At 61.7% G+C, this 230,686-nt stretch carries 215 protein-coding genes, 6 tRNA genes, 3 rRNA genes and 2 riboswitches (2 of these 226 running past the window's edge); of the genes, 153 read left to right on the forward strand and 71 right to left on the reverse strand.

Annotation, left to right across the window (positions count from 1 at the left end):
* From fliM to fliF, 8 genes are all read right to left on the reverse strand, one after another.
* A protein-coding gene (gene fliM / locus FA94_RS20445; RefSeq protein WP_035554514.1) for a flagellar motor switch protein FliM crosses the window boundary here: on the reverse strand, positions 1-317 show its 5' portion. It extends 682 nt beyond the left edge of the window; 317 of the gene's 999 nt are visible here — the first part of the coding sequence; the start codon lies at positions 315-317; the stop codon falls past the left edge of the window.
* 65 nt (positions 318-382) lie between these two features.
* Positions 383-886: a flagellar basal body-associated protein FliL gene (gene fliL / locus FA94_RS20450; protein ID WP_035554516.1), complete on the reverse strand. Its 504-nt coding sequence runs from the start codon at positions 884-886 to the stop codon at positions 383-385.
* Between the two features lie 794 nt (positions 887-1,680).
* The gene (locus tag FA94_RS20455; RefSeq protein ID WP_035554520.1) at positions 1,681-3,267 is read right to left on the reverse strand and encodes a flagellar hook-length control protein FliK; all 1,587 of its coding nucleotides are present in this window, start codon (positions 3,265-3,267) and stop codon (positions 1,681-1,683) included.
* A gap of 67 nt (positions 3,268-3,334) precedes the next feature.
* A complete protein-coding gene (gene fliJ, locus FA94_RS20460) occupies positions 3,335-3,784 on the reverse strand; it encodes a flagellar export protein FliJ (RefSeq protein ID WP_035554522.1) in 450 nt (149 codons plus the stop codon).
* A gap of 2 nt (positions 3,785-3,786) precedes the next feature.
* Positions 3,787-5,436 carry a flagellar protein export ATPase FliI gene (gene fliI / locus FA94_RS20465; RefSeq protein WP_035554524.1) on the reverse strand — a complete coding sequence of 550 codons (1,650 nt, stop codon included), beginning with the start codon at positions 5,434-5,436 and terminating at the stop codon, positions 3,787-3,789.
* On the reverse strand, positions 5,430-6,113 hold the full coding sequence (gene fliH / locus FA94_RS20470; protein WP_197070227.1) for a flagellar assembly protein FliH: 684 nt from the start codon (positions 6,111-6,113) through the stop codon (positions 5,430-5,432). The genes fliI and fliH overlap by 7 nt, the downstream gene beginning before the upstream one ends.
* Complete coding sequence (gene fliG / locus FA94_RS20475; RefSeq protein WP_035554529.1) at positions 6,100-7,095, reverse strand: flagellar motor switch protein FliG; 996 nt, start codon at positions 7,093-7,095, stop codon at positions 6,100-6,102. The genes fliH and fliG overlap by 14 nt, the downstream gene beginning before the upstream one ends.
* Entirely contained in the window at positions 7,085-8,884 is a 1,800-nt protein-coding gene (gene fliF / locus FA94_RS20480) for a flagellar basal-body MS-ring/collar protein FliF (protein ID WP_035554531.1), read from the reverse strand. Before fliF ends, fliG begins: the two co-directional genes overlap by 11 nt.
* Positions 8,885-9,119: 235 nt before the next feature.
* Between fliF and fliE the strand changes: the two genes are divergently transcribed.
* The 5 genes from fliE (at position 9,120) to FA94_RS20505 (ending at position 12,299) form a co-directional block, all read left to right on the forward strand.
* Entirely contained in the window at positions 9,120-9,455 is a 336-nt protein-coding gene (gene fliE / locus FA94_RS20485; protein ID WP_035554533.1) for a flagellar hook-basal body complex protein FliE, read from the forward strand.
* A gap of 216 nt (positions 9,456-9,671) precedes the next feature.
* Positions 9,672-10,106, forward strand: coding sequence for a flagellar export chaperone FliS (fliS, locus tag FA94_RS20490; RefSeq protein ID WP_035554535.1), 435 nt, complete (start codon positions 9,672-9,674; stop codon positions 10,104-10,106).
* A complete protein-coding gene (locus FA94_RS20495) occupies positions 10,103-10,429 on the forward strand; it encodes a flagellar protein FliT (RefSeq protein WP_035554537.1) in 327 nt (108 codons plus the stop codon). The genes fliS and FA94_RS20495 overlap by 4 nt, the downstream gene beginning before the upstream one ends.
* Positions 10,430-10,548: 119 nt before the next feature.
* Positions 10,549-11,937 carry a flagellar hook-length control protein FliK gene (fliK, locus tag FA94_RS20500; RefSeq protein WP_035554538.1) on the forward strand — a complete coding sequence of 463 codons (1,389 nt, stop codon included), beginning with the start codon at positions 10,549-10,551 and terminating at the stop codon, positions 11,935-11,937.
* Complete coding sequence (locus FA94_RS20505) at positions 11,937-12,299, forward strand: EscU/YscU/HrcU family type III secretion system export apparatus switch protein (protein ID WP_035554541.1); 363 nt, start codon at positions 11,937-11,939, stop codon at positions 12,297-12,299. Before fliK ends, FA94_RS20505 begins: the two co-directional genes overlap by 1 nt.
* A 9-nt stretch (positions 12,300-12,308) precedes the next feature.
* On the opposite strand, the gene FA94_RS20510 is transcribed toward FA94_RS20505, so the two are convergent.
* Both FA94_RS20510 and FA94_RS20515 read right to left on the reverse strand, forming a co-directional pair.
* Positions 12,309-13,727: a coniferyl aldehyde dehydrogenase gene (locus FA94_RS20510; RefSeq protein ID WP_035554543.1), complete on the reverse strand. Its 1,419-nt coding sequence runs from the start codon at positions 13,725-13,727 to the stop codon at positions 12,309-12,311.
* A gap of 109 nt (positions 13,728-13,836) precedes the next feature.
* Positions 13,837-15,522, reverse strand: a complete 1,686-nt coding sequence (locus tag FA94_RS20515; protein WP_035554545.1) for an isovaleryl-CoA dehydrogenase — start codon at positions 15,520-15,522, stop codon at positions 13,837-13,839.
* A gap of 328 nt (positions 15,523-15,850) precedes the next feature.
* Here FA94_RS20515 and FA94_RS20520 point away from each other — a divergent pair, with 328 nt between their 5' ends.
* Positions 15,851-17,542 carry a GMC family oxidoreductase gene (locus tag FA94_RS20520; protein WP_051980648.1) on the forward strand — a complete coding sequence of 564 codons (1,692 nt, stop codon included), beginning with the start codon at positions 15,851-15,853 and terminating at the stop codon, positions 17,540-17,542.
* A 32-nt stretch (positions 17,543-17,574) separates the two neighbouring features.
* Here FA94_RS20520 and FA94_RS20525 read toward each other — a convergent pair whose 3' ends face one another.
* Both FA94_RS20525 and FA94_RS39205 read right to left on the reverse strand, forming a co-directional pair.
* Complete coding sequence (locus FA94_RS20525; protein ID WP_035554547.1) at positions 17,575-18,531, reverse strand: LysR family transcriptional regulator; 957 nt, start codon at positions 18,529-18,531, stop codon at positions 17,575-17,577.
* Between the two features lie 89 nt (positions 18,532-18,620).
* Positions 18,621-18,761 carry a hypothetical protein gene (locus FA94_RS39205; protein WP_176058872.1) on the reverse strand — a complete coding sequence of 47 codons (141 nt, stop codon included), beginning with the start codon at positions 18,759-18,761 and terminating at the stop codon, positions 18,621-18,623.
* Here FA94_RS39205 and FA94_RS20530 point away from each other — a divergent pair.
* The 12 genes from FA94_RS20530 to FA94_RS20585 all read left to right on the forward strand — a co-directional run bounded on the left by FA94_RS20530 (position 18,739) and on the right by FA94_RS20585 (position 30,585).
* Positions 18,739-19,512 (forward strand): glycosyltransferase family 2 protein, encoded by a 774-nt coding sequence (locus tag FA94_RS20530; RefSeq protein ID WP_035554550.1) that lies wholly within the window; start codon positions 18,739-18,741, stop codon positions 19,510-19,512. The genes FA94_RS39205 and FA94_RS20530 overlap by 23 nt on opposite strands.
* Before the next feature lie 144 nt (positions 19,513-19,656).
* A riboswitch (S-adenosyl-L-homocysteine riboswitch) is annotated at positions 19,657-19,790 on the forward strand.
* Positions 19,791-19,823: 33 nt separating this feature from the next.
* The gene (ahcY, locus tag FA94_RS20535) at positions 19,824-21,245 is read left to right on the forward strand and encodes an adenosylhomocysteinase (protein ID WP_035554555.1); all 1,422 of its coding nucleotides are present in this window, start codon (positions 19,824-19,826) and stop codon (positions 21,243-21,245) included.
* A gap of 141 nt (positions 21,246-21,386) precedes the next feature.
* Positions 21,387-21,740, forward strand: a complete 354-nt coding sequence (locus tag FA94_RS20540) for a phage holin family protein (RefSeq protein ID WP_035554557.1) — start codon at positions 21,387-21,389, stop codon at positions 21,738-21,740.
* Positions 21,741-21,751: 11 nt separating this feature from the next.
* Positions 21,752-22,582, forward strand: a complete 831-nt coding sequence (metF, locus tag FA94_RS20545) for a methylenetetrahydrofolate reductase [NAD(P)H] (protein ID WP_035554559.1) — start codon at positions 21,752-21,754, stop codon at positions 22,580-22,582.
* Positions 22,583-22,912: 330 nt separating this feature from the next.
* On the forward strand, positions 22,913-24,541 hold the full coding sequence (locus FA94_RS20550) for an ABC transporter substrate-binding protein (RefSeq protein WP_035554561.1): 1,629 nt from the start codon (positions 22,913-22,915) through the stop codon (positions 24,539-24,541).
* 139 nt (positions 24,542-24,680) lie between these two features.
* Entirely contained in the window at positions 24,681-25,691 is a 1,011-nt protein-coding gene (locus FA94_RS20555; RefSeq protein ID WP_035554563.1) for an ABC transporter permease subunit, read from the forward strand.
* 6 nt (positions 25,692-25,697) lie between these two features.
* On the forward strand, positions 25,698-26,615 hold the full coding sequence (locus FA94_RS20560) for an ABC transporter permease subunit (RefSeq protein WP_035554565.1): 918 nt from the start codon (positions 25,698-25,700) through the stop codon (positions 26,613-26,615).
* Position 26,616: 1 nt separating this feature from the next.
* On the forward strand, positions 26,617-27,621 hold the full coding sequence (locus FA94_RS20565; RefSeq protein WP_035554567.1) for an ABC transporter ATP-binding protein: 1,005 nt from the start codon (positions 26,617-26,619) through the stop codon (positions 27,619-27,621).
* Positions 27,618-28,637: a peptide ABC transporter ATP-binding protein gene (locus FA94_RS20570; protein ID WP_035554569.1), complete on the forward strand. Its 1,020-nt coding sequence runs from the start codon at positions 27,618-27,620 to the stop codon at positions 28,635-28,637. The genes FA94_RS20565 and FA94_RS20570 overlap by 4 nt, the downstream gene beginning before the upstream one ends.
* Positions 28,630-29,805, forward strand: a complete 1,176-nt coding sequence (locus tag FA94_RS20575) for a TraB/GumN family protein (RefSeq protein ID WP_035554571.1) — start codon at positions 28,630-28,632, stop codon at positions 29,803-29,805. Before FA94_RS20570 ends, FA94_RS20575 begins: the two co-directional genes overlap by 8 nt.
* Before the next feature lie 36 nt (positions 29,806-29,841).
* Positions 29,842-30,285: a BrnT family toxin gene (locus FA94_RS20580; RefSeq protein ID WP_231584992.1), complete on the forward strand. Its 444-nt coding sequence runs from the start codon at positions 29,842-29,844 to the stop codon at positions 30,283-30,285.
* 39 nt (positions 30,286-30,324) lie between these two features.
* Complete coding sequence (locus FA94_RS20585) at positions 30,325-30,585, forward strand: BrnA antitoxin family protein (protein ID WP_231584993.1); 261 nt, start codon at positions 30,325-30,327, stop codon at positions 30,583-30,585.
* A 63-nt stretch (positions 30,586-30,648) separates the two neighbouring features.
* Here the strand turns inward: FA94_RS20585 and FA94_RS20590 are convergent, their stop codons facing one another.
* The 6 genes from FA94_RS20590 to pxpB all read right to left on the reverse strand — a co-directional run bounded on the left by FA94_RS20590 (position 30,649) and on the right by pxpB (position 37,206).
* Entirely contained in the window at positions 30,649-32,451 is a 1,803-nt protein-coding gene (locus tag FA94_RS20590) for a tetratricopeptide repeat-containing glycosyltransferase family protein (protein ID WP_035554573.1), read from the reverse strand.
* A gap of 175 nt (positions 32,452-32,626) precedes the next feature.
* A complete protein-coding gene (locus tag FA94_RS20595) occupies positions 32,627-33,583 on the reverse strand; it encodes a DUF979 domain-containing protein (RefSeq protein WP_035554576.1) in 957 nt (318 codons plus the stop codon).
* On the reverse strand, positions 33,580-34,329 hold the full coding sequence (locus FA94_RS20600; RefSeq protein ID WP_035554578.1) for a DUF969 domain-containing protein: 750 nt from the start codon (positions 34,327-34,329) through the stop codon (positions 33,580-33,582). The genes FA94_RS20595 and FA94_RS20600 overlap by 4 nt, the downstream gene beginning before the upstream one ends.
* 328 nt (positions 34,330-34,657) lie before the next feature.
* Positions 34,658-35,410, reverse strand: coding sequence for a 5-oxoprolinase subunit PxpA (pxpA, locus tag FA94_RS20605; RefSeq protein WP_035554580.1), 753 nt, complete (start codon positions 35,408-35,410; stop codon positions 34,658-34,660).
* A gap of 93 nt (positions 35,411-35,503) precedes the next feature.
* Positions 35,504-36,556: a 5-oxoprolinase subunit C family protein gene (locus FA94_RS20610; RefSeq protein ID WP_035554583.1), complete on the reverse strand. Its 1,053-nt coding sequence runs from the start codon at positions 36,554-36,556 to the stop codon at positions 35,504-35,506.
* Entirely contained in the window at positions 36,553-37,206 is a 654-nt protein-coding gene (pxpB, locus tag FA94_RS20615; protein WP_035554585.1) for a 5-oxoprolinase subunit PxpB, read from the reverse strand. Before pxpB ends, FA94_RS20610 begins: the two co-directional genes overlap by 4 nt.
* A 210-nt stretch (positions 37,207-37,416) precedes the next feature.
* Here pxpB and FA94_RS20620 point away from each other — a divergent pair, with 210 nt between their 5' ends.
* Complete coding sequence (locus FA94_RS20620; RefSeq protein ID WP_035554587.1) at positions 37,417-37,929, forward strand: winged helix DNA-binding protein; 513 nt, start codon at positions 37,417-37,419, stop codon at positions 37,927-37,929.
* A 118-nt stretch (positions 37,930-38,047) separates the two neighbouring features.
* Here FA94_RS20620 and FA94_RS20625 read toward each other — a convergent pair whose 3' ends face one another.
* Positions 38,048-38,590, reverse strand: coding sequence for a 5-formyltetrahydrofolate cyclo-ligase (locus FA94_RS20625; protein ID WP_035562592.1), 543 nt, complete (start codon positions 38,588-38,590; stop codon positions 38,048-38,050).
* 77 nt (positions 38,591-38,667) lie between these two features.
* Between FA94_RS20625 and FA94_RS20630 the strand changes: the two genes are divergently transcribed.
* From FA94_RS20630 to FA94_RS20645, 4 genes are all read left to right on the forward strand, one after another.
* Entirely contained in the window at positions 38,668-40,635 is a 1,968-nt protein-coding gene (locus tag FA94_RS20630; protein ID WP_035554594.1) for a lytic transglycosylase domain-containing protein, read from the forward strand.
* Positions 40,636-40,727: 92 nt separating this feature from the next.
* Positions 40,728-41,681, forward strand: a complete 954-nt coding sequence (locus FA94_RS20635; RefSeq protein ID WP_035554596.1) for a complex I NDUFA9 subunit family protein — start codon at positions 40,728-40,730, stop codon at positions 41,679-41,681.
* A 28-nt stretch (positions 41,682-41,709) separates the two neighbouring features.
* Positions 41,710-42,363, forward strand: coding sequence for a glutathione S-transferase family protein (locus tag FA94_RS20640; RefSeq protein ID WP_035554598.1), 654 nt, complete (start codon positions 41,710-41,712; stop codon positions 42,361-42,363).
* Positions 42,360-43,592, forward strand: a complete 1,233-nt coding sequence (locus FA94_RS20645) for a multifunctional CCA addition/repair protein (RefSeq protein WP_035562595.1) — start codon at positions 42,360-42,362, stop codon at positions 43,590-43,592. The genes FA94_RS20640 and FA94_RS20645 overlap by 4 nt, the downstream gene beginning before the upstream one ends.
* A gap of 10 nt (positions 43,593-43,602) precedes the next feature.
* Here FA94_RS20645 and FA94_RS20650 read toward each other — a convergent pair whose 3' ends face one another.
* On the reverse strand, positions 43,603-43,797 hold the full coding sequence (locus FA94_RS20650) for a DUF2905 domain-containing protein (protein ID WP_035554600.1): 195 nt from the start codon (positions 43,795-43,797) through the stop codon (positions 43,603-43,605).
* A 31-nt stretch (positions 43,798-43,828) separates the two neighbouring features.
* Positions 43,829-45,025 (reverse strand): class I SAM-dependent methyltransferase, encoded by a 1,197-nt coding sequence (locus FA94_RS20655; protein WP_035554602.1) that lies wholly within the window; start codon positions 45,023-45,025, stop codon positions 43,829-43,831.
* A gap of 13 nt (positions 45,026-45,038) precedes the next feature.
* On the opposite strand from FA94_RS20655, the gene FA94_RS20660 reads away from it, so the two are divergent.
* From FA94_RS20660 to FA94_RS40000, 6 genes are all read left to right on the forward strand, one after another.
* Positions 45,039-45,857: an SDR family oxidoreductase gene (locus FA94_RS20660; protein WP_035554604.1), complete on the forward strand. Its 819-nt coding sequence runs from the start codon at positions 45,039-45,041 to the stop codon at positions 45,855-45,857.
* Positions 45,858-45,902: 45 nt separating this feature from the next.
* On the forward strand, positions 45,903-46,298 hold the full coding sequence (locus FA94_RS20665; protein ID WP_035554606.1) for a dihydroneopterin aldolase: 396 nt from the start codon (positions 45,903-45,905) through the stop codon (positions 46,296-46,298).
* Positions 46,299-46,301: 3 nt separating this feature from the next.
* Complete coding sequence (ttcA, locus tag FA94_RS20670) at positions 46,302-47,276, forward strand: tRNA 2-thiocytidine(32) synthetase TtcA (RefSeq protein WP_035554608.1); 975 nt, start codon at positions 46,302-46,304, stop codon at positions 47,274-47,276.
* Between the two features lie 114 nt (positions 47,277-47,390).
* Complete coding sequence (gene glmU / locus FA94_RS20675; RefSeq protein WP_035554610.1) at positions 47,391-48,752, forward strand: bifunctional UDP-N-acetylglucosamine diphosphorylase/glucosamine-1-phosphate N-acetyltransferase GlmU; 1,362 nt, start codon at positions 47,391-47,393, stop codon at positions 48,750-48,752.
* A 60-nt stretch (positions 48,753-48,812) separates the two neighbouring features.
* Positions 48,813-50,630, forward strand: coding sequence for a glutamine--fructose-6-phosphate transaminase (isomerizing) (gene glmS / locus FA94_RS20680; RefSeq protein ID WP_035554612.1), 1,818 nt, complete (start codon positions 48,813-48,815; stop codon positions 50,628-50,630).
* Between the two features lie 841 nt (positions 50,631-51,471).
* Positions 51,472-51,864: a ubiquitination-like system serine protease family protein gene (locus tag FA94_RS40000; RefSeq protein WP_502690842.1), complete on the forward strand. Its 393-nt coding sequence runs from the start codon at positions 51,472-51,474 to the stop codon at positions 51,862-51,864.
* Here the strand turns inward: FA94_RS40000 and FA94_RS20685 are convergent.
* From FA94_RS20685 to FA94_RS39210, 3 genes are read right to left on the reverse strand one after another with little or no spacing between them, the layout of a single operon-like run.
* The gene (locus tag FA94_RS20685) at positions 51,851-53,212 is read right to left on the reverse strand and encodes a ThiF family adenylyltransferase (protein ID WP_035554618.1); all 1,362 of its coding nucleotides are present in this window, start codon (positions 53,210-53,212) and stop codon (positions 51,851-51,853) included. The genes FA94_RS40000 and FA94_RS20685 overlap by 14 nt on opposite strands.
* Positions 53,209-53,604, reverse strand: a complete 396-nt coding sequence (locus FA94_RS20690) for an E2/UBC family protein (protein ID WP_035554620.1) — start codon at positions 53,602-53,604, stop codon at positions 53,209-53,211. The genes FA94_RS20685 and FA94_RS20690 overlap by 4 nt, the downstream gene beginning before the upstream one ends.
* Before the next feature lie 3 nt (positions 53,605-53,607).
* On the reverse strand, positions 53,608-54,024 hold the full coding sequence (locus FA94_RS39210) for a hypothetical protein (protein WP_197070228.1): 417 nt from the start codon (positions 54,022-54,024) through the stop codon (positions 53,608-53,610).
* Positions 54,025-54,150: 126 nt separating this feature from the next.
* On the opposite strand from FA94_RS39210, the gene FA94_RS20700 reads away from it, so the two are divergent.
* The 9 genes from FA94_RS20700 to FA94_RS20735 all read left to right on the forward strand — a co-directional run bounded on the left by FA94_RS20700 (position 54,151) and on the right by FA94_RS20735 (position 66,032).
* Positions 54,151-54,363, forward strand: coding sequence for a transcriptional regulator (locus FA94_RS20700; protein ID WP_035554622.1), 213 nt, complete (start codon positions 54,151-54,153; stop codon positions 54,361-54,363).
* Positions 54,360-54,968 (forward strand): hypothetical protein, encoded by a 609-nt coding sequence (locus FA94_RS20705; protein WP_035554623.1) that lies wholly within the window; start codon positions 54,360-54,362, stop codon positions 54,966-54,968. Before FA94_RS20700 ends, FA94_RS20705 begins: the two co-directional genes overlap by 4 nt.
* Before the next feature lie 3 nt (positions 54,969-54,971).
* On the forward strand, positions 54,972-55,469 hold the full coding sequence (locus FA94_RS20710; protein ID WP_035554624.1) for a helix-turn-helix domain-containing protein: 498 nt from the start codon (positions 54,972-54,974) through the stop codon (positions 55,467-55,469).
* A gap of 2 nt (positions 55,470-55,471) precedes the next feature.
* Positions 55,472-56,395: an ImmA/IrrE family metallo-endopeptidase gene (locus tag FA94_RS20715; RefSeq protein WP_051980649.1), complete on the forward strand. Its 924-nt coding sequence runs from the start codon at positions 55,472-55,474 to the stop codon at positions 56,393-56,395.
* Between the two features lie 638 nt (positions 56,396-57,033).
* Positions 57,034-58,587: a ComEC/Rec2 family competence protein gene (locus FA94_RS38740; RefSeq protein WP_156126682.1), complete on the forward strand. Its 1,554-nt coding sequence runs from the start codon at positions 57,034-57,036 to the stop codon at positions 58,585-58,587.
* A gap of 339 nt (positions 58,588-58,926) precedes the next feature.
* Positions 58,927-59,616: a YozE family protein gene (locus tag FA94_RS20720; RefSeq protein ID WP_081936017.1), complete on the forward strand. Its 690-nt coding sequence runs from the start codon at positions 58,927-58,929 to the stop codon at positions 59,614-59,616.
* Between the two features lie 408 nt (positions 59,617-60,024).
* Entirely contained in the window at positions 60,025-60,825 is an 801-nt protein-coding gene (locus FA94_RS20725) for a hypothetical protein (protein WP_035554625.1), read from the forward strand.
* On the forward strand, positions 60,822-61,328 hold the full coding sequence (locus tag FA94_RS20730) for a hypothetical protein (RefSeq protein WP_035554626.1): 507 nt from the start codon (positions 60,822-60,824) through the stop codon (positions 61,326-61,328). Before FA94_RS20725 ends, FA94_RS20730 begins: the two co-directional genes overlap by 4 nt.
* Before the next feature lie 78 nt (positions 61,329-61,406).
* The gene (locus FA94_RS20735) at positions 61,407-66,032 is read left to right on the forward strand and encodes a hypothetical protein (RefSeq protein WP_156126683.1); all 4,626 of its coding nucleotides are present in this window, start codon (positions 61,407-61,409) and stop codon (positions 66,030-66,032) included.
* Between the two features lie 241 nt (positions 66,033-66,273).
* Here FA94_RS20735 and FA94_RS20740 read toward each other — a convergent pair whose 3' ends face one another.
* Positions 66,274-66,546: a hypothetical protein gene (locus FA94_RS20740; RefSeq protein ID WP_035554628.1), complete on the reverse strand. Its 273-nt coding sequence runs from the start codon at positions 66,544-66,546 to the stop codon at positions 66,274-66,276.
* A gap of 326 nt (positions 66,547-66,872) precedes the next feature.
* Between FA94_RS20740 and FA94_RS38115 the strand changes: the two genes are divergently transcribed.
* Positions 66,873-67,184, forward strand: coding sequence for a hypothetical protein (locus FA94_RS38115; protein WP_081936019.1), 312 nt, complete (start codon positions 66,873-66,875; stop codon positions 67,182-67,184).
* 53 nt (positions 67,185-67,237) lie between these two features.
* The gene (locus tag FA94_RS39515) at positions 67,238-67,474 is read left to right on the forward strand and encodes a hypothetical protein (protein WP_035554630.1); all 237 of its coding nucleotides are present in this window, start codon (positions 67,238-67,240) and stop codon (positions 67,472-67,474) included.
* Between the two features lie 70 nt (positions 67,475-67,544).
* On the opposite strand, the gene FA94_RS39780 is transcribed toward FA94_RS39515, so the two are convergent.
* From FA94_RS39780 to FA94_RS20765, 3 genes are all read right to left on the reverse strand, one after another.
* Entirely contained in the window at positions 67,545-68,465 is a 921-nt protein-coding gene (locus tag FA94_RS39780) for an H-NS family nucleoid-associated regulatory protein (protein WP_035554631.1), read from the reverse strand.
* 232 nt (positions 68,466-68,697) lie between these two features.
* Positions 68,698-69,594: a PIN domain-containing protein gene (locus tag FA94_RS20760; RefSeq protein ID WP_035554632.1), complete on the reverse strand. Its 897-nt coding sequence runs from the start codon at positions 69,592-69,594 to the stop codon at positions 68,698-68,700.
* 174 nt (positions 69,595-69,768) lie between these two features.
* The gene (locus FA94_RS20765; protein ID WP_156126684.1) at positions 69,769-70,626 is read right to left on the reverse strand and encodes a hypothetical protein; all 858 of its coding nucleotides are present in this window, start codon (positions 70,624-70,626) and stop codon (positions 69,769-69,771) included.
* Positions 70,627-70,798: 172 nt separating this feature from the next.
* Between FA94_RS20765 and FA94_RS20770 the strand changes: the two genes are divergently transcribed.
* From FA94_RS20770 to FA94_RS20780, 3 genes are read left to right on the forward strand one after another with little or no spacing between them, the layout of a single operon-like run.
* A complete protein-coding gene (locus FA94_RS20770) occupies positions 70,799-73,747 on the forward strand; it encodes a type VI secretion system Vgr family protein (protein ID WP_035554635.1) in 2,949 nt (982 codons plus the stop codon).
* Positions 73,744-75,258 (forward strand): hypothetical protein, encoded by a 1,515-nt coding sequence (locus tag FA94_RS20775; RefSeq protein WP_035554636.1) that lies wholly within the window; start codon positions 73,744-73,746, stop codon positions 75,256-75,258. The genes FA94_RS20770 and FA94_RS20775 overlap by 4 nt, the downstream gene beginning before the upstream one ends.
* Positions 75,259-75,270: 12 nt before the next feature.
* Positions 75,271-76,278 carry a PoNe immunity protein domain-containing protein gene (locus tag FA94_RS20780; protein ID WP_035554637.1) on the forward strand — a complete coding sequence of 336 codons (1,008 nt, stop codon included), beginning with the start codon at positions 75,271-75,273 and terminating at the stop codon, positions 76,276-76,278.
* 124 nt (positions 76,279-76,402) lie between these two features.
* Here FA94_RS20780 and istB read toward each other — a convergent pair whose 3' ends face one another.
* The 4 genes from istB to FA94_RS20800 all read right to left on the reverse strand — a co-directional run bounded on the left by istB (position 76,403) and on the right by FA94_RS20800 (position 80,444).
* Positions 76,403-77,179: an IS21-like element helper ATPase IstB gene (istB, locus tag FA94_RS20785; RefSeq protein ID WP_035546074.1), complete on the reverse strand. Its 777-nt coding sequence runs from the start codon at positions 77,177-77,179 to the stop codon at positions 76,403-76,405.
* On the reverse strand, positions 77,169-78,686 hold the full coding sequence (istA, locus tag FA94_RS20790) for an IS21 family transposase (protein ID WP_156126484.1): 1,518 nt from the start codon (positions 78,684-78,686) through the stop codon (positions 77,169-77,171). Before istA ends, istB begins: the two co-directional genes overlap by 11 nt.
* Before the next feature lie 694 nt (positions 78,687-79,380).
* Positions 79,381-79,641 carry a DUF6723 family protein gene (locus FA94_RS20795; protein WP_035562604.1) on the reverse strand — a complete coding sequence of 87 codons (261 nt, stop codon included), beginning with the start codon at positions 79,639-79,641 and terminating at the stop codon, positions 79,381-79,383.
* Between the two features lie 155 nt (positions 79,642-79,796).
* Positions 79,797-80,444 (reverse strand): glutathione S-transferase family protein, encoded by a 648-nt coding sequence (locus tag FA94_RS20800; protein ID WP_035554639.1) that lies wholly within the window; start codon positions 80,442-80,444, stop codon positions 79,797-79,799.
* A 129-nt stretch (positions 80,445-80,573) separates the two neighbouring features.
* Between FA94_RS20800 and FA94_RS20805 the strand changes: the two genes are divergently transcribed.
* The 5 genes from FA94_RS20805 (at position 80,574) to FA94_RS20825 (ending at position 85,902) form a co-directional block, all read left to right on the forward strand.
* A complete protein-coding gene (locus tag FA94_RS20805) occupies positions 80,574-81,539 on the forward strand; it encodes a helix-turn-helix transcriptional regulator (protein WP_035554640.1) in 966 nt (321 codons plus the stop codon).
* A gap of 148 nt (positions 81,540-81,687) precedes the next feature.
* On the forward strand, positions 81,688-82,917 hold the full coding sequence (locus tag FA94_RS20810; RefSeq protein ID WP_035554641.1) for an alkaline phosphatase family protein: 1,230 nt from the start codon (positions 81,688-81,690) through the stop codon (positions 82,915-82,917).
* 23 nt (positions 82,918-82,940) lie between these two features.
* Positions 82,941-84,242, forward strand: coding sequence for a cytochrome-c peroxidase (locus FA94_RS20815; protein ID WP_035554642.1), 1,302 nt, complete (start codon positions 82,941-82,943; stop codon positions 84,240-84,242).
* Positions 84,243-84,356: 114 nt separating this feature from the next.
* Entirely contained in the window at positions 84,357-84,977 is a 621-nt protein-coding gene (locus FA94_RS20820) for a lytic transglycosylase domain-containing protein (protein ID WP_035554643.1), read from the forward strand.
* A 226-nt stretch (positions 84,978-85,203) separates the two neighbouring features.
* Complete coding sequence (locus tag FA94_RS20825; RefSeq protein WP_035554645.1) at positions 85,204-85,902, forward strand: DUF2242 domain-containing protein; 699 nt, start codon at positions 85,204-85,206, stop codon at positions 85,900-85,902.
* A gap of 556 nt (positions 85,903-86,458) precedes the next feature.
* Here FA94_RS20825 and FA94_RS38745 read toward each other — a convergent pair.
* Positions 86,459-86,731, reverse strand: a complete 273-nt coding sequence (locus FA94_RS38745; protein ID WP_156126685.1) for a hypothetical protein — start codon at positions 86,729-86,731, stop codon at positions 86,459-86,461.
* 23 nt (positions 86,732-86,754) lie between these two features.
* Here FA94_RS38745 and FA94_RS20835 point away from each other — a divergent pair, with 23 nt between their 5' ends.
* On the forward strand, positions 86,755-87,012 hold the full coding sequence (locus tag FA94_RS20835) for a hypothetical protein (RefSeq protein WP_035554649.1): 258 nt from the start codon (positions 86,755-86,757) through the stop codon (positions 87,010-87,012).
* Positions 87,013-87,100: 88 nt separating this feature from the next.
* On the opposite strand, the gene FA94_RS20840 is transcribed toward FA94_RS20835, so the two are convergent.
* The 3 genes from FA94_RS20840 to FA94_RS20850 all read right to left on the reverse strand — a co-directional run bounded on the left by FA94_RS20840 (position 87,101) and on the right by FA94_RS20850 (position 90,222).
* Positions 87,101-88,033 carry a DMT family transporter gene (locus FA94_RS20840; RefSeq protein ID WP_035562608.1) on the reverse strand — a complete coding sequence of 311 codons (933 nt, stop codon included), beginning with the start codon at positions 88,031-88,033 and terminating at the stop codon, positions 87,101-87,103.
* Positions 88,034-88,128: 95 nt separating this feature from the next.
* Positions 88,129-89,466, reverse strand: coding sequence for an ATP-binding protein (locus FA94_RS20845; RefSeq protein WP_035554651.1), 1,338 nt, complete (start codon positions 89,464-89,466; stop codon positions 88,129-88,131).
* Entirely contained in the window at positions 89,467-90,222 is a 756-nt protein-coding gene (locus FA94_RS20850) for a response regulator (RefSeq protein WP_051981276.1), read from the reverse strand.
* A 169-nt stretch (positions 90,223-90,391) separates the two neighbouring features.
* On the opposite strand from FA94_RS20850, the gene FA94_RS20855 reads away from it, so the two are divergent.
* The 4 genes from FA94_RS20855 to FA94_RS20870 all read left to right on the forward strand — a co-directional run bounded on the left by FA94_RS20855 (position 90,392) and on the right by FA94_RS20870 (position 93,744).
* Positions 90,392-91,138 carry a MipA/OmpV family protein gene (locus FA94_RS20855; protein WP_035562611.1) on the forward strand — a complete coding sequence of 249 codons (747 nt, stop codon included), beginning with the start codon at positions 90,392-90,394 and terminating at the stop codon, positions 91,136-91,138.
* Positions 91,139-91,205: 67 nt separating this feature from the next.
* The gene (locus FA94_RS20860; protein ID WP_035554656.1) at positions 91,206-92,384 is read left to right on the forward strand and encodes an SDR family oxidoreductase; all 1,179 of its coding nucleotides are present in this window, start codon (positions 91,206-91,208) and stop codon (positions 92,382-92,384) included.
* A 170-nt stretch (positions 92,385-92,554) separates the two neighbouring features.
* Positions 92,555-93,307: an IclR family transcriptional regulator domain-containing protein gene (locus FA94_RS20865; protein WP_035554658.1), complete on the forward strand. Its 753-nt coding sequence runs from the start codon at positions 92,555-92,557 to the stop codon at positions 93,305-93,307.
* A 224-nt stretch (positions 93,308-93,531) separates the two neighbouring features.
* A complete protein-coding gene (locus FA94_RS20870) occupies positions 93,532-93,744 on the forward strand; it encodes a hypothetical protein (RefSeq protein WP_035554660.1) in 213 nt (70 codons plus the stop codon).
* Positions 93,745-93,912: 168 nt separating this feature from the next.
* On the opposite strand, the gene FA94_RS20875 is transcribed toward FA94_RS20870, so the two are convergent.
* Both FA94_RS20875 and FA94_RS20880 read right to left on the reverse strand, forming a co-directional pair.
* Positions 93,913-94,191: a hypothetical protein gene (locus FA94_RS20875; protein ID WP_035554662.1), complete on the reverse strand. Its 279-nt coding sequence runs from the start codon at positions 94,189-94,191 to the stop codon at positions 93,913-93,915.
* A 124-nt stretch (positions 94,192-94,315) separates the two neighbouring features.
* Positions 94,316-95,071, reverse strand: a complete 756-nt coding sequence (locus tag FA94_RS20880; RefSeq protein WP_035554664.1) for a Mut7-C RNAse domain-containing protein — start codon at positions 95,069-95,071, stop codon at positions 94,316-94,318.
* Between the two features lie 94 nt (positions 95,072-95,165).
* Between FA94_RS20880 and FA94_RS20885 the strand changes: the two genes are divergently transcribed.
* Both FA94_RS20885 and FA94_RS20890 read left to right on the forward strand, forming a co-directional pair.
* Positions 95,166-96,035, forward strand: a complete 870-nt coding sequence (locus FA94_RS20885) for an NAD(P)-dependent oxidoreductase (protein WP_035554666.1) — start codon at positions 95,166-95,168, stop codon at positions 96,033-96,035.
* A gap of 182 nt (positions 96,036-96,217) precedes the next feature.
* Positions 96,218-96,853: a LysE family translocator gene (locus tag FA94_RS20890; RefSeq protein ID WP_035554668.1), complete on the forward strand. Its 636-nt coding sequence runs from the start codon at positions 96,218-96,220 to the stop codon at positions 96,851-96,853.
* Between the two features lie 296 nt (positions 96,854-97,149).
* Here the strand turns inward: FA94_RS20890 and FA94_RS20895 are convergent, their stop codons facing one another.
* The 6 genes from FA94_RS20895 to FA94_RS20920 all read right to left on the reverse strand — a co-directional run bounded on the left by FA94_RS20895 (position 97,150) and on the right by FA94_RS20920 (position 104,058).
* On the reverse strand, positions 97,150-97,974 hold the full coding sequence (locus FA94_RS20895) for an OmpW/AlkL family protein (protein ID WP_035554670.1): 825 nt from the start codon (positions 97,972-97,974) through the stop codon (positions 97,150-97,152).
* A gap of 172 nt (positions 97,975-98,146) precedes the next feature.
* Positions 98,147-99,391, reverse strand: coding sequence for a DUF2957 domain-containing protein (locus FA94_RS20900; RefSeq protein WP_035554672.1), 1,245 nt, complete (start codon positions 99,389-99,391; stop codon positions 98,147-98,149).
* A 99-nt stretch (positions 99,392-99,490) separates the two neighbouring features.
* The gene (locus FA94_RS20905; RefSeq protein WP_035554674.1) at positions 99,491-100,843 is read right to left on the reverse strand and encodes a DUF2957 domain-containing protein; all 1,353 of its coding nucleotides are present in this window, start codon (positions 100,841-100,843) and stop codon (positions 99,491-99,493) included.
* Positions 100,844-101,340: 497 nt separating this feature from the next.
* A complete protein-coding gene (argC, locus tag FA94_RS20910; RefSeq protein ID WP_035554676.1) occupies positions 101,341-102,288 on the reverse strand; it encodes an N-acetyl-gamma-glutamyl-phosphate reductase in 948 nt (315 codons plus the stop codon).
* A 277-nt stretch (positions 102,289-102,565) separates the two neighbouring features.
* Positions 102,566-103,141 (reverse strand): flavodoxin family protein, encoded by a 576-nt coding sequence (locus FA94_RS20915; protein ID WP_035554678.1) that lies wholly within the window; start codon positions 103,139-103,141, stop codon positions 102,566-102,568.
* 314 nt (positions 103,142-103,455) lie between these two features.
* Positions 103,456-104,058 (reverse strand): YbhB/YbcL family Raf kinase inhibitor-like protein, encoded by a 603-nt coding sequence (locus tag FA94_RS20920; RefSeq protein ID WP_035554680.1) that lies wholly within the window; start codon positions 104,056-104,058, stop codon positions 103,456-103,458.
* A 263-nt stretch (positions 104,059-104,321) separates the two neighbouring features.
* On the opposite strand from FA94_RS20920, the gene FA94_RS20925 reads away from it, so the two are divergent.
* The gene (locus tag FA94_RS20925; protein ID WP_035554682.1) at positions 104,322-105,011 is read left to right on the forward strand and encodes a response regulator; all 690 of its coding nucleotides are present in this window, start codon (positions 104,322-104,324) and stop codon (positions 105,009-105,011) included.
* Between the two features lie 162 nt (positions 105,012-105,173).
* On the opposite strand, the gene FA94_RS20930 is transcribed toward FA94_RS20925, so the two are convergent.
* Positions 105,174-105,860, reverse strand: a complete 687-nt coding sequence (locus FA94_RS20930; protein WP_035554684.1) for an orotate phosphoribosyltransferase — start codon at positions 105,858-105,860, stop codon at positions 105,174-105,176.
* A 422-nt stretch (positions 105,861-106,282) separates the two neighbouring features.
* Here FA94_RS20930 and FA94_RS20935 point away from each other — a divergent pair, with 422 nt between their 5' ends.
* Both FA94_RS20935 and FA94_RS20940 read left to right on the forward strand, forming a co-directional pair.
* Complete coding sequence (locus FA94_RS20935) at positions 106,283-107,524, forward strand: MFS transporter (RefSeq protein WP_035554687.1); 1,242 nt, start codon at positions 106,283-106,285, stop codon at positions 107,522-107,524.
* A 302-nt stretch (positions 107,525-107,826) separates the two neighbouring features.
* Positions 107,827-110,109 (forward strand): NADP-dependent malic enzyme, encoded by a 2,283-nt coding sequence (locus FA94_RS20940; protein ID WP_035554689.1) that lies wholly within the window; start codon positions 107,827-107,829, stop codon positions 110,107-110,109.
* 107 nt (positions 110,110-110,216) lie between these two features.
* Here FA94_RS20940 and FA94_RS20945 read toward each other — a convergent pair whose 3' ends face one another.
* Positions 110,217-113,816 (reverse strand): indolepyruvate ferredoxin oxidoreductase family protein, encoded by a 3,600-nt coding sequence (locus tag FA94_RS20945; protein ID WP_035554691.1) that lies wholly within the window; start codon positions 113,814-113,816, stop codon positions 110,217-110,219.
* 357 nt (positions 113,817-114,173) lie between these two features.
* Here FA94_RS20945 and FA94_RS20950 point away from each other — a divergent pair, with 357 nt between their 5' ends.
* Positions 114,174-114,374: a hypothetical protein gene (locus FA94_RS20950; RefSeq protein WP_035554693.1), complete on the forward strand. Its 201-nt coding sequence runs from the start codon at positions 114,174-114,176 to the stop codon at positions 114,372-114,374.
* 175 nt (positions 114,375-114,549) lie between these two features.
* Here the strand turns inward: FA94_RS20950 and hppD are convergent, their stop codons facing one another.
* Positions 114,550-115,647 (reverse strand): 4-hydroxyphenylpyruvate dioxygenase, encoded by a 1,098-nt coding sequence (gene hppD, locus FA94_RS20955; RefSeq protein ID WP_035554695.1) that lies wholly within the window; start codon positions 115,645-115,647, stop codon positions 114,550-114,552.
* A 179-nt stretch (positions 115,648-115,826) separates the two neighbouring features.
* Here hppD and FA94_RS20960 point away from each other — a divergent pair, with 179 nt between their 5' ends.
* Positions 115,827-116,324 carry an Lrp/AsnC family transcriptional regulator gene (locus tag FA94_RS20960; protein ID WP_035554699.1) on the forward strand — a complete coding sequence of 166 codons (498 nt, stop codon included), beginning with the start codon at positions 115,827-115,829 and terminating at the stop codon, positions 116,322-116,324.
* Positions 116,325-116,433: 109 nt separating this feature from the next.
* Here FA94_RS20960 and FA94_RS20965 read toward each other — a convergent pair whose 3' ends face one another.
* From FA94_RS20965 to paaA, 8 genes are all read right to left on the reverse strand, one after another.
* Positions 116,434-117,102: a GNAT family N-acetyltransferase gene (locus FA94_RS20965; RefSeq protein WP_035554701.1), complete on the reverse strand. Its 669-nt coding sequence runs from the start codon at positions 117,100-117,102 to the stop codon at positions 116,434-116,436.
* Between the two features lie 242 nt (positions 117,103-117,344).
* Positions 117,345-117,953, reverse strand: a complete 609-nt coding sequence (locus FA94_RS20970; protein ID WP_035554703.1) for a TetR/AcrR family transcriptional regulator — start codon at positions 117,951-117,953, stop codon at positions 117,345-117,347.
* A 14-nt stretch (positions 117,954-117,967) separates the two neighbouring features.
* Positions 117,968-118,780 carry a DUF1835 domain-containing protein gene (locus FA94_RS20975; RefSeq protein ID WP_035554705.1) on the reverse strand — a complete coding sequence of 271 codons (813 nt, stop codon included), beginning with the start codon at positions 118,778-118,780 and terminating at the stop codon, positions 117,968-117,970.
* 144 nt (positions 118,781-118,924) lie between these two features.
* Complete coding sequence (gene paaE, locus FA94_RS20980; RefSeq protein WP_035554707.1) at positions 118,925-120,013, reverse strand: 1,2-phenylacetyl-CoA epoxidase subunit PaaE; 1,089 nt, start codon at positions 120,011-120,013, stop codon at positions 118,925-118,927.
* 1 nt (position 120,014) lies between these two features.
* Positions 120,015-120,557, reverse strand: coding sequence for a 1,2-phenylacetyl-CoA epoxidase subunit PaaD (paaD, locus tag FA94_RS20985; RefSeq protein WP_035554708.1), 543 nt, complete (start codon positions 120,555-120,557; stop codon positions 120,015-120,017).
* Between the two features lie 70 nt (positions 120,558-120,627).
* Positions 120,628-121,431 (reverse strand): 1,2-phenylacetyl-CoA epoxidase subunit PaaC, encoded by an 804-nt coding sequence (gene paaC / locus FA94_RS20990; RefSeq protein WP_035554710.1) that lies wholly within the window; start codon positions 121,429-121,431, stop codon positions 120,628-120,630.
* Positions 121,432-121,439: 8 nt separating this feature from the next.
* A complete protein-coding gene (gene paaB, locus FA94_RS20995; RefSeq protein WP_035554712.1) occupies positions 121,440-121,724 on the reverse strand; it encodes a 1,2-phenylacetyl-CoA epoxidase subunit PaaB in 285 nt (94 codons plus the stop codon).
* Positions 121,725-121,763: 39 nt separating this feature from the next.
* Positions 121,764-122,762: a 1,2-phenylacetyl-CoA epoxidase subunit PaaA gene (paaA, locus tag FA94_RS21000; RefSeq protein WP_035554714.1), complete on the reverse strand. Its 999-nt coding sequence runs from the start codon at positions 122,760-122,762 to the stop codon at positions 121,764-121,766.
* 215 nt (positions 122,763-122,977) lie between these two features.
* Between paaA and FA94_RS21005 the strand changes: the two genes are divergently transcribed.
* From FA94_RS21005 to FA94_RS39215, 60 genes are all read left to right on the forward strand, one after another.
* Complete coding sequence (locus FA94_RS21005) at positions 122,978-124,591, forward strand: NAD(P)/FAD-dependent oxidoreductase (protein WP_035554716.1); 1,614 nt, start codon at positions 122,978-122,980, stop codon at positions 124,589-124,591.
* A 318-nt stretch (positions 124,592-124,909) separates the two neighbouring features.
* Positions 124,910-126,181: an SGNH/GDSL hydrolase family protein gene (locus tag FA94_RS21010; protein ID WP_035554718.1), complete on the forward strand. Its 1,272-nt coding sequence runs from the start codon at positions 124,910-124,912 to the stop codon at positions 126,179-126,181.
* Between the two features lie 478 nt (positions 126,182-126,659).
* A 16S ribosomal RNA gene (locus tag FA94_RS21015) occupies positions 126,660-128,190 on the forward strand.
* 65 nt (positions 128,191-128,255) lie between these two features.
* Positions 128,256-128,332 (forward strand) — tRNA-Ile (locus FA94_RS21020).
* A 58-nt stretch (positions 128,333-128,390) separates the two neighbouring features.
* Positions 128,391-128,466 (forward strand) — tRNA-Ala (locus FA94_RS21025).
* 323 nt (positions 128,467-128,789) lie between these two features.
* Positions 128,790-131,670, forward strand: a 23S ribosomal RNA gene (locus tag FA94_RS21030).
* 199 nt (positions 131,671-131,869) lie between these two features.
* Positions 131,870-131,983, forward strand: a 5S ribosomal RNA gene (gene rrf / locus FA94_RS21035).
* The 16S, 23S and 5S rRNA genes sit together here with 5 tRNA genes alongside, the layout of an rRNA operon.
* Positions 131,984-132,137: 154 nt before the next feature.
* Positions 132,138-132,223, forward strand: a tRNA-Tyr gene (locus FA94_RS21040).
* Positions 132,224-132,263: 40 nt separating this feature from the next.
* A tRNA-Gly gene (locus tag FA94_RS21045) sits at positions 132,264-132,337 on the forward strand.
* Positions 132,338-132,353: 16 nt separating this feature from the next.
* Positions 132,354-132,428 (forward strand) — tRNA-Thr (locus FA94_RS21050).
* 62 nt (positions 132,429-132,490) lie between these two features.
* On the forward strand, positions 132,491-133,681 hold the full coding sequence (gene tuf / locus FA94_RS21055; protein WP_035554720.1) for an elongation factor Tu: 1,191 nt from the start codon (positions 132,491-132,493) through the stop codon (positions 133,679-133,681).
* 64 nt (positions 133,682-133,745) lie between these two features.
* Positions 133,746-133,821, forward strand: a tRNA-Trp gene (locus FA94_RS21060).
* Between the two features lie 36 nt (positions 133,822-133,857).
* On the forward strand, positions 133,858-134,238 hold the full coding sequence (gene secE, locus FA94_RS21065) for a preprotein translocase subunit SecE (protein ID WP_035554723.1): 381 nt from the start codon (positions 133,858-133,860) through the stop codon (positions 134,236-134,238).
* A 1-nt stretch (position 134,239) separates the two neighbouring features.
* Positions 134,240-134,797, forward strand: coding sequence for a transcription termination/antitermination protein NusG (gene nusG / locus FA94_RS21070; RefSeq protein WP_007180147.1), 558 nt, complete (start codon positions 134,240-134,242; stop codon positions 134,795-134,797).
* Between the two features lie 165 nt (positions 134,798-134,962).
* A complete protein-coding gene (gene rplK / locus FA94_RS21075; RefSeq protein WP_035554725.1) occupies positions 134,963-135,394 on the forward strand; it encodes a 50S ribosomal protein L11 in 432 nt (143 codons plus the stop codon).
* Complete coding sequence (gene rplA / locus FA94_RS21080; RefSeq protein WP_035554727.1) at positions 135,395-136,093, forward strand: 50S ribosomal protein L1; 699 nt, start codon at positions 135,395-135,397, stop codon at positions 136,091-136,093. It abuts the gene before it with no gap.
* A 301-nt stretch (positions 136,094-136,394) separates the two neighbouring features.
* Positions 136,395-136,898 (forward strand): 50S ribosomal protein L10, encoded by a 504-nt coding sequence (rplJ, locus tag FA94_RS21085; protein ID WP_035554729.1) that lies wholly within the window; start codon positions 136,395-136,397, stop codon positions 136,896-136,898.
* Between the two features lie 63 nt (positions 136,899-136,961).
* The gene (rplL, locus tag FA94_RS21090) at positions 136,962-137,333 is read left to right on the forward strand and encodes a 50S ribosomal protein L7/L12 (RefSeq protein ID WP_035554731.1); all 372 of its coding nucleotides are present in this window, start codon (positions 136,962-136,964) and stop codon (positions 137,331-137,333) included.
* Positions 137,334-137,703: 370 nt separating this feature from the next.
* Entirely contained in the window at positions 137,704-141,810 is a 4,107-nt protein-coding gene (gene rpoB, locus FA94_RS21095) for a DNA-directed RNA polymerase subunit beta (protein ID WP_035554732.1), read from the forward strand.
* A gap of 21 nt (positions 141,811-141,831) precedes the next feature.
* Positions 141,832-146,070, forward strand: coding sequence for a DNA-directed RNA polymerase subunit beta' (gene rpoC, locus FA94_RS21100; RefSeq protein WP_035554735.1), 4,239 nt, complete (start codon positions 141,832-141,834; stop codon positions 146,068-146,070).
* A gap of 379 nt (positions 146,071-146,449) precedes the next feature.
* Complete coding sequence (locus tag FA94_RS21105) at positions 146,450-147,748, forward strand: MASE1 domain-containing protein (RefSeq protein ID WP_051980650.1); 1,299 nt, start codon at positions 146,450-146,452, stop codon at positions 147,746-147,748.
* Positions 147,749-147,751: 3 nt separating this feature from the next.
* A complete protein-coding gene (locus FA94_RS21110; RefSeq protein WP_035554736.1) occupies positions 147,752-149,275 on the forward strand; it encodes an acyl-CoA-binding protein in 1,524 nt (507 codons plus the stop codon).
* Between the two features lie 4 nt (positions 149,276-149,279).
* Entirely contained in the window at positions 149,280-151,592 is a 2,313-nt protein-coding gene (locus tag FA94_RS21115; RefSeq protein ID WP_035554739.1) for a patatin-like phospholipase family protein, read from the forward strand.
* 214 nt (positions 151,593-151,806) lie between these two features.
* A complete protein-coding gene (gene recQ, locus FA94_RS21120) occupies positions 151,807-153,654 on the forward strand; it encodes a DNA helicase RecQ (protein ID WP_035554741.1) in 1,848 nt (615 codons plus the stop codon).
* A 221-nt stretch (positions 153,655-153,875) separates the two neighbouring features.
* Entirely contained in the window at positions 153,876-154,256 is a 381-nt protein-coding gene (rpsL, locus tag FA94_RS21125; protein WP_006998493.1) for a 30S ribosomal protein S12, read from the forward strand.
* 177 nt (positions 154,257-154,433) lie between these two features.
* The gene (gene rpsG / locus FA94_RS21130) at positions 154,434-154,904 is read left to right on the forward strand and encodes a 30S ribosomal protein S7 (RefSeq protein ID WP_006053291.1); all 471 of its coding nucleotides are present in this window, start codon (positions 154,434-154,436) and stop codon (positions 154,902-154,904) included.
* A 133-nt stretch (positions 154,905-155,037) separates the two neighbouring features.
* Complete coding sequence (fusA, locus tag FA94_RS21135; protein ID WP_035554744.1) at positions 155,038-157,140, forward strand: elongation factor G; 2,103 nt, start codon at positions 155,038-155,040, stop codon at positions 157,138-157,140.
* Positions 157,141-157,188: 48 nt separating this feature from the next.
* On the forward strand, positions 157,189-158,379 hold the full coding sequence (tuf, locus tag FA94_RS21140) for an elongation factor Tu (protein ID WP_035554720.1): 1,191 nt from the start codon (positions 157,189-157,191) through the stop codon (positions 158,377-158,379).
* Between the two features lie 126 nt (positions 158,380-158,505).
* A complete protein-coding gene (gene rpsJ / locus FA94_RS21145) occupies positions 158,506-158,817 on the forward strand; it encodes a 30S ribosomal protein S10 (RefSeq protein ID WP_006998489.1) in 312 nt (103 codons plus the stop codon).
* 201 nt (positions 158,818-159,018) lie between these two features.
* The gene (gene rplC / locus FA94_RS21150; RefSeq protein WP_035562616.1) at positions 159,019-159,678 is read left to right on the forward strand and encodes a 50S ribosomal protein L3; all 660 of its coding nucleotides are present in this window, start codon (positions 159,019-159,021) and stop codon (positions 159,676-159,678) included.
* Entirely contained in the window at positions 159,678-160,298 is a 621-nt protein-coding gene (gene rplD, locus FA94_RS21155) for a 50S ribosomal protein L4 (RefSeq protein WP_007180136.1), read from the forward strand. Before rplC ends, rplD begins: the two co-directional genes overlap by 1 nt.
* Positions 160,295-160,609 carry a 50S ribosomal protein L23 gene (gene rplW, locus FA94_RS21160; protein WP_007180135.1) on the forward strand — a complete coding sequence of 105 codons (315 nt, stop codon included), beginning with the start codon at positions 160,295-160,297 and terminating at the stop codon, positions 160,607-160,609. The genes rplD and rplW overlap by 4 nt, the downstream gene beginning before the upstream one ends.
* 2 nt (positions 160,610-160,611) lie before the next feature.
* On the forward strand, positions 160,612-161,439 hold the full coding sequence (rplB, locus tag FA94_RS21165; protein WP_035554746.1) for a 50S ribosomal protein L2: 828 nt from the start codon (positions 160,612-160,614) through the stop codon (positions 161,437-161,439).
* A 10-nt stretch (positions 161,440-161,449) separates the two neighbouring features.
* Positions 161,450-161,725, forward strand: a complete 276-nt coding sequence (rpsS, locus tag FA94_RS21170; RefSeq protein WP_035554748.1) for a 30S ribosomal protein S19 — start codon at positions 161,450-161,452, stop codon at positions 161,723-161,725.
* Positions 161,726-161,732: 7 nt separating this feature from the next.
* Entirely contained in the window at positions 161,733-162,065 is a 333-nt protein-coding gene (gene rplV / locus FA94_RS21175) for a 50S ribosomal protein L22 (protein WP_197070230.1), read from the forward strand.
* 11 nt (positions 162,066-162,076) lie between these two features.
* Positions 162,077-162,874, forward strand: coding sequence for a 30S ribosomal protein S3 (gene rpsC / locus FA94_RS21180; RefSeq protein WP_035554750.1), 798 nt, complete (start codon positions 162,077-162,079; stop codon positions 162,872-162,874).
* A 2-nt stretch (positions 162,875-162,876) separates the two neighbouring features.
* Positions 162,877-163,293, forward strand: a complete 417-nt coding sequence (rplP, locus tag FA94_RS21185) for a 50S ribosomal protein L16 (protein WP_013340739.1) — start codon at positions 162,877-162,879, stop codon at positions 163,291-163,293.
* Between the two features lie 10 nt (positions 163,294-163,303).
* A complete protein-coding gene (gene rpmC / locus FA94_RS21190; RefSeq protein ID WP_007180130.1) occupies positions 163,304-163,498 on the forward strand; it encodes a 50S ribosomal protein L29 in 195 nt (64 codons plus the stop codon).
* Positions 163,495-163,767, forward strand: coding sequence for a 30S ribosomal protein S17 (rpsQ, locus tag FA94_RS21195; RefSeq protein WP_007180129.1), 273 nt, complete (start codon positions 163,495-163,497; stop codon positions 163,765-163,767). Before rpmC ends, rpsQ begins: the two co-directional genes overlap by 4 nt.
* Positions 163,768-164,057: 290 nt before the next feature.
* Positions 164,058-164,426, forward strand: a complete 369-nt coding sequence (gene rplN / locus FA94_RS21200) for a 50S ribosomal protein L14 (protein ID WP_006052212.1) — start codon at positions 164,058-164,060, stop codon at positions 164,424-164,426.
* Between the two features lie 9 nt (positions 164,427-164,435).
* A complete protein-coding gene (rplX, locus tag FA94_RS21205; protein ID WP_035554751.1) occupies positions 164,436-164,744 on the forward strand; it encodes a 50S ribosomal protein L24 in 309 nt (102 codons plus the stop codon).
* A 17-nt stretch (positions 164,745-164,761) separates the two neighbouring features.
* A complete protein-coding gene (gene rplE, locus FA94_RS21210; protein WP_006052214.1) occupies positions 164,762-165,301 on the forward strand; it encodes a 50S ribosomal protein L5 in 540 nt (179 codons plus the stop codon).
* Between the two features lie 7 nt (positions 165,302-165,308).
* A complete protein-coding gene (rpsN, locus tag FA94_RS21215) occupies positions 165,309-165,614 on the forward strand; it encodes a 30S ribosomal protein S14 (RefSeq protein WP_006052215.1) in 306 nt (101 codons plus the stop codon).
* Between the two features lie 14 nt (positions 165,615-165,628).
* Positions 165,629-166,024 (forward strand): 30S ribosomal protein S8, encoded by a 396-nt coding sequence (gene rpsH / locus FA94_RS21220; protein ID WP_006052216.1) that lies wholly within the window; start codon positions 165,629-165,631, stop codon positions 166,022-166,024.
* Between the two features lie 18 nt (positions 166,025-166,042).
* Entirely contained in the window at positions 166,043-166,573 is a 531-nt protein-coding gene (gene rplF / locus FA94_RS21225) for a 50S ribosomal protein L6 (protein ID WP_035554753.1), read from the forward strand.
* Positions 166,574-166,585: 12 nt separating this feature from the next.
* Entirely contained in the window at positions 166,586-166,951 is a 366-nt protein-coding gene (gene rplR, locus FA94_RS21230) for a 50S ribosomal protein L18 (RefSeq protein ID WP_006052218.1), read from the forward strand.
* Between the two features lie 14 nt (positions 166,952-166,965).
* Positions 166,966-167,484, forward strand: coding sequence for a 30S ribosomal protein S5 (gene rpsE, locus FA94_RS21235; RefSeq protein WP_006052219.1), 519 nt, complete (start codon positions 166,966-166,968; stop codon positions 167,482-167,484).
* Between the two features lie 10 nt (positions 167,485-167,494).
* Complete coding sequence (rpmD, locus tag FA94_RS21240) at positions 167,495-167,677, forward strand: 50S ribosomal protein L30 (RefSeq protein WP_007180126.1); 183 nt, start codon at positions 167,495-167,497, stop codon at positions 167,675-167,677.
* 29 nt (positions 167,678-167,706) lie between these two features.
* On the forward strand, positions 167,707-168,141 hold the full coding sequence (gene rplO, locus FA94_RS21245; protein WP_035554754.1) for a 50S ribosomal protein L15: 435 nt from the start codon (positions 167,707-167,709) through the stop codon (positions 168,139-168,141).
* A 48-nt stretch (positions 168,142-168,189) separates the two neighbouring features.
* On the forward strand, positions 168,190-169,536 hold the full coding sequence (gene secY, locus FA94_RS21250; protein ID WP_035554756.1) for a preprotein translocase subunit SecY: 1,347 nt from the start codon (positions 168,190-168,192) through the stop codon (positions 169,534-169,536).
* Between the two features lie 8 nt (positions 169,537-169,544).
* Positions 169,545-169,763 (forward strand): translation initiation factor IF-1, encoded by a 219-nt coding sequence (gene infA / locus FA94_RS21255; protein WP_004521905.1) that lies wholly within the window; start codon positions 169,545-169,547, stop codon positions 169,761-169,763.
* Positions 169,764-169,783: 20 nt separating this feature from the next.
* Positions 169,784-169,900, forward strand: a complete 117-nt coding sequence (gene rpmJ / locus FA94_RS21260) for a 50S ribosomal protein L36 (RefSeq protein ID WP_004199844.1) — start codon at positions 169,784-169,786, stop codon at positions 169,898-169,900.
* A gap of 42 nt (positions 169,901-169,942) precedes the next feature.
* Positions 169,943-170,308: a 30S ribosomal protein S13 gene (gene rpsM, locus FA94_RS21265; RefSeq protein WP_012434566.1), complete on the forward strand. Its 366-nt coding sequence runs from the start codon at positions 169,943-169,945 to the stop codon at positions 170,306-170,308.
* A gap of 28 nt (positions 170,309-170,336) precedes the next feature.
* Positions 170,337-170,741, forward strand: a complete 405-nt coding sequence (gene rpsK / locus FA94_RS21270) for a 30S ribosomal protein S11 (RefSeq protein WP_006052224.1) — start codon at positions 170,337-170,339, stop codon at positions 170,739-170,741.
* A gap of 147 nt (positions 170,742-170,888) precedes the next feature.
* Positions 170,889-171,512 carry a 30S ribosomal protein S4 gene (gene rpsD / locus FA94_RS21275; RefSeq protein ID WP_035554759.1) on the forward strand — a complete coding sequence of 208 codons (624 nt, stop codon included), beginning with the start codon at positions 170,889-170,891 and terminating at the stop codon, positions 171,510-171,512.
* Between the two features lie 124 nt (positions 171,513-171,636).
* Positions 171,637-172,614, forward strand: a complete 978-nt coding sequence (locus tag FA94_RS21280) for a DNA-directed RNA polymerase subunit alpha (RefSeq protein WP_006052226.1) — start codon at positions 171,637-171,639, stop codon at positions 172,612-172,614.
* Between the two features lie 169 nt (positions 172,615-172,783).
* Positions 172,784-173,176 (forward strand): 50S ribosomal protein L17, encoded by a 393-nt coding sequence (gene rplQ / locus FA94_RS21285; protein WP_035554761.1) that lies wholly within the window; start codon positions 172,784-172,786, stop codon positions 173,174-173,176.
* Between the two features lie 190 nt (positions 173,177-173,366).
* A complete protein-coding gene (cutA, locus tag FA94_RS21290; RefSeq protein WP_035554763.1) occupies positions 173,367-173,699 on the forward strand; it encodes a divalent-cation tolerance protein CutA in 333 nt (110 codons plus the stop codon).
* Positions 173,692-175,563, forward strand: a complete 1,872-nt coding sequence (dsbD, locus tag FA94_RS21295) for a protein-disulfide reductase DsbD (protein ID WP_035554765.1) — start codon at positions 173,692-173,694, stop codon at positions 175,561-175,563. The genes cutA and dsbD overlap by 8 nt, the downstream gene beginning before the upstream one ends.
* Before the next feature lie 223 nt (positions 175,564-175,786).
* Positions 175,787-177,079 (forward strand): PDZ domain-containing protein, encoded by a 1,293-nt coding sequence (locus FA94_RS39215; RefSeq protein WP_035554766.1) that lies wholly within the window; start codon positions 175,787-175,789, stop codon positions 177,077-177,079.
* Between the two features lie 209 nt (positions 177,080-177,288).
* Here the strand turns inward: FA94_RS39215 and hemB are convergent, their stop codons facing one another.
* Together hemB and yihA are read right to left on the reverse strand one after the other, a co-directional pair.
* Positions 177,289-178,287, reverse strand: coding sequence for a porphobilinogen synthase (gene hemB, locus FA94_RS21305; protein ID WP_035554768.1), 999 nt, complete (start codon positions 178,285-178,287; stop codon positions 177,289-177,291).
* A 248-nt stretch (positions 178,288-178,535) separates the two neighbouring features.
* Positions 178,536-179,189 carry a ribosome biogenesis GTP-binding protein YihA/YsxC gene (gene yihA / locus FA94_RS21310; RefSeq protein ID WP_035554769.1) on the reverse strand — a complete coding sequence of 218 codons (654 nt, stop codon included), beginning with the start codon at positions 179,187-179,189 and terminating at the stop codon, positions 178,536-178,538.
* A gap of 279 nt (positions 179,190-179,468) precedes the next feature.
* Between yihA and FA94_RS21315 the strand changes: the two genes are divergently transcribed.
* The 5 genes from FA94_RS21315 to msrQ all read left to right on the forward strand — a co-directional run bounded on the left by FA94_RS21315 (position 179,469) and on the right by msrQ (position 185,549).
* The gene (locus FA94_RS21315) at positions 179,469-180,122 is read left to right on the forward strand and encodes a c-type cytochrome (protein WP_035554772.1); all 654 of its coding nucleotides are present in this window, start codon (positions 179,469-179,471) and stop codon (positions 180,120-180,122) included.
* A gap of 116 nt (positions 180,123-180,238) precedes the next feature.
* On the forward strand, positions 180,239-182,452 hold the full coding sequence (locus FA94_RS21320) for a cytochrome c biogenesis protein ResB (protein ID WP_035554774.1): 2,214 nt from the start codon (positions 180,239-180,241) through the stop codon (positions 182,450-182,452).
* Between the two features lie 4 nt (positions 182,453-182,456).
* On the forward strand, positions 182,457-183,674 hold the full coding sequence (ccsB, locus tag FA94_RS21325; RefSeq protein ID WP_035554777.1) for a c-type cytochrome biogenesis protein CcsB: 1,218 nt from the start codon (positions 182,457-182,459) through the stop codon (positions 183,672-183,674).
* Between the two features lie 168 nt (positions 183,675-183,842).
* Entirely contained in the window at positions 183,843-184,838 is a 996-nt protein-coding gene (msrP, locus tag FA94_RS21330) for a protein-methionine-sulfoxide reductase catalytic subunit MsrP (protein WP_035554779.1), read from the forward strand.
* 18 nt (positions 184,839-184,856) lie between these two features.
* Entirely contained in the window at positions 184,857-185,549 is a 693-nt protein-coding gene (gene msrQ / locus FA94_RS21335) for a protein-methionine-sulfoxide reductase heme-binding subunit MsrQ (RefSeq protein ID WP_035554781.1), read from the forward strand.
* A 112-nt stretch (positions 185,550-185,661) separates the two neighbouring features.
* Here msrQ and lysA read toward each other — a convergent pair whose 3' ends face one another.
* Together lysA and lptM are read right to left on the reverse strand one after the other, a co-directional pair.
* Complete coding sequence (gene lysA / locus FA94_RS21340) at positions 185,662-186,924, reverse strand: diaminopimelate decarboxylase (protein ID WP_035554783.1); 1,263 nt, start codon at positions 186,922-186,924, stop codon at positions 185,662-185,664.
* Between the two features lie 9 nt (positions 186,925-186,933).
* Positions 186,934-187,281, reverse strand: coding sequence for an LPS translocon maturation chaperone LptM (gene lptM / locus FA94_RS38120; RefSeq protein ID WP_081936024.1), 348 nt, complete (start codon positions 187,279-187,281; stop codon positions 186,934-186,936).
* A gap of 35 nt (positions 187,282-187,316) precedes the next feature.
* On the opposite strand from lptM, the gene cyaY reads away from it, so the two are divergent.
* Positions 187,317-187,634 carry an iron donor protein CyaY gene (gene cyaY, locus FA94_RS21350; RefSeq protein ID WP_035554787.1) on the forward strand — a complete coding sequence of 106 codons (318 nt, stop codon included), beginning with the start codon at positions 187,317-187,319 and terminating at the stop codon, positions 187,632-187,634.
* A gap of 104 nt (positions 187,635-187,738) precedes the next feature.
* Here cyaY and FA94_RS21355 read toward each other — a convergent pair whose 3' ends face one another.
* The gene (locus FA94_RS21355) at positions 187,739-190,135 is read right to left on the reverse strand and encodes a penicillin-binding protein 1A (protein WP_035554789.1); all 2,397 of its coding nucleotides are present in this window, start codon (positions 190,133-190,135) and stop codon (positions 187,739-187,741) included.
* Positions 190,136-190,387: 252 nt separating this feature from the next.
* Here FA94_RS21355 and pilM point away from each other — a divergent pair, with 252 nt between their 5' ends.
* The 7 genes from pilM (at position 190,388) to FA94_RS21390 (ending at position 197,979) form a co-directional block, all read left to right on the forward strand.
* On the forward strand, positions 190,388-191,380 hold the full coding sequence (gene pilM, locus FA94_RS21360) for a type IV pilus biogenesis protein PilM (RefSeq protein ID WP_035554791.1): 993 nt from the start codon (positions 190,388-190,390) through the stop codon (positions 191,378-191,380).
* Positions 191,377-192,156 carry a hypothetical protein gene (locus tag FA94_RS21365; RefSeq protein ID WP_051980652.1) on the forward strand — a complete coding sequence of 260 codons (780 nt, stop codon included), beginning with the start codon at positions 191,377-191,379 and terminating at the stop codon, positions 192,154-192,156. Before pilM ends, FA94_RS21365 begins: the two co-directional genes overlap by 4 nt.
* Positions 192,153-193,073: a hypothetical protein gene (locus FA94_RS21370; protein ID WP_035554793.1), complete on the forward strand. Its 921-nt coding sequence runs from the start codon at positions 192,153-192,155 to the stop codon at positions 193,071-193,073. Before FA94_RS21365 ends, FA94_RS21370 begins: the two co-directional genes overlap by 4 nt.
* Before the next feature lie 338 nt (positions 193,074-193,411).
* Entirely contained in the window at positions 193,412-194,953 is a 1,542-nt protein-coding gene (locus FA94_RS21375) for a type IV pilus secretin PilQ (protein WP_231585126.1), read from the forward strand.
* Between the two features lie 106 nt (positions 194,954-195,059).
* Positions 195,060-195,611: a shikimate kinase gene (locus tag FA94_RS21380; RefSeq protein WP_035554795.1), complete on the forward strand. Its 552-nt coding sequence runs from the start codon at positions 195,060-195,062 to the stop codon at positions 195,609-195,611.
* Between the two features lie 8 nt (positions 195,612-195,619).
* Complete coding sequence (gene aroB, locus FA94_RS21385) at positions 195,620-196,696, forward strand: 3-dehydroquinate synthase (RefSeq protein ID WP_459251940.1); 1,077 nt, start codon at positions 195,620-195,622, stop codon at positions 196,694-196,696.
* A 71-nt stretch (positions 196,697-196,767) separates the two neighbouring features.
* Positions 196,768-197,979, forward strand: coding sequence for a deoxyguanosinetriphosphate triphosphohydrolase (locus FA94_RS21390; protein ID WP_035554799.1), 1,212 nt, complete (start codon positions 196,768-196,770; stop codon positions 197,977-197,979).
* Positions 197,980-198,049: 70 nt separating this feature from the next.
* On the opposite strand, the gene FA94_RS21395 is transcribed toward FA94_RS21390, so the two are convergent.
* Both FA94_RS21395 and FA94_RS21400 read right to left on the reverse strand, forming a co-directional pair.
* Entirely contained in the window at positions 198,050-198,430 is a 381-nt protein-coding gene (locus FA94_RS21395) for an ElaB/YgaM/YqjD family protein (RefSeq protein ID WP_035554801.1), read from the reverse strand.
* A gap of 380 nt (positions 198,431-198,810) precedes the next feature.
* Positions 198,811-199,536, reverse strand: coding sequence for an OmpW/AlkL family protein (locus tag FA94_RS21400; RefSeq protein ID WP_035554803.1), 726 nt, complete (start codon positions 199,534-199,536; stop codon positions 198,811-198,813).
* Between the two features lie 187 nt (positions 199,537-199,723).
* Here FA94_RS21400 and FA94_RS21405 point away from each other — a divergent pair, with 187 nt between their 5' ends.
* The 3 genes from FA94_RS21405 (at position 199,724) to FA94_RS21415 (ending at position 207,059) form a co-directional block, all read left to right on the forward strand.
* A complete protein-coding gene (locus tag FA94_RS21405) occupies positions 199,724-200,431 on the forward strand; it encodes a transposase (RefSeq protein WP_035554805.1) in 708 nt (235 codons plus the stop codon).
* A gap of 304 nt (positions 200,432-200,735) precedes the next feature.
* On the forward strand, positions 200,736-205,439 hold the full coding sequence (locus FA94_RS21410) for a glutamate synthase-related protein (protein WP_035554807.1): 4,704 nt from the start codon (positions 200,736-200,738) through the stop codon (positions 205,437-205,439).
* 150 nt (positions 205,440-205,589) lie between these two features.
* Positions 205,590-207,059 carry a glutamate synthase subunit beta gene (locus FA94_RS21415; protein ID WP_035554809.1) on the forward strand — a complete coding sequence of 490 codons (1,470 nt, stop codon included), beginning with the start codon at positions 205,590-205,592 and terminating at the stop codon, positions 207,057-207,059.
* 161 nt (positions 207,060-207,220) lie between these two features.
* Here the strand turns inward: FA94_RS21415 and FA94_RS21420 are convergent, their stop codons facing one another.
* On the reverse strand, positions 207,221-208,486 hold the full coding sequence (locus FA94_RS21420; protein WP_035554811.1) for a D-amino acid dehydrogenase: 1,266 nt from the start codon (positions 208,484-208,486) through the stop codon (positions 207,221-207,223).
* A 17-nt stretch (positions 208,487-208,503) separates the two neighbouring features.
* Positions 208,504-209,763: an MFS transporter gene (locus FA94_RS21425; RefSeq protein WP_035554813.1), complete on the reverse strand. Its 1,260-nt coding sequence runs from the start codon at positions 209,761-209,763 to the stop codon at positions 208,504-208,506.
* A gap of 333 nt (positions 209,764-210,096) precedes the next feature.
* Between FA94_RS21425 and FA94_RS21430 the strand changes: the two genes are divergently transcribed.
* Positions 210,097-211,062: a tyrosine-protein phosphatase gene (locus tag FA94_RS21430; protein WP_035554815.1), complete on the forward strand. Its 966-nt coding sequence runs from the start codon at positions 210,097-210,099 to the stop codon at positions 211,060-211,062.
* 201 nt (positions 211,063-211,263) lie between these two features.
* Here the strand turns inward: FA94_RS21430 and FA94_RS21435 are convergent, their stop codons facing one another.
* Both FA94_RS21435 and FA94_RS21440 read right to left on the reverse strand, forming a co-directional pair.
* The gene (locus tag FA94_RS21435) at positions 211,264-212,535 is read right to left on the reverse strand and encodes an ATP-binding protein (protein ID WP_035554817.1); all 1,272 of its coding nucleotides are present in this window, start codon (positions 212,533-212,535) and stop codon (positions 211,264-211,266) included.
* Positions 212,532-213,272 carry a response regulator gene (locus FA94_RS21440; RefSeq protein ID WP_035554819.1) on the reverse strand — a complete coding sequence of 247 codons (741 nt, stop codon included), beginning with the start codon at positions 213,270-213,272 and terminating at the stop codon, positions 212,532-212,534. Before FA94_RS21440 ends, FA94_RS21435 begins: the two co-directional genes overlap by 4 nt.
* 410 nt (positions 213,273-213,682) lie before the next feature.
* On the opposite strand from FA94_RS21440, the gene FA94_RS38125 reads away from it, so the two are divergent.
* From FA94_RS38125 to FA94_RS21455, 4 genes are all read left to right on the forward strand, one after another.
* A complete protein-coding gene (locus FA94_RS38125; RefSeq protein WP_081936026.1) occupies positions 213,683-213,865 on the forward strand; it encodes a hypothetical protein in 183 nt (60 codons plus the stop codon).
* Positions 213,866-213,910: 45 nt separating this feature from the next.
* The gene (locus FA94_RS21445) at positions 213,911-214,078 is read left to right on the forward strand and encodes a DUF6726 family protein (RefSeq protein WP_308701515.1); all 168 of its coding nucleotides are present in this window, start codon (positions 213,911-213,913) and stop codon (positions 214,076-214,078) included.
* Positions 214,079-214,081: 3 nt separating this feature from the next.
* Positions 214,082-214,813, forward strand: a complete 732-nt coding sequence (locus FA94_RS21450) for a hypothetical protein (RefSeq protein WP_035554821.1) — start codon at positions 214,082-214,084, stop codon at positions 214,811-214,813.
* Between the two features lie 142 nt (positions 214,814-214,955).
* Positions 214,956-215,627, forward strand: a complete 672-nt coding sequence (locus tag FA94_RS21455; RefSeq protein WP_035554824.1) for a flagellar basal body L-ring protein FlgH — start codon at positions 214,956-214,958, stop codon at positions 215,625-215,627.
* A 55-nt stretch (positions 215,628-215,682) separates the two neighbouring features.
* On the opposite strand, the gene FA94_RS21460 is transcribed toward FA94_RS21455, so the two are convergent.
* The 5 genes from FA94_RS21460 to FA94_RS21480 all read right to left on the reverse strand — a co-directional run bounded on the left by FA94_RS21460 (position 215,683) and on the right by FA94_RS21480 (position 220,451).
* Positions 215,683-216,423 (reverse strand): response regulator, encoded by a 741-nt coding sequence (locus tag FA94_RS21460; protein WP_035554826.1) that lies wholly within the window; start codon positions 216,421-216,423, stop codon positions 215,683-215,685.
* Between the two features lie 93 nt (positions 216,424-216,516).
* Positions 216,517-217,167 carry a hypothetical protein gene (locus FA94_RS21465; protein ID WP_035554828.1) on the reverse strand — a complete coding sequence of 217 codons (651 nt, stop codon included), beginning with the start codon at positions 217,165-217,167 and terminating at the stop codon, positions 216,517-216,519.
* A gap of 118 nt (positions 217,168-217,285) precedes the next feature.
* The gene (locus FA94_RS21470; protein WP_035554830.1) at positions 217,286-217,750 is read right to left on the reverse strand and encodes a hypothetical protein; all 465 of its coding nucleotides are present in this window, start codon (positions 217,748-217,750) and stop codon (positions 217,286-217,288) included.
* A gap of 170 nt (positions 217,751-217,920) precedes the next feature.
* Positions 217,921-218,703 carry an SDR family NAD(P)-dependent oxidoreductase gene (locus FA94_RS21475; protein WP_035554832.1) on the reverse strand — a complete coding sequence of 261 codons (783 nt, stop codon included), beginning with the start codon at positions 218,701-218,703 and terminating at the stop codon, positions 217,921-217,923.
* The gene (locus FA94_RS21480; RefSeq protein WP_035554834.1) at positions 218,700-220,451 is read right to left on the reverse strand and encodes an ABC transporter ATP-binding protein/permease; all 1,752 of its coding nucleotides are present in this window, start codon (positions 220,449-220,451) and stop codon (positions 218,700-218,702) included. The genes FA94_RS21475 and FA94_RS21480 overlap by 4 nt, the downstream gene beginning before the upstream one ends.
* 328 nt (positions 220,452-220,779) lie before the next feature.
* Positions 220,780-220,904, forward strand: a riboswitch (TPP riboswitch).
* A 228-nt stretch (positions 220,905-221,132) separates the two neighbouring features.
* Here FA94_RS21480 and FA94_RS21485 point away from each other — a divergent pair.
* From FA94_RS21485 to FA94_RS21540, 12 genes are all read left to right on the forward strand, one after another.
* Complete coding sequence (locus FA94_RS21485) at positions 221,133-222,263, forward strand: FAD-dependent oxidoreductase (protein ID WP_035554836.1); 1,131 nt, start codon at positions 221,133-221,135, stop codon at positions 222,261-222,263.
* Positions 222,264-222,362: 99 nt separating this feature from the next.
* A complete protein-coding gene (gene thiS, locus FA94_RS21490; protein ID WP_035554838.1) occupies positions 222,363-222,560 on the forward strand; it encodes a sulfur carrier protein ThiS in 198 nt (65 codons plus the stop codon).
* Between the two features lie 75 nt (positions 222,561-222,635).
* Complete coding sequence (locus tag FA94_RS21495; RefSeq protein WP_081936355.1) at positions 222,636-223,451, forward strand: thiazole synthase; 816 nt, start codon at positions 222,636-222,638, stop codon at positions 223,449-223,451.
* On the forward strand, positions 223,448-224,551 hold the full coding sequence (gene thiE, locus FA94_RS38130) for a thiamine phosphate synthase (protein ID WP_081936028.1): 1,104 nt from the start codon (positions 223,448-223,450) through the stop codon (positions 224,549-224,551). Before FA94_RS21495 ends, thiE begins: the two co-directional genes overlap by 4 nt.
* A 94-nt stretch (positions 224,552-224,645) precedes the next feature.
* Entirely contained in the window at positions 224,646-225,467 is an 822-nt protein-coding gene (locus FA94_RS21505; RefSeq protein WP_035554842.1) for an ABC transporter ATP-binding protein, read from the forward strand.
* Complete coding sequence (mlaE, locus tag FA94_RS21510) at positions 225,464-226,231, forward strand: lipid asymmetry maintenance ABC transporter permease subunit MlaE (protein ID WP_035554845.1); 768 nt, start codon at positions 225,464-225,466, stop codon at positions 226,229-226,231. The genes FA94_RS21505 and mlaE overlap by 4 nt, the downstream gene beginning before the upstream one ends.
* A 92-nt stretch (positions 226,232-226,323) precedes the next feature.
* Complete coding sequence (mlaD, locus tag FA94_RS21515) at positions 226,324-226,875, forward strand: outer membrane lipid asymmetry maintenance protein MlaD (RefSeq protein ID WP_035562635.1); 552 nt, start codon at positions 226,324-226,326, stop codon at positions 226,873-226,875.
* A 12-nt stretch (positions 226,876-226,887) separates the two neighbouring features.
* Positions 226,888-227,874, forward strand: a complete 987-nt coding sequence (locus FA94_RS21520; protein ID WP_035554847.1) for an MlaA family lipoprotein — start codon at positions 226,888-226,890, stop codon at positions 227,872-227,874.
* A 114-nt stretch (positions 227,875-227,988) separates the two neighbouring features.
* Complete coding sequence (locus FA94_RS21525) at positions 227,989-228,621, forward strand: MlaC/ttg2D family ABC transporter substrate-binding protein (RefSeq protein ID WP_035554849.1); 633 nt, start codon at positions 227,989-227,991, stop codon at positions 228,619-228,621.
* Positions 228,618-228,911 (forward strand): STAS domain-containing protein, encoded by a 294-nt coding sequence (locus tag FA94_RS21530; protein WP_035554852.1) that lies wholly within the window; start codon positions 228,618-228,620, stop codon positions 228,909-228,911. The genes FA94_RS21525 and FA94_RS21530 overlap by 4 nt, the downstream gene beginning before the upstream one ends.
* A 170-nt stretch (positions 228,912-229,081) precedes the next feature.
* Entirely contained in the window at positions 229,082-230,014 is a 933-nt protein-coding gene (locus tag FA94_RS21535) for an ABC transporter ATP-binding protein (protein WP_035554855.1), read from the forward strand.
* Positions 230,011-230,686 carry the 5' portion of an ABC transporter permease gene (locus tag FA94_RS21540; protein WP_035554858.1) on the forward strand. Its footprint extends 80 nt past the window's final position, so only the first 676 of its 756 coding nucleotides appear in the window; it begins with the start codon at positions 230,011-230,013; its stop codon lies beyond the right edge, outside the window. The genes FA94_RS21535 and FA94_RS21540 overlap by 4 nt, the downstream gene beginning before the upstream one ends.

Raw genomic sequence — 230,686 nt, forward strand, 5'->3', positions numbered from 1 at the left:
TGGACCAGGTTCAGGTTGGTCGGGATCGGCAGGTTGCGGGTGAATTCGCTGTACTTCTGCACTTTCACCGGACCGACGGAGATTTCCGCCGAGCGCCGCATGAAGTTGAAGATACCGACGCGCAACAGACGCGCGAAGCGGTCGTTGATGATTTCGAGGCCGGGCATCCGGCCGCGGACGATGCGTTCCTGCGTCGCGATGTTGTACGGGCGTACGCCCACACGTTCGCTGGTATCGGCTTCTGAATCTGTTTCGCCGGTTACGCCCTTGAGGAGGGCATCGACCTCCTCCTGGGACATGAACTCTTCGTGGCCCATTCCTTATTCCTCGTGCGTACCGTGGCGGTTGATGGTGGCAGCGCTATGCAACGTCGCGGGGGGCGTCACTGCACGACGAATTCGGTGAACAGCACGTCGTCGACGCGGATCGGCGCTGCGCCCTTATCGGTCGGCTGTTCGATCAGCGTCTTGAGTTCGGTGGCGAGTGCGCGCTTGCCGTCGAGCGGTGCCAGATCGTCCGGGTGTTTATTCGACAGTGCCAGCAGGATGTGGCTGCGCACTTCCGGCATATGGTCGGTGAGTTCCTGCTGCGTGCGGGCGTCGCCGAGCTTGAGCGTCAGGCCGATGCGCAGGAAGTGTTGCTGGCCGTCGTCCGATTGCAGGTTGACGGTCATTGATTCGAGCGGGAAGAACAGCGGCACGGCGGGCGGCGTCGGCGCGGCGGCTTCAGTCGATGCGGCGACGGGCGCGCGTTTCGACATGAAGAACCACACACCCGCGCCGGCGGCGCCAGCGGCGATGATCGCGATGACGGCGATCAGGATGATGCGCTTCAAGGGGCCCGGGGAAGCGGGCACGGCTTGCTGGTTTGCGGTTGTGGTTGCCATGAGGTTTGCTTTGCTTGCCTTTAGTGCTGGTGATGGTGATGGTGATTGTTGTTGATTTGGGCGGTGCGCGATGGGTCGAAAAGAAGGGTTATTGAGGGCTATCTCTTGTTTTTAGAGTTGGCCTTGGCGGGGGGCTTTTGGGGTTTGCGCCTGGGTTGTTGGCCTTTCCTTGCTTTCACGGTGGTCTATTAGCGTTCCCCCTGTGCGGGGGAGCACCTACTTTTCTTTGCCTGCCGCAAAGAAAAGTAGGCAAAAGAAAGCGGCTCACACCGCTAACTCTTAAGCGGGTCCCCCGCACAGCCACGCTATTGGCCCATCTGGAATCCGTGCCCCCGCACATTCAACGTCCGTGACAAAGCAGTCATTCTTCCGGCAGCGCTACGCGCGCCCCCGGGCACTTTCCAAACCCCGGGCGGTATTCACCGCTGGTTTTTGGGTCACCTCGCCGAGGCGAAGCCGATGGCCCCCATGGAGAAGCCGATGGCCCCCACGGAGAAACCAAAACTACCGGCCGAACCGATCCGGTGAGCGCGAAGCGTGAGGCGGGATGAATGAATGCTGTGTCACGGACGCGGAGTGCGCGGGGGCACGGATTCCAGATGAGCCACTACTGTGACTGCGCGGGGGACCCGCTTAAGAATTAGCGGTGTGAGCCGCTTTCTTTTGCCTACTTTTCTTTGCGGCAGGCAAAGAAAAGTAGGTGCCCCCCCGCACAGGGGGAACGCCAATAGACCACCGTGAAATCAAGGAAAGGCCAACAACCCAGCAGGCCAGCAGGCCCAAAAAGCAGCCGCCTAGGCAAAAGTATCAACAAGCCCAACAGTCCGTTTAACGGGAACAGAAACGACGCTAGAAGCAGAATCATCCCCACTACCGGAGGCAAAAGACGCCGAAGAGCGCCCACCCCCCCCACCGCCGGACGGCCCAGACTGTTGCCCGCTCTGCCGAGCAAACCCATCACTCACGCTAGCGCTGCCAAGCCCAATCCCATTCTGCTCCATCGCCTCCCGCAACTTCGGCAACGCGGCCTCAACCGCCTCCCGCACCGACTGATGCTGCGAAACAAACAACGCATGCGCATGGTTATCGGCAACCTGCAAAACCACCTGTAACGGACCCAGATCCTTCGGATTCAACGTCAACTCAGCACTCTGCGTGTGCGCATTCGACAGAAACACCACCTTCTGACTCAACGCGTCTTCCCAATCCGTCGTGCCCACCTGCGGCGCCAACGCATTCGCCACCTGCGCCGCCCCCGCATTCGCCGTGCTCTGCACCGCCGTCGTCACGCTCGCCGCACCCGCCGCCTGCGTCGCAGCCAGCGCCGCCGTCGCCGCGTCAGCCGCATTCTTGAACGAGGCCACATCGTCAGTCTGAGCGCCGGCGCCCGCTGCAGTCGCGCCCAACGTGTCCGCCGCCGCCTTGGCCGCCGCGGAAGGGTCCGCGGTCGTCGCCGCCGTCAGGGCGGTTTTCGACGCGCTCGCCCCCTTGCTGTCGCCAAACAATCCCGCCGCCGACGTCTTGCCGTCCGACGTGCCGTTCAGGCCGCCATTCGCGCCGGCCGTGCCCATCGTCGCGGCACCCGCCGCCGCGCCGCTGGCCAGCGCCTGTTGCGGCACCACGCCCTGGCCGCTCGCCAGTGCGGCCAATGCCGCCTGCAAGGCGTCGTCGGTCGCCTTCGAATCCGTTGCGCTCGTTTTCTTGCCGGGCGTACCACTCGTCGTGCCGTCAGTGACCGTGCCCGCCAGGGTGTCCGGCAGAGCGGCCGCGGCCGTCGTCGGATCCGGAAGCGTCGGCGTGGTCGCGGCGTTCGCGTTGGCCTGCGCTTGAGCCTGGGCTTGAGCCGCTGCGGCGGCGGCCGCCGTGCCGGCATTAGCCTGGTTCGCCGCGTTGCCGGACTTGGCCGGCGTGCCTGTCGTATTGCCAGTCGACGCCTGCTGCGCATTGCCCGACGACGAAGCCGACGAGGTCGTCCCCGTCGAGTTGCTGCCGCTGCTGTTCGCGTCGCTCGCGCTCTTCGTGGACGGATCGGCCGGCGGCGGAGCGTCATGCACGCTCGACGTCGACTCGGACGAAGCCGACGAAGACGCGGGCGGAGAAGCCGGCGTCGGTGCAACCTGTTGCTGTCTTGCGGCCAGCGCGGCCTGTTGTTGCGCAGCCTGCTGCTGAGCGGCCTGTTGCTGCTGGGCGGCTTGCTGGGCAGCCTGTTGCGCCGCGGCCTGCTGTTTGGCGCTCTGCGCAGCCGCGCTGCTCTGCTGGTCGATGCTCTGTTGCAGCGTTTGCGAGAACGGCTGGACGTTCGCCGCAGCGGCGATCGCCGCGTTCGTGGACGAGCTGCTGGCGGTGCCGAGCAGTGAGCCGATCTGTGAAAGTGGCGACATAGGGAATCCTGTCAATCCGTCAAACGGGGTGTTCAGTCAGTCGAGGTGGTTGTCGTACCGGGGCGCGTCATGCGCCTTCGGCACGCATCCTCAGAATTCGGGCGGCATGTTCGTCGGCGTCGCGCTGGTCGCGCCGCGCCATGGTCTTCGCTTCAGCCGCTTCGCCGCGTGCCTGCAGCACTTCGTACGAGCCGAGCTTCTGCTTCTGGCGTTGCCAGTCGGGCTTGGCGGCCTCGACCCGCGCATTGGCCGTCACCAGCAGGTTGCGCTGCTGGTCGATGGCGGCGTCGAGCGTGTCGATGAAAGCCTGGAAATTACGCATGTTGCCGGCCGGCATGCCAGTTTGGGCCGTCGCCGTGAAGCGCGCGTGATATTCGTCGCGGTACTGCACGAGGGCGTCGAGCTGTGCCTCTACGTCGTTGCGCTCGCGTTGCGCGCGGCCCAGACGTTGCGCTGCGGCGTCGACATCGTCCTGAGCCAGGCCGATAAGGGTCTTGATCGGAAAGTGTTTCGCCATCGTCAGCCTCCTTGGGCAAACAGCGCGTCCAGCATCTCGAGACTCGGTTCAAAGTTCGCGCACTCGCGATAACCTTGCTGCAAAAATGCTTCCATCCGCGGATACAGCGCAATCGCCCGGTCGAGCAGCGCGTCGCGCCCACTCGAGTAGGCGCCGACGTTAATCAGATCGCGGTTGCGCTGATAGCGCGACAGCATCTGCTTGAACATACGCGTCTTTTCCAGATGGTTATCGTCGATCAGCGCGGTCATTGCCCGGCTAATCGACGCTTCAATGTCAATCGCCGGATAGTGTCCAGCCTCGGCCAGCGAGCGCGACAGCACGATGTGGCCGTCCAGAATCGCCCGCGCGGAGTCGGCGATCGGATCCTGCTGGTCGTCGCCTTCGGTCAGCACGGTATAGAACGCGGTGATCGACCCGCCGCCCGCCGGACCGTTGCCGGTTCGTTCGACGAGCGCCGGCAGCTTGGCGAACACCGAAGGCGGATAGCCCTTGGTGGCGGGCGGTTCGCCCACGGCCAGCGCGATCTCGCGCTGCGCCATCGCGTAGCGGGTCAGCGAGTCCATCAGCAGCAAAACGTGTTTGCCCTGATCGCGGAAATACTCGGCGAGCGACGTCGAATACGAGGCAGCCTGCATCCGCAGCAACGGCGAGACGTCGGCCGGGGCGGCGATCACCACCGAGCGCGCCAGACCTTCCTCGCCGAGAATCTGTTCGATGAATTCCTTCACTTCGCGGCCGCGTTCGCCGATCAGGCCGATCACGATCACTTCGGCGCTGGTGTAGCGCGCCATCGTGCCGAGCAGCACCGATTTACCGACGCCCGAGCCGGCGAACAAACCCATGCGTTGGCCACGGCCTACGGTCAGCAGCGCGTTGATCGCGCGCACGCCGACGTCGAGCACCTTGTGAATCGGCTCGCGGTGCAGCGGGTTGATCACGGGCGCGGACAGCGGCGCGTCGGCGTGCGCGCCGAGCGGGCCGAGCCCGTCGAGCGGACGGCCGGACGCGTCCAGCACGCGGCCGAGCAATTCCCAGCCGACCGGCAGGCGTTTCGCGCCCGCCATCGGATCGGCGATCGGCGCGCTTTCGAGCGGATAGACGCGCGCGCCGGGGAGCAGGCCGATCACTTCGGTGGTCGGCATCAGAAACAGTTTGTCGCCGGCAAAGCCGACCACTTCGGCTTCGGCCATCGGCCGCGAACTGCCGAGCGGCAGTTCGATCATCACTTCGGCGCCCACCGACAGGCGCAAGCCCACGGCTTCCAGCACCAGCCCCGCGGCGCGCGTCAACTTTCCGCAGGCGCGCATCGGCTTGGCAATCGCGCTGCGCGCGCGCAGCGCGTCGAGCCGGCCGCGCCAGGCTTGCATGTGCGGATTGCTGTCGAGCGCGGGATCGTATGGGGCGTGGACTTGAGCGGCAGCGGCCGTGCCGGCAAGTTTCGCGGCCGCCGATTCGCGGCTGGCCGCCGCGCCGGTCGCCGGATGCGCCAGGCTTGGATCGCGCTGCGCCGAAGCGGCCTGGGCCGCATCCGCCGCGCCCTTTGCCGGCTCATCCGTCAGCGCCTCGGCGCCGAACGACGCGAGCGCGAGTTCGCGCTCGAGCGGCGTCAGGTCGCTGGCGCGGATATCTTCGAGCGTCGGCTTCACCACGTACTCACCTTGCCGAGCGCAGCGGCGACGCGCTCCCAGCGCGTGTCGATACCGGCATCCACTTCGCCGGTCGCGGCTTGCGCGCGGCAGCCGCCGCGTTCCACCGCCGGATCGGTCCGCACGGTCCAGCCGCGCGTTTGCAGTTCTTCCATCAGATAGGCTTCGACGACGGGCAGATCGGCGGGACTCACGATCAAGGCCGGCGCGCCGATCAGCGTGGGTTCCGCGGCCAGCACTTCACGCGCGGCGGCGATCAGTGCGGTCGGATCGTGCTGCACGTGCTGGCGCACCACCTGTTGCGCAATGTCTAGCGCCAGCGCGACCAGCGTTTCGGAAATCGCGCCCTGAGCACCTTCTAGCGCCACCTTGAAGGTCTCGGCCAGCGCCGCGAGCCGCGCCGCTTCTTCGCGTGCTTCGCTCTGGCCTTGCTCGAAACCTTGAGCATGACCCTGGTCGTAACCCGCCTGATAACCGAGCGCCTGACCGGCCACATGGCCCGAAGCGATGCCCTGTGCATGCGCGGAATCGCGCAGGCGTTCGAGTTCGGCTTCGAACGCGCCGTCGTCGACCTCGGGTTCGGGCGGCGCCAGCGGCACCGGATCGAACGAAGCCATCTCCCAGCGCTGGTAGGCCGAGAGCCGTTCCTTCGCCGAGGAGTTCTGATCAGACATATGCATCTTCCGCCTTGCCGCCTAGAACGATCTGGCCGCTTTCCGCCAGGTTGCGCACGATCTGCAGGATGCGGCGTTGCTGCGTCTCGACTTCGGAGACGCGGACCGGGCCGCGCGCATCGAGGTCTTCGGCGAGCAGTTCGGCAGCACGCTGCGACATGTTCGACAGGAACTTCTGGCGCAGCGCGGGCGGCGCGCCCTTCAGCGAGATGATCAACGCTTCGGACTCGACTTCCTTCAGCAGCAACTGAATCGCGCGGTCTTCCAGATCGAGCAGGTTCTCGAACACAAACATCTGATCAATGATCTTCTGCGCAAGTTCCGCGTCGTACTGGCGCACGTTCTCGATGACGCCTTCTTCATGGTTGCTCGACATGAAGTTGAGAATTTCGGCCGCCGTGCGGATCCCGCCCATCGGGCTGCGCTTGAGGTTGTCGCTGCCGGACAGCAGGCCGGTCAGCACGTCGTCGAGTTCGCGCAGCGCGGCCGGCTGGATGCCGTCGAGCGTCGCGATCCGCAACAGCACGTCGTTGCGCAGCCGTTCCGTGAAGCAGGCGACGATTTCCGACGCCTGATCGCGGTCCAGGTGAACGAGGATCGTCGCGATGATCTGCGGGTGCTCGTTCTTGATCAGTTCCGCGACGGCCGCCGAGTCCATCCACTTCAGGCCTTCGATACCGCTGGTATCGCTGCCTTGCAGAATCCGGTCGATGATCGCGCCGGCCTTGTCGTCGCCGAGCGCCTTGGTCAGCACCGAACGGATGTACTCGTTCGAATCCAGCGACATGCCGGTGTGCTGTTCCGCCTCGCGCACGAACTCCTGCAGGACTTCGTCGACCTGCTCACGGGTCACGCTCTTCAGTGCCGCCATCGCTACGCCGATCTTCTGGACTTCACGCGGCCCGAGGAACTTGAATACCTGCGCGGCTTCTTCCTCGCCGATCGACATCAGCAGGAGCGCGCTCTTCATTACGCCTTCAGCGCTCATCAGTCACCCAATTTTTCACGACGGTTGCAACGATCTTCGGATCCTGACGCGCGATGCTGCGGGCGAATTCCAGGTTCCGCTCATATTTGTGCTTGGCGTTTTCGAGCGCCATCATCTCGGCGTCGCCTTCCAGTTCGGCGACGGTGCTCACCCCCGCGCGCTCGGCGGCCGGGATGCCGTCCAGCAGGATCGGCTCGTCCGGCGAGTTCAGCGCGGCGACAGCGACCGGTTCCGGCGGCGGGAACGCGCGGCGCACGGCCGGCTTCACCATCACGAAGTACAGGAACAGGGCGACTGCGCCGATGCCGAGGTAGGTCGCGATCTGCTTGGCGAGCGCAATCATGTCCGGCGTGCGCCACCACGGCAGGTCGGCATTCGGATCGACTTCGGTGCTGAACGAACTGTTGACCACGTTGACCGAGTCGCCGCGCGACGCGTCGAAGCCCATGGCGTCCTTCACCAGTTGATTGACCTGCGCGAGCTTGTCGGCGGTGACCGGCTGCATCGTCACGTGGCCCTTGGCATCGACCACGCGCAGATAGTTGACCACCACCGCCACCGACAGACGCTTGATGCCGCCCATCGGCTGTTCGAGGTGACGCACCGTCTTGTCGAGTTCGTAGTTGGTGGTCGAGTCCTTGCGGTCGCTGACCGGCGTGGTGGTCACGCCGCTTGCGCCGTTCGGCGCGTTGATCGGCGCCGAGGCCGGCTGCGGCGGCTGGTTCGACAGCGCGCCCGGCACGCCCGACGCACCGCCTTGCGACATTTCGGTCGCGCTGCTCGATTGCTGGCTGCGAATCGCCGCCTGCTGCGGGTTGCCGTTCGGGCCGTAGTTTTCCGAGGTTTGTTCGGTACGGGAGAAGTCGATATCCGCGCTGACCTGCGAATGCGCGTTGCCGGCGCCGAACAGCGGCGACAGGATCGAGTCGATGCGCTGCTGGGTGTTGCGTTCGATCTGCTGGCGGTACTTGAGCTGCGAAGCGTCCAGACCGCTGCCGCCGGACGGCTGCGTCAGCAGGTTGCCGTCCTGGTCGAGGATGGTGACGCCCTTGACCGGCATATCCGGCACCGCCGACGACACCATGTGGGTGATCGCCAGCACCTGGCCTTCGTCGAGCGCGCGGCCCGGATACAGATTGACGAGCACGGAAGCCGACGGCGCTTCCTTGTCGCGCACGAACACGGAAGGCTTCGGAATCGCCAGATGCACGCGGGCCGACTTTACCGACGAGATCGATTCGATCGTGCGTTCGAGTTCGCCTTCCAGCGCGCGTTGATAGTTGATCTGCTCGGCGAACTGGCTGATGCCGAACTTCTGGTTGTCCATCAGTTCGAAGCCGACCGAGCCGCTCTTGGGCAGGCCCTGCGACGCGAGCCGCAGACGCATTTCATGCACTTGCTCGGACGGCACGAGAATCGCGCCACCGGCGTCGGAGAACTTGTAGGGAATGTTCGCGGCCTGCAGCGCGGTGATGATCGCCCCGCCGTCGCGGTCGGACAGGTTGCTGTAGAGCACCTTGTAGTCCGGCGCCCGCGACCACAGGAACAGGCCCGCGATCACGGCGATCAGCAGCGCGACCGCGAAAATCAGCGGTGCGCGCGGGTTGCCGCGCATTTGCGCGAGGCCCGACAGGCGCTGACCAAAATTGCCGCCGAGGTTGCCCCCCAGGCCGCCGAGGTCCGCGGCGCCGCCTGACTGGCCGGCGCCGGGGGCGCCGGCGCCGGGCTGCGCACCGGCGAGGCCCATGCGGGCGTCGGGGTTGATCAAAGAGTTGGCTGACGAATCCATGCGTCGGGTATCTCCGGGATGCCTTTGCGTTCTGCCGCTTCACCGCACCGAGGTCGGCGGGCGTACGGACAGAGACTTTCACCATTGAAATTATCCGCAGCGCGGCTCAACCCGATTGCTTGAATAGAGCGGGGTTTCCCCCCTAGTTTCGGGGCTTTCCCGTATGCGCCGCTGCTATGCTTTCATCCCAGATCGGTACGGTTCTGGCATGCCGGTCGTCATTCCTGGAGAGAACATGACTATGCCCGTGAACGCGCTTTCGTCGGCGCTGCAACAGATGCAGTCGATGGCGGCGCAAGCGGCCGGCAGCAATAACACCGTCGCCGACCAATCCGGCGCGGCCTCGGCCGGCGGCTTCGCGTCCGCGCTGAAAGCTTCGCTGGACAAGATCAGCGGCGATCAGATGAAGGCCGCCGGCGAATCGCAGGCGTTCGAAATCGGCGCGTCGAACGTCTCGCTGAACGACGTGATGGTCGACGGACAGAAAGCCAATATCGGCTTCCAGTTCGGCCTGCAGGTGCGCAACAAGCTGGTGTCCGCCTACAACGACATCATGCAGATGCAGGTATGAAGGCGTTCGGGCGGCAAGGCTTACCCGCCCGCCCGAACCACCGTTTGCCGTGTGGCCCTGGCGGGCCGCGCCATCTGGCGCCTTAATCCTCCTTACACCGGCCTAAAGCTTTCCCGCTGCGTATCCGATAACCAGATACAGGCAGAAATCCGGGTGCGATAACGTGCCCGGACGGGATGTCATGACCAACCGCTGTGCAAGAGAGGAGGAGCGCCGATGTTTTCCCCAGGACACTCTGGAGCCAATGCGTACGCACGCGTGGGCGTCGAGACAGGGGTGATGGGCGCGAGTCCGCATCGTCTGATCGTGATGTTGTATCAGGGCGCCCGGCAGGCGATCGCGCAAGCGCGCATGCATTTGCAGCAGGGCAATGTGCCGGCTCGTGGAGAGGCGATCGGCAAGGCGATTCAGATCGTCGAAAGCGGGCTGCAGCAATCGCTTAACGTTGACGCGGGCGGCGAGATTGCAGAGCGGTTGGACGCGCTATATGGCTACATGTCGCGCCGGCTGCTCGAAGCCAACGTAAAACAGAGCGAGGCGATGCTGGTCGAGGTCGACGGCCTGCTGGCGACACTCGAAGAGGCATGGATCGGGATCGCCCCGGAAATCGCGCGGATGGCGGTCCAGCCGGCCGCGGAAAGCATGAGATGACATCGAACGCAGAATACTTCGCCCGCTACGAGGCGATCGCAGCGATCTCCTGCCGCATGCTGACGGCTGCCCGGCGCGCGTTGTGGAACGATCTGGTCCACTTGCAGGAAGAATACCGGCATCTGGTGGACGCGTTGAAGGACGCCGAGACCGGTGTCAGGCTCGATGAATCGGAGCGATTGCGTAAATACGCGCTGATCCGGCAAATTCTCGCCGACGACGCCGCGATCCGCGATCTGGCAAATCCGCGCATGGCCAATCTGTCGGCGTTATTCGCCGGCCGGCCGACGCGCGTGCTCAAGGAACTGTACGGGGCGCGCTGAGTTCGCACGCCTGCGTGCCGACTTGCCGTCCGTGTGCCGCGCCTGTGCTGGATTCCCCACGGCTTCGCCTGACTGACTGTATTTGAGCGCGTTGCCGCCACTGTGATCAAGGAATCGGCATGAACGGAATCGACACGGCCGTCGCTTCGCTGCTAGCGAACCGGATCGACAGTCTGCTCAATATCGCCCCCGGCAGCGCGACCGCGTCGCAAACCGGTGCGGCAAGCGTCGATGACGCGCCGACCACCGCTGCTCCCGTCGCGACACCCGCACCGCAGCCTTCCGCGCAAACCGCGCTGTCCGCCGTGGCGTTGACCTTGAGCGCGATCGTGCGCTCCGGCGGCGAAGCCACCCCCGCCGTGCTTGGCCAGATGCCGATCTGGCCCGCCGCGCCGGCGCTCGACGTCGAAATCGGCGCTTTGCCGCTGTTCGACACGCCGGCCGCTTCCGGTACGGCCAATCCCAGTCCGAATACCGCTGGAACCGCGGCCACCGCCAATGTGGCGGCGGCGCAGGTGCCCGTGGCGGCGCTCGCGGCCGCGCTCGAACAGACGGTCGGCGACAGCGGTCTTTTCTACGAAGCCCATCTCGCGCAATGGCTGGCGGGCCAGCGTTCGCCCGCGAGCCTGGCCGACGAGGCGCAAAACAAGCTCGTGGCCGCCGCGCAATTGCCGCTCGATTGGGCGAGCGATGGCAGCGAGGCGAGCGCGTCGACGGCGTCGACGCGCCAGGGCATGGGCGCCGCGCCGAGCAACGGCCAGCCGAACGGCGCGCAGGACGCCAACGCCGCCCGTGCGCAGCAGCCCATTCCGAATGCGCAAACCGCGCGCTTCGTGGCCGGCGAGGTGCTGGCCAGCTCGCTGTCGGATCTGAACGGGCAGTCGACGCATGCCAATCTGCATAGCGGCACGTCGCAGACGGCCGACGGCAGCGCGTCGCAGAATTCGCAATCGATGGCGGCGGCGGTGCATCCCGCGACCGTGCCGTTGGTGCGCCAGCAGCTGGATATGCTCGCGACCGGGCAATTCCGCTGGACCGGCGAAGCGTGGCCGGGCGCCAAGCTCGACTGGACCATCGAACAGGACGGCGACGAATGGGACCGCAGCGGCGGCGGCGCGGCGAGCGAGGACGACCAGCCGTGGCGCACCCGTCTGACGCTGTCTTTGCCCACGCTCGGCACCGTCGACGCGGAATTGACGTTGACCGGCACGCGCCTTGTCGCGCGCTTGCAGGCGAGCCCGGTCGGCGCGGCGCGGCTGGCGATGCAGGGTGAGAATTTCCGTCAGCGGCTGGCGGCAGCGGGGATCGAATTGAACGGCTTGACGATTCGCGAGATTGGCGGCGGCGCGCCTTCCACCGGCGCAAACGCGCCAGGCGCCGCGGCGGCCGCGCAGGCGGCGGCGTCGGCGTATGCGCGCTCGGCGTCGGCTTCGGCGGCAGCGGATAAAGCGGCGGGGCGCCGTGCGCCGAACGGCGCCGCGCTCGACGATTTCGACTGGGAGATGTAATGAGTCGCAGACACCGCCGCAGCGCGGCCGCGCTCGTCTACGACGCCAAGGGCGGCGATCCCGCGCCGCGCGTGATCGCAAAAGGCTACGGCATGCTGGCCGAGATGATCGTGCAGCGCGCGAAGGAGGCCGGTCTGTACGTTCACGAAGCGCCGGAAATGGTCTCGCTGCTAATGCAGGTGGACCTGGATTCGCGGATTCCGCCGCAGCTTTATCAGGCGGTGGCGGAAATGCTCGCGTGGCTGCACCGGTTGGAAAGCGGCGCGGAGAGTGAACCCGCGCCAGGCGCCGAGGGTGACGACGCGAGCGACGTCACCGACGTAGTCGCAACTGAAGTGGAAGGCGGGGCGGCGGGGCGCTGAGCGCCCGCGTCAAAACCGCATCATCAGCTTCAGCAACGCATTCACCCGTTTGCCGTACGGCGGCGATATCCATCCACGCGCGTTCAGACGCGCCTGCGTCAGTACCGGCTTCATCTTCGAGAACGTCACGAAGCCTTCGTAGCCGTGATACGCGCCCATCCCGCTCGCGCCGACGCCGCCGAACGGCAGGCTTTCGCACGCCAGATGCATCAGCGTCTCGTTGATCGCCATGCCGCCGGCAATCGTTTCATGCGTCACGCGTTCGATGGTGGCGGCGTCGTCCGCATACAGATACAGCGCGAGCGGACGCGGGCGGGCGTTGATCCACGCGATCGCGTCGTCGAGCGTGTCGTAGGGGACGATCGGCAGCAGCGGCCCGAAAATTTCCTCCTGCATCAGCGCGCATTCGTCGGGCGCGTTCGTCACGGCGATCAGCGGATAACGGCGGCTCGCCGGATCGGGCGAACTGTCGGTGAGCGTGTGCAGTTGCGCGCCGGCGGCCTGGGCTTCGTCCGCGAGACGCTCCAGACGCTCGAAGTGGCGCGCCGAAATGATCGACGTGTAATCCGGATTGCTGGCAAAACCGGGGTACATCTTCGACATCCGCGCGCGCGCCCGTTCGACGAATGCCTGCTCCTTGCCGCGCGGCACCAGCACGTAGTCCGGCGCGATACAGGTTTGGCCCGCATTGAGCGTCTTGCCGGCGATCAGGTTGTCCACCGCGTTATCGAAACGCGCATGTGCGCCGATCAGCGCCGGCGATTTACCGCCGAGTTCCAGCGTCACCGGCGTCAGATGCTCGGCGGCGGCGCGCATCACTTCGTGCCCGACCTTGGTCGAGCCCGTGAACAGCAAATGGTCGAACGGCTGCCCGCTGAACGCGGCGGCGAGCGTGGCGTCGCCGTTCACCACCGCGACGTGATCGCGCGCAAAGGTCTGGCCGATCAACTGCTCGAACAGCGCCGACGTGCGCGGCGTCAATTCCGACATCTTGATGATCGCTCGGTTGCCGGCAGTCAGCGCGCTGATCAGCGGCCCGACGGCGAGCAGCACCGGATAATTCCACGGCACGATGATGCCGACCACGCCGAGCGGTTGCGGCACCACCTTCGCGCGGGCCGGTAGCAGCCATTTGTTGGTGCTGCGGCGTTGCGCCTTCATCCAGCGCTTGCCGTGTCGCAGCGCGGCGTCGATCTCTTCTTTCACCAGCAGGAATTCGGCGAGCAGCACTTCCTGTTTGGCGCGATTGCCGAAGTCGGCGTTCATGGTCTCGGCGAGCGCGTCGCGGTTGTCGAGCATGACTTTGCGCAACGCTTTGAGGTGCGCGGCGCGCGTCTCCCACGACGGATACGGCGCGCGCAAATAAGCGTGACGTTGATCGCGCAGCAGCGCTTCGAGCGCGGCGACCTCGGGCAGATCGTTCTTCATGTGTGTCTACTCCCTGATGATGTCGGTGCGCGTTTGCATCGCGCTTTATTGGTTTATTGATGCTGTTGGTGCGGCGTGCCTGAAGGTTTGCTGGGTTGGTTGCCGGATCTCAGGCGGGAAAAGCCCGCTCGATAATCGCCGCGTGGTCGAAGCTCGCCGGTAACGTGCCGTACACGCGGCCGCTTTCGCCGCAGCCGTCGCCGAGTCGCGTGGCGATGAACGCGTCGGCGACTTCGGCCGGCGCGTGCTGGAGCAGCAATACCGCCTGCGCGATCAGCACGATCTGCTGGGCGATCCGTCGCGCCGATGCTTCGCGCTGGTCGGCCGGTCCATTGATCACGGCGGCGAGTTTGCCGAGCGCGGCGCGCAAAGCGGGTTGCGCGTGCGCGTCCGCCTGCCACGCGGCGAACAGCGCTTGTGCCGCGTCGGGCTCGCGCTCCATGGCGCGCAGCACGTCGAGGCACATCACGTTGCCGGAGCCTTCCCAGATCGAGTTCACGGGCGCTTCGCGATAGAAGCGCGCCATTGGGCCGGTTTCGACGTAGCCGTTGCCGCCCCAGACTTCCATCGCCTCGCCGGTGAATTCCAGCGCGCGCTTGCACACCCAGTATTTCGACGCCGGCGTGACGATGCGCCGCCACGCCCGCTCCGCCGACGAGGTGGACGACGCATCCGCCGTCGACTCGAACGCACGCGCGAGCCGCATGAACAGCACCGTGGCCGCCTCCGACTCCAGCGCCAGATCGGCCAGCACGTTGCGCATCAACGGCTGGTCGGCCAACTGACGGCCGAACGCGCTGCGGTGCCGCGCATGATGAATCGCCTGCACTAGCGCCGCGCGCATCAACGCCGCGCTGCCGATCACGCAATCGAGCCGCGTGTAATTTGCCATTTCGATGATGGTCGGCACGCCGCGCCCTTCGTCGCCGATCAGAATGCCGAACGCGTCGAGAAATTCCACCTCGCTGCTCGCGTTCGAACGGTTGCCGAGCTTGTCTTTCAGACGCTGGATCTGCACGTTGTTCTTGCGGCCGTCCGGCGCGAAGCGCGGTACGTAGAAGCACGACAGGCCTTCGTGTTCGTCGGTGCGGGCGAGCACGAGATGCGCGTCGCATTGCGGCGCGGAGAAAAACCACTTGTGGCCGACCAGCCGGTACGCAGCGCCCCGGCCGCTGCCGCCCGTGGCATAGGCGCGCGTCTGATTGCTGCGCACGTCCGAGCCGCCTTGCTTCTCGGTCATGCCCATGCCGATCATCGCGGAACCTTTGTGCGAGAGCGGCACGTCGCGCGGATCATGGTCGCGCGAGTAGAGCTTGTCGCGCAGTTTGTCGAACAGCGCCGGTTCGCGCTGCAGCACCGGAATGCTCGCGAACGTCATGGTCAGCGGACACAGCGAGCCGGACTCGATTTGCGCATGCAGAAAATAGCCGGCGCAGCGCGCGACCATCGCGCCGCGCTGCGGATCGGAAAACGGTAGCGCGTGCAGACCTTCGCGGCGCAGCAGCGACAGCAGCGTATGCCATGACGGATGAAACTCGAGCGCGTCGATACGCTCGCCGCGCGGATTGTGCGTGAACAGTTCCGGCGTGTGGCGGTTGGCGAGTTCGGCGAGGGCGAGTGTGTCGGGCGTGGTGAGCGCGGCGCCGTGCCGCAGCAACGCATCGCGATGCCACGGCGCGCCGTCGCGGTCGAGGGCGGCGGACAACGCGGCGTCGCTGGCGAACAGGTTGTAGTCCGCCAGCGGCGGAGCCTGATTCGTCACCTCGTGAGTCTGGCCGAAGCTATGCCGTTCCATCTGCTGTCTCCGTTCACGCGGGTTCGCCGGTGCTGACTGGCGGGGTGCTGTTTGAGCGCTGCGTGTCGTGCCGCACGCTATGAGGATGGCGCTCAACGTGCCGTGTTTGAATGCGCTGTGTCGTGCTGTCGCGGCCGTCCGGCGGGCGGCCGCGCGTCTTTCATCATAGGGGCGCGATGGGCCTTCCGTTTAGAGTAATCGCTCTGGCGCGAAGCTGCCGCCGCCTCCCAACGCTCCCTACAATGCCGTTGAAACACACGTAGACAAGTGTGCACGAGACAGGGTCCGCGAGCAACGCGGTCCCAAAGCGGGTCGACAGGAGGAGCGGATGCAATACGACTACATCATCGTCGGTGCGGGCTCGGGCGGTTGCACGCTGGCAAGCCGTCTTGCGGATAGCTGCCCCGACGCGACGATCGCCCTGATCGAAGCTGGACCGCATACGGACCGTAATCTGTTCGTCAACATGCCGGTGGGTGTCGCGGCCGTCGTGCCGAACAAGCTCAAGACCAACTACGGCTACCTGACCACGCCGCAACCCGGCCTCGACGGGCGACAGGGTTATCAGCCGCGTGGCCGCGGCTTTGGTGGATCGAGCGCGATCAACGCGATGATCTACACGCGTGGCCATCCACTCGATTACGACGAATGGGCGCAACTGGGCTGCGACGGCTGGTCGTGGGCGGAAGTGCTGCCGTATTTCCGCCGCGCCGAGGGCAACGAGCGCGGCGCGGATGCCTGGCACGGCGAAGACGGCCCGCTCACCGTGTCCGATCTGCGTTATCAGAATCCGTTTTCGAAGCGCTTCGTGCAGGCCGCGCTCGAAGCCGGCTACAAGCCGAATCGCGATTTCAACGGCGCAGATCAGGAAGGAGTCGGTTTCTACCAGGTCACGCAACGCGACGGACGCCGTTGCAGCGTGGCGCGCGCGTATATCTACGATCGCGAGCGGCCCAATCTGCATCTGATCGCGGAGGCGACGGTGATGCGCGTGAACTTCGACGGCAAGCGCGCGAGCGGCGTCGAGATCGTGCGCGGTGGTCGCCGCGAAACGCTCGACGCGCGTGCCGAAGTCGTGCTGGCGGGCGGCGCGTTCAATTCGCCGCAACTGCTGATGTGCTCGGGCATCGGACCGGCCGCGCATTTGCAGTCGCTAGGAATTCCCGTGCTGCACGATGCGCCCGAGGTTGGGCAGAACCTGATCGACCACATCGATTTCACGATCAACAAGCGGGTGTCGTCGATCGAACCGACGGGGTTTTCGCTGCGCGGCATCGCGCGCATGCTGCCGCAGTTCGTCACGTTCATGCGCCACGGCACCGGCATGCTGTCGAGCAACGTGGCCGAGGCGGGCGGTTTTCTGAAAAGCAGACCGACGCTGGAGCGCCCCGATTTGCAACTGCATTTCTGCGCGGCGCTGGTCGACGATCACAACCGGCATATGCATTGGGGTCACGGCTACTCGCTGCATGTGTGCGTGCTGCGGCCGCACAGTCGCGGCACCGTGACGCTGGCGAGCGCGGATGCGCGCACGGCGCCGGTGATCGATCCGCGCTTTTTCTGCGATTCGCGCGATCTCGATCTGCTAATGGAAGGCGCGCAGATGGCGAGGCGCATTCTCGATGCGCCTTCGCTCGCGCTGCATGGCGGCACTGAGCTGTACACGCATCCGGGGCAGACGGCCGAGGCGCTTCGGCAAACCATCGCCGAACATGCCGACACGATCTATCACCCGGTGGCGACCTGCCGGATGGGTGGGGACGCGCGGTCGGTGGTCGATCCGCAATTGCGGGTGCGGGGGGTGACGGGGCTGCGGATCGTCGATGCGTCGGTGATGCCGACGCTGATCGGCGGGAACACCAATGCGCCGACGGTGATGATCGGTGAGCGCGCGGCCGAGCTGATCGCGGCTAGCCGACGCGAGGCGCAGGCGGGGCAGGCGGGGCAGGCGGGACAAGCAGGACAAACGGCGACGACGCGGGCGAACGGGATGGCGGCTTCGGCTGCTTCGGCGGCCTGAATCGGCAAATGGAGCGCGGAGGCCGTTGGGCGTTACTTGCCCGTCGGCACCGGCACCGTAATACCGCTCACGCCGATGCCGGGTCCCAGCATGAAGTCATCGGCGGCCTGACCCGGCAACGCTTCGCGCGCAACCTCCAGCCACGCGCGCGCCGCATGCGACAGATATCCGTTGCGGCGCCAGCCGATCGCCATTTCCCATGGAATTTCGGGCTCCGCCACGGGCCGGCAGGTGAACTGCGCGGGATCGAGCCGCCTGCAATACGGCGCCGGCAACAGCGCAATGCCGACGCCGGCTTGCACCAGCGCCGCCATGAAATCCCAATGCCCGCTTCGCCCGACGATAGTCGGCGCAAAACCGGCCGTGCGGCACGCGTTCAGCACCACGTCGTTGAGCGCGAGACTCTCGCCGTAGAACACGAACGGTTCGTTGGCCAACTGCGCGAGCGGCACTTCGTGCAGTTCGTCCCAGCGCGAGCCGGTGCGCGCCACAAGCCACAGCAGCTGGCGCGTGATCGGCAACACGTCGATGTTTTCCGGATCGACCGGTTGCAGCACGCCGCCTAACTCCAGCTCACCGTTGATCAGCGCTGCTTCGATCGCACGTGAACCCTGTTCGAACAGCTTCAACTCGATTTTCGGATAGCGCTGGCGGAACGCGGCGATAGCGGGCGTGAACAGCGAGCCGCCCATCGGCGGAATGCCGATGGTGAGTTCGCCCCGGCCGAGCGTGTCGAGATCGTTCAGTTCGGCCTGCAATTGTGCGTGCGCCGCCAGCACGTCCTGACCGCGCTGGTAGACGATCCGGCCGGCGTCGGTCAGCACCATCTGACGCCCGTCGCGCAGCAATAACGGCGAACCGATCTCGTCTTCCAGCGACTTCACCATCTTGCTGATGGTGGGCTGCGTGACGAACATCTGCTCGGCGGCGACGGTGAAGCTCTGCCGACGAACCACTTCGACGAAATACCGCAACGCACGTAGTTCCACGATCTCAAGCTCCAGAATTCCAAATTGGAATGATCTTGGGGATTGTAAGTCATGCCATTTATGCGGCGGCGCAAGTTGTATGAGCGTCGTCAAAAGCCGGCGCGGCTCGCCGAATTGGGGCGCGGACATTTCAGGATGGGCGTGGCGCCAAGCGGGATACCATCGGCGGCTCTTTTTTCGGCGGCCGGCTGGGCTGCGTTTCGATCCATGACACCGATTTCGATCATCATGCCGTGCTACAACGCCGCGCCGACGCTGGTCCGCGCGCTGCAAAGCTGCCTGAGCCAGCCCGAGGCGGCGCAGATTGTTGTTGTCGACGACGGGTCGTCGGATGCGTCGGCCGATATGGTGACTTATTGCGCGTCGTTCGACCCGCGCGTGAGCCTGCTGTCCATGCCTTGCAACGGCGGCGCCGCGCGGGCGCGCAACTGGGGCGCGCTGCATGCGTCGCACAACCTGCTCGCCTTTCTCGATGCCGACGACGAGTATCTGCCCGGCGCGCTCACTGCCGCCGCCGATTTCCTTGCGCAAAACCTGGCGGACATGGCCGTGCGCCTCGACGTCGAGTACACCGGCTTTCCCGCCCAACTCACCGCGCATCCCGACTTCGCCGTGCATTCGGCGACGCTCAGCAACACGGTGCCGAGCAGCCTGATCATCCGGCGCGCGGCGTTCGCGGCGCTCGGCGGGTTTCCGATGGATCCGGTGTTTCGCCGCATCGGCGGAGAAGACGGCGCGTTTTCGTGGGCGTTACGCGACATGTTCGGCAACCGGCGTCTCGACGACACGCCACGCGTGCGCATGCATTACCACCCGGGCATTCACGCCGAACGCTACTTCCGCATCGCGCTGGGCTTGCAGCAGCCGGACCCCGCCGATGTCGCCGACGCATTCCACTTTTCAAAGCGCTTTGTTGATAGCGCGCGGGTGGGCGTCGATCAATTACGCGCGGCTTTCGTCGCGAATGTGACGGCGACATAAGCCACACCGGCCAACGCCCCACAAGCCGCACGCTGAAGGCCAAACACCCCTCCGCCGCACGCCGTTTTCCGCTCGCCAAAACCGGCCCGCGCGAAAAACCGAAGCTCGCCACCAAGCCATCTCGATTTGCTACAATCGCCGTTCGCCTTCGAGGAGCGTTGCGACGGGTACCGCGAATCAACATTCGCCGGCCGCCCGCCAGGCTCGAAGGCTTCAATCGGAGGGGTGAATGCGCCATGCGCTTTCACCACCACCGCATCGAACCGCGCTCACGTCAAATTTCTAGTCAATTTCTTAGAAAGGAGGGCGTGATGAACGCCGCAGTAATCGATTCCCAAGCTTCCCAGGACTTCATTGTTGCCGACATGTCGCTTGCCGACTGGGGCCGCAAGGAACTGACCATCGCCGAGACGGAAATGCCCGGCCTCGTGCAAACGCGCGAAGAGTACAAGGCGCAGCAACCGCTGAAGGGCGCGCGTGTGGCAGGTTCGCTGCACATGACGATCCAGACCGGCGTGCTGATCGAGACGCTCACCGCGCTCGGCGCCGACGTGCGTTGGGCCTCGTGCAACATCTTCTCGACGCAAGACCACGCTGCCGCCGCGATCGCCAAGGCCGGCGTGCCGGTGTTCGCGTTCAAGGGCGAATCGCTCGACGAATACTGGGAGTTCTCGCACCGCATTTTCGAATGGCCGAACGGCGAATTCGCCAACATGATCCTCGACGACGGCGGCGACGCCACGTTGCTGCTGATCCTCGGTTCGAAGGCGGAGAAAGACCGTTCGGTGATCTCGAAGCCGACCAACGAAGAAGAAGTCGCGCTGTACAAGTCGATCGCGTCTCACCTGGATGCGGATCCGACGTGGTACTCCACGCGCCTCGCGCACATCAAGGGCGTGACGGAAGAAACCACCACCGGCGTGCACCGTCTGTATCAGATGGAAAAGGAAGGCCGCCTGCCGTTCCCGGCCTTCAACGTCAACGATTCGGTCACCAAGTCGAAGTTCGACAACCTGTATGGTTGCCGTGAGTCGCTGGTCGACGGTATCAAGCGCGCAACCGACGTGATGATCGCGGGCAAGATCGCGGTCGTGGCGGGTTACGGCGACGTGGGCAAGGGCTGCGCGCAATCGCTGCGCGGTCTGGGCGCCACCGTGTGGGTGACCGAAATCGATCCGATCTGCGCACTGCAGGCGGCGATGGAAGGCTACCGCGTCGTGACGATGGAATACGCGGCGGACAAGGCCGACATCTTCGTGACGGCAACCGGCAACTTCCACGTGATCGGCCACGATCACATGGCGGCCATGCGTCACAACGCGATCGTCTGCAACATCGGTCACTTTGATTCGGAAATCGACATTGCGTCGACCCGTCAGTACCAGTGGGACAACATCAAGCCGCAAGTCGACCACATCATTTTCCCGGACGGCAAGCGCGTGATCCTGCTGGCTGAAGGGCGCCTCGTGAACCTGGGTTGCGCGACGGGCCACCCGTCGTTCGTGATGTCGAACTCGTTCACGAACCAGACGCTCGCGCAGATCGAACTGTTCACGCAGGGCGAGAAGTACGAGAACAAGGTCTACGTGTTGCCGAAGCATCTGGACGAGAAGGTCGCACGCCTGCATCTGGCACGCATCGGCGCAAACCTGACCGTGCTGTCGGACGAGCAGGCTGGCTACATCGGTGTCGACAAGAACGGCCCGTTCAAGCCGAACCACTACCGCTATTAAGCACGTGGGCGGTTTGACGGCATGACAGTTTGACGACAGGGCGGCGCATCATGCGCCGCTTTGTTCGCCATCGCCGCCTTTTCTGCGCTTTTTTCCGCGCGTTTCTGCGTTACCGCACATCCTGCTTGAAAGGAGCTCTACATGACCGTGCTGCTGACCTGGCTGATCAACGCGCTCGCGCTCCTGATCATCACCTACCTCGTTCCGTCGATCCATATCCGCAGTTTCGGCACCGCCCTGATCGTCGCGGTGGTGCTCGGCTTGATCAATACCGTCCTGCGGCCGGTGCTGATCCTGTTGACGCTGCCCGTCACGATCGTCACGCTCGGGCTTTTCATTCTGGTGGTCAATGCGCTGTGCTTCTGGCTGTGCGCGTCGCTGCTGAAGGGCTTCGAAGTGTCGGGTTTCTGGTCGGCGTTCATCGGCTCGATTCTGTACAGCATCGTTTCGTGGATCCTGTCCGCGATTATTTTCGGCAACCGCAGTCTCGGTTGACCTACTGAATCATGAACCCCATCGAACTTTCATTCGAATTCTTCCCGCCGAAAACCGCGGAAGGCGTCGACAAGCTGCGCGCCACGCGTGCGCAGCTCGCGCCGCTCAAGCCCAAGTTCGTGTCCGTCACGTTCGGGGCGGGCGGCTCGACGCAGCAGGGCACGCTCGACACCGTCGTCGATATCGCGAAGGAAGGCATCGAAGCGGCGCCGCACGTGTCGTGCATCGGTTCCTCCAAAGACAGCCTGCGCGCGATTCTCAACGAGTATCGCGCGCATGGCATTCGCCATATCGTCGCGCTGCGCGGCGATTTGCCGTCCGGCATGGGTGAGGTCGGCGAGTTGCGTTATGCGTCGGAACTGGTGAGCTTTATCCGCGCCGAATTCGGCGACTGGTTCTGGATCGAGGTGGCCGGCTATCCGGAGTACCACCCGCAGTCGCGCTCGCCGCGTCACGATATGGACAATTTTGTGCGCAAGGTGAAGGCCGGCGCCAACTCGGTGATCACGCAGTACTTCTTCAATGCGGACGCCTATTTCCGTTTCGTCGACGACGCGCAGAAGCTCGGCGTGGACGTGCCGATCGTGCCAGGCATCATGCCGATCACGAACTACTCGCAACTGATGCGTTTCTCCGAGATGTGCGGCGCGGAAGTGCCGCGTTGGGTTGCGCGCCGGCTGGAAAGCTTCGGCGACGACCGCGAGTCGATTCGCGCGTTCGGGCTCGACGTGGTGACGGACCTCTGCGAGCGCCTGCTCGACGCCAAAGTGCCGGGTTTGCATTTCTACACGCTGAATGGCGCCGCGGCGACCAAGGCGATCTGCGAACGCCTGAACGCCTGAACGCTTAAGATCCGGTTTGCCTGGATCTGGGCAAAAAACCGCGCGGCCGATGCAAGCCGCGCGGTTTTTTTTGCGCCGCACCAACCGCGCGCCGTCGCGCCCGGCAAGCTGCGGGTCTCAAGAGCCGCCTGAAATAGCCACGGCCGCTATGCTTTTTCTGATCCCACCCTCTGCAGCGCGTCGGCCGGCCAGCGCCGATGGGCGGAGCGCCTTATGCCCTAAAGGTTTCCGATCGTCAACACGGGTAATTTCCTCCGCTTGTTGCCCCGAGCCAAGCTCAAGTAAGATCGCGCTACGCTGGCGATAGCCGGCCCCGATCCTGGAGGAAACATGAAGCAAAACAATCTGTTGCGCGCCGTGCGTGTTACGACGCTCGTCGCCGCCGCAGCGGCATCGATGGTGGGCGCCAGTGTCGCGCGCGCCGAGATTCCGAATAAAACCCTGGTTTACTGCTCAGAAGGCAGTCCTGCGGGTTTTGATCCGGCCCAATACACCACGGGCACCGACTTCACGGCTAACACGTTCACCGTCTACAACCGCCTCGTCGAATTCGAGCGCGGCGGCACCAAGGTCGAGCCGGGCCTCGCCGAAAAGTGGGAAGTCTCCGCGGACGGCAAGACGTACACATTCCATCTGCGTCACGGCGTGAAGTTCCAGACCACGTCGTTCTTCAAGCCGACCCGCGAATTCAACGCGGACGATGTCCTGTTCACGTTCCAGCGCATGCTCGACCCGAACTCGGCGTTCCATAAGGCGTACCCGGTCCAGTTCCCGTACTTCACGGACATGGGCCTCGACAAGCTGATCACCGGCGTCGAAAAGGTCGACCCGTACACGGTCAAGTTCACGCTGAAGGAAGTCAACGCACCGTTCATCCAGAATCTGGCGATGGAATACGCGTCGATCCTGTCGAGCGAATACGGCGACCAGTTGATGAAGGCCGGCAAGGCCGCCGACATCAACCAGTACCCGGTGGGCACGGGTCCGTTCATTTTCCGCAGCTACACGAAAGACGCGACGATCCGCTTCGACGGCAATCCGGATTACTGGAAGCCGAACGCGGTGAAGATCTCGAAGCTGATCTTCTCGATCACGCCGGACGCCGGCGTGCGCGTGCAGAAGATCAAGCGCGACGAATGCCAGGTGATGAGCTATCCGCGTCCGGCCGACATCGCGCCGCTGAAGGCTGAAGCCAACATCGACATGCCGTCGCAACCGGGCTTCAACCTCGGCTACCTCGCGTACAACGTCACGCACAAGCCGGTCGACAAGCTCGAAGTGCGTCAGGCGCTCGATATGGCGATCAACAAGAAGGCGATCATCGACTCGGTGTATCAAGGCGCGGGCCAGGCCGCAACGAACCCGATGCCGCCGACCCAATGGTCGTACGACAAGAACCTGAAGAGCGCGTCCTACGATACGGACAAGGCCAAGGCGCTGCTCGCGAAGGCCGGCTTCCCGAACGGCTTCGACATCACGCTGTGGGCAATGCCGGTGCAACGCGCCTACAACCCGAACGCCCGTCTGATGGCGGAAATGATCCAGGCCGACTGGGCCAAGATCGGCGTGAAGGCGAAGATCGTCACGTATGAATGGGGCGAGTACATCAAGCGCGCGCACGCGGGTGAAGACGACACGATGCTGATCGGCTGGACCGGCGACAACGGCGATCCGGACAACTGGCTCGGCACGCTGCTCGGCTGCGAAGCGGTGAACGGCAACAACTTCTCGAAGTGGTGCTACAAGCCGTTCGACGATCTGGTCCAGAAGGGTCGCGTCACGTCCGATCAAGGCGCGCGCACCTCGGCGTACATGCAGGCGCAGCAGATCTTCGCGCAGCAACTGCCGTTCTCGCCGATCGCTCACTCCACTGTTTACCAACCGGTCAGCAAGAAGGTGGTCGACATGCGCATTGAACCGCTCGGCTACGCGCGCTTCGACGGCGTCAGCGTCAAGTAATTCGCCAGGCGAATCGTAATAGTTACGCAGTACGCTTTTCGCACGGTTAGAAAACTGGTCGAAATGGTCCGGCGACCGGGGTCACAAGCCCTCGTCGCCGGTTGCGTTTTTTCTTCATCAAGACCATAGGGACAAAACCATGTTCCGCTTTGTTTTGCGCCGCATCGGCATGGTGATTCCGACTTTCATCGGCATCACGATCCTTGCGTTCGCGCTAATTCACCTGATTCCGGGCGACCCCATCGAAGTGATGATGGGCGAGCGCGGCGTCGATCCCGCCATGCACGCCGCGGCGCTGCACCGACTCGGGCTCGACGAATCCCTGCCGATGCAGTACATCCACTACGTCGGCCGTGCGCTGCATGGGGACCTCGGCACGTCGATCATCACCAACACCAGCGTAATGGGTGAATTCCTCGCGCGCTTTCCCGCCACGATCGAACTGTCGATCTGCGCCATGCTGTTCGCGCTGATCGTGGGCTTGCCCGCCGGCGTGTTCGCGGCGTTGCGACGCGGTACGGTGGTCGATCACGGCGTGATGGGCACGGCTTTGACCGGCTACTCGATGCCGATCTTCTGGTGGGGTTTGATCCTCATCATGGTGTTCTCCGTGAAGCTCGGCTGGACGCCGGTGTCGGGCCGCATCGCGGTCGAATACGACATTCCGCACGTCACGGGTTTCATGCTGATCGACGCGATGATGTCGACCGACGAAGGCGCGTTCAAATCCGCGCTGAGCCATCTGATCCTGCCGGCGATCGTGCTCGGCACGATTCCGCTGGCAGTCGTCGCGCGAATGACGCGTTCGTCGATGCTCGAAGTGCTGCGCGAGGATTACATCCGCACCGCGCGCGCGAAGGGCTTGTCGCCGGGCCGCGTGATCATCGTGCATGCGTTGCGCAATGCGCTGATTCCGGTCGTCACGGTGATCGGTTTGCAGGTCGGCACGCTGCTCGCGGGCGCGGTGCTGACCGAGACGCTGTTTTCGTGGCCGGGTATCGGCAAGTGGCTGATCGACGCGATCAGCCGGCGCGATTATCCGGTGGTGCAGGGCGGTATCCTGATGATCGCCACGCTGGTGATCGTTGTGAACCTGTTCGTCGACCTGTTGTACGGCGTGCTCAATCCACGCATCCGCCATACGAGGTAAATCACTATGGCCGACATTCAAAATACAGTCCCCCAGGCAGTGACGCCGTCCAGTGGCCGCGCTATCGCGGCCCGTGAATTCTGGGCGAATTTCTCGCGCAACCGAGGTGCGGTCGGCGCGGGCATCATCGTGCTGGCATTGATCTTCATCGCGATCTTCGCGCCGTTGATCGCGCCGCACAGCCCGATCGAGCAATACCGCGACAACGTGAAGATTCCGCCCGCCTGGCTCGACGGCGGCAACTGGAAGTTCATTCTCGGCACCGACGAAGCGGGCCGCGACATCCTCTCGCGTCTCATGTACGGCGCGCGGCTGTCGTTCTGGATCGGCTTCGTTTCGGTGGTGCTCGCGCTGATTCCGGGCATCGTGCTCGGCTTGATCGCGGCGTTCTTCGAAAAGTGGGCCGATACGCCGATCATGCGCATCATGGACGTGCTGCTCGCGTTGCCGTCGCTGCTGCTCGCGGTCGCGGTGGTGGCGATCATCGGTCCCGGTCTCGTCAACACGATGCTGGCGATCGCGATCGTCGCGTTGCCGGGTTATGTGCGTTTGACGCGCGCGTCCGCGCAGGGCGAGTTGCAGAAGGAATACGTGACGGCGTCGCGCGTGGCGGGCGCGGGCACCTTGCGGCTGATGTTCTCGCAAGTGCTGCCGAACTGCACCGCGCCGCTGATCGTGCAGGCCACGCTGGGTTTCTCGTCGGCGATTCTCGACGCGGCCGCGCTCGGCTTTCTCGGCCTCGGCGTGCAACCGCCGTCGGCGGAGTGGGGCGCGATGCTGGCTTCGGCACGCGATTACATCGACAACGCCTGGTGGATCGTCACGTTGCCCGGTCTGTCCATCGTGATCTCGGTGCTGGCGATCAACCTGCTCGGCGACGGGCTGCGCGATGCGCTCGACCCCAAACTGAAACGGATGGCGTGATATGACGAATCTATTGACCATCCGCAACCTGGCGGTGAATTTCAACGGGCTGCCTGCGGTCGACCGCATCAGCCTCGACGTGGCGCCGGGCGAAGTCGTCGGCGTAGTCGGCGAATCCGGTTCGGGCAAGAGCGTCACGATGATGGCGCTGATGGGCCTGATCGACGCACCCGGCAAAGTCACCGCCGACGAAGTCACCTTCAACGGCCGCGATCTGCTGAAAGCCTCGGCGAAGGAACGCCGCAAGATCATCGGCAAAGACATCGCGATGGTGTTTCAGGACGCGCTCACCAGTCTGAATCCGAGCTACACGGTCGGCTATCAGATCAAGGAAGTGCTGAAGCTGCACGAAGGCCTGCGCGGCAGCGCGCTGGACAAGCGCGCATTGGAACTGCTGGATCAGGTCGGCATTCCCGACCCGAAAGGCCGCATCGGCTCGTTCCCGCATCAGATGTCGGGCGGTATGAACCAGCGCGTGATGATTGCGATGGCGATTGCCTGCAACCCGAAGCTGCTGATCGCCGACGAACCGACCACCGCGCTCGACGTCACGATCCAGGCGCAGATCATGGAACTGCTGATCAAGCTGCAGAAGGAACGCGGCATGGCGCTGGTGCTGATCTCGCACGATCTGGCGGTGGTGTCCGAGGTCGCGCAACGCGTCGCGGTCATGTACGCTGGCGAAGTGATCGAAACCAACCAGGTGCCCGATATCTTCGCCGCGCCGCATCATCCGTACACGGAAGCGCTGCTGGCGGCGATTCCCGAGCACAACGTCGGCGCGGTGCGGCTGGCCGCGTTGCCGGGCATGGTGCCGGGGCGTGACGATCGGCCCAAAGGGTGTCTGTTCGCGCCGCGCTGCAAGTACGTGGCCGACGACTGCACCAAGGCGCGCCCGGCGCTGGCGCCGCTGCAAGGCCATGCCGAGGTGGCGCGCGTGCGCTGCATCAAACCCCTGAACCTGAGCGGCGACGCCAACGTTCACACCCATGGAGGCGCACGATGAACGCAGTACCCGAAACGCGGCGCCAGTCGAACCATGCGGGCGATCACGTGCTGGTTGCCGACCAGCTCGCGCGTTACTACTCCGTCAAGCGCGGCATGTTTTCCTCGGGCACCGTGAAGGCGCTCAACGGCGTGTCGTTCGCGCTCGAACGCGGCAAGACGCTGGCGGTGGTCGGCGAATCCGGTTGCGGCAAATCGACGCTGGCGCGCCAGCTCACCATGATCGAAGCGCCCAGCGCGGGCCGCTTGATGATCGACGGTGAAGACGTGGCGGGCGCGGATCACGCGAAGATCGCGGCGTTGCGGCGGCGCGTGCAGATGGTGTTCCAGAATCCGTTTGCATCGCTCAATCCGCGCAAGACCGTCGAGCAGACGCTCGGCGAACCGCTCGCGATCAACACGCAACTGAGCGCGACCGAACGCGCCGAACGGATCGCGCAGATGATGCGCACCGTCGGCCTGCGTCCGGAACACGCGAAGCGCTATCCGCATATGTTCTCCGGTGGTCAGCGCCAGCGTGTGGCGATTGCCCGCGCGATGATTCTCGACCCGCAGATCGTGGTTGCCGACGAACCCGTGTCGGCGCTCGACGTGTCGATCCAGGCGCAGATTCTGAATCTGTTCATGGATCTGCAGGAACAGTTCAAGACCAGCTACGTGTTCATCTCGCACAACCTCTCGGTGGTCGAGCATATCGCTGACGACGTGATGGTGATGTACTTCGGCGGCGTCGCGGAACTCGGCGACAAGAAGCGGATTTTCTCGAACCCACGGCATCCGTACACGCGCGCGCTGATGTCGGCCACGCCGTCCATCTTCGAAGCGGATCGCACCATCAAGATCAAGCTGCAAGGTGAGATGCCGTCGCCGCTGAATCCGCCGTCGGGTTGCACGTTTCACCTGCGCTGCCCGTATGTGATCGACCGCTGCCGCAGCGAAGAACCGAAGCTGCGCGAAGTGGATGGCCGCCAGGTGTCGTGTCACCGCGCCGAGGAGGTGGGGGACGTGGATGCCTGATGGGGTGGCGGCGCGTCGTTTTACGCGCCGCTCGCGTGATGGCGGCCGCCGTGCCGCTTCCGCGCGGCGCTGGAAGACGCGTGCGCTGACCGGCGTCGCGCTGGCCTGTTCGGTATTCGGCATCGGCCTGGTTTTGCCGCCGGGCATGACGTCGGATTTGATGCCGATCGGGCTCGCGCAGGCGGCCGGGGCGGCCGCCAATGCGCCTGGGCAAGCCGGGCGTCCCGCAGCACCACTGCCCAGCATGCCGGCGCCGCCGCGCGCCAGCTTGCCGGGTTTCAATCCGCCGCCCGCTTCGCCGGGCACCACGGCAAGCGGCCCGGTGCGTCAACAGCCGGCGCGCATGCCGTTCTACGTCGCGACACGCGGCACCACGACCATTTATGTTCTGGGCACGCTGCATGTCGGCGACCCCGCCGACTATCCCGCCAAACAGCCGTTCCGCGCGCCGATCCTCGGCGCTCTGGCGGCGTCGCCGACTTTGGCGCTCGAACTCTCACCCGACGAACTGCTCGTCTCGCAGGACGACGTGTCGAAGTACGGCGTGTGCCGGCGCGACTGTCTGCCGGGTCTGTTGCCTGATCCGTTGTGGCGCAAGCTGGCCTTTCGTCTGCGGGGCAATCCCGCTGCGCTGGACGCGATCAAGAAGATGCGGCCGTGGCTCGCGTCGCTGGTGGTCGAAACCTACGATTCATTGAGCGCCGGCCTGCAAACCGAGTACGGCACGGAAGCGCAATTGCAGAACGTGTATATCCGCACGCGCGGCAAGATCGTCGGACTCGAAACCTTGCCGCAACAGATGCGCGCATTCACCGGGCTCTCGCTCGCGCAGCAGCGCGAGATGCTGGCGCAGGACCTCGTGCAGACGCCCGCGGAAAACGTCGAAGACGTGCGGACGTTGCACCGCCTGTGGCGCGTCGGCGACGCCGATGCGATCGCCGCCTGGCAGGCGGCCAAATCCGAAAAACTCGCGCGTGACCAGCGCGTCTCCGATTCGATCGACAACCGTATCGTCTACGAACGCAACCGGCGTTTCGTGTCGCGCATGTTGCTGATCGCCGCACCGAACAAACCGGTGTTCGTGGCGATCGGCGCATTGCATCTGGGTGGCCGCAAAGGCGTGTTGCAATTGTTGCGGCAGCACGGTTTCATCGTGGACGCGTACTGACATTCGCTCCGCGTGCTGAGCGCGAGGCACGCTTGATTGACACCGCATCCTAAGCCGGGTTGGCCGTTCGGCCAGAACAGGAACAAGGTTCCACACCGCCAGTCCGACGCTGACGTGTGCCGCAAAATGCTCGCGGCGCACGCTGACGTAGCCTGCCTTCGCATGCTATGCTGTATGTACAAACGTCAATACAGGTGGCGCGTGCTTTTTGAATGGGACGAAATTAAGAATCAGATCAACATCCGCAAACACGGCATCGACTTCGGCGATGCGATCGACGTGTTCAATCATCCTGTACTGACGGCGCTGGACCAGCGCGAAGACTACGGCGAGGAGCGCTGGATTGCGTTGGGCTGTATTTCGGTGGTCCTGGGTGTGGTGGTGTATGTCGAGCGAGACGAAAATGTGCTGCGGATCATTTCAGCGCGCAAGGCAACCCGCCACGAAGTCACGCAATACAAGCAGCGTATCTGGCACTGACTGAAACCGGCGCCATCGCGGCAAACAAGCAGAGGTGAAATGATGAAAAAGAAATCGGCAACAGACTGGAAGCGGCTTGCATCGTCCAAAGACGAGCAGATCGATACGAGCGAAATGCCCGAACTGGCCGGCGACTTCTTCGAGCGCGCCGAACTGCATGTTCCGCCGAAGCAGGCGGTGACCATGCGCCTCGACGCGGACGTGCTGAGCTGGTTCAAGGAGCAGGGGCAGGGTTATCAGACGCGCATCAACAAGTTGTTGCGCGCTTACATGATGGCGCAGCAGCGTCGGCGGCCTTAACCTCGCGTCGCGCGCGGCTGGGCGGCGTGTTGAGAGACGCTGTGAGCGGGCGTCGCGTGGGTTTTAATGGCGGCCGTTGCGTAGCGCTTCAGACACCTGCTCGACCACCGGCGCCCAATCGCCCAGCGTCGTCTGCCGGAACAGCGTCATGCCGGGATACCACGGCGAATCGCTGCGCGTCTCCAGCCAGCGCCAATCGGAGTTGGCGGGCAGCAGCAACCACACCGGCTTGCCCAGCGCACCGGCCAGATGCGCAACGCCCGTGTCCACCGCGATCACCAGGTCGAGATTCATGATCAGTGCGGCGGTGTCTTCGAAGCTCACCAATTCCGCGGTGAAATCGTGAGCGCGGAAAGCGGTCGGCGCGTCGGCCAACTGCGCGTGCGCGGGACCTTTCTGCAGCGCGTACCAGGCCACGTTGTCCAGCTCGCCGAGCCGGTGCAGTTCGGTCAGCGTGATCGAACGGTAGCGGTCGTTGCCGAAGGTCGGGCTGCCGGCCCAGACCAGTCCGACTTTGCGCAGCGTCTGACCGGCGGCACCCATGCGCTTGCGCCACGCGTCGATCTTTTCCGGCTTCGCAAATAAATACGGAACCTCTGCGGGTAGGGTGGATAACTCCGTGCCGATGCATGATGGCACGCTCATCATCGGCACCCAGAAATCGTAGTGAGAATCGGGCTGGCCGCTGAATGCGCGGCGCACGCCCCGTGTGCGCTCCGCCAGCGGCAGCAAAGGCTCGCGCACGCGGAGGTCGACCGTTGCGCCGAGCCGTTCGAGCACGCGCGCAAAGCGCAGGAACTGGAAGTGATCGCCGAAACCCTGTTCGCCGACCACCAGCAGATGGCGTCCGGCAAGCGGCTCGCCGCGCCATTCGGCCACGCCGGGAATCGCGAGCGCGTCGTAGTCGCTTTGCCGCCAGCGCCGCGCAAAGACAACCCAGCCCTGCTTATAGTCGCCACGCTTGAGCAATAGCCACGCGAGGTTTTGATGCGCGTCCGCGTAATCCGGATCGAGCGCCAACGCGCGGCGATAGAAAACTTCCTCCTCGTCCAGTCGGCCCTGCGCGCCGAGCGAACCGCCGAGGCACACCAGGTGAACCGGATTCGGCTTGAGCGCAACCGCGTGCCGGTAGTGCGCTTCGGCGCCCGCATAGTCGCCGCGCTTACCGATCAGGCTGCCCAGGTTGATATGCGCTTCCACGTAGTCCACTCGCAGCGCCAATGCTTGCTCGAAGCTGGCGATGGCCGCTTCGTGATGTCCAAGCGCGTTATGCGCGTTCCCCGCGTTGAAGTGCGCCTGGGCCGATTGCGGATCGAGCGCCAGCGCGTGGCGATAGCACGCGAGCGCTTCGTCGAAACGTTCGAGCCTGGCCAGCGCCGTGCCGAGATTCAGATGAACGTCGACCATCGCGGGGTTCGACGCCAGCGCCTGCCGGTAGTGTTCGAGCGCTTCGCCGAACGCGCCTTGTGCTTGCAACGTGACGCCGCGGTTGTTGTGCGCGTCGGCGAAATCCGGTTGGCGTTGTAGCGCCTGGTCGTAGCAAATCAGCGCCTCGTCGGCATGGCCGAGTGCGGCGGCCACGAGACCGCGGTTGCTCCAGCAGGCAGCGTCGTCGCGGTCGAGCCTGAGCGCGTCGCTCATCAACCGTGCGGCGGTTTCATGATCGCCGCGCTGATAGTGCAGCACGCCGAAGTAGTGCAGGACGCGCGGATTGGCGGGATCGAGTGCCAGCGCCTGGCGGTACAGCGATTCGGCGGCGCGGGGCTGGCCCGTTCGATGTGCGGCGAGTGCGGCGTCGATCAACGCGGCGAGATGGGACGGCGGCGAGTCGCTACGCGCGTCGTCGACGTGGGAAGGTTGTTCCATGAAAACCTGCTCGGGAGTGCCGCCGGCGCGCATTGCACGCGTCGGCGAGCCGTGGAAGGGAGGCAATCCGCCATCCTAGGTTCCACCTCGTTGAGGCGCGATCGGACGCATCCCAATTGGGATGCGTATCCGTCGCACACTGCACCGATATCTACCGCATTGAAACGCAGGCGCCCTACAGGAACATCAGAAAATTCAGCAGGAAGATGTTCACGATCAACATCGTCAGCGCGGTCGGAATCTGTACCTTGATCACCGCGTTCTTATCCGGCAGTTCCAGCAGCGCGGCCGGCACCATGTTGAAGTTCGCGGCCATCGGCGTCATCAGCGTGCCGCAGTAGCCGCTGAACATGCCGATCGCGACCATCACCGCCGGGTTGCCGTGGAACACGCCCACCAGAATCGGCACGCCGACGCCGCCGGTCATCACCGGGAAGGCGGCGAAGCCGTTGCCCATCACCATCGTGAACAGCGCCATGCCGATGCAGTACACGGCCACCGCGATAAAGCGGTAGTCGAGGCTGATGTAAGCGATGGTCACGTGCGCGACGGCTTTGCCGACACCCGCGTCCGAGAACACGAGGCCGAGCATACCGAGCATCTGCGGCAGCACCGCGGCCCATGACAACGCATCGACGAGGCGCCGCGCTTCTTTCATCGACTGGCCGACGGTGTCGCGCGTCAGCACGCAGGCAATCGCGAGCGCGATCACGCAGCCAATGCCGAAGCCAATCAACGTGACGTTGGCCTTTTCGATCAGCGGCATTCCGCCGAAGATCAAATGGCTCGCCGACAGCGTGACGATCACGGTCACGACCGGAATGGTCAGTGCGGGAATGAACAGCTTGTTGCCGAGACGCGCGGCGCTAGCCTTGCGTGCTTCGAGCGACAGTGTTTTCGCCTTGCCCGCGGTGACGCCGCCGAAGCCGGCGATCAACGCCATCACGATCACGGCCACGCCCACCACGGCGGGCGGCAGCTTGTCGCCGATCAGAAAAATCAACGCATAGAGAATCCAGAAACCGCCGGCGGTGAAGCGGCGCGGGTGTTCCTTATCCGTGACGATCATGCCGCCGATCACCAGCAGCACCACGCCCAACAGCCAGAACAGATAGTTGATCGTGAGCGTCATGCTTTGTCTCCTGCGGCGGATTGCGTCGGCGCGACCGTGGCGCTGGCGGCCGCGGCATTGCCGCGCAATTCACGTTCGAGTTTGCGGTCGAGCAGATAAAGGCGGAAGCCGTGAACGAGAAACGCGCAGATCGCGGTGGGAATGCCCCAGACCGCAACGTGAATCGGCTCGACGACAATGCCGGCCTCTTTCAGGAAGGTGGTCATCAGCACGATCGCACCGAACGCGACGAAGATGTCCTCGCCGAAGAACAGGCCCACGTTGTCGGTGGCGGCGGAGAACGCGCGCAACCGGAAACGCACCGCGTCGCTGATCTTGCCGAAGCGGGTTTCCGTCGCGCCTTCGGCCATCGGCGCGATCAGCGGACGCACCATCTGAGGATGACCGCCGAGGCCGGTCAAGCCGACCGCCGCCGTCAATTCGCGGATCAGCAGATAGACGATCAGGAGGCGTCCCGCCGTAGCGGCTTTGATGCCGCCGATCCACGCTTGCGCGCGCTCACGCAGACCGTGCCGTTCGAGCAGGCCGATCACCGCGAGCGGCAAAAAGATAATCAGCGGGATATTGCGGGTTTTAATGAAGCCGGTGCCGATTTCGGCTAGGATTTTTTCAGGCGGGAAGTGCGCGGCCAGACCGGTGACGATCGTGGCGACGGCCACGATCAGCATCGGATTGAACCGTAATAAAAAGCCGACGATGATGACGGCCACGCCGATGAGCGGCCATAGACTGACGGTTGTCTGCATCTGGATCTCCAAACAGGGTTTCAACCTTGCCGCTTGTGACGGCTAACGTGTGCCGGCGCGTCGTGATTCACGCGCCGTTTTGTTGCCGCGGCTCTTCATGGCCGCGTTGCTTCGAACGACAACATCTGCGCTACACCTGCCTATACCGCTTCGGTACTACCTTTGCTGATACTGATTGACTGCGGGTAATGCGATGCGTCGTGCGCCTGGCAAACGCCCCGCCTGGAGCGGGGCGTTTGGGGCATGACAACGGTCTTTGCACAACGGTTGAAGCGCGCTGTCCGGTCGGTTCGCCGGTTGGGCTCAGATCAACGTAAATCGGCGCGGCTCAGACGCGCGTCGCGCCGGCCGCGTGGACTTCGATGCCGGCGTCTTCCAGTGCGCCGCGAATCCGTCGCGCGAAGGCGAGCGCATGCGGGCCGTCTCCGTGCAGGCAGATGGTCTGCGCGTTGAGCGGGACCCATTGACCGTCCACGGCTTGCACGCGTTGCTCGCGCACCATCGCGAGCGTGCGTTCCAGCACCTGGTTTTCGTCGTCGAGCAGCGCGCCGGGCTCCTTGCGCGGCACGAGCGAACCGTCGGCGCGATAGCCGCGGTCGGCGAACACTTCTTCGACGGCGATCAGCCCTGCGTTGCGCGCGGCGGTGACGAGTCCGCTGTTGGCGAGCGCGAACACCGCCACCGACGGATCGAAATCGTGCACGGCGGAGACGATCGCGTCGGCGATCTTCGGATCGCGCGCGGCCTGGTTGTACAGCGCGCCGTGCGGCTTGACGTGCGCGATGCGCCCGCCTTCGGCCTGGGCGATCGCGGACAATGCGCCCAACTGGTACAGCACGCCCGCGTAGATGTCGTTGGCCGGCAGGTCCATCTCTTTGCGGCCGAAGTTTTCCGGATCGTTAAAGCTCGGATGCGCGCCGATCGACACGCCTTTTTCCACCGCCCAGCGCACGCAGTCGCGCATCGCATTGGCGCCGCCCGCATGCCAGCCGCACGCGATGTTCGCCGAACTGACGAGGTCGAGCAGCGCTTCGTCGGACCCGCAGCCTTCGCCGAGGTCGGCGTTCAAATCGATTTCCATGGTGTTCCTCTACGCTCAAGACAACGCCGGGCCACCCCGGGTTTGTCGCGACGAGGGCAGTCCCTCGCAGCGCCAGACTCGGAGCGCCCGTTTTTACAGCGCCGCGACGGCCGTCTGCCGCGCGCAGCGTTCTTCATGCATCGCGATCGCGGCGTCGATCTGCCGCAAATACGTGCGTTCTTCCAGTAAGGCATGACGCGCCTCGTAAGGCGTCGTCGGAATGAAGCGGACGGCGGCGTTCAGACGCACCTGAGCCAGTTTCCACAGATCGGCCTGGATCACCGCGCCGATCTTCGGATAACCGCCGGTGGTTTGCGCGTCGCTCATCAGCACGATCGGCTGGCCGTTTGGCGGCACCTGAATCGTGCCGGGCAGCACCGCGTGCGACAGCAGATCGGTTTTCTGCGTGCGTTTGAGTTCGCTGCCGGCAAGGCGATAACCCATGCGATTGCTGTTCGGCGTGACGAGCCATTCATCGGACCAGAACGATTCGTGCGCGGCTTCGGTGAAGTTGTCGTACTCGGGCCCGCGCAGCACACGGATCGGTACCGCCCACGGCACGCCAGACGGATGCCGGCCGCGCCGCAGCGGCTCCTGAACCAGCACGAACTTGCACCAGGAGGGCGCTTTCACGCCGAATGCCGGCGCCTCGGGCGTGAAGCCGAGATGGCCGCGCTGCGGCGGCGCGCCGACCGGCAGGCGGTCGCCGTCGCGCAGCGCGCGGCCGCCGAGTCCGCCGAAGTGGCCGGCCAGATCGGTGCTGCGCGAGCCGAGCATCGGCAGCACGTCGATACCGCCCGCTATGCACACATAACCGCGCATGCCGCGCCTGGCCGTGTTCAGCACCAGTTCCTGACCGGCCTGGACCGGCAGGCTCCACCAGGAATAGACCGGCTTGCCGTCGAGCGTCGCGCCGAATTCGGTGCCGGTGATCGCCACTCGCGTAGCGCGCAAAAACCGCAGCACGGTCGGGCCAAAGGTGATTTCCAGACCGGCCGCATCGGGCCGGTTGCCGACCAGCCGGTTGCCGACTTCGAGCGACAGTCGGTCGAGCGCCCCGCCCATCGCGACACCGAGATGCCGGTAGCCATGACGCCCGAGGTCCTGAATCGTGGTCAGCAGACCCGCGCGAATCACATCGATCATGTGTGTATCCCCGCGATGGTGAAGCGCACCCGGTCGCCCGGTTGCAGCAGCGTGGGCGGGCGGCGCGCCGGGTCGAACAGCGGCAGCTCGGTGCGGCCGATCAACTGCCAGCCGCCGGGTGACGTGGCCGGATAAATGCCGGTCTGTTCACCGCCGATCCCAACCGAGCCCGCCGGCACTTCGAGGCGCGGCGACGCGCGGCGCGGCGTATGCAGCGCGGCGTCGAGCCCGCCCATGTAAGCGAAGCCCGGCTGAAAGCCCAGAAAGAACACCACGTACTCGGCATTCGAATGACGTTCGACCACCTCGCGCACGCTCAAACCCGTGTGATTGGCCACGGCTTGCAGATCGGGACCGAACTCGCCGCCGTACTGCACCGGAATATCGACGTCACGCCCAGCCTCCGGCGCTTCGGCCGCGGCGTCCCAGGCCGCCTGCAACTGGCCGGCGAGCGCCTCAGGGTCGGCTTCGAGCGGATCGAACACGAGCGTCAGATTGTTCATGCCCGGCACGACTTCCAGCACATGCGGCCAGTCGCCCGCGGCTGCGGCGGCGGCCCACACGCGCCGCTGGCAGTCCAGCGTGGCGGGCGGCGGCGCTTCGCAGACTAGCGCGGCATCGCCGAGCGGGAAGATTCTTGGTTGGCTCATGGCTTAACGGCCCAGGACGAGTCGGAGGAGTCGAACATCTGGCGGACCTGCTGCCCCTATTAACGGCATCGGGTTCGCGATGGTTGAAGCGTACATTATCAATAAAATATCAACAATTTCTCAATAAGCGTTTTTGCCAGGCTCGCCGGGACCGATGGCTCGTCGTACACTCCCGACACCTTCCCATCCTGTTTGCCGAGAATCGTCATCATGTCGCGCCATCCCACCAAGATCGTTTCGTCGGAGCACCTCGTGTCCGACAGCAGCGCGGAACTGTCCGAACTTGAATACGCGTTGATCATGGCGGGCAACGCATTCAACCGGTGGATGGTGCGCTGCATGTCGGCGGCCGGAGAAAAGGACATGACCGCCATCGAAGTTTCGCTGCTGCACCATGTCAGTCATCGCGAGCGGCGCAAGAAGCTGGCGGACATCTGCTTCGTGCTGAACATTGAAGACACGCACGTCGCCACCTACGCGTTGAAAAAGCTCGTAGCTAGAGGGTATGTAAAAAGCGAAAAGACCGGCAAGGAAGTGTTCTTCTCGGCGACCGATGCAGGCCGCGAGTTGTGCATGCGGTATCGCGAGGTACGCGAGAGCTGTCTGATTTCGACGCTGAAGGAGAGCGGCCTGACCAACGAGCAGATCGGCGAGGCCGCGCAACTGATGCGCAACGCGTCTGGTTTGTACGACACGGCGGCGCGGGCGGCGGCTTCGTTGTAGTTGCGCGTTGAGCGTCTGGGTGGTTGAACGGGGCAGCGTCTGACTGCCTTACTCACGCACTGAGTGAACGCGAGCCCCGAGATCGAAGCCCGCCTTTCTCGCCGCGCCGGCCGAACGCTCAATTCACCGGATGCGGATAAAGCCCTGCCTCGGTCACGATCAGGTCGAGCGGCATGTCGTGGGCTTCGCGTTGCAATGCGTTGGTCCGGCATGCTTCATAAGCGACGCCGACCGTGAGCGGTTGCGTCGCCCCCGGCCACGCCGCTAGCGTGCGGTCGTAATAGCCACCGCCATAACCCAGCCGGTAGCCTGCCGCGTCGAAACCGACGCACGGCACGAACAGCAGATCAGGAATCACCACCTGCCCGGAAGTCGGTTCGGCGATCTTGTGATGACCGAGCTTCATCGGCGTATCGGGCGTCCATGCATGAAATTCGAGCGGCACGCCGCGCTCCCTGACCACCGGCAAACTGGCCTCGCGTTGCGCGCCAGCCGCGAGCCACAGCGCGATCGCGCCGCGCGCGTCGAACTCGCCGGTGAGTGGCCAGTAGAACCCCACGCGGTTCACGTCATGGCGCTTCAACACGTCGAGCATGCGACGTCCGAGCGCGGCATTGTGAGCCGGCTCGGAAGCCGCTTGTAGCCTGGCTTCCAATAGCATTCGACGCAGCGCCTTTTTCGATTCGGCGACGGGGTTGCATGCTATGCTTGAGTTCAATTCGCGCTCCAGAAACAACGATGTCAAAACGCCTTTACCGAGTATATCGCGCGGCCGGTCTGGCGCTCGCCGCTGCGGCGCTCGTCGCGTGCAGCACGGCCTCAGCCGTCAAGCCCATTCCCATTTCGCAGCTCTCGAACGACGACCAGATTTTCGTCCAGCTTCGCGAGGCCGCCCGCAATAACGACGCGGCGCGTGCAGCCCAGCTGGCGAGCATGATTCCGAACTATCCCGCGCCTTCTTATCTGGCGTACTTCCAGCTCAAGCCGCAGTTGTTCGACTCGAGCGGGCATGCCCGCGTCGACGCGCCGGACGCGCCCGTGCTGGCCTTCCTGCAGCAGTACGACGGCCAGGCGATCGCCGACCGTCTGCGTAACGACTACCTGACGGTGCTCGGCGCGCGTCACGACTGGCGCAACTTCGACCAGCAATACGCGCGCTTCGTCCTGAACGACGACACGCAGGTGAAGTGCTATGCGCTCGAATCGCGTGCGTCGCGCGGTGAAAATGTCGCCGACGCGGCACGTGCGCTGCTGGTCGATCCGAAGTGGTACGGCGACGGCTGCGTCGATCTGATCACCTCGCTGGGCGTAAGCCGCCAGTTCAGCACCGACGACATCTGGCAGCAGATCCGTCTCGCGTACGAACAGAACTACACCGCCACCGGCAGCAAGCTCGTCGACGCGCTCAGCAACCAGCCGCCCGATCCGGTGCTGTTCGGCCAGGCCACCAGCACACCGCCGTTGCTGCTGGCACGCGGCGTCGGTCCGGATGCGCAGTCGCATCAACTGGCGTTGCTGGCGATCACGCGCATGGCGCGCAACGATCCGGCCATGGCCGCGGCCACGTTCGCATCGGTGGCGCCGTCGCTCAGTTCACCCGAACGCGCGATAGGCTGGGGCACGATTGCTTATCAGGCTGCCGCCAAGCAGATGCCGAGCGCGGTGGACTGGTATCGCCTGTCGGTGAATGCGCCGCTGTCGAATCCCGCGTATGAATGGCGCACCCGCACGGCACTGCTGGCGGGTGACTGGACGATGGTGCGCTGGTCGATCGAGCAGATGCCCGCCGCGCTGCGCAATCAGCCTTCGTGGATCTACTGGCATGCACGCGCGTTGAAGCAGGCAGGCGACACGGCCACCGCTAACCAGGAATTCGAATCGATCTCGCAGGGCTTCAATTTCTACGGCCAACTGGCCATGGAAGAACTCGGCCAGAAGATCACCGTGCCGCCGAAAACCTCGGTGACGGACGCCGAAGTCCAGCAGGCCGGCAACACGCCGGGCTTCGATCTGGCGCAGCGTTTCTACGCGCTGAATCTGCGACTCGAAGGCAATCGCGAATGGAACTGGCCGCTGCGCAACATGAGCGACCGGCAACTGATCGCCGCCTCCGAATACGCGCGCCGTATCCAGTTGTATGACCGCACGGTCAACACGGCGGACCGCACGAAGAGCGAGCACGACTTCTCGTTGCGTTATCTGTCGCCGTTCCGCGATATCGTCGAGCGCGATTCGCAGTCGAACGGGCTCGACGTGGAATGGGCCTATGGGCTGATTCGCCAGGAATCGCGCTTCATCATGAACGCACGCTCCGAAGTCGGCGCGAGCGGCTTGATGCAGTTGATGCCGGGCACCGCGCAACTGGTCGCCAAGAAGATCGGCCTCGGTCCGATTTCGCGCGAGCAGATGAACGACATCAACACCAATATCCTGCTGGGCACGAACTACCTGTCCATGATCTACAATCAGTTCGACGGGTCCGCCGTGCTCGCTACCGCCGGCTACAACGCCGGTCCGGGCCGGCCGCGCAACTGGCGGCAATCGTTGCAGCGTCCGGTGGAAGGCGCGATCTTCGCCGAGGCGATTCCGTTCCAGGAAACCCGCGACTACGTCAAGAATGTGTTGTCCAACACGGTCTACTACGCGGCATTGTTCGAAGGCCGTCCGCAATCGCTGAAGGCGCGTCTGGGTTATATCGCACCGTAAGCGCCGTGCCGCTGCCGCTCGGGTCCGCGTTCGACCCGAGCGGCAGCGCGCCACGCCAGCCCTTGCCGCGGCTTCCACCAAGGGAGTCGAAAATGCGACATCAAGCCGTTGCGATCATCGGCGGTTCCGGTTTTATCGGCAGTCATCTCGTCAATGCGCTCGTTGAAATGGGCAAAGACGTGCGCATCGCCACCCGGCGGCGCTATAACGCCCGCCATCTCACGCTATTACCCATCGACGTGATCGAAGCCGACGTGTTCGATCCGGTTCAGCTCGCGCGTTTCGTCGAGGGCGCCGATTGCGTGATCAATCTCGTGGCCACACTGAACGGCAAACGCGGCAGACCGTATGGTCCGGAGTTCGCGCGCATGCATGTCGAACTGCCGACCAAAATCGTCGCGGCTTGCGAGGGCAAGGGTGTGCATCGCCTGATTCATATCAGCGCGCTGGGCGCCGATTCGAACGGTCCGAGTATGTACACGCGCTCGAAGGGCGACGGCGAGAAGGCCGTGCACGCGGCGAATCTGGCGTGGACGATTTTCCGTCCGTCCGTGGTGTTCGGGCCGGAGGACCAGTTCCTCAACAAGTTCGCGTTTCTGCAGAAGATGTTTCCGGTGATTCCGCTCGCCATGCCCGATGCGAAATTCCAGCCGGTGTATGTCGACGACGTCGCGAAAGCCATCATCAACGTGCTCGATATGGACGCCGCCAGCGGCCACACATACGAACTCGGCGGCCCGACCGTGTACACGCTCGAAGACCTCGTCGCCTATTGCGGCGACGTGATCGGCAAGCACGCGCGCATCATTCGTCTGCCGGAAGCATTCGCGCGTTTGCAGGCGCTGACGTTCGAAATGGCGCCAGGCGAACCGGTGATCTCGCGCGACAATCTGGATTCGATGAAAGTCGACAACGTATTGAGCGGGCCGCTGGCGCCTGAACTCGGTATCGAGCCGACCAGTATCGAAACCATCGCACCGGTCTATCTGACCGGCGCGTCGACGCGCTCGCGCTTCGATACGTTCCGCGCCAGCGCCGGACGCTGAATTTACTTTTTCTCCCGTTATAGAAAGCATGAAGCTGCTCATTGGTGACAAGAATTATTCGTCGTGGTCGATGCGTCCATGGCTGCTGCTGAAGCATTTCGGCATTCCCTTCGACGAGGTGCTGATTCATTTGCGCGAACCCGGCACGACGGCCGCGATCCTGGCGCATGCGCCGCGCGGACCGGGCAAAGTGCCGTGTCTGATCGGCGACGACGAACAGATCACGTGGGATTCGCTGGCGATCGCCGAGACGCTGGCCGAGCGCTTCCCGCAACACGCGCTGTGGCCGCGCGACGCGGCGGTGCGCAACCACGCGCGTAGCGTGAGCGCCGAAATGCATTCGGGCTTCGGCGAGTTGCGCTCGAACATGTGGATGAACATTCGCGCGTCGTTCCCAGGCAAGAACGCGACGCCGGGTGCGTTGGCCGACATCGCGCGAATCGACGCGTTGTGGCGCGACTGTCTCGACACGTACGGCGGCCCCTTCCTGTTCGGCGAGTTCAGCATTGCCGACGCGATGTTCGCGCCGGTGGTGATGCGCTTCAACACCTGGCAACCGGCGTTGTCGGAAGCGGCTTTGGCCTATGCCCGCCGCGTGACCGCGCTGCCGGCCGTGCAAGCCTGGATCGACGACTCGCTGCGCGAAACACACGCTCTTCCCGATCAAGACGTATGCCCATGAAACTCTACGTGGTAGGCGGGGCGGTTCGTGACGAGCTACTAGGCGTGCCGGTGCAGGACCGCGATTACGTCGTGGTCGGCGCGACGCCCGAGCAGATGGTTGCGCAGGGTTACCGTCCGGTGGGTAAGGATTTTCCGGTGTTTCTGCATCCGCAGACGCATGAGGAGTACGCGCTCGCGCGTACCGAGCGCAAGACGGCGGCGGGCTATCACGGCTTCCAGTTTTTCTATGCGCCGGACGTGACGCTGGAGGAAGACCTGGCGCGCCGCGATCTGACCATCAACGCCATGGCGCGCGAGGTGCGACCGGACGGCGAGCTGACCGGTCCGGTGATCGACCCGTTCAATGGGCAGGGGGATTTGCAGGCGCGGCTCTTCCGTCATGTGAGCGATGCGTTTCTCGAAGACCCCGTGCGGATCTTGCGAATCGCGCGGTTTGCCGCGAGGTTCGTGGATTTCACGGTCGAGCCGGATACGCTGGCGTTGATGCGCAAGATGGTGGCCGATGGCGAAGTGGACGCGCTGGTCGCCGAACGCGTCTGGCAGGAAGTGTCGCGCGGCTTGATGGAGAAGAAGCCTTCGCGCATGTTCGAGGTGCTGCGCGCGTGCGGCGCGCTGGCGCGGATTCTGCCGGAAGTCGACGCGCTGTACGGTGTGCCGCAACGCGCCGACTATCACCCGGAAGTGGACACCGGCGTGCACGTGATGATGGTGGTCGACCACGCCGCGCACCAAGGCTACGCGCTACCGGTTCGCTTTGCCGCGTTGACGCACGACCTCGGCAAAGCAACCACGCCGCAAGACGTGTTGCCCCGGCATATCGGTCATGAAGAGCGCAGCGTGAATCTGCTGAAGCCGTTATGCGAGCGCCTGCGCGTGCCGAACGAGTGCCGCGACCTTGCGCTGCTGGTGGCGCGGGAGCACGGCAACATTCATCGCGTGATGGAAATGGGCGCGGCCGCGCTGGTGAGGCTGCTCGAGCGCAGCGACGCGATTCGCAAGCCGGCGCGCTTCGCGGAAGCCTTGCAGGCTTGCGAGGCGGATGCGCGTGGACGGCTGGGTTTCGAGGCGCGGGATTATCCGCAGGCCGAGCGGCTGAGAGTGGCGCTCGTCGCGGCGCGTGGTGTCGATGCCGGTGCGGTGGCGAAGCGGTTGGCCGATGCGCCCGCGGGAATCAAGGACGCGGTGCACAAGGAGCGGATTCGGGCGGTGGAAGCGGCGATGGGCTGATCAGGCGTAACTACAACAGCCTGGCCAGCAACGACAACACCATCGACAGCACCAGCGTCGACATAAACGGAAACGGGTACTCGCGGCCGAACAGCCGCAAGGTCACGTCGCCGGGCATGCGTCCAATGCCGATTTTCCTCAGCCACGGCCAGCAGGCCGACAGCACGGCCACCGCTACAAACGTCGTCAACAGCCAGCGGATCATTGCGCGTTCCCGAGCCGGATCAGGCAAAAAATCACAGCGTATGCGAGCGGTCGCCGCTCGAAAACGCCTGCAACGTGTCGTCCAGACCGCGCGAAAACGCGATCACCTTGAACAGCTCACCCATCTCGGCCTCGGACAACAACTTTTGCACCGCGTTTGCCGCGGGCAAGAACCGTTTCGTGTCCGACGGATCGATTTCCGACAGCGCCTCGGTGATTCCGGCGTTCAACAAAAACCGCGCTTGCGACGTGAAGCCGAGCAGATCCGCGCCCGTCTCGCAGCCCGCTTCGGCGATGCCGGTGAATTCCACGTGCGCGGTAATGTCCTGCAAGCCCGGATACAGAAACGGGTCGCCGTGCGCGCGATGCCGGTAATGGCACATCAGCGTGCCCTGCGCGCGTTGCGCGTGGTAATACTCGTGACGCGGGAACCCGTAGTCGATAAAGAACGCCGCGCCGCGCGTGAGCATCGTGCAGATGGTCCGCGTGAAGGCGCGTGCCGCTTCGTGCGTTTCGGTCACGTAGGCGTCGTTGGCGGTGTCGGTGTCGATTTCGGACAGCATAGTGAGGTCGTCGGCGGCTGAAACCGCGCGATCCTCGAATGCAAACACGCCGTCGCGCGAAACGACACCGCGCTCATGCCATGCGCCGGCATTGAAGGCGAACAGCCGTACCGGCATCGCGTCCAGCACTTCATTGCCGATCACCACGCCTTCGAAGCGCACCGGCAACGCGTCCAGCCAGCGCACCTTGGCGGCAAGCGAAGGTGCCGCCGCTTCGATCGTTTCGCGTTGGCGCTCGCGCAATTCGCCCGATAAATCCACGATCGCGTAACTGTCGAATTCCGCGCCCAGCGCTTCGAGGGCGACGAGCAAGCCCGCCGCCAGTTTGCCCGTGCCGGCGCCGAATTCCATCACGTCGCGCGTGCCGCTCGCCTGCAGCGCTTCCGCGAGCGGACGCGCGAGCGTCGTGGCGAACAGCGGCGACAATTCGGGCGCGGTGACGAAGTCGCTGCCGTCGTCGCTGCGTAGCCCGAATTTGCGGGCGCCGCCGCTGTAATAACCGAGCCCTGGCGCGTATAACGCGCGCTCCATGTAGCGCTCGAACGGCAGCCAGCCGCCGGCGTTGTCGAGTTCCGCGCGCAGTTGCGCGACCAGCGCTTCCGACTGCGCCAGCGCGCTTGGGCCGGGAGCAGGTAAACTATCGGGTTGGTGAGCTTTCGGATTCATCCCCGCATTGTAAATGACCGCCTCTCTGGATACCGCCGCTGCCCGCGCGCCTGACGCGCCGCGAATCGTGCTGATTACCGGCGCCGCCCGCCGCATCGGGCGGGCGCTCGCGCTCGGCTTTGCCGCGCGGGGCTGGGACGTCGCGGTCCATTACGGCGAATCGCGCGAGGCAGCCGACCAGGTGGTCGCCGAAATCGTCGCGCTGGGACGCCGGGCGGTCGCGCTCCAGGCCGAATTGGGCGACGAGGCGCAGGTCGAACGGCTTTTGCCCGCCTGTATCGCGGCGCTGGGGCGGCCGGCGTGCATCGTCAACAACGCGTCGCGTTTCGAAGAAGATACGGCGCTCAATGTTGGCTACGAGTTGTTGCTCAAGCTGACCGCGATGAACGTCGGCGCGCCGTTGGTGCTGGCGCGTATGCTCCATGAGGCCACGCCGGAGGCCGCGCGCAGCGACGAAAGTCAGCGTGGTGTCGTGATCAATGTGTTGGATCAGAAGCTGTACAACATGAATCCGGATTACCTGTCGTACACGCTGTCGAAGGCGGCGTTGCAGACAGCCACGGTCGCGCTGGCGCAGGCTTTGGCGCCGAAAGTGCGGGTGGTCGGGCTCGCGCCCGGCCTGACGATGCAGTCGGGCGATCAAACGCCGGACGGTTTCGCCGCCGCCCACCGTACTACGCCTTTGGGTCGCGCGTCGCGGCCCGAGGATATTGTCGCCGCCGCGCTGTATCTCGCCGATGCAGCGGGCGTCACCGGAACGACGCTGGTGGTCGACGGCGGGCAGCACCTGGTGCCCCTGCCGCGCGACGTTATGTTTTTGACGGGCGCCTGAAACGCCCTTTGCGTGCTCCGCACGCTTTTTTCGACTGGAACGAACATGTTTGCCGCTCTTTCGCATCCCCGGCTCGCCGATTGCCGCCGGCTCTTTCTGCGCAATTACGAAGTGCACATCAACATTGGCGTGCACGACTTCGAAAAGCGCGGCGAACAGCGCGTCGTGATCAACGTCGAACTGTTCGTGCCGCTCGCGCTGTCCACGCCGGTGGCGGACAAGCTGAATGAAGTCGTCGACTATGACTTCATGCGCTCGACCATCGCGCGTCGCGTCGAACAAGGCCATATCCACTTGCAGGAAACGCTCTGCGACGACCTCGTCAAGACCATGCTCGAGCATCCGCTGGTGCGGGCCGCGCGCGTGTCGACCGAAAAACCGGACGTCTATCCCGACTGTGACGCGGTGGGCGTCGAAGTCTTCCGCGTCAAGGAGGATTGAGTCATGGCCACGCCCGACACCCTGAACCCGACGGTAGCCGCTGCGCCGACGAAGATGCCGCTCACACGCCGCGAGCAGAAAGAAGCGTACGAGAACAACAAGCTGTTCAAGCGGCTCGCGCGCCAGGTCGGCGAAGCGATCGTCGACTTCAACATGATCGAGGAAGGCGACAAGGTGATGGTGTGCCTGTCGGGCGGCAAAGACAGCTACGCAATGCTCGAGTTGCTGATGCGGCTGCGCGAACGCGCGCCGATCAACTTCGACATCGTTGCGGTGAATCTCGACCAGAAGCAGCCGGGTTTTCCGGAGCACGTGCTGCCCGAGTACCTGAAGCAACTCGACATTCCGTTTCACATCGAGAACCAGGACACCTACAGCATCGTCAAGCGGCTGGTGCCGGAGGGCAAGACCACCTGCTCGCTGTGCTCGCGGTTGCGTCGCGGCATTCTGTACCGCGTCGCGGGCGAGCTCGGCGCGACTAAAATCGCGCTCGGCCACCATCGCGACGACATTCTGCAAACGCTGCTGCTGAATATGTTCTACGGCGGCAAGCTGAAGGGCATGCCGCCCAAGCTGCAATCCGACGACGGCAAGAACATCGTGATCCGGCCGCTCGCCTACGTGAAGGAAACCGATCTCGAGAAATACGCGGAGTTGCGCGAATTCCCGATCATTCCGTGCACCCTGTGCGGCAGCCAGCCGAACCTGAAGCGCGCGGAAATGAAGGCGCTGGTCCGCGATTGGGAGAAGCGTTTCCCGGGGCGCATCGAGAATATGTTCAATGCATTGTCGAACGTCGTGCCGTCGCATTTGATGGATCGCAAGCTGTTCCCGTTCGCAGGCTTGCGCGCCACCGGCGAGGTCGATCCGCAAGGCGACATTGCGTTCGACGAAGAGCCGTGCTCGACCGATTCGAACGACGGCGCGATGCTGGGTGCATCGAAGTCGATTTCGATCGTTCAATTCGACGATCTTTAACGAAAACGCCCGAACTACGGGCATTTCAGCCGGTTATAGCGTGTTTCACAACGGCGTCGGCGGTGGGCTGCATGATAGAATCGGCGCCTCCAAACTCGTCTATTCGCCGACGCCATGAACATCGTTATTTTGGCGGCAGGCACCGGCAAGCGCATGCGGTCCGCGCTTCCCAAGGTGCTGCATCCGCTGGCCGGCCGGCCACTCCTTGCTCATGTCATCGACACCGCTCGCGCGCTGAATCCCGCGCGTCTCGTGGTGGTGATCGGTTATGGCGCCGAAGCCGTGCGCCAGGCGGTGGCGGCGCCAGACGTTCAGTTCGCCGTGCAGGAACAACAGCTCGGCACGGGCCACGCGGTGCAGCAGGCATTGCCGCTGCTCGACCCGAGCGCGCCCACGCTGGTGCTTTACGGCGACGTGCCGCTCACGCGCGCTAGCACGTTGCGCGCGCTGACCGACCGTGCGGGCGAGGGCGGCTACGGCGTGCTGACCGTCACGCTTGCTGACCCGAGCGGCTACGGCCGCATCGTGCGTGACGCGCACGGCAAGGTATCGCGCATCGTCGAGCAGAAAGACGCATCGCCCGAGCAACTCAAGATCGCCGAAATCAACACGGGCATTATCGTGGCGCCGACCGCGCGGCTCGCCGGCTGGTTGGCGGCCTTGAAAAACGACAATTCACAAGGCGAGTTCTATCTGACCGACGCGGTCGAAATGGCGATTGAGGCAGGCCTCGAAGTCGTGACCACGCAGCCGGACGAAGAGTGGGAAACGCTCGGCGTGAACAGCAAGCAGCAGCTTGCCGAACTCGAACGAATCTATCAGGGCGAACTGGCGGAGGCGTTGCTGGTGGCGGGCGTGACGCTGGCCGACCCGGCGCGTCTGGACGTGCGCGGCACGCTCGAATGCGGCCGCGACGTTTCGATCGACGTGAACTGCGTGTTCGAAGGCCGCGTCACGCTGGCCGACAACGTCACCATTGGGCCGAACTGCGTGATCCGCAATGCGACGATCGGCGCCGGTACGCGTGTCGATGCCTTCACGCATATCGAAGGCGCCGAAGTTGGCGCGAACGTCGTGCTCGGACCGTATGCGCGGCTGCGCCCCGGCGCGTCGCTGGCTGATGAATCGCATGTCGGCAACTTTGTCGAAGTGAAGAACGCGGTGCTCGGCCGCGGCTCCAAAGCGAATCACCTCACGTATATCGGCGACGCGGACATCGGCGCGCGCGTGAATATCGGCGCGGGCACCATCACCTGCAATTACGACGGCGCGAACAAATTCCGCACTATTATCGAAGACGACGTGTTCGTCGGTTCGGACACGCAACTGGTTGCGCCGGTGCGCGTCGGGCGCGGCGTGACGATCGCGGCGGGCACTACGGTGTGGAAAGACGTCGAAGCCGAGAGTCTGGTGTTGAACGACAAGACACAAACTAGCAAGACGGGCTACGTCCGCCCGACCAAGAAGAAGAGCTGATGAACATGACGCGCGCTCCGAGCGCGCTCCTTGCAATCCAGCACTGAAAAGGAATAAGCCATGTGTGGCATTGTTGGCGCGGTTGCGCAACGTAATATCGTTCCCGTCCTGATCGAAGGACTGCGTCGCCTCGAGTATCGCGGCTACGACTCGTGCGGCGTGGCCGTGCTCGGCGCCGACGGTCCGCGTCGCGCTCGCAGTGTGGCGCGCGTCGCCGATCTCGACGAGCAGGTTCGCGAGAGCCATCTGGAAGGCATCACCGGTATCGCGCATACGCGCTGGGCCACGCACGGCGCGCCGGTCACGGACAACGCGCACCCGATCTTCTCGAAAGACGCGCTCGCGTTGGTACACAACGGCATCATCGAAAACTACGAGTCGCTGCGGGAGATGCTGCGCGGCAAGGGTTACACGTTCGTCTCGCAGACCGACACCGAGGTTATCGCTCACCTGGTTCACAGCCTGTATCACGGCGATCTGTTCGCCGCGGTGCGCGAAGCGGTTGCGCAGTTGCACGGCGCGTATGCGATCGCGGTCCTGCACAAGGACCAGCCGCATACGGTGGTCGGCGCGCGTCAGGGTTCGCCGCTGGTGGTCGGGCTCGGCAACGGTGAGAACTTCCTCGCGTCGGATGCGCTTGCGCTCGCGGGCAGCACCGAACGCTTCATCTTCCTCGAAGAAGGCGACGTGTGCGAACTGTCGCTCGAAGGCGTGCGTATCGCTGATCGCGACGGCAACGAGGCGCAGCGCGACGTGCGTCAGGTGGCGGCATACGGCGGCGCGGTCGAACTTGGGCCCTACCGTCACTTCATGCAGAAGGAAATTTTCGAGCAGCCGCGCGCGATCTCCGACACGATCCCGCAAGCGGATTCGTTCGACGCGTCGCTGTTCGGCGAAGGCGCGGACAAGGTGTTCGCGGACATCGACAGCCTGCTGATTCTCGCTTGTGGCACGAGCTACTACTCGGGGCTGACGGCAAAGTACTGGCTCGAATCGATCGCGAAGATTCCGACGCAGGTGGAAATTGCCAGCGAGTATCGCTACCGGGAGTCGGTACCGAATCCGAAGGCGCTGGTCGTGGTGATTTCGCAGTCCGGTGAGACGGCGGACACGCTCGCGGCGCTGAAGCACGCGCAGTCGCTGGGTCATAAGCACACGCTGGCCATCTGCAACGTCGGCACGAGCGCGATGGTGCGTCAAACCGAGTTGTCGTTCCTCACGCACGCTGGCCGCGAGATCGGTGTCGCGTCGACCAAGGCATTCACGACGCAACTGGTCGCGTTGTTCGTGCTCGCCGCGACGCTGGCAAAGTTGCGCGGGCGCGTGAGCGAAGCGCAGGAAGCCGAATACCTGAAGCAGTTGCGTCACCTGCCGGCCGCGCTGAATAGCGTGCTGGCGCTGGAGCCGCAGATCATCGCGTGGTCGGAAGAGTTTTCGCGGAAGGAACATGCGTTGTTCCTCGGGCGTGGTCTGCATTACCCGATCGCACTCGAGGGCGCGCTGAAGCTCAAGGAAATTTCGTACATTCACGCTGAGGCGTATCCGGCCGGCGAGTTGAAGCATGGGCCGTTGGCGCTCGTGACCGAGGCGATGCCAGTGGTGACGGTGGCGCCAAATGACGCGCTGCTGGAAAAGCTGAAGTCGAATATTCAGGAAGTGCGCGCGCGCGGCGGTCAGCTGTATGTGTTCGCCGATGCGGATACGAAGATCGTCAACGACGAAGGCCTGCATGTGATCCGGATGCCGGAACACTACGGTTTGTTGTCGCCGATCCTGCATGTGGTGCCGTTGCAGTTGCTGGCGTATCACACGGCGTGTGCGCGGGGCACCGATGTGGACAAGCCGCGGAATCTGGCGAAGTCGGTGACGGTGGAGTGAGGGTGGGGCGGGCGTCCGTGTAGATGCTGAGGTGCATTAATTTCGGTTACGAAGCCTCGATTTAGTTTTGGTTACGTGGCTCTTCCCGGCCGCTGAGCCTTACTTGGCAAGCGGTAACCAGAATTAATGTCCAAGGGGCGCTGGAGCATTTTCCAGCACCCCTTTTTTGCGCCCGGCACCGCGATTTCGCCTTCGGCTGTTCTTGAGAAAAAGAAACGTTTCTCGTCTGGGGGTTACAACCGTTTCGCGAAGGGGTAGGCCTCCTCGCTAATCACCGTGGCATAAGGCGGAAACGCTTCTAGCTGATGTGCTCAGCACACCAACTTTTCAGGCTAATTTCGCCCCCCTCCTACCATCAGATTTTTGGTGCGAGACTGCACCGCGTGCAGACGGGCATCCCTGCTGCCACCATCCGCTGCCGCCAGTTCCGCCATCGGTTTTTTGGCGTGCATCGCGTCTGTTTGCAGCCGACCATCGGCGCCGAATTCGGTCGGCACTGGTTTTCTCGACCGGCGTCGCGTCACAGATGGCCACACTATGTTGTCGTATACGTTCGTCATGCGGCACTTCGCAAGGCGCACGCCTTCACAATGACTCCGCTGGTAAGCCAGTACTGCGCGATAGGGTGGGCTCGGCCGGGATAGCGAATCCGGGAAGATTCCGCCGGCTAGCCGAGGTACTTCGGTTCCTTGATGTATCCGGTGAGGCGCCATCCACCGTCGACTTTCCTGTTTGATGTGCGGCCCATGTCGCTCATGCGAGGAACTTTGTGGAAGAATCGAGACTCTTCCCTCGACGAAGTTGTAGCGGTCGCAAGTTTTTACTTTTAGGGCTCTCCGGTATGGTTGCTTTCGACTTAATTCGTCAGAAAATATCTTCAGCAATCAAGCGCCTGCTTGGATGGCGAAACACTCCGTCCAATGCGAAGCCTTCGGCTAGGCCCCCCCCCCAGTGGACTTATCGGTTGTGTCCAACGGTTTCGTCGTCTCGAAGCGCAACCTCGGTTGCCAACGTCGTTGCGCTTGTCGGAACGGCGGACAATCTCAAGTGGGCGCGTCTCCTATGCCCGTGCGGGTGCGGAGAGGTGCTCGCCCTGAATCTCATGGACGGACACTCCCCCCGCTGGACGGTTGCGACGTCGTCGGAAGGCGCAGTTTCGATTCACCCGTCAATCGACGCAACCGAGTGTGGAGCCCACTTCTGGATTCGCGACGGCCGCATCACCTGGGCATGAGCCTCCACACCATTCCCAGGTACGGCGCTTCGTCGCCGCGCCCCCACTCCGCCACGTCCTCGCAGAAACAGCCTTCTTCGGGGTTTCTTCGGTTGGCTGCGATGCGACCTTTATCTATAAATAGCAGAACTTCAGTAGACTGGCGGCTAGCTCCCATGAATCCGGTAAGTCGGTGAAGTAGTTCTGTGACTGCGTGACTTGCAACCATTGTTGTAAATGCAATGACGGCTGGGGCCGGTGTCGCCAGTTCGGGAGCATATCCTTGCTGTACTTGCCGGTCCCTGTCGGAATCGGATAATCCCTCTACACGCAGTCCTTCCGCCGAAATGCGGCCACGGCAGAGCAGACACGGTTCTCCCGCTAGAACGGTGGTTGCGCGCCCGTACACTCCCTGAATAATTCCACCGTGTGAGTCAATTACGACGCCCATATCGATTAGAGGGATGTGGTACGCGGTTGCAAGCTTCGAAAGAATAGCTCGTGGCAGTTCCCTGTCCGTGCATCCGAAAACCACGTCGCAGTCACGCAAACGCTTTGCAACGGTCTGTTCCTCGATGGAATCAGGGATTGCTTCGACCCCAGTGTCGAGCCCAATGGCGTCGAGTCGGTTCTTAGCGATGACCGCCTTGTTTTTGCCCACGTCCTTCAAGGTCGCGCCATATACTCGATTCAAGTTGGTTTTTGATAGCGTGTCATGGTCAAACAGCACTAGCGTGCCGACGCCCAGCCGCGCGAGCTGTTCCGCGCATGCCGAACCAGTGCCGCCTAATCCCACAATTCCGACTACCAACCCACTGAGCGCGAGCTGAATTTCCGGTCCGAAGGCTCGAACCTGCCGGTCGAAAAGCGCGAAGTCGTTGATGCCGCCCCTCGTGTACAGGCGAAAGCGCTGTCCAACGACAACAATCTGCTCAACATCGTGCCGGCATTCGGCATAAATGCGGCCCACCAGTGCATCCTGAGTCATCACTAGTGTCCCATGCAGCTTGCCGGGTACACGTGACTGGAAAAACGGAATGAATTTCTCTTCTTCCGCGTCGTCCTGTTTCGAAAATTCGGCGAAGCCGCCGGGGTGCGAGTGAACAAAGACTACCGATAACCCTTCGTGCCGCGCCAGCTTCGCTACCCGGGTCAGTGCGGCCGACCGGATACTCAACCGGTCGTGCTTTCGCTCCAGAAAATCGCCGGGCGGTATCGCGACGACAGAGTGGGCGACCAGTTTCAGCGTCTCCCCTGTGCTGGCCTCACCACACAATACGAACGCTGCGCCCTCGATGCCGGGCTGGTCGAACAAGATGCTGCGCAATTCCTGTTCGTGTTGCTCAAGCAAAACGATTCGGGTCCTCATGCGCCCCTCCCCACACCTTGCATTTCTCGCGTCAAGATGCCCATGAAGGAGCGTAGTCCGTCGATGCCGGGCCTCCATGCACCAGGAGGTAAGTGCCGCGAGAAGCGCTGCCACGTTTTGCCGACATGGCTCTCACTCACCTCGGATTGAGGCGCGAATTGCCCGGTGGCCGCGATGCGCACAGGTGGGTCGCAATACCACATATCCAGCGGTGTAAGCGGATATTGTGGCGGGACGCGAATCATTAACTGCGTCTTGGCCGGAGTGAAGCCGCCACCGCTGACATCAAAGTCGTTGATAAGAACGCAGAAGGTTCCAGCGCTGTCCGGCACTAAAACCCAGTTGTATCCCCGCTCGTTCAAAAACCGCTCGTCCTTCGCTGGCAGTTGCATACGTCACTCCGTTCCCGGGTTGATTGTGCTGGGGGCGGTGTAGTAGCAGTTCCCACGTTCAACCGGGTACGTCTTGGTCGGTTCAATCAACAAGTCTTCCGGATGGTGAGGAATCTCTTGCCAGAGGTCGCGGTCAGGGGCGACAGGCGGACGCGGCAAGTCGCGGAGTTCAGCGCCGGTCATTTCGTGCTTGGGAGCAACGTATTCGACCTCATCGATAGTGACGACGATGGGCTTTTCATGCTCATGGCCGTGCTCATGACCGTGCTCATGGCCGTGCTCATGGCCGTGCTCATGGCCGTGCTCATGGCCGTGCTCATGGCCGTGCTCATGACCGTGCTCATGACCGTGCTCATGACCGTGCTCATGACCGTGCTCATGACCGATTGCTCCGTCTTTCTCAGGTGCCGTAGCTGACATTTCCATACTCCTTACGTAGTTGATAGCCGTATAGTAGCTAAAAAGTAGCTATCCAACAAGGGATTTTTCTTGCAGTCCGTCGCGCCACCGCCGATAATCAGGGTGTAAACCAAGGAGTTAGTGAAGATGTCCTCGAAGCGAACGATGACGCTGAACCTCACGGACGCAGAGATGACGGTCCTTGAACAGCTTTGCGAGCAAAAAGACATGAGCAAGACGGCGGTCCTGCGGCAAGCTCTGCGCCTCTACCAGTTGCTGGATAACAGGATGCAGCAGGGAGAGAAGCTGTTCTTGGAAGACCCGTTAGCCAAAGAAAAAAAAGAGGTGGTAGTTCTGTGAGCGAGAGTCATGGAATTTATCTATACGACCGGCATACCGGCACCTATGTTGAAGCGTCGCTCATAGAGGGCGCCGGAGTCGACACGGGAATACGTGCTGATGCGGCGTGGGCGCAAATGCTTACAGCATCGGTCGTCAATGGCCCTGAGGTCCCGGTGAGGCCTGAACACGCGCATTGGGAGTGGGCCAAGAAAATTGAGTGCGTCCAAGGGTTGCTCCCTTACACGACGTTTAGCGTCGAGTGCGCCGGCGAGGTTCAAGGACTTATGATTGTGCGCACTTCGGGCGACGTCGCGCTCTTGCCGCAAAAGCGCGCGTTGCCGCTTGTATATATCGCGTATCTCGCGACGGCCCCTTGGAACTGGGCGCCTTATTTGCCGACCCCCCGGTTTAGGGGCGTGGGCCAAGCCATGTTGCTGGGAGCAATAAATCTAAGCCTCGAACTTGATTTCAAAGGTCGTGTTGGTCTTCATTCATTGCCGCAATCTGAATCTTGGTATGTTGAGCAGGGCATGACGAAACTCGGTGACTTCGCAAAGAAAGGCAATCTCGCGTATTACGAGATGTCCGAGGAAAGCGCACGTCAATTCGTTGGACAGGAGTGACTCATGAAATTCAAGATGAGCAGGGAGTGGTTGGCGAAGCGGCTTGGTCCTTCAGACGATGCTGACGTCGAGGTCGGTGCCGGCTACATGAGCTTGGAGGAGCTAAGGGGGGACGCTCAGTCGCGATTGATAAGTAACTCGCTATTGAAAGTCCCAACTCAGGTTGGGAGGGTAATACGCGTCGCGAGAGAGAACCAAGGATGGTCCATTCAGGACCTCGCGCACGAATCGCATGTCGGATTAAATGATATCGTTAGCTTGGAAACGGACATCAACTACTCTCCATCTCCAAGAACGGTATATTTCCTCGCTGAGGCTCTACACTTGGCTGAGGATAAGCTGCAAGGACTGGTTGGTCACCGGATTCCCGTTTCACATTCACTAGCCTCCAACGACCCACAATTGCGGTTCGCTGCTAACTCTCGAACAGCCGGAAGCCTGGATGCAGACGAGTATGAATTGGTGAGATTGCTCGTTGAAAGCATAACCAAAAATGAATAGCCATGACTATCCGCAACATCTTCTTGGAAGAAGCCAGTGCAGCAGATATCGACGCGAAGGTTGGTCGGTTACTCGCTAATTTGGGGCTGCGTCCGGAGCGAGTTAGCCTGGCGGAGGTTCGAGACCTACTCAAGCTCGACCTTAAGTACTATTCCAAGAGCAATCCAACGATGTTCGACCATGTGCTCCACAATTTGAAAGTAGGAGCGAAGCAGGTCTTAAAAGACCCATCGTTGCTCGCGCGAGCGATTGCGAAATTCGACCTTAAGGCCCTATACGTACCCGAGCGCCGTCAGATATATATTGACGACGACCTGCATGAAATCAAGAAACGTTGGAGCGAAGCTCACGAGGTAGTGCACAGCATCATTCCATGGCACGCCGGGTACGCTTTAGGGGACACGAAGTCCACCCTTTCTCCCGCCTGTCACGAAATCATAGAGGCCGAGGCCAATTTTGGTGCTGGCCGACTGCTGTTTCCTCGTGACGTGTTTCGTACCGCGTGCGCGTCCAGCTTGCCCTCGATGGTAGGGCTCAAGGACATCGCGAAGCATTTTGGAAACTCCATCACGAGCACGCTGTGGCGTTATGTTGAGGAGTGTCCGAACCCCGCGTTCGGACTCATTTCGCAGCATCCCCACACTCGCGGCGCCGCTCACGATGTCGTCGAATACTTTATCCGTTCAAACTTGTTCCACCGCCGTTTTCCGGATATTAACGAGGAGCAATTGCTCGAGCATGTTCGAGCGCACTGCTCGCACCGGACACGCGGGCCATTGGGGGCAGGCGAGGCAATTATCAGCGACGCACATGGGGGCCGACATCGGTTTCTGTTCGACGTTTTCTCGAATGGTCATGCAGTGCTGACGTTAGGTATCTATCAGACGGAAGTTCCTCTCGCCATGCCGGCGTATCCGATTGGCTAGTTCTATGCGAGCTTCGCGTGGCTGCTAATCCAATTGTGGACGTTGCCTCGCAGATGCTGCGCGCATCAGCTGTCGGTACAGCAACGCAAATGCGAAAATTCGTTCAGTTCGGCCATGGGCTGGCATGCACTTGGTATGGCTCGTTGACGAACGTTTTCGTCAATGCCACGCGAGGTGACGTTCGGAAACAAGCGGAAGTCCTTATCCACATCCTCTTGGTGTCACGCGCCGAGGCTCAAGCGGTCATGCCGAAATTCGGACAACGTTTACGACGAAACGAGCCGATATGACGAAAATCAGAAAGATTGAAATCAGGCACTTCCGCGGTATCAGTTCTCTCGACTGGTTCCCAGCCCCCGGTATCAATTGCCTGATAGGCCCGGGCGGCACGGGGAAACCCGCGTAGTCCTTAGTCGGCATCGTTCAGCCCTCGGTTGTGGCGCCCGCCGGGAAAGCTACGAAGACGGCCTCGGCCGCCAAGCCACCAGCGTCAAAAGCGCGGGGCAGCGGCCAGTCGACTACTGCGCCTCTGCAGCGTTATCAACAAAGCCCGGAACAGTTGCGGTCGCGCAGCATGGTTCGAAAGCAAGCGACCCAAATTCGATTGATTGCCAGCAGATAGGCCAGACGAGAAAACGATGAACAGGCATTTTCAGAAGTATGAAGAGATGAAATCCGATTTTCCGCCCTCTGCTTACGCGATGGTGGACCACGTTGAAGCATCTCCCGACGGCGATGTCCTTATTGCTCTCGACGCTGTTGGCGCAGACTGGTTCGAAAGCAGTTCGTTCTGGCAACAGGGCGGCACGGCCGACCGACGGCATCAAAGTTTTTTGAAGCAAGAACTCACACCATTGCGCAATGGACGGAACCCGTTTGAAGACGCGCCCTTATATAGAGTCGAGGTCGCGCTGTCCCCGAACGCAGGTTCAGCCTACAACTATCCCTTCGGATATCAGCATGCCGCTGACTACGAATCCGGGGGAGACCCCAATGGCTGGTATCAGGGATTCGAGAAGGCTTGGTTTCGGTTGAGTTTTTCAGCGACGCCGGTGCCCGGCGCAATGTCAGCAAAGGTGTACTCCAATCTCTTCGCGCCGCCGACGACAGTCTACGTCCAAGGCACCATGCCGTCGACGAAAGCAGGTAAGTTACTTGGCAGTACTTTCTCTTTTGCACATCTTCCCCGGGCGGACGAAAACGTGCTTGCTTCTAGGCTAAAGAACGGTCGCGCCGATTTGCTTGCTGCTTATGACGTCGGGCAGGGAAACTGCAATGGCTTCCTGGCGGCCGCCGCACCCTCGCCATATCCAACGCTTTACTATGACCTTGGTGCAGGTGTATATCGCAACAGTTCTACAACGCCCGCCAATCTGATTTTCTGCTTCAGCAGTGTGGAGACGATTGTTCTCTCGCACTGGGACGCAGACCACTGGGCAGGGGCTTATGCGATGAGGGCACTGACGCCGGGAACCGTGCCTGGAAGCGGAATGTATCCGGCCTTATCGAAGACCTGGTTTGCGCCTGAACAAAGAGTCGGTCCGTTACACGTGGCGTTCGCTTATGACGTCGTAGCCAATGGCGGAGCTGTCTTCCTCTACACCCCCAATTCGTGGGGCTCACCTTTAAGTGTGAGAATCTCCACGCACAAGGAGTTGCAGGTCTCCCTTGGCTCCGGGGGGGGCCGAAACAATACTGGCATCGTTCTGATGGTAGAGAACTCGTCGACATCTCCCAGTCGACGATGGCTTCTTACCGGGGACTGCGACTATCGATACATCGACGCAACTCAAACTGACAAGCCGCTTGTCGGATTGATTGCGCCACATCACGGCGCAACCTTAGGCAGGAACAGCGCTGCACCACTGCCCGACAGCAACGGGTACGCTCGATTGGTCTACAGCTTCGGGTCGGACAACAAACACGGAACGAAGACGCAGCATCCAACGAAGGATGGCGTCTCTCGGCATAGAGCTTCCGGGTGGAAGCATGGCGCATGGAAGTTGAACGAGCCTGGCGATTGCCTTGCGGGCGCCGATGTGCTGCATACAGAGCAACATACCAAAGCTGGAGCTGGTGGACCGGCCGGTCAATTGGGCGGTACCGTCATAGGTTGGGTTTCGGCTCCTCCGGTCCCATTTTCCCCTCCTTGCGGTGGAAGCCATTGCTCGACACCATTGAAACAGTCCTGAAGCCAAGCTGGTTCGTTGCTTCGTCATCTGAATTGTAGGTCGCAAGCCGGGCACAAGCCTTTAGAGCGCATCGCCGCAAGGAAACAAGACTACCTTCCGCACGGATGCATCACTTCGGAAGCTTCGGATGTCTGACTTCGGCACTGCGGCATAGATGGCGGGGCTAGACATCTCTGCGCTGTTGTAGTTAGAATTCCCGCGTAAGCCGCTGCGCTGGCTTGCCCGCCCACGATGGCGAAGCCGGTTTCGGCAGCGTATGACTTGCATGGCCTATCCCTTTGGCTACTGCAGATTCCTTGTGTGGGCGCATTGGAGTCCTGGTGGCCAGGAGATATCGCCATGAGCAAAACCATTTCCCCCGCTCAACTCGAGCAATTTCGCCGTGACGCGCAGCGTCTCAAGCGCGAGCACGAAATTCCTTTGCATGAAGCACAAAGTCGCGTCGCGATACAGCAGGGCTTCAGGAACTGGTCGTTGCTGGCCAAGAGCGTCACTCGCGGTCCGGCGCCCAAGGTCCGCGTCGTTGATACTGCGTCAGACCTAGGACTAGATACCCGAAAGCGCTACTACCTGCATGGCGACCAGACCGAGCACGACCCAGCGCTCTACTACTGCGCCCAGTGCGATGCATTCTCACCAGCAGAACATTTCGACGCTGTCCATGGCCCGAAGACTGTGGAGCGCTACCTTGACAATCTCCGCTACTGGAATTCGCCTGAGCGCAGCCAAGGAGACTGGCGGCGACCTGCTGACGCAGTGAACGCTCTGGATGAGTTGATGCGCACATATCTCTCGGCCGAGGCTGAGCGCGAGAAGTCACGCAGTCGGTTCCATCGTTGGATTGTGACGCAGACCGAACGCAAGGATTGGATTGGTGACCTCGCCGGGGACATCAAAGGGGACAAAACCTTCCCGGTGGCCGAGACCTCGTTGGCAAAACTTGTCGCTTATTTAGAACGCGAGGGCGCAGTCGAAGGAGCCTTGAGTGCCATGCGTGCCGCATACGCAGAGTTCTCAGTGAATCGCTAAGTGGCCGCTGTGCGTGTTCAGCGTCCGTGTGTTTCGTTCGGAGCACGCACAGCGCAGACCCCGTGGGTCGTATGAGTGCAGCAGCCCCACGCGTCTCGCAGTCGAGGGCTGAGCTAGGCCGGCCTTCGTCTGGACTCGCCGCGAGCACAGCCGACAGCAATCGAAAGTTTACGGCGTGCGTAGGACGAAGCGGATGGCTCGTCGTCTCAAAGCTTCGCTATGCACACAGTGAGTACGGACTCCCATCTCTTGCGTCTCAGGCACTTCGGGGTTCCGTGTCGTAGTGCTTCGATTCGGCGTTCTGCCTGAAAAGCTCGCGAATAGCGAGTTGCGCACTTGAGGTTTCAGACACGCTGCAGGACAGGCAGGACAGGCAGGACAGGCAGGCCACTGTGCATCATCGGTCAGATGATTCGTGGGAAAATCGCTGATGAATTGCCGTGCATCTCCATTTCCGGCAGTACCGTCAATATCAGGAAGCCCATGCTCGCCACAAAACTAAGAACTACGCGCGACCGCCCCGCACGGCCTCAAAAATGGACATGGCCGGCGGGCATCGAGTTCATCAAGGACCTGCTCGACGTTGTTATCAAGATTTCTGTAATCTTGCTGCCCTTGCCGGCGCTCGCCATTTTTCTGTATTTGAAAACACTCCAGCGCACGGACCTCTTCCTGCCAGCCATCCTCTCAGGACCGGGCCTCGTTGCGCTACTCGAAGCCACGTTCATTCTGTGCGCCGCGCTCCTCGCCAACTTTGTTGGTCCATCGTGGGTAGCCTCGCAAATAGCCAACACCTACGGCAAGGACGGGCGCCCGATGCTCGGCGCGGCGAGCTTCGTGATTCTCACCGGGTTCATCGCGGGCCCATATTTCCTTACCCTGTGCTACCTGCCCAACGCCGCCTTACCGCTCTGGCTGAAGTGGATAACTGGAATTGCCGTTGCATTCTTGACCCCATTGCTGCTGCTTTTGCTCGCCTTGCGCAGCCCTCGCTACTTCCGGATGCTTACCGACGCAGAGCGCACGAACAGAACGCTACGCACGCGGCAAAGCGTCAAACGTACTCTCTGGGCCTGCGCAAGCGCGCTGATTTCCGTGAGCACCTTCGTCACATTCGCCAGCCTCTTCCGGCTGTACGGACTGTCCGGTGACGGCTGGCGGACCTGGCTGGGGCGCTTGTTTTTCCAGCAAGCCTGCTACCCGGCATGATGTATGTCGCGAGGCGCAGTTGGGGCGATTCGCGGACTGTTGCGTTCGCTATAGCGGCGCTGATGGTGGGGGCGACTATTCTTGTACTTACCCTGAATGGCCTATCGCTGGAGCCGCTGGCGCTGTTAGCCATGCGTGCAATGAGCGTCGCCGAGAAAGAAACCCGTACATTTGAACTCGTCAGCACGAACGAGCGCTCTGCGTGGACCGCGCTCGGATTCCGGTTCATCGGAGAAACCACTTTCTTTAAGGCGAGCATCAGGTTCCAGCTTGGCGACGTGAGGTTACTGTGCGTTGACCCGTACGATGTTGGCAGCCCCTATCCCGGCGCGCTTGGACCGTTCAGCGCGAAACCTGCGAAATCGCCCCTGCCCCAGACCGGTTGCATGACGACACTCAAGGATGAGGTACGGGTCGTCGAGCCGCCAGCCGCCGGCTTCATCGCTCCGAAGAACAGGCGTCCTCCACCACCGGCCACGTCGGATTCGTGTAACGCTCCGTAGCCTCATCATCTCGCTGTAACGGTGGCTATTCATTGGAATATTATTGTCGCCGTATGAAGCAAAGGGAATACCCAAAAAATGACTGCACCTATCGAAGGTCTGCGTGAGAATGTTCGCAAGTTAAAGCCAGATGGGGATGATGGCTTTGAGGGACTTATGGCTGCAGTGTTGACAGACCTGACGCGAAGAAGCTTTGCAATTGCTAGCTCCGGTTCGCAACGCGGTCGTGACGGCCAGTCGGCTTTGGACCGCGGAGTGGTTCTGTTCGAAGCGAAGCGTTACGACGACACACTTCCGAAAGAGAAAATTCTGACGAAGATTACGGAGATTGCCGGTGACACTGAAAGCACGCCCGAACTCTTCATTGTTGGAGCTACTGGGCCGATATGGGCACAACACATCTCGTTGATGCAGTCAGCCGCAAGGAGATTTGGGATGGTTGTGATGGCCTTGAGCTGGCCAGAGACGGGACTACCCGACCTGGCAGTGTTTCTAGCCATGGCCACGGATGTATCTGCGGAATTTATTGCCAGACATATATCGGTCAGTCAACGCGAACTGTTACTGCAATTGGACGCAGTGCGAGCCCATTCACAGTTTCAGGCTCGGTCGGATGAGCTGAAAACCATGGTTCTGCAGCCTAGCATTGCTCCGGCATTCGCGCTGGCCGACAACGCCATCTGGCTCGAGAAGGTTTTTTCTGACGCTAATCACGCTCGCAGAATGTTAGGCCAGCCTCTCAGCCCAGCCGAAGCGTCGGGCGTTGGTACCCTCGACCGGGCAGACCTTCGCATCCGGATATCCGACGCAGTTTTTGCTAGATTCGACGATGCAATCGTCGCAATTCTGGGGGCGGACGGCAACGGAAAGTCCTGGATATTCGCCCAAGCATGGTGCCATCTGCAAGTCCGGCCACTCACTGTAGTTATCGTGCCGGATGATGTCGGTCTTCAGGTATCACCCGAAGTCTGCACGGAACTGCTGGTCTCAAAGCTAGTAGCACAGACCGATGATATACCCAGGGCGGAAACCAGAGAGCGCTGGCTAAGGCACTTTGAACGCTGGCAGAAAAACCATGACATTTCCCAGCCGAGGCTTGTCGTTTTTGTCGATGGCGTAAATCAGCGAGAGACTGTTGACTGGTTGCGCTTCCTCGATGCAATGAGTGAAGTGGTCACCCGACTGGGCGGACGACTCGTGTTCAGCTGTCGGCGCGTCTTCTATCGAGGGCGACTTGAAGGCAGGCTTGTTAGCCGAGTCGAATCAATCGACGTTCCGGAGTGGTCCGACCTTGAATTGGACGAACTGCTGAAGGTACGAGGAACTTCGATTGCCGCTCTGGAGATTGGGATTATTCGCGGGTTGAGAAATCCGCGAATATTTGGGGTGGCGATGTCGCTGTTCAATAAGGACGAAATCAAGGCGTTCGGCGAGTTAAGCGTTAGTCGCCTCCTTTTTGAGCACATTCGCAGTGGAAACGCAACACTGGACAACTCGATGGAGCCCAGCAGATTTGCAGCGGAGATTCGCAGCCACGCGGAAAACATCGTTCAGAGACTCGAGAGGAATGAACCGGACGGATTGAATGAATTCGATATGTCTTCGTTCGGAGCTGCGGGCGATACTACCAGAGCGGTTTCTGACCGGTTCGTCATCACCTCATCAGGCCACTTCTTCGAGATGATAGAAGGTGAGCCCAACAGGTATGTCCTGAAAGAGGACGGTCTGCCGCTGGCAATGGGGTTGGCACTTGTCAGCAAGGTACGCACGGCGTTACGGCAACGACGAAGTATCGACGAGGCCCTGTCCAACATCCTTGACCCCATTGCCGCGCTTGACCAAACGAGCGATATTCTTTTGAGTGCGATTCTTTCTGCCGTGATTGAAGGGTCTTCAGAAGAGGTCGTAACCCCCCTAGTGTGCTCCTTCGTCTCTCTTCAGAACATCGATGCTTCGCACTATGCAGAATTCCGCAATCTGTTCGGTCGTGACCCGGTCGCATTTCTTGGGGCGGTAGAGACTCTGGTCTTGAGTCGCAACGTCGCGTCAAATTTTTCCTGGCTAACGGCCGCTGTCTCAGACCTAGCAGGAGCTACGAAATTTGAAAGCGCGTACGTCGCTTCCATTCACCGCTGGCTCAGCATGTACTCTTTGGCGCCTGAACGTATGGTGCTCGTTCCGAACACTCCGGACCGCGCCGATGAACATAGCCAGCAACTCAGGGAGCGTGAGAATGAACTCACTACAAGCCTCGAATCGTTGTCGCAGTGCGAACGCGAAATCTTGAAAACAATGGTTCTCGAGGGTCGAGGAGATTATAGCCAACTCGGCCTGATTGCTCTGCAGGCACTCGCAAGTCGTCCTCTTGCACCCTTTGCCACGAGCTTGACGCAGTGGTGTTTCGCTTCCGCATTCAACGGCGGCTACCGTGACAATCGGGACGACTTCTATAGCCTGCTTCGTTTTAATATAGTCGATTGGGTCCCGGCCAAGACTGCACTGCTGGATGCGGTGCATTGTCTCCGTCAGGCTGATACATCAAGCGTCGGGCAATGGGCGCTAGTCTATGCCCTTCAGGCTACCGGCGATAGTGGCGATGCCAAAGAAGCAAGCCGCATTGCCGATGGCTTGAGGGGTGAAAGCGGGACCATAAGAAACTGGCGACTGATTGAAGACTTTTGCGCTACAGACCCCTGTAACCCTTCGTCCGTAGAACCGGAAAATATCAGCGCTACTGCCGTTAAATACGAGGGCATCAATCCGGCTGAAGTGCGTCGGACGGCGAGTAGTTCAAACGACAACCATTTCTTTACCGCAGCCCAGCCTGGCTTGGCTCGGTTTCGTCCCACGATTGCCTCGGATGTCTTGCGTGCCTTTGCGACACAAGCCACAGCACGTCAAACGCGGGAATTCAATCACGCGGTCCATTCCCTTGCGGAGCAGACGGTGGCGTTCGACAGGCAAATCGCTGCGGCCTATGTCGAAAAGGCACGCGAGATTGCTCAGGCTGCGCTCGACGCTGGCGAGGACAAGCACAATGAGGCATGGGTCGCAGCCCAGTTTGCCCTGTGCGTAGCCTTCCCCCACTTGACCGGTGAAGAACAGCTTGAGGCACTACTCGACCATCCTGACGACAAGACCGTAATGATGGACTTAAGCCATCTACTTCGTCCCATCGACGGTAACAGGATAGAGCGCGAACTGGAGAAAGCCATTCAAGAAGGCAATTTTATCCGGCAGTTTCGCGTGCTGTTGTTTGCAGAATACTCTTCTACTCCCTTGACAGCTCTCTCTAAGGACATGGCGGTGAGTCTTTTGGCCTCACATCACGACCATGTCCGCTTGTCGGCGCTTTCGCTTGTTCACGCAACGGCGGACCCGGCACTGCTTACGGCGTTGGTGAAATCCGGATGGAGTGCAAGTTCGCTTGACGCCGTGTCGCGCAAGATTGAAATCATGCACGGCTCACGCGCGCTGGTTCTTGCAGCGGAGCAAGGCTCTATCACTATCGAGAGTTGTCTTGACCGAATCGACTTTTCGGCTTACGAACTACTGGCCGAAAGGCTGGGAACGGAGGGCTCGGTGGCCATCGCCAAGCGACTTGACACGGCCATTCGAAAGGCGTCTGAGTTTCATGCCATCGGCAATCTCCCCGACATTGAGCAAAACCTGCAGGGTCGACACTGGCCTGTTATTTACGAGGTTTCGCATAAAGCCTCTCCTGACGAAACTCCAGAAGAACGATTGCTGCGAAATGCCGATACTGGCGATGCATGGTATGACCGCCAGGAAAAAAGCCGAAATGTCGCCGAACGCTTTGAGCGTGACCTGACAAACGCCGATGCGCAACTCATTATCCGACCGGTCTCCGTCGAACTTATTTCCGCGATTGACGATGCAAACGTCTTGTTCGCAGACGCGTGGGCCAAGCTCTTTATGGAGCTGAATGGCCAGGCCCTGTGCAACGTTCACAATATTGGGATGGTAGTGGCTGAGGTGGTTGGCAGACGGGACGGTATTGCCGGAAGGAAACTATTTGAGCACGTCCAATCAAGTACGCCACAGGTTCGTGTGACGTTCGGTCACTCCAAGGTCGACGTCGACGCGATGACTGCATGGGGTGCGGCGGTCAACCGTGAAATGAATGAACGATGCTTCGCGCGTCTAGACCGAATCAGCAATGACCACGAACTTGCAATGGAGATTCTTGCCGCTATCGGAGCCCAACGCATAGATATTTTGCGTGATTACGTGTTAGACCGTCGAGAGCGGGTGGAGCCCGCACTACGAGCTCGCGCCACGATGGTGGCGGGCCTGTCGCCTGATGAGCCATGGGCGGTCGATACAGTCGACCGCTTGAAGCATGAACATGGCTTCCTCAAGGGTGCATATAAAGCGGCGACGTATGCTATGGAACGCCATCAATGGTCTCGCCAGTGGGCTGCCAAAATTCGCGAGGCAACCGACCCAATTGACTTCTGGCGCTTTTCCGTCCTGCTTTCGAAAATCGTTGACGGTCGCTTCGATAAAGCAGAACTCGTTGGGGATGCACCAAGCGAACTCGTGCAGCGGTTCGGCCCCACTTTGGATTCAGCAATTCGGCAGAGAATCGGGAAATGGAAAAACAATCGTAGTTCAAAGCTCTTTGGGATGAACGCCCCTGACGAGGTCTTCACTGTACGCAATAAAACAAGTACACGATGACTAACGGCGCCGGTCTTGGTCTTACATGCCTCGACCGAAACCAGAAGCACGGATGGGAATTTTGTCGGACCCGACTGTGTTACGGCATGAGTTTCCTGCTTCCGGCCAACTCCTTCGCCGCGACTCGGTTTCGAAGCGAGGAGTATCTGCGACGCGGCGTCGCAAGGTAGACCATTCGGGGTAAGCGCATCATTAGCGCCCACGCTATCAAAAAGGAACAACGAATCGATGGCTTTCGCGGTTAGTCCCCAAACGGGTTGCCGGTGTCCTTTACTTCTGTATTGAGGTTGTGTTCCGCACGCACTGCCTTGAGCACGCCCTCGATGTCGCGCTCGAAGCCGACTGCGTTGCCGAAGTGAGTCATATCCCAGTTGCAGCCTGTCTTGTCAGCCTCTTGCAACTGCGGCCGCGGCACACGAATCTTCACGCCATCCTCGACGATTTCCTGCAGTCGATGGATTCGCCGATTGACCTCCTGCTGTAGCTGCGAAGCATTGAGCGTCTTGCGTATCATCCGAGTCTCCTCCCGGTTGCTCACGCCAGTCTAGCTCAAGTGAGGCCTTCCGCGATTTGGCGCTGAAATGCAAAGTGAGTGTTTGCGCTTCGCCGCTACGCCACCACTCAACCATCGGCAACACATGTGCTGTTGGACGTGACCGCAGCAGGCGTAGAACTCGTGGAGGGCCGCTACCGCGCTGAGCGCATCCTGGACTGCAACGGAGGCACTCGTAATCCTGCGTTACGAATCTCGCACCGCCGTTTCACATGTGTCCGACATCGCTCCTTACACTCCAAGCCGTAGTCACTGACATTGCACTCAATGTGCGAGGAGTAGCGAAGATGAACAAGAAAATTCTTGGCGCAGCGCTCGGTCTGGCAGTGCTGGCAGCATCAACGGCAGCATCGGCACACGTCGACGTCGCCATTGGATTGGGCATCCCCGGGGCAGTCTATGGGCCTGCAGAGCCAGTGTACGCACCGCCACCTCCCGTCGTGTATGCCCCCGCACCTGTCGCCGTCGCGTACGGCGGTGGTGACGACTGGCGAGCCCGTGAGTGGCGCGAACGTCGCGAGTGGCGTGAACGTGAATGGCGCCGCCAGGAATGGCGTGAGCACGAGTGGCGCGAGCATCGTGATTGGCGCGGGTATTGAAACGACGCCGGAGAGCGCCACATCCGGAAAATCCGACCTCAGAGTACTTTCGAATGAAAACTAGCCCGATACGAATCGCCTTGATTGCAACGACGCTGGTCTTCGCAACGGCAGGCACGGCAAACGCCGCGGGCTGCCTCAAGGGCGCGGTGGTAGGTGGGGTCGCCGGGCACTACGCGGGGCACCATGCTGTCGTTGGTGCGGTCGGTGGTTGCGTGGTCGGCAGGCACCTTGCGAAGCAGCACGCCCAACAGCAAGCTGCGCAGCGTCAAGCAGCACAGGCGCAATAAAACGTCGTCGGCTTGGTGTACCCGGTGAAATCAGAAAATCGCTGGTCCACCGGGCACCTGACAACTACGTTTAGGTCGTCAACTCAGCGCCAGACTCGACTGCGGCCAACGGAGCGGCCACGGCCACGCTCTTGCGCGGCGCTTTCTTTGCCGGCACCTTCGCGCTCGCGGCCTTCTTGGCAGCAGTTTTCTTCGCAGTCGGAGCCTTCTTCGCAACAGCCTTCGTGACCGCCGGTTTCGCATCGGCCGCCGCACTGGCGCCGACAATCAGAAACTTCGCCCGGTCTTTGGCACCAGATAGCCACGCCGGAGCCGGACCGCGCCCGCTCCATGTCGCGCCCGACTTCGGGTCGCGATACTTAGCCGGCTGCGGACCTTTCGGCTGACCCTTGGTAGAGGTCACACCAACTGCCTTCGAGGCCTTCTTCACTGCAGTTTTCGCCTTGCTCACGGCACCCGCGGGCGTCGCGACAGTCGCTTTAGCGCCGTCTGCAATCAGGAATTTGCTTCGGTCCTTGACGTTAGCAATCCACGCCGGCGCGCGGCCGCGTCCACTCCACGTCGCGCCCGACTTTGGGTCCTGGTACATCGCCGGCTGAGGCCCGCGAACGTAATTGCCCGCAGTCTTCACTTTGCTGACAGGAGCCGGCTTCGCCGTCGCCGCACTTCCGTCAACCAGGAATTTGTCTCGGTTCTTGGCTGCTGCAATCCAACTTGGTGCCCGGCCGTGTCCGGTCCAAGTTGCACCACTCTTCGGGTCGCGATACTTGACCGTAGCGGCGCCTCCTTGGCTCGTGGTTATAGCAACTGCCTTCGTGGCGCGTTGCTTTCCACCAGCGTGCGCATCAATGTCAGCAATGGTCAGGCCGTATTTCGCCATCAACTCGCGAATCTTTTCGATGACGCTCGACGATTGCTTTGCAATCAGGGCATCCGCTTGGGCCTTCAATTTATCCATCTTCGCTTGGATTGTTTCCAAAGTCGTTGCCATAAAGTGATTTCCTTGTGAAGGTGGCCGCAATATGCCATGACACCTTCGAAGATAGCTAGGCCTTCCAAATCGAAAGCACCACCTAATGCATCGTTCGAGTCGAATCCTTCAACAAGCGGGCGGCTGCGGCACCAGAGTTCTCCGCAGCGTTAGCGGCTTATGGCAAGCCTTTAACAGAGAAACTTGAGCTAGGTCGTCTGGCACGCCATGACGCCTTGACTGCGCCGGTAATCTATAGGCGGTCAGGGCTCTCCTCCGCGGGATTGATGCCAAGAACGGCGTGAACCTTCGATAACGCTTCGTCTGCTTCAAGTCTTCGCTGGCCGAATTCTGTAGCCAGCATCGTCGAGACCTGTGCGAGGCTCTCGACGGCTATTCCCAGAGGTCGAGCCATTACCTCTAGTTGTGACCGTATCCAAGTTCGCGAGGCGGGGATAACCATCGCAACACACAGCAATGCCAGTAAGGCCAGCCAGACCTCGCGCGGGACGTTCGCCGCCGCTTTTTTGGCTGCAGAATGAACGAACTTCGTTGCGCCAGACAACGCCTTTAGGCTTAGTCCGCCAAGGGCGTACCCGCCGACCTGAAAGGTCACCTGAACAGCGGCCGCGCGGGAATAGGCACGCAAAGTTGCCATCACGGCGATGGGAGCGACCGTACCGCCCATCGCCGCGATGTCCTTGTCAGCGGTGACGATGGTTGCGTTGATTTTCTGTTGTAGCCGGAGATATGGAACGTCCTTCGGGTCCCGGTAGTCCACTCCATCTTCGGGGATGCCGCCGACGTCTACCAACTTTATGAGGGTGCGCAAACGTAGCCAGTGAGCAGTCACTTCCTCGCGCCTAGCGCCTTTTTCGATGATGAGAGGGATGTACTTTTCGACTTCGCTTTCGAGAAATGTCGGTGCCCACGCAATCACGGTTTCGACCTCGAGAACCTCGAGCAGCTCGGACCGCCCATGCGGATTCTTTCTCCTTGTTGTTGCCCAAATGAGTTCTTTAACGATGACGTTTGCGTCGAGTATCAGGTTGACTTGAAACAGTGAGGCCAGCAGAGCGAGCGGTGCGCCATCAGCATACAAACTCCTAAACTCCTTCAATGCGTCGGACCGAATGTGGTTGTCGTGCATGGTATTCCCCGTAGCTCCCGAGTCGGTATTGGTATGTCGGTTCCGCTTGACGAGTCCATTTACAACTTAGTGCAGGACGCGATGTGCGAGCGCCGTCTCATGCGTGCCATTGTCCCTCATTAATAGACGGCTAACTCTCAGCATCTCGAAGGCCTCCTCGCCACCGCCCGCGTGTCAACGAGGCACGGACGCGGGCCTTACCTCTAAACTTCCTGCAACGTGCGTGCCGGGACCCGTGTGACTCGAATCAATGTGCGCGCTGGTCGGTACGTTTTCCCACTCTATCTTTGACCATGTTTTGATGTCAGTCAGCGGAACCGTGTGTGTGTGGACGGGGCCACCCGACGAATAGATTCCACAGAACTTTTCCGTGCACGAGATAATGACTCCGGTCACGGGGTCAGCTTTGTCCCGCGTAATCTCTACGAAGTTCAGCTTGTGCTTCTTGAGCTCATCGATGCGCCACTCACGGATGGCTCTCATCTCTGTTTGGGCGACCTTTTCTCCTCTGCTGCACGCTGGATTGAACAGGGCCATCGGAAGGACGCTGAAATACATGAGAGAGAAAAACACGATAGCTGTCACACAAAAGAATATGATTTCCTGAGTCACGAAATTTTCTGACTTTTTCAGGGTCGTCCTAATACCCTTTCGCTCCCGGCGCTTCGACATGTGGTGGTTCATCCAGTTGCCCGCATAGAGCACTGCGGCTATTAAGAGCATGAGGCCGACAAATAACCCAAGCAAGTCGACCAGTAGGTCCTCCTGTGCGTAATAACCCAGATACGCAAGGTCATCGCTACTCCACGGCATCGCGTCCGGTTGCAAGCCGAATGCGAGGAGGTACCCGTTTCGGTATGACATCCCGGCATTTTTGAGCATCCAGAGAAATATCGCCCCTGCAAGAGCGGCTCCGCTGATGATGACAGCAGCGAGCGAAATCGCGGAGAAGCGGACTGTGGGTGCGTCCTGTTTTTTTGTAGTGGCCCGACGAAGGGATGAGCGTGTAGGTCGGTTATTCGGCAAGCTCATAGGAGATTTGGCAAGATTGAAGTTATTTAGCGGATATGCACCGCGCATTGTAATTTGTCATTTAGAGCAAGCGTGGCCAGTGATTTAACAGTTTCCTGATAGCGAATTAAAATAGCGTTTTGTAGAATCCGTGCGCGACTTAACGCTCGGGTGACGGAAAGAGGCACGTACAATGGAAGTGCAGGAGTTTATCGGCAGGATGACCGGAGGCTTGGCGCAGCAGGACCGGCTTCTGAAATTCGATACGCCGCTGGCTGCAAACACGTTGCTACCGCAGCGTGTTTTCGGTCGTTCGCGCATTGGCCGTAACTTCGACTTCACGGTCGACCTAGTTTCCACGTCCGATGACATTGAACTCAAATCACTGATTGCACAACCGGTCACCCTCTGGATTCAGCAGGTCGACCGCTCCTACGCGGCCCATCATGGCTACGTGAATACTGCGCGGCGACTTGGTTCAGACGGCTCGACGACAAGCTATCAGCTCGCGTTTTCTTCCTGGATGCATTTCCTGCGCTTTCGCAAGGACGCGCGAATCTGGCAGGACAAACCCGCCGACGAGATTCTCACCGACGTATTCAATCAGCATCCGCAGGCTCAGGGCGCGTTCCGGTTTGCCCTGAAAGCGCCTCTGCCGCAGCGCTCGTTTTGCATGCAATACGAAGACGACTGGAACTTTTGCCATCGCATCTTGGAGAGCGAGGGGCTCTTTTTCTGGTTTGAACAGGCCGACAATGGCAAGGCTCACACCATTGTCGTCACGGATGATTTGGCGTCGTTGTCGCCACTCGCAAGGCTCGACGGACAGCCCGTAGAGTTCTACCGCGCCGGTACCGGTTCCGAGACGAACGCGCTCGTGCAGTGGTCGGGCACGCGTACGCTCCACAGTACCTCGGTTACCACCCGGACCTTCGACTACAAGTCACCCTCGGTCACGAACCCGAAGGCGACAAACGTTCCTACGCTCGAGACGCACGGCGACCTTCCGCAGCAGGCCGAAGTCTATGAATACACTGGCGCCTATTCATGGAAAGAGCAGACGCACGGCGACCGGCTTTCCACCATCCGGATGGAGGAATGGGAATCCCGCGTAAAACGGTTTCACGGCTCTGGCGCCGTGCGCGGCATGGATGCGGGCGGTTGGTTCACCCTCGCCAACCATCCGGTACACGACCAGGGCGACGCGCCGAGCCGCGAGTTCGCAGTGATAGAGACGACATGGTTCGTTGAGAACAACCTGCCGGTTTCCAGCAACGCGCCTGACTTTCCGCACAGTCTGAAGTCGCAAATCGACGAAATCAGGCAGGCCAATGTCAGTACCCGCACCACGGAAGCTCTGGCAAAAGGGGGCAACGTCCAACGCTTGACGACGGCTGCGCGAAACGTGTTTTCGGTCCCGCACGCCGATGGCAGCGATGGATTCTTCCTGGTTCAGCTCGAGGCACAGCGCCGCTCGGTGGCGTTTCGTAGCCCGTTCGAACATGCTAAACCAGCAATGCACCTGCAGACCGGGACCGTAGCGGGTCCTGCCAACGAAGAGGTGTACACCGACAGCCTGAACCGTATCAAGGTACGCATGCACTGGGACCGCCTGAATCAGGGCGACGAGCGGGCATCCTGCTGGATGCGTGTCGCACAGTCAGACACGGGCGGCGGATACGGTGCCGTGCATGTCCCCAGGATTGGTGAAGAGGTCGTCGTCGACTGGGTAGGCGGGGATTGTGACCGGCCGATTGTCACGGGGCGCGTATACAACGGCGCGAATGCTCCACAGTGGCATTCGAATGGCCTGCTTTCCGGATTCCGGTCCAAAGAGTACGGCGGAAGCGGATTCAGCCACCTCGTGATGGACGACTCGACCGGCCAGAATCGCGTGCATCTTTATTCGTCGAGCACCGGCGCACACCTTCATCTGGGTTATCTCATCGCCCAAACGGGTAACACGCGCGGCAATTACCTTGGCAGCGGCTTTGACCTGAAGAGCGACGCGTACGGTTCCGTGCGTGCCGCGCGCGGGTTGATGCTCACCACGCAACCTGCTGCACGTGAGCCGCTGGACGCGACATCTGCAAGTCAGCAGCTTGCAGGTGCCGAAGGCGTCCTGGATTCACTCTCGACGGCAAGCGAAACGCATCAGGCGGCCAGTCTGAATGACGGCAGGGATGCGCTCAAGGCATTCAACGATGCCACCCAGTCCAGCGTGGATGGCGCGCATCTGAGGGTTGCCGCGAACGCGAGTGCCGAAGATTCCACCCGCGGTGTGGCGAGCAATAGCTCAGGCGGTCGTACTGCTGGCGGCGGCACCGGAAAGGCGAACACGTTCAAGGAACCGGTGATACTTCTCACCAGTCCGGCTGGTATCGCGCTCTCGACGCAGAAGTCGACGCATCTCGGGGCCGATGAGCAGCTCAATATCGTGAGCGGGCAGAACACCCACATCGCCGCGGGAAAGTCGCTTATCGCGAGCGTCGCGCAAAGCCTTAGCCTGTTCGTGCAGAACGCAGGCATGAAGCTCTTCACCGCGAAGGGTAAGGTTGAAGTGCGCGCGCACTCGGACAATATCGAGGTAACCGCGCAGAAGTCCCTCAAGCTTCTTTCTGCCACGCAAAACATCGAGGCTGCGGCCAGACAGGAGGTTCTTCTAACCTCCGGCGGCGCCTATATCCGCATCTCCGGCGGCAATATCGAGATTCATGCGCCGGGCATGATTGACATCAAGGGCAGCCAGCACTCGTTCAACGGACCGGCCAGCCAACCGTATGACCTGCCTGCGCTACCTGCCGGCGAGCTGCACAACAAGCTTGAACTGAATCTCGCCGATGATTCGCTGAAACCCATCCCGAATGCGCCGTACAAGGTTATGTTCGAAAACGGTGGGGTGATGTCCGGCAAGCTCGATGCGAACGGCTATGCGGTGCTGCACAATGTACCGCCCGGCTCCGTGAAAGCATTCTTCGGTGAAGATGCGCGCCCCTTCGCCCAGGCACCGCTTCCTGCTGCAAAAGACCTTGCGCCGGACGACGTTCTGAAAGAACTCCACGCGGCGGGCCATGGTGAAATAACTCAGGACAATCTCGCAAGTCTTTTTAACCGTTTCTCGGGCCGGCCGGACGTGCAATGAGCGACAACGACCAACAGGCGATTGAAGACGCGGTTGAGCAGATTGGCCTTTCGATGGCTTCGAATGCCTTTCCGCTCTTCTACGTCGCTCAGAACGTGTACGACACAAGCGAGAGTGTCTGGACGGTGTGGAACAGTCGGGACAGCACCGACGAAATGGTCAAAGTCGAGGCGGGCATTGACCTCGTGTTTGCCGTGGTCGGCTGGGTGCCGGTGGTCGGCGCCGGCGTGAAGCGCACGTTCCGGCTGGTCAATCACAAGTCCGACATTTACGGCCCGCTTCTTTTCGATATTCTCCGGCTGGTACTGCAGCGCGCCGGGGTGCAGACAAGCCCCGAAGAACTCGTTGACAAGCTATTCGACGCCTCTGGCCTGAAGACCGTACTGACCGGTGCGCGCGAGCATATCGAGAAATCGTGGCTGTTCAGGGAAATGCCAACGGCGGCGCAGGCGACATTCAGGCAGGCGCTTATCTGGGTCGAGACCAATCTGCCCTACTGGCTTGCCCAGTTCCTGGAGCGCAAGCTTCTCCATTGGAAGAAGAAGCAACCGAACTCTTCGGCAGAGACGACGCTTGAGCGGCGGAAAGAGACGGAAAAGCCCGGCAAGGTGGGCGTCGAGGCCGAAGAGGGGCATAACCGTCCGTCCAAGTCGTCAAGTCCGGGCGTGGTCAATGCGAAGCTCGCAGTTGTCGACATCACGACAGGAATCACAGGCATTCTCGGTGAGCATATCGCAGACTATTACTGCTATGAGAAACTAGGCTGGGGCAGCGGCTGGGAGTCACACGACCAGGGGTTGATGGGGCGATGGTCGCGGGAGCCAGGGGCCGAGGTGCCCGGTAAGCTGAACGACCGGGGCAAACTCAACAAACTGTTCGACTTGCGGCCGCGAGGGCACGGCATTGACGGTGTATGGCGGACGAATCCAGCAACGAACGAGGGCAAGCCGTTTGCCATCGTCGAAGCGAAGTCGTCGAAGGTCGATAAGCCAATGGCGGACCCTGAGGCGAAACGAGGTATGGCCCCGAAGCTTGGGCTGGCATCGCGTATCAAGGATGCGGTCCGACCATCCGCGGATGAACTGATTGAGCCGCCCAGCGCAGTGGCTCCGGGTGCGGCACAGGCACCGTCGGGCACGGGAGGCAAGCCTGGTGGTGGTCGCAGACGACCTCAAAAGCAGGCGCCTCCAACTGACGGCACTGAGGGCCGAGCTGCACCTCAACAAAGTACCGGCAAGATTGTACAAATGAGCCATGAGTGGGTAGAGCAGAACCTTGGCGGGGCCGTCACCGAACAGCTTGCCTCGAAAATCCAGAGGTCCGGATACTCCCGGCACCTCTTGTACGTGCCTTTCTATTTACCGGCTGCCGTCGAGCATGAGGCGGCTTTGATGAAGGGTGACGAGCATGGTCATACGGACCATGCCTTACCTCCAACACATCACTACCACGATACGGAAGTGGAAGCAGCGGTACAGAAAAAACTCGGCAGGCTACGACAACGGGTCTAAGCGATTACGAATATGGATGAATTTGAATCAACCAGACGCCAACGATTCTTGAGCAAGCAGTACTACGACTGGCTGCTGCCGCAATTGACCGACGAAATCGAATATTGGTCTTCTCATGAATCGCCCAACGGCTCAACTGAAATTGAGCGGAAGGCGCTCGCGGCAAGACTTCGCTCGTCGTACGTGCATCGTCGATTTTTATTGCGGTTTACGGCTGGTTCGAGCTTGGCCATGTTGCGCGATGAGTTGCCTCTAGTTGTCGAATCACTGGAGCAATACACCGCGCTACGACGTGCCTCGCTCAAGGACAACGGGTACCCGCCGCTGATGTTCGGTGAGATTGACGAGTATGAGAGAGCTATGCAACTCATTAGTCTCTGCCATCTGTTGCATCGCACCGAACTGCTCCAGCGCATTGCGGATATGCTCGACCCTTTCTATCGTGCGCAAGACACGCTTTATGAGGACTTGCTAGCCTACGGCCTGGACGGGCGGTTCGATGTAGACAAGTGGTTTCACGATAAGCCCTATAAGCATCTTATCAATAGCATGTATCGGGACAGCCAGGAGGAAAGTGTCGTCGACATCGAGGCATATCTTGATGCCTGGTACCCAGCCATGAAGATGGCTCCTTGGCACGATAGTCATATCAAAGCGAACGAGCATGAAGGCGGCGCGTACGTTGGCTATTGGGCCATCGAGGCCGCGGCCGCCACCTATCTCCTCGAACTCGACGACACATCGTTTCGTAACCACCTCCTGTATCCGAAGGATTTGACGGACTTCGCGCGAGCGTTCGAGGTACGACAACAACCCCAGTCTGCGGAGGCCGGTGCCGGACCGCTGACGGTTCGCACCGGCCAGATTTGCCCTGAAACAGGCATTTGGAACGCAGCTGGGCACAATGTGCCTGGCGTGATGGTGCGGCAGGGTGAAGTGATGCCCGATGTCTACGTTCCGGATGCACGAGGAACACTCAAACCAGCACCTGCCACATGGGCCTTCGAACGCAAGGCGTGAACGTGCGCAAGCTCGCCAGCAGGCAAGCCTTCTCTACTTGAAAAGCCTGAGTGTTGATTTGCACTGAATCCGGACCCAGGATTTGCATCGAATACTGACCCACCCTTTGATCCAGTTTTGGGGTTCAGGTTGGGTGTTTCGGGGTTCGTTTTCTCTCCTTTTCAGGCTGTGTCGTGCTGTTCCTGAAACGATAGCTATCGTTGCCGGTTTCTACAATGTGGCAGTGGTGTGTGAGCCGGTCGAGCAGCGCCGTGGTCATCTTCGCGTCGCCGAAGACGTTGGCCCACTCAGAGAAGCTCAGATTGGTTGTGATGACGACGCTCGTGCGCTCGTAGAGTTTGCTCAGTAGATGGAAGAGCAAGGCGCCCCCGGTCTGGCTGAACGGCAGATAACCCAGTTCGTCGAGGATGACGAGGTCGGCGTACATTAGACGCACAGCCAGTTGCCCAGGCTTTCCAGTCAGCTTCTCCTGCTCAAGCGCATTGACGAGTTCAATGGTGGAGAAGAAACGCACGCGGCTTCGATCATGTTCGATCGCCTGCACGCCAATCGCCGTCGCCAGATGCGTTTTGCCCGTGCCCGGTCCGCCGACCAGCACGACGTTGTGTGCCGATGTCATGAACTCACACCGATGCAACTGACGCACGGTTGCTTCGTTGACATCGCTGCAACCGAAGTCAAAGCCGTTGAGATCCCGATACGCCGGGAAGCGGGCGACCTTCATCTGATAGGCCAGTGAACGTACCTCACGGGCCGCCATCTCCGCCTTGAGCAGACCTGCCAGAACTAGCGATGCCGACTTGTACGCGGGGGAATCCTGCGCGGCCAGCTCGCCAAGCGCCTGGGCCATGCCGTGCAGCTTCAGTGACTTGAGCATTTCCATCATGGCGTCAGGCTGCATGATGATCCTCCCGGCCTCTCAGGTCGTCATAACGGCCGACGTTGGCTTGCGGCTCGACGCGCAGGGCGAAGGCCTGGGGCGTCTGCAGCGGAGGCACGGGAGCCCCGTCAAGCAGCCGGCTCAGGACGTTCATCACCGTTTGCTTTGAGGGCGCACCGGCCTCAAGTGCCAGCTCGACGGCGGTGAGTACGGCCTGTTCGTCGTGCAGCAGCACCAGCGCCAGTATCTCGACCATCTCCCGGTCGCCACCGGCGTGCTTCAGCAGGATTGTCTGCAGCCGCTTGAAGGCGGCAGGAAACTCTGCGAACGGCGCGCCGTTGCGCAATGCTCCAGGCTTGCGCTGCAGGACTGCGAGGTAATGACGCCAGTCGTAGATGGTTTCTCCGCGATCATGGCTGCGGTTGATACGCCGGACGTGCTCCGCGATGACCTGCCCTTCGGCGACGAAGACGAGCTGGGCCGCGTAGACGTGCAGGCTGATGGGCCGGTTCGCAAATGCCGCCGGCACGCTATACCGGTTGCGGTCGAAACTCACCAGACACGTGGGCGAGACGAGTTTGGTGTGCTCGACAAAGCCGTCGAATGCCTGGCCGACCGGCATCAGATGGGGTCGCTCGACCGACCACGCGTCCCAGATCGTTGTGTCCTGCTCAGGGTGCTGCGTCTGCTGCCAGAGCAGGACACACTGGTCGGCCAGCCAGTCGTTTAATGCAGAGAGCGAACCGAACGCCGGCACGCGTTGCCACAGCCGGTGACGGCTGTCCTGAACGTTCTTCTCGATCTGCCCCTTCTCCCAGCCTGAGGCCGGATTGCAGAATTCGGCGTCAAACAGATAGTGACTGACCATGGCGCTGAAGCGCGCGTTGACGTCCCGCAGCTTGCCACGACGAACCTTGTCGACAGCGGTCTTCATGTTGTCATATATGCCACGGCGCGGAATGCCGCCCCACGCCACGAACGCGTGGTAGTGAGCGTCGAACAGCATCTCGTGGGTTTGCAGCAGATAGGCCCTCAGGAAGAACGCCCGGCTGTGACTGAGCTTGAACTGCGCAACCTGCAACTTGGTGCGCTCGCCGTTGATCACGGCCCAGTCCTCGCTCCAGTCGAACTGGAATGCTTCTCCGGGTGCAAAGGTCAGCGGCACAAAGGTGCCACGTGCTGCGCTCCTTGCCTGCTCCTGCTGCTCCTGTCGCCAGCGGCGCGCAAAGGCGGCGACCCGGTCGTAGGACCCTGTGAATCCCAACACGGTGAGGTCAGCGTAAATCTGCTTGAGGGTTCTGCGCTGTTTGCGCGGCCGGTTTGCTTCCGTCTTTAACCAGCCGGCGAGCTTGGCCGCAAATCCGTCGAGCTTGCTCGGGCTCTGCCGTTCCGGATAGGTGGGCACTACGGTGCCGGCACGTATATAGCGCCTGACGGTGTTTCTTGAAACGCCAAGCCGTTTGGCGATCTCGCGTAGCGAGACATGATCGCGATAATGCCAGCGTCGGATGATGCTCAATATTGCCATGTCGATCACTCCGTTCTCCCGCTAGCTGCACAGCGGGCCAGTGTGTTCCACGTGGGTCAATATTCGATGCAAATCACCGTGTCAGGTGGGTCAGAATTCAGTGCAAATCAACAGCTCTGCACGTTTCGGTGAATCGCGCGATGGCCATTCTTGATGCTTTGCAGCCGTCGCAACGTCCGAACGCGCCGACGGTCGATGGTCCGGACGATTTCTATGCGAAGTTCGATGAGTGGCTCGTCCACATGCGGCCGCCTCGGTCTTCTCGACCCCAAGGAAATTGGCGGGCGCCGCTGCGCAGCGGGAAATAATCTGTGTTGGCGCGGCTGTTTGCGGAAAACCTTGGAAGCCAAGCGGGACGGCGCGTAAACGCTTCTAACTCTGGAGCCGGGCGAAATCAGCTTGACGGCATTCCCACGAGAATTTGAGCGCCTTGAATGTGGCCAGAAGCGTTTACGCTTTTCCTAGGCCATTGATTTCACGCCATGTTTTGGCCATATGGTCTGCAACCTCGATTCTGTAAACGCATCTATTTCCGCTGCGCATAGAGGGTTTTTCTCACGGACCTCGGCAATCGCCAATGTCGCGCTACGCGGCGTGAGTAGAAGTAATAGAAAAGTTTGTCAAAGGGCGCTGAAGCGGTTTTCAGCGCCCTTTTGTTTGCAACGATTGCTGACGGTTTAGCTGTCGGCAGCGATCAAAGCTCCGGCCGCGCCAGATCGCTGGCCACGATATGCTCGCCATAAACCTGCGCCGCCGCGACCGCTTCCAGCTTGGTCGCATACGGGCCCAGTTCCGGCGCGCCGTCGAACGGAAACAGCACGCGGCCGTCGGTGGTTCGAACCACTTTCAACACGCCGAAGAAACGCCGGTAGCCGGCTAGTTTGGACGTCGCCGATACATCGAACTCGTCTTCCGACTTCGCGGGCACGCTGGGAATAAAGGCGGTCTTGCTCATACCTGAAAACATCTCTTGTTCAATGGGGCGGCATCTGCGCGGACGGCCCAACTGCGCCCGGTTGTCCCGGCAAGACATTCACCGGCGGCCTTCATTGTCTCAAATCCCAGCGGACTTGGTCGGCCGTCCGGCATGCGTGTTCGCCACCCACGTTCTCAAGCGCCGCTCAACGCCGCCGCATGTTCGGCCGCCAGCGCGACATCCCGCTCATTCACTCCGACGAAACTCGGCCGCGAGCAAATGCGCTCGACGTATGCCAGCAAAACCGGCGTTTCCGGCACCAGCTTGAACATCATTCCCCAGTGCAACGCGATGCCCCACAGAATGTCCGCCGCCGACAGCGTGTCCCCTAGCAAATAAGGCGATGTTTGCAACTGACTCGCCAGCGTGCCGATCATCGAATCGAAATCGCCATAGGGCGACGTGGCGAGCGGCGCCGGTTCACGCTTCATTGCCTTGTCGACCAGCGCCGGTTCGTAGCACGCCGCGTAATACACGAGCCAGCGCAGATACGGACCGCGGCGCGGATCGTCGAGCGCCGGGGCGAGGCCCGCCGCCGGAAACAGATCCGCAAGATAGATGAAGATGGCCACCTGCTCGGTGACCAACGCGTCGCCGTGAAGAATCGCCGGCACCTTGCCGAGCGGATTGATGGCCAGATACGGGGCCTTGCGCTGCTCGCCGGCCTTCATGTTCAGCACCTTCAGTTGATACGGCGCGCCGAGCTCTTCGAGCAGCGTGAGCGCGCTGACGGAGCGGCATTGCGGTGAATGGAACAGGGTGATCGTGCGATCGGTAGTCATGGCGAGAAGTCTCCAGGAGGACGTCATATAGGAAAACCGGCAAGAACGGGGCACAGCGAGCGCCGGACTGCCTTCATCCTATGCCGCCATACCTGTCAGTTTCTGTCAGGTATGACTACACTTGAGCGAATGAGAGCCAGCCGCCTTCTTTCCATCCTGATGACGTTGCAGGGACGTGGCCGTGTCACCGCGAAGTCGCTCGCCGACGAGTGCGCGGTCTCGCTGCGCACCATCTATCGCGACATCGACGCGTTGAGCGCCGCCGGCGTGCCGGTTCATAGCGAGCGCGGCGCGGAAGGGGGTTATCGCCTGCTCGATGGTTATCGCACACGCTTGAACGGGCTCTCGTCGCAGGAAGCGGAGTCGCTGTTTCTGTCAGGTTTGCCCGGGCCGGTGCAGGCGCTCGGTCTGGGCGCCGTGATGGCCGGCGCGCAAACCAAGCTGCTCGCCGCGTTGCCGGTCGAGCTGCGCTCCACCGCCGAGCGCATGCGTTCGCGCTTTCACCTCGACGCGCCGGCCTGGTTCTCCGACGCGGATCAGCCCGCACATCTGCCGTTGATCGCGCGCGCGGTGTGGGAGCAGCGTCCGCTGCAGATTCGCTATCAAAGCTGGAAGGCCGAAAAATTCCGGCGGATCGAGCCGCTCGGTGTCGTGCTAAAAAGCGGCGCGTGGTATGTGGTCGGACGCTTCGATGCGGACGTTCGCATCTACCGGATCGCGCGCATTCTCGAACTGAGTCTGCTCGACGAGACGTTCGAGAGGCCGCTCACGTTCGATCTCGCCACCTACTGGCAGGACAGCACGCGCCGTTTGTCCGAGGAGCTGTACGCGAATGAAGCCACCTTGCGTCTTTCGCCATGGGGCGTGCAGATGCTCGAGGCGTTCACGTCGCCGTTCGCGCGCGCGGCCGCGACAATCGGCGAGCCCGATCCTGTGGATGGCTGGCGCACCGTGACCTTGCCCGTCGGTTCGACGAGACAGGCGTGCGCGGAATTCCTGCGTTTCGGCAGCGAGGCGGAAGTGCTGGCGCCGCTGGAATTGCGCGAGAAGATCGCCGAAGTCGTCGCGGCGCTGCATCGCCGTTACGGTCAATGAACACGCTGGGCGCGTGCGTTTCAAGCATGCCCATACGTCGCGTTATATGTCCTATATATGACAAAAATACGGCTATCGTCACGCCAAAGTCATCCGCGCTGCCTAGAGTTTGCCCCCACCAAAACGGCACTACTCAGGGGCAAAAAACATGTCACAACGCAGCAGCTTGCGTGCTTTATTCATGGTCGTTTGCGCGGCCTTGATCGGGGTGATCGTCGCGGCGTGCGGTTCATCGTCGTCGTCGATCAAAGCGGCCGGACAGCAGCAGATCAAGCACGTGTTCGTCATCACGCTCGAAAACGAAAACTACGCGACCACCTTCGGCGCGAACAGCAAGGCGCCGTATCTGGCGCAAACGCTCGCCTCGCAAGGCGCGATGGTGCAGCAGTACTACGGCACCGGCCACGTGAGTCTCGACAACTACATCTCGATGATCAGCGGTCAGGCGCCGACGCCGGACACGGACAACGATTGCGTCACCTACGAAGACTACAAGCTCACCGGCATGACGCCGGACGGCCAGGCGATCGGCTCGGGCTGCGTGTACCCGGCGAGTATCAAGACGCTGCCGGACCAGTTGAAGGCGGCGGGCTTCACGTGGAAGGGCTATGAAGGCGACATGGGCAACGACCCGACGCGCGAAGCCGCCACCTGCGGCCACCCGACGCTCAACACGACCGACCTGACGCAGACGGCCGAAGCGCCGAGCGCGGCGGTGCCGTTGGGCGATCAGTACGCGACGCGCCACAACCCGTTCATGTACTTCCACTCGATCATCGATTCGTCGGACTGCGGGCAGAACGTCGTGAATCTGAACAAGCTCACGACCGATCTGCAATCCATCTCGACCACCGCCAACTTCAACCTGATCACGCCGAGCCTGTGCGACGACGGTCACGACTCGCCGTGCGTGAACGGCCAGCCGGGCGGCCTGACGAGCGCCAACACGTTCCTGCAGAAGTGGGTGCCGATTATCACGGCGTCGCCGGCGTTCCAGCAGGACGGCCTGCTGATCATCAACTTCGACGAGAGCAGTTACGCCACCGTGACGCAGACCGCGTCGAGCGAGGACCTGATCTTCTCCGGCGCGACCTGCTGCAGCCAGCAACCCGGGCCGAATCTGGCGCCGTTCCCGCAGACGTCGTCGCTGACGTACAAGGGCTTGACGATCAACCTGACCAAGCAGAGCTTCGGCGGCGACCAGACCGGCGCGGTCATGATCTCGAAGTTCATCAAGCCGGGCACGGTGTCGACGGTGCAGTACAACCATTATTCGATGCTCAAGAGCATTGAAGACATCTTCCAGTTGGGCTATCTCGGTTACGCAGGGCAGGCGGGTCTCGTCGGCTTCGGCAGCGATATCTTCACGAACCTGTAAGCGACCCGATGCAGTTTTCTGTCATGCGATTCACGGTGCGCGCTGCCGCGCGATGGGCGGCGTTGGCCGGGTTGATGGGTGCCGCGCTGCCGCCTTGCGCGGCAGTGGCGGCAGCGTCGGCGGCCGTTACAAGCAACGCGTCGGCAACGTCAGCGCCGCAGCCGGCTTCGGCCAATGCGAAGCCCGTCTACAGCGACGCCGCCGCGCTCGGCAAGCTGATGTTCTTCGATGCGTCGTTATCAGCCTCGGGCAAGATGTCGTGCGCGAGTTGTCATAGCCCGTCGCACGCGTACGGGCCGCCTAACGGCCTCGCCGCGCAGTTGGGAGGCCCCGACATGCGCTCGCAAGGTACGCGCGCCGTACCGAGCCTGCGCTACGTGCTGAACCGCACGCCGATCTGGAGTCACGCGCAGGCGGCCAGCCTGTCCGAGCGGCTAAGCGAAACCGACAACGCGCCGGTGGGTGGTTTCGGTTGGGATGGACGCTTCAACCATCTGCACGATCAGGCGAGCTTCCCGCTGTTCAATCCGGACGAAATGGCCAACAAGGATCCGGCCTCAGTGCTCGCGAAGCTGGAACAGACGCCGTACGCGGCGCGGTTCAAGGAAGTGTTCGGTCAGAACATTTTCGCGGATCGCACCAAGGCGTTTGCGCAGGCGATGTATGCGATCGAGCGCTTCGAACTCGAAGACCCGAGTTTTCATCCGTATACCAGCAAGTTCGATGACTACCTGGACGGTAAATTGCAACTAACGGCACAAGAATTAAGAGGCAAAAAGCTGTTCGACAGTCCGACGGGGGGCAATTGCGCCTCCTGCCATATCGACCAGGTGGGTGTCGACGGCTCGCATCCGTTGTTCACGGACTTCAATTTCCAGGCGTTAGGCGTGCCGCGTAATCCCGAGCTGCGCGCGAATGCAGATCCGAAGTACTTCGACATGGGCTTATGCGGGCCGCTGCGCACCGATCAGGCTAGCGACAGAAGCAACTGCGGGCTCTTCAAGTCGGTGTCGCTGCGAAACACGGCGACGCGCCAGGTGTTTTTCCACAACGGCCGCTTTCACACGCTGAAAGACGCACTGCGCTTTTACGTGCAGCGCGACACCAATCCGGCGAAGTGGTATCCCAAAGACGCGCATGACAAGGTCGATAAATTCAACGATCTGCCGGTCGCGCTGCGCGTCAACGTCGATACGACCGACGAACCATTGACCCGCAAAGCCGGCGAACGCCCGGTCTGGTCGGAACGCGATATCGACGACGTCGCCGCGTTCCTCACCACGCTGAACGACGGTTACGTGCCGACACCCAAACGCGCGAAATAAACCGCGCCAACCACCCCGACGCCGATCATTCTTAAGACGAATTTCGGCGTTTGGGTGCCTCATTTGGGGGCAGAGCTATAATGCGCGAATCCTTTTTCTCTTTCGTCCACCGTTATGAGCCGATTACTTTGCCTGATCGTGCTTTCGCTCGGCCTGGTGCAGACCGCAACGGCTGACGAAAACAGCGATCGCATGTCCGCGTATCTGACGCGGAAATTCGGTCTGGCAACGGAAAAAGCTCAAAAGATTTCCGACGCGGTGCAGTCCGCCGCGTCGAAATATTCCCTCCCGCCGGCCTTGCTGCTGGCGATCATCTCGATCGAATCCCGCTTCAAGGAAAAAGCCAAGGGCGCCAACGGCGCAACCGGGCTGATGCAGGTCGTGCCGGGCGCGCATCGCGGCTTGCTGCGAAACGTGAAGGATCTCACCGAGCCGACCGCGAACATCGAAGTGGGTTCGGCGATTCTGTACGGCTACATGCGCTCCGCGAACGGCGACCTGAACGCGGCGCTGAAGAGTTACGGCGGCTCGAAAGCCTACGCGCAGAAGGTGAGCTTGCGCGTGGAAGACTTCGCCGCGGTCGCTCCGCCGCAAGATGCCGCTCCGCATCCGGGCGCGCAGGGCGGCATGTGCGAAGCGGATCGCTGCGCGACGTCGGACAATTGGGTCAATGCGTTTACCGTGCCGGCCGTCAGTGCGATGGGCGGCAGCGGCCCGGCCGCAACGTCGAACTGAAAATTCCTTCCGGCCGCTTTCTCGCGGCCCTGAGCGACCTTGGCGCCGCGCGCCGATCTCTCTTTCTCTTCTTCCTTGCTTGATGGCTACCCGCCTCGGCGAGTGATCTTCTAGCGTCAAACGAGCCGACATCGACCGTGTGCTGCGTGCTTTTTACGCACGTCAGGCAACCGCTCTACAATGCTTTCCCATTCGCGCTCGCGCAGCGCCACCCTTCCGAACGACCATGCTGACCTTGTTTTCCAGAACCACCGCCACAGCGCTGCTCGGTCTGCTGACCCTTGCCGCCTGCAACACCACGCCGCAGCCGAAATTCCAGCAGGAATTATTCGAAACCGGCGCCAGTCCGTACGCCCGCAATTTCAATTCGAGCACCACCGATACCTGCGAAGCCGCGCGTCGCGCGTTGTTGAGCCAGGGCTATCTGACGACGATGACGCGCACCGATACCGTCGACGGCACGAAGAATTTTCAGCCGACGGGCGATACCCACATCGTCGTTGAGTTTCATGTGGTCTGTACGCCGGGGGAAGAGGCGAGCGATACAAGCATCGTTTACGTCAACGCCGTGCAGAACGGTTTTGCGCTGAAGAAAAGCGACACCTCGGCAAGCGTCGGGTTGAGCGTGCTGGGCTCGCTGTCGTTGCCGATCCGCTCGAACAGCGACGCGATGGTCAAGATTTCAAGCGAGACCATTCCGTCGGGCAAGTTTTACGATCGGTTCTTCGGTCTGGTCGATCATTATCTGCAGACGGTCGTGCGTACGCAGCCGGTGGTGAGTAACCGCATCGAAACACGGCTATTGCCGATGCCAGTCGAAGTCACGACGCCGACGCCAACGCCGGTTCCAGTTCCCGACTTGCTCGATGCCCTCGACAAGGCCGCCGCGGCGCAGCCGGCGAGCGGAGCGAGCCTCGCGCCGTGAGGTGAGGTGTTTACCGGAGTCGATGTGCGTCGGTAAACGTAACGGCATTCATGCATTAAAACCGTAACACTCATCGAGCCGAAGGCTGATCAAGCGTTGTTCAGCCTTCAATCTCATCGCGATGCGGTACTTATCCTATGTCTTTTACTTCTTTCGTATACATATGTAGTAATAGTTAACAAGGGTTAACCCCTTCTGTGGATAACTCCCAAATGTTCTGTCACATCAAGGTCATGCAAACTCTCAAACCCTGCGGAACACGTCTGTAGAAAAACTACAAAGCTGGGATAACTTTGATGGGGCTTGGCTGCCGCGTCGTCTTATCAAGAATCCGCACACAGGCTGTTCCATGGCCTATCCCGAAGTTATTCATAGGCAATTGTGGATAACTCTGATGGGCGGCCCAATTTTCATCCTCTGGGCAGCACGTTTTTCATCCCTCCCTAGCGCTCGCCAGCGTACATACCGTCACGCACCGCACGCGCACTCTGAAGCTGGACGGTACGAAGATTGCGTGTCTGTTTTTGCAAGCGCAACTGTTGCTATTTCGTCGAAATCATTTCGGCAACGCCGATCCAGGCATAGAGTTAAAGTAGTTTCTGAAGTTATTGGTGCAGTGCGGGGGTGTGTAATGAAACGCAGAACAGCACGACAGCTTGTCCATCTTCTCTCGGATATCCGACATGCCACCCATTGCACCACGCTGCGGGCGGCAGCTACCAACCGGGCCATTGCCCTTGCCGCCGCGGAACACGACGCGGACAGCGCGGATCGCGACGACACCGACAATACCGACGACAACGCCGAAGCCATACGCGACGCTCATCACGACAAGCCGATCCGGAGTGGATCATGAGAACCGCGAGCGAACGATCGCTGCGTTTTCTGGTGGAAAAATGGCTGGCGCCGGCGTCGACGGAATCGGTTCACGTGACCGAATTCAGCCGCACGCGCCTGGGCGGCCGGCGCTATGTGCGCGTGGAGACGTCGCTCGACGCGGTCTCGAACTCGCGCGGGCTATTTTTCTTTCGTCACGATGACGGCTGCTGGTGTGTGTTTCCGCCGACGGCGGATACGCCCAGTCTGTTTGCGCATCCGCGAGCGGCTTGACTGCAAATCTGGCGGCACAAGACGGCTGAAAAGCACAGCGGTGTCACGGCCACGACGAAGCGGGCCAACCGCCGAACGTACTACGCCATCAGGAAGACGCGCGAGGCAAGCGTTCTCGCCCGCGCCCCCAAACCGGCATCACCTGACACACGATCAACCCCGCCAGCATCAGCGCGCATCCGAATAGCGCGCGCGTCGACAGCGTTTCGCCGAGCACCAGCCAGCCGGCCAGCGCGGCGAACACGCCTTCCATACTGAAGATCACTGCGGCATGCGACGGCGCCGCATGCTTTGCCGCGACCACTTGAATCGTATACGCGACGCCCACCGACAACGCCCCGCCGTACAGGATCGTCGGCGCGGCGCGCGCGATCACCGCGAGACTGACCGGCTCGACGACAAGGCCAACCGCGAGACATGCAATCCCGCACGTTACGAACTGCACGAGCGCCAGCATCAAGGTGTCGTGCCGTAGCGCGAACCGGCCGACCAGCATCATCTGTACGGAAATCACGAGCGCTCCGCCGAGTTGATACCAGTCGCCGTACAGCATCGAAAAATGCTCGTCGACGCTCAGAAAATACATGCCGATGGCCGCGAGCTTTGCGCCGAGCCAGGTGCCGACGCCTGTGCGATGACGGAACAGCACACCCAGCAGCGGCACGATCACCACATAGAGCGAGCTGATGAACCCCGCGTTGGCGATCTTCGTGTATTGCAGACCGATCTGCTGCAACGAGATCGACGCGGCCACCACGAGGCCGAGCAGCATCCCGGCGCCGAGCAGTTCACGAGAGCCGCCGGGGCCGCGCTTCGTCAATTCGGCCAGCGCGGGGCGTCGTATGCAAACGATCAAGGTCAGCACCACCAGCGCGCCGAGCAGGAACCGCAGACCGGTGAACAGGAACGGGCCGATCGCGTCGAGACTCAGGCGTTGCGCGACGAACGCGGAGCCCCAGATCATCGCGGCGACCAGCATCAGCAGATTGGCGCGTAGGTGTTGGCGGGTGTCAGTTTTCAAAGCGGGTCTTTCGAAAAATTGATGCGGCAGCAACGCGGCCGAAGCTGATCTGCGGAACGCGCCGCGCGGTGTGCGGCAGTGTCCCGCATTGTCCTTTACGACGCAGCGTCTTTCACCGGAACCGAAACCGGCAGCGGCAACGCGGGCAGCGTCATCACGAAGCGCGCTCCACCCGACGCCGCCGACTCCAGCCGCACATCGCCGCCGTGAACCAGCGCGACGCGTCGCACGATCGCGAGGCCGAGACCGAAACCGCCGGTATGCCGGTCGCGGCTCGAGTCGAGCCGATGGAACGGTTCGAATACGCGCTCGCGATCGGCGAGCGGAATGCCGGGGCCGTCGTCGTCGACGGTCAGCACCAATGCGCCGGCCGCGCCGATTTCAGCGCGCAGCGAGATGGCCTGCCGTGCGTAGCGCGTGCTGTTGCGGATCAGATTCAGCAATGCACGCGCGACCAGTTTCGGATCGCAGACATGATACGTGGGCTTGCCCTGAATTCCCCCCGCCGTCGACACCGACAACACCAGCGACCGATCCGCCACGTCGTCGGCCATGCTCGCGGCCACGCTATCGAGCAGCTCATCCACCGACACCCGCATCAGCACCAGATGATCTTCGCCTTGCTCCAACCGGCTCAAGGTCAGCAGTTCGGTGACGAGTTCGTCGAGTTCACGCACGTCCTGCCGCAGCGCCATCTGACGTTCGCGCTGCCGATCCGGCGACTCCGGCGATTGCAGCAACGCGAGGCCGAATTCGAGCCGCGCGAGCGGCGTCTTCAGCTCGTGCGAGATGCCGTGCATCATGTCGCGCTGATGCAGGATCGACGCTTCGATCTGCCGCGCCATTTCGTTGAATTGCTGCGACAACTCGTAGATGTTCGACTTACGCGACAACTGCGCGCGCGTCGACAGATGGCCGGAACCGAACGCGCGCGCCGCGGCTTCGAGCTTGCGCAGATCGCGCCAGTGATAGTGAACCCACAAAATCACCGACAGCAGGATAGCGAGCGCGAACAAGCCATAGGCGAGCGCCTGGATGTCGAGATTCGACACTTCATTGCGCTGCGCATACAGGACGACGCCGTCCGGAAGCGGCAAGTAGTAACTCGTCGCGTCGTCGTTCAGCACCAGCTTGCCTTCGCGCAATTCACTCCAACTGTGCTCGGACAGCAGGGGTCTGACGTCGGCGAGGCTCAGTAGCGTGAAGCCGTTGCGGCCGTGCTTTTGCAGTTCGGCCAGGGCTTGCGCCCGCTCAGCGCCCGCGTGTCGTTGCAGGTAATCGCCGAGTACGAACGCGTAGGCGCTGTCCGCGGCGCGCTCGATCTCCGTCACGCGGCCATGGAACAGCTTCCCGAACGATTGATTGATGAGCACGATCGCAATGGCGCCGCCGATTAGCACCACCAGATAAAGGCGCACGAGTGAGCGCAGCATTTATTCCTCCCACGCTGATGGGCTGAACAGATAGCCGCGTCCCCAGATCGTCTTGATCTTGTGCGGTTCGGGCGACGCGTCTTCGAAACGCCGGCGCAGCCGCGAGATGCCGGCATCGACCGTGCGATCGATACCGTCGAATTCGATCCCGCGCAGTTGCTTGAGAATGTCGTCGCGACTCAGCACGGTGCCGGCGGCGCGCGCGAGGATCAGCAACAGGTTGTATTCGGCGGTTTTCAGTTCGACCGGCTGACCGCGCCAGTTCACCGCGCGATCGGGCGGCGAGATCACCAGTTCGCCGAAGCTCAGCGTGTCGTCCTGAGTAGACGGCGCCGCGCCTTCCGCGGGCTGCGCGCGCCGCAGCAGGGCACGTGCTCGCGCGACCAGCACGCGAGGTTCGATCGGTTTGAGGACGTAGTCGTCGGCGCCCGTTTCCAGACCGGCGATCTGGTCGTACACATCGACGCGCGCCGTCAGGATCAGCACCGGCACACGCGAAAAGCTGCGAATCCGCCGGCAGACTTCCATGCCGTCCAGATTGGGCAGCATCAGATCGAGGATCACCAGCGCCGGCTTGTGTTCATGCACGGCGGCCACCGCCGTATCGCCTCGCCGCACGATCGTCACGTTGAATTCGTAGCCGTTCAGATATTCCCCGATCAACTGCGCGAGCCGATCGTCGTCCTCGATCAGCAGCACGCTGGTCTTGAGGGGGCGTCGTTCATAGAGGTCTCCACTAGCAGGCGCTGATTCTATCCGTGCCTGCCTGAGCGGGATACGCCGCGAACACTCTCGAACACTTGAACACAATTGCGCACACATTCCCCCAACTTCAGGACAGACGGGGCGGGGCGGCATCCCTAGACTGCGGTCTCCGTCCCAATAAAAAGATCTGACCGTGCGCAAACGCCTGCTGACTCTGTGTATTCCGCTCTTTGGCCTGACCTGCTCGTCACTGACCTACGCCGAGAACTTTTATACGTTTTCTCTGGCGGGCGGCGTTGGACCGCGCTATCAGGGCAGCCGTGATTACCGTCCGTTCGTCGCGCCGCTGATTGCCGCGGAGTTCAGCAACGGCATCTTTCTAAGCCCGCTCGAAGGGCTCGGCTACAAGCACGACTTCGCCAACGGGATGTACGCGTCGGCGGCACTCACCTACGACTTCGGCCGGACCGATCGCAATCGCGCCGACCTGCCGGGCTCCGATTACCTCCGGGGCATGGGACGGATTCCCGGCTCCGTGATGATGTCGTTCACCGTCGGCGCGCACGTGTTCGGCGAGTCGACCGTCAGCGTCACGCTCGATCAGCCGCTCACCCACACGAGCCACGGCACCAGCGGCCACTTCGACGTGGTGGTGCCGGTGCTGCAAACGGCCGACAACATCATCAATGTCAGCGGCTCGCTGCATGCGGGCAGCGGCCGCTACACGCAGACCTTCTTCGGCGTCACCGACGCGCAATCGCTCGCGAGCGGCTTCCGGCCGTATTCGGTGAAGGGCGGTTTCGACAGCGCGAAGGTGTCGCTCGGCTGGACCTACATGTTTTCACCGCGCTGGTCGGTGCATACCGAAGGCGGCGTGACGCGTTTGCTGGGCGCGTCGGCGAACAGCCCGATCGTGCAGTCGAAGAACAACTACTTCGCGATCACGGCGATCAGCTACCGCTACTGATTCCGTCTGTGGACAGGTTGGCCGGACCCTCGGCTCGCCGATCCGACGTCTCATCAAGGAGCTTGCGATGTTTGCATGGCAAACCCCGCTGTCCAGCGCGTGGCAGGACAGTCTTGTTTCACCGGTGCGCGGCGAGGCGCTGGGCGTCGACAGTTTGCTGCTCACCGGCGCGACCGGGTTTATCGGCGGCAATCTGCTGGTGACCCTGATCAACGCCGGCCTCGCCAATCGGCTGGTGTGCCTCGTGCGCGGCGTGAGCGTGGCCGATGCGCTCGCGCGGCTGCGAGCGTCGGCGGTGCGCTGCGGTCTGTCGCACAACCGTGCGCACCGTATCACCGAGGTCAACGTGATGGTCGGCGAACTCGGCGGCGCGTTTTCGGAGATCGATCTGGCGCGTCTTGCGAAGGTCTCGCACGTGATTAATTGCGCTGCGCTGGCGTCGTTTTCGACCAACCCGCAAGTGCTCGACACCAACGTGCGCGACACCTTGCGCTTTGTGTCGCGCTTTGCCGGCAGCAGGATGTTGCGGCGTTTTCTGCACGTGAGTACGGCGATGGCGTGCGGCACGCAATGCGGCGCAAACGTGCAGGAGTCGCCGTTCGGCTATGGCGAAACGAACCACATCGTGCCGTACACGCGCAGCAAGCGTGAAGTCGAACGGTTGTTGCGCACCACCTATCCGCGCCTGCCGCTGGTGGTGGTGCGGCCGTCGATCGTGGTCGGTCATACGGTGCTCGGCACGCTGCCGTCGGCGAGTCTGTTCTGGGTATTTCGCGTGGTGCACGGCGCGCGGCGCTTCACCGCCCGCGCGATGAACCGCCTCGACGTGGTCGCCGCCGACGACTGCGCGCGCGCCATTGCGCTGCTGGCGGTGAAGCCGACGCTGGCGTTCGACACGTATCACGTGTCGGCGGGCACGGAGGCGCCGACCGTCGGCCAGATTATCAGCGCGATGGATGAAGCCACCGGTACCTCGGGCCGCCGTTATTCGATGTGCCGTGTGCGCGACTTCGGCAAGATCGCGCGCGAAGTGGTGGGCCGCGACCGCAGCGGCAGCGGCCGGCTGATCGAGCACGCGCTGCGTTTATATGCGGGCTTCGCGGAGCTGGACTATGCGTTCGACAACCGGCGTCTGCGTGACGAAATCGGATTCGAACCCCTGCCGTTCACCGACTATGTCAGCGAGTGTGTGCGGACGTCGCGCGGTGTGGGCATCGTTGAACAAATGCGTTGGGATTTCAAATGACACAGTGGCCTATCAATTCGGAGACCGTTCGCGTCGCGACCGACTCCCATACTCCTCTCGACGCCGATGCCGCGACCGATTCCGGCGCCGACTCGCGCGATAATCGCGCAACGGCCGTGCGACCGATCACACGACCAACCGGCAGGCCGGCTGTTTTTCAGGCAAGTTCAATGGACGAGAAAGACTGGATTGCCGGCGCGGCGAAAGCGTTGGCGATAATCGAAGCATTCGACGAAGAACACGCGCGCATGACGCCGACCATGGTGGCCAGCCGCGCGGGTTTGTCGCGCACGGCGGCGCGCCGCTATCTGCTGACGCTGGGCGAACTCGGCTACGTGGACACCGACGGCAAGCTGTTCTGGCTGGCGCCGCGCGTGCTGCGGCTCGGCCAGTCGTATCTGGATTCGGCGCGTTTGCCGCGTACCGTGCAGCCGTTTCTTCAGCGCATCACCGCGACCGTGCAGGAAACCGCGCTGGTCGCGATCCTCGACGAACACGACGTGGTGTACGTGGCGCGCAACGGCGTGAACCGGGCGATGGCGGTCGGCTTCGTGCTCGGCTCGCGCGTGGCGGCGCCGTTGTCGTCCGCAGGGCTGGTGTTGCTGGCGTTCCAGGCGCCGGAGAGCATCGAGCAATGGCTCGCCACTTATCAGATCAAGGTGTTCACGCCGCACACCTACGCAACGATCGAGCGCTTGCGCGAAGTGCTCGGCGAAATTCGCCGCAATGGCTATGTCGTCACCGATCAGCAACTCGAGCTCGGCGTGCGCGGCGTCGCGGTGCCGTTGCGCGACCGGCATGGTTCGGTGGTTGCCGCGATCAGCGTCAGCATGCCGATCGGCCAGGAATCGGCGAATGCCGCGCTGCATCGGGTTTTGCCGACCTTGCAGGAGACCGCCAGCCTGTTGCGCAACCTCGTTTAACCGATACTAAGTAATCCCCCTGGTATGGGATGCTTAACGAGTGAAAGCGTCTCGAAAGCAAGCTGTCTCCCGGAAAATACATATCGAGTTTTGGGCATGACAAACCGCCTACACTGGGTAATACTCTCCCGCGGGGAGCGGGAAGGCGCCTGAAGCCCTGTCTGCTTCACCGTGCAGCTATTTCATTCACATTGACTCAGTCGTCCAGGTTTGGGGAACAACACATGAAAAAAGTTATCGTCTCGCTCGCAGCAGCTTCGATCGCGCTGGTTTCCGTTCAAGCTTTCGCACAAGCATCGGACGCAGCAGCACCGGCTGCAGCAGCAAGCGCGCCGAAGAAGCATCACGTCAAGAAGCTGAAGACGCACGGCAAGCGCGCTCCGGTCGCTGCAGCAGCTTCGGCAGCTGGCACGAACGACAAGGGCACGGCAAACTAAGCTGTCTTTAGTTTGCTGGGCGAGCCAGGTCGGGTCGCCGCATTGCGCCGCCAGCCGGTCAGTGCATCGTGGTTCGGTTAATGGCATCGCCAGCAAAAAGGCCAGAGCTTATGCTCTGGCCTTTTTGCATTTCACGGCGCGCTTTGCGCGCGCCTCGGTTCGCGGCACTCAGCCCGCGAGGCCGCGCTTGATGACTTCGTCGAGCAGGCCGCTCATGCCGTCGGGATGCGTGGCCGCGCGCGTCTTGAGCTCTTCGACCAGTTCGCCGTTCAGCTTGCACGCGAACGCAACAAGGCCTTGCGCCTGATCCAGCTTGCGCTGTTCGCGGCGATCGAGTTTCGGGTCGGCCGCAGCGGATTTGCCGAAGCGATCGGCGGTGGACAGATTCATTGCGTTGTTCAGCTTCTTTGCCTTGTTCTTTTCAAGGTCGGTTTTTTTCATCGCCATTTGGAAGGCCTCTGCAGATAAGTAAACCCCGCATTGTACGCATCGCGCCGGGCGTCGAGCGAGCGGCGGGATTCAGCGGCGGGTTGAGGGGCGGCTTGCGCGGATCGTGCTGATTGCGCGGCACTCACCCGGATCGGTCCGACGCGGCGGCCATGCTGTCCATCAGCGCGCGCATTCGTTGCCAGTGCGTGCCTTCCCAGAACACTCGCAGACACACGTCGCAGGTGACGAACTGGTTATGCCGTTGCAGTACACCGTCGGGCGCGCGGCTGCCCACTTCTTCTTTGGCGATGCGCCGCAGCGGCGCGTTGCACATCAGGCATAGCCGGAACGGCGTCGCGCTGCCGGCCAGGTCGAGCCGTTCAAACACTTCGCGCAGTTGCTCACGCGGTTTTAGCGTGCGAACGTAGCAGCCATGCGTGATGCTGCGGCGTTTCAATAGCTCGCGGTCGCGCGTCAGCACCACGCGCTGTTGCGCGGCGGCGAGCGCTTCGATATCGGCGTCCGGGTAGTGGTTGTCGTACAGCGTATCGAAGCCGGCAAGCCGCAGCAGCGGCGCCAGGCCGCCGAGATGCGCGTCGGCGATGAATCGCACCACGCGCAGCGGCCGTTCGCGCACCCGCAGGAGCGGCTGGATGTCGAGCGCTTCAAACTTGGGATAGACGGCGATGCGGTCGCCGTCCGCGAGAGGATGATTGAAACCGACCGATTCGCCGTTCACCAGAATCAGCTCGACCTCGGTATGCGGCACGCCGAGTACTTCGATCATGTGTTTGGCGGTGGCGCCGCGCGCGCAGGCGTAGCTGAACGCGCGCCGACGCAGCGGCCGGGCGAGAAAATCGTTCAGCTCCTCATAGAAGCGGAAAGTCGCGGTCACCATTGCTGCAGTATGGCACCGCCTCCTGTTGCGCGCTGCCCTGCGGGTGTCGCATGAGTGTGCTTTACTGCCAGTTCTTTAGAAGACGGAGCGACAGATGGACATCGGTTTTATCGGTCTCGGCGAGATGGGCGCCGCGATGGTTGCAAACATTTTGAAAGCCGGGCATCAGGTGCGGGTGTGGAACCGCTCGCCGGAACGGGCGCGAGCGCTCGCTGACGCTGGGGCGCGCATCGTCGCGACGCCGGCCGAAGCGTTTGCGGGCGATGCCGTGTTCTCGATGCTCGCCGACGATGCCGCACTGCGTGAAGTGATCACCGCTTCGCTGCTGGAGCATGCACCGCGTGGGCTGATCCACGTGAACATGGCGACCATCTCGGTGGCGCTGGCCGAAGAACTGGCGACGGCCCATGCGTCGCGCGGGGTTCACTACGTTGCCGCGCCGGTGCTGGGTCGGCCGGACGTCGCGGCGGCGGCGAAGCTGACGATCGTTGCCGGTGGTCCGGCGGAGTCGATCGACCGGGTGCAGCCGATTTTCGACGCGATCGGCCAGAAGACGTGGCGCATCGGTTCGCTGCCGCAGCAGGCGAACGTGATGAAACTGGCCGCCAATTTCATGTTGGGCGCGGCGGTCGAGACGCTCGGCGAAGCGGCCACGCTGGTGACCGGTCATGGGCTGGCCATGCAGGATTTCCTCGACGTCATCACGAGCGGGCTGTTCCCGGGGCCGGTCTACGCGGGCTACGGCAAGCTGATCGCCGAGCAGCAATACGAGCCGGCGCAGTTCAAGGCGCGTCTCGGCTTGAAGGATATCCGCCTCGCGCTGGCCGCCGCCGATGCGGTAACGACGCCGCTGCCGATCGCGAGCGTGGTGCGCGACAGTTTGCTCGAAGCGGTAGCGCACGGCGACGGCGAGAAGGATTTCGCGGTGCTGGGGCAGGTGGCTGCACGGCGCGCTGGGCGTTAAGAGAGCTAGGGCTGCGGGGCGAACCGCAAGGGCCAGGGCAGAGACAGCGGCACGGGCAGAGGCGAAGCGAACGCTTTGAGTCCCGCGCGCCGCGCTCTGCACAAGCCCCCACCCCGTGCGTCACGTCGCGGATTGGCGCGGGCGGGCATAATGGCCGCCCGTCCTTATTCACCGCGATTGTCATGACTCTGCATACCTGGTGGCTGTTCGTCGCCACTGTTTTCGTCGTATCCGCGATTCCCGGTCCGAACATGCTGCTCGTCATGACGCATGGCGCTCAACACGGTCTGCGCCGCTCCAGCGCGACGATGGCGGGTTGCCTGTCGGCGCTGGTGTTGATGCTGGCGGTGTCCGCGGCGGGGCTCGGCGTGGTTCTGGCCGCGTGGCCGGCCATGTTCAACGCGCTGCGCCTGATCGGCGCGGCTTACCTCGTCTATCTGGGCGTCAAGGCATGGCGTGCGCCGGCCGACGAAGCCGCCGCCGACCAGGCCGACGCGCTCGCCGCGAAGCCCGTGCGCTCGCGCTTCGCGCTGTTTCGCAACGGCTTTCTGGTGGCCGGCAGCAATCCGAAAGCCATTCTGTTCGCCGCCGCCTTGCTGCCCCAATTCATCGACGCCGCGCAGCCGAAGCTGCCGCAGTTCGGCGTGCTGGTCGCCACGTTCGCCGTGATCGAGGTGAGCTGGTATCTGGTGTACGCGGGGTTCGGCACGCGGATCGGCGCGAAATTGAAGAGCCGCAGCGTCGCAAAAATGTTCAATCGACTGACGGGCGGCGTGTTCGTCGGCTTCGGCGCGATGATGGCGCTGGTGCGGCACTAGCCGCCAGGCGCCTCCGCAGACTCAGCAAGGTGTCGCACGAGCACAACGCTGAGGGTCATCCCTAATTAGAATGTTGCGCCGCACCAAACCATTTGCTATAGTTCGTCTTGTCTCCTCCATGTCTCCTCTGATATGGATTCAGCCCGCCAAACTAGGCGGGCTTTTTTTTGCCCCGAATTTCCCGGGCGCTTCAGAAATGACAAACGACAAAGCCGGCTGGCCCCTTCGCAGGGCCGCCGGCTTTGTCGTTTGCGATTCGCGGACTTATCTGGCCGCTTGCCAGAGCGCCGTCGGACTCAGAACTTGTACGAGACCGCCAGGAACGAAATGATCGGGTCCGCTTTCAGGTCCGCCTTGGAGACGCCGAGTTCGGTGCCGTCCGCCGCCTTGATGATGACCGACGAGGTCGTCTTCAGCGGAATGTACGTGACCGATGCCACCAGACCCCAGTGATCGGTGATGTTGTACGCCAGACCCGCATTGAACACCGGCTGCCACGACGACGACGCCTTCGCCGACACCTGCGTCGTGCCCGGCTTGCCGGCGCCCGCGGCCAGCACGGCGCCGAGGTTGTTCTGCGTCGACGTGACGAAGTTCGGGCTCAGTTGAATATCCGAGAAGAAGTTGTACGACACGCCGATACCGACGAACGGCCGGAACTTCGCCGTCGGTTCATTGAAGTAGTACTGGAACAGCAGCGCCGGGCTCCACTGACGCACGCTTTTCACGATCGGATTGGACTGCGGGTCGCCCAGATCCTGCTGACCCAGCGCGCCCGCCGGTCCCGGCGGCTTGATCGTGCCGTGGCCGTAGATCTTGAACACCGGCGGCACACCCGCCACCGTCGTGATGGCGATGTGATCGGTGAGGTAATGGCTGAACACCAGGCCGACCGTATCGGCGCTCCCCGTCGACAAGCCCGTGCCCGACGACGTGAACGAACTCGGCAGACGCAGCGGCGTATTGATCGGCGTCGGCGCGACGTTGGTGGTGAGCGGCGTGCTCGAATCCTGCGGCATCACGTGAAACCAGCCGAGCACGGCGACGTTGTCGCCCGCGTGTTGGGCATAGGCACTGGCGGACAGGCAAACGGTCAGTATCGCGAGACAGATTTTTTTCATGTTGTTTCTCCTCTGGCGCTCGTTGCATCTATCGCGCGCGTCGAGCGGCGGCGGGTTGGCGGCCCGGCCGTTGCGCTGGATAGTCGGTGGACACCGGCTGCCGCGCGTTGATCGGGCGCGGCAGCCGGGGCGCGAACGCCTCGTTGCGGGTTGGCGGCGCGGGTCACGTCCATTACTGGACGAAGGCGCCGATCGTGAAGTACGGCGAGGCCGCGTTGGTCAGATCGAGGTAGCCGAACACGCCACCCGTGAAGATCATCTTGCCGGTCGGCGTGGTGCCGGTACTGGCGCCCACTTGCGTCGTCGCGACCACGCCCGGCACGGCCTGCGTGAAGTCCAGATTCAGCGCCGTCGCGAGCGATGCCTGCGACGCGTTGAACGGATCGAGCAGCGTGGCCTGGGTGCCCGTGAGCGCGGTGGTGCGATAGTCGAACTGGCTATCCACACCGATGTACTCGCCGTTCTGCGAGCCCACTGTTACCGACGTTTGCGGCGACAGAATCGAGATGCCCGATTCGTCGTCCGCGTACGGCCCGAGCGCGCCGTTTTGCGGCACCGTCACCGACGAGTTCGCCGCGCCGGTGCGCACCAGGATCGGCACGAGTTGACCGCGCAGCTTGCCGACGATCATGTAGCCGCGTGCTTCCGGCGTGGCCGCGAGCGTCGGCTTTGCCTGACCGAGGAAGTTATTGGTCTGGAACGCGCCGCTGCCGTCCGCGGCCGGTGCGAAGTTGCCGCCGGGCTGCTGACATTTGCCGGCGTTGATGCCGGAGTTGTCGCACTCCGTCCACGTACCGTCCGCGTTGATCGTGATCCTGGAATCGACGGCGACCGGCGCGAAGCTCTGCGACGGCACCTGGTGATAGCCGAGCTGGTTATACGTGCCGGCCACGTTCGCGAGATTCGTTTCAATCGACGAAAAACCGATGAACGGGTAGTACGGGAAGGTGGTATCCGGCACCGCGCCGACACCCAGAATCCCGCCGAACGAGATTTCCGCACCGGGAATCGTGCCGCCCGCCACCCCTTCGCCGACGAAAATCCGCGCCGGACGAGTCGGGTCGAGACTCGCGCCGTTGAGGCGGAACGCGCATTGATTGAGCTTGTTGGTCGGCAGCAGGGTTTCCTGGGTCAGCGTGCCGCTGGCGGTTTGACCCGCGCGCGTCGGTACGACGGTGCCGGTGGTCGCCGGAATCGGCGACTCGACGTAATTGATCTGCCACGTCATCTTGGTCGTGTCGAGCTGCAGCTTGACCAGTTCCCCGTCACCGCCGCCGCCCGTGAACGTGGTGGTGTAGTCGAGCGATGAAGGACACAGACGCACTTCCGTCACCGGCCCATCGCCGCCCCCGCCGCCGCCGCATGCCCCGAGCAACGGTGCTGCAAGAGCGAGCACCGAAAGGAATCTCCAATTCATACCGCCTCCAGAATTTTCTCGTTGTGTGTGGCCGGCTCTCAGTCCGGCCACCTTTTGCTTTAGTGGTGTTGCGTACGGCTCGTGCTTCGCTGCTGATGCTTACTTGCTGATCTGCGCACCGATGCCGAAGTACGGCGTGCTCGGCGTGTCCGCGTTGGCCGAGGTCGACGTGATGCCGCCGTTCTCCGCACCCTGAATCACGATCGCGTACAAGCCGCCCGAGGCGATCGCGAAGCCGGTCTTGCCGTTGGTGTCCTGTACGCCGACCAGCCCAGGGCTCGGCAACCCGTAGCCGAGACCGAACCCGCTTTCCGCACCCGACGTGCTCGGGTTGATGAACGTGCCGACCGCCCCCTGAATCAACGTCGCGGTGTACTTGAAGTTCGAATCCGCGCCGACATAGCCGCCGTCGAAACCGCCCGAGGCGAGCGGGGTGGCTGCGGCGAGCATGGCGATGCCGGATTCGTCGTCGATCTGCAGCGTGTTCGTGTTGACCGAACCGGTGCGCACCACCAGCGGGACCGTGGCGCCGTTGACCTGACCGAGGATCATGTGCGCGGTGCCGAAGTTGCCGGTGCGCAGCGGCGCCGGACTACCGCCGCTCGGCACGATCTGCGGCGGGCTGCTGCTGTCGAAGTAGCCGTTGCTGTTGAGCGTGAGCGCATTACCGGTCGACAGGCAGCCGCTCGAACTCGGCGACGTGCAGTTGCCGCTGGCGTCGAAGGTTTCGACGGAATTGGTCGCGACGGTCTCATAGTTCGCGGTCGGCGACAGGTGATACAGCAAGCCATTGTAGGTGCCGGGCAGCTTGGTGATATCGGTTGTGGTGCTGGCGAAACCGAGGAACGGATAGAAATCGAAGTGCCGCAGGTTCACGGCGCCAATGCCCAAAATCCCCGCGTATTGCACCGTCGCGCCGGGAATGCCGCCGCCAGCCACGCCTTGGCCGACCAGAATCATCGGCGGGTTCGGGTTGTTGACGAAGTCGGGCGTCGTGTACGTGGTGCCGTCCGACGCGGTGCCGGTGCCCGCGCCGAGAATGAACGCGCAGCGGATCTGTTCGGCGGTCGGCAGCGCGCCGGTGGGCGGGTGAATCACCGCGCCGGCGATTTGCGTGCCCGCGCGCGTGGGCGAGACCGTGCCGGTGGCCAACGGAATCGGCGACGCGAGCCATTTCAGCGTGTACGTCATGGCCGTCGCGTTGATGTTCAACTGGACCACTTCGCCACTACCTGCGCCACCGAGGAAGGTGGAGTTGCCGATGTCGGCGGTTGCCGGACAGAGCGACGCCGACGTGCCCGAGGCCGGCGGACCTTGCACGCCACAGCTCGCGCCCGAGCATTGCGGGGCGTTGACCGCGCCCGGATCGCCGGCTTTGCCGCCGCCGCATGCGATGAGCAATGGGGCCGTGGCGAATGCCAACGCCAGGCCTCGAGTAATGGCGTGCGCCATGCTGCTGTCTCCCTTCCTGTAATTGTGCGAACTAATTTCGCTGCGCGCTTAATGCCTGTCAATTGAATGAGCCGTCTAAAAAGCGCGATTCAAACAGTGTGGGTTTTGCCAGACGCAGACAGCGTGGACGCGGACGACCCTTTTAAACAAAAAATAAATTCGAGCTATATGCCGGTCTCGGCGCCTCCCCGCATGCGCCTTACCAGGCAGGCGTTTCAGCAAAATGCTCCTATCATCTTCGAACGATCGTTCGAGAAAAAGTCCGGAGTTTCCCTATGCGGAAAACTATGCGACGCGGGTCATTTTCAGGAATGAATTACCGCACGACGGAGAGCAGTCCGATTTTGATTTTTTAAGTAATACGGGCTGCTACTCATTAAACCCGATAAGTGGAATTCAAAGCGCATGTTTTTAAAAACAAAAAAGCCGGTCTGTGAAGACCGGCTTTTCGGGGCGGTGGATTAACGGCGAAAGCGCCGCCGTCTCCTTGAATCCGTTTAGCGTTTCAGACCGCTTTCTTCCGCGGTGCCGATGGCGAGGTTCATACACTGGATCGCCGCGCCCGACGCGCCCTTGCCCAGGTTGTCCAGACGCGCGACGGTGACGAAGCGTTCCTCGTTGCCGAACACGAACAGGTCGACGCGATTGGTGTCGTTGTTCGCCTGCACGTCGAAGAAGCCGTCGTCCAGGTTCGCTGCCGCGTCGAACGGCGCGACATGCACGAAGGCCTCGCCCGCGTAGTACTCGGCGAACAGCGCCTGCACGTCTTGCGGCGTCGTCTTCTTGGCCAGTTGGCTCGGCGAGAAGAACGTGGTGACCGCCAGACCCTTGTAAAAATCGCCGACGATCGGCGTGAACACCGGCGCCGACTTCAGCCCCGTGTGCGCGGCCATTTCCGGCAGATGCTTGTGCGTCAGGCCGAGCGCGTACGGACGCGGGCTCTTGAGCTTGTCGTTACCGCCGGCCTCGTAGTCGGCGATCATTTTCTTGCCGCCGCCGCTGTAGCCGGTAATTGAATAAGCGTGCGCGGCGAAATCGGCCGGCACCACGCCGGCTTCAACCAGCGGACGCATGGCCAGCACGAAGGCCGACGCATGGCAGCCCGGCACGGCGATACGTTTTGCGCTGCGCAGGCGTTCGCGCTGCGAGTGGGCCAGTTCCGGCAAACCGTACGCCCAGTCGGCGGACGTGCGGAACGCGGTGCTCGCGTCGATCAGCACGGTATGCTCATTGTCGACCAGCGACGCGGATTCGCGCGAAGCCACATCCGGCAGACACAGAAACGTGACGTCCGACGCATTGATGAGACGACGGCGCTCTTCGATGTCCTTGCGCTTCGCTTCTTCGATACGCAGGATCTCAACGTCGGCGCGCTGCGACAGGTATTCAAAAATCTTCAGGCCGGTCGTGCCTTCCTGTCCGTCGACAAAAACTTTCGTGCTCATCTCGATCTCACTGGCTTGCTGGAAACAGGGCGCGACTTGGCGCCGGAACGCTATTTTAAGACCGGACGGTCGCGGGCGTGCAAAACGGGTGAAAAAAGCGCGCTGAGAAAAGCGCGATGCGCGCTGAAAGTGACATCGGCGTGACCCGTTACAGCATAGATGCACGCCGATGTCGGCCGGTTCGCGGCAGCGTCGCGCCGATGTGTTGGTGCGCCAGTGCGCCAGTGCGCCAGTGCGTCGGTGCGTCAGTAAGTCGGTGAGTCGGTTAGTCGGCGGCTTAGCGCGGCGCGCCGGCCAGCCAGCGCGCCGTCACGCCGGCAATGCGCGCGCCGAACATCCGTGCGGTTTCCAGGTCGCCGGCGGGCGGTGCTTCTTCCGCCGACGCATCCGCCGGCGACTGCGTCAGCAGACCGGTGAAGCCGCCCACGTAGTTCAGATCGTTGCGCGTGGCTGCCTTGGTGTTCGACGGCATCATGCCGGTGCCCGCCCAGATCATGCTGTGCTGCATCGCCAGCGTGACGAAGTACTGGATGGTCGAGAACTTGTCGCCGTTCATGGTCGCCGAGTTGGTGAAGCCGGCGGCGATCTTGTCCTTCCATGTCTGGCCGAACCACGGTTTGGAACTCGCGTCGGCGAATTTCTTGAAGTCGGCGGACGGGCCGCCCATGTAGGTCGGCGCGCCGAAGATGATCGCGTCGGCCGTGGCCAGTTCCGCCCAACCGGCGTCGTCGATTTCGCCGACCGGCAGCAGGCGCGCCTCGGCGCCGGCTTCGAGGGTGCCCGCCAGCACGGCTTCGGCGACTTTCTTCGTGTGGCCGTAGCCGCTGTGATAAACGATGACGATCTTCGACATGGCATTCTCCGGCAAAGGAAAAAGGATGGGATAGGGCACGGCAATGGTGCGCACACAGGCGATGCGGCAACACCGAAGCATCGCGCATAGCGCTCCCCGGCACATTAGCGTGCGCGGATGACAGAAATTCCACGCGGACGGCAATCCGATGCAAGCCGCAGGCCAACGCGGATTTCGTGGCGGTCATTGACGGCGGATAAACCGTGTTCGCTTTGCTCGGTGCTGGGTCTTACCTGAGCCTGGCCATGCCGCCGGCCGCCGCCGCCCGCGCGGTTAATCGCGCCCGGCACGGCGTTATCCGTGCGCAGCCCGCATCACCGCCCGTAGTTCACCACCATCCGCGCGCTGCCGAGCGTGGCGGTGCCGATCTCGTGATCGAACATCAGCGCGGGACGGCCTTGCGCGAGCCGCAGATCGGCGGTGCTCAGCGCATACACGGTGACGATATACCGGTGAGGTTTGCCTGGCGGCGGACACGGGCCGCCATAACCGTCGACGTCGAAATCGTTGCGCGCTTCAACCGCGCCCAGTTTGCTGAGGAAGCCCGAAAAGCTCGCGTTCTCCGGCAAGCTCTGCACGCTGGCGGGAATGCCGGCTACCGCCCAGTGCCACCAGCCGCGGCCGGGCGCGTCTTCGTCGTACATCGTGACAGCGAAGCTGCGCGTTCCGGGCGGCGCGTCGTGCCATGTGAGTTGCGGCGAGCGATTGCCGCCTTTGCAGTCGTCCTGATTGAAAACCTGAGCGTCCGCCACCGTGCCGCCCGCGTGGAAGCTCGCGCTGGTTAGCGTGAATGCGTTCTCGGATAGCGCGTTCGGGCTATGCGCCGCAAGCAGCGCGACACCCAGCGCGGCGCAGAGGAAGGACGGCGTACGGCGGAACGGCGAAACAAGCGAAACAACCAGGCAACGCGAGCGCATGTGCCGGTTCTCCTGTCAGGGCGCGAGGCGGTCGTCCTCGCATCATCATTGTCCCTATTTTGTGCCCCCAGGTCGAATCATGTCTAACATTAGCTCTGCGACACATCATTGTTGTCGTTGGCTGGAATTTGCGGATGGAATATCGGCTATAGTCGGAGGAATTGTCCGCGCCAGTACTGCCGCGTTTTCATCCGATTGAATTCCTACAATAGAAAAGCATGTCAGAAGTTCTGGAGAGAGTTTTAACCGTCGAGGGGAGGGCAATGCAAGATCCAGTCAGGGTCGTGGTCGCCGACGACCATCCGGTAATTCTGTTCGGCGCCGAGCAGGCTTTGCTCAAGTTTCCCGGGCTGCAGGTCGTCGCGCGTGCGCGGCAATCCACAGAATTGATCAAGGTGCTGCAAACCGTAGCCTGCGACGTGCTCGTCACCGATCTCGCCATGCCAGGCGGACAGTACGGCGACGGGCTGCCGCTCATCGGTTATTTGCGCCGCAATTTCCCCAACCTGCCCATCGTCGTGCTAACCATGCTGGAGAACGCCGCGTTGCTGAAGCGACTGAGCGAGCTTGGCGTGACGTCGGTGGTCAACAAGTCCGACGATCTGAGTCATATTGGCCTTGCGGTGCAGCACGTTAGCCGCAAGCTCGAATACATGAGCCCGTCCGTCAAAGCTTCGCTGGACGCGCTGCGCATGAACGCCGGCGGCAAGACCGACGAAGTGATGTTGTCGCGGCGCGAACTCGAGGTGGTGCGCCGCTTCGTGTCCGGCATGACGATCAAGGAAATCTCGGAGCAACTCAACCGCAGCATCAAGACGATCAGCACGCAGAAGAACACGGCCATGCGCAAGCTCGGTATCGAGCGTGATTCCGAATTGTTCCAGTATGCGCAAAGCAATGGGCTGCTGAATCTGTCGTCCAGTTCGGTGGAAGATACCGGCGAAGCGTCTTAGCAACGCGCGCCCGGTCGGGCATGAGCGGGTGCGCGCACACCGCTTAACCGCATGAAACCGCGCGAAACGAAAAAAGGGCTGCCTGTCTTGTCGACAGGCAGCCCTTTTGCATTAAGCCCGCTTAACCGGTCCGCAAAGGACCGTAGCGCTTAACTGAGATGCTTACTGCGGCGTCGCGTTGGCGCCGCCGTGCGCAGCCGACCATTCAGCCGGTGCGTGCAGGAATTTTTCCACTTCGTCGAGCGTCTTCGTGTCGAAGTAGTTGTTTTCCTTGGCGACGCGCAACACGTCCCACCACGTGGCAAGCGCGTGCAGATCGACGTCAATGTCTTTCAGCACCGACACGCTTTCCTTGAAGATGTTGTAGTGGAACAGCACGAAGCAGTGGTTCACCGTCGCGCCGGCGGTGCGCAGCGCGTTGATGAAGTTGATCTTGCTGCGGCTGTCGGTGGTCAGGTCCTCGACCAGCAGCACGCGTTGACCTTCGGTCAGCAGACCTTCGATCTGCGCGTTACGGCCGAAACCCTTCGGCTTCTTGCGCACGTATTGCATCGGCACCATCAGGCGATCGGACAGCCAGGCCGCGAACGGGATGCCGGCGGTTTCGCCACCGGCCACCGCGTCGATCTGCTCATAGCCGACGTCGCGCAGAATGGTGCTTTCAGCCATTTCCATCAGGCCACGGCGCACGCGCGGATACGAGATCAGCTTGCGGCAGTCGATGTAAACCGGGCTCGCCCAGCCGGACGTGAAAATGTACGGTTTCTCCGCGTTGAAGTGCACTGCCTGAACTTCCAGCAGCATCTTGGCGGTCGTGTCGGAGATCGTCTGGCGATCGAAGCCTGTCATGGGCGGATCCTTGGGTGTGAGCGGGGAGAAGCGGGCGCGGGGCCCGGTGGCGCAGCAAGTGGAGTATGTCCGCCCTGACGGGCGGCGCCCTGATAGGCGAATACGCTGCCGGCCAGTGGAGTGCAGGTCGGTTTTTGCTGCGCGCGTAGCCCGACATTTTACCCGAAACGGGCTCTTTCGAGGAGGCCGTTGTGCGGTGCGGCGCCGAATGGCGGTCATAACGGCGCCTCTGGCCGAGTCTGGCCGGCTTCGACGCGACTTGCTCGGCGCGTGCGTTTCACCGGCTTTCCGCGTGGTGTATAGCGTGTCTCGCCGCGCCTTTTTTGCGTCGGCTTGTGAGCCACGGAAGCCGCCTTTACACTCACGCGAATTTCCCGGGCGGCTGATCGCTTTAGCGCCCCTTGACCTACGGAATGCTTTCGATGACTGCCGCCTCCTCCGCCACCGACTCCCGCGCATCGGCTAAACAAGGCTATGCCGGACGCGCGTTGATTGCCTCGGTGCTCGGTTACGCGATGGACGGTTTCGATCTGCTGATCCTCGGTTTCATGCTGCCGGTGATCGCCGCCGATCTGCATCTGAGTTCCGCGCAGGCGGGCTCGCTCGTGACGTGGACGCTGATCGGCGCCGTCGCGGGCGGGTTGATTTTCGGCGTATTGAGCGACTATTTCGGCCGCGTGCGGATGCTGACGTGGACGATCCTGATCTTCGCCGTGTTCACCGGCCTGTGCGCGCTGGCGCAAGGTTATACGGACCTGCTGGCCTACCGGACCATCGCGGGAATCGGGCTCGGCGGCGAGTTCGGCATTGGCATGACGCTGGTGGCCGAAGCGTGGCCGGCGTCGCAGCGGGCGCGCGTCTCGTCGTATGTCGGCCTGGGGTGGCAGCTCGGCGTGCTGGCGGCCGCGTTGCTGACGCCGCTGCTGTTGCCGGTGATCGGCTGGCGCGGCATGTTTGCGCTCGGGTTGCTGCCCGCGGTCGTGTCGTTTTTCGTGCGCCGCCGCGTCGAGGAGCCGGCGCTGTTCACCGAACGCGTTGCACGAAGCACATTCGGCACGCGCAAGCTGCCGCTAAAACGACTGGTTGCCGATGGCCGCACCACGCGCGCCAGCATCGGCGTCGTGATTCTCTGTTCGGTGCAGAACTTCGGCTATTACGGGCTGATGATCTGGCTACCGAGCTATCTGTCGAAGACCTTCGGCTACTCGCTGACCAAATCCGGCGTGTGGACCGCGGTGACGGTGCTCGGCATGGCGGCCGGCATCTGGCTGTTCGGTATCGCCGCCGACCGCTTCGGCCGCAAGCCGACATTTCTGTTTTACCAGGCCGGGGCCGTCGTGATGGTGTTCGTCTACGCGCACCTCACGACGCCGTCGGCGCTGCTGATCGGCGGCGCGGCGATGGGTGTGTTCGTCAACGGGATGATCGGCGGATACGGTGCGTTGATTTCCGAGCTCTATCCGACCGAGGCGCGCGCCACCGCGCAGAACGTGCTGTTGAACATCGGCCGGGCGGTGGGTGGTTTCGGGCCGGTCGTGGTGGGCGCGCTGGCCGCGCGCTATTCGTTCGGCGCCGCGTTGGCGTTGCTCGCGTCGATCTATCTGCTCGACATCTTCGCGACACTTTTCCTGATTGCCGAACGACGCGGCGCCGAGCTCGACTAAGCTCGAACGGCCCGCGCATTGCCCCTCGCATGACCCCCGTCAAATGCCCGCCGGATGCGGCGCTGCACCATTGTTTCGCCGATGGTGAGCCGGATTAACCACTCAGTGCATCGACTCATTCGGGGTGTACACTAACCGACCCGCGTAGCACTCCGCACCGTCTTGTCCTCCGCTGAGGTTCGACGCCGCGCCTAACCGGCGCACGCGTCAGCCGTCTCAGTCGATCATCCATTCGATAGGTGGAAGCGTCGTCAGCGGTGCGGTATGCCGGGCCCAATTACTTACGTCTCGCAGGCCAAAAAATGGACGAACAACTTAAGCAAAGCGCTCTCGCATACCACCAGTTTCCGAAACCCGGCAAGATCTCGGTCACGCCTACCAAGCCGCTGTCCAACCAGCTCGACCTGTCGCTCGCGTACTCGCCGGGTGTCGCCGCGGCCTGTATGGCGATCTACGAAGACCCGCTCGACGCGCAGAAGTACACCTCGCGCGGCAACCTGGTCGGCGTGATCACGAACGGCACGGCTGTGCTCGGCCTCGGCAACATCGGCCCGCTCGCGGCGAAGCCGGTCATGGAAGGCAAGGGCTGTCTGTTCAAGAAGTTCGCCGGCATCGACGTGTTCGACATCGAACTGTCCGAGTCCGATCCGGACAAGCTCGTTGAAGCGATCGCCATGCTCGAGCCCACGCTCGGCGGCATCAACCTCGAAGATATCAAGGCGCCGGAATGCTTCTACATCGAGAAGAAGCTGCGCGAGCGCATGAAGATTCCGGTTTTCCACGACGACCAGCACGGCACGGCGATCATCGCGTCGGCGGCGATCCTGAACGGCCTGAAAGTGGTCGGCAAGAAGCTCGACGAAGTGAAGCTGGTGTGCTCCGGCGCGGGCGCTGCGGCGATCGCGTGTCTGGATCTGCTGGTGAACCTCGGCCTGTCGAAGAAGAACGTGCTCGTCACCGACTCGAAGGGCGTGATCTACGAAGGTCGCGGCAACCTCGATCCGTCGAAGGAACGTTACGCGGCGAACACCGAAGCACGCACACTGGCTGACGCGATCCGCGGCGCCGACGTGTTCCTCGGTTGCTCGAGCGCGGGCGTGCTGAAGCCGGAAATGGTCGTCGAAATGGGCACCCAGCCGCTGATTCTCGCGCTGGCCAATCCGGAGCCGGAAATCCGCCCGGAAGAAGCCAGGCGCGTGCGCCCGGACTGCATCATCGCGACCGGCCGTTCGGACTACCCGAATCAGGTCAACAACGTGCTGTGCTTCCCGTTTATCTTCCGCGGCGCGCTGGATGTCGGCGCGACCACGATCACGGAAGAAATGAAGCTCGCGTGCGTGCGCGCGATTGCCGAGCTGGCCGAAGAAACCGACCAGGGCGATGAAGTCGCGAAGGCCTACGAAGGCCACTCGCTCGAATTCGGTCCGGAGTACCTGATTCCGAAGCCGTTCGATCCGCGCCTGATCATCAAGATCGCGCCGGCCGTCGCACAAGCGGCCATGGACTCGGGTGTCGCGACCCGTCCGATCAAAGATATGGACGCGTACCGCGAAGAACTCGGCACGACCGTGTACCGCACCGGCATGGTGATGCGTCCGGTGTTCCAGGCCGCCAAGGCGGAGCCGGCGCGCATCGTGTTCGCCGAAGGTGAAGACGAGCGCGTGCTGCGCGCCGCGCAATTCGTGCTGCTGGAAAAGATCGCCAAGCCGATTCTGGTCGGCCGTCCGTCGGTGATCGAGATGCGTCTGAAGAAGATGGGCTCGAAGCTGAAGTGTGGCGAAGACTTCGAGATCGTCGATCCGGAAGACGATCCGCGCTATCAGCAATGCTGGCAGGCTTATCACGAAGTCGGCGCGCGCGAAGGCGTCACGCCGGACGTCGCGAAAGCCGCCATGCGCAAGTTCAACACGCTGATCGGCGCGATCCTCGTGCGCCTCGGCGAAGCGGACGGCATGATCTGCGGCATGATCGGCCAGTACCACGCGCATCTGAACTTCATCGAGCAGGTGCTGGGCAAGGCGGAAGACGTGCAGAACTTCGCCGCAATGAACCTGCTGATGCTGCCGGGCCGCAATCTGTTCATCTGCGACACGTACGTGAACGAAACGCCGACCGCCGAGCAACTCGCCGACATGACCATGCTGGCTGCGCGCGAAATCGAGAAGTTCGGTATCACGCCGAAGGTGGCGTTGCTGTCGAACTCGAACTTCGGCAGCGCGCCGTCGTCGTCGTCGCAACGCATGGCGGCGGCTCGCAAGCTGATCGCGGAACGTGCGCCGACGCTGGAAATCGACGGTGAAATGCACGGCGACGCGGCGTTGTCGGAAGCGGTGCGCAAGGCGGCGTTCCCGGGCACGACGCTGAGCGGCGAAGCGAACCTGCTGATCATGCCGAACGTGGAAGCGGCGAACATCACGTACAACCTGCTGAAGATGATCGGCGGCGAAGGCGTGACGGTCGGTCCGTTCCTGCTGGGCGCGGAAAAGCCGGTACATATCCTGACGCCGGCCGCGACCGTGCGCCGGATCATCAACATGACGGCGGTGGCATCGGCCAACGCGCGTAAGCGGGTGAGCGCGCAGTAAGCCAGGCGTTGAAATGAGAAAAGGCGGCGGTCCGTGAGGACCGCCGCCTTTTTATTTGCAAGCTAACCGGCCTGCATCAAATCATTCGAGCCATTCAAGCCGCTTATTCAAGCCGCGTGTTGCGTCTTGCCGGCTTCAGGCGAACGCCAGCGCGCCAGCAATTCGTTCCACTTGATGCGCACGCCCTTCAGGTTATTTTCCTTCACGTGACCGTAGCCGCGGATGCCGTCCGGCAGATTCGCCAACTCCACCGCGAGTTCACGCTTCTGCGTGGTCAGCCCGCCGATCAGCTCACGCACCAGCGCTTCGTACTCGCCGATCAACGCCCGCTCGGTGCGACGCTCTTCCGTCTTGCCGAACACGTCGAACGCGGTGCCGCGCAGGAACTTGAACCTGGCCAGCACATGCATCGCGCTGAACACCCACGGACCGTACTTCTTCTTGACCAGATGGCCGTGAGCGTCTTTCTTCGAGAAGGTCGGCGGTGCGAGGTGAATATGCAGCTTCCAGTCACCTTCGAAATTCGCCTTCAGCTTGTCGATGAACGCCGGGTCGCTGTACAGACGCGCGACTTCGTACTCGTCCTTGTACGCCATCAGCTTATGCAGGTTCTTCGCGACGGTTTCGGTCAACGGCAACTGGCTGTCGATCGAATCGAGCGCCGATTCCGCCACCCGCACCTGTGACACCAGCGCGCGATAACGGTCCGCGTACGCGGCGTTCTGCCATGCCGTGAGGTAGTCGGCGCGCTTGTCGATCAGCGTGTCGAGCGCCTTCGGGGTGTGCAGCGAGATGATCTTGCTGCTCGCCGTTTCCGCCTTCACGCCATTGCCTTGCGCCTGTACCAGCTTGCGCACCGCAGCCAGATCGTGCGCGGCGCGACGGCCCCACTCGAAAGCCGCGCGGTTCTTGTCGACCTGCACGTTGTTGAGTTCGATGGCGCGCATCAGCGACTGATACGTCAACGGCACCCAGCCGCGTTGCCATGCGTAGCCGAGCACGAATGGGTTCGTGTAGATCGCGTCGCCGAGCAGCGCGAGCGCGAAGTGATTCGCGTCGACCGTATCGACACCGTCTTCGCCCGCACCGGCGCGCACGTCGGCTTCCGTGCTGCTGCCCGGGAAGCGCCAGTTCGGGTTCTTGATCAGGTCGGCGGTCGGCGTGTGCGCGCTGTTCAGCACGACGCGCGTGCGGCCCACCTGCATCCGCGACACGCATTCGTCGCTGGCCGTGACGATCGCGTCGCAGCCGATCACGAGACTCGCTTCGCCCATGGCGATGCGGGTGGCGTGGATGTCGGCCGGATGCTTGGCGATCTGCACGTGGCTCATCACGGCGCCGCCCTTCTGCGCGAGGCCGGTGACGTCGAGCACCGTGACGCCCTTGTTCTCCAGATGCGCGGCCATGCCGAGCAACGCGCCGATCGTGACCACGCCTGTCCCGCCGACGCCCGTCACCAGCACGCCGTACGGACGTTCCATGGACGGCAGTTCGGGTTCGGGCACCGGCGGCAGGGTGTCGCCGGCGGCGCCCGAGGCGGCCTTCGGCTTACGCAACTGACCGCCTTCCACCGAGACGAAGCTCGGGCAGAAACCGTTCACGCACGAGAAGTCTTTGTTGCAGGTCGACTGGTTGATCTGGCGCTTGGTGCCGAATTCGGTATCGAGCGGCTCGACCGACAGGCAGTTCGACTTCACCGAGCAATCGCCGCAGCCTTCGCAGACCGCGTCGTTGATCACCACGCGGCGTGCCGGATCCGGATACGTGCCGCGTTTGCGACGGCGGCGCTTTTCGGTCGCGCAGGTCTGGTCATAAATCAGGATCGTGGTGCCCGACACTTCGCGCAGTTGACGCTGGATCTCGTCGAGCTTGTCGCGATGGTGAATGTCGATGCCCGGCGCCAGACCGACGTTCGCCGAATACTTCTCCGGCTCGTCGGTGACGATCACGATCTTGGTTGCGCCTTCGGCGGCGAGCTGATGCGTGATCTGCGGCACGGTCAGCACGCCGTCGACCGGTTGGCCACCCGTCATCGCAACCGCGTCGTTATAGAGAATCTTGTAGGTGATGTTCACCTTCGAGGCGATCGCCGCGCGAATCGCCAGCAGCCCCGAGTGGAAGTAGGTGCCGTCGCCGAGGTTGGCGAACACGTGTTTGTCGTTAGTGAAGGGCGACTGACCGACCCACGCCACGCCTTCGCCGCCCATCTGGCTGAAGGTGCTGGTGCTGCGGTCCATCCACACCGTCATGTAGTGGCAGCCAATGCCGGCCATGGCGCGCGAACCTTCCGGCACATTGGTCGACGTGTTGTGCGGGCAGCCCGAGCAGAACCACGGCTTGCGTTCGGCTTCGACGCGCGGACGGGCCAGTGCTTTTTCCTTCGCTTCGATCACCGCGATGCGCGATGCGATACGCGCACGCACGTCCGACGGCAGATCGAACTTGTCCAGCCGCGTGGCGATCGCCTTGGCGATGATCGCGGGCGACAGTTCGTAATGTGCGGGCAGCAGCCAGTTACCCATCGGCACCGACCATTCGCCGCCGGCGCCGTCTTTCTCGTCGAACTTGCCGAACACACGCGGACGTTGCGCATCCGGCCAGTTGTACAGCTCTTCCTTGATCGCGTATTCGAGAATCTGGCGCTTTTCCTCGACCACGAGAATTTCGTCGAGGCCCTTCGCGAAAGCATGCGCGCCTTGCGCTTCGAGCGGCCACACGCAGCCGACCTTATAGAGCCGGATGCCGATGCGCGAGCAGGTTTCGTCGTCGAGACCGAGGTCGGTCAGCGCCTGACGCACGTCCAGATACGCCTTGCCGCCGGTCATGATGCCGAAGCGCGCATGCGGCGAATCGATTTCGACGCGGTCCAGCTTGTTGGCGCGCACGTAGGCGAGCGCCGCGTACCACTTGTAGTCGAGCAGACGCGCTTCCTGCACCAGCGGCGAATCCGGCCAGCGGATATTCAGGCCGCCCTCGGGCATCGCGAAGTCTTCCGGCAGGATGATTTTGGTGCGGTGCGGATCGATGTCGACCGACGCCGACGATTCGACCACGTCGGTCACGCACTTCATCGCGACCCACAGGCCGGAGTAGCGACTCATGGCCCAGCCGTGCAGACCGAAGTCGAGATATTCCTGCACGTTCGACGGGAACAGCACCGGCAGGCCGCACGCCTTGAAGATGTGTTCGGACTGGTGCGCAAGCGTGGAGGACTTGGCCGCGTGGTCGTCGCCGGCCAGCACCAGCACACCGCCGTGCTGCGCGGAGCCGGCCGAGTTGCCGTGCTTGAAGACGTCGCCGGAACGGTCGACGCCGGGGCCCTTGCCGTACCACATCGAGAACACGCCGTCGTATTTGGCGCTGGGATACAGATTGACCTGCTGCGAACCCCAGACGGCGGTTGCCGCGAGGTCTTCGTTGACGCCGGGCTGGAACACGACCTGATGCGCGGCGAGATGCTGCTTCGCTTTCCACAAGGATTGGTCGAGTCCGCCGAGCGGCGATCCACGGTAGCCGGAGATGAAACCGGCCGTATTGAGTCCGGCTGCACGGTCGCGTTCCTGCTGCAGCATCGGCAGACGCACTAGCGCCTGGATGCCGCTCATATACGCGCGGCCGCGTTCGAGGGTGTATTTGTCGTCGAGCGTGACGGAAGACAAGGCAGCTTCGAGCGAGGCTCGCTGACCTGCGTCTAGCGGGGCATTCATTATGTGTACTCCTCCAACCAGTTTGGGATCACCAAAACTTTTTGGGCCTCGGCATCTTTTGAATGCTTGTGCCCGGGGTCGCCATATTGACGTGTTTTAAGTGATGGTAGCACTGGTGAAAACCCGCCGCAGTGCGCCAAAAATGCTGCGCTGCAAGGGATTTGGCGCATTGATGCGCTCTGCATTGCGACGCGTGGCAATCTTTGACGACGAGCATGTAACAAGCTGTAAAAACTACAAATTCACGGAACCGTAGTTGAAATACCTGTCTAACCCCCACCTGCGAGCAATGTCAGCGCAACGCTCCGCATTCGGTGGAGCTTCACGACAGCAGGGCAGTTAGAAAAAGGAGTACGCATGAACACGAGAAACATCCAGACCTTCCTGATGGTATCGGCCGCTTTTTTCGCAATGAGCGCACCGGTACGCTCGAGCACGGGTAGTGCGGGGGCGTTGTCGAACGCGGTGACCCGTACGGCGCAAGTGGCGCCCGCGAGCATCGCCATGGAACGCGTTACGCGCTCCAGCAAGGACGACGAGGAAGACCAGAATTCGTGATGCACCGCCCGAGCGGTGTGTCGATGTCGTTGGATAACTAGCCGTTGATCCTGTTGAGATAACGGTGCAAATACGCGGTGCAAAAAAAGGGCGGGGATCGCAAGATCCTCGCCCTTTCTTCTTATCGGCCGTGCGCGGGTTGCGCGCACCGGCTCACCTCAACTCAATCTGGCTGTCAGACCTTGTCCTGCACCACGCCGCGGCGAATCTGATCCAGTTCGATCGATTCGAACAGTGCCTTGAAGTTGCCTTCGCCGAAGCCCTGATTGCCCTTGCGCTGAATGATCTCGAAGAAGATCGGGCCGATCTGGTTTTCGGTAAAGATCTGCAGCAGCAGGTCGTCCGGCGCGCCGTCGATCAGGATCTTGCGCTTGCGCAGTTCCTCGAGCGGCTCGCCGTGGTTCGGCACGCGGCGATCGACCAGCTCGTAGTACGTGTCGATCGTGTCGAGCAGCGAAATGTTCGCGGTGCGCAGACCGTCCACGGTACGGTAGATGTCATTGCTGCCGAGCGCAATGTGCTGAATGCCTTCGCCGCGATACGCGTCGAGGTATTCCTGAATCTGGCCGGCCGTTTCCGAGCCTTCCTCGTTGATCGGAATCCGGATCTTGCCGCACGGCGAGCTCATCGCCTTCGACTTCACGCCGGTCACCTTGCCTTCGATGTCGAAGTAACGCACTTCGCGGAAGTTGAACAGGCGCTCGTAGAACTCCGCCCATTCATCCATGCGGCCGCGATGGACGTTGTGCGTCAGGTGGTCGATATAGGTGAGGCCGTGGCCGACCGGATTCGGGTTTGCGCCCGGAATCGGTTCGAAGTCGACGTCGTAAATATCGATGTTGCCGATGCTGCCCGCGTCCGCGCCGTTCTTGCCGCGCCAACGGTCGACGAAATAGATCAGCGAGTCGCCGATACCCTTGATCGCCGGAATGTTCAGTTCCATCGGGCCGGTCTTGTTGTCGAAACCCCAGGCGCCTTTTTCGACTGCCTGCTGATAGGCCTTGGCGGCGTCCTGAACGCGGAACGCGATCGCGCAGATCGACGGGCCGTGCAGGCGCGTGAAGCGTTGCGCGAACGAATCCTGTTCGCCGTTGACGATAAAGTTGATCTCGCCCTGGCGATACAGCGTCACGTTCTTATGGCGATGCCGCGCGACGGCGGTGAAGCCCATCTGTTCGAACAGCTTGCCGAGCGCAACCGGATCCGGGGCGGTGTATTCGATGAATTCGAAGCCGTCGGTGCCGACGGGATTGTCCCAAGTTGAAACCTGCATGGTCTGTCTCCTGATTCCTGAAGTGCGCCGGCGCGTTGTGCGAGTGGGGAAGGGGTGTTGAGCGCGATTCGGATGACGCCAGTGTAAAGGCGTCATCACGGCGAAAACTTGCGAAATAAAGCACGTGTGGATACGCTGGCGCTATTTTCTAGCGCAGTAACTCACATGGAAGGCAGAAAATGGCCGATTTAGAGATGGACGCCATCGACAGGCGCATTCTGGCGGTCCTTCAGGAGAATGGCCGGCTGTCGAATCAGGAGATCGCCGAGTGCGTGAACCTGTCGCCGAGTCCGTGTCTGCGGCGGATTCGTCGGCTGGAAGAGTGCGGCGTGATCCGCGGCTATGTCGCGCTACTGGATGCGCAGCGGCTCGGGCTGGATCTGCTCGCGTACGTGAACGTGCGGCTGGAAAAGCGTGGCGGGCCGGCGCCTCGTCCGCGCGGCGACGTCACGCACGCGGATCAGTTTCGCGCGGCCGTGCAGACATGGCCCGAAGTGGTCGCATGCCACGCAATGACGGGCGACATGGACTATCTGCTGCGTGTTCAGGTAGAGGATATGGCGCACTTTTCCCGCTTCATGCAGGATCAACTGCTGCACCATCCGTCGGTGATCGACGTCAAGACGAGCTTCTCGCTCGACACGATCAAAGAGACCACGGCGCTGCCTATTTTGTAGGCGCGATGCGGGACCGCAACCCGCGAACGGAAAAAACGCGCAGGCCAAACAAAAAGGGCAGCCATTGGGCTGCCCTCTGTCATTGCGCCGAAGCGTTTGCTGCTCAGCCTCAGGCCGCGGCGGCGGTCGGCATAAACGATTCGAACAGTTTCGACGCCTGACGCGCTTGGCGCTTCATGGCGTAGTCGAACACGGCGGCCTGCTCCTGCAGCATCTCGGCGATGATGCTCGATTGATCCGCCGGCGGCAGCGTCAGATAAGCGTCGGCTTCGCCGTACGCGTATTCGATCTTCATGCCGGCCTTTTTCGCGATGTGCATCATGGTCGAGTTGCGCGACAGGCAATGCATGTACAGCGAGCTGACGTGCGTATTGCGGCTGCGAATGGCGGCGCGCTCGAACAGCTTCGAGCCGATGCCCTGGCCGCGCACGCTTTCCAGCACCGAGACGCCAAATTCGGCGGTGCGCTTGTCGCCTTCGGCCGGCAGATACGCCAGATGGCCGACGCCGGTGAGTTGCAACTGGCTGTTGAATACGCCGAACACCGTGTCGCGCGTGAAGTCGATTGCGCGGACGTAGTTTTCGATCACGTGGTTCGGCACGATCTGGCCGAAGCGCAGCAGGCGGTCGTCTTCGCCGAGCGCGAGGAAGTGGGTCAGCAGCCGCTCGCGGTCGACCGCGGTGAGTTCACGGACCAGAGCAGGCGCACGACCGGCAGGTTGCGACAACGGATCGCGCGGAACGATCTGCTCAGCAACGCGGGGTGTAATCAAGTTCATGGTCGGGTTCTCCTTGGATCAAGCGGCGTGGTGCACCGCAAAAATCATTTTAGCGGAAAGCCGACCCTGAGCCTAGGGAAAACCCGTATCTCGTTTTGAGTTAAATGCCTAAAAATATTGCGCCCTATTTTTAGGATGTTGATTCATCACGAAAAATAAAATGAACGGGCGTTCATGACTCAATGCCACACCTACGCGACGGGCAAGCCTTTATTTCATATGAATATTGCTGCTTTGCGTCATCAGGCGGGTGTCGAGCTTAATCCGTGGTCCACCATATTTACCACCTGCTCGGCGAATTCGGTGTAGTTCATCCGGCCGTCCGGCTTGAGCCAGGTGAAGGTCCAGTTGATCATGCCGAACACCATCATGGTCAGCGCGGTCTGGTTGTCGCGCGTGGCGCGCTCCGGATACGCCCGCGCCAATTGCCGCGCGAACGCCGCGACCACGTCGCGCTGGCGGTTCAGAATCACCTCGCGCTGGGTGTCGACCAGATACTTCACGTCGTTCAACAGCGCCACGTGCCGGCTATGCGACGTCTCGTACTCGGACAGAAACGCGCGAATCAGTTCGGCGAAGGTTTCCCGCTCCGTCAGGCCGCGGCGCTGGCTCGCGCCTTCCACCTCGGCGATGATCAGCATCAGCCGCTTCGTGTAGCGGTCGAGCAGATCGAACAGGATCGCTTCCTTGCTCGCGTAGTAGTGGTACAGGCGCGCTTTCGAGGTGCCGCTCGCGGCGGCCAGATCCGCCATCGACGTGCTCGGATAGCTGGTCTGGGCGAATTTCGCTGCGGCGAGTTCGAGAATCTGTTCGCGCTGGGTTTCGTGGTCGGGCGCTCGGGTGCGGGCCATGGTCGTTGATTTTATTAGTGTGGACAGGGAGCGAGCACCGCGCACAATTCCAGCGTGCGCCAGGTGTTCGCATCGCCGCGCAGCCGGATGCGCCGGGTCGCGGACAGCTCGCGCAAGCGCCACAGCACCATGTTGTCGCTGACCAGAAAGCCCAGTTCGGCGGCCATCAGTTCGGCGGCGACGTGCGCGGCGGGCTGCCAGCCGTCGGCGATATGTTCGAGAATCAGCGCGTCCAGATCGGCGAAATGGCCGCTCGTGAACGTGTTGTCACGCCACCGGCGGGTTTCGCCGTTCGCGTGTTTGACTTCTTGCCATTCGAGCGCCAGCCGGCTAATGCGCAGCACGGAAATCGGCGCCGCGTCCGGGAGGCGCGCTTGCAGCACGTCGGGTGCGAACATGCCGACGGACGTCGCGTGATCTTTGCGGCTGTGCGCCCATGCGCCCGGATCGGTGAGGTCGCGAATCGACAGACGCACTTCGTTCAGCCGCTGCGGATTGTTGCGCAGGTAATAGCAGACGCGACGGAGCATCAGTTGATCGGCGGCGCTGTCGCCGTGCCAGACCACGAGGTTCGCTTCGCCGCGCGCAATCGCGTCCAGCGTCGCGCCCTGCTCGCGGAATTCGCGCAGGAAATCGCGCTTCGTGTCCGCGCTGACCCGTTCCCAGAAGTCCGCGCGCACGTCGGGCGTGTCGTCGGCACCGCGCAACGGGCCGACCGCCAGATCGTCGCGCAACGCATGCACGCGATCGTCGCGGCCCGCTTGCTGCAGCGCGGTGCGCAGTGACTCGGCGGCGACGTCGCCGTTGGTGAGGTGGATCGTGCTCATCGGCAGTGGCTTCGGCAGTTGACAAAAAGGGGCCGCTCGACGACCGGAACAGGTGTCCGATCGTGAGCGGCCCCTAGTGTAAGCGGATCGTGGAACGGCTCAAAGGATTGCGGGCGTCGTTCCTGCCCGCGTGCCGTGTACGATTTACCGTTCGTCGTAGCTCACCACCACGCGATCGCTGATCGGATGGCATTGGCAGGTCAGCACGAAACCATCGCGGATTTCCTGCTCTTCAAGCGTGTAGTTCTTGTCCATCTTCACTTCGCCTTCCAGCACCTTGGCGCGGCAGGTGCAGCAGACGCCGCCCTTGCACGCATAAGGCAGCGCGAGCCCGGCCTTCAGCCCGACATCCAGCACGCTGACGCCTTGATACGGCAGGCGCAGCTTGCGCCGTTTGCCGTCGAGCACGATCTCCAGCTCGGCGGCCGGCGTGTCTTCGGTGATTTCGACGGCCGGTACGCCCGCTTGCGGCAGCGGCGAACCGAAGCGCTCCACGTGGACCTTTTCCTGCGGCACGCCGGCGGCTTTCAACGCGGCTTCGGCGGCGTCCATCATCGGTGCGGGACCGCAGATGAAGGCTTCGTCGATCGCATCCGCGGGCAGAAGATTTTCAATGAAGGCCGCGCACTTCTGCTGGTCGAGCACGCCGTTGAACAGCTCGACGTCCTGCAGATCGTCGGACAGCACGTGATACAGCACGAAGCGGTTCATGAAGCGGTTCTTCAGATCCTCGAGCTCTTCCGCGAACATGATCTGATCGACGCTGCGGTTGCCGTACACCAGCGTGAACGTGCTGCGCGGCTCGATTTCGAGCGTCGTCTTGATGATCGCCAGCACCGGCGTGATGCCCGAACCGCCCGAAAACGCCAGGTATTGCTGGCCCTGATCGGCGTTCAGATGCGTGAAGAAGCGGCCGTCCGGCGTCATCACGTCGATCGTGTGGCCGGGCTGCAGCGTGTCGAACGCGAAGTTCGAGAAACGCCCGCCACGTACGCGCTTGATGCCGATGCGCAGTTCGCCGTCGCGGTCGTAATCGGTGACGCCGACGCAGATCGAATACGAGCGGCGCGTTTCCTCACCGTCGAAATGCGTTTTCAGCGTGACGAACTGGCCCTGCGTGAAGCGATAGTGATCGCGCAGTTCGACGGGGACTTCGAAGGCGACCGAGACCGCGTCGGCGGTTTCGGGCCGTACTTCGCGGATACGCAGCGAGTGGAATTGCGGGGTGGCCATATCAGTATGGTTTGAAGTAGTCGAAGGGTTCGCGGCAGTCGATGCAGCGGTACAGGGCTTTGCAGGCGGTCGAGCCGAATTGCGCGAGACGTTCGGTATGCGCCGAGCCGCAGCGCGGACACGACGGCGCGGGCAGCGCGCGCGGCACGAAGCGCATTACTTTTTCTTGCGGCGCCGCGGCCGAACCGCAGTTGCCGGTGGGCGGCGCGATGCCGTAGGCGCGCAGCTTTTCGCGGGCGTCGGCGGTCATCCAGTCGGTGGTCCAGGCCGGCGCGAGCACGGTGGAAATCCGGTAAGGCTTCAGTTCCGCGACGTCGAGCGCGTGCGCGACGTCCTCGGCGATCTGCGACATCGCCGGGCAGCCCGAGTAGGTCGGCGTGATGACGACTTCGAGCGCGCCGTCGGCGGCGCGCCGCACGTCGCGCAGAATGCCAAGCTCGCGAATCGACACCACCGGAATCTCCGGATCGGGCACCGTTTCGAGCACGGCCCACGCGTGATCGAGCGTAGCGTCGGTGCTGTAAGTGGCTGTCGAGGTCGTCATCGTCGCTTTACCGTTGGGTTAAATCGCTTGGGTCAAGTCGCTTGGCTTAGGTCGCTTGGCTTAAGCCGCGTCACCAGGTGGCGCCGGGATGCTGGCGCGCGAGGCTCTGCATTTCGGCCAGCACAAAGCCCATGTGCTCGGAATGCTCGCCGTGCTTGCCGGTCGTGATGTGCTTGACCGCTTCGGGCAGGCTCAGCGTGGCTTCGTCGAGCGTGGCGCGCACGTCGTCGAGCCAGGCGGCTTCGAGATCCGACGTCAACGGGCCGATGCCGGCCGCCGCGATCGTCTCCTCCACGGCGTCCGCGCTGAAAAACTCGCGGGTGTAAGGCATCAGGTAGTCGAGCGCGGCTTGCGCGCGGCGATGCGATTCGTCGGTGCCGTCGCCGAAACGGATCAGCCACTCGCTTGCGTGATGTACGTGGTAGCTCGTTTCCTTGATCGACTTCGACGCGATCGCGGCCAGTTGCTCGTCCGGGGACGCGGTCAGCGCCGTCCACAGATGCGCCATCAGCGTCGAATACAGGAAATTGCGCACGATCGTAACGGCGTAATCCTTCTCGGCTTGCGCGGTGCCACACAGCGGACCGACATGCGGCAGCTCGGCGAGCGTGTAGTTGGCGAATTCGCGCTCGGCGCGGAAGTACGCGTAGTCGTCTTCCGTGCGGGTCTTGCCGGTGACCTGCTGTTCGAGCGACGCGGCGTGCGTGTACAGCAGACGCGCCTGGCCGATCAGATCGAGGCTCATGTTCGACAGCGCAATGTCCTCTTCGAGGATAGGGCCGTGGCCGCACCATTCGGTATTGCGCTGACCGAGAATCAGCGCGGTATCCGCGAGACGCAGTACGTATTGGAGATGTTGGGGCGTGATATCCATGGCCGCGCTTACATGTGGTTGACTTCGTCGGGGAGCGTGTAGAACGTCGGATGGCGGTAAATCTTGTCGCCCGCCGGTTCGAACAGCTCTGCCTTGTCTGCCGGCAACGACGCCGTGATCGCCGAAGACGGCACCACCCAGATGCTCACGCCTTCTTGGCGGCGCGTGTAGACGTCGCGCGCCATGCGCAGCGCCATCGGCGCGTCAGCGGCGTGCAGGCTGCCGCAGTGTTTATGGTCGAGTCCCTGCTTGCTGCGCACGAAGACTTCCCAAATCGGCCATTCCTTGTTCATTGCTGATCTCCTGATGCTGTGTCTGGCGTGCCGCGCGAATCAGGCGGCGTGCTGTTGCGCGCGCTGGCGCTGTTTTTCGGCGTGGGCGAGGGCGGCTTCGCGGACCCACGTGCCGTCGTCGTGAGCTTTGACGCGGGTGGCGAGGCGCTCGCGGTTGCACGGGCCGTCGCCGTTGACGACGCGCCAGAATTCTTCCCAGTCGATGTCGCCGTAGTCGTGCTGACCGCGCGCTTCGTTCCACTTCAGGTCCGGGTCCGGCAGCGTGACGCCGAGCACCTTGGCCTGGTCGACGGTGGCGTCGACGAATTTCTGCCGCAGGTCGTCGTTCGAAATGCGCTTGATGCCCCATTTCGACGACTGATTGCTGTGGATCGAATCCTTGTCGCTCGGGCCGAACATCATCAGCACGGGCCACCACCAGCGGTTCACCGCCTGCTGGACCAGTTCGCGCTGCGCGTCGGTGCCGGCCATCATCGACATCAGCGCGTCGAAACCTTGGCGCTGATGGAACGACTCTTCCTTGCAGATGCGGATCATCGCGCGGGCGTACGGACCGTACGTGCAGCGGCACAGCGGAATCTGGTTCATGATCGCCGCGCCGTCCACCAGCCAGCCGATCACGCCGACGTCCGCCCAGGTGGGCGTTGGGTAATTGAAGATGCTCGAATATTTGGCTTTGCCCGCGTGCAGCGCGGCGATCAGCTGATCGCGCGAGACGCCGAGCGTTTCCGCCGCGCTATAGAGATAGAGGCCGTGACCGGCTTCGTCCTGCACCTTGGCGAGCAGAATCGCCTTGCGCTTCAGGCTGGGCGCGCGCGTGATCCAGTTGCCTTCCGGCAGCATGCCGACGATTTCCGAATGCGCGTGCTGCGAGATCTGCCGCACCAGCGTTTTGCGGTAAGCCTCGGGCATCCAGTCCTGAGCTTCGATCTTGCCGTCGGCGGCCATGACCGCATCGAATTGCGCCTGCTCGGGCGAACTCGCGCCCGCATCCAGCGGGGCGACATTGCCGGGAATATCCAGGGATTGCGTGTACATGGGGACGCTCTCTGCGGAAGTTGTCTGTGTGCGCACAGTATAAGCCAACCGACCGGTCGGTTAATAAATTTTTTGAGACAGACTGACAGTGTTGATAGGGGCAAGATTTCCGTGACGGAGGGCGTTTCGACGGAGCCGATGCCCCGTGCCGACACTTAACCTATAAAATTGCGAATTGGCCGCGATTTGCGGCCTTCCTGCATCCCCCGGTACTCATGTTACGTCTAAGCGAAATCAAACTCCCGCTCGATCACCCCGATAGCGACCTCGAAGCCGCTGTCCGCGCGCGCCTCGCGGAACTCGGCGTGGGCGCCGACGGGCTTATCCGGTACACCGTGTTTCGCCGCGCGCACGACGCGCGCAAACGCGCCGACATCAAGCTCACGTACATCGTCGACGTCGAGGTCGCGGATGAGGCCGCCGCGCTCAAGCGGCTTGCCGACGTGCCGCATTGCGGCGTGACGCCTGACATGGCTTACCGGTTCGTCGCGAAGGCGCCGGCGCAACTGACCGTGCCGCGGCCGGTGGTGATCGGCATGGGGCCGTGCGGGCTGTTCGCCGGGCTGATCCTGGCGCAAATGGGTTTCCGGCCGATTATTCTCGAGCGCGGCAAGGCCGTGCGCGAGCGCACCAAAGACACCTTCGGGCTGTGGCGCAAGTCGGTGCTCAATCCGGAGTCGAACGTGCAGTTCGGCGAAGGCGGCGCAGGTACCTTTTCGGACGGCAAGCTGTATAGCCAGATCAAGGACCCGAAGCACTACGGCCGCAAGGTGCTCGACGAATTCGTCAAGGCCGGCGCGCCGGAAGACATTCTGTTCCTGAGCCGGCCGCATATCGGCACGTTCCGGCTTGTCAGCATGGTCGAGAAGATGCGCGCGACCATTCACGAGCTGGGCGGCGAAGTGCGGTTCGAGACGCGCGTCGACGATATCGAGATCGATCAGGGCAAGGTGCGCGGGCTGAAGCTGTCGACCGGCGAGACGCTGCGCTGCGACCACGTGGTGCTGGCGGTTGGGCACAGCGCGCGCGATACCTTCCAGATGCTGAACGACCGCGGCGTCTATATAGAAGCGAAGCCGTTTTCGCTTGGATTCCGGATCGAGCATCCGCAGGGTTTGATCGATCGTGCCCGTTTCGGCAAGTTTGCCGGCCATAAGCAGCTGGGCGCCGCCGACTATAAGGTCGTGCATCACAGCAGCAATGGGCGCGCGGTGTATAGCTTCTGTATGTGCCCGGGCGGCACGGTGGTGGCGGCGACGTCGGAGCCGGGTCGTGTGGTGACGAACGGCATGAGCCAGTATTCGCGGGCGGAGCGCAACGCGAACGCGGGGATTGTCGTCGGTATTACGCCGGAGGACTATCCGGGCGGCCCGCTCGCCGGCATCGCTTTCCAGCGGAAGTGGGAAGAGCGGGCGTTCGAGTTGGGCGGCGGTAACTATATGGCGCCTGGGCAGCTGGTCGGCGATTTCATTGCTGGGCGGCCGTCTACGTCGTTGGGTTCGGTGGTGCCTTCTTACAAACCGGGCGTGCATCCCACTGATCTCAGCACCGCGCTGCCTGATTATGTGATCGAAGCTATTCGCGAAGCTTTGCCGCAGATGGACAAGAAGATCGCCGGATTTGCGATGCATGACGCCGTGCTGACAGGCGTGGAGACGAGAACGTCTTCGCCGATCCGGGTGCGTCGGCGGGATGATTACCAGAGCATGAATGTCGAGGGCTTGTATCCGGCGGGTGAGGGCGCCGGGTATGCGGGCGGGATTTATTCGGCCGCGATTGATGGGATCGAGGTGGCTGAGGCGGTGGCGCTGAAGATGGCGGGGGTGTAAGGGGCGGCTGGTATTGGGTGAGGGTGCGGTTATGGGTGGGTGGTGGCTTGGTCTTGGTATTAGCGGATGAGGTTGGCGTCTGAGGCTTGGTGATCGGGGCCCGATGTCCACGGCCCCGCACTCAAAGCTCGGCACTGCGCACCGGTTCCCAGTGCCAGTGCCAGTGGGCGTGGCCATGCCCGGCGCCCCAGCACCCAGCACCCAGCACCCAGCACCCAGCACCCAGCACCCAGCACCCAGCACCCAGCACCCAAGGTGCGCCGCGATCGATCTAGCGTTCGGGCACAATGGACGCTTCGCCTCGAACCGACCATCCGAATGACTTTTCGCACCCTGGCTGCCGCATGCGGCGCGGCGCTGCTTGCCCAATTCGCTGTTTCCCCGACCGTTTTCGCCGCCGATGCCCCCGCGCACTGGGTCGCCGCCTGGGCGACCGCGCTGCAGCCGATTCCGCAACGCGAGGACTTGCCACCTTTGTATCGCGCGCCGGAAGTCGCCGGACGCACCGTGCGCCAGATCGTGTATCCGACGCTGTCGGGACGAGCCGCGCGAATTCACCTCAGCAACGAGTACGGCAAGACGCCGCTCGTGATCGACGATTTGCGCATCGCCCGCTCGGCGGGCGGCGCGGCCGCGGTTGCTAATGACGGGGCACGCGTGACTTTCGGCGGCAAATCGGCGGTGAGCATCCCGGCGGGCGGCGAGCTGGATAGCGATCCGGTCACGATCGACATCGCCGACGGCGCGCCGTATGCCATCAGCGCGTTCATGGGCCCGGAGCAGCGAATCGTTGCGTGGCATCGCGTATCGAGCCAGGTCAATTACGTTTCCGAGCCGGGGAATCATGCAGCGGATGCTTCCGCCGAAGCGTTCCGTGGGCGTTTCACTCAATATGTGTGGGTGACGGGGGTATCGGTGGAGGCGACGCCGTCATCGGGCGCGGTCGCCGCCATTGGCGACTCGATCACCGATGGCATGCGCTCCAGCCTGAATCAGAATCACCGCTGGCCGGACGCGTTGGCGCGCCGACTGGCCGGTAGCAACGACCGGACGACGGCGATCGTCAACCTCGGCATCAGCGGCAATCGGCTGCTGAGCGACTCGCCTTGCTACGGGGATGCGCTCGCCAGACGCTTCGAGCGCGATGTTCTCGGGCGGCCGGGCGTCAAGACGGCGATCCTGCTGATCGGCATCAACGACATTAATTTCGCCTCGATGCCGGCTCGCAGCGGCCTCGACTGCGATTTTCCGCATACCTCGGTGACGGCGCCCGATCTGATCGCGGGGTACCAACGGGTGATTACCGCGGCGCGGCACGCCGGCGTGAAGGTGTTCGGCGCAACTTTGACGCCGGCATCGCTGCCGGCGCAGCGGGAGAGCATCCGACTCGCTGTCAACCAGTGGATTCGGACCAGCCATGCATTTGACGGCGTCGTGGATTTCGATGCGGCGTTGCGTGACCCGGGGCAGCCGGACCGCCTGCGGCGGAACTTCGACAGTGGCGATCACATCCATCCGAGCGACGCCGGCTATGCGGCAATGGCGGACGCCGTTCCGCTGGACGCAGTAGTAAATTCCATGCGCAAATGAGCTGCGGGAAAATATTTCCACCGAACCCTTGTCATATGGCGAATGTTGTCCTAAGATTCGCCTCCTCGTTTGCGAACGAGGGCCGCGGCAGAAACCAGCGGCCGTAGCGTCAACAAGGTTTTAAGCGAAAGCAAAAAATGTTGTTGACGAAACGAAAAAGAGCCTTCATAATCTCGTTTCTCTGCTGCAGATGCAGCGACGCAGAACGAAGCGGTGCCGGGTAGTTGTGATGTTGACAACACGCGGTGCTGGTTTGGTAGTGAATGCGTAATCGATCTTTAAAAATTAACAGCCGATAAGTGTGGGCGCTTGATGCGAGACGCGAGGTGGATCTTTCGGGGTCTGCCGCAAAGCGAAAGTATCAAGTCTCACACAGTAATGAAAGGAAGGTTTGACTGTCGAAAGACGATCGAACAATTCGTCAGTACGTTGAGTGAGCGACCGGTTCTTAACGGAACCGAAAAACAGTAACAGGTTTGAACTGAAGAGTTTGATCCTGGCTCAGATTGAACGCTGGCGGCATGCCTTACACATGCAAGTCGAACGGCAGCACGGGGGTAACCCTGGTGGCGAGTGGCGAACGGGTGAGTAATACATCGGAACGTGTCCTGTAGTGGGGGATAGCCCGGCGAAAGCCGGATTAATACCGCATACGCTCTACGGAGGAAAGGGGGGGATCTTAGGACCTCTCGCTACAGGGGCGGCCGATGGCAGATTAGCTAGTTGGTGGGGTAAAGGCCTACCAAGGCGACGATCTGTAGCTGGTCTGAGAGGACGACCAGCCACACTGGGACTGAGACACGGCCCAGACTCCTACGGGAGGCAGCAGTGGGGAATTTTGGACAATGGGCGAAAGCCTGATCCAGCAATGCCGCGTGTGTGAAGAAGGCCTTCGGGTTGTAAAGCACTTTTGTCCGGAAAGAAAACTTCTGTCCTAATACGGCGGGAGGATGACGGTACCGGAAGAATAAGCACCGGCTAACTACGTGCCAGCAGCCGCGGTAATACGTAGGGTGCAAGCGTTAATCGGAATTACTGGGCGTAAAGCGTGCGCAGGCGGTTCGCTAAGACAGATGTGAAATCCCCGGGCTTAACCTGGGAACTGCATTTGTGACTGGCGGGCTAGAGTATGGCAGAGGGGGGTAGAATTCCACGTGTAGCAGTGAAATGCGTAGAGATGTGGAGGAATACCGATGGCGAAGGCAGCCCCCTGGGCCAATACTGACGCTCATGCACGAAAGCGTGGGGAGCAAACAGGATTAGATACCCTGGTAGTCCACGCCCTAAACGATGTCAACTAGTTGTTGGGTCTTCATTGACTTAGTAACGTAGCTAACGCGTGAAGTTGACCGCCTGGGGAGTACGGTCGCAAGATTAAAACTCAAAGGAATTGACGGGGACCCGCACAAGCGGTGGATGATGTGGATTAATTCGATGCAACGCGAAAAACCTTACCTACCCTTGACATGTATGGAAGTCTGCCGAGAGGTGGATGTGCCCGAAAGGGAGCCATAACACAGGTGCTGCATGGCTGTCGTCAGCTCGTGTCGTGAGATGTTGGGTTAAGTCCCGCAACGAGCGCAACCCTTGTCCCTAGTTGCTACGCAAGAGCACTCCAGGGAGACTGCCGGTGACAAACCGGAGGAAGGTGGGGATGACGTCAAGTCCTCATGGCCCTTATGGGTAGGGCTTCACACGTCATACAATGGTCGGAACAGAGGGTTGCCAAGCCGCGAGGTGGAGCCAATCCCAGAAAACCGATCGTAGTCCGGATCGCACTCTGCAACTCGAGTGCGTGAAGCTGGAATCGCTAGTAATCGCGGATCAGCATGCCGCGGTGAATACGTTCCCGGGTCTTGTACACACCGCCCGTCACACCATGGGAGTGGGTTTCACCAGAAGTAGGTAGCCTAACCGCAAGGAGGGCGCTTACCACGGTGGGATTCATGACTGGGGTGAAGTCGTAACAAGGTAGCCGTATCGGAAGGTGCGGCTGGATCACCTCCTTTCTAGAGCTGAACGTGTCGAACGTTGAGCGCTCACGCTTATCGGCTGTAAATTCAGACAGACTCAGGGGTCTGTAGCTCAGTCGGTTAGAGCACCGTCTTGATAAGGCGGGGGTCGATGGTTCGAATCCATCCAGACCCACCACTGTTTCTGCGGTGGCTGTGCTAACCGGTTGAAGGCACCCTGAAGTTCATGTGTGACTGGGGGATTAGCTCAGCTGGGAGAGCACCTGCTTTGCAAGCAGGGGGTCGTCGGTTCGATCCCGTCATCCTCCACCAATCATCAATGCATAGCGTTCTGCGGCAGGTCGGGCAGAGGGTTGTGCATTGGCGATTGAGCCAGTCAGAGTGATACGTGGTTATAGCAACCGCGATATCGGCTGTCGTTCTTTAACAATCAGGAAGAAGTAGTAAAGAGATTCACGAAAGCATATCTAGAGATGGGTGTGTGAGTAGGTGAATCAGGGTTGTGATTGTATCAATGTATGAAAAGGTAATCGAAAGATTGCCTTGGAATACGGCGCAACACGAATACTCAACCTGTAACGATGTGACCCGCGCTGCGTTCCCAGTGAACGCGGTATGAGACACACCCGTTATAGGGTCAAGCGAACAAGTGCATGTGGTGGATGCCTTGGCGATCACAGGCGATGAAGGACGCGGTAGCCTGCGAAAAGCTACGGGGAGCTGGCAAACGAGCTTTGATCCGTAGATGTCCGAATGGGGAAACCCACTCCGAATGGAGTATCCATGACTGAATACATAGGTCATGCGAAGCGAACGCGGTGAACTGAAACATCTAAGTAACCGCAGGAAAAGAAATCAACCGAGATTCCCAGAGTAGTGGCGAGCGAAATGGGATCAGCCTGTACTCTTTATCTTCATTGTTAGTCGAAGGCTCTGGAAAGTGCCGCCATAGCAGGTGATAGCCCTGTAGACGAAAACAGCGAGGAAGAACTAGGTGTACGACAAGTAGGGCGGGACACGTGAAATCCTGTCTGAAGATGGGGGGACCATCCTCCAAGGCTAAATACTCGTGATCGACCGATAGTGAACCAGTACCGTGAGGGAAAGGCGAAAAGAACCCCGGGAGGGGAGTGAAATAGATCCTGAAACCGCATGCATACAAACAGTAGGAGCCTCCTTGAGGGGTGACTGCGTACCTTTTGTATAATGGGTCAGCGACTTACATTCAGTGGCAAGCTTAACCGATTAGGGCAGGCGTAGCGAAAGCGAGTCCGAACAGGGCGATTCAGTCGCTGGGTGTAGACCCGAAACCAGGTGATCTATCCATGGCCAGGATGAAGGTGCGGTAACACGTACTGGAGGTCCGAACCCACTAACGTTGAAAAGTTAGGGGATGAGCTGTGGATAGGGGTGAAAGGCTAAACAAACCTGGAAATAGCTGGTTCTCTCCGAAAACTATTTAGGTAGTGCCTCGTGTATCACCTTCGGGGGTAGAGCACTGTCATGGTTGTGGGGTCCATTGCGGATTACTACGCCATAGCAAACTCCGAATACCGAAGAGTGCAATCACGGGAGACAGACATCGGGTGCTAACGTCCGGTGTCAAGAGGGAAACAACCCAGACCGCCAGCTAAGGTCCCCAAATATTGCTAAGTGGGAAACGAAGTGGGAAGGCTAAAACAGTCAGGAGGTTGGCTTAGAAGCAGCCATCCTTTAAAGAAAGCGTAATAGCTCACTGATCGAGTCGTCCTGCGCGGAAGATGTAACGGGGCTAAGCAATATACCGAAGCTGCGGATGCACATTTATGTGCATGGTAGGAGAGCGTTCCGTAAGCCTGCGAAGGTGCATTGAAAAGTGCGCTGGAGGTATCGGAAGTGCGAATGCTGACATGAGTAGCGATAAAGGGGGTGAAAAGCCCCCTCGCCGTAAGCCCAAGGTTTCCTACGCAACGTTCATCGGCGTAGGGTGAGTCGGCCCCTAAGGCGAGGCAGAAATGCGTAGCTGATGGGAAGCAGGTTAATATTCCTGCACCATTGTTAAATGCGATGGGGGGACGGATCGCGGAAGGTTGTCCGGGTGTTGGAAGTCCCGGTCCTTGCATTGGAGAAGGCGCTTAGGCAAATCCGGGCGCGGAATTCAAGGGTGCGAGGCCATTCACCTAGGTGAAGAAGCAATCGGAAGTGGTTCCAAGAAAAGCCTCTAAGCTTCAGTTTAACAAGACCGTACCGCAAACCGACACAGGTGGGCGAGATGAGTATTCTAAGGCGCTTGAGAGAACTCGGGAGAAGGAACTCGGCAAATTGGTACCGTAACTTCGGGATAAGGTACGCCCCTGTAGCCTGATGCGCCTGCGCGCGTAGGGTGAAGGGGTTGCAATAAACTGGTGGCTGCGACTGTTTAATAAAAACACAGCACTCTGCAAACACGAAAGTGGACGTATAGGGTGTGACGCCTGCCCGGTGCCGGAAGATTAAATGATGGGGTGCAAGCTCTTGATTGAAGTCCCGGTAAACGGCGGCCGTAACTATAACGGTCCTAAGGTAGCGAAATTCCTTGTCGGGTAAGTTCCGACCTGCACGAATGGCGTAACGATGGCCACACTGTCTCCTCCCGAGACTCAGCGAAGTTGAAGTGTTTGTGATGATGCAATCTCCCCGCGGCTAGACGGAAAGACCCCATGAACCTTTACTGTAGCTTTGCATTGGACTTTGAACCGATCTGTGTAGGATAGGTGGGAGGCTATGAAGCGTGGACGCCAGTCTGCGTGGAGCCATCCTTGAAATACCACCCTGGTTTGTTTGAGGTTCTAACCTTGGTCCGTAATCCGGATCGGGGACAGTGCATGGTAGGCAGTTTGACTGGGGCGGTCTCCTCCCAAAGTGTAACGGAGGAGTACGAAGGTACGCTAGGTACGGTCGGAAATCGTGCTGATAGTGCAATGGCATAAGCGTGCTTAACTGCGAGACCGACAAGTCGAGCAGGTGCGAAAGCAGGTCATAGTGATCCGGTGGTTCTGTATGGAAGGGCCATCGCTCAACGGATAAAAGGTACTCTGGGGATAACAGGCTGATACCGCCCAAGAGTTCATATCGACGGCGGTGTTTGGCACCTCGATGTCGGCTCATCTCATCCTGGGGCTGTAGCCGGTCCCAAGGGTATGGCTGTTCGCCATTTAAAGAGGTACGTGAGCTGGGTTTAAAACGTCGTGAGACAGTTTGGTCCCTATCTGCCGTGGGCGCTGGATATTTGAAGGGGGCTGCTCCTAGTACGAGAGGACCGGAGTGGACGAACCTCTGGTGTACCGGTTGTCACGCCAGTGGCATCGCCGGGTAGCTATGTTCGGAAGAGATAACCGCTGAAAGCATCTAAGCGGGAAACTCGCCTTAAGATGAGATATCCCCGGGGCTTCGAGCCCCTTGAAGGGTCGTTCAAGACCAGGACGTTGATAGGTCAGGTGTGGAAGCGCAGTAATGCGTTAAGCTAACTGATACTAATTGCCCGTAAGGCTTGATCCTATAACAGGTGTGTCTCTCTCTCGACCCGCGTTAGCGCTTTAGCGCTTACACGGGTCCGATCCCCGAAGGGGAAGACACACGGTTGAGATCAGTGTTGTGCAATACAGGCACAACCCAAAGTAATACCGAGAGGCATCCTCTCAACTACTTCTTCCAGATTGGCTGTATTGCCCCAAAGGCAGTGCGGCAACAAGTCATGCCTGATGACCATAGCGAGTCGGTACCACCCCTTCCCATCCCGAACAGGACCGTGAAACGACTCCACGCCGATGATAGTGCGGATTGCCCGTGTGAAAGTAGGTAATCGTCAGGCTCCCTAGCAGAAAACAGAAACCCCACCCTAAAAGGTGGGGTTTCTGTCGTTTACGGCAGGGCTGAATTCACTATAAGTGAGAGCTATGAGTTTGGAATGGTCAAGCAAGCCTTGACAGCGAGCGGTTGTTCCCTCATAATCATCAGTTCTCTGCGGAGGGGTGCCCGAGTGGCTAAAGGGGGCAGACTGTAAATCTGTTGGCTTACGCCTACGTTGGTTCGAATCCAACCTCCTCCACCAGAATGCAAGTTGTAGCGGTTGTTGGGATCCATGAGTTCTTGCGGGTGTAGCTCAATGGTAGAGCAGAAGCCTTCCAAGCTTACGACGAGGGTTCGATTCCCTTCACCCGCTCCAGCAACACAAAAGTAGCGCCCATGTGGCTCAGTGGTAGAGCACTCCCTTGGTAAGGGAGAGGTCGGCAGTTCGATCCTGCCCATGGGCACCAGAAGTCTCGGTGATTGTTTGCGCGCGGCGCAACGTACGGATAAATCCTCTTAGGAGTCGAAAATGGCCAAGGGTAAGTTTGAGCGGACCAAGCCGCACGTGAACGTCGGCACGATCGGTCACGTTGACCACGGCAAGACCACGCTGACGGCAGCGATCACGACGGTTCTGACCAAGAAGTTTGGCGGCGAAGCGAAGGCGTATGACCAGATCGACGCGGCGCCGGAAGAAAAGGCGCGTGGTATCACGATCAACACGGCACACGTCGAGTACGAAACGGCTAATCGCCACTACGCACACGTCGACTGCCCGGGCCACGCTGACTATGTGAAGAACATGATCACGGGCGCAGCGCAGATGGACGGCGCGATCCTGGTGTGCTCGGCTGCAGACGGCCCGATGCCGCAAACGCGTGAGCACATCCTGCTGGCGCGTCAGGTTGGCGTTCCGTACATCATCGTGTTCCTGAACAAGTGCGACATGGTGGACGACGCTGAGTTGCTGGAACTGGTCGAGATGGAAGTTCGCGAACTCCTGTCGAAGTACGACTTCCCGGGCGACGACACGCCGATCATCAAGGGTTCGGCCAAACTGGCGCTGGAAGGCGACACGGGCGAGCTGGGTGAAGTGGCGATCATGAGTCTGGCCGACGCGCTGGACACGTACATCCCGACGCCGGAGCGTGCAATTGACGGCGCGTTCCTGATGCCGGTGGAAGACGTGTTCTCGATCTCGGGTCGCGGCACGGTGGTGACGGGTCGTATCGAGCGTGGTGTCGTGAAGGTCGGCGAAGAAATCGAAATCATCGGTATCAAGCCGACGGTGAAGACGACCTGCACGGGCGTGGAAATGTTCCGCAAGCTGCTCGACCAGGGTCAGGCAGGCGACAACGTTGGTATCCTGCTGCGCGGCACGAAGCGTGAAGACGTGGAGCGTGGCCAGGTTCTGGCGAAGCCGGGTTCGATCAACCCGCACACGCACTTCACGGCTGAAGTGTACGTGCTGAGCAAGGACGAAGGTGGCCGTCACACGCCGTTCTTCAACAACTATCGTCCGCAGTTCTACTTCCGTACGACGGACGTGACGGGCTCGATCGAGTTGCCGAAGGACAAGGAAATGGTCATGCCGGGCGACAACGTGTCGATCACGGTGAAGCTGATCAACCCGATCGCGATGGAAGAAGGTCTGCGCTTTGCAATTCGCGAAGGCGGCCGTACGGTCGGCGCTGGTGTGGTTGCCAAGATCCTCGAGTAACGCCAGATAGTTCTCGTTGATCGGTAGTTTCGGGGTTGGCGAAGTCGTCAGCCCTAAATGGTTTAGGGGTATAGCTCAACTGGCAGAGCGTCGGTCTCCAAAACCGAAGGTTGGGGGTTCGATTCCCTCTGCCCCTGCCAAATCTCGCGTCATATGTGGCGCTTCGTTAAGGTGTTATGGCGAATCCTTCCGTCGAAACTGTAAATACATCCAGCGACAAGCTGATGCTCGTCGCGGGCGTATTGTTGGTCTTGGCCGGGTTCGTGGGGTTCTTCTGGCTCAACGGCCAGGAATGGTACATCCGCGGAGCTGCCTTGGCTGTTGGAGCGATCGCGGGTGTTGTTGTCGGTCTTCTATCTGCGCCTGGCAAGGGTTTCATCGCTTTCGCCAAAGATTCATACAAGGAAGTCCGGAAAGTTGTCTGGCCAACTCGCAAAGAGGCGACCCAAACAACGCTCGTCGTATTCGGCTTCGTGTTCGTCATGGCTATTTTTCTTTGGGTGAGTGATAAATCCATTGAATGGGCGATTTTCTCGGTGATTCTGGGTTGGAAATGATATGAGTGATACTCCGGCATCCCCGAGCGGCAAGCGTTGGTATGTGGTGCACGCCTACTCCGGAATGGAGAAGAGCGTGCAACGTGCGCTCCAAGAGCGTATCGAGCGCGCTGGCATGCAGGACCAGTTCGGTCAGATCCTCGTGCCGACTGAAGAAGTAGTTGAGGTGAAGGGCGGTCACAAGTCTGTGACCGAACGTCGTTTCTTCCCGGGCTATGTGCTTGTGGAAATGGAAATGACTGACGAAACGTGGCACCTCGTGAAAAATACGGCAAAGGTTACGGGTTTCGTTGGTGGTGCGCGCAATCGACCAAGTCCGATTTCTCCTCGAGAAGTCGAAAAAATCATGTCGCAAATGCAGGAAGGTGTGGAAAAGCCGCGCCCGAAGACCCTGTTCGAAGTAGGCGAGATGGTGCGAGTGAAGGACGGTCCGTTCACGGATTTCAACGGCAGCGTCGAAGAAGTGAACTACGAAAAGTCGCGCGTTCGTGTTTCCGTTACAATTTTCGGCCGCGCAACGCCGGTCGAGTTGGAATTCGGCCAGGTCGAAAAATTGTGATCGAGAATTTTGCGGGGCGAGCCGATCGGTACGCCCCGTATTTCGTGCTTACGGTCCGCGTAATGACCGTTGAGGAGCGCAAGTAGTCAATCTTTTGACGAACGCGCGCTACTACTCACTGAACGTTCGCATGCATAAAAGCAGCGTTCCAACGAGGTTTTCAACATGGCAAAGAAAATCATTGGCTTTATCAAGCTGCAGATTCCTGCAGGTAAAGCCAACCCGTCGCCGCCGGTCGGTCCGGCACTGGGCCAGCGTGGCCTGAACATCATGGAGTTCTGCAAGGCGTTTAACGCGCAGACTCAAGCTATGGAACCGGGTCTGCCGATTCCGGTTGTGATTACCGCGTTCGCGGACAAGAGCTTCACGTTCGTTCTGAAGACGCCGCCGGCTACCGTTCTGATCAAGAAGGCAGCGAAGATCGACAAGGGTTCGAGCAAGCCGCATACCGACAAGGTCGGCACGATCACCCGCGCTCAAGCTGAAGACATCGCCAAGACAAAGATGCCTGATCTGACGGCAGCTGATCTGGACGCAGCGGTCCGCACGATCGCTGGTAGCGCCCGCTCGATGGGCATCACCGTGGAGGGCGTGTAAATGGCTAAGCTTTCGAAGCGTCTGCAAGCATTTGCAGCCAAGGTTGACCGTCAAAAGCTGTACGCAATCGACGAAGCTCTGTCGCTCGTGAAGGAATGCGCAAGCGCGAAGTTCGACGAGTCGATCGACGTCGCAGTGCAACTCGGCATTGACGCGAAAAAGTCGGACCAAGTGGTTCGTGGTTCGGTCGTGCTGCCGGCAGGTACCGGTAAGTCGGTCCGCGTTGCTGTGTTTGCGCAAGGCGAAAAGGCCGAACAAGCACGCGCAGCTGGCGCAGAAATCGTCGGCATGGAAGATCTGGCTGAACAAGTCAAAGCTGGCAAGCTGGACTTCGACATCGTGATCGCTTCGCCGGACACGATGCGCGTTGTCGGTACGCTCGGTCAGATCTTGGGCCCGCGCGGCCTAATGCCGAATCCGAAGGTTGGCACGGTTACGCCGGACGTGGCAACCGCAGTGAAGAACGCCAAGGCTGGTCAGGTGCAATTCCGTGTCGACAAGGCCGGTATCATCCACGCAACGATCGGCCGGGCTTCGTTCGAGCCGACGGCTCTGCGTAGCAACCTGAACGCTCTCGTCGACGCGCTGCAAAAGGCGAAGCCGGCAACGAGCAAGGGTGTCTACCTGCGTAAGGTTGCGCTGTCGAGCACGATGGGTGTTGGCGTTCGCGTCGACCAGGCATCGATCGCAGCGCAGTAAGAAATTTCATCGCCTCGATGGAAATCGAGGCGGTTTTATGGGCTTTGGGCGGTTGCGAAATGGCAGTCTGCATTAAGCAACCGGTTGTCAAAGACCGTTGGCGGGCGCGCATCAGGTAGGCGGGTCCTTAATGCAAGCCAACGCAGATGGCGAACCCGAAAAGGTTTTGTAGTGATGAAGCTGGTTGATGCCTGCAGAGATGCAGGCGTCAGGCGGTCGAAATACTCCTGACTGGTCGGACGCCGTTATTGAACGCGGTACACAAGGCGCACGCTGCGTGTATCGAATCTGGAGGTTAACCGTGCCACTTAACAAAGAAAGCAAGCAGGCCGTCGTCGCTGAGGTTGCCGCGCAAGTCGCGAAAGCCCAGACCGTGGTTCTGGCTGAGTATCGTGGAATCGCGGTTGGCGATCTGACCAAGCTGCGCGCGAAAGCGCGTGAGCAACAGGTTTACCTTCGCGTGTTGAAGAACACGCTGGCGCGTCGCGCTGTCGAAGGTACCCCGTTTGCTTCGCTGGCAGAGCAGATGACTGGTCCCCTGATCTACGGCATCTCGGAAGATGCAATTGCAGCTGCTAAGGTCGTCAACGACTTCGGCAAAACCAATGACAAGTTGATCATCAAGGCTGGTTCCTACGAAGGCAAGGTGATGGACAAGGCTGGCGTGCAAGCGCTGGCAAACATCCCGAGCCGCGAAGAACTGCTCTCCAAGCTGTTGTACGTTATGCAAGCACCTGTTTCCGGCTTTGCGCGCGCTTTGGCCGCGCTGGCAGAAAAGAAACAAGGCGAAGAAACCGCTGCGTAACGCACTTCAGTCGAGCGTGATTGATCGCTGGCTGTATCCGAATTCAATTTAGGAGTATTTCAAATGGCAATCGCAAAAGAAGACATCCTCGAGGCAGTAAGCTCGATGTCGGTTCTGGAACTGAACGAACTGGTTAAGGCGTTCGAAGAAAAGTTTGGCGTGTCGGCAGCTGCTGTTGCAGTGGCAGGCCCGGCAGGCGCAGCTGCGGCTGTTGCTGAAGAGCAAACCGAATTCACGGTCAACCTGACGGAAGTCGGCGCGAACAAGGTTTCGGTCATTAAGGCTGTTCGCGAACTGACGGGTCTCGGCCTGAAGGAAGCGAAGGACCTGGTCGACGGTGCACCGAAGCCTGTTAAGGAAGCGGTACCGAAGGCTGCTGCTGAAGAAGCCAAGAAGAAGCTGGAAGAAGCCGGCGCGAAGGCTGAAATCAAGTAAGTTTCAGCGCGTTGTGCGAAGGCTGGCGGTTTTCCACCGCCGGCCTTTTTGTGCTTTGTGGGGGGCGCGTTTTTGCATGGCATTTTCGGCAAGAACGTGACTCCCAGAAGCCAAAGAAAACCGCCTATCGGCAACATTGACCGGCGTTTCTCTTTGTCTTCTGAAGCGACTGCAGAAGGCAAGTTTGGTCGGGTAGCGGGCAACACAGGCATCCGCTGCCGTCAGCCAGCGGTTGGTAGCGGCCAACCACCAAGCTTCTAGGCTCGTTCAAGCCATCGGACGGCCATCGGGTCTCAGTCGGTGAACACTCGGGTTGTCTCATCAAGGTATCCTGCCTCGACAACAATGCCCGCCGTGATTCGGAGATCGTATGCAATATTCCTTCACCGAGAAGAAGCGCATTCGCAAGAGTTTTGCGAAGCGCCCCATCGTTCACCAAGTACCTTTCCTGCTGGCTACCCAGCTTGAATCATTCAGCACGTTTCTGCAAGCAGACACGTCGTCTACGCAACGCAAGCCGGAAGGCCTGCAGGCTGCGTTTACTTCCGTTTTTCCGATTGTTTCGCACAACGGGTTTGCTCGTCTAGAGTTCGTCAGCTACATGCTGTCGCCGCCGGCATTCAACATCAAAGAATGTCAGCAGCGAGGTTTGACTTACTGTTCGGCACTGCGCGCGAAAGTGCGCCTGGTGCTGCTCGACAAGGAATCGCCGAGCAAGCCAGTCGTCAAGGAAGTGAAGGAACAAGAAGTCTACATGGGCGAAATTCCGCTCATGACGCCGACCGGTTCGTTCGTTATCAACGGTACGGAGCGTGTGATTGTTTCGCAGCTCCACCGTTCGCCAGGCGTGTTCTTTGAACACGACAAGGGCAAGACGCACAGCTCGGGCAAGCTCCTGTTCTCGGCACGTATCATTCCTTACCGCGGTTCGTGGCTCGATTTCGAGTTCGACCCGAAGGACGTGCTGTACTTCCGCGTCGACCGTCGTCGCAAGATGCCGGTCACGATTCTGCTGAAGGCAATCGGCCTCACGCCGGAACAGATCCTCGCAAACTTCTTCGTGTTCGACAATTTCACGCTGATGCCGGAAGGCGCGCAGATGGAATTCGTGCCCGAGCGTCTGCGTGGTGAAGTCGCGCGTTTCGACATCACGGACCGTGACGGCAACGTGATCGTCCAGAAGGACAAGCGGATCAACGCGAAGCACATTCGCGATCTGGACAGCGCCAAGACCAAGTTCATCTCGGTGCCGGAAGATTATCTGCTCGGCCGCGTGCTTGCGAAGAACGTTGTCGACGGCGACACCGGTGAAGTCATCGCGAACGCGAACGACGAAATCACCGAAACCGTCCTCGAAAAGCTCCGCGAATCGAAGATTAAAGATATCCAGACGCTCTACACGAACGATCTGGACCAAGGTCCGTACATCTCGTCGACGCTGCGTATCGACGAAACCGCGGACAAGATGGCCGCACGTATCGCGATCTACCGCATGATGCGTCCGGGCGAACCGCCGACCGAAGAAGCGGTCGAGGCGTTGTTCAACCGTCTGTTCTACAGCGAAGACGCTTACGACCTGTCCAAGGTGGGTCGTATGAAGTTCAATCGTCGCGTGGGTCGCGACGAGATCATCGGGCCGATGACGCTGCAAGACGACGACATCCTCGCCACGATCAAGATCCTGGTCGAACTGCGTAACGGCAAGGGCGAAGTGGACGATATCGACCACTTGGGCAATCGTCGTGTCCGTTGCGTCGGCGAACTGGCGGAAAACCAGTTCCGCGCAGGTCTCGTGCGTGTCGAACGTGCTGTGAAGGAACGCCTCGGCCAGGCCGAAAGCGAAAACCTGATGCCGCACGACCTGATCAACTCGAAGCCGATTTCGTCGGCGATTCGCGAGTTCTTCGGTTCGTCGCAGCTGTCGCAGTTCATGGACCAAACGAACCCGCTGTCGGAAATCACCCACAAGCGCCGTGTTTCGGCACTTGGCCCGGGCGGTTTGACGCGTGAACGCGCTGGCTTTGAAGTCCGCGACGTGCACCCGACTCACTACGGTCGCGTGTGCCCGATTGAAACGCCGGAAGGTCCGAACATCGGCCTGATCAACTCGCTCGCTCTGTACGCGCACCTGAACGAATACGGCTTCCTCGAAACGCCGTATCGCAAGGTCGTGGATAGCAAGGTGACGGATCAGATCGACTATCTGTCGGCGATCGAAGAAGGCCGTTACGTGATCGCTCAGGCGAACGCGGCGGTGGCTGCCGACGGCTCCCTGACCGACGAACTGGTGTCGTCGCGTGAAGCGGGCGAAACGCTGATGGTCACACCGGACCGCATCCAGTACATGGACGTGGCGCCGTCGCAGATCGTGTCGGTGGCAGCATCGCTGATTCCGTTCCTCGAGCACGATGACGCGAACCGCGCATTGATGGGTTCGAACATGCAGCGTCAGGCTGTGCCGTGTCTGCGTCCTGAAAAGGCCGTGGTCGGTACGGGTATCGAACGCACGGTGGCAGTCGACTCGGGTACGACGGTTCAGGCATTCCGCGGCGGTGTGGTCGATTACGTCGACGCAGGCCGTATGGTGATCCGCGTGAACGACGACGAAGCTGTTGCTGGCGATGTCGGCGTGGACATCTACAACCTGATCAAGTACACGCGTTCGAACCAGAACACGAACATCAACCAGCGCCCGATCGTGAAGGTCGGCGATATCGTGTCGCGTGGCGACGTGCTGGCTGACGGCGCATCGACCGATCTCGGCGAACTGGCTCTCGGCCAGAACATGCTGGTCGCGTTCATGCCGTGGAACGGCTACAACTTCGAAGATTCGATCTTGATCTCGGAAAAGGTGGTTGCTGACGACCGCTATACCTCGATCCACATCGAAGAACTGAATGTCGTGGCTCGCGACACGAAGCTCGGACCGGAAGAAATCACGCGCGACATCTCGAACCTGGCTGAAGTGCAACTCGGCCGTCTCGATGAGTCGGGCATCGTCTACATCGGCGCTGAAGTCGAAGCAGGCGACGTGCTGGTCGGTAAGGTCACGCCGAAGGGCGAAACCCAACTGACGCCGGAAGAAAAGCTGCTGCGTGCGATCTTCGGTGAGAAGGCTTCGGACGTGAAGGATACGTCGCTGCGCGTACCGTCGGGCATGAGCGGCACGGTCATCGACGTGCAAGTGTTCACGCGTGAAGGCATTCAGCGCGACAAGCGTGCGCAACAGATCATCGACGATGAACTGAAGCGTTATCGCCTCGACCTGAACGACCAGCTGCGCATCGTGGAAGGCGATGCGTTCCAGCGTCTCGCACGTATGCTCGACGGCAAGGTCGCGAACGGTGGTCCGAAGAAGCTGGCGAAGGGCACGAAGATCGACCAGGCTTACCTGCAAGATCTGGATCACTACCATTGGTTCGACATCCGCCTCGCGGACGAAGAATCGGCGGCACAGCTCGAAGCCATCAAGGACTCGATCGAACAGAAGCGTCACCAGTTCGATCTGGCGTTCGAAGAAAAGCGCAAGAAGCTCACGCAAGGGGACGAACTGCCGCCGGGCGTGCTGAAGATGGTCAAGGTGTATCTGGCAGTCAAGCGCCGTCTGCAACCTGGCGACAAGATGGCCGGCCGTCACGGTAACAAGGGTGTCGTGTCGAAGATCGTGCCGATCGAAGACATGCCGTACATGGCCGACGGCCGTCCGGCTGACGTCGTTCTGAACCCGCTCGGCGTGCCGTCGCGGATGAACGTGGGTCAGGTTCTCGAAGTGCATCTGGGTTGGGCCGCGAAGGGTCTCGGCTGGCGTATCGCCGAAATGCTGCAACGTCAGGCGAAGATCGCTGAACTGCGCGAATTCCTGATCAAGATCTACAACGAGTCGGGCCGCGCTGAAGAGCTGGACAGCTTCACCGACGACGAAATCGTCGAACTGGCAAAGAACCTGCGCGAAGGCGTGCCGTTTGCTACGCCGGTGTTTGACGGTGCGACGGAAGAAGAAATGTCGCGCGCGCTGGATCTGGCATTCCCGGACGACATCGCGAAGAACCTCGGCATGACGCCGTCGAAGAATCAGGTTCGTCTGTACGACGGCCGCACGGGCGAAATGTTCGAACGTACGGTGACGGTCGGCTACATGCACTACCTGAAACTGCACCACTTGGTCGACGACAAGATGCACGCGCGTTCCACGGGCCCGTACTCGCTCGTGACGCAGCAGCCGTTGGGCGGTAAGGCGCAGTTCGGTGGCCAGCGTTTCGGCGAAATGGAAGTGTGGGCGCTCGAAGCGTACGGCGCATCGTACGTGCTGCAAGAAATGCTGACGGTGAAGTCGGATGACGTGACAGGCCGGACCAAGGTGTATGAGAACCTGGTCAAGGGCGATCACGTGATCGATGCAGGCATGCCGGAATCCTTCAACGTGTTGGTGAAGGAAATCCGCTCGCTGGGTATCGACATCGACCTCGACCGCAACTAATCGGACTACGGAGAGAAGGCAATGAAAGCTCTGCTCGATCTATTCAAGCAAGTCCAACAACCCGAAGTTTTTGACGCGATCAAGATCGGTCTGGCGTCGCCAGACAAGATCCGTTCGTGGTCGTTCGGCGAAGTGAAGAAGCCGGAAACCATCAACTACCGGACGTTCAAGCCGGAACGCGATGGTCTGTTCTGCGCGAAGATCTTCGGGCCGATCAAAGACTACGAATGCCTTTGCGGCAAGTACAAGCGCCTCAAGCACCGTGGCGTGATCTGCGAGAAGTGCGGCGTCGAAGTGACGCTGGCGAAGGTGCGTCGCGAACGGATGGGCCACATCGAGTTGGCCTCGCCGGTCGCTCACATCTGGTTCCTGAAGTCGCTGCCGTCGCGTCTGGGCATGGTGCTCGACATGACGCTGCGCGACATCGAACGCGTGCTGTACTTCGAAGCTTACGTGGTGATCGATCCGGGCATGACGCCGCTGAAAGCGCGGCAGATCATGACGGAAGAGGATTACTACAACAAGGTCGAAGAATACGGTGACGAGTTCCGTGCCGAGATGGGCGCGGAAGGCGTTCGCGAGCTGCTGCGCGCGATCAACATCGACGAACAGGTCGAGATGCTGCGCACCGAACTCAAGAACACGGGTTCGGAAGCGAAGATCAAGAAGTACGCGAAGCGCCTGAAGGTGCTCGAGGCTTTCCAGCGTTCGGGCATCAAGCCTGACTGGATGGTGCTCGAAGTGCTGCCGGTGCTGCCGCCGGAACTGCGCCCGCTGGTGCCGCTGGACGGCGGCCGTTTCGCGACGTCGGACCTGAACGACCTGTATCGCCGCGTGATCAACCGTAACAACCGGCTGAAGCGCCTGCTCGAACTGAAGGCGCCTGAAATCATCGTCCGCAACGAAAAGCGGATGCTGCAGGAAGCCGTCGATTCGCTGCTCGACAACGGTCGTCGCGGTAAGGCCATGACCGGCGCGAACAAGCGTCCGCTGAAGTCGCTCGCTGACATGATCAAGGGTAAGGGCGGTCGTTTCCGTCAGAACTTGCTCGGTAAGCGCGTTGACTATTCGGGCCGTTCGGTGATCGTGGTCGGCCCGACGCTCAAGCTGCATCAGTGCGGTCTGCCGAAGCTGATGGCGCTCGAACTGTTCAAGCCGTTCATCTTCAACAAGCTCGAAGTGATGGGTGTCGCTACCACCATCAAGGCTGCGAAGAAGGAAGTCGAGAACCAGACGCCGGTGGTGTGGGACATCCTCGAAGAGGTGATCCGCGAACATCCGGTCATGCTGAACCGTGCGCCGACGCTGCACCGTCTTGGCATTCAGGCTTTCGAGCCGGTGCTGATCGAAGGTAAGGCAATCCAGCTGCACCCGCTCGTTTGCGCGGCGTTCAACGCCGACTTCGACGGTGACCAGATGGCTGTTCACGTGCCGCTGTCGCTGGAAGCGCAGATGGAAGCGCGCACGCTGATGCTGGCGTCGAACAACATTCTGTTCCCGGCCAACGGCGATCCGTCGATCGTGCCGTCGCAGGATATCGTGTTGGGCCTGTATTACGCGACCCGCGAAGCCGTGAACGCCAAGGGCGAAGGCCTGACGTTCACCGGCGTCTCGGAAGCGCTGCGTGCGTACGAGAACAAGGAAGTCGAGCTGGCCTCGCGCGTCAACGTGCGGATCACGGAAATGGTCCACAACGAAGACAAGTCGGAAGGTGCGCCGGCGTTCGTGCCGAAGATCTCGCTGTACGCGACGACCGTCGGCCGTTCGATCCTGTCGGAAATTTTGCCGCCGGGCCTGCCGTTCACAGTGCTGAACAAGCCGCTGAAGAAGAAGGAAATCTCGCGTCTCATCAACACCGCATTCCGCAAGTGCGGTCTGCGCGAAACGGTGATTTTCGCCGACCAATTGATGCAGATGGGTTTCCGTCTGGCAACACGCGCTGGTATCTCGATCTGCGTCGACGACATGCTCGTGCCGCCGCAGAAGGAAACCATCGTCGGCGACGCCGCGAAGAAGGTAAAGGAATACGACCGTCAGTACATGTCGGGTCTCGTCACGTCGCAAGAGCGCTACAACAACGTGGTCGACATCTGGTCGGCAACGTCGGAAGCGGTCGGCAAGGCGATGATGGAACAGCTGTCGACGGAACCGGTGGTCGATCGCGACGGCAACGAAACGCGTCAGGAATCGTTCAACTCCATCTACATGATGGCGGACTCGGGTGCTCGTGGTTCCGCAGTTCAGATTCGTCAGCTGGCCGGTATGCGTGGCCTGATGGCGAAGCCGGACGGCTCGATCATCGAAACGCCGATTACGGCGAACTTCCGTGAAGGCCTGAACGTGTTGCAGTACTTCATCTCGACCCACGGTGCACGTAAGGGTCTGGCTGATACGGCACTGAAGACGGCAAACTCGGGTTACCTGACGCGTCGTCTCGTCGACGTGACGCAGGATCTGGTGGTGGTCGAGGACGATTGCGGTACGTCCAACGGCGTCGCCATGAAGGCGTTGGTCGAAGGTGGTGAAGTCGTCGAAGCGCTGCGTGACCGTATCCTGGGTCGCGTGACGGTGGCTGACGTCGTCAATCCGGAAACGCAGGAAACGCTGTACGAAACGGGCACCTTGCTCGACGAAGATGCGGTCGAAGAAATCGAACGCCTCGGCATCGACGAAGTGCGCGTGCGTACGCCGCTGACTTGCGAAACGCGTTACGGCCTGTGCGCAGCCTGCTACGGCCGCGACCTGGGCCGCGGCTCGTCGGTCAACGTCGGTGAAGCAGTTGGCGTGATCGCTGCTCAGTCGATCGGTGAACCGGGCACGCAGCTCACGATGCGTACGTTCCACATCGGTGGTGCGGCGTCGCGTGCGGCAGTGGCTTCGTCGGTTGAAGCGAAGTCGAACGGTACGGTGCGTTTCACGGCAACGATGCGTTACGTCACCAACGCGAAGGGCGAGCAGATCGTCATCTCGCGTTCGGGCGAAGCGATGATTACCGACGACCACGGTCGCGAGCGCGAACGTCACAAGGTGCCGTACGGCGCGACGCTGTTGCAACTCGACGGCGCGCAGATCAAGGCCGGCACGCAACTGGCGCAGTGGGATCCGCTGACGCGTCCGATCATCACCGAGTGGGGCGGTACGGTGAAGTTCGAAAACGTCGAAGAAGGCGTGACCGTTGCGAAGCAGATCGACGATGTGACGGGTCTGTCCACGCTGGTCGTGATCGACGTGAAGCGTCGTGGCTCGCAAGCTGCGAAGACGGTGCGTCCGCAGGTCAAGCTGCTCGACGCGAACGGCGACGAAGTCAAGATCCCGAACACCGAGCACTCGGTGCAGATCGGCTTCCAGGTCGGCGCTCTGATCACCGTGAAGGACGGTCAGCAAGTGCAGGTCGGTGAAGTGCTCGCACGGATCCCGGTTGAATCGCAGAAAACGCGTGACATTACCGGTGGTCTGCCGCGTGTGGCCGAACTGTTCGAAGCGCGCTCGCCGAAGGACGCCGGCATTCTGGCGGAAGTCACGGGCACGACGTCGTTCGGTAAGGACACGAAGGGCAAGCAGCGTCTCGTTATCACGGACCTCGAGGGCAACCAGCACGAGTTCCTGATCGCGAAGGAAAAGCAGGTTCTGGTGCACGATGGTCAAGTCGTCAACAAGGGCGAAATGATTGTCGACGGGCCGGCTGATCCGCACGACATTCTGCGTCTGCAGGGCGTCGAAGCGCTGGCGCGCTACATCGTGGACGAAGTGCAGGACGTGTATCGTTTGCAGGGCGTGAAGATCAATGACAAGCACATTGAAGTGATCGTCCGTCAGATGCTGCGCCGCGTGCAGATCGTCGACAACGGTGATACGCGTTTCATCATGGGCGAACAAGTCGAGCGTTCGGATATGCTCGACGAAAACGACCGGATGGCTGCGGAAGACAAGATCCCGGCAACGTACGAAAACGTCTTGCTCGGTATTACGAAGGCGTCGCTGTCCACCGACTCGTTCATCTCGGCGGCATCGTTCCAGGAAACGACCCGCGTGCTGACCGAAGCGGCGATCATGGGCAAGCGCGACGACCTGCGTGGTCTGAAGGAAAACGTGATCGTCGGCCGTCTGATTCCGGCCGGTACGGGTCTCGCGTTCCACAAGGCGCGCAAGAGCAAGGAACTGTCCGACCGCGAGCGTTTCGATCAGATCGCAGCGGAAGAGTCGTTCGAATTCGGTACGCCGGAAACCCCGGCCGCCGAACAGCAACACTCCGGCGAATAAGTGCGAGCGGCGAAAGCCGCTTTCACTGAACGCTGACAAAGCCGCCCGGTTTCGACCGGGCGGCTTTTTTTTGCGCTTTAATCGGGCACGTCGATCGTGAACGGTCGATTTGACGTGACGCTGTGGATCTTTGGATCAGTCATCACCTGTAAAAGCGTATCGCTTTCCACGTTCATTCCTCGACTGGTTTTCTTACCGGTCTCCGTGCCGCGGCTCGGCATTTCAGACTCCTCCTATGTTGGCTAACGACCACCTTCCCTAGCATGCGGGGCCGTCGTCGCGATGTGGCCGTAAGCAGTCGAATATCGCGTCGACATCACGCTAACCCGCGCGATGCGGACGCTCAGCAGGCGTCGCATCGGCATTGCCTGGTGGTCGAATGAACGTTGTCGAAGTGCGTAGGTTGCCGTTGTCCGATACGGCGTTGTGGGTGGGACTTTATGTTGCCGCGGGTGTCGTGTCGGGGCAGTTCAATGTCCCGACGGCCGCTCTTGCGCCCTATGTCTGGTTGCCGGCCGGCGTAAGTCTCGCGGCCATGCTTTTATCGCGCACGAGCGCAAGCGGTCGTCTTGCCGTTGCATTCGCATTGGTGCAAGCCGTGTTATCGCATTTTGGCGGCCGGGACGTGCCGTCGTCGCTCGTTCTTGGCGCGTTGGCCGGGATCGCTCCGTTGATCGCGTCGGCCGTCGTGCGATGGATGCACGTGCCGCTCCAGGGTCTCGATTTATTGCGTGCCGTGACTGTCGCTGCGGTCGTGAGCGCTGTCCTTCTGGGCGGCGGCGGTGCGTTCTACTTCGCGTTGACGAAGGGCATGCCGTTCATGCTGCCGTTTCGCGAATGGAGCGCAGCGATCTTTGTCGGCGTATGTATCACGATGCCGTTACTCGCGGTATGGGCGCAGTTCCGGCCAAAGCGATCGGCACCGTCCAACTGGCAACGTGAGATGGTCGGCGCCATCGCATTTGCCACGATGGTCGCGTTGACATGGTGGCTCTTCGACGGAGCCGCACCGCCGCGCTTCGAAGCGGCGGGCATCACCTACCCAATTTATTTGCCGATGTTCTGCGTCGTGATCGTCTCGATCGTTGGCGGCGCACGGGGCGGAACGCTCGCCGTATTTGTGCTGACGCTGATCTGCCTCGGCCACACCGCAGGCGGTGAAGGACCGTTCGCGTTGCCGTCCGCGTCGGCTTCTTCGTCTTTGTTGCAGGCGCAACTTTACGTCGGCGTATCGGCGATGCTCGTGTTGATCGTGCACGCGCTGCGCGACGCTGAAACACACGCCTATCTCCAGGCCGAGCGGTGGCGCACCGAACTCGAACTCGCCCTTGCAGGCAGCGTATTGATCGCCTATTCGATCGATCCGCGTACGCAGATTGTTCAATGGCGTGGCGACGTGGAACGGCTGCTTGGTTACCCCACGGAATCACTCTCCAACGTCGAACGCGTTCTTGCTTGCGTCCATCCGCTCGACCGTGATCGCCTGCGTGATCGATGGAGTCCCCATGCATTGGTGACGACGGACGCGCCCGCCCCCATTTCGTTTCGTCTTGCCACACGCATTGCCAACGTCGGCTGGATCGAGTTGGTAGACCTCGGTTCATCGCTTTCCGACGGCAACGGTCGAGTCGCGTTTGTTGCCGGCGTCTGGCAGCGTCATTCGATCGTGGCGAGTTGAGCTATGTCGATTCGCACCGGCGCACTCTTAATCCATGGACTGGGCGGCACACAGTTCGACCTCGGGTCGATGCACAAGCATCTGAAACGCTGCGGCATCGAGACACATTCGCTGACACTGCCGGGCCACGGCACCACGCCCGAGGCATTGATGTCGGTGCGCGCGGAGGAGTGGGTCGATGCGGTCACGAAAAAATACCGTGAACTGGTCGACCGGTACGATAGGTTCCACGTGATGGGCATGTGTATGGGCGCGCTCCTTGCCGCAGCGTTGTGCGCCCGGGAGCGGCACAGTAAAGGCCGGTTGGTCACACTGGCGCCGCCCATCTACATCGACGGCTGGAGCACCCCGTGGTGGCGTGCCGCGCGCTACGTCGCCTACCGTCTGCCGCTGCTGCCCGCACGAATGAAGATTGAAGAGGGCGAGCCGTACGGCATCAAGAACATGCTCGTACGCAATATCGTCAAGGCGAAGTTTGAGCGCGGCGACAACTTCCACTACAAATGGGTGCCCCTCGCATGCATTCGCGAAGTGGACCGTTTGCGTCGCCAGGTCATCCGTGAGGCCGGACAGATTAGCTGTCCGACGCTGGTCGTTCACGCCAGGCAAGACGAGCTGACGAGTCTGAAGTCAGCGGAATTCATTGAGCGCACCGCTCGGGATGCACGCGTTGTCGTGCTCGAAAATAGTTATCACATGATTTGTGTCGATAACGATCGCGAGCAGGTCGCAACCAGCGTGCTCGATTTTCTCGGTGCGCAGGCGCAGACGGCGGCGGGCCCTACGGTGACGGAGCCGTGCTCGCCAACTGAGATTCAATCGCTTGTTGCGCGTTTCATGAGCGGGATGCGGGAGCAACGGTATGAGGAGGTGTTTCCGCTCTTCACGGCCGACATCCGTTGGGATCAGCGCGGATCGAACCCGTTGGCTCGCCTCTACGCAGACCGTAACGCGCTCATCGATCTCTTTTCGCAATTCGTGACGTTGTCTGGCGACACGTTCTCCGTGACGGGATTCGGCGAGCCGGAGTACGACAACGACGCGGTCCGACTGCGCATCTTCAGCGAAGCCTCTGCCGCTGAAAAGACGCTTGTGACGAGCGGTGTTCTCGAGTTGGGCTTTGGCAATCGCCGGATCCGCATGGTGACTTATGTATCGGATCGTCCCGTTGACGAAGACGCGTTCTGGAGCGCGGCCGCCGTAGCCGACGGTGTAACTGTCGGCACGGTGCGGCACGATGACGACCAGACCGACGCGCGTCTTACTGGGCCGGCTTTGGAGGCAGCATTCGATACGGCCGTCGCAGGTGTGGGCGGCATTAGGCGCCCACTTGCGCCAGCCATCATGTTGCGTTTGCGCGCGCTCTATAAGCAGGCGCGCGTCGGCGATATCAGCGGCGATCGCCCGGCTATGACCGATGTGGTCGGCCGTGCAAAATACGACACATGGGCCGCGTTGCGCGGCACTGCTCGCGAAGTGGCAATGAGCGACTACGTGTCGATCGCGCGAAAACTGGCGGGCGAGTAGTCCTGTGCGGTCACGTGTTTTTTGCGCGGCGTTGCTCGTCGCGGCGAGTGTGACGCAGAGCGTGGTTTTCGCTGACGAAAAGGCGAACCCCATCCCATTTACGACGAATCGAGTCGAGAGCCACCCGCTCGGCGCGCGGCCGCGAATCTGTCTCGCGCTGTCCGGCGGCGGCGCGCGCGGTTATGCGCATATCGGCGTGTTGAAGAAGCTCGAGGCGTTGCATGTGCCGATCGACTGCATCGCGGGGACGAGCATGGGCGCGTTGATCGGCGGTCTTTACGCAAGCGGGATGTCGGCTGCGGCAATCGAAAAGGCGTTGGCCGGCATGGACCTGACCGACGTTGCGTTCGATCGCGAAGCACGCGGGGACCAGCCGCAAGCGGTCCGCAAAGACAACCTCGACTATCCGGTGAGCTTGCCGCTTGGTTTTGGCCGTGACGGGGTTCGGTCGGCAAGTGGGCTGATTCAAGGCAATCGTCTGCTCGCGCTTTTGCAACAGCACACGAGCCGCCTCCCCGGCGACGTCAGTTTCGACGATCTTCCCGTGCCGTTCAGAGCGGTCGCAGCTGACATCGAAACGGGCGACAAAATCGTCCTCCGGAAGGGCTCACTGCCGCAGGCGATCCGGGCCAGCATGGCCGTGCCCGGACTGTTCGCGCCTGTCGTGCTGGAGGCGCGCACGCTTGTGGACGGCGGTATTGCCGATAACTTACCCATCGACGTCGCGAAGCTGATGGGCGCGGATATCGTGATTGCCGTCGATATCGGCACGCCGCTCAAGCGCGCGAACCAGCTGACGTCGATGGCGAGCGTCACGCAGCAGGTTATCGGTGCGTTGATCAGTCAGAACGTGCGGAGCCAAAGGGCCAATCTCGACGCAGCGGACATCCTGCTGCGCCCCGATCTCTCTGGTCTCGCGTTCACGGATTTTGCGGATGCCGGTCGCGGCATTGCCGCCGGCGCTGTTGCGGTCGACTCCTCGCAAGTACGAATCAGCGCGCTTTCGCTGACGCCGCAAGCATGGACCGCCTATCTGGCCGATCGCAACGAGCACGCGTCTCTGCGGGAAGGAACAAAGGTCGACCGCGTGGAAGTCGTGGTGAATGGCCGTGTCCCGGCGAGCCGGGTGCGGCAGGCACTGCGCACGAAACCGGGCGACGTCTACGATCCGCGCACGATCGAACAGGACCTCGCCGCGCTGAACAGCACGAGCGATTTCGAAAGCGTCTCCGATAGTTTGACCGGCACCGATGGTGACCGCGTGCTGCGTGTCACGGCGAACTCGAAAAGCTGGGGGCCTAATTTCCTGCTGTTCGGCCTTGGTTTGCAGAGCAATTTCAGCGGCGACGGTGCATTCGCGCTGCGCGTAGGGCATCGCATGCCGTGGATCACGCAAAGCGGGCTCGAATGGCGCAATGACGCAGTGCTCGGTAGCCGCGATTTGATGCTGAAAACCGAACTGCGGCAGCCGCTTTTTTCCCACGATGGCGTCTATCTGGCACCCTTCGCGTCGATCAAGCGAAATCTGTTGGACGTCTACGATGATGACCAACCCGACGGTGCACCTCCCATGATGAAACTTCGTCAGCAGGAGTTCCGGGTCGGGCTCAATGCTGGCTTGCCGTTGGGAAAACTTGGCGAAATACGAGCGGGTATCGCCCAGGTGCATACGTCCTCCACGTTAATGACTGCCGCACCGACAGTGATGGTCTCGCTCGACGGCGACGATTCGGTGTCTGTGCCGGTGGCGCCGGATTCGTCTTCCGAGACGATCGGCCGTGTCGAATTCGAGATCGATCAGCTCGACGACGTGCTGTTTCCACGTCACGGCTACTACGTCGACGGATACGCGGAAATGGCGCTCGATCAATCGGAAGGTCGCTACAACACGGCCCACCTTCGCGCGCTCTGGGCAGAAAGCTTCGGCCGGCACAGCCTGAACGCCGCGTTCGAGGCCGGCGGCCAATTCGGTAACAAGGACGTGGGCGCGTATACGTTCGACCTCGGTGGCTTCCAGCATCTGGCCGCGTATGCGCAGAATCAGTTCAGCGGCAATTACGTCATGTACGGTCGCCTTACCTATTTTGCGCAATTGAAGCACTTCAACTCGGGTCCAATCCGGGGCACATTTGCCGGCGCCAGTCTGGAAGCGGGCAACGTCTGGAACAGCAGCAGCGCGTTTGCGCGTGGTCCATGGCGAGGCAGCGCCAGTGCGTTTCTCGGCGCGACGACTTCGTTCGGGCCGGTCTATCTGGGCGTTGCAATGGCGCCCGGCGGCGCGCGTAACGTGTATTTCCAGTTGGGTAACCAGTTCTAGGTGGGCAGGTCGCGCGTGCTGACTTTTCGGTCGCACGCGGACAGAAGTGTCGTAACCCGCGCAAGAGAAATACAGGGCGAGGAACGGGCGATTCTTGCGCTGGTGTCTTGTGATTTCCTAAGCCGAACGGCGAACGTGTGCAAACGTTTCGGGCGGCGCGCCAAGGGGTTGGTAAAATCCGCCCACCGGCATCGCGCTGTTCAACCTCTATCTCATGTCCCGTTCGCTCCAGATCCTCAACGAAGTCTTCGGCTATCCCGCGTTCAGGGGGCAGCAGGGCGAAATTGTCGAGCATGTCTCGACCGGCGGTGACTGTCTGGTGCTGATGCCCACTGGCGGCGGCAAGTCGTTGTGTTATCAGATTCCCTCTCTGGTGCGACGTGAAGGCGGATTCGGCGCGGGCATTGTCGTTTCTCCGCTGATCGCGCTGATGCAGGACCAGGTCGCCGCACTTACCGAAGTAGGCGTGCGCGCGGCTTATCTGAATTCGACGCTTTCGAGCGCCGAGGCCATGGCGACCGAGCGCGCGTTGCGCGAAGGCGAGATCGACCTGCTCTACGTGGCGCCCGAGCGGTTGATGACGCCGCGTTTCCAGGAATTGCTCGAGCGCACGCGCATCGGCCTGTTCGCGATCGACGAAGCGCATTGCGTATCGCAGTGGGGGCACGATTTCCGGCCGGAATATATTCAACTGTCGGTACTGCACGAGCGCTTCCCGAATGTGCCGCGCATCGCGCTCACGGCGACCGCGGACGACATTACTCGCGACGAGATCATCCATCGTCTGGCTCTGGACGACGCGCGCATTTTTGTGTCGAGCTTCGATCGGCCGAACATCCGCTACCGCATTGTCGAAAAGGACAACGCGCGCACGCAGTTGCTCGACTTTATCCGCGCCGAGCACTCGAAGCCCGACGGCACCACCGACGCAGGCGTCGTCTATTGCCTGTCGCGTCGCAAGGTGGAAGAAACGGCGGAATGGCTCAAAGAGAAGGGCATGCGCGCGCTGCCGTATCACGCCGGCATGGAGTTCGAAATCCGCCAGAAACATCAGGAGATGTTTCAGCGCGAAGAAGGCATCGTGATGTGCGCGACGATTGCGTTCGGCATGGGCATCGACAAGCCGGACGTGCGCTTCGTCGCGCATCTCGACTTGCCGAAGAGCGTCGAAGGCTATTACCAGGAAACCGGGCGCGCGGGCCGCGACGGCATGCCGGCGAACGCGTGGATGGCTTACGGCCTCGGCGACGTCGTGCAGCAGCGCAAAATGATTGACGAATCCGACGCGGACGACGCCCACAAGCGCGTGCAAACCGGCAAGCTGGACGCGCTGCTCGGCCTGTGTGAGGCCGCGACTTGCCGCCGGGTGCGTTTGCTCGCTTATTTCGGCGAGACGAGCAAGCCGTGCGGCAACTGCGACAACTGCATCGAGCCGCCTGACACGTGGGACGCCACGCGTGAGGCGCGAATGGCGCTGTCCTGCGTATTTCGTGCGCAACGGGCGAGCGGCTTCCATTTCGGCGCCGGGCATCTGATCGACATCCTGCGCGGTAACAGTAGTGAAAAGATCATGCAGCGTGGCCACGAGAAGCTAACCACGTTTGGAATCGGCGCGGCGCTGGGCGAGCCGGAGTGGCGCGCGGTGTTCCGCCAATTGGTCGCGTTCGGCTATCTGACCGTGGACCATGAGGGTTTCGGCTCACTGGTCCTGACTGAAGCCAGCAAGCCGGTGCTCAAAGGCGAGCAGAACGTCACCATGCGCCGCTATGTGAAACCGACGCGTAGCCGCCAGTCGTCCACCCGTACCAGCGAGCGCGCCGACCCGACGATCGGCATGGGGCCGCGCGAACGCGCCCGCTGGGAGCGTCTGCGCGCGTGGCGTACCGAAACGGCGAAGAGCGACGGCGTGCCCGCCTATGTGATTTTTCACGACGCGACGCTCGCAGAGATCGCGCGTAACGGCCCCGATTCCATTGAGGATCTGCGTGGCATTCCGGGCATGGGCGTGCGTAAACTCGACCGTTTCGGCGACGAATTGCTCGAAGTGGTCGCTGCGGACTAAGGTTCGGCCGCCGTCCTCGCCGACCGACAGCGGCGCGGAACATCGCAACCTATTGACTCCCTTAGTATTTTCGGAATATTATGCTAGGTTCCGGTTCTTGGGATGCCTGCGCGCGAAGTCAATTCATGCGCTGACAAGAGGGTCCGGAAGTTCGATGCGCAATCGTTTCTGCTTTGCCCGGAAACAGATGCGTCGATTTTGTTCAATTTCAGGAATAAACAATGCCAACCATCAATCAACTGGTTCGCAAAGGCCGCGCGTCGGAAACGACGAAGAGCAAGAGCCCGGCTTTGCAGGACTGCCCCCAGCGTCGCGGCGTGTGCACCCGTGTGTACACCACGACGCCTAAGAAGCCTAACTCGGCGCTGCGTAAGGTTGCCAAGGTTCGTCTGACGAACGGCTTCGAAGTTATTTCGTACATCGGTGGTGAAGGCCACAACCTGCAGGAACACTCGGTCGTGCTGATTCGCGGCGGCCGTGTCAAGGACTTGCCGGGTGTGCGTTACCACATGGTTCGCGGCTCGCTGGATACCCAGGGCGTCAAGGATCGTAAGCAGGCTCGCTCGAAGTACGGTGCGAAGCGTGCCAAGGCTGGCAAGTAATTAGCCGGTCTGTCGTTTCAGGTCGCCTGCAAAGGCGGTATTAGCGGTGGTGCCGGAATCGCCGGTGCTGTCGAGTAAGTGGTCACCCGACCGGGCTGGTAAGTCGTAAGAGATGAATCGGGTTAGTTGGTGGCCGCGGGGCTCAAGAGCTCCAACTGAAAAGTTAAAGGAAGAAACATGCCGCGTCGTCGCGAAGTCCCCAAGCGGGAAGTGTTGCCGGATCCGAAATTCGGTAACGTTGATGTAGCTAAGTTCATGAACGTGCTGATGCTCTCCGGCAAGAAGTCGGTTGCTGAGCGCATTGTGTACGGCGCTTTCGAACAGATCCAGACCAAGGGTGGCAAGGACCCGCTGGAAGTGTTCACGGTAGCGCTCAACAACGTCAAGCCGGTGGTCGAAGTGAAGAGCCGCCGCGTTGGTGGTGCGAACTATCAGGTTCCGGTCGAAGTGCGCCCGTCGCGTCGTATGGCATTGGCGATGCGTTGGCTGCGTGAAGCCGCGAAGAAGCGCAGCGAGAAGTCGATGGCCCTGCGTCTGGCAGGTGAACTCTCCGAAGCGGCCGAAGGCCGTGGCGGCGCGATGAAGAAGCGCGACGAAGTTCACCGGATGGCAGAAGCCAACAAGGCGTTCTCGCACTTCCGTTTCTAAGCTTCCCGAGTTCGGGTTAGCAGAAAAAGCGGAAAGAAATTCCGGGCGGGTGCGCTTACAAAGCGCCTCGCCCGTTTGTGTTACAGCGCGATGGGTATTTTCTCGCATCGCGTCATCCCAATAGAGGATCAAAGTGGCTCGCAAGACACCTATCGAGCGCTACCGTAACATCGGTATTAGCGCTCACATCGACGCCGGCAAAACGACGACGACCGAGCGCATCCTGTTCTATACCGGCGTGAACCACAAGATTGGTGAAGTTCACGACGGCGCTGCCACCATGGACTGGATGGAGCAGGAGCAGGAACGCGGCATCACGATCACGTCCGCTGCTACCACGGCGTTCTGGAAAGGCATGGCCGGCGACCGCGCTGAGCACCGTATCAACATCATCGACACCCCGGGCCACGTCGACTTCACGATTGAAGTTGAGCGCTCGATGCGCGTGCTCGATGGCGCGTGCATGGTGTACTGCGCTGTGGGTGGTGTGCAGCCCCAGTCTGAAACCGTGTGGCGTCAGGCTAACAAGTACAAGGTTCCCCGTCTCGCGTTCATCAACAAGATGGACCGTACCGGCGCGAACTTCTTCAAGGTCTACGACCAGCTCAAGCTGCGTTTGAAGGCCAACCCGGTTCCGGTCGTAGTGCCTATCGGCGCTGAAGAAACGTTCACCGGCGTGGTTGATCTGCTGAAGATGAAAGCGATCATTTGGGACGAAGCGTCCCAAGGCACGAAGTTCTCGTACGAAGACATCCCGGCAGAACTCGTCGACACGTGCAACGAATGGCGCGAGAAGATGGTCGAGGCTGCCGCTGAGTCGAGCGAAGAGCTGATGAACAAGTACCTCGAAGAAGGCGAATTGACGGAAGCTGAAATCGTCAAGGGCCTGCGTGACCGTACGATCGCTTGCGAAATCCAGCCGATGCTGTGCGGCACCGCGTTCAAGAACAAGGGCGTGCAACGGATGCTGGACGCCGTGCTCGACTTCCTGCCGTCGCCGATCGACATTCCGCCGGTTACGGGTGAGCTCGAAAACGGTGAAAAGGCTGAGCGTCGCGCAGCTGACGACGAGAAGTTCTCGTCGCTCGCATTCAAGATCATGACCGACCCGTTTGTCGGCCAGTTGATCTTCTTCCGTGTCTACTCCGGCACGACGAAGTCGGGCGACACGCTGCTGAACGCGACCAAGGACAAGAAGGAACGTCTCGGTCGTATTCTGCTGATGCACGCAAACCAGCGTGAAGAAATCAAGGAAGTGCACGCAGGCGACATCGCTGCTGCAGTCGGTCTGAAAGATGCAACGACGGGCGACACGCTGTGCGATCCGCTGCATCCGATCGTGCTCGAGCGCATGATTTTCCCGGAGCCGGTGATTTCGCAGGCTGTTGAGCCGAAGACGAAGCCCGACCAGGAAAAGATGGGTCTGGCGTTGAATCGTCTGGCTCAGGAAGATCCGTCGTTCCGCGTTCAAACGGACGAAGAATCGGGTCAAACCATTATTTCGGGCATGGGCGAGCTCCACCTGGAAATTCTGGTCGACCGGATGAAGCGCGAGTTTGGCGTCGAAGCAACGGTTGGCAAGCCGCAAGTGGCTTACCGCGAAACGATCCGCGGTAAGGCGGAAGATGTCGACGGCAAGTTCGTCAAGCAGTCGGGTGGTCGCGGCCAGTACGGTCACGCGGTCATCACGCTCGAGCCGAATGAGCAAGGCAAGGGCTACGAGTTCCTGGACGAGATCAAGGGCGGTGTGATTCCGCGTGAATACATCCCGGCAGTCGACAAGGGTATCCAGGAAACGCTGAAGGCTGGCGTGCTGGCAGGTTTCCCGGTCGTTGACGTGAAGGTTCACTTGACGTTCGGTTCGTACCACGACGTTGACTCGAACGAAAATGCGTTCCGCATGGCCGGTTCGATGGCGTTCAAGGAAGCGATGCGCAAGGCTCAACCGGTCATCCTCGAGCCGATGATGGCTGTGGAAGTCGAAACGCCGGAAGATTACATGGGCAACGTGATGGGCGACTTGTCGGGCCGTCGCGGTATTGTTCAGGGCATGGAAGACATGATTGGCGGCGGCAAGATCGTTCGTGCCGAAGTCCCGTTGTCGGAAATGTTCGGCTACTCGACGTCGCTGCGTTCGCTGAGCCAGGGTCGTGCAACGTACACGATGGAATTCAAGCACTACGCTGAAGCACCGCGCAACGTGTCGGAAGCGATCATCAACGCCAAGTCGAAGTAATCGCGCGGCAAAGTCATTCAACGATTAACTTTTTGAAAGAAGAGAAACATGGCTAAAGGTAAATTCGAACGGACCAAGCCGCACGTGAACGTCGGCACGATCGGTCACGTTGACCACGGCAAGACCACGCTGACGGCAGCGATCACGACGGTTCTGACCAAGAAGTTTGGCGGCGAAGCGAAGGCGTATGACCAGATCGACGCGGCGCCGGAAGAAAAGGCGCGTGGTATCACGATCAACACGGCACACGTCGAGTACGAAACGGCTAATCGCCACTACGCACACGTCGACTGCCCGGGCCACGCTGACTATGTGAAGAACATGATCACGGGCGCAGCGCAGATGGACGGCGCGATCCTGGTGTGCTCGGCTGCAGACGGCCCGATGCCGCAAACGCGTGAGCACATCCTGCTGGCGCGTCAGGTTGGCGTTCCGTACATCATCGTGTTCCTGAACAAGTGCGACATGGTGGACGACGCTGAGTTGCTGGAACTGGTCGAGATGGAAGTTCGCGAACTCCTGTCGAAGTACGACTTCCCGGGCGACGACACGCCGATCATCAAGGGTTCGGCCAAACTGGCGCTGGAAGGCGACACGGGCGAGCTGGGTGAAGTGGCGATCATGAGTCTGGCCGACGCGCTGGACACGTACATCCCGACGCCGGAGCGTGCAATTGACGGCGCGTTCCTGATGCCGGTGGAAGACGTGTTCTCGATCTCGGGTCGCGGCACGGTGGTGACGGGTCGTATCGAGCGTGGTGTCGTGAAGGTCGGCGAAGAAATCGAAATCATCGGTATCAAGCCGACGGTGAAGACGACCTGCACGGGCGTGGAAATGTTCCGCAAGCTGCTCGACCAGGGTCAGGCAGGCGACAACGTTGGTATCCTGCTGCGCGGCACGAAGCGTGAAGACGTGGAGCGTGGCCAGGTTCTGGCGAAGCCGGGTTCGATCAACCCGCACACGCACTTCACGGCTGAAGTGTACGTGCTGAGCAAGGACGAAGGTGGCCGTCACACGCCGTTCTTCAACAACTATCGTCCGCAGTTCTACTTCCGTACGACGGACGTGACGGGCTCGATCGAGTTGCCGAAGGACAAGGAAATGGTCATGCCGGGCGACAACGTGTCGATCACGGTGAAGCTGATCAACCCGATCGCGATGGAAGAAGGTCTGCGCTTTGCAATTCGCGAAGGCGGCCGTACGGTCGGCGCTGGTGTGGTTGCCAAGATCCTCGAGTAAAATCGCGGATTGAAGTTGCAGTAAGTGGTGCCCGGAGCCGGGCGCCGGCCCACAGCGGGCGCCCGGCTCTACGTTCTTTTACTATCTGGCGGCGCAATACCGCCTCGCTCTTTCCAAGGAATTGTCATGCAGAACCAGAAAATCCGTATTCGCCTGAAGGCTTTCGACTATCGCCTGATCGATCAATCGGCAGCTGAGATTGTGGACACGGCAAAGCGGACCGGCGCAATCGTTCGCGGTCCGGTGCCCCTGCCGACCCGCATCCAGCGCTTCGACATCCTGCGTTCGCCGCACGTCAACAAGACGTCGCGCGATCAGCTCGAAATCCGTACGCACCAACGCCTGATGGACATCGTTGACCCGACGGACAAGACGGTCGACGCACTGATGAAGCTGGATCTGCCGGCCGGCGTAGACGTCGAAATCAAGCTGCAATAAGGCTTCCAGCGGTTGCCCAGTCCGCAGGGCAACGCTAAGTCATTGATTGCTTGCGGAAAACGAAAGGCCTCGCTATAATAGTGGGCTTTTCGCGCATTTGCGCAAAAAAGTCGGTGTGCTGCAGCATGAATTCATGCCCGAAACGGCGCCGGCATTTTGTAAATTAGCCCCGACCAATCGCAGTCGGGAATGGAGAAAACGATGAGCCTTGGACTCGTAGGTCGCAAGGTTGGCATGACCCGTATCTTCACGGCAGAAGGGGATTCGATTCCCGTTACCGTGCTGGACGTGTCCGACAACCGAGTGACGCAGATCAAGACTGTTGAAACCGACGGCTACACGGCCGTGCAGGTTGCATTCGGTACGCGCCGTGCATCGCGCGTGACGAAGCCGTTGGCCGGTCATCTCGCCAAAGCCGGTGTTCAAGCCGGTGAAATCCTCAAAGAATTCCAGATCGATGCCGCTAAGGCTGCCGAGTTGTCGAGCGGCACCGTGGTTGGTCCCGAGCTGTTCGAAGTAGGCCAGAAGGTCGACGTGCAAGGCGTGTCGATCGGTAAGGGCTACGCCGGTACCATCAAGCGTTACAACTTCGCATCCGGCCGTGCATCGCACGGTAACTCGCGCTCGCACAACGTGCCGGGTTCGATCGGTATGGCGCAGGATCCGGGTCGTGTTTTCCCGGGTAAGCGCATGACCGGTCACATGGGTGACGACACGGTAACGGTGCAAAACCTCGAAATCGCTCGTATCGACGCTGACCGCAAGCTGTTGCTGGTCAAGGGCGCCGTTCCGGGTGCGAAGGGTGGCAAGGTATTCGTTACGCCGGCCGTGAAGACGCGTGCCGTGAAAGGAGCGAAATAATGGAACTTAAGCTCCTGAATGCCAATGGTCAGGAAGGTGCAGGCGTTAGCGCGTCGGACGTCGTGTTCGGTCGCGATTACAACGAAGCCCTGATTCACCAGGTCGTGGTTGCGTACCAGGCGAATGCCCGTAGCGGCAACCGCGCGCAGAAAGATCGTGAGCAAGTCAAGCACACGACCAAGAAGCCGTGGCGCCAGAAGGGTACGGGCCGCGCTCGTGCCGGTATGTCGTCGAGCCCGTTGTGGCGCGGCGGTGGCCGTATCTTCCCGAATTCGCCGGAAGAAAACTTTTCGCACAAGGTTAACAAGAAGATGCATCGCGCAGGCCTCTGCTCGATCTTCTCGCAGTTGGCCCGCGAAGGCCGCATCTCGGTGGTCGACGAGCTGACGCTCGAAGCGCCGAAGACGAAGCTGCTGGCCGAAAAATTCAAGGCGATGGGTCTCGATTCCGTGCTGGTGATTACCGACACGGTTGATGAAAACCTGTACCTCGCGTCGCGCAACCTTGCCCACGTGGCGGTTGTCGAGCCGCGTTACGCCGACCCGCTGTCGCTGATCTACTTCAAGAAGATCCTGATCACGAAGGCTGCGGTCGCCCAGATCGAGGAGTTGCTGTCATGAGCGAGATTCGCAAAAACGATCATCGTTTGATGCAGGTCCTGCTCGCGCCGGTGATCTCCGAAAAGGCGACGCTGGTGGCCGACAAGAACGAGCAGGTTGTGTTCGAAGTCGCGCCCGATGCTACGAAGCAGGAAGTGAAAGCTGCCGTCGAGCTGCTGTTCAAGGTGGAAGTCAATTCCGTCAACGTGCTGGTTTCGAAGGGCAAAGCCAAGCGCTTTGGTCGCTTCATGGGCAAGCGCAAAGACGTGAAGAAGGCGTACGTCTGCCTGAAGCCCGGCCAGGAAATCAACTTTGAAGCGGAGGCCAAGTAATCATGGCAATCGTTAAAGTTAAGCCGACTTCGCCGGGTCGCCGCGCGATGGTCAAGGTGGTCAACAAGGATCTGCATAAGGGCAAGCCGTTCGCGCCGCTGCTCGACGCGCAATCCTCGACCGCCGGCCGTAACAACAACGGCCACATCACCACGCGTCATAAGGGTGGTGGTCACAAGCATCACTATCGTGTCGTCGATTTCCGTCGCAATAAGGACGGTATCGCAGCGAAGGTCGAGCGTCTTGAGTACGATCCGAACCGTAGCGCGAACATCGCGCTGGTTCTGTACGCAGACGGCGAACGGCGCTACATCATTGCTCCGAAGGGTCTCACCGTCGGTCAGCAACTGATGTCCGGTTCCGAAGCGCCGATCCGTGCTGGTAACACGCTGCCGATCCGCAACATTCCGGTCGGTACGACGATCCACTGCATCGAAATGCTGCCGGGCAAGGGCGCGCAAATGGCGCGTTCGGCTGGTACGTCGGCGATGTTGCTGGCTCGTGAAGGCATCTACGCACAGGTCCGCCTGCGCTCCGGTGAAATCCGCCGCGTTCACGTTGAATGCCGCGCGACGATTGGTGAAGTTGGCAACGAAGAGCATAGTCTCCGTCAAATCGGTAAGGCTGGCGCGAACCGCTGGCGCGGTATCCGTCCGACGGTGCGTGGCGTTGCAATGAACCCGGTCGATCACCCGCACGGCGGTGGTGAAGGCAAGACGGCTGCAGGTCGCGATCCGGTGAGCCCGTGGGGCACGCCTGCTAAGGGTTATCGCACCCGCAGCAACAAGCGCACGACGAGCATGATCGTCCAGCGCCGTCACAAGCGTTAAGGAGTAGGCAATGGCACGTTCTGTAAAAAAAGGTCCGTTCTGCGACGCCCATTTGCTGAAGAAAGTTGAGGCGGCAGCAGCTTCGCGGGATAAGAAGCCGATCAAAACCTGGTCGCGTCGCTCGACGATCCTCCCGGATTTCATCGGTCTGACGATCGCCGTCCACAACGGCCGTCAACACGTTCCGGTGTATGTCTCGGAAAACATGGTCGGCCACAAGCTTGGCGAGTTCGCACTGACCCGTACGTTCAAGGGTCATGCAGCCGACAAGAAGGCTAAGAAATAAGGGGCTCATGATGGAAGTGAAAGCAATTCATCGCGGTGCCCGCATCTCGGCGCAGAAAACGCGCCTTGTGGCTGACCAGATCCGCGGTTTGCCGGTCGACAAGGCGCTGAACGTTCTGACGTTCTCGCCGAAGAAGGCTGCGGGAATCGTGAAAAAGGTTGTGCTGTCGGCGATCGCGAATGCGGAGCATAACGAAGGCGCTGATATCGACGAGCTCAAAGTAACGAGCATCATGGTCGACAAGGCTGCATCGCTGAAGCGTTTTACTGCGCGCGCTAAAGGCCGCGGTAACCGCATCGAGAAGCAATCCTGTCACATCACTGTGACGGTCGGGAATTAAGGGGTCATACGATGGGACAGAAAATTCATCCGACTGGCTTCCGTTTGGCCGTCAGCCGCAATTGGGCGTCGCGTTGGTACGCGAACAACAACAATTTCGCGGCGATGTTGCAGGAAGACATCGGTGTTCGTGAATACCTGAAGAAGAAGCTGAAGAACGCTTCTGTTGGTCGCGTCGTTATCGAGCGTCCGGCAAAAAACGCGCGCATCACGATTTATAGCTCGCGTCCGGGTGTCGTCATCGGTAAGAAGGGCGAGGATATCGAACTGCTGAAGTCGGAACTGCAACGCCGTATGGGCGTTCCGGTCCACGTCAACATCGAAGAAATCCGTAAGCCGGAAACCGATGCGCAACTGATCGCCGATTCGATCACGCAACAGCTTGAGCGTCGGATTATGTTCCGCCGCGCAATGAAGCGTGCGATGCAAAACGCAATGCGTCTGGGTGCTCAAGGCATCAAGATCATGAGCGCAGGCCGCCTGAACGGTATCGAAATCGCTCGTACGGAATGGTATCGCGAAGGTCGCGTGCCGCTTCATACGCTGCGCGCTGATATCGACTACGCAACTTCGGAAGCGAAGACGACGTACGGCATCATCGGTGTGAAGGTGTGGGTCTATAAGGGCGATACGCTCGGCCGCAACGATGCACCGGTGGTTGAAGAAGTCGCCGAAGAAAAGCGTCCGCGCCGCAATGCACGTCCGGGTGGCGATCGCCGTCCGCGTCGCGATGGTGAAGGTGGCGGTCCGGCAGGTGCACGCCGTGGCGCTCCTCGTCGTGCTGGCGGTGACGGTAAGACTGGAGAATAACGATGCTGCAACCGAAACGCAGAAAGTATCGCAAAGAACAGAAGGGTCGTAACACCGGTGTCGCCACCCGCGGTAACGCAGTGTCGTTCGGTGAGTTCGGCCTGAAGGCTATCGGTCGCGGTCGCTTGACTGCACGCCAGATTGAAGCGGCGCGTCGTGCAATGACGCGTCACATCAAGCGTGGTGGCCGTATCTGGATCCGCATTTTCCCGGACAAGCCGATCTCGCATAAGCCGGCTGAAGTACGGATGGGTAACGGTAAAGGTAACCCTGAGTACTACGTCGCAGAGATTCAACCGGGCAAGATGCTGTACGAAATGGACGGCGTAACCGAAGAGCTGGCACGCGAAGCGTTCCGTCTGGCTGCAGCTAAGCTGCCGCTTAAGACGACGTTTATCGTGCGTCAGCTCGGCGCCTAAGGAGCAAATGATGAAGGCTTCCGAACTTCACCAGAAAGATCAGGCCGCGCTCAACAAGGAGCTGTCGGACCTGTTGAAGGCGCAATTCGGCCTGCGCATGCAACTCGCGACCCAGCAGCTCACGAACACGAGCCAGCTGAAGAAGGTTCGTCGCGACATCGCACGCGTGCGGACCGTCCTGACTGAGAAGGCGAACCAGAAATGAACGATAGCGTAAAAACCTCGCTCAAGCGGACGCTGGTCGGCAAGGTCGTCAGCAACAAGATGGACAAGACGGTCACCGTGCTGGTTGAGCACCGCGTGAAGCACCCGATCTACGGCAAATACGTTGTGCGTTCGAAGAAGTACCATGCGCACGACGATGCGAACACGTACAACGAGGGTGACCTCGTTGAAATCCAGGAAACACGTCCGATTTCGAAGACGAAGGCTTGGGTTGTGGCTCGCTTGGTCGAGGCTGCTCGCGTCATCTGACGCCGCAAAGTTGTAGAAGTAATTGAAATCGCAGCAAGTTTCGCTTGCAAGACCGGGGTTATGTGATATGATCTCGGTCTTCCCTCTTTTATGGGAGCCCCGTCGCGGGCGAAGTTGGTGGGGGAAGCGGTTCGGGCGCCAGTCTGTTCCGTAGGATTCACCGGATTGCGATGGCGGGTTTCGTTTGCCGTCGCTGCTGTTCATACCCAAGCAGCCGATTGGCTGACGGGACCAAGACTGACCGGGTACGCCATGGTGGTGTGGCCGGATTAAGTTGGGAAAGATAAACCATGATCCAGACCGAAACTCGGCTTGAAGTGGCCGACAACACGGGTGCACGTGAAGTCATGTGCATCAAGGTGCTCGGCGGCTCGAAGCGTCGTTATGCCAGCATTGGCGACATCATCAAGGTGACCGTCAAAGAAGCAACGCCGCGCGGGCGCGTGAAGAAAGGCGAGATTTATAACGCCGTGGTGGTTCGCACCGCCAAGGGCGTGCGCCGTCAGGACGGCTCGCTGATCAAGTTTGATGGCAACGCCGCCGTGTTGTTGAATGCCAAGCTCGAACCTATTGGCACCCGTATTTTCGGGCCTGTCACGCGCGAGTTGCGTAGCGAACGATTCATGAAGATCGTTTCGCTGGCACCTGAAGTGCTGTAAGGAGTCGCGATGAACAAGATTCGCAAGGGTGACGAAGTTATCGTCATCACCGGCAAAGATAAAGGTAAGCGCGGCGTCGTGCTGTCCGTTGGCGAAAGCAAAGTTATTGTCGAGGGCATCAATCTCGTCAAGAAACACGTCAAGCCGAACCCGATGAAGGGTACGACGGGCGGTGTGGAAGCCAAGACGATGCCGCTGCAAATTTCGAACGTCGCATTGGTCGACGCGAATGGCAAGGCGTCGCGTGTAGGCATCAAGGTCGAAGGAGACAAGAAAGTCCGTTTCCTTAAAACGACCGGTGCCGAGCTGAGCGCCTGACGCTGCGGAGTAAAAAAATGGCTCGTTTGCAAGAGTTTTACAAAGAAAAGGTTGTGCCCGGCCTCATCGAGAAGTTCGGTTACAAGTCCGTGATGGAAGTGCCGCGTATCACCAAGATCACCCTGAACATGGGCCTTGGCGAAGCGGTTGCTGACAAGAAGATCATCGAAAACGCAGTTGGCGACCTGACGAAGATCGCAGGCCAGAAGCCGGTGATCACGAAGGCACGCAAGGCAATCGCTGGCTTCAAGATCCGTCAAGGCTATCCGATCGGTGCAATGGTGACGTTGCGCGGTCAGGCAATGTACGAATTTCTGGATCGTTTCGTGACGGTTGCGCTCCCCCGCGTGCGCGACTTCCGTGGCGTCTCGGGTCGTGCGTTCGATGGTCGCGGCAATTACAACATCGGTGTGAAAGAGCAGATCATTTTCCCCGAAATCGACTACGACAAGATCGACGCACTGCGTGGGCTGAACATCAGCATCACGACGACTGCGAAGACCGACGACGAAGCAAAGGCTCTGCTCGCCAGCTTCAAGTTCCCGTTCAGAAACTGAGGTTACCGTGGCTAAACTGGCACTGATCGAACGTGAAAAGAAGCGTGCTCGCCTCGCTGCTAAGTACGCTCCCAAGCGTGCGGAGTTGAAGGCGATCATTGGCGATATGAGCAAGTCGGACGAAGAGCATTACGCAGCACGTCTGGAACTGCAACAACTGCCGCGCAACTCTAACCCGACCCGTAAGCGCAATCGTTGCGCAATTACTGGTCGTCCGCGCGGTACGTTCCGTAAATTCGGGCTGGCGCGTAACAAGATTCGCGAAATCGCGTTCCGCGGCGAGATCCCTGGCCTGACCAAGGCGAGCTGGTAATAGGAGAAACGTAAATGAGCATGAGTGATCCTATCGCCGATATGCTGACTCGCATCCGCAATGCGCAGATGGTTGAGAAAGTCTCGGTGACTATGCCCTCGTCGAAAGTCAAGGTTGCGATTGCGCAAGTCCTTAAGGACGAAGGCTATATCGATGATTTCGCAGTGAAGTCCGAAGGTGCGAAATCTGAATTGAACATCGTGTTGAAGTACTACGCTGGCCGTCCGGTGATCGAACGCATTGAGCGCGTCTCGAAGCCTGGTCTGCGTGTGTACCGCGGCCGTAACGACATCCCTGTGGTCATGAATGGCCTCGGCGTGGCAATCGTGTCGACGCCGAAGGGCGTGATGACGGACCGCAAGGCGCGTGCAACGGGCGTTGGCGGCGAAGTTATCTGCTACGTCGCTTAAGGCCGAAAGGAGAGAAACATGTCTCGAGTAGGTAAAAGCCCGATCGCGCTGGAAGGCGCAGAAGTGGCCCTGAGCGACGAACGTATTACCGTCAAGGGCCCGCTGGGTACGATTTCGCAGGCTGCTAACAGCCTCGTGAAGGTGGTGAACGACAACGGCACGCTGAAATTCGAGCCGGCTGACGAAAGCCGCGAAGCGAATGCGATGTCGGGCACGATGCGCGCACTGGTTGCGAACATGGTGAACGGCGTGACGAAGGGTTTCGAGCGCAAGCTGACGCTGGTTGGCGTCGGTTACCGCGCGCAGGCGCAAGGCGACAAGCTGAACCTGTCGCTGGGTTTCTCGCACCCCGTGGTGCACCAGATGCCGGAAGGCGTCAAGGCTGAAACCCCGACGCAAACCGAAATCGTGATCAAGGGGATCAATAAGCAACAAGTTGGCCAAGTCGCTGCAGAAGTGCGCGGCTATCGCCCGCCGGAGCCCTATAAGGGCAAGGGTGTGCGATACGCCAACGAGGTTGTGATCCTCAAAGAAACGAAGAAGAAGTAAGGGTGCGCAATCATGGATAAGACTCAATCTCGCCTGCGCCGCGCTCGTCAGACGCGTATCAAGATCGCTGAGCTGCAGGTCGCGCGTCTCGCCGTGCATCGCACGAACACGCACATCTATGCGCAAGTGTTCTCGCCGTGTGGCACCAAGGTGCTCGCTAGCGCGTCGACGCTCGAAGCCGAAGTGCGTGCGCAACTCGCTGATCAGACGGGCAAGGGCGGCAACGTCGCTGCTGCCACTCTGATTGGTAAGCGCATCGCAGAAAAGGCTAAGGCTGCCGGCATCGAATCCGTCGCCTTCGACCGTTCGGGTTTCCGTTACCACGGCCGCGTGAAAGCGCTGGCTGATGCGGCGCGCGAAGCCGGACTCAAGTTCTAAGGGAAGAATTCGTCATGGCAAAGATGCAAGCGAAAGTTCAGGCTGACGAACGCGACGACGGCCTTCGTGAAAAAATGATTTCGGTCAACCGCGTGACCAAGGTCGTGAAGGGTGGCCGGATTCTCGGCTTCGCCGCTCTGACCGTGGTTGGCGATGGTGATGGCCGCGTCGGTATGGGCAAGGGCAAGGCGAAGGAAGTGCCGGTCGCTGTTCAGAAGGCGATGGAACAGGCTCGCCGCAACATGTTCAAGGTGCCGTTGAAGAACGGGACCCTGCAACACGAAGTGCACGGTAAGCACGGCGCATCGATGGTCCTCCTGGCTCCGGCCAAGGATGGTACTGGTGTGATCGCCGGCGGTCCGATGCGCGCAGTGTTCGACGTGATGGGCGTGCAGAACGTTGTGGCCAAGAGCCACGGTTCGACGAACCCGTATAACCTCGTTCGTGCAACGCTCGACGGTCTGCGCAAGCAGTCGACGCCGGGTGATATCGCGGCGAAGCGCGGCAAGTCCGTCGAAGATATTCTGGGCTAAGGTGGACACCATGTCTGATAAAACTGTCAAGGTCCAGCTCGTCAAGAGCCTGATCGGCACCCGTGAAACGCATCGTGCAACGGTGCGTGGCTTGGGCCTGCGCCGACTCAACTCGGTTAGCGAGTTGCAGGACACGCCGGCTGTGCGCGGCATGATCAACAAGGTTTCGTACCTCGTTAAGGTCATCAGCTAAGCGGCTGACCAGGACTCAAGGAGTTGATAATGGAATTGAATAACCTGAAGCCGGCTGAAGGCGCGAAGCACGCAAAGCGTCGCGTTGGTCGCGGCATCGGCTCCGGCCTCGGCAAGACCGCTGGCCGTGGTCACAAAGGTCAGAAGTCGCGTTCGGGCGGCTTTCACAAGGTTGGCTTCGAAGGCGGTCAAATGCCGCTGCAACGTCGCCTGCCGAAGCGTGGCTTTACTTCGCTGACGAAGGAATTCGTTGGTGAAGTGCGCCTCTCTGATCTGGAGAAGCTGCCGGTCGACGAAATCGATCTGTTGGCTCTGAAACAAGCCGGCCTGATTGGCGAGATGATCACGAGCGCCAAGATCATCAAAACCGGCGAGTTGAAGCGCAAGGTCGTTGTGAAGGGTCTGGGTGCGACGAAGGGTGCGCGCGCCGCTATCGAAGCAGCCGGCGGCTCGTTCGCCGAGTAACGCGCAAGTCGATTTTGCCGTCACTAGCATTAGCATCGGAGAAGGTACTTGGCTAACAGCCCGAGTCTCGCAAAACCCGGTCGCGGCGCGGCGAAGTTTGGCGATCTGCGTCGGCGAGCAGTGTTTTTGCTGCTGGCGTTGATCGTCTATCGTATCGGCGCGCATATTCCGGTGCCGGGTATTGACCCGGACCAACTGGCAAAGTTGTTCCAAAGCCAGTCGGGCGGCATCCTTGGCATGTTCAACATGTTTTCGGGTGGTGCGCTTTCGCGGTTCACGATTTTTGCGCTGGGGATCATGCCGTACATTTCGGCGTCGATCATCATGCAGCTGCTGGCGATTGTGTCGCCGCAGTTGGAAGCGCTAAAAAAGGAAGGGCAGGCGGGACAGCGGAAGATTACGCAGTACACGCGTATCTTCACAGTTCTGCTGGCGACGTTCCAGGCATTTGGCATTGCCGTCGCACTGGAAAATCAGCCGGGCCTGGTGATCGATCCGGGGATGGTGTTTCGTTTGACGACGGTCGTGACGCTGGTGACTGGCACGATGTTCCTGATGTGGCTGGGTGAGCAGATCACGGAGCGCGGGCTTGGCAACGGTATCTCGATCATCATTTTCGGCGGTATTGCGGCGGGCTTCCCGAACGCGATCGGTGGTCTTTTCGAACTGGTGCGAACCGGCTCGATGAGCATCATCTCGGCGATTATCGTGGTCGCGCTGATTGCTGCAGTGACGTATCTGGTGGTGTTCATTGAACGCGGCCAGCGCAAGATTCTTGTGAACTACGCGAAGCGGCAAGTCGGCAACAAGATTTACGGCGGACAGTCTTCACATCTGCCGCTGAAGTTGAACATGTCGGGCGTGATTCCGCCGATCTTTGCATCGTCGATCATTCTCTTCCCGGCAACCATCCTGAACTGGTTTAGTTCGGGGTCGCGTACCAGCTGGTTCGCAGACACGTTGCATAACGTGGCCGAAGCTCTTAAGCCAGGCCAACCCGTGTACGTGTTGTTGTACGCGTTGGCGATCGTCTTCTTCTGTTTCTTCTACACCGCATTGGTGTTTAACAGCAGAGAAACGGCCGACAACCTGAAGAAGAGTGGCGCTTTCGTCCCTGGCATCCGCCCGGGCGATCAAACGGCGCGATACATCGACCGCATCTTGACGCGTCTGACGCTGGCCGGTGCGATCTATATCGTTTTTGTTTGTCTGCTGCCCGAGTTTCTGGTACTGCGCTGGAACGTGCCGTTTTATTTTGGTGGAACGTCGCTGCTGATCATTGTCGTCGTCACAATGGATTTCATGGCGCAGGTGCAGTCGTACGTTATGTCGCAACAGTATGAATCGCTGCTGAAGAAAGCTAATTTCAAAGGCGGCGGCGTCCCGATGCGTTGAAAGGACTTATGGCCAAAGACGATGTTATCCAGATGCAGGGTGAAGTCATCGAAAACCTGCCTAACGCTACCTTCAGGGTGAAGCTGGAAAACGGCCATGTCGTATTGGGACACATATCCGGCAAGATGCGGATGCACTACATCCGAATCTTGCCGGGCGACAAGGTGACGGTTGAATTGACGCCTTACGATCTGTCGCGTGCGCGGATCGTGTTCCGGGCGAAGTGATTTGAAAAAAGGGTAATATCATGAAAGTGATGGCATCGGTTAAGCGCATTTGCCGCAATTGCAAGATCATCAAGCGCAAAGGCGTTGTGCGCGTGATTTGCAGCTCTGATCCGCGCCACAAACAGCGTCAAGGCTGAACGCCGCGCTTTTTGCTAGCGCTTTTTGTTTGAGGAAAAACAATGGCTCGTATCGCAGGGGTTAACATCCCGAATCACCAGCATACCGAAATCGGCCTGACGGCTATTTACGGTGTCGGCCGCACGCGCTCGCGCGACATTTGCGTCGCTGCTGGTGTGGCATTTTCGAAGAAGGTCAAAGACCTGAACGACGCAGACCTCGAAAAGCTGCGTGAAGAAGTCGGCAAGTTCATCGTTGAAGGCGATCTGCGCCGTGAAACGACGATGAACATCAAGCGCCTGATGGATCTCGGCTGCTACCGTGGCGTGCGGCATCGTAAGGGCTTGCCCCTGCGCGGCCAACGTACGCGTACGAATGCCCGTACGCGCAAGGGTCCGCGTCGTGCAGCGCAATCGCTGAAGAAGTAAGCGGAACTGACAGTTACAGGAAAACGTAATGGCTAAGGCTTCGAACAACTCCGCGGCGCAACGCGTTCGCAAGAAGGTCAAGAAGAACGTCGCCGAGGGCGTGGTTCACGTTCACGCGTCGTTCAACAACACCATCATCACGATCACCGATCGTCAAGGCAATGCACTTGCTTGGGCAACGTCGGGTGGTCAGGGCTTCAAGGGTTCGCGTAAATCGACCCCGTTTGCAGCTCAGGTGGCAGCCGAATCGGCAGGCCGCGTGGCGATGGAATACGGCGTGAAGAACCTCGAAGTGCGGATCAAGGGCCCCGGTCCTGGCCGTGAGTCGGCGGTGCGCGCGTTGCATGGTCTTGGCATCAAGATCACCGCGATCTCCGACGTGACTCCGGTCCCGCACAACGGCTGCCGTCCGCCGAAGCGTCGTCGTATCTAAGACGCCGATTTTACAAGCGCCTGTTGCCGCCCTGCGCGGCGGCAGGCCGCTTGTGCTATTGAATTGACTAAGCCCACCGTTCGACCCAAAGGGTTCGAACTAGCGCAAGTGCGAGCACCTGCGTGATTAATCATAGAAGGAATCAACGTGGCACGTTATATCGGCCCTAAGGCCAAGCTGTCCCGCCGTGAAGGCACTGACCTCTTCCTGAAGAGCGCCCGTCGTTCGCTCGCTGACAAGTGCAAGCTCGACAGCAAGCCCGGCCAGCACGGCCGCACCTCGGGTGCACGCACGTCCGACTACGGTACGCAGTTGCGCGAAAAGCAAAAAGTGAAGCGCATCTACGGCGTTCTTGAGCGTCAATTCCGTCGTTACTTCGCTGAAGCGGACCGCCTGAAGGGCAACACGGGTGAAAACCTGCTGCAGTTGCTCGAATCGCGTCTGGACAACGTCGTGTATCGCATGGGCTTCGGCTCGACGCGTGCTGAAGCGCGTCAGCTGGTCGGCCACAAGGCGATCACGGTGAACGGCGTCGTGTCGAACATCCCGTCGATGCAAGTGAAGGCAGGCGACGTCGTTGCCGTGCGCGAACAGAAGAAGAAGCAAGCGCGTATTCTCGAAGCGCTGTCGCTGGCTGAGCAAGGCGGTCTGCCGAGCTGGGTCGCTGTGGATTCGAAGAAGTTCGAAGGCACGTTCAAGTCGAAGCCGGAACGCAGCGACATCGCTGGCGATATCAACGAAAGCCTGATCGTCGAATTGTATTCGCGGTAATCGGATTAATGGCCGGGGCACCCCGATTGCGTTGCGCAAGGGGGCGTCTCGGCTGTTTATTTTCAGGTTGTTACCGGTCAGCCTTATCGGTGTAACGAGCCGAGGGTATTGAAAAGGAAAACCTATGCAAACCAGTTTGTTGAAGCCCAAGATCATCGCAGTTGAATCGCTTGGCGAGAGCCATGCGAAAGTGGTCATGGAACCGTTTGAACGCGGTTACGGCCACACCTTGGGTAACGCGCTTCGGCGCGTGCTGTTGTCGTCGATGATCGGCTACGCGCCGACCGAAGTGACGATCGCAGGCGTCGTACATGAGTATTCGACGCTCGACGGTGTGCAAGAGGATGTGGTCAACCTGTTGTTGAACCTGAAGGGCGTGGTCTTCAAGCTGCATAACCGTGACGAAGTGACGGTTACGCTGCGCAAGGAAGGCGAAGGCGTTGTCACCGCTGGCGACATCGAACTCGCACACGATTGCGAAGTGATCAACCCGGATCACGTGATTGCGCATCTGTCGAAGGGCGGTAAGCTTGACGTTCAGATCAAGGTCGAAAAGGGCCGCGGCTATGTGCCGGGCAATGTGCGTCGTTATGGCGAAGAGTCGGCCAAGATCATCGGCCGTATCGTGCTGGACGCGTCGTTCTCGCCGGTTCGCCGTGTGAGTTACGCCGTTGAAAGCGCTCGCGTCGAGCAGCGTACCGACCTCGACAAGCTCGTGATGAACATCGAAACGAACGGTGTGATCTCGCCGGAAGAAGCGATCCGTCAATCGGCTCGCATTCTGGTTGATCAACTGTCGGTGTTTGCTGCTCTGGAAGGCACCGAAGCAACGGCGGAAGCGCCGTCGCGTGCGCCGCAGATCGATCCGATCCTGCTGCGTCCGGTCGATGATCTCGAACTGACGGTTCGTTCCGCGAACTGCCTGAAGGCTGAGAACATTTACTACATCGGCGATCTGATCCAGCGCACGGAAAACGAACTGCTCAAGACCCCGAATCTGGGTCGCAAGTCGTTGAACGAAATCAAGGAAGTACTGGCGTCGCGTGGTTTGACGCTTGGCATGAAGCTCGAAAACTGGCCGCCGGCAGGTCTGGACAAGTAAGTCGAGAGTCATACCGGGACAGAACCCGCTGCTGCACTGGCAAAGACGCGGATTTTCCTTTAAAATCCGCGTCTTGTCTTTTTTTACTACCGGCCCGTGCACTCACACCTCCTGGTGAATCGAGTGCGATAGAAGAGCTGGACCAAAACTCTGAATCGAAGGAATTAACATGCGTCACCGTCATGGTTTGCGGAAACTGAACCGCACGAGCAGCCACCGTCTGGCAATGCTCCGTAATATGTCCAACTCGCTGATCGCGCACGAAGTCATCAAGACTACGCTGCCGAAGGCAAAAGAACTCCGTAAAGTTGTCGAGCCGCTGATCACGCTCGGCAAGAAGCCGTCGCTGGCAAATCGTCGTCTGGCGTTCAACCGCCTGCGCGATCGTGACTCGGTCACGAAGCTGTTCGAAGTTCTGGGCCCGCGTTACGCTACCCGTCCGGGCGGCTACCTGCGCGTGCTGAAGTTCGGCTTCCGCAATGGCGACAATGCGCCGATGGCACTGGTCGAACTGCTCGACCGTCCGGAAGTTGAAGAAGTCGAAGTGCAAGAAGCTGAGTAAGCTTTTAGCACCAAAGAAAAGCCAGGCATCTAGCCTGGCTTTTTTGTTTTTGGGAGCCGAAAGCGAGCTCGATAAATATCCGCCGCGACAAAACGCCCGAGGTCGTCTGTTTGCCGTGGTCTCGTCTGCGGGAGCATGGGGCTAGGTGATACGATAACGGCACCTGAATCGTGCGTCGCCGGAGTCTGTTGTGAGCCTGAGTGTGACCTTGATTCTGACCACGGTTCCGGATGCGGCCGTCGCTCAGAAACTTGCTACGGATGCGCTGGCCGCGCGGTTATGCGCGTGCGTCACGCAGCTAGGCGCCGTGCAGTCCAGCTATCACTGGCAGGGCACGATCGAGACTGCGCAAGAGATCCAGTTGCTGTTCAAGACCAGCTCCGCACGTGCGTTGGAGCTTGAGCAATACATTCACACGCATCATCCCTACGACACGCCGGAAATCCTCTCGTGGCAAGCGACGGCATCCGCCGCGTACGGCCAGTGGATCACCGCTGAAACCCAACGTCCCCTCCATGTTTAACGGTCTTGACCGACGTGCGCGCGCAGCGCTGCGCACCGTATTTCTGCTGCTCGCCAGCCTCTTACTCGCGCAGTTCGGCACGCTCGCCCGTGCCGCGGACGACTTTCTGGACCCCGCGGTTGCCTTCAAATTCAGCGCGACGGAGAAACCGGGCGAAGTCGACGTGACCTACAAGATCGCGGACGGCTACTACATGTACCGCGAGCGCTTCGCCTTCGCGACCCGCAACGGCACGACCACGATCGGCGAGCCGCAACTGCCCGCTGGTCACGTGAAGTTCGATCAGACCTTCAACAAGAATGTCGAGACGTATCGTAACGAACTGACGATCCGCATCCCGATCAAGCAGGCCAGCGGCCCTTTTGATCTGGCCGTGACGTCGCAAGGCTGCGCCGATGCCGGCATTTGCTATCCGCCGATGGAGCGCGTCTACCACGTCAGCGGCGATGCTTTGCAGGCAGCCGTGAGCACACCGGCTCCTGCCGCCGCGCAGCAATCGCCGGCTGCCGGCGCGCCTTGGTATGAGCGCGCCACGAGCGCCGACTATGCGCAGTCGCTGCTGCAAGGCGGTGGGTTCTTCGCGATCATCGGGCTCTATTTCGTCGCCGGCGCGGTGCTCAGCTTGCTGCCGTGTTCGTATCCGATGATTCCGATCCTGTCTGCGATCATCATCGGAGAAGGCGCGCGGGTGACGCGTGCCCGCGGTTTTGCTTTGTCGCTGGCGTATGTGATCGGTATGGCGCTTGTGTACACCGCGCTGGGCGTCGCCGCCGCGATGGTCGGCCAGAGTCTCGGCGCGTGGTTGCAGAATCCGTGGGTGCTCGGCGCGTTCGGCGTTCTGCTGACGATTTTCGCGCTGACGCTGATCGCGGGCTTCGATATCGCGTTGCCGCAGCGTTGGCAGGACGGTGTGTCGCGCGCATCGACGGGACGTTCCGGCGGCAAGTTCGTCGCGGTCGCTGTGATGGGGGCGTTGTCGGCACTGGTCGTTGGGGCCTGTATGACAGCGCCGCTGTTTGCCGTGCTCGCGTTTATCGCACATACCGGCGACGCCGTGCTTGGCGGCGCTGCACTGTTCTCTATGGGCCTCGGACTCGGCGTGCCGTTGCTGATCCTTGGGCTGGGCGCCGGCACGCTGTTACCGCGTGCGGGCGCGTGGATGGACGGCGTCAAGGTCTTCTTTGGCGTGGTGCTGCTCGCGGCAGCGCTGTGGATCGTCTGGCCGGTGCTCGGCGCGACCGCGACCATGCTGTTGAGCGCGCTCTGGCTGCTGATTGCCGCTGCGTCACTCGGGTTGTTCTCGGCGCCGGGCGTTGAGGTGTCGGTCTGGCGTCGCTTGGGCCGGGGTTTCGGTGCGGCGCTTGCCATCTGGGCCGCGGTGCTGCTGGTCGGTCTGGCGGCCGGATCGTCCGATCCGCTGCGGCCGCTTGCGGTGTTGGCCGCACGCGGCCAGGGGGCGTCTGTCGCTAATGCCGCCAATAAGCCCGGTACGGCGGCGCAGGACGATCTGACGTTTGCGACAGTCCGTTCATCAACGGAGCTTGACCAGGCCGTCAAAACGGCCGCTCAACCCGCCATGCTCGATTTCTATGCGGACTGGTGTGTCAGCTGCAAGGAGATGGAGAAGTTCACCTTCAGCGACCCGCGTGTGCAGGCGAAATTGAAACAGATGAATCTGCTGCGCGCCGACGTTACGGCGAACAATGCGGACGATCAAATGCTGCTCAAGCGTTTCAGCCTGTTCGGACCGCCCGGCATCATTTTCTTCGATCAGGGCGGGAAGGAAGTGCTGCGGGTGGTTGGGTACGAGTCCGCGGATAAGTTCTTGCGTAGTTTGGACCGGGCGAGCGCGCCGGGAGCGTGAGCGGGATTGGTTGAGCTTTATGCGTGCCCGAGCCGTGGCGTAGCCGGCGTGGCGGCGACACGCCCGGGTGCTGAGTTGCCCGCCGCGTAGCCCAATTCGACTCGCGTGTCGTTTCCGTGAATTCTGTCCAGGCGCAGCCGCATCACGCAGAATCTGAGCACGTCAGCACGTCAGCACGTCAGCAAAAGAAAGCAACTGCGTCACCCTAAAAAAGGACGAACCGGTGCGACCGACGAAGACGAACAACGCCAAGCGTGACAACCGCTTCGAGAACTCATCCAAAGCCGCCGGGACTCTGATCGGCACCCTTCTGCTGACGCAAGCGCTGTTCACGTCTCACGTTTTCGCCGCAAGCGAATCAACCGAGCCGCAAAGTGCAACTCCATCCGCAACCACTTCCACGTCTGAAGTGATCCAGCGCGACGGCAAGTACTACCTCTACCAGAACGGTAAGTCCCTCAATGCCACCGGCTATGACGATCTGGAAATCGAACAACACGATAATTTCCCCGATCTCGCCGAAGCCCGGCTCGGCTCGCAATACGGATTGCTGGACGCGAAAACGGGCACAGTCGTGCTGCCGTTCGCGTATCAAAGCGTTAAAACCGGCACGCTCGACGCCATCGGCCTGATTCAGGTGGGTAAAGACGATCGAATCAGTTTCGTCCAGAGCGATGGCCGTCCGGCAAAGTCTCCGAGCTACGACGCGATCGGCGATTTCGACGAATCAGGGCAAGCCCTCGCCGAACGTGACGGCAAGTTGTTCATGCTCACGTTTAGCAATGGCCAGTTGCGAGGCGAGGACGCCGCGCCGCGATACCTGCCGAGCATCGTCCTGCCGCCCGGATTACGCGAACACGCCACGAATCCGAATGGCCCGTTGAACGGCACCTACGTGGCGTCGCTCTATCCGGATCTGAAAACGGCGTGGGACGCCTGGCGCAAAGGGCAACTGCTCGAACCCGCGCAGCCGGCGGTGGTGGTGAAGGGCGATATTGCCTACGTGTCATTCGGCATTCTGGTCGGTTCGCAGTTGCCCGCCATGCCCAATACGTTGCGTGCCTGCCAGAGCGAGCATGGCCTGGTGCTGCGTGATACGTCGCAGGCACGGGGATGCGCGTCGACTGCGAAGCCGCTGTTTCGCTTCCAGCGTGAGGCGGACGGCTCGCTGCGGTGTACCAACTGCGACAGGGGTATGCCCGACAAATGGCTGCGTCTGCCGGCGGCGACGCTATCGCTGGTTGGCATCGGGATTGGCATTTCCAAGCCGGTGAGCGACACGGGCGCGCTGGTGCGCGCAGTGATTCCCGGCGCGCCGGCACAACTTGCCGGCGTGAAGGCTGGCGATCGCATCACGAGCATCGACGGCCAGTCCACGGCGGCGATGTCGCTCGAGCAGATCACCGCGTTGATTCGAGGTCAGCCGGCTACCACTGTGAAGCTGGGAATCGAGCGGGAGACCAAACAACTGGAATTGAGTGTCGAGCGCAAAGCGATCGTGGTGGAGGCTGACTAAAACGGGCATCGGGGTTGGGCGAAGAAGCCCGCGCACGACCAACGGCAAGCGCCTCGCTGCAGCGGCACCGTAGCACCCACGGCACCCACGGCGGTCGCCTCTCTCGCCACCCGCAAGAACCCCATAAAAAAAACGGAGACACGACCTTAAAGTCGCGCCTCCGTTCTTTTCACCGCCTTACCTCACGCCCCAAAGCGCAGCGCATCAACTCACTTCTGCGAGCGCAAAATCTTGGCGGCATCCAGCGCGAAATACGTCAGCACGCCGTCGGCGCCAGCGCGCTTGAACGCCAGCAGCGATTCCATCATCGCCTTGTCGTGATCGAGCCAGCCGTTCTGCGCGGCCGCCTTCAGCATCGCGTACTCGCCGCTCACCTGATACACGTACGTCGGAAACTGGAACTCGTCCTTCACGCGACGCACGATATCCAGATACGGCATACCCGGCTTGACCATCACCATGTCCGCGCCTTCGTTGATGTCCGCTTGCACTTCGCGCAGCGCTTCATTCGAATTGGCCGGGTCCATCTGGTAAGTCATCTTGTTGCTCTTGCCCAGGTTCGTGGCGGAACCGACGGCGTCGCGGAACGGGCCGTAAAACGCCGAGGCGAACTTGGCCGCGTAAGCCATGATCCGCGTATGGACATGGTCTTCGCTCTCGAGCATTTCGCGGATGGCGCCGATACGCCCGTCCATCATGTCCGACGGCGCGACGATATCGACGCCCGCTTCAGCCTGCACACGCGCCTGTTCGACGAGGATCTCGACGGTTTCGTCGTTGATCACGTAGCCGTTTTCGTCGAGCACGCCGTCCTGGCCGTGGCTCGTGTACGGATCGAGCGCCACGTCGGTCAACACGCCCAGCTCGGGGAAGCGCTTCTTCAGTTCGCGAACCGCGCGCGGAATCAAACCGGCAGCATTGGTCGCTTCGCGGCCGTCCGGCGTTTTCAGCGTGGGTTCGATCGCCGGAAACAGCGACAGCACGGGCACGCCCAGCTCAACGCATTCTGCGGCGACGGCCATCAGCAGATCGACGGACACGCGCTCGACGCCCGGCATCGACGGTACGGCTTGCCGCACGTTGGTGCCTTCGACGACAAACACGGGGTAGATCAGGTCGTTGGTGGTGAGGATGTTTTCCCGCATCAGGCGACGCGAGAAATCGTCACGGCGCATGCGGCGCGGACGGTAGTGCGGATAAAAGCTCATATCGACTCGAAGATCGTGGATGTGTGGAGTGGGCAAGTAACGCCTGCCTCCGCTCCCGGAAACTTTTCGAGACAATGGTATATCATACCGATCGAGCAAGGCGCCATGCGCTGACCTCCCCGCTTCTCCTCCCTGAGCGGGTGCCTGTCGTTTTTTCGATTAGGCTGTTTGACCCGCCGTTAAAGCGGCGGGTTTTTTTATGGGCGGCCGGAAAAGCCGTCTGGCCTTGCTCCCGGCACCCGTAGAGCTTATTGCGCGGCGTCCGCTTCGCCCGCCGCATTGGGGATAAGCCAGCTTTCAACCAGCTCGTGCGCTTCGTCGATCCCAACGCGTTTGAGCGCCGAGAACAACTGGGCGGTCAACTCGCCCTGATAGCCGGCGGTGCGATATTCAGCCAGGCCTTTCTGCGTCGCGCGCAACGCGTTCACGCTTTCCTGGCGCGTCAATTTGTCGCATTTCGTGAGCAGTGTGTGGATCGGCTTGCCGGTCGGCGCGAACCACTCGATCATGCGGCGGTCCAGATCCGTCAGCGGGCGGCGCGAGTCCATCATCAGGATCATGCCGCGCAATTGCGAGCGCGATTGCAGATAGGTGGACAGCAGCGCTTCCCAGTGCGCCTTGGCTGCGCCCGGCACTTCCGCGTAGCCGTAACCCGGCAGGTCGACCAGATACGCGGTCGGCTCGTCTTCCTTGCCCACCGAGAAATAATTGATGTGCTGCGTGCGGCCCGGCGTCTTACTGGCGAACGCGAGGCGCTTCTGATTGCACAGAATATTGATGGCCGTGGACTTGCCCGCGTTCGAGCGCCCGGCAAAGCAGATCTCGGGTTGCGCGGTGGCCGGCAGATCACGCAAATGATTGACGGTCGTGAAAAAGCGGGATTGGTGGAGCAGGAAGGACATGATCAGGCCGGTATTCGAGACGCCGGGGAACCCGGAGTGGGGACGGGTCAAGCCCGACTGGCGTCTTAGCGATTAGCGAGTTATTGTACAATACGATGGTTTACTGAAAACCTGAGGGGGCCAGCCCGCGTGCCTTGGCGGCTCTTCACGGGTCTGTCGGTCGCTGTCGTAGTTTGCAAAATCTTCAAGAAAACGCTGGGCTGTCCCAGGTTTTCCGCCCCGAAGAAAGTCCCCATGGGGACTCTCTAAAAATCCCACAAGACGAGACAGGGTGTGCGAATGAATCGACTGAGCAAGACTCTGATGGTGCTTCATGTAGCGGCAGGTCTTTCAGGTTTGGCAATTCAGGCACGAGCAGCAGATCCGGCAAAACCGGACATCAATCGGGGGCAGGCAATCGCGGTGCAGGTGTGCGCGTCATGCCATGGGGCAGACGGCAACAGCGCCGGCGGTGCGTATCCAAAGCTGGCGGGCCAGCATCCCGAATATCTCGTCAAGCAGCTCAAAGACTTCAAGACCCAGGCAGGCGCGAAGCAGCCCGCACGCAACAATGCGATCATGGCGGGCATGGCGGCCGCGCTGTCCGATCAGGACATGGTCAACGTCGCCGCCTATTTTTCGACGCAGACGCCTAAGCCCGGCTACGCGCACAACAAAGACACCGTGCCGCTCGGTCAGAAGATTTATCGCGGCGGTATCGCGGACAAGGGTGTGCCGGCGTGCGCGAGTTGCCACGGCCCGACCGGTCAGGGGATTCCGTCGCAGTATCCGCGTCTGTCGGGGCAATGGGCCGAGTACACGGTAACGGAGTTGCTGGCGTTCACGCAGGGTCCGGGCGCACGCAACAACAATGAGGCAATGCATGCCATTGCCACACGGTTGTCGGATAGTGAGATCAAGGCAGTCGCCGATTACATCGCGGGCCTGCATTAAAGGGTTCGCACGCAAATGCAACCGGCCCGCCGAGGCCGGTACAAAACAAGAAAAGGGTGGGGGCGTCGTGCCTACGACAGCCCTTCACCCTTTTTTGCTGTTCAGTCGGAGTATGAATGAGCGTCACCACGTCGGGTTTGCAGTCGAAGTCGGGCAATCGTATTGCGCGCAACGTCATCGAAGTAATGAGTTCGATGCGTTTCGCCATTTCGTTGCTCGTGGTTCTGTCGATCGCCAGCATCATCGGCACCGTTCTCACGCAGGACGATCCGTATCCCAACTACGTCAATCAGTTCGGCCCGTTCTGGGCGGACATCTTCCGCTCGTTGAGCTTGTACACGGTGTACAGCTCGTGGTGGTTCATGCTGATTCTCGGTTTCCTGATGGTGTCGGTGTCGCTGTGCGTGATCCGCAATGCGCCGAAGATGGTCGCCGACGCCAAGAGCTGGAAGGACAAGGTTCGCGAAGGCAGCCTGCGCGCGTTCCATCACAAGGGCGAATTCGCGGTGAACGGCACGCGTGCGCAGACCTCGATGGTGCTCGCCACGCTCTCGGCCAAGCTCGGCTACAAATTCGTCACGCGTGAGTCGGAAGGCGCCACGCTGATCGCCGCGAAGCGCGGGGCGTTGACCAAGTTCGGTTATATCTCGGCTCACGTCGCGATCGTCGTGATCTGCCTCGGCGGTCTGCTCGACAGCAATCTGCCGATCAAGCTGCAAATGTGGATGTTCGACAAGTCGCCGATTCGCGCCAACACGGTGATCAACGACATTCCGCCGGAACACCGCATGTCGCAGTCCAACCCGACGTTTCGCGGCTATGCGTGGGTGCCGGAAGGGCAGCACGTATCCACGGCAATCCTGAATCAGCCGGACGGCTCGCTGATCCAGGACCTGCCGTTCTCGATCGAGCTGAACAAGTTCATCGTCGACTATTACTCGACGGGCATGCCGAAGCTGTTCGCGAGCGACATCGTCGTCGTCGATCACAAGACCGGCGCCCGGGTGCCGGCGCGCGTCGAAGTGAACAAACCATTCACTTACGACGGCGTATCGATCTATCAGTCGAGCTTCCAGGACGGCGGCTCGCAGATGCAGATGACCGCGTACCCAATGAGCGGCGCGAGCGCGAAGACCGCGCCGTTCGGCGGCACGATCGGCGGCAATGCGCCGTTGAGCACGGCTACGCCGCTGGCCGACGGCAAGACGGTGGAGTTCACCGATTTCCGTGCGATCAACGTCGAAAACGTGTCGAACGGCAGCGGCCAGAACGATGCGCGCGGCGTTGCCGCCCATCGCACGTTGAAAGAGGCGTTCGACGAACGGCTCGGCTCCGGCGCCAAGTCGTCCAAGCCGCTCGACCTGCACAATGTCGGCCCGTCGGTGCAGTACAAGGTGCGCGACACAGACGGTCAGGCGCGCGAGTACAACAACTACATGCTGCCGGTGGACGTCTCCGGCGAGCGTATGTTCCTCGCCGGCATGCGCGTGAATCCGGACGATCCGTTCCGCTACCTGCGCATTCCCGCCGACAGCGGCGGCACGGTCAAGGAATGGATGAACCTGCGCGCCACGCTGGAAGATCCGGCCATGCGCGCCGCGGCCGCGCACAGCTTCGCGCTGCGCTCGGTGCCGGGTTCGAACACGGAACTGCAGCAGCACCTCGAAGAAAGCGCGCTGCGCGTGCTGACCCTCTTTGCCGGCGCGGACAACAGCATCAAGCTGCCCAACGGCCAACTGGTCGGCGGCTTCCAGGCGATCGCCGGGTTTATCGACCATTCGGTGCCGAAGGGCGAGCAGGAAAAAGCCGCTGGTCTGCTGCTGCGCATGCTGGAAGGCTCCACCTGGGATCTGTGGCAACTGTCCCGCCAGCAACTCGGCGAGCCCGCAGCGACGGCTAATGCGGACGCGAGCCGTTTCATCCAGAGCTCGATCAACGCGATTTCCGACAGCTTTCTGTATGGTTCGCCGGTCTATTTACAGCTCGACTCATTCAAGCAGGTGCAAGCTTCGGTATTTCAGTTGACGCGCGCGCCGGGCAAAAAAGTCGTGTATCTTGGCAGCCTGCTTCTCGTGTTGGGCATCTTTTCGATGTTCTACGTCCGCGAACGGCGCCTCTGGTTCTGGCTCAAAGACACCGATCGCGGCACGAATGTCGTGATGGCCATGTCGAGCGCACGTAAAACGCTCGACTTCGAGAAAGAGTTCGTCCAGACGCGCGACGCTGTCGGCGCCGCACTGGGCGCCAAACTCACTGAAGCATCCGGCGGCTCCGACAAGCCCGGCCATCCCGGCGCGCCGTCCGCAAGCTCACAAGATTCGACCCGGTAAGATCATGGACTTGACTCAGGTTTCCTCCTCCTCCTCACCCGCACGCCCGAAAAAGGTCAGCGCGGAAGAGTCGTTCAACGCGCTGAATGTCGCGCAATACGACGAGCGGCCGTTCCTGAAACGGCTCGGCGTCGTCGACTGGCTGTTTGCCGTCGCGATGGTCGCGGGCGCCGGGTTTGCGCTGTCGCGCTATCACCCGTTCATGAATTACTACGACAAGCTGGTGCTGGTGTGCGCGGTGCCGGTGTTCATGGTGCTCGGCTGGCGCTGGAAACCGGTGCGTCCGCTGATGGTGGGTATTGCGGCGCTGTCGCTGCTGGCCATTCAGATTTACCACGGCGACCTGAGTCGCGCGGATAGCGCGTTCTTCCTCAAGTACTTCCTGTCGAGCCAGTCCGCGATTCTGTGGATGAGCGCGCTGTTCGTGTTCGCCACCGTGTTCTACTGGATCGGGCTGCTGTCGCGCTCGCCGACCGGCGCCGCGATCGGCTCGAAGATGACGTGGGCCGCGGTGCTGATGGGCTTCGTCGGTCTGATGGTGCGCTGGTACGAGTCGTACCTGATCGGCGCGGACGTCGGCCATATTCCTATCTCGAACCTGTACGAAGTGTTCGTGCTGTTCAGCCTGATCACCGCGCTGTTCTATCTGTACTACGAGCAGCACTACAGCACCCGCGCACTCGGCGCGTTCGTACTGCTGGTGATCGGCGCGGCCGTCGGTTTCCTGATGTGGTACTCGGTCGCGCGCGACGCGCAGCAGATCCAGCCGCTGGTGCCGGCGCTGCAAAGCTGGTGGATGAAGATCCACGTGCCGGCGAACTTCATCGGTTACGGCAGCTTTGCGCTGTCGGCCATGGTCGGCGTCGCGTATCTGTCGAAAGAGCGTGGCGTGCTGGCGGACCGTCTGCCGCCGCTCGAAGTGCTCGATGACCTGATGTACAAGTCGATCGCCGTCGGTTTCGCGTTCTTCACGATCGCGACGATTCTCGGCGCGCTGTGGGCCGCGGAAGCCTGGGGCGGCTACTGGAGCTGGGACCCGAAGGAAACGTGGGCGCTGATCGTCTGGCTGAACTACGCGGCATGGCTGCACATGCGCCTGATGAAAGGCCTGCGCGGTGCGGTTGCCGCATGGTGGGCGCTGACCGGCCTGCTGGTGACGACCTTCGCGTTCCTGGGCGTCAACATGTTCCTGTCGGGCTTGCATAGTTACGGCAAGCTGTAAGATCTGCCGCTCCTAGCCGACTAAAAACCGCCGCGTGCTTCGCACCGGCGGTTTTTTTATGGCTGGCGGAATATTTGCTGCATCCAGGGTGTTCGCTCTGAGAGTACCTACGGAGTGGCAGGACAGATACCCGAACAACCCGGTGGCGGACCGGCAAGGAGTTGCACGATGTGGATCAAGCGAAGCGACAGAATTCAACTTAGCGGCGACGATATCGCGCGTAGCGAAATCACGCCACGGCGCGTATTCGAGAATCGGCGGCGCGTGTTGCAGGCGGCCGGCGCGATGGCGCTCGGCAGTCTGATCGGCGTGAATGGCGAGGCGTTGGCGGCGTACTCATCGCCGGATCCGAAGGCGCAGAAGCTGGCGGCGAAGACCAACGCCAAATTCGTCGCGCTCGACAAGATCACGCCGTTCAAGGACATCACCACGTACAACAACTTCTACGAGTTCGGCACCGATAAAGCCGATCCCGCGCAAAACGCGGGAACGCTGCGGCCGCATCCGTGGAAGGTGAGCGTCGAGGGCGAGATCAAGAATCCGAAGGTGTACGACATCGACGAACTGCTGAAGCTCGCGCCGCTCGAAGAGCGCGTGTACCGGCTGCGCTGCGTCGAAGGCTGGTCGATGGTGATTCCGTGGATCGGCGTGCCGCTTGCCGAGTTGATCAAGCGCGTGCAGCCGACCGGCAATGCGAAGTATGTCCAGTTCATTACGCTGGCCGATCCGTCGCAAATGCCGGGACTGTCGACGCCGGTGCTCGACTGGCCTTACTCCGAAGGTCTGCGCATGGACGAGGCGATGAATCCGCTCACGCTGCTGACCATGGGGCTTTACGGCCAGGTGCTGCCCAATCAGAACGGCGCGCCCGTGCGCATCGTCGTGCCGTGGAAATACGGCTTCAAGAGCGCGAAGTCGCTGGTGAAGATCCGCTTCCTCGACAAGCAGCCGAAGACCAGTTGGAACACGTACGCGACGAACGAATACGGCTTCTATTCGAATGTGAATCCGAATGTCGATCATCCGCGCTGGAGTCAGGCGACGGAGCGGCGCATCGGTGAAGACGGGTTCTTTACGCCCAAGCGCAAGACGCTGATGTTCAACGGCTACGGCGATCAGGTCGCGTCGCTGTACCAGGGCATGGACCTGAAGAAGAATTTTTGAGCGAACGGCTTCGACGATATGGCTTCCGATACGCAACCTGTCACTCAGACCGAACCACGTAAGGCGGCACGTTCAGCTTCAACGGCGTCAAGGCGTCCCGCGAGCGGCGCGCGCTGGATCGTGCCCGCCAAGATCGCGGTGTTCATCGCCGCGTGGTATCCGCTCGCGCGCATCGTGCTGTTCGGCGTGACCGATCGGCTCGGCGCCAATCCGATCGAGTTCATCACGCGCTCCACGGGTTTATGGACGCTCGTGTTCCTCTGCATCACGCTGGCGGTGACGCCGTTGCGCAAGTTGACCGGTGTGGCCGCGTTCGTGCGTTTTCGCCGCATGCTCGGGCTCTACGCGTTCTTCTACGCGACGCTGCATTTCACCACTTACCTCTGGTTCGACAAGTGGTTCGACGTCGCCGCGATTCTGAAGGACATCGGCAAGCGGCCGTTCATCACCGTAGGCTTCGCGGCGTTCGTGTTGCTGATTGTGCTGGCCGTGACGTCGCCGCGCGCGATGGTGCGCAAGCTCGGGCGACGCTGGCAGATGCTGCATCGTTCGATCTACGCGATCGGCGCGCTCGCGATCCTGCATTTCTGGTGGATGAAGGCGGGCAAACACGATCTGGTTTTGCCGAAGATCTACGGCGCGATCATGGTGGCGCTGCTGGGCTGGCGGTTGATCGTATGGTTGCGCGAGCGGAGAGTGAAGGCGCGATAACCGGCGAGCCTCACGTTCATGAGCAAAGCGCGCCGAAAGAAAAAGGGCGATGCCGTTTCGCGGCATCGCCCTTTTTCATTGCTTGTGACTTATATCGTAACGACGCCGACGTTTACGCCGGCAAGATCGTTTCACCCGCAAACAACTGCTTGACCTCTTCGCGTGCACGGACCAGATGCACCTGTGTACCATCCACCATCACCTCGGCCGCACGCGGACGGGTGTTGTAGTTGGAGCTCATCACGAAGCCGTACGCGCCGGCCGAGCGAATCGCCAGCAGGTCGCCGGGTTCGACCGCGAGCAGGCGCTCACGACCCAGCCAGTCGCCGCTTTCGCACACCGGACCCACCACGTCGTACACATGAGCCGGCACGTCGCGCTTCAGTACCGGGTCGATGGCGTGATACGCCTCGTACATGGCGGGACGCGCGAGATCGGTCATCGCTGCGTCGACGATGGCGAAGTTCTTTTCCGCGCCCGGCTTCAGAAACTCGACGCGCGTCAGCAGCACGCCCGCATTGCCGACCAGCGAACGGCCCGGCTCGAAATACACTTCGCGATGGCCGTGACCACGCGCTTCGATACGATCCAGCACCGTACGCACGAACTCGCCGATTTCCGGCGGCGTTTCGTCGTCGTACGTAATGCCGAGACCGCCGCCCACGTCGATGTGGCGAATCTTCACGCCGTCCTGCTCGATCTGCTCGACCAGTTCCAGCACCTTATCGACCGCGTCCAGATAAGGCGCGACTTCGGTGATCTGCGAACCGATATGGCAGTCGATACCGACCACCTCGAGATTCGCCATGGCCGCAGCCGCTTGATACGTGGCGCGCGCGTCTTCGAACGCGACGCCGAACTTGTTCGACTTCAGCCCGGTGGAAATGTACGGATGCGTTTTCGCGTCGACGTCGGGATTCACGCGCAGCGAAACCGGCGCCTTCTTGCCCATTGCCGCAGCCACCGCATTCAGACGATCAAGCTCGGGAATCGATTCGACGTTGAAGCATTTGACGCCGGCCGCGAGTGCGTCGCGCATTTCGTCCGCATGCTTGCCGACGCCGGAAAACACGGTGTTTTCCGCTTTGCCGCCGGCGGCCAGCACGCGCGCGAGTTCGCCGCCCGACACGATGTCGAAGCCCGCGCCGAGTCGTGCGAACACATTCAGCACCGCAAGATTGCTATTGGCTTTGACGGCCACGTGCACGGTCGCGCGACGGCCGGCGCAAGCGCCCGCATACGCGTTCCATGCAGCGGTGAGTGCGGCGCGCGAATAGACGTACAGCGGCGTGCCGAACTGCTCGGCGAGGGAGACGGCGGATACGCCTTCGGCGTGCAGCACGCCGTCGACGTAGTCAAATGCGGATCGAGTCATGCGAAAGTCTTATTGAACGGGTGTGGCGGCAGAGGCAGGCAGCGGTGCCGCCGTAGCGGAGGCAGCGGAAGCGGGCGGCGTGGCGAGTTCGGTTTCCGGCGCCAGCGAGAGCGGCGAGCCCGACGTGTCCGGCACTTCGCCCATGGAGCTTGGCGTGCCCGGTGTCACTGTGGGGTTGGTAGCGGCCGGCGGTGCTTGCGTGCGATCGGTCGGCTTGGCCGGGAGCGGTGGTACGGTCGGCAAATAGAGCGAACCGCGTTGTCCGCAGCCGGCCAGTGCACAACCTGCGAGAATGGCTAAACCCGCTACAATCGCGCGGCCGGGCGCCCCCGCGCGCATCCGAGATACGACTCGCATGACTGTCCCTGAATAAATAATCGATGGAGTTTAGCATGTCCGATAGTGATTACCTGACCCGCGCGGAAGCCGCGCTAGCCGCCATCGAACGCGCGGTTGACGACATCGCCGCCGACATCGAACTCGAGCGCAGCGGCAACGTGCTGACCCTCGAATTCGAGAATCGCACGAAGATTATCGTCAACCTGCAACCGCCCATGAGCGAGATCTGGATCGCCGCGAAAGCGGGCGGTTTTCACTTCCGTTTTATCGACGGCGAATGGCGCGATACCCGCAACGGCACGGAGTTTTTCTCCGCGTTGTCGGAGTACGCGACGCAACAGGCTGGCGAACCGGTTCACTTCGAAGCGTAAGCGCGCAATCGAGCTGACTGCGTAAACGAAAACCGCCGCGTATCGAACGCGGCGTTTTTGCATTTCTGGCGGCCTAAAAACCAGCAAGCCAGGAAGAAACGGCCTCAGTGCCCGCGGAACAGATTCATGATGTCCTGCTTTTCCTGTTCTCCGACCTGCTCGGGCGCGGCCGATGCGGCGCTCGCGTCGGCGTCGAGCGCGGCCTGACTGATACCGACCGTCGAGACGAAACCGTTGCCCGGCGTGAAGTCGTCGAAATACAGTTCCGAGCCGATTTCGGTGATGCCTGCCGGCATCGGCATCTTGTACTCCGGCACGCCCTTGAGCGCGCGGCTCATGTACTCGATCCACACCGGCAGCGCCAGGCCGCCGCCGGTTTCCCGGTCGCCGAGACTACGCGGATTGTCGTAGCCGATCCACGCGATCGCCGTGAGCGTGTGCTGATAACCGGCGAACCACGCGTCGCGCGAATCGTTGGTCGTGCCCGTCTTGCCGCCGATATCGGTGCGCTTCAACACATTGGTCTTCGCGCCCGTGCCGCGTTGCGCGACGCTCAGCAGCAGGCTGTTCATCACGTACGCATTGCGCGGTTCGATTGCGTGCGGCGCGCTTTGCGCGGCCACCAGCGGCTGCGCGTGCGCGACCACGATGCCGCGCTGATCGGTGACTTCGGCGATCAGATACGGATTGACGCGATAACCGCCGTTGGCGAATACCGAGAACGCGCCCGCCATTTGCAGCGGCGTGACGAGACCGGCGCCGAGCGCCATCGGCAGATAGGCGGGGTGACGATCCGCGTCGAAGCCGAAACGCGTGATGTACTGCTGCGCGTACTTCGTGCCGATCTGGTTCAGGATCCGGATCGACACCAGGTTCTTCGACTTCTGCAGCGCGGTGCGCATGGTCATCGGGCCGTCGAAACCGCCGCCGTAGTTCTTCGGCTCCCACGCCTGGCCGCCGGTCTCAGCGGCGCTGAAAAAGAGCGGCGCGTCATTGATGATGGTGGCCGGTCCAAGTCCCTTTTCGAGCGACGCCGAATAGATGAACGGCTTGAAGCTCGAACCCGGCTGACGCCATGCCTGGGTCACGTGGTTGAACTTGTTCTTGTTGAAGTCGAAGCCGCCGACCAGCGCGCGAATCGCACCATCTTGCGGGATCACCGAAACGAACGCGCCTTCCACCTGCGGCAATTGCGTGATCGACCAGTTGCCGTCGTCGTTCTTGATCAGACGGATGATCGCGCCGGGCCGCACCCGCTGATTCGGCTGCGCGCGCGGACCGAGCGCGGCTTGCGCGAAGCGCAGGCCGTCGCCCTGAATGGTCGCGATATTGCCGTCGATGAACGCGGCCTGCACCTGTTTCGGATTCGCCGAGGTCACGACCGCGGCAATGATCTCGCCGTTGTCCGGATGTTCGAGCAGCGCGTCGTCGATAGCCTGTTCGCGGTCGTCGGCGTCGGACGGCAGATCGATGAACGCCTCCGGGCCGCGATAACCGTGACGCCGTTCGTAGTCCATCAGCCCTTTGCGCAGCGCGCGGTAGGCGACGTCCTGATCGGCCGAATCGATCGTCGTCACCACGTTCAGGCCGCGCGTGTAGGCCTCTTCGCGATACTGCGCGTACATCATCTGCCGCACCATTTCCGCGACGTACTCCGCGTGCACGCTGAATTCCTTGCCCGCGCCCTTGACCACGAGCGGCTGTTTGCTCGCTTCGTCGTACTGTTCCTGGGTGATGTAGTGCAGCTCGACCATGCGTTGCAGAATGTACTGCTGACGTATCTTCGCGCGCTTCGGATTGACCACCGGGTTATACGCGGACGGCGCCTTCGGCAGACCCGCGAGCATGGCCGACTCGGCCAGCGTCAGATCCTTCAGATCCTTGCCGAAGTACACCCGCGCCGCGCTCGCGAAACCGTACGCGCGCTGCCCGAGATAGATCTGATTCATGTACACCTCGAGAATCTGATCTTTGGTCAGCTTCGACTCGATCTTGTACGCGAGCAGCATCTCGTAGATCTTGCGCGTGTAGGTTTTCTCGCTCGACAGGAAGAAGTTGCGCGCCACCTGCATGGTGATCGTGCTGGCGCCCTGCGTGGCATGGCCGTTGGTCAGCGCGACGATACCGGCGCGCGCGATACCGGTGAGATCGACGCCGCCGTGATCGTAGAAGCGTGCGTCTTCAATGGCGAGCACCGCTTTTTTCAGGCTATCGGGCACGTCCTGAATATGGACGATGTCGCGCCGTTCTTCGCCGAATTCGCCGATCAGCACGTGGTCCGCCGTGTAGATGCGCAGCGGCACCTTGGGCCGGTAGTCGGTCAGTGCATCGAGTGACGGCAGGTTAGGCGTGGCCACGACCAGCGCATAGCCGAGCACCAGCAGTCCGCACAGAATGCCTGCGACGATCAGACCGACAAAGCCGATGACGAGCTTGAGCCACAACGGGCGTTTGCGCTTCTGGGGCGCGGGCGGCGGGGACGTAGGAGACGTGGATTGCATAGTGGCACCAAAAAACAGTCCCGCGATTATAGCCGCCTCGGTTTTCAGCTTTCGGCCGGCTTACGGGTGTTGCCCGATAAGCCTGCGCGCCACGCGGGATTGACTTCACTGTAGACGCTTTGATGCCGCGTGGGGCGTGCGTCACGCAACGTTAGCCATTCGGCTGAGTGTCGCTCGACGCTGCGCTTGCGCACAATTCTTCCTCGTTACTCGCGTTCGAATGGTTCGCAGCGCGAGTCTGAGGGAGGGCATATGACGGTAAAAAAATCGTGGTTTGAGGTCTTGCAGGCAGGCTCGCTGCGTTTCGCCGCAGGGATCGATGTGGGTTCGCAAAGCGTGCGTCTGGTCGTGATCAGTCATCGCGCGTTGCCGGCTTCGGCACTGAATATCGAGTACGTGTCGACCGTGCCGCTCGCGCCGGGCGCGATGGCGGGCACCGAGATCGCCGACCGGCATGCGGTGGCGCGCGCGTTGCGCGAAGCGTTCGCCGGTCTGCCGCGCGCGTGTGCCGTGCAAGCGTTGCGTTGCGCGATGGCGGTGCCCGCGTCGGCCACGGTCATGACCACGGTGTCGCTCGCGCGGCTTGCCGCGCAAAGCGGCTGCGCGGAAGACGGCGGCCATGAACTGGCCGAACTGGAGCCGGCGGTGATGAACGAGGTCGAGCGGATCGCGGGGCTCGAACGGCATGCGCTGGCGGTCGACTGGTACGTTGACGAACGGCCCGGCGCGAGCCGCTCGGTGACGATTGCCGCGACCGCGCGCCAGCATCTCGAAGCGCGTATGGAATGCGCGGCGGCGGCCGGCATTTCGCTGACCGCCATCGACGGTGAGCCGCAAGCGGCCCTGCGCGCCATGCGCTATGCGGCGAGTCATGAACTCGATCCGCACGAGTCGTACATCGCGCTGTGGATCGGTACGGACGGCGTGTACGGATGGCGTTTCGTCGAAGACTGTCTGGTTCGCGAGATGCGTTATCCGGCGCCCGAACACACGGATCTCGCCGATGCGTTGCGCGACCTGGGTCATGACGCCGCAGTTCGCTGCGCGTTCCTGAGTGGCGAAGTCGATCTGCTCGACGGGGTGGGCTTTTCGATGGTGGATATCGCCGATGTGTTGAGCTGCCCGGTACTGCCCTTCGACCTGGCGCTGCTCGGCGACCTCGAGCGGCCGCAGACCGACGCGTTGTTGCACGAACCGGAGGGCGCGGTGGCGTTCGGGCTGGCGTTGCGCGGGGTGTTCGAATGATGGGCGGTCTGTTGCTGGGAGCGGGCTCGCATCCGCCGGTGTTTTCGTCTTCGTCTTCTTCTTCGTCGTCGCCTTCGCGCGGTGTGCGCTTCGTGCGGTCGTGGCTCGGTGGTTTCAATCTGCTGCCGTACCGGCAGCGCAATGCCCGGCTTGCGCGTCGGCGTCGGCTGCTTGAATGGACTGCCGCTGCATTCGCCGGCTGCGCCGCCGTGCTGCCGTTGATCGGGTGGCAGGCATTCGAGCGCATGCAGCTCGATGCGCGGCGGGCGTCGATCGATCAATCGTTCACGCGTCTGAGTGCGCCACTCGCGGAGAACGCGGCGTTGCTGCGCACGCGGGACGAGCAACGCAAAAACACCGCTCATGCCAGGCGTTTGTCCGACCCGCTCACGCATTTGCGCGATCTGATCGATGCGCTGAGTTCCGAGCCGGGCGAGGGCGTGGTGTTGCAGCAGATGCGTCAGCGTGAACACGAGACGCAAATGCTGGCGACATCGGCTGGACATGCGGCTTCGGCGGCGTGGCTCAAACGCCTGAGCGGCATTCGTGGCGTGAAAGGCGCGGAGGTGAGCGACCTGCATAGCTCGGCGACGCGGGCCACGGGGCGCGCGGGTGCTGGCGCTGACCTTGGTGTTGGCGCTGGCGCTGGCGTGTCTGGCCCGGTCGAGTTCGGTGCGCATTTGCGTTGGGACGATGCGGTGTTGAAGACAGCCGGCAAGACGGCCTTCGCGTCATCCCTTCCTGTTAAGTCCGACCTATCGAGAGGTGTGAAATGAGCACGACATTCGTTGAGTTTGGCGGCGCGGCCAGCGTGCGGCCGTTCCTCACGCATTGGATAAAGCGTGCGCGCTTGCCGTTCTATGCGTGGAGCAGACGTCGCCGCTGGGTGGTTGCTTTGCTGATTGCCGCGATGGTTTTCGCTCTCGGCACGCACGGCTGGATCGTGGCTGATTTCTCGGGAGTCGATGCGAGCCGGTCGGCGCTGGCGGCGAGCGTGCGACGCCTGGCTGACGCGCGGCATTCCCTCGCGCAGTTGCCCGCGCTGCGGCGCGAGGTTGCGGCGCTGGGCGCGGTGCGTTCAAGCGCGTCATGGACCTCGGCGGACGACGTGCGCATCGTCTCCGAACTGGCCGCGCAGAACGACGTCACGTTATTGAGCCTGGAACCTGGCGCCGCCAGCGGTGCGGGTGCCGAGAGCATGCGTCCGCTGCAGTTCACCGCACGCACCGATTTCATCCACCTGATGGCGTTTCTGCGTGGGCTGTCGGATCTGCCGGTGCTGACCGTTCCAGTCGACGTGACGGTGAAACGCGATGCCGCGTCGCTCGTGGTGAACGCGACGCTGAATATGTTCAGCGCGCTGCGGCCGGCGCCGTTGAATGCGTCCGCGGACGTGTTCGTCGACGCAAGCCTCGATTCGGACGATGACGAGGACCTCGTGTTCTTCGATCCGTTCTCGCCGCCGCAGATGTTCGCCGCAGGCGGTGCGTCCGATGCTTCGCCGTTGCGACTCGTCGGATTGCTGCGCGATCGCACGCGTGGTTTGGCGTTGCTCGATACGGCGGATGGCGCGACTACGGTCGTGGCCGGGCAATTGATCGGCGCCGAGCGCGTCACGAGGCTCGACGCGCTCGGGATCACGCTCGCCAGAGGTGATGAGACGCGCACGCTGTCGCTGACGGAGGCTTCATGATGAGCGCGGAAAAATTGGCGCGAATTGCGCGGTCGTGTTGGGGTATGGGCGTGGCGACGGGAGCGTGCGTTTTGCGCGGGGCTCGCCTGCCTCGTGTATTTCGCGTGTCTCGCGTATCTCACGTATCTCACGTATCTCACGTATCTCACGTATCTCGCGGCGGTCGAGTGTCCTGCGCACCATCCACTGGCGGGTGGGAAGCAGGCGCGTCTCGCTCACTGCTCGCGTGCAGGCTGCGGCGCGGGCGTCGCGCGTATCTCGGGCTGGTTGTCAGTTCGGCGTTGAGCGTCGGTGCCGCGCGGGCTTCGACGCCGCCGTTGCCGCCGCTGCCCGACTACATGTTGCCGGACGACGCGGTCGCGTTGCCGGACACGTCGCACAACGCACCGCCGTTGCCGCGCGAGGTTGCCGTCGAAGTGCCGAACCCGTTTCGCGATGATTCGGCGGAGACGACGGATGCGTCGAAGGCGGCTGCGTCCGCTGCGACTGGCGGCGTCGACGGCATGGGTGCCACGGACGCAGCCGGCGCTTCCCCACTGCCCACACAACCCTCAATTACAACCCGAGACGCCGCTTCGGCCTCCGCACTTGAAGGCCCACCCACACCGCTACCGCCGCTCCCACGCCTCAGCGACGCCCCGAAAACCGCCGCCGACGCCAATCTCGCGGCCGACGACAAAGCGATCTCGCTGAACTTCCAGCGTGCCGAACTGGGCGCCGTGCTCAACGCGTTCGCGCAGTTCACCGGCCTGAACATCGTCGCGAGCGAAAGAGTGCGTGGCGCCGTCTCGTTGCGGCTCGACAAGGTGCCGTGGCGCACGGCGTTCGACACCTTGCTCGACGTCAACGGCCTCGCGATGGAACGCCACGGCAACGTGATCTGGGTCGCGCCGCAGGCCGATCTGGCCGCGCGTGAGCGGCAACGCTTCGAAGCGCATGCCCGCAGCGCCGACCTCGAACCGCTCGCCAGCCGCACGTTCCAGTTGCACTACGCGCGCGCCGAGGACGTGCGCCGCCTGCTGACCGGCTCCGGTAATCAGCGCGTGCTGTCCAAACGCGGCGCGGCCACCGCCGATCCGCGCACCAACCTGCTGTTCGTGACCGACCTCGAGGCGCGCCTCGCGCAGATCGCGGCGCTGCTCGGCGCCGTCGACCGGCCGACCCGCCAGGTGTTGATCGAAGCGCGGATCGTCGAGGGTGAACATGGGTTCTCGCGCAATCTCGGCGTGCGGCTTTCGATGGCCGCCACGAGCGAAGACGGCTCGGCGCGTGGCCTGACCGGCGGCAAAGACGGCGCGGTTTATGATCTGTCGGCGCGGCCCATCGCCGGTTTCGACGCCGCGACCGCCGGTCTGACGCTGTTCGCGGCCGCCGCGACGCGGCTTCTGAACATCGAACTGAGCGCGCTGGAAGCCGAAGGCCGCGGGGAAATCGTCTCCAGCCCGCGGGTCGTCACGGCCGACCGGATGAAGGCGGTGGTCGAGCAGGGCACCGAGCTGCCGTACCAGGCGAAGGTGGGGCAGGGCGTGTCGGGCGTGCAGTTCCGTCGCGCGACGCTCAAACTCGAGGTCGAGCCGCAAATCATGCCCGACGGCCGGGTCGTGCTGGACCTCGACGTCGCCAAAGACAGCGTCGGCGAACAGACCGACGCCGGACCCGCGATCAACACCAAACACGTGCAAACGCGGGTCGAAGTCGAGGATGGTGGTACGGTGTCGATCGGCGGAATTTACGCAACCGACGACCGGGACGATGTGACGCGGGTGCCGCTCCTGGGCAAAATACCGCTTTTGGGGGCGCTTTTCCGCCATCGGGCACATCGCGACCAGCGCAGCGAACTGGCGGTTTTCATCACGCCGCGCGTCGTTCAGATAAATTAGGGGCATGGCGCCGCCGCTCTCCAGCGGCGGCGCGCAGGCTCGACAAGGCAGCCGCTTTGCCAGTAAGCTGCGGCACGACCTATACCGGATTAGCCAGAGGACACCGTTGCAAGCGCGGGACGCACACGCCAATGTATTTTTTGTAGGGCTCATGGGGGCAGGAAAAACCACCGTGGGCCGGGCCATTGCGCGCCGTCTCGATCGCCCGTTCTTCGATTCCGACCACGAAATCGAAGCGCGCACGGGCGCGCGCATTCCGGTGATCTTCGAGCTGGAGGGCGAAGCGGGCTTTCGCGAGCGCGAGGCGAGCGTGATCTCCGAGCTCACCGGGCGCGAAAATATCGTGCTGGCCACCGGTGGCGGCGCGGTGCTGCGGCCGGAAAACCGTGAATCATTGCAAAATCGCGGCGTGGTGATCTACCTGCGAGCCAATCCGCATGACCTCTGGCTGCGCACCCGGCGCGACAAGAATCGCCCGCTTCTGCAAACCGAAGACCCCAAAGCGCGTCTCGAAGCGCTCTACGAAGTGCGCGATCCGTTATATCGGGAATGCGCGCATTTCGTCATCGAAACCGGCCGGCCTTCGGTCAACGGCCTCGTCAACATGGTTCTGATGCAGCTCGAGATGGTCGGCGTCGCCAAACACCCTGCGTCATAATGGACCGTATGATTACCGTCAATGTCGAACTGGGCGAGCGCGCCTACCCCATCCATATCGGTGCCGATCTGATCGGCCAGACCGCATTGTTCGCACCGCATATTGCCGGTAGTTCGGTCACGATCGTCACGAATACCACCGTCGAACCGCTTTACGGCGACAAGCTGCGCGCCGCACTCGCGCCGCTCGGCAAGCAGGTCTCCACGGTCGTTTTGCCGGACGGCGAAGCGTACAAAAACCTTGACACCCTGAACCTGATTTTCGACGCGCTGCTCGGCTCGCGCGCCGATCGCAAGACCACGCTGATCGCTTTGGGCGGCGGCGTGATCGGCGACATGACGGGTTTTGCCGCGGCCTGCTACATGCGCGGCGTGCCGTTCATTCAGGTGCCGACAACGTTGCTGTCGCAGGTGGATTCGTCGGTGGGCGGCAAGACCGGCATCAATCATCCGCTCGGCAAGAACATGATCGGCGCGTTCTACCAGCCGCAAGCCGTGATCGCCGACATCGGCGCGTTGCGCACGCTGCCGGCGCGCGAACTGGCGGCGGGCGTCGCCGAAGTGATCAAGACCGGCGCGATTGCCGACGCCGGTTTCTTCAGCTGGATCGAAGCGAACGTCGCGGCGCTGAACGCCTGCGAGCCCGCGGCGCTGATCGAGGCGGTCAAACGCTCGTGCGAGATCAAGGCGTCGGTGGTGGCGCAGGACGAGCGTGAAGGCGGACTGCGCGCGATTCTCAATTTCGGTCACACCTTCGGCCACGCGATCGAAGCCGGGCTCGGCTACGGCGAATGGCTGCACGGCGAGGCAGTCGGCTGCGGGATGGTGATGGCGGCGGATCTGTCCGTCCGCATGGGCTATCTCGACGAGACCGCGCGCAAACGCCTGGTCGACGTGATCGTCGCCGCGCATTTGCCGACCCGGGCGCCTGCGCTCGGCGAGTCGCGCTATGTCGAACTCATGCAGGTCGACAAGAAGGCGGAAGCCGGCATGATCAAATTCATTCTGCTGAAGCGTTTCGGTGAGACGCTGATCACCCAGGCGCCCGACGACGAGGTGCAGGCCACGCTGGCTGCCGCGATCTAACGACGGCGGCTAGCCGGGCAAAGCATCACGCACCCGCGTCACGTGGCGCCGTTTATGTTTCGGAGAACCCGGTGACAGACAGGCGCAGCGACGATGTAAAGCACGACCCTGCGGAGCTGGCCGGCACGGCGGCGCTCGGCGTGCTCACCCAGGAATCACTCGAAGCGCACCTCGCGCCGTACGCGGCGCATTCGGCGCAGTCGCGCGGCCGCCGTTATCCGGAAGCCGCGCCCAGCGCCCGCACCGAATTCCAGCGCGACCGCGACCGCATCGTGCACTCCACGGCGTTCCGCCGGCTCGAATACAAAACGCAGGTCTTCGTGAATCACGAGGGCGACCTGTTTCGCACGCGTCTCACGCATAGCCTCGAAGTGGCGCAGATTGCGCGCTCGGTGGCGCGCAATCTGCGAGTCAACGAAGACCTCGTCGAAGCGATTTCGCTGGCTCACGATCTGGGCCACACGCCGTTCGGCCATGCCGGTCAGGACGCGTTGAATGAATGCATGCGCGAGCACGGTGGCTTCGAACACAATCTGCAAAGTCTCGCGGTGGTCGACGATCTGGAGGAGCACTACGGCGCGTTCGACGGCCTGAACCTGTGCTTCGAAACGCGCGAGGGGATTCTCAAACACTGTTCGCGGGAAAACGCGCGACGGCTCGGCGCGCTGGGCGAGCGCTTTCTCGAAGGCCGCCAGCCCTCTATCGAAGCGCAAATCGCCAATGTCGCCGACGAGATTGCGTACAACAACCACGACGTCGACGACGGCCTGCGTTCCGGCCTGATCACGGTCGAGCAACTCGCCGAAGTGGAGTTATGGCAGACGCACTACGAGGCGGCGCGCAGCGATTTTCCGCAGATCGAGGGGCGCCGGCTGATTCACGAGACGGTGCGGCGCATCATCAACACGCTGATCGTCGATCTGATCGATACGACCAGGCTGAATCTGGTCCGCTACGCGCCGACTTCGCTCGACGCGGTGCGTGCCGCGCCCGTGCTGGTCGCGCATAGCGAAGCGATCGCCGCGCAGGCCGCGGTGCTCAAGCGTTTTCTGTTCAAGAACCTGTACCGCCATTACCGCGTGATGCGGATGGCCAACAAGGCGCGGCGCGTCGTGATTGGCCTGTTCAACGCATTCACGGAAGATCCGCGGCTGCTGCCGCCGGGTTACCTCTCCGCTGACGGAGCGCAGCAAGCCCGTCTGATCGCGCATTACATCGCGGGGATGACGGATCGGTATGCGCTCAAGGAGTATCAGCGGCTGTTCGTGATCGAAGACAACTGATTGCGACACGGCGCCGGCGTGGACCGGCGCCGCAACCTGCCTGCCGCAAACTACCGCAGGCTAGCGCGTGCTACCGCAAGCGGGACGCGAACAACGCCCCGGCAATCAGCGCAACACCGCCGACGATCGCAATCGTCTGCCACGGGTTTTCATGCACGTAATCGTCGGCGTCGGCGATCGCGACTTCAGCGCGCTCGCGCACGGCTTCGCGCGTGTCGTTCAAACGTGCGCGCGCGGCTTCCAGCTGTTTGCGCAGTTTGCCGCGCAGTGCCACGGCGTCGGCCTGGGTGCCATCGGCCAAAGTGGATTCAAGTTCGGACATCAGCGTGCGCAGTTCGCCCGCGATATCTTCGGCCGCGTGGCGGCCGTGGCGTGCAATACGTTTCGCACGGCGGCTCGTGCTGGTCCAGGATTCGCCGAGGGCGTCTCGCGTATTCGGAAGTGCTGTCATGGTCGCTCCGTCGATGAGGTGAAAGGTCCCACGCCTCGTCACACAGACGCACATCACGTCCACGACGCGGGAAACACCCTGCGGACGCAACTTTGGTGCCAAACCCGTGAGCGCGGCCCGATTGCCGCGCAGCCTCGTTCGCGTCGCCGGACGGCGGCCTCGTCGACGGCTATTCGTCAGCAGATATTGCACGAGCCGGTGCGATTGCGGGTCAAATTTACAAACACTCGCACCGGCCCGGAAATAGGGCGCACGCGGCCAGCGTGCGGCCCCGGAGCACACATGAAACGAAAAACGCCGTCATTGGATCGATGACGGCGTTGTCCAAGCCACGAAAATTCGACTACCCTAACTAAACGCGTCCCTATTTTCGCGAAGCGTTAGAAACGGTAACCGATGTTGACGTAGGAAACGATCGGGTTCAGCTTGATCTTGGTTTGCGACGTGGCCGTCAGCGTGCCGACCGGCGTGTTGGCGGCGGTGGTCAGCTTGGCGGTCGTGCTGAGCGGCAGATACGAGATCGAGACGCCCGCGAACCAGTGCTGGTTGAACGCGTAAGTGAAACCGGCATTAAACACCGGCTCCCACGAACTATCCGTACTGACGCTGGTCGGACCATGCAGAACATTAGCTTCAAACGCGCCGTTGGTGATCTTCTGGTCGGTGAACCAGATGCGACTCACGCCAACGCCGAGATATGGGCGGAACGTAGCGGTCGGTGCGTTGAAGTAGTACTTGAACAGCAGAGTCGGGCTCCACTGTTTTGCCTGGCCCAGCTTGCCGAATTGTTCGAGGCTGCCCGTGCCGTTCAGGTCGAAAGAAGGCGGGATGCCGATCACGAATTCGGTTGCGATGTGATCAGTGACGAAGTAGCCGGCGGTGAAGCCGAGCGTGTCGGCGGAACCCAGCGATGCACCGGTGTTGGGTTCGTTAATGTTGGTGGGGCTGCCGCCAAGACTTGTGATTCTCAACGGGTCGCTGCTCGATTGAGGCGCAAGATGGAACCAGCCTGTTGTGACGAAAAAGCTGCCGGCCGATTGCGCGTGCGCTGCCGTTGACATACAGGCTAGCGCCGCGAGCCCCGTTACGGCCTGTTTTAATTTCATATGTGCTCCTCCAGAAAAGGCCCGCTCATTATGACTACAACGTTTGAAACAAACCATACGCGGCGGTTAGAGCTTTCTCCCTAAGCACCGCGCGGTTTCTGGCTCAGCCGCGCCGCGCCGAACGTAGGGCGCATGCGGCTTTTCGGACCTTCGGGTATGTACCAACGCGACTATCGGATACTCCAGCATGGCACGGCTTGCACGTCTCTATGTCCCTGACCAGCCGCAGCACGTCATCCTCCGCGGACTCGACCAGCAGCCCGCGTTCGTCGACGACCAGGACTACGAGCTTTTCATCGACTGTTTGAAAGCGGCTTCGCGCGACCATCACTTATCGATTCACGCTTATGCGTTGATGCCGGGTGCGGTGCAACTGCTCGTCACACCGACCGAGGAGTCGAGCCTGCCGAAGGCGATGCAGGCGGTAGGGCGCCGCTACGTGGCGCACTTCAACCGGCGCTACGCGCGTCGCGGTACGTTGTGGGAAGGGCGTTACCGCGCCACGGTGATCGAAGGCGAACGTTACTTTCTGCTGGCGAGCCGCGTCGTCGAAATGTGTCCGGTGCGTGCGCAACTGGTGAGCGCGCCGGAAGACTACCGCTGGTCGAGCTACCGTCATCACATCGGCCTGACGCTCGACAGCCTGATTACCGACCACCCGTTGTACTGGTCGCTCGGCAATACGCCGTTCGAACGGCAGCGCGCGTATCGCGATCTGTGCGAGCAGCCGCTCGACGAACGCGAAGCCAGTCAGCTTCAGCAGGCCACGCTAAAAGGCTGGGTGTTGGGCAGCGATACCTACCGCGAATGGGCGGCGCGGGCCGCCAATCGGCGCGTGTCGCCGCTGCCGCGCGGCCGGCCGCGCAAGGTGCGCGAGACGCCTCAGCAGCAATAAAAGCGTTTCGCAGCAAAGGGTTGGATCCGAACGGCATCTTCGTATGCCGTTTTCTTTTGCACGGTTTTGATGTGGCACCAATAAAAATACACCGCAATGCACCAACTTGATAATTAGGGATTGATCATCATGTTTTATTTGCTATTCCGTTGATTCGTCGCGTATATTCCGAATTCCGGCGCTTTTTGATACGCGTAGCATTTCAGCGTGTCCCGCTCAAAGCGCCGTCGCGGTTGCGGTTGCGAGCCGCGGCAATAGAAAAATGGTTTAACGGCCTGTCCGGCCCCCTACAGACGGTGTCCCCATGAACGACCACCAGCAACCGACTCATCCGGTTCCCGCCGCGCAAGGTCTGTACGACCCGCAAAACGAGCACGACGCCTGCGGCGTCGGCTTCGTCGCTCATATCAAGGGCAAGAAAAGCCACGAGATCATCGAGCAAGGCCTGAAGATTCTCGAAAACCTCGACCACCGGGGCGCCGTCGGCGCCGATCCGCTGATGGGCGACGGCGCGGGCATCCTGATCCAGATCCCGGACGGCTTCTATCGCGAGGAAATGGCCAAGCAGGGCGTGGTGCTGCCGCCGAACGGCGAGTACGGCGTCGGCATGGTCTTTCTGCCGAAAGAACACGCGTCGCGTCTGGCCTGCGAGCAGGAGCTGGAACGGACGGTGAAGGCCGAAGGCCAGGTCGTGCTGGGCTGGCGCGACGTGCCGGTCGACCACACCATGCCGATTTCGCCGACCGTCAAGGCGAGCGAGCCGCTGATCCGCCAGATCTTCATCGGCCGCGGCAAGGACATCATGGTGACCGACGCGCTGGAGCGGAAGCTGTACGTGATCCGCAAGACCGCGAGCCACCGCATCCAGGCGCTCAAGCTGAAGCACGGCAAGGAATACTTCGTGCCGTCGTGCTCGGCGCGCACGATCGTCTACAAGGGCCTGCTGCTGGCCGGTCAGGTCGGCGTGTACTACCGCGACCTGCAGGACGAGCGCACCGTCTCGGCGCTGGCGCTGGTGCACCAACGCTTCTCGACCAACACGTTCCCGGCGTGGGAACTGGCTCACCCGTACCGGATGATTGCGCACAACGGCGAAATCAACACGGTGAAGGGCAACGTCAACTGGCTGAACGCCCGCACCGGCGCGATCGCGTCGCACGTGCTCGGCGACGACCTGCCGAAGCTGTGGCCGCTGATCTATCCGGGCCAATCGGACACCGCCTCGTTCGACAACTGTCTCGAACTGCTGGTGATGGCCGGCTACCCGCTCGTCCACGCGATGATGATGATGATCCCGGAAGCCTGGGAACAGCACACGCTGATGGACGACAACCGCCGCGCGTTCTACGAATACCACGCCGCGATGATGGAGCCGTGGGACGGCCCCGCCGCGATCGCCTTCACCGACGGCCGTCAGATCGGCGCGACGCTCGACCGTAACGGTCTGCGTCCGGCGCGCTACATCGTCACGGACGACGACCTCGTCATCATGGCGTCGGAAGCGGGTACGCTGCTGATCCCCGAGTCGAAGATCGTCAAGAAGTGGCGTCTGCAGCCGGGCAAGATGTTCCTGATCGACATGGAACACGGCCGCATCATCGACGACAAGGAACTGAAGGACAACCTCGCGAACGCCAAGCCGTATAAGAGCTGGATCGACGCCGTGCGGATCAAGCTCGACGAAATCGAGCCGAAGGCCGAAGACGTCGCGACGGAACGCCGCGAAGCCGCTGCGTTGCTGGATCGTCAGCAGGCGTTCGGCTACACGCAGGAAGATCTCAAGTTCCTGATGGCGCCGATGGCGCAAGCCGGCGAAGAAGCGGTCGGTTCGATGGGCAACGACTCGCCGCTGGCGGTCATGTCGAACAAGAACAAGACGCTGTATCACTACTTCAAGCAGCTGTTCGCGCAAGTCACCAACCCGCCGATCGACCCGATCCGCGAAAACATGGTGATGTCGCTGGTGTCGTTCGTCGGTCCGAAGCCGAACCTGCTGGACACGAACAACATCAACCCGCCGATGCGTCTCGAGGTGTCGCAGCCGGTGCTCGACTTCAAGGACATCGCGAAGATCCGCGAGATCGATCAGTACACGGGCGGCAAGTTCAGCTCTTACGAACTGAACATCTGCTATCCGGTGGCGTGGGGCAAGGAAGGCATCGAAGCGCGCCTCGCTTCGCTGTGCGCGGAAGCCGTCGACGCGGTCAAGTCCGGCTACAACATGCTGATCGTGTCGGACCGCAAAACCGACCGCGACAACGTGGCGATTCCGGCGCTGCTGGCCACCGCCGCGATCCACACGCACCTCGTGCAGCACGGTCTGCGCACGAGCGCCGGTCTGGTGGTCGAAACCGGCTCGGCGCGTGAAACGCACCACTTCGCGCTGCTCGCGGGCTACGGCGCGGAAGCCGTTCACCCGTACCTCGCGATGGAAACGCTCGGCCAGCTCGCGGCCGGCCTGAAGGGCGACCTGTCGCCGGAGAAGGCGGTCTACAACTTCACCAAGGCGGTCGGCAAGGGCCTGATGAAGGTCATGTCCAAGATGGGCATTTCGACCTACATGTCGTACACCGGCGCGCAGATTTTCGAAGCGGTCGGCCTGGCGGAAGATCTGGTGCAGAAATACTTCGCGGGCACCTCGTCGAAGGTGGGCGGGATCGGTCTGTTCGACGTCGCGGAAGAAGCGATCCGTCTGCACCGCGACGCATTCGGCGACAACCCGGTTCTCGCGAACATGCTCGACGCGGGCGGCGAGTACGCGTACCGCGTGCGCGGCGAAGAACACATGTGGACGCCGGATGCGATCGCCAAGCTGCAACACTCGGCGCGCAGCAACTCGTATCAGACGTACAAGGAATACGCGCATCTGATCAACGATCAGACCAAGCGTCACATGACGTTCCGCGGTCTGTTCGAATTCAAGTTCGATCCGACCAAGGCCATCCCGCTCGACGAAGTCGAATCGGCGAAGGACATCGTCAAGCGTTTCGCGACCGGCGCCATGTCGCTGGGCTCGATCAGCACAGAAGCACACGCCACGCTGGCGGTCGCGATGAACCGCATTGGCGGCAAGTCGAACACCGGCGAAGGCGGCGAAGATTCGGCGCGCTATCGCAACGAACTGCGCGGCATTCCGATCAAGAACGGCGACACGATGAAGTCCGTGATCGGCGAAGAAGTGATCGTCGACATTCCGCTGAAGGACGGCGATTCGCTGCGCTCGAAGATCAAGCAGGTGGCGTCGGGCCGTTTCGGCGTGACGGCGGAGTACCTGTCGTCGGCCGATCAGATCCAGATCAAGATGGCGCAAGGCGCGAAGCCGGGCGAAGGCGGCCAGTTGCCGGGTCACAAGGTGTCGGAATACATCGGCAAGCTGCGTTACTCGGTGCCGGGCGTCGGCCTGATTTCGCCGCCGCCGCACCATGACATCTACTCGATCGAAGATCTGGCGCAACTGATCCACGATCTGAAGAACGCGAATCCGGTGGCCAGCATCTCGGTGAAGCTGGTGTCGGAGTCGGGCGTCGGTACGGTCGCTGCGGGTGTCGCGAAGGCTAAGGCGGATCACGTCGTGATCGCCGGTACGGACGGCGGCACGGGCGCGTCGCCGCTGTCGTCGCTCAAGCATGCGGGCACGCCGTGGGAACTGGGTCTCGCCGAAACGCAGCAGACTCTGGTGCTGAACCAGTTGCGCGGCCGGATCCGCGTGCAGGCCGACGGTCAGATGAAGACCGGCCGCGACGTCGTGATCGGTGCGCTGCTCGGCGCGGATGAATTCGGCTTCGCGACGGCGCCGCTCGTCGTCGAAGGCTGCATCATGATGCGCAAGTGCCATCTGAACACCTGCCCGGTCGGCGTCGCGACGCAAGATCCGGTGCTGCGTGCGAAGTTCCAGGGCCAGCCGGAACACGTCGTCAACTTCTTCTTCTTCGTTGCGGAAGAAGCGCGCGAAATCATGGCGCAACTGGGCATCCGCAAGTTCGACGACCTGATCGGTCACGCCGAACTGCTCGATACGAAGAAGGGCATCGAGCACTGGAAGGCGAAGGGTCTCGATTTCTCACGCGTGTTCTATCAGCCGCAAGTGTCGGCGGACGTGGCGCGTAAGCATGTCGGCATGCAGGACCACGGTCTGGAGAAGGCGCTCGACCACGTGCTGATCGAGAAGGCGAAAGCCGCGATCGAAAAGGGCGAGCACGTCTCGTTCATCCAGCCGGTGCGCAACGTGAACCGTACGGTCGGCGCGATGCTGTCCGGCACGATCGCGAAGAAGTACGGCCACGACGGCTTGCCCGACGACGCGATTCATATCCAGTTGAAGGGCACGGCAGGTCAGAGCTTCGGCGCGTTCCTCGCGAAGGGCATCACGCTGGATCTGGTCGGCGACGGTAACGACTACGTGGGCAAGGGCCTGTCGGGCGGGCGCATCATCATTCGTCCGACCAACGATTTCCGCGGCAAGTCCGAAGAAAACATCATCTGCGGCAACACGGTGATGTACGGCGCGATCGAAGGCGAAGCCTTCTTCCGCGGCGTGGCCGGCGAGCGTTTCTGCGTGCGTAACTCGGGCGCAACGGCGGTGGTCGAAGGCACGGGCGACCACGGTTGCGAATACATGACGGGCGGCACGGTCGTCGTGCTCGGCGAAACGGGCCGTAACTTTGCGGCCGGCATGTCGGGCGGCATCTCGTATGTGTTCGATCCGGACAACTCGTTCGCGGGCAAGTGCAACAAGTCGATGGTCGCGCTTGAACCGGTCCTGCAAACGGCCGAACAGGAGCGCACGGTCGACAAGGGCCTGTGGCACACCGGCGTGACCGACGAAGCGCTGCTGAAGGGATTGATCGAGCGTCACTTCCAGTTCACGGGCTCGCCGCGTGCGAAAGCGCTGCTCGAAAACTGGGACGCGTCGCGCCGTCAATTCGTGAAGGTGTTCCCGACCGAATACAAGCGCGCGCTGGGCGAAATGGCCGCGAAGAAGGCGAACAAGGAAGTGCTCGCCGCTTAACCCTGCCACATCGCCGCACCGCCGCTTCGCTGGCAAGTTGCCAGCGGGACGTCACCCTTAAGCCGTACCCGCCGCGCGCGGTCACCGTTCAACGGTGCGCCGCGGCGGGTGTAGATCACCCCACCTGATACAGATAGAGAAGAGAACCACATGGGCAAGGCAACCGGTTTTCTCGAGTTCGAACGTCGCCACGAGACGTACGAAGCTCCGCTCACGCGTGTGAAGCACTACAAGGAATTCGTCGCCGCACTGAGCGACGACGAAGCGAAGATTCAAGGCGCGCGTTGCATGGACTGCGGCATTCCGTTCTGCAACAACGGCTGCCCGGTGAACAACATCATCCCGGACTTCAACGACCTGGTGTTTCATCAGGACTGGAAGAACGCGATCGAAGTGCTGCACTCGACGAACAACTTCCCCGAGTTCACGGGCCGCATCTGCCCGGCGCCGTGCGAAGCGGCGTGCACGCTCGGCATCAACGACGACCCGGTCGGCATCAAGTCGATCGAACACGCGATCATCGACAAGGCCTGGGCCGAAGGCTGGGTTGCGCCGCTGCCGCCGAAGCACAAGACCGGCAAGAAGGTCGCCGTGGTCGGTTCCGGCCCCGCCGGTCTCGCCGTCGCGCAGCAACTGGCGCGCGCGGGGCACGATGTGACGGTGTTCGAAAAGAACGACCGGATCGGCGGTCTGCTGCGTTACGGCATTCCCGATTTCAAGCTGGAGAAGTGGCTGATCGATCGCCGCATGCGGCAGATGGAAGCGGAGGGCGTGACGTTCCGTGCCAACGTGTTCATCGGCCGCGCGGATTCGCTGCCGGAGCACATCGGCAACACGGCGAAGGAAACCGTTACGCCGGTGGAACTGAAGGAACAGTTCGACGCGGTGGTGATTGCCGGCGGTTCGGAAACGCCGCGCGATCTGCCGGTGCCGGGCCGCGAGCTGGAAGGCATTCACTACGCGATGGAATTTCTGCCGCAACAGAACAAGGTCAATGCCGGCGACAAGGTTGCGAACCAGTTGCTCGCGAAGGCCAGGCATGTGGTCGTGATCGGCGGCGGCGATACGGGCTCGGACTGCGTGGGTACGTCGAATCGTCACGGCGCGAAGAGCGTTACGCAATTCGAACTGCTGCCGCAGCCGCCGGAAGAAGAGAACAAGCCGCTGGTGTGGCCGTACTGGCCGATCAAGCTGCGCACGTCGTCGTCGCATGACGAAGGCTGCGAGCGCGATTGGGCGGTTGCGACCAAGCGCCTCGAAGGCAAGAACGGCAAGGTCGAGAAGCTGATCGCGGCGCGCGTCGAATGGAAGGACGGCAAGATGCAGGAAGTGCCGAACTCCGAATTCGAAATGAAGGCCGATCTGGTGCTGCTCGCCATGGGCTTCACGCAGCCGCTGTCGCCGGTGCTCGAAGCGTTCGGCGTCGACAAGGACGCGCGCGGCAACGTGCGCGCCGCGACCGAAGGCGACAAGGCGTATTACACGTCGGTGGACAAGGTGTTCACGGCGGGCGACATGCGTCGCGGCCAGTCGCTGGTGGTGTGGGCGATCCGCGAAGGCCGTCAGTGCGCGCGTTCGGTGGACGCGTTCCTGATGGGGCATTCGGAACTGCCGCGTTAAACGTCTCCGGCCGGTTTCCGCTGCCGCGCTGCGGTGGAAACCGGCTACTGCTTGCAGGACGAGGTGGAGACGACAAGGCTGGATTCTCGAGCCGTGAAAAAACAAAGCCGGGCACCTGAGAGGGTGACCCGGCTTTTTAGTTGTATGCCGACCGCGCGTTGTTATCCGCGATACCGCGCCAACGTCAGCCCCTCCAGATCGATCTCCGGCTCACGCTGCGTAATCAGATCCGCGACCACACGCCCCGACCCCATCGACATCGCCCAACCCGTCGAGCCGTGCCCGAGATTCAGCCACAGATTGTCCAGGCCGCACGCGCCGAGTAGCGGTGCGCCGTCGGGGGTCATCGGCCGGCGGCCTACCCAGAAGTGCGCGGAGGTCGGATTCGCCGCGTGCGGGAACCAGTCCTTGAGCACTTTCATTAGCGTCTGCAGCGCCTGTTCGCGCAACGTGGTCCGGCCGTTGCCGAGTTCCGCCGTGCCGGCCACGCGCAGGTTATTGCCGAAGCGCGTGATCGCCGTTTTCAGCGATTCGTCCATCAGCGCGGCGCGCGGAGCTTTTTCTTCGTCGATGACGGGCAGGGTCGCCGAATAGCCTTTCACCGGATAGAGCGGCACCTTTACGCCGAGCGGCGCAAGCAACGCCGCGCTGTCGACACCCAGCGCCACCACGACCGCATCGGCCGGCACCGTCTCAATGCCGCGCTCGCTTTCCACACGCACGCCGCGCACCGCACCGCCTTGCACATCGAGCGACTTGATCGTCGTGTCGAAGCGAAACTGCACGCCATTACGCTCGCACACCGCGCGCAATTCGCGGGTGAAGCGGGCGCAGTCGCCGGCTTCGTCGTCGGGAAGATAGAGACCCGAAAGCGGCGCCTCGCGCGCCCAGCGCAAACCCGGCTCGATCTCGACGCATTGCGCCGCGCTCACTTCCCGATGTGCAATGCCCGCATCGCGCAATACCGTCAGCGCCGGCTGCGCAAGCTCCACGTCGTACTCGCTGCGAAACAACTGCAGATAGCCCTGGCTGCGCCCGTATTCGAACGGATGGGCCCGGCGGAATTCGTGCAGACAGTCGCGGCTGTAATAAGCGATTCGCTGCATTCGCTGCTTGTTGACGCGAAAGCGTTCGAGATCGCACTCCCGCAGCCAGCGCGCGATCCAGCGCCACTGCGCCGGGTCGAAGGTCGGCCGGAAGATCAGCGGCGAGGCCGGCTTGAACAGATATTTGAGGATCTTGGTCGGCATGCCGGGCGCGGCCCACGGCGTCACATAACCCGGCGCGATCACGCCTGCGTTGCCGAAACTGGTGGACAGCGCGACGTCGGGTTCACGCTCGATCAGCGTAACGTCGCAGCCCTGCTGACGCAGGTAAAAAGCGGTGGCGACGCCGATCACGCCGCCGCCCAGAACAATCGTTTTCATGAATGTGTGCAGCGCGGTCAGGCGGCGGGGCTAGCCGCGCCGAGTACTTTGCCCTTGGTTTCCGGCAGACAGAGCGCGGCGACGATCACCAGCAGATAACCGGAACCGGCCACGATGCCCATTGCCTTCACCAGCGTCATGGTTTGCGACAGTGTACCGACGAGTATCGGAAAGAACGAGCCGAGTCCGCGCCCCAGGTTGTAGCAGAAGCCTTGCCCCGATCCGCGTATCGCATTCGGATAAAGCTCCGACAGATACGCCCCCACGCCCGCGAAAATCCCCTGCACGACAATGCCGAGCGGAAAGCCGAGCGCGAGCATCATGCCGTCGGTGATCGGCAGCATGGTGTAGACCATGCCGAGCACGAACGAGCCGATCGCGAACAGCACGAACGACGCGCGCCGGCCGATCTTGTCGCAAAGAATCGCGCCGACGATATATCCGGTGAACGAACCGACGATCAGAACGATCAGATAACCACTGGTGTTGAACACCGAGAGATGGCGGACGGTTTTCAGATAGGTCGGCAGCCAGGTGGTGATCGCGTAATAGCCGCCGAGCATGCCGGTGCACAACACGCTGCCGAGCAAGGTGGTCTTGAGATGCAACGCCGAGAAGATCTGCAGGAAGTGCGACGTATCGAAGCCGTTGTCGCGAGCGCGGCGCGTTTCCAGATAGATCTCCGGGTCGCTCACATTGCGGCGAATGTAGATGATCCACGCCGCGGGCAGCAGGCCGATCCAGAAGCAGGCTCGCCACGCAACCTGCTCGGGCAGCAGCGCGAAGAATGCCCAGTAGATGATCGCCGCGGCCGCCCAGCCGAACGACCAACTGCTTTGCACGGTGCCGACGGCTTTGGCGCGATGCTGTGGCGAGCGGATGGTCTCGGCCATCATGATCGTCACGACCGACCACTCACCGCCGAAGCCGATGCCTTGCAACGTACGCGTGGTGAGCAGTTGCCAGAATGAATGCGTGAAGCCGGACAGGAAGGTGAACAGCGCGAAGGTGGCAATGGTCCACTGGAGCACGCGGATGCGGCCGTAGCGGTCGGCGAGAATGCCGGCCAGCCATCCGCCTATCGCCGACGAGATCAACGAACTGGTCGCGATTATGCCGGCTTCGCTTTTCGTCATGCCCCATGTCGCGATCAAGGTCGGAATGAGGAACGAGTAGATCATGAAGTCGAAGGCATCGACTGCGTAGCCGCCGAACCCGGCGTAAAGCGTGCGGCGCTCGCGCTGGGTCAATTCGGTGAACCATTGGAGAGAAGGCATGTTTTGTTATGGTCTCCAGGTCTTTTGGCCTGCCGGCGGCTGGAAAAAGGGGTGTTCGTATTCTACGGGGACGAGGCGTCCCGGGGCCAGTTGTGGTCAAAAATGGCGTTTCAGCGTAATAATCGATAAGAGACGCAAGATCGGGGAAATCGCTTCGGATCGAGACTCGCGGCGCATGCGCGGCGCTCGGCCCGCCGCAAGCCCGCCGGAGCCAACCTCTCGTTTCCTTACCAACTACTACTCTGTAACGCAAAAGTTATTGTCGGCCGGTAAACTGCGCCGGCAGTGCCTATGCTGCGAACAACCCTCTCACGTCCGCGCCAGCCACGCCTAATGCCCGCCACCGCAAAAATCTGCTCGCCACTGCGCCGCTTCGCGAGTACGACTTTGTCGCGAGCGAATGGGACTGGCCCGAGAACGGTGTCCGATGCGGATTGCGCGTCGCGTCGTACCTTTCTCAAGGGCTCGGCTAGCGTGCTGCTGATGTCCGGCTTGAGCGCTTCGCTGCTGTCCGCCTGCGGCGGCGGCAATCTCGACGCCGATCAGCCGCCCACGCCGCGCCTTGCATCGGTCGACAATTTCCGCGACCTTGCGGGCGCTGCCGCCGGCTATCCGACTGTCGACGGTAAACAGATGCGCCGTGGCGCGTTCTATCGCGCGAACGTGCTGACGCTCAACAGCGCCGACGCCGCCACGATCGATAAGCTCGGCATCGCCACGGTCTACGACCTGCGTACGCCGGGCGAGATCGCGCGCACCGCCGACATCCTGCCGGGCGGCGCGATCGTGCAGACGTTCAATGTGCTCGGCACCGGCGACTTCGTCGCTCCCGCTTTCGATTCCGCCGGCGCCGCTACCGCGTTCATGGAAGCGCAGGCGCGTGCTTACGTCACCGGTCCGGCCCAGCGTGCCAGTTTCGGCGCACTGCTGACGCATCTGGCCGACGGCGCCGGCGCGCAGTTATTTCATTCGAGCGCGGGTAAGGATCGCACCGGCTGGGTCGCAGCGCTGCTGCAGAGCATCGCCAATGTGCCGCTCGACGTCATCACGCAGGACTACCTGCTGAGCAACGTGTTTCTGGCGCCGTCGATCCAGACGCAGATCGAGACGCTGCGAGCACAGGACGGCGACGCGATTGCCACCGTCGAAACGCCGTTTCTGAATGTTCAGGAGAGTTATCTGCAGGCGGGCTTCGATCAGGTGCAGGCGAACTACGGCACGATGACGAACTACCTGACGCAAGGCTTGGGACTCGCTCAGTCGACGATCGATATGCTGCACAGCCGGCTTATAACTTGAACGTTTAGCAGTGAGCAGTGAGCAGTGAACTGCGAGGCGTGACACGCGCTACGCGACACGCAAAAAAAAGTCCGCCCCGATAAGCGGGCGGACGGAGAAAGGGCGGCATCGAGGTTGCCGGGGCTGACTATAAGGCCGCTACCCATGCAGCAGACCCTCCAGTAAGGGCGCGTAAGCGCACACGCCAGCTTCCCATCTCCGTCACGTTAAAGCCGCCATTACCGGCAACTCGATCCGCACTTCCAACCCGCCTTGTGCGTGATTGCGCACGTGACAGCGTCCGCCGCGATCGTGCGCGAGTCGCGCCACGATCGCGAGACCGAGGCCGCAGTGACCTTCGCCGCCCCGCGCGGCGTCGAGCCGCACGAAGGGTTTCATCGCGGCGGCGATGCGGTCGTCCGGAATGCCGGGACCATGGTCGCGCACGCTGATGACCCAATGTCCATCGCTGCGCGCGGTGGCGATATCCACCGGCGGCGAGCCGTGTTCGAGCGCGTTATCCACGAGGTTCGTGACCAGTCGGTCGAGCAGTGTGCGCGGCAATTTGAATGCCGGACCCGCGCGCAGATCGAGCGTGAATAACGGCGTTTCGCTGCTGTCGCCCGCGAAAAACTGTTCCCGTAAAAAATCTTCGACTTCGACCGGCGGCCCGGCGTCGGCGGACTGGCCGGCGAATTCAAGGAACTGCTGGACGATGTTGGTCAGCGAGTCCACATCGCGAATCAGGCCGGCGCGTTCGCTTTCCGCGACCAGCACGCTGGCGCGCAATTTGAGGCGGGTGAGCGGCGCTTTCAGGTCGTGCGCGACCCCGGCCAGCATCACGGCCTGGTCGTCGCCGGCTTCGTTCAGACGCCGCATCATGTCGTTAAACGAACCGATCAGATCGCGCAGTTCGCGCGGGCCTTGCACGGTGACGGGCTCAGGCCGGCCACCCGAGCCGAATTCGCGAGCGGCGCCGGCCACACGCGACAATGGCCGCTGCATCTGCCACACCGCGAGCAGCGAGAGGATTAGCGCACCCGCCAGCATCGAAACGGCTTCGATCAGAAAGCGCGGACGCGGCGGCACGTCGACCGGCACGACCACCCAGTTCGATTTTCCGGGGAACAGCACCCACAGTTGCGGCGGGCGTAAATCGTCGACGGCGATGCGGGTGCCGGGCGGCAGGTTGTCGCGCAGTTGCCGGCTCAAATCGGTCAGCGGATGCCGCGTCGGCTCGCCCAGATGCACGCTCGCCGGCATGTTCCAGGTCGGCACGAGATGCACGCGCATGGCGGGCGCGAGCGCGGCGCCCTTCATCGGCTCGCCGTTGACGGCCTGCAGCACCAGCAGAATGCCGCGCGCGAAGCCGTCGATTTCATGGCGCGGCGGTTGCATGACGATCAGCACGAACCAGCCGGCCTGAATCGCGAACAACACCGCCGTCGAGAGCAACGCCATCCTGCCGAACAGCGTGTTCAGCGGGTTTCTCATGCGGTGGAGGCGGCCTCGTCGGCAAAGGGCGTGCCGTCGGCGTCGGGTACGAATACGTAGCCTTTGCCGCGCACCGTTTGCACGTAGCAGGGATTGGACGGATCTTCTTCGATCACGCGGCGCAGACGCCAGATCGGCACGTCGAGACTGCGGTCGCGGAAGGCAAGATTGTCGCGATGCACGAGGTCGTGAATCAGCACGCGCGACAGCACCTTGTACGGATTGTTGACGAAGATCTTCAGCAGCGCGAACTCACTGTCGCGCAGCGCGAGCTTGGTGTCGTCGCGCGACAGCGAACGGGTCGCGAAGTCGAGTTCGAACGGCCCGAACCGGTACGGCTTGCGGGATTCCGGTGCGCTGGTGGTGGACGGCCCGCGACGGCGCAGGACGGTATGGATGCGCGCGAGCAGTTCGCGTGGATCGAACGGCTTGGTCAGGTAGTCGTCCGCGCCGAGCGATAGCCCGACGATGCGGTCGGCCACCGTGCCCCGCGCGGTCACGAAGATCACCGGAATGTCGTCGCCGGCGGCGCGCAACGCGGTGAGCGCACGCAGGCCGTCGGTGTTCGGCATCATGATGTCGAGCACCACGACGGAGGGCCGCTCGCGTTCGAGCCGCCGCTGAAGATGCGTGCCGTCATGCAGCACCGACGCGTCGAAGCCGTTCGATTGCAGAAACTTGCAAAGCAGATCGCGTACGACCGGATCGTCGTCGACGATAAGGACCTGTGGATTCATGGCGAAATTCTAGACTGGCCCGCACAACGCGCGGCCGACTGTTTTCTTACCAATGCTTACGCTCGCCCGCACAACCTCTGCCGGCTGACGCGTAAGGCCCGCTGCCGAAGGCTCATAGCGTATTTCACGCATGCCATATTTGGCAATGCGCGGCTTGCCGTCCACGCCCATTCAATTCGATAAGCATCGCCAAAAATTCCTCCGAAGAAACAATTTGCGCGTAATTGAAACCGCTCGCAACGGCTCGGAAGAACCGCCGGAAAGCGCGCTTTTCTTCGTGTATCGGCAGTGTGTGCGCAGCGCGATGATTCGTCGTGCAGTACGTTGCGCCGCAAGCCGGAAACAGCCTAACGCCTTGGGCCCACGGCAAGCGGTGTGAAATCGAAACCTAGCGCCACGCGAGGCTCATCATGACCGTTCATAACAACTTCAGCTCAACCCGCTTTTCTTCGATGGCGCCGACACCGCCAGCGCCGAAACCCGCGGCTCAAACCAACCCCGCCGCGGCGATGCCCACTCAGGAGGCCGCAGCCGAAGCATTGCCTTCGCTGCCCGCCGGACTCGTTGGGCATAACGTCAACACGACCGCCTGACGCACCGAGGCCCGTGTGTCGACCCCGAGAATCATTGACCGTTTCATTCGTGTCGTTGCGTGGTTGACGCTCGGCGCGGCGTTGCTGCCGTTCGGCGGCTGCGCCGTCGCCGCGCTGCCGTGCCGGCTGACCTCAGCCACGCTGAAAATCGTCCCGGTCGTTGGCCATGCCGCGGCCGCCCCGTTCGACATGTGCTCATCCGCGATCGACTGAATCATGACACTCAAACGGATTGCCTGTGCGTTGGCGCTGTTCGGTGGTTTGTTTTCGCTGGCCGCTTATGCGCAACCGGTCGCGCGTGACGCGAATCCGAACGCGTCCGCTTCGGCTCCTGCGCAGAAGGACGCAGCCGCCGATGCGCGCCGGCGCTCGGCCACGCAGGACGCGCCGTTCGCATTTCGTGGCGTCGCGCTCGGCATGACGCTCGACGAATTTCGCGCGGGGTCGAGCGTGCGGGCGACGCCCGTGGGCAGCGTGCCGGTCTGCGAGACGGATGTGCAGGCGGGCGCGCTCGGCATGCGGTTGAAGTCGCATGAGAGCTTGACGGTGGCGTGCCGCTGGGCGCATCGCGGCAATGACGGTTGGGCGGTGTCGCAAGCCGTGGTGGACGGCGCGCCGGCGCTGGAGCATGTGCTGCGCTTCGCGCGCGTCGACGGACAAAGCGCGCTGCGTCTGTACGAGATTTCTTTTGTGGTCGACGAGATCACCGCCGAAGACTTGCGCGACGCGCTCGCCGACCGTTACGGGCCGCCGCGCTTCGCGACGCGGAACGTGTCGGCCTCGGGCGCGATGCCAACCTACGTCTGGGAAAACGCGGTGAGTTCGATCACCTTGTGCTTTCTGCCGGGCACGCGCAACGGCACGCTCACCTATCTGCTGAAGGGTTCGGATGCGTGGGTGAAGTCGGTCGTGCGGCAGTGGCAGGCGAGCGGCGCCGAGGCGGGTTGATGCGCGACGTCGACCAGCGGCGCGTTCGCGCCATGACCCGCGGCCCACGCGAATTTTTCTTCGTGCGATCAGGTTGCACGGCGATCCTGGCGTCCCTTCCCAGCCAGCCAATCCATCAAGCCGAACCGTTCAAGGAGCCTGCATGACTACGCTACCTCTCACGCTCGCGCTGGGCGCGGCGTTCTGTCTCGCGGCCTGTTCGGGCGGCCAGCAGCCTTCCATCGTCGATACGCCGATGGCGCCGCCGCTCGCTTCCGCGTCGCTGAACGTGAATACGCAGGGCGCGATCTATCAGGCCGGCACGCCGCTGCTGCTGTACGAAACGCCGCGTGCGCAGCATATCGGCGATGTGCTGACGATTCGTCTGTCGGAGTCGTATAGCGGCAACAATAGTTCGACGGCGGCGGCGAGCCGGTCGAGCAACATTACCGCCACTGCCGCCGATCAGTCGACTAACGCCGCCGCGCGGCTCGCGAGATTGTTCAACATCGGCTCGGCGAGCACGGACTACAAAGGGCAGGGCAGTCTCACCGACGTGAGCGGCATGACCGGTACGCTGGCCGTGACCGTGATCGGCACGATGTCGACCGGCAACCTGGTGGTGTCGGGCGAGAAGATGATTGCGATGAGCGGTAACCGCGACCGCTTGCGCCTGTCGGGGATCGTCAATCCCAAGGACATCGAGGCGGGCAATTATGTCGCGTCGAGCAAGGTCGCCAACGCGCGGATCGAACAGGCGGGTGCGGGGATGGTGTCCGACGCCACAACCATGGGCTGGTTACAGCGCATGTTTTTGAGCGTGCTGACGTTTTGAGAGTTCGAGGGGCTGAGGGTGTGAGGCGTGATGACATCTGCGCCATCTCTCCTCGCTACGCCAACGGCGCCGCGCTCCGCTCAGCCGCACCGATTTCCCCATCCGGCACGAACACGTATCCGCGTCCCCACACCGTTTGCACATAGCGCGGCTCCGACGGATCGACTTCGATCAGCCGCCGCAGTCGCCAGATCGACACATCGAGACTGCGATTGCGATGCGCCTCGCTATTGCCGTGCAGTTTCTCCAGCAACTGCGCGCGCGTCAGCACCGTCATCGAATGTGTGACGAACACTTTGAGCATCGCGAATTCGCTCGAACGTAGCGTGATGCGCTCACCGTCGCGACGCAATTCGCGCGCCGGGAAATTCACTTCGAAACGGCCGAACTTGTACGGCGCGCGCTGTTCCGGCGCGCTCGGCGCAATCGTGCCGCGTCGGCGCAGCACCGTGCGAATGCGCGCGACCAGTTCGCTCGGCTCGAAGGGTTTGCCGAGATAGTCGTCGGCGCCGAGTTCGAGGCCGATCACGCGGTCGATCGGATCGGCGCGCGCGGTCAGGAGAATCACGGGAATATCGTCGCCGGCCACGCGCAACGCGCGCAGCGCACTGATGCCGTCGAGCTCCGGCATCATGATGTCGAGCACGATCAGCGCGGGACGCTCGTCCTGCAATTTGCGCTGCAGCGCCAGACCGTGTTCGAGCGTGGCGACCTTGAAGCCACGCCCCTGCAGATAATCGCTGACGAGCTCACGTACGACGGGGTCGTCGTCGACGACCAGAATGGATTGGTTCATTCAGGCCATCTTAGTGATCGACACGGAGGGCGCCAAGCGCGTAACGCTTTCGAATCCTTTCCCGTGTAAGAGACGGCAAGCAGCGTGCTGCGGCTAGTTCGCCTGCGAGGTTTGAATGGTCTGCATCGATTGGCGCGCGAAGTCGCTCTGATCGACCACCATCCGATCGATCAGACCATTGAGTTTGGTCGACGCCGACGAAAAGCGGTCGGTGTTGAGCCCGCCGGTCTGATAGCGCGCGGTGACGAGAATGCGGCCGTTCTGGATGAGCGTCAGATCGATGATCGACAGATACTGGATCGATTCGTCGCTGAACGAGCGGCGGCCGTAGTCGATCGCGGCGTTGTAGACGAGCCGCGCCTCGCAACCGGCGGGCGAGGTGCCCGGATTGTAGACGTCCGAACGAATGCCGCGCCGGTCGAGCGCGAGTTGCAGCGCGGGTACGAAATCGCCCACCGACACCGTCTGATTCACTTCGATGCAGACGTTGCGCACGTCGGCCGGCCGGCCGTTGACGAAGGTCGGCGACGAGTAGTTTGCTGCGATCGCATAGCCGGCCTGAATCACCGAGCCGGTGGCATCGGCGGCCTGGATCAGCGTCCACGCGCAGCCGTTCAGGCCGACCGCCAGCATCGCGCCGACGGCCAGCCGCGCGCACGGCCGCCGCGTGACGAGCCACGCGGTGCGCGTGGCGCATGAAGCTCGCGTGAAGGTGGCGGCGCGCATGCTCGGCATGAAGGTCATGAGACGGTGCCTTGTGGCGGTCAAAGGAGGCGGCCGTGCAGCGCGCAGCGCGGTGAATCGTGACGGCCGGCGGCGTGGGCGTTTGGGTTCGGGCTCAGGTGCAGTTGCAGGTTCACGCTCAGCGCGTGACGCGCAGACGCAATTCGTTCTGCCCTTGCACGCTTGCCGTGATGCTGACGCGCCGCGCGGCGGCGGTCGTCACGATGAAATGCTGACGCGTCGGCGTGTTGAGGTCATGCACGACGTTCGGGAAGCAGGCCGCGACATCGGCGCCGAATTCTTCGAGCGGATCGGTGATCACGCCGTCGGCTTGCCAGTGCGCGCGCCAGTGGCAGTCGTACGCGTGCTGGCTGGCGCGGCAGTCGTCCGCGTCCGACAAGCCCGGCAGCCGCGCGGCCGGTTGCGCTTGCAACTGTTTGAAGTCGCGGGTGTCGACGATGTGTTTGAGCGCGGGGCACACGTCCGCGGGTTCGTCGGTCGGGGTGGTTTGCGCGGCGTGCGCGGCACTCGTCAGCAGCAGCGCTGCGCCAACAGCCAGCGCGAAGCGGCGGGTCAAAGGATAGGAGCGGCGATCGAATGACATGAGCGAAGAGTCCGGTAGCGTTGAATGACGTGGCGTGCCACACGAGGTTTGGCACGCGTAGCTATCGTCGCTGGAGGAGCACGTGTTCAAAGCGCGGAACAGCTTGCCGGCTTCGCAAATGCTTTCGAACTCTTTGCGGGTCTTTCTGGATGTTGCGGCGGTGGGCGTTTTCAGCCCAACGTGAGGCCGCCGTCGACGTGAATCACCTGGCCGGTGATATGCCGTGCTTCGTCGGAAAGCAGGAACGCGATCAGCGCGGCGATATCCGCCGGCTCGGCGACATGGCCCAGCGGCGTCGCCTGTGCCGCGTGTTGCCATACCGATACGTTATCGGCACTCGGGCCGCGATCTTTACGGGTATAACCCGGCGCCACGCAATTCACGGTCACGCCATGCGGCGCAAGTTCGGCCGCCGCCGTTTTCGCTAGCGACTCGAGCGCCGCTTTCGCTGCCGCCGTCGCAGCGAACGGCGCATCCGCGCGATAGCGGTGCGCGACGAACGAACTGAGCGCGACCACGCGGCCGCGCCTGGACGTTTCCAGCGCGGGCGAAGCGCGTTTGACGAGCGCCGCGAACGCCGCCGGCATGGCGGCCCAGGCGGCGCTGAACGTATCGGGATCGAGCGCGTGCAGCGTTTGCCGCTGCGCGTGGCCCGCATTGGCGACCAGTTGATCGAGTGCGCCGAAGCTGGCCAGCGTTTGATGTATCAGATGTTCCGCCGCGCCACGCTCGGCAAGATCGGCGCACAGCGTTGCGCATTGCGCGCCGCTCGACTGGCAATCGGCGGCCACTTGCGCGAGGCGTTCGCGCGACGCCTCGTCGGCGCCGCGAGCGTGCAGCATCAGCGCCGTGCGCGGCGCGGCAATGCGCCGGGCCAACGCCGCGCCGATGCCGGAGCCCGCGCCGGTGATCAGCACGACGCGATCGAAGCCGGCGGGACTCGGCACGGTCATGCCGCGACCGCTTCGCCCGAACGTTCGACGTCGAGCGTTTCTTCATGGAACGCCGCCAGCGACTCGCGATGCGCGACGCTGACAATCGCCGCCTTCGGCAGGCGCTCGGTGAACAGACGGTAGAGCCGCGCTTCGTTCTCGGCGTCGAGCGCGCTGGTCGCTTCGTCGAGGAACAGATAGTCCGGCTTGTGCAGCAGCACGCGCGCGCCGGCGAGGCGCTGCTGTTCGCCCGGCGACAGAATGCGGGTCCAATGCCCCGATTCCGCCAGCCGGTCGGCGTACTCGGACAAGTGGCAGGTGATGAGCGCTTCGCGGCATTCGTCGTCGGTATAGGTGTCGGCCGAGGACGGGTAGGTGAGCGCCGCCTTCAGCGTGCCGATCGGCATGTAGCTGACCTGCGGGATGAACATCATGCGGGCGTTGACCGGCGCGTCGATCGAGCCGTCGCCGAACGGCCACAGGCCGGCCAGCGCGCGCATCAGCGTGCTCTTGCCCGAACCGGACGGACCGCGCACCAGCCAGCGCGAGCCCGGCCGGATCGCGATATCGCGAATACGCGACAGCGGATTGCCGTTCGGCAGCGCGAGCTTGAGGCCTTCGGTGGAGAGCTTGTCGGCGTCGACGTAATGCAGGTTGATGCCGCCGTGCTCGGTGGCCGGCGAGACCGATTCCTTAAAGTGCGGCGAGTGCAGAATGCGCTTGAATTCACGCAACCGGTTCACGGTGGCGCGCCATTCGACGAGGCTGCCGTAACTGTTGATGAACCACGAGAACGAATCGCTGACGGTGCCGAACGCGCTGGAGATCTGCATCAGCACGCCGAACGTGAAGGCGCCGGCGAAGTAGCGCGGCGCGGCGACCACCAGCGGAAAGATGATCGCGATCTGTCCGTAGAAGCTGAGCACGAAGGTGAGCCGCTTGGTGTACTTCATCACCTGCCACCAGTTGTCGCGGATGCGCCCAAACAGCGAGTGCGTGCTCGTCTTCTCCGTTTCCATGCCGTTGTAGAAGGCGATCTGTTCGGCGTTTTCACGCAGACGGATCAGGCCGAAACGGAAGTCCGCCTCGACTTTCTGCGCCTGGTAGTTGATCGGCACGAGCGGATGGCCGACCTTCTGGATGATCAGCGAGCCGATCACCGCGTAGAGCGCCGCGGCCCAGACCATGTAGCCGGGAATCTGCACCGGCATGCCGCCGAGCGAGACGGTCAGGGCACCGCCGATCGTCCACAGGATCGTGATGAACGACACCAGCGTGACGACCGTGGAGAGCAGGTCGAGTGTCAGTGACAGCGTGCTGGTGGCGAACGATTGCAGGTCGTCGCTGATCCGCTGGTCGGGGTTGTCGGCGAGGCGGTCGCGTTCGATCCGATAGAAGGCGCTGTCGTGCATCCACTCGTTCAGATAACGCGTGGTCAGCCACTGGCGCCAGCGGAAGCCGAGCATCTGGCGCAGATACCGCCCGTACACCGCGAGGATGATGAAGGCGAACGCGAGTACCGAGAACACCATCAGCAGGTGCGGGAAATCGTGGACGTTCTTGGTCTGCAGCGCGTTGTAGAAGTCGGCGCTCCAGCGGTTCAGGCGCACGTTGATCCATACGACCAGCAGGTTCATCACGATGATCGCGATGAGCAGGCCCCAGGCCGTTTTTCGTTCTTCGGAGACCCAGTAGGGTTTGATCAGGCTCCAGGCGGAGATCTTTTCGTCCGGCGGCAGCGCGGGGCTGGCTGAGGTATTCGGTGTCATGAGCATCCTGAAGAAGTGCTGGCCTGCATGCCCGGGCGTCGTGCTCGACGAACGCTCGTCCGGGCGAGCGTCCGATTCTGGCGCGTGGCCCTTAAGCGAAAATTAATTTGCGCCGCAAGGCTTCGCTGCCATGCTGTGACGGCGCGGGCGGCGGTTTATGGAATGCGTGCCGAGCGCGCCGTGCCGTCGTGACATGGGCTCGTTGCATTGTGCCAGAGCGCCGTGTCGGGCCGCATCGACAACATAAAAGAAGGTGCCGGATCAAACTCCGCGCGAACACGCCGGGCGCTGGTTTGCGGGCGTCGCGGCTTTTATGGTCTAATGGCCTTCGACGAAACAGGGGTGCTTTGCCCACAGGCGCGCATGATTTTCATGCCGTAGCGGCAAGGCTGAGAGAGACCCTTTGCACCCGATCCGGGTAATACCGGCGCGGGAAGTTTCCGGAAGCAGCCAGTCTTCCATTCCCCGCCGGGGTGGCGTACGTCATCAGAACGTGCGTCGTGCCCGGCCGGCCTTACCCGCCGGTTTCGTCCTGGGTACGTGCGTTTTTCTGCCGTACGGAAAGGACTCGATGACCGCCTATTCTTCAGTTATGTGTTTTGCTCTTCGTCACGCCGCTGTCGGCGCGCTGTGCTTTAGCCTGTCTAGCCTGATTGAACATCGTGAAACGGAGCGTGCGCAATGAGCCGTTCCGCGCAACCCGATTTCGCCGTCCTCGGTGGCGGCCTGTGCGGCCGGCTGGTCGCGTGGCGTCTGGCGGGCCAGGGGCTTCGCGTGGCGCTGTACGAGCGTGGCGATGCCGCCGGTTCGCAAGCGGCCGCGTGGGTCGCCGCCGCGATGCTGGCGCCGCTCGCCGAAGCCGCCAGCGCTGAATTGCTGATCACCCGTCTCGGCGCGAGTTCGCTCGATACGTGGCCGCAAGTGCTGGCCGAGTTGCCCGAGCCGGTGTTCTTCCAGCGCAATGGCACGCTGGTGGTCTGGCATCATGCCGATCGCACCGAAGCGCCGCTGTTCGAGCGCCGGGTGCGCTCGAATGCACCGGCTGACTTGCTGGACGGCGGCTTCGTCACGCTGGCCGGCGCGCAGCTCGGCGCCGCCGAGCCCGCGTTGGCCGGACGCTTCAACCAGGGCTGGTTGTTGCCGCGCGAAGGTCAACTGGATAACCGCCAGGTGCTGGCCGCGCTGGCCGCGGGCCTCGCACAACGCGGTGTCGAGACGCACTGGAATACGCCGGTCGACGATCATTCGCTGCCGTCCGCGCGCATCACGATCGACTGCCGCGGGCTCGGCGCGAAGCCGGTGCTGCCCACGTTGCGCGGCATTCGCGGCGAAGTCGCGCGAGTGCACGCGCCCGGTATCAAACTGACGCGTCCGGTGCGCTTGCTGCATCCGCGTTACCCGCTGTATATCGCGCCGAAGCAGGACGATCTCTACGTGATCGGCGCTACCGAAGTCGAAGGTGAGGACATGTCGCCGGTCAGCGTGCGCTCGGCGCTCGAACTGCTGAGCGCGGCGTTTTCCGTTCACCCAGGCTTTGGCGAGGCTCGTATCCTCGAACTGAATTCGCAGTGCCGCCCGACGTTGCCGGACCACCGTCCGGCTTTGCTGTGGGATGGCGCGCAGACACTGCGCGTGAACGGCCTGTACCGGCACGGCTACATGATCGTGCCCGAAGTCGCCGACGAAGCCGTGCGCTTCGCCGCGGCGCTGCTCGACGGCCGGATCGGCGACGCCGATGCGTTCGCCGACTGGCAACGCGACGCGCGCTGGAGCGAACTGTTCCAGCTGGATTCCACGCGGGAGCCGGCATGAGCGTTGCGCGTTTTGTCGTGTCTGGCCTGACGGGCCTGACACGATTTAACGCTACACGCTCCGTTGTTCCCGCCATCGATTGAACCGTATTCGAACACCATGAACATTCATATCAATCAGAAGCCGTTGTCGTTGCCCGAGGGCGCGACGGTCGCCGATGCGCTCGTCGCGTTCGGCGCGCGGCCGCCATTCGCGGTCGCGCTGAACGGCGATTTCGTGGCGCGCACCCAGCATGCGGCGCGCGCGCTGCAGCCGGGCGACAAGCTCGACGTCGTGCAACCCGTGGCCGGCGGTTAGGGCCGCCGCTTACACCGCGTAAAGCTACCTACTGCTACGCCTCGCCACGACCTGCCGGAGACAAGGACAATGCCCATCACTTCCCCCCAAACCGCCGACGCGCTCACGCTCTACGGCGAGACCTTCGCAAGCCGCGTACTGCTCGGCACCTCACGCTATCCATCGCTGCAATCGCTGTCCGATTCGATCGACGCCGCGCGCCCCGGCATGGTGACCGTCGCGCTGCGCCGGCAGATGAACGAAGGCGGCGCCGAAGCCGGCTTCTTTGATCTGCTCAAGCGCCACGGCGTGCCGCTGTTGCCGAACACGGCCGGTTGCCTGACCGTCGGCGAGGCGGTCACGACCGCGCACATGGCGCGCGAAATTTTCGAAACCGACTGGATCAAGCTCGAACTGATCGGCGACGACTACACGCTGCAGCCCGACCCGGTCGGCCTGATCGAAGCGGCCGCGCAACTCGTCAAAGACGGCTTCAAGGTGCTGCCGTACTGCACCGAAGATCTGGTGATCGGCCGCCGTCTGCTGGACGCCGGCTGTGAAGCGCTGATGCCGTGGGGCGCGCCGATCGGCACCGGCAAGGGCGTGATCAATCCGTACGGCTTGCGGGTGTTGCGCGAGAGGCTGCCGGACGTGCCGCTGATCGTCGACGCGGGCCTCGGCGTGCCGTCGCACGCGGCGCAAGTGATGGAATGGGGTTTCGACGGCGTATTACTGAACACGGCCGTTTCGCAAGCCACGCATCCCGACGCGATGGCGCGGGCCTTCGCGCTGGGCGTCGAAGCGGGTCGCCAGGCTTTTCTGGCGGGGCCGATGGCCGAGCGCGAAAGCGCGCACGCCAGCACGCCGGTGGTCGGCATGCCGTTCTGGCATCAGGACGGGGGCGGCGCATGACGCAGACTTTGGCCTTGGCGGGCCGCGACCTGTTCTGGCCGCCCGCCGATGAACTGACGGAAGCCGCCGAGCGGATTCGCGCCCGCCTCGGCGACTGGCCGCCGACCCACGCGCCGTGGCGCATCTGTCTAACCGCGCCGGACGAGCCGAACGGCGGCGACCTGATCGTGATCGCCGACGCGCAGCAGCACGGCGAGCAAGTGGCGCGCTGGCAGGTGCGGGGCGCTGGTGTGATCGAGGCCGCACAGAACCGGGCCGTGCTGCATCTGGGCGGCGAAACCTACCGTCTGGAAGGCCATCTGTCGGAAGACTGGATCGCCGCGCTGGCCGCGTTTCTGGATTGCGGTTTCGATCCGCACGACGCGCTGGTGCTGGCGCTCGCCTGGCGTGACGGCGACGAAACCCGCGCCGACGACGCCTTTCCGTCCGATCTCGGCCATTTCCCGCGCATTGCCGGTTTGCCGGACGCGCCGGAGCCGGCCTTCCCGCCGTGCCCTGCGCGGCTCGGTCTGTATCCGGTGCTGCCGAGCGGGGAATGGGTCGAGCGGATCGCCGGCTTCGGCGTGAAGACGATCCAGTTGCGCCACAAGTCGGCCGAACCCGCCGACGAACTGAAGCACGAGATCGCGCTGAGCGTGGCGGCCGGTCGTCGGCACGACGCCCAGGTGTTCATCAACGATCACTGGCAAGCCGCGCTCGACGCGGGCGCCTACGGCGTCCACCTCGGCCAGGAAGACGTGCACACCGCCGATCTGGCGGCGCTCGCCGCCGGCGGCATTCGCCTCGGCCTGTCCACGCACGGTTTCTACGAGATTCTGAGGGCGCTGCATTTTCGCCCCAGCTACATCGCGGTAGGCGCGGTGTTCGCGACCACCACCAAGGCCATACCGACTGCGCCGCAGGGACTCAACCGTCTGGCGCGTTATGTGCGCCTGCTCGACGGCGTCGTGCCGCTGGTGGCGATCGGCGGTATCGACCTGCAGGTGCTGCCGGACGTACTGGCTACCGGTGTGGGCGGCGCGGCCGTGGTGCGCGCGGTGACGGAAGCGGCGGATCTCGCCGCCGCCGTTTCTGCATTGCAACACGCGTTTACGCAATAATCGTCACGCTTGGTAAAGGGACAGGGCACCTCACGGCAACTTTTGCATGATGGCCCTATAATTCGGCCTTCCGTGTAAAAGGACTGTCAGTTTCGTGTCTTCCTCCCCCGAGACCTTACTCGAGCTGCGCGACGTCGACTTCGGTTATGGCGACCGGCTCGTTCTGTCGAACCTGAACCTGCGCTTCAAGCGCGGCCAGGTGGTGGCCGTCATGGGCGGCTCGGGTTGCGGCAAGACCACGGTGCTGCGTCTGATTGGCGGTCTGGTGCGCGCGCAACGCGGCCAGATCCTGTTCCAGGACCAGGACGTCGGCCAGCAAACGCGCGACGGCCTGTACGCGCTGCGCCGCAAGATGGGCATGCTGTTCCAGTTCGGCGCGCTGTTCACCGACATGTCCGTGTTCGAAAACGTGGCCTTCGCGCTGCGCGAGCACACCGATCTCCCTGAAGACCTGCTGCGCGACCTCGTGTTGATGAAACTCAACGCGGTCGGCTTGCGCGGTGCGCGCGACCTGCTGCCGTCAGAGATTTCGGGTGGCATGGCGCGGCGGGTGGCGCTGGCGCGTGCCATTGCGCTCGACCCCGAACTGATGATGTACGACGAGCCGTTCGCCGGCCTCGATCCGATTTCGCTCGGCATTACCGCGAACCTGATTCGCGCGCTGAACCAGGCGCTGGGCGCGACTTCGATCCTCGTCACGCACGACGTGCCGGAGTCGTTCGCGATTGCCGACTACGTGTATTTCCTCGCCAACGGCGGCGTGCACGCCGAAGGCACGCCCGAAGAGTTGCGCGCGTCCACCGATCCGACGGTGCGCCAGTTCATCGACGGCGCGCCGGACGGCCCGTTCAAATTCCATTACCCCAGCAAGACGCCGCTCGCGGCGGACTTCGGCATCGGCGGAGGTCAGTCATGATCAGTGCGATCGGCCGCTCGGTGATCGGCGGGCTCGGCACGGCCGGCTACGCCACGCGTTTCTTTATCCGGCTGGTGCTCGAATTCTTCCCGTTGCTGCGTCGTCCGCGTCTTGTCACGAAGCAGATCCACTTCGTAGGTAATTATTCGCTAGTGATCATCGCGGTGTCGGGGCTGTTCGTCGGCTTCGTGCTCGGCTTGCAGGGTTATTACACGCTCAACCGCTACGGCTCCGAACAGGCGCTTGGGCTGCTGGTCGCGCTGTCGCTGGTGCGCGAACTCGGGCCGGTGGTCACGGCGCTGTTGTTCGCCGGCCGAGCGGGCACGTCGCTGACGGCCGAAATTGGCCTGATGAAGGCGGGCGAGCAACTTACGGCCATGGAAATGATGGCCGTCGACCCGGTCAAGGTCGTGGTGGCGCCGCGCCTGTGGGCCGGCATCATCGCCATGCCGGTGCTCGCGGCGATCTTCAGCGCGGTGGGTATTCTGGGCGGTTATGTGGTGGGTGTGTTGCTGATCGGCGTCGATTCCGGCGCGTTCTGGTCGCAAATGCAAGGCGGCGTCGATGTCTGGCGCGACGTCGGCGCCGGGGTTATCAAGAGCGTGGTGTTCGGCCTCGCGGTGACCTTCGTCGCGCTGTTTCAGGGCTACGAAGCCAAGCCGACGCCGGAAGGCGTATCGCGCGCCACGACCAAGACGGTCGTGTATGCGTCGCTGGCGGTGCTCGGCCTCGACTTTCTGCTGACCGCACTGATGTTCAGCTAAGACTGCGTTCGGGCGTTTCCAGCCGGCGCTGCGTCATGAGGCGCGCGCGGCGGGTAGCGTTGACGGCGTGGCGGATTCACTTTGGGATGACGATGAAAAAGACTGCTCTCGACTTCTGGGTCGGCCTGTTCGTGGTGTTGGGTTTCGTGGCGTTGCTGTTTCTCGCGCTGAAGGCCGGCAACATGAGCTCGTTGTCGTTTCAGGCAACGTACCCGGTCAAGCTCAAGTTCGACAATATTGGCGGACTGAAAGCGCGCGCGCCTGTGAAGAGCGCGGGCGTGACGGTCGGCCGGGTCGCGTCGATCGGCTTCGACAGCAATGCCTACCAGGCTGTCGTCACGATCGATATCGACAAGCAATACCCGTTTCCGAAAGATACGTCGGCGAAGATCCTGACCTCGGGCCTGCTCGGCGAGCAGTACATCGGGCTCGAACCGGGCGGCGACAGCGAAATGCTTAAAGCGGGCGACACGATCTCGATGACGCAATCGGCCATCGTGCTCGAAAACCTCATCGGACAGTTTCTGTATAGCAAGGCCGCGGATTCGGGCGCGTCGAAGCCTGGCGCGTCGCCGGCCGCACCGGCGCCCGCGCCGGCGGCTCCGGCAGCGAGCTTGCCTGCGTCCGGCGCCGCCGGCCAATAAGGAGAATAAAAAATGCAGACCTCACATACCGAGGGCGCGCGCGCCTTCCAGATAGGCAAGCTGGCGGTCGCGGCCATGCTGCTCGCCGGCTGCACCACCGTGCAGACGCCGACCAAGGGCGATCCGCTCGAAGGCCTGAACCGCACGATCTTCACCGTCAACGACAAGCTCGACCAGTACGCGTTGAAGCCGGTCGCCAAGGGCTACGTGTTCATCACGCCGCAGCCGGTGCGCGACAGCGTGACGAACTTCTTCTCGAATATCGGCGACGTCTACATCGCGGCGAACAACCTGCTGCAGTTGAAGATCACCGACGGTGTCGAAGACATCATGCGGATCGTGATCAACACGGTGTTCGGCGTAGGCGGCCTGTTCGACGTGGCGACGCTCGCGAAGCTGCCCAAGCACGACAACGACCTCGGCCTGACGCTCGGCCATTACGGCGTGCCGGCGGGTCCGTACCTCGTGCTGCCGCTGTTCGGACCGAGCACGGTGCGCGACGCGGTTGGCTCGATCGGTAATTACTATGTGAACCCGCTCAGCTACATCCATCCGGATGGGTTGAGCTGGGCGCTGTACGGCATCAACGTGGTCAACACGCGCGCGAATCTGCTGAACGCGAGCGACGTGCTGGAAGGCGCCGCGCTCGACAAGTATTCGTTCGTGCGTAACGCGTATCTGCAACGCCGCCAGTACCTGCTGTCGGACGGCAAGCAGTCGGCGTCACTGCCGAATTACGGCGACGAAGCCCCGCTGCCCAAGTACGACGACGTCGACGGTAGCGCGGCGGCAGCCCCGGCGGGCGCGTCAGGCACGCAGGGTGCTGCTGCAAAAGCGGCCACGGGCACGGCGAACAACGCCGCTGCACCTGAAGCCGCCTCGGGCACTTCCGGAACGCCGCCGCTGGACCTGAACGGTGGTCCGGAAACGACGCAGATTCCGGCCGGCCAACTGGTCCCGCCGTCGCGTTTCAACTTCCCGTCATTCAAATTGCGCTGATCGTGCGGCCGTAACAGTTCGACACGACTCTCGCAGTTTGCGCGTGGATTGCCGCTGAACTCGCGTGTTAATGTCGGCTCAAACGGTTGCACTATTTATAAGGCAAGGCTCGATATGAAAAAATTCTTCCTCATTCCGTTGTTCGCTGCGTTGTTCTCGTTCGCCAGCGCCGGTGCATCGGCACAAACCGTGGACACCAATTCGCCAGACGGCATGATCAAGACGATCACGCAGCAAGTGATCGACGCGGTACGCGCCGACAAGTCGATCCAGCAAGGCGACATCTCGCACATCACCAGGCTGGTCAACGAAAAGATCCTGCCGTACACGGATTTCCACCGCACCACGCAACTGGCCATGGGCCGCAACTGGCGCACGGCTACGCCTGAGCAGCAGGCGCAGATCGTCGAGCAGTTCAAGATGCTGCTGATCCGCACGTACTCGGGCGCACTCGCGCAGGTGCGCGACCAGCAGATCCAGTACAAGCCGTTCCGCATGAGCCCGGACGACACCGACACGGTGGTGCGCTCGGTCGTGATGAACAACGGCTCGCCGATCGAACTCGACTACCGTCTGTACAAGACGCCGCAAGGCTGGCGCGTGTATGACATCAACGTGCTCGGCGCATGGCTGATCCAGGCGTATCAGCAGCAGTTCAACGAGCAGATCCAGCAGAAGGGCGTGGACGGGCTGATCCAGTTCCTCACGCAGCGCAACCAGCAACTCGCCGCGGGCAAGCAGTCGTGAGCGAAGTGCTGAGCCCTGTCGCCAACCGCTTCGACTGCGGCGCGACCCTGACTCACGCGAGCGCGAAAGCCGCGCTCGCGGCGGGTTTGCAGCGCATCGCCGCGGGCGCGACCGGTGTGGATTGCGCGCCCCTCGCACAGTTCGACTCGTCCGCGCTGGCGGTTCTGCTCGCATGGGAACGTGCGGCGCAAGCGCGCGGCACGCCGTTCGAGATCGTCAATCTGCCGGCTGGTCTCGCCAGCCTCGCGCACGCGTACGGCGTCGATACTCTTATTTCGTCGCGACATTGACGCTCCTATAGCGTCGCGGCCAATCCCCCTGGCCGTCATGGGGCTGCTAATTTTTGCCCTATAATCAACCGTTTTTTGGGGCAGATCCGGTGATCTTTACCGGCCCCAATTCCGTCCCCCCAGCACTTTGCGCCCCCATTCAGGCGCCGCGACGCACGCGGCCCACAGTCATGTCAGCCATAGAAATTCGTAACGTCAAGAAGCGCTACAAGGACTTGCAGGCGCTCAAGGGCGTCAGCCTCACGGTGGAAGAAGGCGAGTTCTTCGGACTGCTCGGTCCGAACGGCGCGGGCAAGACGACGCTGATCAGCATCCTTGCCGGTCTCGCGCGCGCCGATGAAGGCAGCATCGCAGTGCGCGGCCATGACGTCGTTAGCGATTTCCGCGACGCGCGCCGTGCGCTCGGCGTGGTGCCGCAGGAACTCGTGTTCGATCCGTTCTTCACGGTCCGCGAAACGTTGCGTATTCAGTCCGGCTATTACGGGCTGCGCAACAACGACGCGTGGATCGACGAGATCATGGCCAATCTCGATCTCACCGAGAAAGCCGACGTCAACATGCGCGCGCTATCCGGCGGCATGAAGCGCCGTGTGCTGGTCGCGCAGGCGCTGGTGCACCGGCCGCCGGTAATCGTGCTCGACGAGCCGACCGCGGGCGTCGACGTTGAACTGCGCCAGACGCTGTGGAAATTCATCTCGCGCCTGAATCGCGAAGGCCACACCATCGTGCTGACCACGCACTATCTGGAAGAAGCCGAATCGCTGTGCGACCGCATTGCGATGCTGCGGCGCGGCGAGGTGGTCGCGCTCGAGCGCACCAGCACGCTGCTGCAGCGCTTCGCGGGCATGCAACTGTTCCTGCGTTTCGCGCAAGGCGTACTGCCGGCCGAACTGCGCTCGCTCGAGGTGGAAAGCGGCGCGGGCAACGGCAATGGCCGTCAGCATCTGCTGCGCCTTGCAAGCTATGACGACGTCGAGCGGATTCTCGCGCAGTGCCGCGCGGCCGGCTGCACGTTCGAAGAAATCGAGGTCCGCAAGGCCGACCTCGAAGATGTGTTCGTTCAGGTAATGAACGGTCCGGAAGTAATCGAGGGGCTGGCATGAGCGGTTTCCGCACGCTGTTTTACAAAGAGCTTCTGCGGTTCTGGAAGGTGTCGTTTCAGACCGTGCTCGCGCCGGTCATCACCGCGCTGCTGTATCTGACCATCTTCGGCCACGCATTGCGCGGTCACGTCGAGGTCTATCCGGGCGTCGAATACACGAGTTTTCTGATTCCGGGTCTCGTGATGATGAGCGTGTTGCAAAATGCGTTCGCGAACAGTTCGTCGTCGCTGATCCAGTCGAAGATCACCGGCAACCTGGTGTTCGTGCTGCTGCCGCCGCTCTCGCACTACGAGATGTTCGGCGCCTATGTGCTGGCTGCCGTGGCGCGCGGGCTCGCGGTCGGCTTCGGCGTGTTCATCGTGACGATCTGGTTCGTGCCGGTCAGTTTCAGCGCGCCGCTTTACATCATCGGCTTCGCGATTTTTGGCGCGGCGATTCTCGGCACGCTTGGTCTGATCGCCGGCATCTGGGCCGAGAAATTCGACCAGCTGGCGGCGTTCCAGAACTTCCTGATCATGCCGCTCACGTTCCTGTCGGGCGTGTTTTATTCGACGCATACGCTGCCGCCGCTGTGGCGCGAAGTGTCGCGGCTGAATCCCTTTTTCTACATGATCGACGGCTTTCGCTACGGTTTCTTCGGGATGTCGGATATCAATCCGCTCGAAAGCCTCG

Source organism: Burkholderia sp. 9120 (genome assembly GCF_000745015.1).
In the GTDB taxonomy this organism is placed as follows: domain Bacteria; phylum Pseudomonadota; class Gammaproteobacteria; order Burkholderiales; family Burkholderiaceae; genus Paraburkholderia.

Coding starts and splice junctions, on each gene's coding strand:
- fliL (WP_035554516.1), bottom strand. CDS start 886: ATGGCAACCACAACCGCAAACCAGCAAGCCGTGCCCGCTTCCCCGGGC.
- FA94_RS20455 (WP_035554520.1), bottom strand. CDS start 3,267: ATGTCGCCACTTTCACAGATCGGCTCACTGCTCGGCACCGCCAGCAGC.
- fliJ (WP_035554522.1), bottom strand. CDS start 3,784: ATGGCGAAACACTTTCCGATCAAGACCCTTATCGGCCTGGCTCAGGAC.
- fliH (WP_197070227.1), bottom strand. CDS start 6,113: ATGCATATGTCTGATCAGAACTCCTCGGCGAAGGAACGGCTCTCGGCC.
- fliG (WP_035554529.1), bottom strand. CDS start 7,095: ATGAGCGCTGAAGGCGTAATGAAGAGCGCGCTCCTGCTGATGTCGATC.
- fliF (WP_035554531.1), bottom strand. CDS start 8,884: ATGGATTCGTCAGCCAACTCTTTGATCAACCCCGACGCCCGCATGGGC.
- fliE (WP_035554533.1), top strand. CDS start 9,120: ATGACTATGCCCGTGAACGCGCTTTCGTCGGCGCTGCAACAGATGCAG.
- fliS (WP_035554535.1), top strand. CDS start 9,672: ATGTTTTCCCCAGGACACTCTGGAGCCAATGCGTACGCACGCGTGGGC.
- FA94_RS20495 (WP_035554537.1), top strand. CDS start 10,103: ATGACATCGAACGCAGAATACTTCGCCCGCTACGAGGCGATCGCAGCG.
- fliK (WP_035554538.1), top strand. CDS start 10,549: ATGAACGGAATCGACACGGCCGTCGCTTCGCTGCTAGCGAACCGGATC.
- FA94_RS20505 (WP_035554541.1), top strand. CDS start 11,937: ATGAGTCGCAGACACCGCCGCAGCGCGGCCGCGCTCGTCTACGACGCC.
- FA94_RS20510 (WP_035554543.1), bottom strand. CDS start 13,727: ATGAAGAACGATCTGCCCGAGGTCGCCGCGCTCGAAGCGCTGCTGCGC.
- FA94_RS20515 (WP_035554545.1), bottom strand. CDS start 15,522: ATGGAACGGCATAGCTTCGGCCAGACTCACGAGGTGACGAATCAGGCT.
- FA94_RS20520 (WP_051980648.1), top strand. CDS start 15,851: ATGCAATACGACTACATCATCGTCGGTGCGGGCTCGGGCGGTTGCACG.
- FA94_RS20530 (WP_035554550.1), top strand. CDS start 18,739: ATGACACCGATTTCGATCATCATGCCGTGCTACAACGCCGCGCCGACG.
- FA94_RS39205 (WP_176058872.1), bottom strand. CDS start 18,761: ATGATGATCGAAATCGGTGTCATGGATCGAAACGCAGCCCAGCCGGCC.
- ahcY (WP_035554555.1), top strand. CDS start 19,824: ATGAACGCCGCAGTAATCGATTCCCAAGCTTCCCAGGACTTCATTGTT.
- FA94_RS20540 (WP_035554557.1), top strand. CDS start 21,387: ATGACCGTGCTGCTGACCTGGCTGATCAACGCGCTCGCGCTCCTGATC.
- metF (WP_035554559.1), top strand. CDS start 21,752: ATGAACCCCATCGAACTTTCATTCGAATTCTTCCCGCCGAAAACCGCG.
- FA94_RS20550 (WP_035554561.1), top strand. CDS start 22,913: ATGAAGCAAAACAATCTGTTGCGCGCCGTGCGTGTTACGACGCTCGTC.
- FA94_RS20555 (WP_035554563.1), top strand. CDS start 24,681: ATGTTCCGCTTTGTTTTGCGCCGCATCGGCATGGTGATTCCGACTTTC.
- FA94_RS20560 (WP_035554565.1), top strand. CDS start 25,698: ATGGCCGACATTCAAAATACAGTCCCCCAGGCAGTGACGCCGTCCAGT.
- FA94_RS20565 (WP_035554567.1), top strand. CDS start 26,617: ATGACGAATCTATTGACCATCCGCAACCTGGCGGTGAATTTCAACGGG.
- FA94_RS20570 (WP_035554569.1), top strand. CDS start 27,618: ATGAACGCAGTACCCGAAACGCGGCGCCAGTCGAACCATGCGGGCGAT.
- FA94_RS20575 (WP_035554571.1), top strand. CDS start 28,630: ATGCCTGATGGGGTGGCGGCGCGTCGTTTTACGCGCCGCTCGCGTGAT.
- FA94_RS20585 (WP_231584993.1), top strand. CDS start 30,325: ATGATGAAAAAGAAATCGGCAACAGACTGGAAGCGGCTTGCATCGTCC.
- FA94_RS20590 (WP_035554573.1), bottom strand. CDS start 32,451: ATGGAACAACCTTCCCACGTCGACGACGCGCGTAGCGACTCGCCGCCG.
- FA94_RS20595 (WP_035554576.1), bottom strand. CDS start 33,583: ATGACGCTCACGATCAACTATCTGTTCTGGCTGTTGGGCGTGGTGCTG.
- FA94_RS20600 (WP_035554578.1), bottom strand. CDS start 34,329: ATGCAGACAACCGTCAGTCTATGGCCGCTCATCGGCGTGGCCGTCATC.
- pxpA (WP_035554580.1), bottom strand. CDS start 35,410: ATGGAAATCGATTTGAACGCCGACCTCGGCGAAGGCTGCGGGTCCGAC.
- FA94_RS20610 (WP_035554583.1), bottom strand. CDS start 36,556: ATGATCGATGTGATTCGCGCGGGTCTGCTGACCACGATTCAGGACCTC.
- pxpB (WP_035554585.1), bottom strand. CDS start 37,206: ATGAGCCAACCAAGAATCTTCCCGCTCGGCGATGCCGCGCTAGTCTGC.
- FA94_RS20620 (WP_035554587.1), top strand. CDS start 37,417: ATGTCGCGCCATCCCACCAAGATCGTTTCGTCGGAGCACCTCGTGTCC.
- FA94_RS20625 (WP_035562592.1), bottom strand. CDS start 38,590: ATGCTATTGGAAGCCAGGCTACAAGCGGCTTCCGAGCCGGCTCACAAT.
- FA94_RS20630 (WP_035554594.1), top strand. CDS start 38,668: ATGTCAAAACGCCTTTACCGAGTATATCGCGCGGCCGGTCTGGCGCTC.
- FA94_RS20635 (WP_035554596.1), top strand. CDS start 40,728: ATGCGACATCAAGCCGTTGCGATCATCGGCGGTTCCGGTTTTATCGGC.
- FA94_RS20640 (WP_035554598.1), top strand. CDS start 41,710: ATGAAGCTGCTCATTGGTGACAAGAATTATTCGTCGTGGTCGATGCGT.
- FA94_RS20645 (WP_035562595.1), top strand. CDS start 42,360: ATGAAACTCTACGTGGTAGGCGGGGCGGTTCGTGACGAGCTACTAGGC.
- FA94_RS20650 (WP_035554600.1), bottom strand. CDS start 43,797: ATGATCCGCTGGCTGTTGACGACGTTTGTAGCGGTGGCCGTGCTGTCG.
- FA94_RS20655 (WP_035554602.1), bottom strand. CDS start 45,025: ATGAATCCGAAAGCTCACCAACCCGATAGTTTACCTGCTCCCGGCCCA.
- FA94_RS20660 (WP_035554604.1), top strand. CDS start 45,039: ATGACCGCCTCTCTGGATACCGCCGCTGCCCGCGCGCCTGACGCGCCG.
- FA94_RS20665 (WP_035554606.1), top strand. CDS start 45,903: ATGTTTGCCGCTCTTTCGCATCCCCGGCTCGCCGATTGCCGCCGGCTC.
- ttcA (WP_035554608.1), top strand. CDS start 46,302: ATGGCCACGCCCGACACCCTGAACCCGACGGTAGCCGCTGCGCCGACG.
- glmU (WP_035554610.1), top strand. CDS start 47,391: ATGAACATCGTTATTTTGGCGGCAGGCACCGGCAAGCGCATGCGGTCC.
- glmS (WP_035554612.1), top strand. CDS start 48,813: ATGTGTGGCATTGTTGGCGCGGTTGCGCAACGTAATATCGTTCCCGTC.
- FA94_RS40000 (WP_502690842.1), top strand. CDS start 51,472: ATGGTTGCTTTCGACTTAATTCGTCAGAAAATATCTTCAGCAATCAAG.
- FA94_RS20685 (WP_035554618.1), bottom strand. CDS start 53,212: ATGAGGACCCGAATCGTTTTGCTTGAGCAACACGAACAGGAATTGCGC.
- FA94_RS20690 (WP_035554620.1), bottom strand. CDS start 53,604: ATGCAACTGCCAGCGAAGGACGAGCGGTTTTTGAACGAGCGGGGATAC.
- FA94_RS39210 (WP_197070228.1), bottom strand. CDS start 54,024: ATGTCAGCTACGGCACCTGAGAAAGACGGAGCAATCGGTCATGAGCAC.
- FA94_RS20700 (WP_035554622.1), top strand. CDS start 54,151: ATGTCCTCGAAGCGAACGATGACGCTGAACCTCACGGACGCAGAGATG.
- FA94_RS20710 (WP_035554624.1), top strand. CDS start 54,972: ATGAAATTCAAGATGAGCAGGGAGTGGTTGGCGAAGCGGCTTGGTCCT.
- FA94_RS20715 (WP_051980649.1), top strand. CDS start 55,472: ATGACTATCCGCAACATCTTCTTGGAAGAAGCCAGTGCAGCAGATATC.
- FA94_RS38740 (WP_156126682.1), top strand. CDS start 57,034: ATGAACAGGCATTTTCAGAAGTATGAAGAGATGAAATCCGATTTTCCG.
- FA94_RS20720 (WP_081936017.1), top strand. CDS start 58,927: ATGAGCAAAACCATTTCCCCCGCTCAACTCGAGCAATTTCGCCGTGAC.
- FA94_RS20725 (WP_035554625.1), top strand. CDS start 60,025: ATGATTCGTGGGAAAATCGCTGATGAATTGCCGTGCATCTCCATTTCC.
- FA94_RS20730 (WP_035554626.1), top strand. CDS start 60,822: ATGATGTATGTCGCGAGGCGCAGTTGGGGCGATTCGCGGACTGTTGCG.
- FA94_RS20735 (WP_156126683.1), top strand. CDS start 61,407: ATGACTGCACCTATCGAAGGTCTGCGTGAGAATGTTCGCAAGTTAAAG.
- FA94_RS20740 (WP_035554628.1), bottom strand. CDS start 66,546: ATGATACGCAAGACGCTCAATGCTTCGCAGCTACAGCAGGAGGTCAAT.
- FA94_RS38115 (WP_081936019.1), top strand. CDS start 66,873: ATGAACAAGAAAATTCTTGGCGCAGCGCTCGGTCTGGCAGTGCTGGCA.
- FA94_RS39515 (WP_035554630.1), top strand. CDS start 67,238: ATGAAAACTAGCCCGATACGAATCGCCTTGATTGCAACGACGCTGGTC.
- FA94_RS39780 (WP_035554631.1), bottom strand. CDS start 68,465: ATGGCAACGACTTTGGAAACAATCCAAGCGAAGATGGATAAATTGAAG.
- FA94_RS20760 (WP_035554632.1), bottom strand. CDS start 69,594: ATGCACGACAACCACATTCGGTCCGACGCATTGAAGGAGTTTAGGAGT.
- FA94_RS20765 (WP_156126684.1), bottom strand. CDS start 70,626: ATGAGCTTGCCGAATAACCGACCTACACGCTCATCCCTTCGTCGGGCC.
- FA94_RS20770 (WP_035554635.1), top strand. CDS start 70,799: ATGGAAGTGCAGGAGTTTATCGGCAGGATGACCGGAGGCTTGGCGCAG.
- FA94_RS20775 (WP_035554636.1), top strand. CDS start 73,744: ATGAGCGACAACGACCAACAGGCGATTGAAGACGCGGTTGAGCAGATT.
- FA94_RS20780 (WP_035554637.1), top strand. CDS start 75,271: ATGGATGAATTTGAATCAACCAGACGCCAACGATTCTTGAGCAAGCAG.
- istB (WP_035546074.1), bottom strand. CDS start 77,179: ATGCAGCCTGACGCCATGATGGAAATGCTCAAGTCACTGAAGCTGCAC.
- istA (WP_156126484.1), bottom strand. CDS start 78,686: ATGGCAATATTGAGCATCATCCGACGCTGGCATTATCGCGATCATGTC.
- FA94_RS20795 (WP_035562604.1), bottom strand. CDS start 79,641: ATGAGCAAGACCGCCTTTATTCCCAGCGTGCCCGCGAAGTCGGAAGAC.
- FA94_RS20800 (WP_035554639.1), bottom strand. CDS start 80,444: ATGACTACCGATCGCACGATCACCCTGTTCCATTCACCGCAATGCCGC.
- FA94_RS20805 (WP_035554640.1), top strand. CDS start 80,574: ATGAGAGCCAGCCGCCTTCTTTCCATCCTGATGACGTTGCAGGGACGT.
- FA94_RS20810 (WP_035554641.1), top strand. CDS start 81,688: ATGTCACAACGCAGCAGCTTGCGTGCTTTATTCATGGTCGTTTGCGCG.
- FA94_RS20815 (WP_035554642.1), top strand. CDS start 82,941: ATGCGATTCACGGTGCGCGCTGCCGCGCGATGGGCGGCGTTGGCCGGG.
- FA94_RS20820 (WP_035554643.1), top strand. CDS start 84,357: ATGAGCCGATTACTTTGCCTGATCGTGCTTTCGCTCGGCCTGGTGCAG.
- FA94_RS20825 (WP_035554645.1), top strand. CDS start 85,204: ATGCTGACCTTGTTTTCCAGAACCACCGCCACAGCGCTGCTCGGTCTG.
- FA94_RS20835 (WP_035554649.1), top strand. CDS start 86,755: ATGAGAACCGCGAGCGAACGATCGCTGCGTTTTCTGGTGGAAAAATGG.
- FA94_RS20845 (WP_035554651.1), bottom strand. CDS start 89,466: ATGCTGCGCTCACTCGTGCGCCTTTATCTGGTGGTGCTAATCGGCGGC.
- FA94_RS20860 (WP_035554656.1), top strand. CDS start 91,206: ATGTTTGCATGGCAAACCCCGCTGTCCAGCGCGTGGCAGGACAGTCTT.
- FA94_RS20865 (WP_035554658.1), top strand. CDS start 92,555: ATGGACGAGAAAGACTGGATTGCCGGCGCGGCGAAAGCGTTGGCGATA.
- FA94_RS20870 (WP_035554660.1), top strand. CDS start 93,532: ATGAAAAAAGTTATCGTCTCGCTCGCAGCAGCTTCGATCGCGCTGGTT.
- FA94_RS20875 (WP_035554662.1), bottom strand. CDS start 94,191: ATGGCGATGAAAAAAACCGACCTTGAAAAGAACAAGGCAAAGAAGCTG.
- FA94_RS20880 (WP_035554664.1), bottom strand. CDS start 95,071: ATGGTGACCGCGACTTTCCGCTTCTATGAGGAGCTGAACGATTTTCTC.
- FA94_RS20885 (WP_035554666.1), top strand. CDS start 95,166: ATGGACATCGGTTTTATCGGTCTCGGCGAGATGGGCGCCGCGATGGTT.
- FA94_RS20890 (WP_035554668.1), top strand. CDS start 96,218: ATGACTCTGCATACCTGGTGGCTGTTCGTCGCCACTGTTTTCGTCGTA.
- FA94_RS20895 (WP_035554670.1), bottom strand. CDS start 97,974: ATGAAAAAAATCTGTCTCGCGATACTGACCGTTTGCCTGTCCGCCAGT.
- FA94_RS20900 (WP_035554672.1), bottom strand. CDS start 99,391: ATGAATTGGAGATTCCTTTCGGTGCTCGCTCTTGCAGCACCGTTGCTC.
- FA94_RS20905 (WP_035554674.1), bottom strand. CDS start 100,843: ATGGCGCACGCCATTACTCGAGGCCTGGCGTTGGCATTCGCCACGGCC.
- argC (WP_035554676.1), bottom strand. CDS start 102,288: ATGAGCACGAAAGTTTTTGTCGACGGACAGGAAGGCACGACCGGCCTG.
- FA94_RS20915 (WP_035554678.1), bottom strand. CDS start 103,141: ATGTCGAAGATCGTCATCGTTTATCACAGCGGCTACGGCCACACGAAG.
- FA94_RS20920 (WP_035554680.1), bottom strand. CDS start 104,058: ATGCGCTCGCGTTGCCTGGTTGTTTCGCTTGTTTCGCCGTTCCGCCGT.
- FA94_RS20925 (WP_035554682.1), top strand. CDS start 104,322: ATGCAAGATCCAGTCAGGGTCGTGGTCGCCGACGACCATCCGGTAATT.
- FA94_RS20930 (WP_035554684.1), bottom strand. CDS start 105,860: ATGACAGGCTTCGATCGCCAGACGATCTCCGACACGACCGCCAAGATG.
- FA94_RS20935 (WP_035554687.1), top strand. CDS start 106,283: ATGACTGCCGCCTCCTCCGCCACCGACTCCCGCGCATCGGCTAAACAA.
- FA94_RS20940 (WP_035554689.1), top strand. CDS start 107,827: ATGGACGAACAACTTAAGCAAAGCGCTCTCGCATACCACCAGTTTCCG.
- FA94_RS20945 (WP_035554691.1), bottom strand. CDS start 113,816: ATGAATGCCCCGCTAGACGCAGGTCAGCGAGCCTCGCTCGAAGCTGCC.
- FA94_RS20950 (WP_035554693.1), top strand. CDS start 114,174: ATGAACACGAGAAACATCCAGACCTTCCTGATGGTATCGGCCGCTTTT.
- hppD (WP_035554695.1), bottom strand. CDS start 115,647: ATGCAGGTTTCAACTTGGGACAATCCCGTCGGCACCGACGGCTTCGAA.
- FA94_RS20960 (WP_035554699.1), top strand. CDS start 115,827: ATGGCCGATTTAGAGATGGACGCCATCGACAGGCGCATTCTGGCGGTC.
- FA94_RS20965 (WP_035554701.1), bottom strand. CDS start 117,102: ATGAACTTGATTACACCCCGCGTTGCTGAGCAGATCGTTCCGCGCGAT.
- FA94_RS20970 (WP_035554703.1), bottom strand. CDS start 117,953: ATGGCCCGCACCCGAGCGCCCGACCACGAAACCCAGCGCGAACAGATT.
- FA94_RS20975 (WP_035554705.1), bottom strand. CDS start 118,780: ATGAGCACGATCCACCTCACCAACGGCGACGTCGCCGCCGAGTCACTG.
- paaE (WP_035554707.1), bottom strand. CDS start 120,013: ATGGCCACCCCGCAATTCCACTCGCTGCGTATCCGCGAAGTACGGCCC.
- paaD (WP_035554708.1), bottom strand. CDS start 120,557: ATGACGACCTCGACAGCCACTTACAGCACCGACGCTACGCTCGATCAC.
- paaC (WP_035554710.1), bottom strand. CDS start 121,431: ATGGATATCACGCCCCAACATCTCCAATACGTACTGCGTCTCGCGGAT.
- paaB (WP_035554712.1), bottom strand. CDS start 121,724: ATGAACAAGGAATGGCCGATTTGGGAAGTCTTCGTGCGCAGCAAGCAG.
- paaA (WP_035554714.1), bottom strand. CDS start 122,762: ATGTACACGCAATCCCTGGATATTCCCGGCAATGTCGCCCCGCTGGAT.
- FA94_RS21005 (WP_035554716.1), top strand. CDS start 122,978: ATGTTACGTCTAAGCGAAATCAAACTCCCGCTCGATCACCCCGATAGC.
- FA94_RS21010 (WP_035554718.1), top strand. CDS start 124,910: ATGACTTTTCGCACCCTGGCTGCCGCATGCGGCGCGGCGCTGCTTGCC.
- tuf (WP_035554720.1), top strand. CDS start 132,491: ATGGCCAAGGGTAAGTTTGAGCGGACCAAGCCGCACGTGAACGTCGGC.
- secE (WP_035554723.1), top strand. CDS start 133,858: ATGGCGAATCCTTCCGTCGAAACTGTAAATACATCCAGCGACAAGCTG.
- nusG (WP_007180147.1), top strand. CDS start 134,240: ATGAGTGATACTCCGGCATCCCCGAGCGGCAAGCGTTGGTATGTGGTG.
- rplK (WP_035554725.1), top strand. CDS start 134,963: ATGGCAAAGAAAATCATTGGCTTTATCAAGCTGCAGATTCCTGCAGGT.
- rplA (WP_035554727.1), top strand. CDS start 135,395: ATGGCTAAGCTTTCGAAGCGTCTGCAAGCATTTGCAGCCAAGGTTGAC.
- rplL (WP_035554731.1), top strand. CDS start 136,962: ATGGCAATCGCAAAAGAAGACATCCTCGAGGCAGTAAGCTCGATGTCG.
- rpoB (WP_035554732.1), top strand. CDS start 137,704: ATGCAATATTCCTTCACCGAGAAGAAGCGCATTCGCAAGAGTTTTGCG.
- rpoC (WP_035554735.1), top strand. CDS start 141,832: ATGAAAGCTCTGCTCGATCTATTCAAGCAAGTCCAACAACCCGAAGTT.
- FA94_RS21105 (WP_051980650.1), top strand. CDS start 146,450: ATGAACGTTGTCGAAGTGCGTAGGTTGCCGTTGTCCGATACGGCGTTG.
- FA94_RS21110 (WP_035554736.1), top strand. CDS start 147,752: ATGTCGATTCGCACCGGCGCACTCTTAATCCATGGACTGGGCGGCACA.
- recQ (WP_035554741.1), top strand. CDS start 151,807: ATGTCCCGTTCGCTCCAGATCCTCAACGAAGTCTTCGGCTATCCCGCG.
- rpsL (WP_006998493.1), top strand. CDS start 153,876: ATGCCAACCATCAATCAACTGGTTCGCAAAGGCCGCGCGTCGGAAACG.
- rpsG (WP_006053291.1), top strand. CDS start 154,434: ATGCCGCGTCGTCGCGAAGTCCCCAAGCGGGAAGTGTTGCCGGATCCG.
- tuf (WP_035554720.1), top strand. CDS start 157,189: ATGGCTAAAGGTAAATTCGAACGGACCAAGCCGCACGTGAACGTCGGC.
- rpsJ (WP_006998489.1), top strand. CDS start 158,506: ATGCAGAACCAGAAAATCCGTATTCGCCTGAAGGCTTTCGACTATCGC.
- rplC (WP_035562616.1), top strand. CDS start 159,019: ATGAGCCTTGGACTCGTAGGTCGCAAGGTTGGCATGACCCGTATCTTC.
- rplD (WP_007180136.1), top strand. CDS start 159,678: ATGGAACTTAAGCTCCTGAATGCCAATGGTCAGGAAGGTGCAGGCGTT.
- rplW (WP_007180135.1), top strand. CDS start 160,295: ATGAGCGAGATTCGCAAAAACGATCATCGTTTGATGCAGGTCCTGCTC.
- rplB (WP_035554746.1), top strand. CDS start 160,612: ATGGCAATCGTTAAAGTTAAGCCGACTTCGCCGGGTCGCCGCGCGATG.
- rpsS (WP_035554748.1), top strand. CDS start 161,450: ATGGCACGTTCTGTAAAAAAAGGTCCGTTCTGCGACGCCCATTTGCTG.
- rplV (WP_197070230.1), top strand. CDS start 161,733: ATGATGGAAGTGAAAGCAATTCATCGCGGTGCCCGCATCTCGGCGCAG.
- rpsC (WP_035554750.1), top strand. CDS start 162,077: ATGGGACAGAAAATTCATCCGACTGGCTTCCGTTTGGCCGTCAGCCGC.
- rplP (WP_013340739.1), top strand. CDS start 162,877: ATGCTGCAACCGAAACGCAGAAAGTATCGCAAAGAACAGAAGGGTCGT.
- rpmC (WP_007180130.1), top strand. CDS start 163,304: ATGAAGGCTTCCGAACTTCACCAGAAAGATCAGGCCGCGCTCAACAAG.
- rpsQ (WP_007180129.1), top strand. CDS start 163,495: ATGAACGATAGCGTAAAAACCTCGCTCAAGCGGACGCTGGTCGGCAAG.
- rplN (WP_006052212.1), top strand. CDS start 164,058: ATGATCCAGACCGAAACTCGGCTTGAAGTGGCCGACAACACGGGTGCA.
- rplX (WP_035554751.1), top strand. CDS start 164,436: ATGAACAAGATTCGCAAGGGTGACGAAGTTATCGTCATCACCGGCAAA.
- rplE (WP_006052214.1), top strand. CDS start 164,762: ATGGCTCGTTTGCAAGAGTTTTACAAAGAAAAGGTTGTGCCCGGCCTC.
- rpsH (WP_006052216.1), top strand. CDS start 165,629: ATGAGCATGAGTGATCCTATCGCCGATATGCTGACTCGCATCCGCAAT.
- rplF (WP_035554753.1), top strand. CDS start 166,043: ATGTCTCGAGTAGGTAAAAGCCCGATCGCGCTGGAAGGCGCAGAAGTG.
- rplR (WP_006052218.1), top strand. CDS start 166,586: ATGGATAAGACTCAATCTCGCCTGCGCCGCGCTCGTCAGACGCGTATC.
- rpsE (WP_006052219.1), top strand. CDS start 166,966: ATGGCAAAGATGCAAGCGAAAGTTCAGGCTGACGAACGCGACGACGGC.
- rpmD (WP_007180126.1), top strand. CDS start 167,495: ATGTCTGATAAAACTGTCAAGGTCCAGCTCGTCAAGAGCCTGATCGGC.
- rplO (WP_035554754.1), top strand. CDS start 167,707: ATGGAATTGAATAACCTGAAGCCGGCTGAAGGCGCGAAGCACGCAAAG.
- infA (WP_004521905.1), top strand. CDS start 169,545: ATGGCCAAAGACGATGTTATCCAGATGCAGGGTGAAGTCATCGAAAAC.
- rpmJ (WP_004199844.1), top strand. CDS start 169,784: ATGAAAGTGATGGCATCGGTTAAGCGCATTTGCCGCAATTGCAAGATC.
- rpsM (WP_012434566.1), top strand. CDS start 169,943: ATGGCTCGTATCGCAGGGGTTAACATCCCGAATCACCAGCATACCGAA.
- rpsK (WP_006052224.1), top strand. CDS start 170,337: ATGGCTAAGGCTTCGAACAACTCCGCGGCGCAACGCGTTCGCAAGAAG.
- FA94_RS21280 (WP_006052226.1), top strand. CDS start 171,637: ATGCAAACCAGTTTGTTGAAGCCCAAGATCATCGCAGTTGAATCGCTT.
- rplQ (WP_035554761.1), top strand. CDS start 172,784: ATGCGTCACCGTCATGGTTTGCGGAAACTGAACCGCACGAGCAGCCAC.
- dsbD (WP_035554765.1), top strand. CDS start 173,692: ATGTTTAACGGTCTTGACCGACGTGCGCGCGCAGCGCTGCGCACCGTA.
- hemB (WP_035554768.1), bottom strand. CDS start 178,287: ATGAGCTTTTATCCGCACTACCGTCCGCGCCGCATGCGCCGTGACGAT.
- yihA (WP_035554769.1), bottom strand. CDS start 179,189: ATGTCCTTCCTGCTCCACCAATCCCGCTTTTTCACGACCGTCAATCAT.
- FA94_RS21315 (WP_035554772.1), top strand. CDS start 179,469: ATGAATCGACTGAGCAAGACTCTGATGGTGCTTCATGTAGCGGCAGGT.
- FA94_RS21320 (WP_035554774.1), top strand. CDS start 180,239: ATGAGCGTCACCACGTCGGGTTTGCAGTCGAAGTCGGGCAATCGTATT.
- ccsB (WP_035554777.1), top strand. CDS start 182,457: ATGGACTTGACTCAGGTTTCCTCCTCCTCCTCACCCGCACGCCCGAAA.
- msrP (WP_035554779.1), top strand. CDS start 183,843: ATGTGGATCAAGCGAAGCGACAGAATTCAACTTAGCGGCGACGATATC.
- msrQ (WP_035554781.1), top strand. CDS start 184,857: ATGGCTTCCGATACGCAACCTGTCACTCAGACCGAACCACGTAAGGCG.
- lysA (WP_035554783.1), bottom strand. CDS start 186,924: ATGACTCGATCCGCATTTGACTACGTCGACGGCGTGCTGCACGCCGAA.
- lptM (WP_081936024.1), bottom strand. CDS start 187,281: ATGCGAGTCGTATCTCGGATGCGCGCGGGGGCGCCCGGCCGCGCGATT.
- cyaY (WP_035554787.1), top strand. CDS start 187,317: ATGTCCGATAGTGATTACCTGACCCGCGCGGAAGCCGCGCTAGCCGCC.
- FA94_RS21355 (WP_035554789.1), bottom strand. CDS start 190,135: ATGCAATCCACGTCTCCTACGTCCCCGCCGCCCGCGCCCCAGAAGCGC.
- pilM (WP_035554791.1), top strand. CDS start 190,388: ATGACGGTAAAAAAATCGTGGTTTGAGGTCTTGCAGGCAGGCTCGCTG.
- FA94_RS21365 (WP_051980652.1), top strand. CDS start 191,377: ATGATGGGCGGTCTGTTGCTGGGAGCGGGCTCGCATCCGCCGGTGTTT.
- FA94_RS21370 (WP_035554793.1), top strand. CDS start 192,153: ATGAGCACGACATTCGTTGAGTTTGGCGGCGCGGCCAGCGTGCGGCCG.
- FA94_RS21375 (WP_231585126.1), top strand. CDS start 193,412: ATGTTGCCGGACGACGCGGTCGCGTTGCCGGACACGTCGCACAACGCA.
- aroB (WP_459251940.1), top strand. CDS start 195,620: ATGATTACCGTCAATGTCGAACTGGGCGAGCGCGCCTACCCCATCCAT.
- FA94_RS21395 (WP_035554801.1), bottom strand. CDS start 198,430: ATGACAGCACTTCCGAATACGCGAGACGCCCTCGGCGAATCCTGGACC.
- FA94_RS21400 (WP_035554803.1), bottom strand. CDS start 199,536: ATGAAATTAAAACAGGCCGTAACGGGGCTCGCGGCGCTAGCCTGTATG.
- FA94_RS21405 (WP_035554805.1), top strand. CDS start 199,724: ATGGCACGGCTTGCACGTCTCTATGTCCCTGACCAGCCGCAGCACGTC.
- FA94_RS21410 (WP_035554807.1), top strand. CDS start 200,736: ATGAACGACCACCAGCAACCGACTCATCCGGTTCCCGCCGCGCAAGGT.
- FA94_RS21415 (WP_035554809.1), top strand. CDS start 205,590: ATGGGCAAGGCAACCGGTTTTCTCGAGTTCGAACGTCGCCACGAGACG.
- FA94_RS21420 (WP_035554811.1), bottom strand. CDS start 208,486: ATGAAAACGATTGTTCTGGGCGGCGGCGTGATCGGCGTCGCCACCGCT.
- FA94_RS21425 (WP_035554813.1), bottom strand. CDS start 209,763: ATGCCTTCTCTCCAATGGTTCACCGAATTGACCCAGCGCGAGCGCCGC.
- FA94_RS21430 (WP_035554815.1), top strand. CDS start 210,097: ATGCCCGCCACCGCAAAAATCTGCTCGCCACTGCGCCGCTTCGCGAGT.
- FA94_RS21435 (WP_035554817.1), bottom strand. CDS start 212,535: ATGAGAAACCCGCTGAACACGCTGTTCGGCAGGATGGCGTTGCTCTCG.
- FA94_RS21440 (WP_035554819.1), bottom strand. CDS start 213,272: ATGAATCCACAGGTCCTTATCGTCGACGACGATCCGGTCGTACGCGAT.
- FA94_RS38125 (WP_081936026.1), top strand. CDS start 213,683: ATGACCGTTCATAACAACTTCAGCTCAACCCGCTTTTCTTCGATGGCG.
- FA94_RS21450 (WP_035554821.1), top strand. CDS start 214,082: ATGACACTCAAACGGATTGCCTGTGCGTTGGCGCTGTTCGGTGGTTTG.
- FA94_RS21455 (WP_035554824.1), top strand. CDS start 214,956: ATGACTACGCTACCTCTCACGCTCGCGCTGGGCGCGGCGTTCTGTCTC.
- FA94_RS21460 (WP_035554826.1), bottom strand. CDS start 216,423: ATGAACCAATCCATTCTGGTCGTCGACGACGACCCCGTCGTACGTGAG.
- FA94_RS21465 (WP_035554828.1), bottom strand. CDS start 217,167: ATGACCTTCATGCCGAGCATGCGCGCCGCCACCTTCACGCGAGCTTCA.
- FA94_RS21470 (WP_035554830.1), bottom strand. CDS start 217,750: ATGTCATTCGATCGCCGCTCCTATCCTTTGACCCGCCGCTTCGCGCTG.
- FA94_RS21475 (WP_035554832.1), bottom strand. CDS start 218,703: ATGACCGTGCCGAGTCCCGCCGGCTTCGATCGCGTCGTGCTGATCACC.
- FA94_RS21480 (WP_035554834.1), bottom strand. CDS start 220,451: ATGACACCGAATACCTCAGCCAGCCCCGCGCTGCCGCCGGACGAAAAG.
- FA94_RS21485 (WP_035554836.1), top strand. CDS start 221,133: ATGAGCCGTTCCGCGCAACCCGATTTCGCCGTCCTCGGTGGCGGCCTG.
- thiS (WP_035554838.1), top strand. CDS start 222,363: ATGAACATTCATATCAATCAGAAGCCGTTGTCGTTGCCCGAGGGCGCG.
- thiE (WP_081936028.1), top strand. CDS start 223,448: ATGACGCAGACTTTGGCCTTGGCGGGCCGCGACCTGTTCTGGCCGCCC.
- mlaE (WP_035554845.1), top strand. CDS start 225,464: ATGATCAGTGCGATCGGCCGCTCGGTGATCGGCGGGCTCGGCACGGCC.
- mlaD (WP_035562635.1), top strand. CDS start 226,324: ATGAAAAAGACTGCTCTCGACTTCTGGGTCGGCCTGTTCGTGGTGTTG.
- FA94_RS21520 (WP_035554847.1), top strand. CDS start 226,888: ATGCAGACCTCACATACCGAGGGCGCGCGCGCCTTCCAGATAGGCAAG.
- FA94_RS21525 (WP_035554849.1), top strand. CDS start 227,989: ATGAAAAAATTCTTCCTCATTCCGTTGTTCGCTGCGTTGTTCTCGTTC.
- FA94_RS21535 (WP_035554855.1), top strand. CDS start 229,082: ATGTCAGCCATAGAAATTCGTAACGTCAAGAAGCGCTACAAGGACTTG.